This window comes from Rhodococcus sp. 15-725-2-2b, from assembly GCF_002259075.1.
Lineage (GTDB): Bacteria > Actinomycetota > Actinomycetes > Mycobacteriales > Mycobacteriaceae > Rhodococcoides.
Map to the genome: position 1 here is coordinate 346,029 of NZ_NPFL01000006.1, position 226,119 is coordinate 572,147.

232 protein-coding genes, 1 tRNA gene, 1 pseudogene and 1 riboswitch (2 of these 235 running past the window's edge) are annotated in these 226,119 nt (G+C 65.2%); of the genes and pseudogenes, 132 read left to right on the forward strand and 102 right to left on the reverse strand.

Going from position 1 to position 226,119, the window contains the following annotated elements; all coding sequences use genetic code 11:
* Together CH306_RS07350 and CH306_RS07355 are read left to right on the forward strand one after the other, a co-directional pair.
* A protein-coding gene (locus tag CH306_RS07350) for an alpha/beta fold hydrolase (protein ID WP_256981079.1) crosses the window boundary here: on the forward strand, positions 1-415 show its end. It extends 500 nt beyond the left edge of the window; the window shows 415 of its 915 coding nt (coding positions 501-915); the start codon falls outside the window, past its left edge; its stop codon occupies positions 413-415.
* Entirely contained in the window at positions 412-1,050 is a 639-nt protein-coding gene (locus CH306_RS07355) for an LON peptidase substrate-binding domain-containing protein (protein ID WP_032396804.1), read from the forward strand. Before CH306_RS07350 ends, CH306_RS07355 begins: the two co-directional genes overlap by 4 nt.
* A gap of 84 nt (positions 1,051-1,134) precedes the next feature.
* Here the strand turns inward: CH306_RS07355 and CH306_RS07360 are convergent.
* A tRNA-Met gene (locus CH306_RS07360) sits at positions 1,135-1,208 on the reverse strand.
* Positions 1,209-1,285: 77 nt separating this feature from the next.
* Between CH306_RS07360 and CH306_RS07365 the strand changes: the two genes are divergently transcribed.
* Positions 1,286-2,065: an enoyl-CoA hydratase/isomerase family protein gene (locus tag CH306_RS07365; RefSeq protein ID WP_179272822.1), complete on the forward strand. Its 780-nt coding sequence runs from the start codon at positions 1,286-1,288 to the stop codon at positions 2,063-2,065.
* On the opposite strand, the gene CH306_RS07370 is transcribed toward CH306_RS07365, so the two are convergent.
* Complete coding sequence (locus CH306_RS07370) at positions 2,048-2,665, reverse strand: DUF998 domain-containing protein (RefSeq protein ID WP_179272821.1); 618 nt, start codon at positions 2,663-2,665, stop codon at positions 2,048-2,050. The two genes, CH306_RS07365 and CH306_RS07370, sit on opposite strands and share 18 nt — an antisense overlap.
* A 104-nt stretch (positions 2,666-2,769) precedes the next feature.
* Between CH306_RS07370 and CH306_RS07375 the strand changes: the two genes are divergently transcribed.
* Both CH306_RS07375 and CH306_RS07380 read left to right on the forward strand, forming a co-directional pair.
* On the forward strand, positions 2,770-3,333 hold the full coding sequence (locus CH306_RS07375; protein WP_176459200.1) for a TetR/AcrR family transcriptional regulator: 564 nt from the start codon (positions 2,770-2,772) through the stop codon (positions 3,331-3,333).
* Positions 3,330-4,685 (forward strand): ABC1 kinase family protein, encoded by a 1,356-nt coding sequence (locus CH306_RS07380; RefSeq protein WP_032396806.1) that lies wholly within the window; start codon positions 3,330-3,332, stop codon positions 4,683-4,685. Before CH306_RS07375 ends, CH306_RS07380 begins: the two co-directional genes overlap by 4 nt.
* 20 nt (positions 4,686-4,705) lie before the next feature.
* On the opposite strand, the gene CH306_RS07385 is transcribed toward CH306_RS07380, so the two are convergent.
* Complete coding sequence (locus CH306_RS07385; RefSeq protein WP_032396807.1) at positions 4,706-5,683, reverse strand: NADPH:quinone oxidoreductase family protein; 978 nt, start codon at positions 5,681-5,683, stop codon at positions 4,706-4,708.
* A gap of 106 nt (positions 5,684-5,789) precedes the next feature.
* On the opposite strand from CH306_RS07385, the gene CH306_RS07390 reads away from it, so the two are divergent.
* Complete coding sequence (locus CH306_RS07390; protein WP_032397293.1) at positions 5,790-6,476, forward strand: dienelactone hydrolase family protein; 687 nt, start codon at positions 5,790-5,792, stop codon at positions 6,474-6,476.
* Positions 6,463-7,371, forward strand: coding sequence for an amidohydrolase family protein (locus tag CH306_RS07395; protein WP_045197515.1), 909 nt, complete (start codon positions 6,463-6,465; stop codon positions 7,369-7,371). Before CH306_RS07390 ends, CH306_RS07395 begins: the two co-directional genes overlap by 14 nt.
* A 9-nt stretch (positions 7,372-7,380) precedes the next feature.
* On the opposite strand, the gene CH306_RS07400 is transcribed toward CH306_RS07395, so the two are convergent.
* Both CH306_RS07400 and CH306_RS07405 read right to left on the reverse strand, forming a co-directional pair.
* Positions 7,381-8,226 carry a patatin-like phospholipase family protein gene (locus CH306_RS07400; protein ID WP_032396808.1) on the reverse strand — a complete coding sequence of 282 codons (846 nt, stop codon included), beginning with the start codon at positions 8,224-8,226 and terminating at the stop codon, positions 7,381-7,383.
* A 28-nt stretch (positions 8,227-8,254) separates the two neighbouring features.
* A complete protein-coding gene (locus tag CH306_RS07405; protein ID WP_094629146.1) occupies positions 8,255-9,109 on the reverse strand; it encodes an alpha/beta hydrolase in 855 nt (284 codons plus the stop codon).
* A gap of 169 nt (positions 9,110-9,278) precedes the next feature.
* Between CH306_RS07405 and CH306_RS07410 the strand changes: the two genes are divergently transcribed.
* On the forward strand, positions 9,279-10,463 hold the full coding sequence (locus CH306_RS07410) for an alkane 1-monooxygenase (protein WP_032396810.1): 1,185 nt from the start codon (positions 9,279-9,281) through the stop codon (positions 10,461-10,463).
* Positions 10,464-10,467: 4 nt separating this feature from the next.
* On the opposite strand, the gene CH306_RS07415 is transcribed toward CH306_RS07410, so the two are convergent.
* Positions 10,468-11,670: an ATP-binding protein gene (locus tag CH306_RS07415; RefSeq protein ID WP_032396811.1), complete on the reverse strand. Its 1,203-nt coding sequence runs from the start codon at positions 11,668-11,670 to the stop codon at positions 10,468-10,470.
* A 228-nt stretch (positions 11,671-11,898) separates the two neighbouring features.
* On the opposite strand from CH306_RS07415, the gene CH306_RS07420 reads away from it, so the two are divergent.
* Positions 11,899-12,375: a 2-isopropylmalate synthase gene (locus CH306_RS07420; protein WP_094646147.1), complete on the forward strand. Its 477-nt coding sequence runs from the start codon at positions 11,899-11,901 to the stop codon at positions 12,373-12,375.
* Positions 12,376-12,423: 48 nt separating this feature from the next.
* Here the strand turns inward: CH306_RS07420 and CH306_RS07425 are convergent, their stop codons facing one another.
* Positions 12,424-12,960 carry a hypothetical protein gene (locus CH306_RS07425; protein WP_230596940.1) on the reverse strand — a complete coding sequence of 179 codons (537 nt, stop codon included), beginning with the start codon at positions 12,958-12,960 and terminating at the stop codon, positions 12,424-12,426.
* 114 nt (positions 12,961-13,074) lie between these two features.
* Between CH306_RS07425 and CH306_RS07430 the strand changes: the two genes are divergently transcribed.
* Genes CH306_RS07430 through CH306_RS07440 form a run of 3 tightly spaced genes read left to right on the forward strand, consistent with a single transcriptional unit; the run spans position 13,075 to position 16,015 of the window.
* Positions 13,075-13,974: a metal-dependent hydrolase gene (locus CH306_RS07430; protein WP_032396813.1), complete on the forward strand. Its 900-nt coding sequence runs from the start codon at positions 13,075-13,077 to the stop codon at positions 13,972-13,974.
* A complete protein-coding gene (locus CH306_RS07435) occupies positions 13,971-15,077 on the forward strand; it encodes a PDR/VanB family oxidoreductase (protein ID WP_094646148.1) in 1,107 nt (368 codons plus the stop codon). The genes CH306_RS07430 and CH306_RS07435 overlap by 4 nt, the downstream gene beginning before the upstream one ends.
* Positions 15,078-15,091: 14 nt before the next feature.
* Positions 15,092-16,015, forward strand: coding sequence for an alpha/beta fold hydrolase (locus CH306_RS07440; RefSeq protein ID WP_094646149.1), 924 nt, complete (start codon positions 15,092-15,094; stop codon positions 16,013-16,015).
* Here the strand turns inward: CH306_RS07440 and CH306_RS07445 are convergent.
* Positions 15,991-16,926 (reverse strand): quinone oxidoreductase family protein, encoded by a 936-nt coding sequence (locus tag CH306_RS07445; RefSeq protein ID WP_094646424.1) that lies wholly within the window; start codon positions 16,924-16,926, stop codon positions 15,991-15,993. The two genes, CH306_RS07440 and CH306_RS07445, sit on opposite strands and share 25 nt — an antisense overlap.
* Positions 16,927-17,014: 88 nt before the next feature.
* Between CH306_RS07445 and CH306_RS07450 the strand changes: the two genes are divergently transcribed.
* Positions 17,015-17,602 carry a TetR/AcrR family transcriptional regulator gene (locus CH306_RS07450; RefSeq protein ID WP_032396816.1) on the forward strand — a complete coding sequence of 196 codons (588 nt, stop codon included), beginning with the start codon at positions 17,015-17,017 and terminating at the stop codon, positions 17,600-17,602.
* Between the two features lie 6 nt (positions 17,603-17,608).
* Here CH306_RS07450 and CH306_RS07455 read toward each other — a convergent pair whose 3' ends face one another.
* Complete coding sequence (locus CH306_RS07455) at positions 17,609-18,877, reverse strand: LLM class flavin-dependent oxidoreductase (RefSeq protein WP_094646150.1); 1,269 nt, start codon at positions 18,875-18,877, stop codon at positions 17,609-17,611.
* Position 18,878: 1 nt separating this feature from the next.
* Positions 18,879-19,640: a 3-oxoacyl-ACP reductase gene (locus CH306_RS07460; protein WP_094646151.1), complete on the reverse strand. Its 762-nt coding sequence runs from the start codon at positions 19,638-19,640 to the stop codon at positions 18,879-18,881.
* A 48-nt stretch (positions 19,641-19,688) separates the two neighbouring features.
* A riboswitch (TPP riboswitch) is annotated at positions 19,689-19,781 on the reverse strand.
* A gap of 105 nt (positions 19,782-19,886) precedes the next feature.
* Between CH306_RS07460 and CH306_RS07465 the strand changes: the two genes are divergently transcribed.
* Positions 19,887-20,201 carry a hypothetical protein gene (locus tag CH306_RS07465; protein ID WP_094646152.1) on the forward strand — a complete coding sequence of 105 codons (315 nt, stop codon included), beginning with the start codon at positions 19,887-19,889 and terminating at the stop codon, positions 20,199-20,201.
* Here CH306_RS07465 and CH306_RS07470 read toward each other — a convergent pair.
* The 3 genes from CH306_RS07470 to CH306_RS07480 are packed head-to-tail and all read right to left on the reverse strand — an operon-like array spanning position 20,191 to position 23,387.
* Entirely contained in the window at positions 20,191-21,486 is a 1,296-nt protein-coding gene (locus tag CH306_RS07470) for an alpha-amylase family glycosyl hydrolase (protein WP_094646153.1), read from the reverse strand. The two genes, CH306_RS07465 and CH306_RS07470, sit on opposite strands and share 11 nt — an antisense overlap.
* Complete coding sequence (locus CH306_RS07475) at positions 21,486-22,664, reverse strand: alpha-hydroxy-acid oxidizing protein (RefSeq protein ID WP_094646154.1); 1,179 nt, start codon at positions 22,662-22,664, stop codon at positions 21,486-21,488. The genes CH306_RS07470 and CH306_RS07475 overlap by 1 nt, the downstream gene beginning before the upstream one ends.
* 9 nt (positions 22,665-22,673) lie before the next feature.
* Entirely contained in the window at positions 22,674-23,387 is a 714-nt protein-coding gene (locus CH306_RS07480; RefSeq protein ID WP_094646155.1) for a type 1 glutamine amidotransferase, read from the reverse strand.
* Between the two features lie 48 nt (positions 23,388-23,435).
* Between CH306_RS07480 and CH306_RS07485 the strand changes: the two genes are divergently transcribed.
* The 3 genes from CH306_RS07485 to CH306_RS07495 all read left to right on the forward strand — a co-directional run bounded on the left by CH306_RS07485 (position 23,436) and on the right by CH306_RS07495 (position 26,809).
* A complete protein-coding gene (locus CH306_RS07485; RefSeq protein WP_254923866.1) occupies positions 23,436-25,388 on the forward strand; it encodes a helicase-related protein in 1,953 nt (650 codons plus the stop codon).
* Positions 25,389-25,481: 93 nt separating this feature from the next.
* Positions 25,482-25,637 carry a DUF6131 family protein gene (locus tag CH306_RS29015; protein WP_094611554.1) on the forward strand — a complete coding sequence of 52 codons (156 nt, stop codon included), beginning with the start codon at positions 25,482-25,484 and terminating at the stop codon, positions 25,635-25,637.
* Positions 25,638-26,050: 413 nt separating this feature from the next.
* Complete coding sequence (locus CH306_RS07495) at positions 26,051-26,809, forward strand: GTP pyrophosphokinase (RefSeq protein WP_052050039.1); 759 nt, start codon at positions 26,051-26,053, stop codon at positions 26,807-26,809.
* Between the two features lie 65 nt (positions 26,810-26,874).
* On the opposite strand, the gene CH306_RS07500 is transcribed toward CH306_RS07495, so the two are convergent.
* The gene (locus tag CH306_RS07500) at positions 26,875-28,458 is read right to left on the reverse strand and encodes an MFS transporter (protein WP_094646156.1); all 1,584 of its coding nucleotides are present in this window, start codon (positions 28,456-28,458) and stop codon (positions 26,875-26,877) included.
* A 117-nt stretch (positions 28,459-28,575) separates the two neighbouring features.
* On the opposite strand from CH306_RS07500, the gene CH306_RS07505 reads away from it, so the two are divergent.
* Entirely contained in the window at positions 28,576-29,142 is a 567-nt protein-coding gene (locus CH306_RS07505) for a TetR family transcriptional regulator (RefSeq protein WP_032397298.1), read from the forward strand.
* Positions 29,143-29,306: 164 nt separating this feature from the next.
* On the opposite strand, the gene CH306_RS07510 is transcribed toward CH306_RS07505, so the two are convergent.
* The 5 genes from CH306_RS07510 to CH306_RS07530 form a co-directional block, all read right to left on the reverse strand.
* Positions 29,307-30,278: an NAD-dependent epimerase/dehydratase family protein gene (locus CH306_RS07510; RefSeq protein ID WP_094646157.1), complete on the reverse strand. Its 972-nt coding sequence runs from the start codon at positions 30,276-30,278 to the stop codon at positions 29,307-29,309.
* A gap of 81 nt (positions 30,279-30,359) precedes the next feature.
* Positions 30,360-31,679 carry an MFS transporter gene (locus tag CH306_RS07515; RefSeq protein WP_094646158.1) on the reverse strand — a complete coding sequence of 440 codons (1,320 nt, stop codon included), beginning with the start codon at positions 31,677-31,679 and terminating at the stop codon, positions 30,360-30,362.
* Positions 31,676-32,224: a 3-isopropylmalate dehydratase gene (locus CH306_RS07520; RefSeq protein ID WP_094646159.1), complete on the reverse strand. Its 549-nt coding sequence runs from the start codon at positions 32,222-32,224 to the stop codon at positions 31,676-31,678. The genes CH306_RS07515 and CH306_RS07520 overlap by 4 nt, the downstream gene beginning before the upstream one ends.
* Positions 32,221-33,486, reverse strand: coding sequence for a 3-isopropylmalate dehydratase large subunit (locus CH306_RS07525; protein ID WP_373453968.1), 1,266 nt, complete (start codon positions 33,484-33,486; stop codon positions 32,221-32,223). Before CH306_RS07525 ends, CH306_RS07520 begins: the two co-directional genes overlap by 4 nt.
* Before the next feature lie 5 nt (positions 33,487-33,491).
* Entirely contained in the window at positions 33,492-34,367 is an 876-nt protein-coding gene (locus tag CH306_RS07530; RefSeq protein WP_094646160.1) for an isocitrate lyase/PEP mutase family protein, read from the reverse strand.
* A 134-nt stretch (positions 34,368-34,501) separates the two neighbouring features.
* On the opposite strand from CH306_RS07530, the gene CH306_RS07535 reads away from it, so the two are divergent.
* Complete coding sequence (locus CH306_RS07535) at positions 34,502-35,308, forward strand: IclR family transcriptional regulator (protein ID WP_094646161.1); 807 nt, start codon at positions 34,502-34,504, stop codon at positions 35,306-35,308.
* A gap of 41 nt (positions 35,309-35,349) precedes the next feature.
* On the opposite strand, the gene CH306_RS07540 is transcribed toward CH306_RS07535, so the two are convergent.
* Positions 35,350-36,183, reverse strand: coding sequence for a DUF72 domain-containing protein (locus CH306_RS07540; protein ID WP_094646426.1), 834 nt, complete (start codon positions 36,181-36,183; stop codon positions 35,350-35,352).
* Positions 36,184-36,276: 93 nt separating this feature from the next.
* Here CH306_RS07540 and CH306_RS07545 point away from each other — a divergent pair, with 93 nt between their 5' ends.
* A complete protein-coding gene (locus tag CH306_RS07545) occupies positions 36,277-37,386 on the forward strand; it encodes a S1C family serine protease (protein ID WP_094646162.1) in 1,110 nt (369 codons plus the stop codon).
* A gap of 104 nt (positions 37,387-37,490) precedes the next feature.
* Here the strand turns inward: CH306_RS07545 and CH306_RS07550 are convergent, their stop codons facing one another.
* A complete protein-coding gene (locus tag CH306_RS07550) occupies positions 37,491-37,871 on the reverse strand; it encodes a VOC family protein (RefSeq protein WP_094646163.1) in 381 nt (126 codons plus the stop codon).
* Between the two features lie 59 nt (positions 37,872-37,930).
* On the opposite strand from CH306_RS07550, the gene CH306_RS07555 reads away from it, so the two are divergent.
* The 4 genes from CH306_RS07555 (at position 37,931) to CH306_RS07570 (ending at position 41,026) form a co-directional block, all read left to right on the forward strand.
* Positions 37,931-38,908, forward strand: a complete 978-nt coding sequence (locus tag CH306_RS07555) for an LLM class F420-dependent oxidoreductase (RefSeq protein WP_179272819.1) — start codon at positions 37,931-37,933, stop codon at positions 38,906-38,908.
* A gap of 66 nt (positions 38,909-38,974) precedes the next feature.
* Positions 38,975-39,583, forward strand: coding sequence for an AIM24 family protein (locus CH306_RS07560; protein WP_032396833.1), 609 nt, complete (start codon positions 38,975-38,977; stop codon positions 39,581-39,583).
* 1 nt (position 39,584) lies between these two features.
* The gene (locus CH306_RS07565) at positions 39,585-40,262 is read left to right on the forward strand and encodes an AIM24 family protein (protein ID WP_032396834.1); all 678 of its coding nucleotides are present in this window, start codon (positions 39,585-39,587) and stop codon (positions 40,260-40,262) included.
* An 11-nt stretch (positions 40,263-40,273) separates the two neighbouring features.
* Positions 40,274-41,026 (forward strand): AIM24 family protein, encoded by a 753-nt coding sequence (locus tag CH306_RS07570; RefSeq protein ID WP_094646164.1) that lies wholly within the window; start codon positions 40,274-40,276, stop codon positions 41,024-41,026.
* Here CH306_RS07570 and CH306_RS07575 read toward each other — a convergent pair.
* Entirely contained in the window at positions 41,006-41,755 is a 750-nt protein-coding gene (locus CH306_RS07575) for an alpha/beta fold hydrolase (RefSeq protein WP_094646165.1), read from the reverse strand. The two genes, CH306_RS07570 and CH306_RS07575, sit on opposite strands and share 21 nt — an antisense overlap.
* A gap of 29 nt (positions 41,756-41,784) precedes the next feature.
* Here CH306_RS07575 and CH306_RS07580 point away from each other — a divergent pair, with 29 nt between their 5' ends.
* A complete protein-coding gene (locus tag CH306_RS07580) occupies positions 41,785-42,111 on the forward strand; it encodes a hypothetical protein (protein WP_032396836.1) in 327 nt (108 codons plus the stop codon).
* A 20-nt stretch (positions 42,112-42,131) separates the two neighbouring features.
* On the opposite strand, the gene CH306_RS07585 is transcribed toward CH306_RS07580, so the two are convergent.
* Positions 42,132-42,629, reverse strand: coding sequence for an ATPase (locus CH306_RS07585; RefSeq protein ID WP_094646166.1), 498 nt, complete (start codon positions 42,627-42,629; stop codon positions 42,132-42,134).
* Entirely contained in the window at positions 42,626-43,462 is an 837-nt protein-coding gene (locus tag CH306_RS07590; protein ID WP_094646167.1) for an alpha/beta fold hydrolase, read from the reverse strand. Before CH306_RS07590 ends, CH306_RS07585 begins: the two co-directional genes overlap by 4 nt.
* A gap of 204 nt (positions 43,463-43,666) precedes the next feature.
* Between CH306_RS07590 and CH306_RS07595 the strand changes: the two genes are divergently transcribed.
* Complete coding sequence (locus tag CH306_RS07595) at positions 43,667-44,170, forward strand: hypothetical protein (protein WP_032396839.1); 504 nt, start codon at positions 43,667-43,669, stop codon at positions 44,168-44,170.
* Positions 44,171-44,172: 2 nt separating this feature from the next.
* Here the strand turns inward: CH306_RS07595 and CH306_RS07600 are convergent, their stop codons facing one another.
* The gene (locus CH306_RS07600) at positions 44,173-45,321 is read right to left on the reverse strand and encodes a macrolide family glycosyltransferase (RefSeq protein ID WP_094646428.1); all 1,149 of its coding nucleotides are present in this window, start codon (positions 45,319-45,321) and stop codon (positions 44,173-44,175) included.
* Positions 45,322-45,355: 34 nt separating this feature from the next.
* Complete coding sequence (locus CH306_RS07605; RefSeq protein ID WP_032396840.1) at positions 45,356-45,670, reverse strand: ArsR/SmtB family transcription factor; 315 nt, start codon at positions 45,668-45,670, stop codon at positions 45,356-45,358.
* 93 nt (positions 45,671-45,763) lie between these two features.
* Here CH306_RS07605 and CH306_RS07610 point away from each other — a divergent pair, with 93 nt between their 5' ends.
* From CH306_RS07610 to CH306_RS07625, 4 genes are all read left to right on the forward strand, one after another.
* On the forward strand, positions 45,764-47,047 hold the full coding sequence (locus CH306_RS07610) for an MFS transporter (RefSeq protein ID WP_094646168.1): 1,284 nt from the start codon (positions 45,764-45,766) through the stop codon (positions 47,045-47,047).
* Positions 47,016-47,603: a GNAT family N-acetyltransferase gene (locus tag CH306_RS07615; protein WP_032397303.1), complete on the forward strand. Its 588-nt coding sequence runs from the start codon at positions 47,016-47,018 to the stop codon at positions 47,601-47,603. The genes CH306_RS07610 and CH306_RS07615 overlap by 32 nt, the downstream gene beginning before the upstream one ends.
* A 9-nt stretch (positions 47,604-47,612) precedes the next feature.
* The gene (locus tag CH306_RS07620; RefSeq protein ID WP_094646169.1) at positions 47,613-49,982 is read left to right on the forward strand and encodes a lysylphosphatidylglycerol synthase transmembrane domain-containing protein; all 2,370 of its coding nucleotides are present in this window, start codon (positions 47,613-47,615) and stop codon (positions 49,980-49,982) included.
* A gap of 148 nt (positions 49,983-50,130) precedes the next feature.
* On the forward strand, positions 50,131-51,834 hold the full coding sequence (locus CH306_RS07625) for an EAL domain-containing protein (protein ID WP_094646170.1): 1,704 nt from the start codon (positions 50,131-50,133) through the stop codon (positions 51,832-51,834).
* Between the two features lie 15 nt (positions 51,835-51,849).
* Here CH306_RS07625 and CH306_RS07630 read toward each other — a convergent pair whose 3' ends face one another.
* Positions 51,850-52,146 carry a putative quinol monooxygenase gene (locus CH306_RS07630; RefSeq protein ID WP_094646429.1) on the reverse strand — a complete coding sequence of 99 codons (297 nt, stop codon included), beginning with the start codon at positions 52,144-52,146 and terminating at the stop codon, positions 51,850-51,852.
* A 14-nt stretch (positions 52,147-52,160) separates the two neighbouring features.
* Complete coding sequence (locus tag CH306_RS07635; protein WP_256981083.1) at positions 52,161-53,666, reverse strand: PucR family transcriptional regulator; 1,506 nt, start codon at positions 53,664-53,666, stop codon at positions 52,161-52,163.
* A gap of 147 nt (positions 53,667-53,813) precedes the next feature.
* On the opposite strand from CH306_RS07635, the gene CH306_RS07640 reads away from it, so the two are divergent.
* The 6 genes from CH306_RS07640 to CH306_RS07665 all read left to right on the forward strand — a co-directional run bounded on the left by CH306_RS07640 (position 53,814) and on the right by CH306_RS07665 (position 61,470).
* Positions 53,814-54,680 (forward strand): FAD binding domain-containing protein, encoded by an 867-nt coding sequence (locus tag CH306_RS07640; RefSeq protein WP_094646171.1) that lies wholly within the window; start codon positions 53,814-53,816, stop codon positions 54,678-54,680.
* Between the two features lie 3 nt (positions 54,681-54,683).
* Positions 54,684-55,157 carry a (2Fe-2S)-binding protein gene (locus CH306_RS07645; protein ID WP_032396847.1) on the forward strand — a complete coding sequence of 158 codons (474 nt, stop codon included), beginning with the start codon at positions 54,684-54,686 and terminating at the stop codon, positions 55,155-55,157.
* Positions 55,154-56,506: an 8-oxoguanine deaminase gene (locus CH306_RS07650; RefSeq protein ID WP_176459198.1), complete on the forward strand. Its 1,353-nt coding sequence runs from the start codon at positions 55,154-55,156 to the stop codon at positions 56,504-56,506. Before CH306_RS07645 ends, CH306_RS07650 begins: the two co-directional genes overlap by 4 nt.
* A complete protein-coding gene (locus tag CH306_RS07655; RefSeq protein WP_256981084.1) occupies positions 56,503-58,827 on the forward strand; it encodes a xanthine dehydrogenase family protein molybdopterin-binding subunit in 2,325 nt (774 codons plus the stop codon). The genes CH306_RS07650 and CH306_RS07655 overlap by 4 nt, the downstream gene beginning before the upstream one ends.
* 122 nt (positions 58,828-58,949) lie before the next feature.
* Positions 58,950-60,392 (forward strand): NCS2 family permease, encoded by a 1,443-nt coding sequence (locus CH306_RS07660; protein ID WP_094646172.1) that lies wholly within the window; start codon positions 58,950-58,952, stop codon positions 60,390-60,392.
* Position 60,393: 1 nt separating this feature from the next.
* Positions 60,394-61,470, forward strand: a complete 1,077-nt coding sequence (locus CH306_RS07665) for an XdhC family protein (protein WP_218828378.1) — start codon at positions 60,394-60,396, stop codon at positions 61,468-61,470.
* A gap of 137 nt (positions 61,471-61,607) precedes the next feature.
* Here the strand turns inward: CH306_RS07665 and CH306_RS29355 are convergent, their stop codons facing one another.
* Positions 61,608-61,850 (reverse strand): alpha/beta hydrolase, encoded by a 243-nt coding sequence (locus CH306_RS29355; protein ID WP_218829667.1) that lies wholly within the window; start codon positions 61,848-61,850, stop codon positions 61,608-61,610.
* Between the two features lie 775 nt (positions 61,851-62,625).
* Between CH306_RS29355 and CH306_RS07675 the strand changes: the two genes are divergently transcribed.
* Both CH306_RS07675 and CH306_RS07680 read left to right on the forward strand, forming a co-directional pair.
* A complete protein-coding gene (locus CH306_RS07675) occupies positions 62,626-63,042 on the forward strand; it encodes a MarR family winged helix-turn-helix transcriptional regulator (RefSeq protein ID WP_094629118.1) in 417 nt (138 codons plus the stop codon).
* Between the two features lie 463 nt (positions 63,043-63,505).
* Positions 63,506-65,857: a DUF222 domain-containing protein gene (locus CH306_RS07680; RefSeq protein WP_179272818.1), complete on the forward strand. Its 2,352-nt coding sequence runs from the start codon at positions 63,506-63,508 to the stop codon at positions 65,855-65,857.
* On the opposite strand, the gene allB is transcribed toward CH306_RS07680, so the two are convergent.
* The 7 genes from allB to CH306_RS07715 are packed head-to-tail and all read right to left on the reverse strand — an operon-like array spanning position 65,854 to position 73,289.
* Positions 65,854-67,218: an allantoinase AllB gene (allB, locus tag CH306_RS07685; RefSeq protein WP_094646174.1), complete on the reverse strand. Its 1,365-nt coding sequence runs from the start codon at positions 67,216-67,218 to the stop codon at positions 65,854-65,856. The two genes, CH306_RS07680 and allB, sit on opposite strands and share 4 nt — an antisense overlap.
* The gene (gene alc / locus CH306_RS07690) at positions 67,160-68,203 is read right to left on the reverse strand and encodes an allantoicase (RefSeq protein WP_094646175.1); all 1,044 of its coding nucleotides are present in this window, start codon (positions 68,201-68,203) and stop codon (positions 67,160-67,162) included. The genes allB and alc overlap by 59 nt, the downstream gene beginning before the upstream one ends.
* A complete protein-coding gene (locus CH306_RS07695) occupies positions 68,200-69,351 on the reverse strand; it encodes a glycerate kinase (protein ID WP_094646176.1) in 1,152 nt (383 codons plus the stop codon). The genes alc and CH306_RS07695 overlap by 4 nt, the downstream gene beginning before the upstream one ends.
* 2 nt (positions 69,352-69,353) lie before the next feature.
* Entirely contained in the window at positions 69,354-71,153 is a 1,800-nt protein-coding gene (gene gcl, locus CH306_RS07700; protein WP_094646177.1) for a glyoxylate carboligase, read from the reverse strand.
* A 1-nt stretch (position 71,154) separates the two neighbouring features.
* The gene (locus CH306_RS07705) at positions 71,155-72,036 is read right to left on the reverse strand and encodes a 2-hydroxy-3-oxopropionate reductase (RefSeq protein ID WP_032396854.1); all 882 of its coding nucleotides are present in this window, start codon (positions 72,034-72,036) and stop codon (positions 71,155-71,157) included.
* 8 nt (positions 72,037-72,044) lie between these two features.
* Positions 72,045-72,881: a hydroxypyruvate isomerase family protein gene (locus CH306_RS07710; RefSeq protein ID WP_094646178.1), complete on the reverse strand. Its 837-nt coding sequence runs from the start codon at positions 72,879-72,881 to the stop codon at positions 72,045-72,047.
* A gap of 12 nt (positions 72,882-72,893) precedes the next feature.
* The gene (locus CH306_RS07715) at positions 72,894-73,289 is read right to left on the reverse strand and encodes an allophanate hydrolase-related protein (RefSeq protein WP_032396855.1); all 396 of its coding nucleotides are present in this window, start codon (positions 73,287-73,289) and stop codon (positions 72,894-72,896) included.
* Between the two features lie 277 nt (positions 73,290-73,566).
* On the opposite strand from CH306_RS07715, the gene uraD reads away from it, so the two are divergent.
* Genes uraD through CH306_RS07740 form a run of 5 tightly spaced genes read left to right on the forward strand, consistent with a single transcriptional unit; the run spans position 73,567 to position 77,509 of the window.
* Positions 73,567-74,061, forward strand: a complete 495-nt coding sequence (gene uraD, locus CH306_RS07720; RefSeq protein WP_256981086.1) for a 2-oxo-4-hydroxy-4-carboxy-5-ureidoimidazoline decarboxylase — start codon at positions 73,567-73,569, stop codon at positions 74,059-74,061.
* Positions 74,054-74,392, forward strand: a complete 339-nt coding sequence (gene uraH, locus CH306_RS07725; RefSeq protein WP_094646180.1) for a hydroxyisourate hydrolase — start codon at positions 74,054-74,056, stop codon at positions 74,390-74,392. The genes uraD and uraH overlap by 8 nt, the downstream gene beginning before the upstream one ends.
* Positions 74,393-74,397: 5 nt before the next feature.
* The gene (gene pucL / locus CH306_RS07730) at positions 74,398-75,288 is read left to right on the forward strand and encodes a factor-independent urate hydroxylase (RefSeq protein ID WP_032396857.1); all 891 of its coding nucleotides are present in this window, start codon (positions 74,398-74,400) and stop codon (positions 75,286-75,288) included.
* 12 nt (positions 75,289-75,300) lie between these two features.
* Entirely contained in the window at positions 75,301-76,701 is a 1,401-nt protein-coding gene (locus tag CH306_RS07735) for a nucleobase:cation symporter-2 family protein (RefSeq protein WP_082073850.1), read from the forward strand.
* Positions 76,702-76,732: 31 nt separating this feature from the next.
* Complete coding sequence (locus CH306_RS07740; RefSeq protein ID WP_045197588.1) at positions 76,733-77,509, forward strand: IclR family transcriptional regulator; 777 nt, start codon at positions 76,733-76,735, stop codon at positions 77,507-77,509.
* Here CH306_RS07740 and CH306_RS07745 read toward each other — a convergent pair.
* From CH306_RS07745 to CH306_RS07760, 4 genes are read right to left on the reverse strand one after another with little or no spacing between them, the layout of a single operon-like run.
* Positions 77,506-78,330, reverse strand: a complete 825-nt coding sequence (locus tag CH306_RS07745; protein WP_094629107.1) for a spermidine synthase — start codon at positions 78,328-78,330, stop codon at positions 77,506-77,508. The two genes, CH306_RS07740 and CH306_RS07745, sit on opposite strands and share 4 nt — an antisense overlap.
* Positions 78,323-78,766 carry a cupin domain-containing protein gene (locus CH306_RS07750; RefSeq protein WP_094629106.1) on the reverse strand — a complete coding sequence of 148 codons (444 nt, stop codon included), beginning with the start codon at positions 78,764-78,766 and terminating at the stop codon, positions 78,323-78,325. The genes CH306_RS07745 and CH306_RS07750 overlap by 8 nt, the downstream gene beginning before the upstream one ends.
* Positions 78,767-78,776: 10 nt before the next feature.
* Positions 78,777-79,442, reverse strand: coding sequence for an SDR family NAD(P)-dependent oxidoreductase (locus CH306_RS07755; protein ID WP_045197593.1), 666 nt, complete (start codon positions 79,440-79,442; stop codon positions 78,777-78,779).
* Entirely contained in the window at positions 79,439-80,140 is a 702-nt protein-coding gene (locus CH306_RS07760) for a TetR/AcrR family transcriptional regulator (RefSeq protein WP_094646181.1), read from the reverse strand. The genes CH306_RS07755 and CH306_RS07760 overlap by 4 nt, the downstream gene beginning before the upstream one ends.
* 187 nt (positions 80,141-80,327) lie before the next feature.
* On the opposite strand from CH306_RS07760, the gene CH306_RS07765 reads away from it, so the two are divergent.
* The 5 genes from CH306_RS07765 to atzF are packed head-to-tail and all read left to right on the forward strand — an operon-like array spanning position 80,328 to position 87,055.
* The gene (locus tag CH306_RS07765; RefSeq protein ID WP_045197596.1) at positions 80,328-81,875 is read left to right on the forward strand and encodes an amino acid permease; all 1,548 of its coding nucleotides are present in this window, start codon (positions 80,328-80,330) and stop codon (positions 81,873-81,875) included.
* A 6-nt stretch (positions 81,876-81,881) separates the two neighbouring features.
* Positions 81,882-82,670, forward strand: a complete 789-nt coding sequence (locus tag CH306_RS07770) for an urea amidolyase associated protein UAAP1 (RefSeq protein ID WP_094646182.1) — start codon at positions 81,882-81,884, stop codon at positions 82,668-82,670.
* Positions 82,652-83,296, forward strand: coding sequence for an urea amidolyase associated protein UAAP2 (locus CH306_RS07775; RefSeq protein ID WP_032396865.1), 645 nt, complete (start codon positions 82,652-82,654; stop codon positions 83,294-83,296). Before CH306_RS07770 ends, CH306_RS07775 begins: the two co-directional genes overlap by 19 nt.
* Positions 83,293-85,305 (forward strand): 5-oxoprolinase/urea amidolyase family protein, encoded by a 2,013-nt coding sequence (locus tag CH306_RS07780; RefSeq protein ID WP_094646183.1) that lies wholly within the window; start codon positions 83,293-83,295, stop codon positions 85,303-85,305. The genes CH306_RS07775 and CH306_RS07780 overlap by 4 nt, the downstream gene beginning before the upstream one ends.
* Positions 85,295-87,055 carry an allophanate hydrolase gene (atzF, locus tag CH306_RS07785; protein WP_094646184.1) on the forward strand — a complete coding sequence of 587 codons (1,761 nt, stop codon included), beginning with the start codon at positions 85,295-85,297 and terminating at the stop codon, positions 87,053-87,055. Before CH306_RS07780 ends, atzF begins: the two co-directional genes overlap by 11 nt.
* Here the strand turns inward: atzF and CH306_RS07790 are convergent.
* Together CH306_RS07790 and CH306_RS07795 are read right to left on the reverse strand one after the other, a co-directional pair.
* Complete coding sequence (locus CH306_RS07790) at positions 86,980-87,621, reverse strand: LysE family translocator (RefSeq protein ID WP_045197604.1); 642 nt, start codon at positions 87,619-87,621, stop codon at positions 86,980-86,982. The two genes, atzF and CH306_RS07790, sit on opposite strands and share 76 nt — an antisense overlap.
* A 60-nt stretch (positions 87,622-87,681) precedes the next feature.
* Positions 87,682-88,593: an SGNH/GDSL hydrolase family protein gene (locus tag CH306_RS07795; RefSeq protein WP_256981087.1), complete on the reverse strand. Its 912-nt coding sequence runs from the start codon at positions 88,591-88,593 to the stop codon at positions 87,682-87,684.
* Positions 88,594-88,846: 253 nt separating this feature from the next.
* On the opposite strand from CH306_RS07795, the gene CH306_RS29020 reads away from it, so the two are divergent.
* Positions 88,847-89,014: a hypothetical protein gene (locus tag CH306_RS29020; protein WP_176459194.1), complete on the forward strand. Its 168-nt coding sequence runs from the start codon at positions 88,847-88,849 to the stop codon at positions 89,012-89,014.
* On the opposite strand, the gene CH306_RS07800 is transcribed toward CH306_RS29020, so the two are convergent.
* Positions 89,011-89,226 carry a hypothetical protein gene (locus CH306_RS07800; protein ID WP_032397313.1) on the reverse strand — a complete coding sequence of 72 codons (216 nt, stop codon included), beginning with the start codon at positions 89,224-89,226 and terminating at the stop codon, positions 89,011-89,013. The two genes, CH306_RS29020 and CH306_RS07800, sit on opposite strands and share 4 nt — an antisense overlap.
* 264 nt (positions 89,227-89,490) lie before the next feature.
* On the opposite strand from CH306_RS07800, the gene CH306_RS07805 reads away from it, so the two are divergent.
* Positions 89,491-90,465 carry an NAD(P)/FAD-dependent oxidoreductase gene (locus CH306_RS07805; protein WP_094646186.1) on the forward strand — a complete coding sequence of 325 codons (975 nt, stop codon included), beginning with the start codon at positions 89,491-89,493 and terminating at the stop codon, positions 90,463-90,465.
* Here the strand turns inward: CH306_RS07805 and CH306_RS07810 are convergent.
* Positions 90,462-91,172, reverse strand: coding sequence for a Clp protease N-terminal domain-containing protein (locus CH306_RS07810; RefSeq protein ID WP_179272817.1), 711 nt, complete (start codon positions 91,170-91,172; stop codon positions 90,462-90,464). The two genes, CH306_RS07805 and CH306_RS07810, sit on opposite strands and share 4 nt — an antisense overlap.
* 198 nt (positions 91,173-91,370) lie before the next feature.
* Here CH306_RS07810 and CH306_RS07815 point away from each other — a divergent pair, with 198 nt between their 5' ends.
* Together CH306_RS07815 and ggt are read left to right on the forward strand one after the other, a co-directional pair.
* Positions 91,371-93,602: a putative bifunctional diguanylate cyclase/phosphodiesterase gene (locus tag CH306_RS07815; RefSeq protein WP_094646187.1), complete on the forward strand. Its 2,232-nt coding sequence runs from the start codon at positions 91,371-91,373 to the stop codon at positions 93,600-93,602.
* Positions 93,603-93,623: 21 nt separating this feature from the next.
* A complete protein-coding gene (gene ggt / locus CH306_RS07820; RefSeq protein WP_094646188.1) occupies positions 93,624-95,555 on the forward strand; it encodes a gamma-glutamyltransferase in 1,932 nt (643 codons plus the stop codon).
* A 19-nt stretch (positions 95,556-95,574) separates the two neighbouring features.
* Here the strand turns inward: ggt and CH306_RS07825 are convergent, their stop codons facing one another.
* The 8 genes from CH306_RS07825 to CH306_RS07860 are packed head-to-tail and all read right to left on the reverse strand — an operon-like array spanning position 95,575 to position 104,182.
* Positions 95,575-96,252 (reverse strand): response regulator, encoded by a 678-nt coding sequence (locus tag CH306_RS07825; protein WP_094646189.1) that lies wholly within the window; start codon positions 96,250-96,252, stop codon positions 95,575-95,577.
* A complete protein-coding gene (locus tag CH306_RS07830; RefSeq protein WP_094646190.1) occupies positions 96,249-98,702 on the reverse strand; it encodes a sensor histidine kinase in 2,454 nt (817 codons plus the stop codon). Before CH306_RS07830 ends, CH306_RS07825 begins: the two co-directional genes overlap by 4 nt.
* On the reverse strand, positions 98,686-99,342 hold the full coding sequence (locus CH306_RS07835) for a potassium-transporting ATPase subunit C (protein ID WP_094646191.1): 657 nt from the start codon (positions 99,340-99,342) through the stop codon (positions 98,686-98,688). Before CH306_RS07835 ends, CH306_RS07830 begins: the two co-directional genes overlap by 17 nt.
* A gap of 2 nt (positions 99,343-99,344) precedes the next feature.
* Positions 99,345-101,357, reverse strand: coding sequence for a potassium-transporting ATPase subunit KdpB (gene kdpB, locus CH306_RS07840; RefSeq protein WP_094646192.1), 2,013 nt, complete (start codon positions 101,355-101,357; stop codon positions 99,345-99,347).
* Positions 101,354-103,006, reverse strand: coding sequence for a potassium-transporting ATPase subunit KdpA (gene kdpA / locus CH306_RS07845; RefSeq protein ID WP_032396875.1), 1,653 nt, complete (start codon positions 103,004-103,006; stop codon positions 101,354-101,356). The genes kdpB and kdpA overlap by 4 nt, the downstream gene beginning before the upstream one ends.
* 1 nt (position 103,007) lies before the next feature.
* Positions 103,008-103,121 carry a potassium-transporting ATPase subunit F gene (locus CH306_RS07850; RefSeq protein WP_256981088.1) on the reverse strand — a complete coding sequence of 38 codons (114 nt, stop codon included), beginning with the start codon at positions 103,119-103,121 and terminating at the stop codon, positions 103,008-103,010.
* Positions 103,122-103,181: 60 nt separating this feature from the next.
* On the reverse strand, positions 103,182-103,640 hold the full coding sequence (locus CH306_RS07855; RefSeq protein WP_045197616.1) for a hypothetical protein: 459 nt from the start codon (positions 103,638-103,640) through the stop codon (positions 103,182-103,184).
* Complete coding sequence (locus CH306_RS07860; RefSeq protein ID WP_032396877.1) at positions 103,625-104,182, reverse strand: RNA polymerase sigma factor; 558 nt, start codon at positions 104,180-104,182, stop codon at positions 103,625-103,627. The genes CH306_RS07855 and CH306_RS07860 overlap by 16 nt, the downstream gene beginning before the upstream one ends.
* Positions 104,183-104,353: 171 nt before the next feature.
* On the opposite strand from CH306_RS07860, the gene CH306_RS07865 reads away from it, so the two are divergent.
* Genes CH306_RS07865 through CH306_RS07895 form a run of 7 tightly spaced genes read left to right on the forward strand, consistent with a single transcriptional unit; the run spans position 104,354 to position 107,088 of the window.
* The gene (locus CH306_RS07865) at positions 104,354-104,842 is read left to right on the forward strand and encodes an Asp23/Gls24 family envelope stress response protein (protein ID WP_032396878.1); all 489 of its coding nucleotides are present in this window, start codon (positions 104,354-104,356) and stop codon (positions 104,840-104,842) included.
* 11 nt (positions 104,843-104,853) lie between these two features.
* The gene (locus CH306_RS07870) at positions 104,854-105,129 is read left to right on the forward strand and encodes an Asp23/Gls24 family envelope stress response protein (protein ID WP_032397315.1); all 276 of its coding nucleotides are present in this window, start codon (positions 104,854-104,856) and stop codon (positions 105,127-105,129) included.
* A gap of 4 nt (positions 105,130-105,133) precedes the next feature.
* Positions 105,134-105,418, forward strand: a complete 285-nt coding sequence (locus CH306_RS07875) for a hypothetical protein (RefSeq protein WP_094646193.1) — start codon at positions 105,134-105,136, stop codon at positions 105,416-105,418.
* 15 nt (positions 105,419-105,433) lie between these two features.
* Positions 105,434-105,613, forward strand: coding sequence for a hypothetical protein (locus CH306_RS07880; protein WP_032397316.1), 180 nt, complete (start codon positions 105,434-105,436; stop codon positions 105,611-105,613).
* Positions 105,606-105,974, forward strand: a complete 369-nt coding sequence (locus CH306_RS07885) for an Asp23/Gls24 family envelope stress response protein (protein ID WP_179272816.1) — start codon at positions 105,606-105,608, stop codon at positions 105,972-105,974. The genes CH306_RS07880 and CH306_RS07885 overlap by 8 nt, the downstream gene beginning before the upstream one ends.
* Positions 105,971-106,513 carry a DUF6286 domain-containing protein gene (locus CH306_RS07890; RefSeq protein WP_094629091.1) on the forward strand — a complete coding sequence of 181 codons (543 nt, stop codon included), beginning with the start codon at positions 105,971-105,973 and terminating at the stop codon, positions 106,511-106,513. The genes CH306_RS07885 and CH306_RS07890 overlap by 4 nt, the downstream gene beginning before the upstream one ends.
* Positions 106,510-107,088 carry a hypothetical protein gene (locus CH306_RS07895; RefSeq protein WP_094629090.1) on the forward strand — a complete coding sequence of 193 codons (579 nt, stop codon included), beginning with the start codon at positions 106,510-106,512 and terminating at the stop codon, positions 107,086-107,088. Before CH306_RS07890 ends, CH306_RS07895 begins: the two co-directional genes overlap by 4 nt.
* Here the strand turns inward: CH306_RS07895 and CH306_RS07900 are convergent.
* The 3 genes from CH306_RS07900 to CH306_RS07910 are packed head-to-tail and all read right to left on the reverse strand — an operon-like array spanning position 107,081 to position 110,721.
* Positions 107,081-108,064: an endonuclease/exonuclease/phosphatase family protein gene (locus CH306_RS07900; protein ID WP_094646195.1), complete on the reverse strand. Its 984-nt coding sequence runs from the start codon at positions 108,062-108,064 to the stop codon at positions 107,081-107,083. The genes CH306_RS07895 and CH306_RS07900 overlap by 8 nt on opposite strands.
* A 14-nt stretch (positions 108,065-108,078) precedes the next feature.
* A complete protein-coding gene (locus CH306_RS07905) occupies positions 108,079-109,377 on the reverse strand; it encodes a lipase family protein (protein ID WP_094646196.1) in 1,299 nt (432 codons plus the stop codon).
* 60 nt (positions 109,378-109,437) lie between these two features.
* On the reverse strand, positions 109,438-110,721 hold the full coding sequence (locus tag CH306_RS07910) for an HNH endonuclease signature motif containing protein (RefSeq protein WP_179272815.1): 1,284 nt from the start codon (positions 110,719-110,721) through the stop codon (positions 109,438-109,440).
* Positions 110,722-110,883: 162 nt separating this feature from the next.
* On the opposite strand from CH306_RS07910, the gene CH306_RS07915 reads away from it, so the two are divergent.
* Complete coding sequence (locus CH306_RS07915) at positions 110,884-112,128, forward strand: molybdopterin-dependent oxidoreductase (RefSeq protein ID WP_094646198.1); 1,245 nt, start codon at positions 110,884-110,886, stop codon at positions 112,126-112,128.
* A 118-nt stretch (positions 112,129-112,246) separates the two neighbouring features.
* Positions 112,247-112,846, forward strand: coding sequence for an LppU family putative lipoprotein (gene lppU / locus CH306_RS07920; protein ID WP_256981089.1), 600 nt, complete (start codon positions 112,247-112,249; stop codon positions 112,844-112,846).
* Here the strand turns inward: lppU and CH306_RS07925 are convergent.
* Positions 112,843-113,604: a class I SAM-dependent methyltransferase gene (locus CH306_RS07925; RefSeq protein WP_094646200.1), complete on the reverse strand. Its 762-nt coding sequence runs from the start codon at positions 113,602-113,604 to the stop codon at positions 112,843-112,845. The two genes, lppU and CH306_RS07925, sit on opposite strands and share 4 nt — an antisense overlap.
* A 96-nt stretch (positions 113,605-113,700) precedes the next feature.
* On the opposite strand from CH306_RS07925, the gene CH306_RS07930 reads away from it, so the two are divergent.
* Positions 113,701-114,951, forward strand: coding sequence for an Nramp family divalent metal transporter (locus CH306_RS07930; protein WP_032396884.1), 1,251 nt, complete (start codon positions 113,701-113,703; stop codon positions 114,949-114,951).
* On the opposite strand, the gene CH306_RS07935 is transcribed toward CH306_RS07930, so the two are convergent.
* Complete coding sequence (locus CH306_RS07935; RefSeq protein ID WP_032396885.1) at positions 114,948-115,391, reverse strand: SRPBCC family protein; 444 nt, start codon at positions 115,389-115,391, stop codon at positions 114,948-114,950. The genes CH306_RS07930 and CH306_RS07935 overlap by 4 nt on opposite strands.
* Before the next feature lie 53 nt (positions 115,392-115,444).
* Positions 115,445-116,353, reverse strand: coding sequence for a D-2-hydroxyacid dehydrogenase (locus CH306_RS07940; RefSeq protein WP_256981090.1), 909 nt, complete (start codon positions 116,351-116,353; stop codon positions 115,445-115,447).
* Positions 116,354-116,427: 74 nt separating this feature from the next.
* Here CH306_RS07940 and CH306_RS07945 point away from each other — a divergent pair, with 74 nt between their 5' ends.
* From CH306_RS07945 to CH306_RS07960, 4 genes are all read left to right on the forward strand, one after another.
* The gene (locus tag CH306_RS07945; RefSeq protein WP_256981091.1) at positions 116,428-116,934 is read left to right on the forward strand and encodes a GNAT family N-acetyltransferase; all 507 of its coding nucleotides are present in this window, start codon (positions 116,428-116,430) and stop codon (positions 116,932-116,934) included.
* Between the two features lie 10 nt (positions 116,935-116,944).
* Positions 116,945-117,505 (forward strand): sugar O-acetyltransferase, encoded by a 561-nt coding sequence (locus CH306_RS07950; protein ID WP_094646202.1) that lies wholly within the window; start codon positions 116,945-116,947, stop codon positions 117,503-117,505.
* 160 nt (positions 117,506-117,665) lie between these two features.
* Entirely contained in the window at positions 117,666-118,469 is an 804-nt protein-coding gene (locus CH306_RS07955) for an SDR family oxidoreductase (protein WP_045197635.1), read from the forward strand.
* A gap of 58 nt (positions 118,470-118,527) precedes the next feature.
* A complete protein-coding gene (locus CH306_RS07960) occupies positions 118,528-120,093 on the forward strand; it encodes a Na+/H+ antiporter (RefSeq protein WP_094646203.1) in 1,566 nt (521 codons plus the stop codon).
* On the opposite strand, the gene CH306_RS07965 is transcribed toward CH306_RS07960, so the two are convergent.
* The gene (locus CH306_RS07965; RefSeq protein WP_094646204.1) at positions 120,090-120,872 is read right to left on the reverse strand and encodes a pirin family protein; all 783 of its coding nucleotides are present in this window, start codon (positions 120,870-120,872) and stop codon (positions 120,090-120,092) included. The genes CH306_RS07960 and CH306_RS07965 overlap by 4 nt on opposite strands.
* A gap of 31 nt (positions 120,873-120,903) precedes the next feature.
* Complete coding sequence (locus CH306_RS07970) at positions 120,904-121,410, reverse strand: VOC family protein (RefSeq protein ID WP_371828385.1); 507 nt, start codon at positions 121,408-121,410, stop codon at positions 120,904-120,906.
* A gap of 98 nt (positions 121,411-121,508) precedes the next feature.
* Here CH306_RS07970 and CH306_RS07975 point away from each other — a divergent pair, with 98 nt between their 5' ends.
* The 3 genes from CH306_RS07975 to CH306_RS07985 are packed head-to-tail and all read left to right on the forward strand — an operon-like array spanning position 121,509 to position 123,500.
* Positions 121,509-121,961 (forward strand): MarR family winged helix-turn-helix transcriptional regulator, encoded by a 453-nt coding sequence (locus CH306_RS07975; RefSeq protein WP_094646205.1) that lies wholly within the window; start codon positions 121,509-121,511, stop codon positions 121,959-121,961.
* Positions 121,958-122,677, forward strand: coding sequence for a pirin family protein (locus CH306_RS07980; RefSeq protein ID WP_094646206.1), 720 nt, complete (start codon positions 121,958-121,960; stop codon positions 122,675-122,677). The genes CH306_RS07975 and CH306_RS07980 overlap by 4 nt, the downstream gene beginning before the upstream one ends.
* A 13-nt stretch (positions 122,678-122,690) precedes the next feature.
* Positions 122,691-123,500, forward strand: coding sequence for an alpha/beta fold hydrolase (locus tag CH306_RS07985; RefSeq protein ID WP_094646433.1), 810 nt, complete (start codon positions 122,691-122,693; stop codon positions 123,498-123,500).
* 2 nt (positions 123,501-123,502) lie between these two features.
* On the opposite strand, the gene CH306_RS07990 is transcribed toward CH306_RS07985, so the two are convergent.
* Positions 123,503-123,934, reverse strand: coding sequence for a MarR family winged helix-turn-helix transcriptional regulator (locus CH306_RS07990; protein WP_094646207.1), 432 nt, complete (start codon positions 123,932-123,934; stop codon positions 123,503-123,505).
* A 62-nt stretch (positions 123,935-123,996) separates the two neighbouring features.
* Between CH306_RS07990 and CH306_RS07995 the strand changes: the two genes are divergently transcribed.
* From CH306_RS07995 to CH306_RS08005, 3 genes are read left to right on the forward strand one after another with little or no spacing between them, the layout of a single operon-like run.
* A complete protein-coding gene (locus CH306_RS07995; RefSeq protein ID WP_094646208.1) occupies positions 123,997-124,368 on the forward strand; it encodes a VOC family protein in 372 nt (123 codons plus the stop codon).
* 48 nt (positions 124,369-124,416) lie between these two features.
* Complete coding sequence (locus CH306_RS08000) at positions 124,417-125,004, forward strand: winged helix-turn-helix domain-containing protein (protein WP_256981092.1); 588 nt, start codon at positions 124,417-124,419, stop codon at positions 125,002-125,004.
* Positions 125,005-125,012: 8 nt separating this feature from the next.
* Positions 125,013-125,225, forward strand: coding sequence for a hypothetical protein (locus CH306_RS08005; RefSeq protein ID WP_032396900.1), 213 nt, complete (start codon positions 125,013-125,015; stop codon positions 125,223-125,225).
* 68 nt (positions 125,226-125,293) lie between these two features.
* Here CH306_RS08005 and CH306_RS08010 read toward each other — a convergent pair whose 3' ends face one another.
* Positions 125,294-126,235, reverse strand: a complete 942-nt coding sequence (locus CH306_RS08010) for a DUF808 domain-containing protein (RefSeq protein ID WP_045197652.1) — start codon at positions 126,233-126,235, stop codon at positions 125,294-125,296.
* Positions 126,236-126,345: 110 nt separating this feature from the next.
* Positions 126,346-127,509, reverse strand: a complete 1,164-nt coding sequence (locus tag CH306_RS08015; RefSeq protein WP_032396902.1) for an NADH:flavin oxidoreductase/NADH oxidase — start codon at positions 127,507-127,509, stop codon at positions 126,346-126,348.
* Positions 127,510-127,683: 174 nt separating this feature from the next.
* On the opposite strand from CH306_RS08015, the gene CH306_RS08020 reads away from it, so the two are divergent.
* On the forward strand, positions 127,684-128,091 hold the full coding sequence (locus tag CH306_RS08020; RefSeq protein ID WP_032396903.1) for a hypothetical protein: 408 nt from the start codon (positions 127,684-127,686) through the stop codon (positions 128,089-128,091).
* Positions 128,088-128,285, forward strand: a complete 198-nt coding sequence (locus CH306_RS08025; RefSeq protein WP_032396904.1) for a helix-turn-helix transcriptional regulator — start codon at positions 128,088-128,090, stop codon at positions 128,283-128,285. The genes CH306_RS08020 and CH306_RS08025 overlap by 4 nt, the downstream gene beginning before the upstream one ends.
* Before the next feature lie 3 nt (positions 128,286-128,288).
* Here CH306_RS08025 and CH306_RS08030 read toward each other — a convergent pair whose 3' ends face one another.
* A complete protein-coding gene (locus CH306_RS08030) occupies positions 128,289-129,509 on the reverse strand; it encodes a pyridoxal phosphate-dependent aminotransferase (RefSeq protein WP_094629071.1) in 1,221 nt (406 codons plus the stop codon).
* A complete protein-coding gene (locus tag CH306_RS08035; protein ID WP_094646210.1) occupies positions 129,506-130,447 on the reverse strand; it encodes a DMT family transporter in 942 nt (313 codons plus the stop codon). The genes CH306_RS08030 and CH306_RS08035 overlap by 4 nt, the downstream gene beginning before the upstream one ends.
* On the opposite strand from CH306_RS08035, the gene CH306_RS08040 reads away from it, so the two are divergent.
* From CH306_RS08040 to CH306_RS08055, 4 genes are all read left to right on the forward strand, one after another.
* The gene (locus CH306_RS08040) at positions 130,446-131,840 is read left to right on the forward strand and encodes an aminotransferase-like domain-containing protein (RefSeq protein WP_094646211.1); all 1,395 of its coding nucleotides are present in this window, start codon (positions 130,446-130,448) and stop codon (positions 131,838-131,840) included. The two genes, CH306_RS08035 and CH306_RS08040, sit on opposite strands and share 2 nt — an antisense overlap.
* Before the next feature lie 193 nt (positions 131,841-132,033).
* The gene (locus CH306_RS08045) at positions 132,034-132,567 is read left to right on the forward strand and encodes a hypothetical protein (RefSeq protein WP_094646212.1); all 534 of its coding nucleotides are present in this window, start codon (positions 132,034-132,036) and stop codon (positions 132,565-132,567) included.
* Between the two features lie 69 nt (positions 132,568-132,636).
* Entirely contained in the window at positions 132,637-133,230 is a 594-nt protein-coding gene (locus CH306_RS08050; RefSeq protein WP_094646213.1) for a luciferase domain-containing protein, read from the forward strand.
* A gap of 84 nt (positions 133,231-133,314) precedes the next feature.
* Entirely contained in the window at positions 133,315-133,776 is a 462-nt protein-coding gene (locus CH306_RS08055) for a DUF6194 family protein (RefSeq protein ID WP_094646214.1), read from the forward strand.
* Here CH306_RS08055 and CH306_RS08060 read toward each other — a convergent pair whose 3' ends face one another.
* Complete coding sequence (locus tag CH306_RS08060; protein ID WP_094646215.1) at positions 133,777-134,676, reverse strand: transketolase family protein; 900 nt, start codon at positions 134,674-134,676, stop codon at positions 133,777-133,779. It abuts the gene before it with no gap.
* Positions 134,676-135,356 carry a thiamine pyrophosphate-dependent enzyme gene (locus CH306_RS08065; RefSeq protein ID WP_032396913.1) on the reverse strand — a complete coding sequence of 227 codons (681 nt, stop codon included), beginning with the start codon at positions 135,354-135,356 and terminating at the stop codon, positions 134,676-134,678. Before CH306_RS08065 ends, CH306_RS08060 begins: the two co-directional genes overlap by 1 nt.
* 149 nt (positions 135,357-135,505) lie before the next feature.
* Here CH306_RS08065 and CH306_RS29830 point away from each other — a divergent pair.
* The 9 genes and pseudogenes from CH306_RS29830 to CH306_RS08100 all read left to right on the forward strand — a co-directional run.
* A pseudogene (locus CH306_RS29830) lies at positions 135,506-135,628 on the forward strand (VOC family protein); the annotation flags it as partial.
* Between the two features lie 83 nt (positions 135,629-135,711).
* Positions 135,712-135,876, forward strand: a complete 165-nt coding sequence (locus CH306_RS29465; protein ID WP_256981094.1) for a VOC family protein — start codon at positions 135,712-135,714, stop codon at positions 135,874-135,876.
* Positions 135,877-135,897: 21 nt separating this feature from the next.
* The gene (locus CH306_RS08075; RefSeq protein WP_141214689.1) at positions 135,898-136,218 is read left to right on the forward strand and encodes a hypothetical protein; all 321 of its coding nucleotides are present in this window, start codon (positions 135,898-135,900) and stop codon (positions 136,216-136,218) included.
* A gap of 1 nt (position 136,219) precedes the next feature.
* Positions 136,220-136,729: a putative immunity protein gene (locus CH306_RS08080; RefSeq protein ID WP_217901358.1), complete on the forward strand. Its 510-nt coding sequence runs from the start codon at positions 136,220-136,222 to the stop codon at positions 136,727-136,729.
* Between the two features lie 40 nt (positions 136,730-136,769).
* Positions 136,770-137,105 carry a hypothetical protein gene (locus CH306_RS28790; RefSeq protein WP_141214688.1) on the forward strand — a complete coding sequence of 112 codons (336 nt, stop codon included), beginning with the start codon at positions 136,770-136,772 and terminating at the stop codon, positions 137,103-137,105.
* Positions 137,071-137,592 carry a GNAT family N-acetyltransferase gene (locus CH306_RS08085; RefSeq protein WP_218829668.1) on the forward strand — a complete coding sequence of 174 codons (522 nt, stop codon included), beginning with the start codon at positions 137,071-137,073 and terminating at the stop codon, positions 137,590-137,592. The genes CH306_RS28790 and CH306_RS08085 overlap by 35 nt, the downstream gene beginning before the upstream one ends.
* 71 nt (positions 137,593-137,663) lie before the next feature.
* Positions 137,664-138,371, forward strand: a complete 708-nt coding sequence (locus CH306_RS08090; protein ID WP_218829669.1) for a class I SAM-dependent methyltransferase — start codon at positions 137,664-137,666, stop codon at positions 138,369-138,371.
* 90 nt (positions 138,372-138,461) lie between these two features.
* A complete protein-coding gene (locus CH306_RS08095; protein WP_032396920.1) occupies positions 138,462-138,746 on the forward strand; it encodes a DUF1490 family protein in 285 nt (94 codons plus the stop codon).
* Positions 138,747-138,765: 19 nt separating this feature from the next.
* Complete coding sequence (locus CH306_RS08100; protein ID WP_306436627.1) at positions 138,766-140,946, forward strand: heavy metal translocating P-type ATPase; 2,181 nt, start codon at positions 138,766-138,768, stop codon at positions 140,944-140,946.
* A 46-nt stretch (positions 140,947-140,992) separates the two neighbouring features.
* On the opposite strand, the gene CH306_RS08105 is transcribed toward CH306_RS08100, so the two are convergent.
* The 7 genes from CH306_RS08105 to rpsF form a co-directional block, all read right to left on the reverse strand.
* On the reverse strand, positions 140,993-141,250 hold the full coding sequence (locus tag CH306_RS08105; protein WP_032396922.1) for a DUF3297 family protein: 258 nt from the start codon (positions 141,248-141,250) through the stop codon (positions 140,993-140,995).
* Between the two features lie 76 nt (positions 141,251-141,326).
* Positions 141,327-142,721, reverse strand: coding sequence for a replicative DNA helicase (dnaB, locus tag CH306_RS08110; RefSeq protein WP_032396923.1), 1,395 nt, complete (start codon positions 142,719-142,721; stop codon positions 141,327-141,329).
* A gap of 522 nt (positions 142,722-143,243) precedes the next feature.
* Positions 143,244-145,523, reverse strand: a complete 2,280-nt coding sequence (locus CH306_RS08115; RefSeq protein WP_032396924.1) for a SulP family inorganic anion transporter — start codon at positions 145,521-145,523, stop codon at positions 143,244-143,246.
* A 233-nt stretch (positions 145,524-145,756) separates the two neighbouring features.
* On the reverse strand, positions 145,757-146,212 hold the full coding sequence (gene rplI / locus CH306_RS08120) for a 50S ribosomal protein L9 (RefSeq protein ID WP_032396925.1): 456 nt from the start codon (positions 146,210-146,212) through the stop codon (positions 145,757-145,759).
* A gap of 15 nt (positions 146,213-146,227) precedes the next feature.
* The gene (rpsR, locus tag CH306_RS08125) at positions 146,228-146,470 is read right to left on the reverse strand and encodes a 30S ribosomal protein S18 (protein ID WP_032396926.1); all 243 of its coding nucleotides are present in this window, start codon (positions 146,468-146,470) and stop codon (positions 146,228-146,230) included.
* A 42-nt stretch (positions 146,471-146,512) separates the two neighbouring features.
* Positions 146,513-147,064, reverse strand: coding sequence for a single-stranded DNA-binding protein (locus CH306_RS08130; protein WP_032378699.1), 552 nt, complete (start codon positions 147,062-147,064; stop codon positions 146,513-146,515).
* 57 nt (positions 147,065-147,121) lie between these two features.
* Positions 147,122-147,409: a 30S ribosomal protein S6 gene (gene rpsF / locus CH306_RS08135; protein WP_008711385.1), complete on the reverse strand. Its 288-nt coding sequence runs from the start codon at positions 147,407-147,409 to the stop codon at positions 147,122-147,124.
* Positions 147,410-147,570: 161 nt separating this feature from the next.
* Between rpsF and CH306_RS08140 the strand changes: the two genes are divergently transcribed.
* From CH306_RS08140 to CH306_RS08155, 4 genes are all read left to right on the forward strand, one after another.
* A complete protein-coding gene (locus CH306_RS08140) occupies positions 147,571-148,974 on the forward strand; it encodes a glycosyltransferase family 87 protein (RefSeq protein WP_094646217.1) in 1,404 nt (467 codons plus the stop codon).
* 21 nt (positions 148,975-148,995) lie between these two features.
* Entirely contained in the window at positions 148,996-149,694 is a 699-nt protein-coding gene (locus CH306_RS08145) for a response regulator transcription factor (RefSeq protein ID WP_045197689.1), read from the forward strand.
* Positions 149,694-150,089: a hypothetical protein gene (locus CH306_RS08150; protein WP_094646218.1), complete on the forward strand. Its 396-nt coding sequence runs from the start codon at positions 149,694-149,696 to the stop codon at positions 150,087-150,089. Before CH306_RS08145 ends, CH306_RS08150 begins: the two co-directional genes overlap by 1 nt.
* 127 nt (positions 150,090-150,216) lie before the next feature.
* Positions 150,217-150,582 carry a helix-turn-helix transcriptional regulator gene (locus tag CH306_RS08155; protein ID WP_032396930.1) on the forward strand — a complete coding sequence of 122 codons (366 nt, stop codon included), beginning with the start codon at positions 150,217-150,219 and terminating at the stop codon, positions 150,580-150,582.
* Between the two features lie 23 nt (positions 150,583-150,605).
* Here CH306_RS08155 and CH306_RS08160 read toward each other — a convergent pair whose 3' ends face one another.
* Both CH306_RS08160 and CH306_RS08165 read right to left on the reverse strand, forming a co-directional pair.
* The gene (locus CH306_RS08160) at positions 150,606-151,703 is read right to left on the reverse strand and encodes a DUF475 domain-containing protein (protein WP_094629055.1); all 1,098 of its coding nucleotides are present in this window, start codon (positions 151,701-151,703) and stop codon (positions 150,606-150,608) included.
* 91 nt (positions 151,704-151,794) lie between these two features.
* Positions 151,795-152,370: a TerD family protein gene (locus CH306_RS08165; RefSeq protein ID WP_032396932.1), complete on the reverse strand. Its 576-nt coding sequence runs from the start codon at positions 152,368-152,370 to the stop codon at positions 151,795-151,797.
* A gap of 220 nt (positions 152,371-152,590) precedes the next feature.
* On the opposite strand from CH306_RS08165, the gene CH306_RS08170 reads away from it, so the two are divergent.
* The 9 genes from CH306_RS08170 to CH306_RS08210 all read left to right on the forward strand — a co-directional run bounded on the left by CH306_RS08170 (position 152,591) and on the right by CH306_RS08210 (position 162,375).
* The gene (locus CH306_RS08170) at positions 152,591-153,676 is read left to right on the forward strand and encodes a hypothetical protein (protein ID WP_094646435.1); all 1,086 of its coding nucleotides are present in this window, start codon (positions 152,591-152,593) and stop codon (positions 153,674-153,676) included.
* A 23-nt stretch (positions 153,677-153,699) separates the two neighbouring features.
* Positions 153,700-154,848 (forward strand): HpcH/HpaI aldolase/citrate lyase family protein, encoded by a 1,149-nt coding sequence (locus CH306_RS08175; RefSeq protein WP_032397329.1) that lies wholly within the window; start codon positions 153,700-153,702, stop codon positions 154,846-154,848.
* Positions 154,845-157,178, forward strand: a complete 2,334-nt coding sequence (locus tag CH306_RS08180; protein ID WP_094646219.1) for a phosphoribosyltransferase — start codon at positions 154,845-154,847, stop codon at positions 157,176-157,178. The genes CH306_RS08175 and CH306_RS08180 overlap by 4 nt, the downstream gene beginning before the upstream one ends.
* The gene (locus tag CH306_RS08185; protein ID WP_179272813.1) at positions 157,175-157,978 is read left to right on the forward strand and encodes an HAD family hydrolase; all 804 of its coding nucleotides are present in this window, start codon (positions 157,175-157,177) and stop codon (positions 157,976-157,978) included. The genes CH306_RS08180 and CH306_RS08185 overlap by 4 nt, the downstream gene beginning before the upstream one ends.
* 40 nt (positions 157,979-158,018) lie before the next feature.
* Positions 158,019-159,404, forward strand: a complete 1,386-nt coding sequence (locus CH306_RS08190) for a PPE domain-containing protein (RefSeq protein ID WP_094646220.1) — start codon at positions 158,019-158,021, stop codon at positions 159,402-159,404.
* A gap of 2 nt (positions 159,405-159,406) precedes the next feature.
* The gene (locus tag CH306_RS08195; protein ID WP_094646221.1) at positions 159,407-160,153 is read left to right on the forward strand and encodes an ESX secretion-associated protein EspG; all 747 of its coding nucleotides are present in this window, start codon (positions 159,407-159,409) and stop codon (positions 160,151-160,153) included.
* 81 nt (positions 160,154-160,234) lie between these two features.
* Positions 160,235-160,834, forward strand: coding sequence for a hypothetical protein (locus CH306_RS08200; protein WP_230596950.1), 600 nt, complete (start codon positions 160,235-160,237; stop codon positions 160,832-160,834).
* Complete coding sequence (locus CH306_RS08205) at positions 160,834-161,061, forward strand: helix-turn-helix domain-containing protein (RefSeq protein WP_032396935.1); 228 nt, start codon at positions 160,834-160,836, stop codon at positions 161,059-161,061. Before CH306_RS08200 ends, CH306_RS08205 begins: the two co-directional genes overlap by 1 nt.
* Positions 161,062-161,151: 90 nt before the next feature.
* Positions 161,152-162,375, forward strand: a complete 1,224-nt coding sequence (locus CH306_RS08210; protein ID WP_256981096.1) for a TerD family protein — start codon at positions 161,152-161,154, stop codon at positions 162,373-162,375.
* On the opposite strand, the gene CH306_RS08215 is transcribed toward CH306_RS08210, so the two are convergent.
* The 3 genes from CH306_RS08215 to CH306_RS08230 form a co-directional block, all read right to left on the reverse strand.
* Positions 162,350-163,813: a glycosyltransferase family 87 protein gene (locus CH306_RS08215; RefSeq protein ID WP_094646437.1), complete on the reverse strand. Its 1,464-nt coding sequence runs from the start codon at positions 163,811-163,813 to the stop codon at positions 162,350-162,352. The genes CH306_RS08210 and CH306_RS08215 overlap by 26 nt on opposite strands.
* A gap of 113 nt (positions 163,814-163,926) precedes the next feature.
* Positions 163,927-166,035: a transglycosylase domain-containing protein gene (locus tag CH306_RS08220; protein WP_045200640.1), complete on the reverse strand. Its 2,109-nt coding sequence runs from the start codon at positions 166,033-166,035 to the stop codon at positions 163,927-163,929.
* A 702-nt stretch (positions 166,036-166,737) separates the two neighbouring features.
* A complete protein-coding gene (locus CH306_RS08230; RefSeq protein WP_179273674.1) occupies positions 166,738-167,169 on the reverse strand; it encodes a DUF5318 domain-containing protein in 432 nt (143 codons plus the stop codon).
* Positions 167,170-167,358: 189 nt separating this feature from the next.
* Here CH306_RS08230 and CH306_RS08235 point away from each other — a divergent pair, with 189 nt between their 5' ends.
* Positions 167,359-167,889: a GNAT family N-acetyltransferase gene (locus CH306_RS08235; protein ID WP_094646222.1), complete on the forward strand. Its 531-nt coding sequence runs from the start codon at positions 167,359-167,361 to the stop codon at positions 167,887-167,889.
* Between the two features lie 34 nt (positions 167,890-167,923).
* Here the strand turns inward: CH306_RS08235 and CH306_RS08240 are convergent, their stop codons facing one another.
* A complete protein-coding gene (locus tag CH306_RS08240; RefSeq protein ID WP_094646223.1) occupies positions 167,924-168,331 on the reverse strand; it encodes a hypothetical protein in 408 nt (135 codons plus the stop codon).
* Positions 168,332-168,452: 121 nt separating this feature from the next.
* Here CH306_RS08240 and CH306_RS08245 point away from each other — a divergent pair, with 121 nt between their 5' ends.
* A complete protein-coding gene (locus CH306_RS08245; RefSeq protein ID WP_032396938.1) occupies positions 168,453-169,043 on the forward strand; it encodes a PadR family transcriptional regulator in 591 nt (196 codons plus the stop codon).
* Positions 169,036-170,118 (forward strand): inositol-3-phosphate synthase, encoded by a 1,083-nt coding sequence (locus tag CH306_RS08250; RefSeq protein WP_032396939.1) that lies wholly within the window; start codon positions 169,036-169,038, stop codon positions 170,116-170,118. Before CH306_RS08245 ends, CH306_RS08250 begins: the two co-directional genes overlap by 8 nt.
* A gap of 103 nt (positions 170,119-170,221) precedes the next feature.
* On the opposite strand, the gene CH306_RS08255 is transcribed toward CH306_RS08250, so the two are convergent.
* Positions 170,222-170,572: a nuclear transport factor 2 family protein gene (locus CH306_RS08255; protein ID WP_094646224.1), complete on the reverse strand. Its 351-nt coding sequence runs from the start codon at positions 170,570-170,572 to the stop codon at positions 170,222-170,224.
* Positions 170,573-170,680: 108 nt separating this feature from the next.
* Here CH306_RS08255 and CH306_RS08260 point away from each other — a divergent pair, with 108 nt between their 5' ends.
* Together CH306_RS08260 and CH306_RS08265 are read left to right on the forward strand one after the other, a co-directional pair.
* The gene (locus tag CH306_RS08260; RefSeq protein WP_373453902.1) at positions 170,681-171,100 is read left to right on the forward strand and encodes an MmcQ/YjbR family DNA-binding protein; all 420 of its coding nucleotides are present in this window, start codon (positions 170,681-170,683) and stop codon (positions 171,098-171,100) included.
* Positions 171,091-171,975 (forward strand): LysR family transcriptional regulator, encoded by an 885-nt coding sequence (locus tag CH306_RS08265; RefSeq protein WP_094646226.1) that lies wholly within the window; start codon positions 171,091-171,093, stop codon positions 171,973-171,975. The genes CH306_RS08260 and CH306_RS08265 overlap by 10 nt, the downstream gene beginning before the upstream one ends.
* On the opposite strand, the gene CH306_RS29025 is transcribed toward CH306_RS08265, so the two are convergent.
* From CH306_RS29025 to CH306_RS08280, 4 genes are read right to left on the reverse strand one after another with little or no spacing between them, the layout of a single operon-like run.
* Entirely contained in the window at positions 171,959-172,132 is a 174-nt protein-coding gene (locus CH306_RS29025; RefSeq protein ID WP_179272810.1) for a hypothetical protein, read from the reverse strand. The genes CH306_RS08265 and CH306_RS29025 overlap by 17 nt on opposite strands.
* Complete coding sequence (locus CH306_RS08270) at positions 172,129-172,950, reverse strand: carbohydrate ABC transporter permease (protein WP_094646227.1); 822 nt, start codon at positions 172,948-172,950, stop codon at positions 172,129-172,131. The genes CH306_RS29025 and CH306_RS08270 overlap by 4 nt, the downstream gene beginning before the upstream one ends.
* Positions 172,947-173,993: a carbohydrate ABC transporter permease gene (locus tag CH306_RS08275; protein ID WP_179272809.1), complete on the reverse strand. Its 1,047-nt coding sequence runs from the start codon at positions 173,991-173,993 to the stop codon at positions 172,947-172,949. Before CH306_RS08275 ends, CH306_RS08270 begins: the two co-directional genes overlap by 4 nt.
* A gap of 14 nt (positions 173,994-174,007) precedes the next feature.
* On the reverse strand, positions 174,008-175,288 hold the full coding sequence (locus tag CH306_RS08280) for an ABC transporter substrate-binding protein (protein WP_032396943.1): 1,281 nt from the start codon (positions 175,286-175,288) through the stop codon (positions 174,008-174,010).
* 189 nt (positions 175,289-175,477) lie between these two features.
* On the opposite strand from CH306_RS08280, the gene CH306_RS08285 reads away from it, so the two are divergent.
* Entirely contained in the window at positions 175,478-176,296 is an 819-nt protein-coding gene (locus tag CH306_RS08285) for a DUF2786 domain-containing protein (RefSeq protein ID WP_094646228.1), read from the forward strand.
* A 389-nt stretch (positions 176,297-176,685) separates the two neighbouring features.
* Here the strand turns inward: CH306_RS08285 and CH306_RS08290 are convergent, their stop codons facing one another.
* From CH306_RS08290 to CH306_RS08310, 5 genes are read right to left on the reverse strand one after another with little or no spacing between them, the layout of a single operon-like run.
* On the reverse strand, positions 176,686-177,951 hold the full coding sequence (locus tag CH306_RS08290) for an MDR family MFS transporter (RefSeq protein ID WP_094646229.1): 1,266 nt from the start codon (positions 177,949-177,951) through the stop codon (positions 176,686-176,688).
* Positions 177,948-179,699 carry an ABC transporter permease subunit gene (locus CH306_RS08295; RefSeq protein WP_218829670.1) on the reverse strand — a complete coding sequence of 584 codons (1,752 nt, stop codon included), beginning with the start codon at positions 179,697-179,699 and terminating at the stop codon, positions 177,948-177,950. Before CH306_RS08295 ends, CH306_RS08290 begins: the two co-directional genes overlap by 4 nt.
* A gap of 3 nt (positions 179,700-179,702) precedes the next feature.
* Complete coding sequence (locus tag CH306_RS08300; RefSeq protein WP_256981098.1) at positions 179,703-181,181, reverse strand: ABC transporter substrate-binding protein; 1,479 nt, start codon at positions 181,179-181,181, stop codon at positions 179,703-179,705.
* Entirely contained in the window at positions 181,178-181,945 is a 768-nt protein-coding gene (locus CH306_RS08305; protein WP_094646230.1) for an ABC transporter ATP-binding protein, read from the reverse strand. The genes CH306_RS08300 and CH306_RS08305 overlap by 4 nt, the downstream gene beginning before the upstream one ends.
* Positions 181,942-182,667, reverse strand: a complete 726-nt coding sequence (locus CH306_RS08310) for an ATP-binding cassette domain-containing protein (protein ID WP_094646231.1) — start codon at positions 182,665-182,667, stop codon at positions 181,942-181,944. Before CH306_RS08310 ends, CH306_RS08305 begins: the two co-directional genes overlap by 4 nt.
* A 98-nt stretch (positions 182,668-182,765) precedes the next feature.
* Here CH306_RS08310 and CH306_RS08315 point away from each other — a divergent pair, with 98 nt between their 5' ends.
* The 5 genes from CH306_RS08315 to CH306_RS08335 all read left to right on the forward strand — a co-directional run bounded on the left by CH306_RS08315 (position 182,766) and on the right by CH306_RS08335 (position 188,855).
* Positions 182,766-183,275, forward strand: a complete 510-nt coding sequence (locus CH306_RS08315; RefSeq protein WP_045197719.1) for a TIGR04338 family metallohydrolase — start codon at positions 182,766-182,768, stop codon at positions 183,273-183,275.
* Between the two features lie 46 nt (positions 183,276-183,321).
* Positions 183,322-184,092 (forward strand): LLM class F420-dependent oxidoreductase, encoded by a 771-nt coding sequence (locus CH306_RS08320; RefSeq protein ID WP_179272808.1) that lies wholly within the window; start codon positions 183,322-183,324, stop codon positions 184,090-184,092.
* Positions 184,093-184,178: 86 nt separating this feature from the next.
* On the forward strand, positions 184,179-185,987 hold the full coding sequence (locus tag CH306_RS08325) for an ABC transporter substrate-binding protein/permease (protein ID WP_094646232.1): 1,809 nt from the start codon (positions 184,179-184,181) through the stop codon (positions 185,985-185,987).
* 1 nt (position 185,988) lies between these two features.
* A complete protein-coding gene (locus tag CH306_RS08330) occupies positions 185,989-186,717 on the forward strand; it encodes an amino acid ABC transporter ATP-binding protein (protein ID WP_045197723.1) in 729 nt (242 codons plus the stop codon).
* 80 nt (positions 186,718-186,797) lie between these two features.
* Positions 186,798-188,855: a PhoX family protein gene (locus CH306_RS08335; RefSeq protein WP_094646233.1), complete on the forward strand. Its 2,058-nt coding sequence runs from the start codon at positions 186,798-186,800 to the stop codon at positions 188,853-188,855.
* A 94-nt stretch (positions 188,856-188,949) separates the two neighbouring features.
* On the opposite strand, the gene CH306_RS08340 is transcribed toward CH306_RS08335, so the two are convergent.
* Positions 188,950-189,684: an alpha/beta hydrolase family protein gene (locus CH306_RS08340; protein WP_094646234.1), complete on the reverse strand. Its 735-nt coding sequence runs from the start codon at positions 189,682-189,684 to the stop codon at positions 188,950-188,952.
* Positions 189,685-189,745: 61 nt separating this feature from the next.
* A complete protein-coding gene (locus CH306_RS08345; RefSeq protein WP_068047591.1) occupies positions 189,746-190,342 on the reverse strand; it encodes a TetR family transcriptional regulator in 597 nt (198 codons plus the stop codon).
* Between the two features lie 87 nt (positions 190,343-190,429).
* Here CH306_RS08345 and CH306_RS08350 point away from each other — a divergent pair, with 87 nt between their 5' ends.
* Positions 190,430-191,188 (forward strand): SDR family NAD(P)-dependent oxidoreductase, encoded by a 759-nt coding sequence (locus CH306_RS08350; RefSeq protein WP_094646235.1) that lies wholly within the window; start codon positions 190,430-190,432, stop codon positions 191,186-191,188.
* 31 nt (positions 191,189-191,219) lie between these two features.
* Here the strand turns inward: CH306_RS08350 and CH306_RS08355 are convergent, their stop codons facing one another.
* Positions 191,220-191,930 carry a glycoside hydrolase family 25 protein gene (locus tag CH306_RS08355; RefSeq protein ID WP_094646236.1) on the reverse strand — a complete coding sequence of 237 codons (711 nt, stop codon included), beginning with the start codon at positions 191,928-191,930 and terminating at the stop codon, positions 191,220-191,222.
* A 195-nt stretch (positions 191,931-192,125) separates the two neighbouring features.
* Between CH306_RS08355 and CH306_RS08360 the strand changes: the two genes are divergently transcribed.
* Positions 192,126-192,812: a thioesterase domain-containing protein gene (locus tag CH306_RS08360; protein WP_094646237.1), complete on the forward strand. Its 687-nt coding sequence runs from the start codon at positions 192,126-192,128 to the stop codon at positions 192,810-192,812.
* A gap of 9 nt (positions 192,813-192,821) precedes the next feature.
* On the opposite strand, the gene ggh is transcribed toward CH306_RS08360, so the two are convergent.
* Positions 192,822-194,159: a glucosylglycerate hydrolase gene (gene ggh / locus CH306_RS08365; protein ID WP_032396956.1), complete on the reverse strand. Its 1,338-nt coding sequence runs from the start codon at positions 194,157-194,159 to the stop codon at positions 192,822-192,824.
* Between the two features lie 109 nt (positions 194,160-194,268).
* Here ggh and CH306_RS08370 point away from each other — a divergent pair, with 109 nt between their 5' ends.
* Positions 194,269-194,784: a DinB family protein gene (locus tag CH306_RS08370; protein WP_032396957.1), complete on the forward strand. Its 516-nt coding sequence runs from the start codon at positions 194,269-194,271 to the stop codon at positions 194,782-194,784.
* 13 nt (positions 194,785-194,797) lie between these two features.
* Positions 194,798-195,469, forward strand: coding sequence for an SDR family oxidoreductase (locus CH306_RS08375; RefSeq protein ID WP_094646238.1), 672 nt, complete (start codon positions 194,798-194,800; stop codon positions 195,467-195,469).
* A 72-nt stretch (positions 195,470-195,541) separates the two neighbouring features.
* On the opposite strand, the gene CH306_RS08380 is transcribed toward CH306_RS08375, so the two are convergent.
* The gene (locus CH306_RS08380) at positions 195,542-195,904 is read right to left on the reverse strand and encodes a LuxR C-terminal-related transcriptional regulator (RefSeq protein WP_082322619.1); all 363 of its coding nucleotides are present in this window, start codon (positions 195,902-195,904) and stop codon (positions 195,542-195,544) included.
* Between the two features lie 225 nt (positions 195,905-196,129).
* Here CH306_RS08380 and CH306_RS08385 point away from each other — a divergent pair, with 225 nt between their 5' ends.
* Positions 196,130-197,389 (forward strand): TetR/AcrR family transcriptional regulator, encoded by a 1,260-nt coding sequence (locus CH306_RS08385; protein ID WP_094646239.1) that lies wholly within the window; start codon positions 196,130-196,132, stop codon positions 197,387-197,389.
* 65 nt (positions 197,390-197,454) lie between these two features.
* Entirely contained in the window at positions 197,455-197,880 is a 426-nt protein-coding gene (locus CH306_RS08390; protein ID WP_045200650.1) for a pyridoxamine 5'-phosphate oxidase family protein, read from the forward strand.
* 28 nt (positions 197,881-197,908) lie between these two features.
* Here the strand turns inward: CH306_RS08390 and CH306_RS08395 are convergent, their stop codons facing one another.
* On the reverse strand, positions 197,909-199,147 hold the full coding sequence (locus tag CH306_RS08395) for a lipase family protein (protein WP_179273135.1): 1,239 nt from the start codon (positions 199,145-199,147) through the stop codon (positions 197,909-197,911).
* 122 nt (positions 199,148-199,269) lie between these two features.
* Positions 199,270-202,092 carry a leucine--tRNA ligase gene (leuS, locus tag CH306_RS08400; RefSeq protein WP_094646241.1) on the reverse strand — a complete coding sequence of 941 codons (2,823 nt, stop codon included), beginning with the start codon at positions 202,090-202,092 and terminating at the stop codon, positions 199,270-199,272.
* A 68-nt stretch (positions 202,093-202,160) separates the two neighbouring features.
* Here leuS and CH306_RS08405 point away from each other — a divergent pair, with 68 nt between their 5' ends.
* Genes CH306_RS08405 through CH306_RS08420 form a run of 4 tightly spaced genes read left to right on the forward strand, consistent with a single transcriptional unit; the run spans position 202,161 to position 205,961 of the window.
* Positions 202,161-202,565: an SdpI family protein gene (locus CH306_RS08405; RefSeq protein ID WP_032397343.1), complete on the forward strand. Its 405-nt coding sequence runs from the start codon at positions 202,161-202,163 to the stop codon at positions 202,563-202,565.
* Between the two features lie 9 nt (positions 202,566-202,574).
* Positions 202,575-203,555, forward strand: a complete 981-nt coding sequence (locus CH306_RS08410) for a DUF1648 domain-containing protein (protein ID WP_094646242.1) — start codon at positions 202,575-202,577, stop codon at positions 203,553-203,555.
* 9 nt (positions 203,556-203,564) lie between these two features.
* Entirely contained in the window at positions 203,565-204,566 is a 1,002-nt protein-coding gene (locus CH306_RS08415; protein ID WP_094646243.1) for a bile acid:sodium symporter family protein, read from the forward strand.
* 33 nt (positions 204,567-204,599) lie between these two features.
* On the forward strand, positions 204,600-205,961 hold the full coding sequence (locus CH306_RS08420) for a glutamate decarboxylase (protein ID WP_094646244.1): 1,362 nt from the start codon (positions 204,600-204,602) through the stop codon (positions 205,959-205,961).
* Positions 205,962-206,025: 64 nt separating this feature from the next.
* Here CH306_RS08420 and CH306_RS08425 read toward each other — a convergent pair whose 3' ends face one another.
* On the reverse strand, positions 206,026-206,643 hold the full coding sequence (locus CH306_RS08425; RefSeq protein ID WP_032396966.1) for a YqgE/AlgH family protein: 618 nt from the start codon (positions 206,641-206,643) through the stop codon (positions 206,026-206,028).
* 86 nt (positions 206,644-206,729) lie between these two features.
* Positions 206,730-207,419 carry a TetR/AcrR family transcriptional regulator gene (locus tag CH306_RS08430; RefSeq protein WP_045197748.1) on the reverse strand — a complete coding sequence of 230 codons (690 nt, stop codon included), beginning with the start codon at positions 207,417-207,419 and terminating at the stop codon, positions 206,730-206,732.
* Positions 207,420-207,536: 117 nt separating this feature from the next.
* Between CH306_RS08430 and CH306_RS08435 the strand changes: the two genes are divergently transcribed.
* The 3 genes from CH306_RS08435 to CH306_RS08445 are packed head-to-tail and all read left to right on the forward strand — an operon-like array spanning position 207,537 to position 211,333.
* Positions 207,537-208,466: an NAD-dependent epimerase/dehydratase family protein gene (locus tag CH306_RS08435; RefSeq protein ID WP_094646245.1), complete on the forward strand. Its 930-nt coding sequence runs from the start codon at positions 207,537-207,539 to the stop codon at positions 208,464-208,466.
* Between the two features lie 24 nt (positions 208,467-208,490).
* Positions 208,491-209,777 (forward strand): MFS transporter, encoded by a 1,287-nt coding sequence (locus CH306_RS08440; RefSeq protein WP_094646246.1) that lies wholly within the window; start codon positions 208,491-208,493, stop codon positions 209,775-209,777.
* A 59-nt stretch (positions 209,778-209,836) separates the two neighbouring features.
* Entirely contained in the window at positions 209,837-211,333 is a 1,497-nt protein-coding gene (locus tag CH306_RS08445) for a DUF4185 domain-containing protein (protein WP_094646247.1), read from the forward strand.
* A gap of 51 nt (positions 211,334-211,384) precedes the next feature.
* Here CH306_RS08445 and CH306_RS08450 read toward each other — a convergent pair whose 3' ends face one another.
* Entirely contained in the window at positions 211,385-212,851 is a 1,467-nt protein-coding gene (locus CH306_RS08450; protein WP_045197755.1) for a CCA tRNA nucleotidyltransferase, read from the reverse strand.
* A 101-nt stretch (positions 212,852-212,952) separates the two neighbouring features.
* Between CH306_RS08450 and CH306_RS08455 the strand changes: the two genes are divergently transcribed.
* The 8 genes from CH306_RS08455 to CH306_RS08490 all read left to right on the forward strand — a co-directional run bounded on the left by CH306_RS08455 (position 212,953) and on the right by CH306_RS08490 (position 224,363).
* Positions 212,953-213,513, forward strand: coding sequence for an NUDIX hydrolase (locus CH306_RS08455; protein ID WP_045200652.1), 561 nt, complete (start codon positions 212,953-212,955; stop codon positions 213,511-213,513).
* 2 nt (positions 213,514-213,515) lie between these two features.
* Complete coding sequence (locus tag CH306_RS08460) at positions 213,516-215,921, forward strand: glycoprotein (protein ID WP_094646442.1); 2,406 nt, start codon at positions 213,516-213,518, stop codon at positions 215,919-215,921.
* Positions 215,918-220,081, forward strand: a complete 4,164-nt coding sequence (locus tag CH306_RS08465) for a lipid II flippase MurJ (protein ID WP_179272806.1) — start codon at positions 215,918-215,920, stop codon at positions 220,079-220,081. Before CH306_RS08460 ends, CH306_RS08465 begins: the two co-directional genes overlap by 4 nt.
* A 99-nt stretch (positions 220,082-220,180) precedes the next feature.
* A complete protein-coding gene (gene sigM, locus CH306_RS08470) occupies positions 220,181-220,762 on the forward strand; it encodes an RNA polymerase sigma factor SigM (RefSeq protein WP_094629019.1) in 582 nt (193 codons plus the stop codon).
* A 59-nt stretch (positions 220,763-220,821) separates the two neighbouring features.
* Entirely contained in the window at positions 220,822-221,550 is a 729-nt protein-coding gene (locus CH306_RS08475) for a hypothetical protein (protein ID WP_094646248.1), read from the forward strand.
* A 126-nt stretch (positions 221,551-221,676) separates the two neighbouring features.
* Positions 221,677-222,666 (forward strand): thioredoxin-disulfide reductase, encoded by a 990-nt coding sequence (gene trxB / locus CH306_RS08480; protein WP_032397344.1) that lies wholly within the window; start codon positions 221,677-221,679, stop codon positions 222,664-222,666.
* Between the two features lie 34 nt (positions 222,667-222,700).
* Positions 222,701-223,033: a thioredoxin gene (gene trxA, locus CH306_RS08485; protein ID WP_008711582.1), complete on the forward strand. Its 333-nt coding sequence runs from the start codon at positions 222,701-222,703 to the stop codon at positions 223,031-223,033.
* A 136-nt stretch (positions 223,034-223,169) separates the two neighbouring features.
* Positions 223,170-224,363, forward strand: a complete 1,194-nt coding sequence (locus CH306_RS08490; RefSeq protein ID WP_094646249.1) for an N-acetylmuramoyl-L-alanine amidase — start codon at positions 223,170-223,172, stop codon at positions 224,361-224,363.
* 34 nt (positions 224,364-224,397) lie between these two features.
* Here CH306_RS08490 and CH306_RS08495 read toward each other — a convergent pair whose 3' ends face one another.
* Positions 224,398-225,078, reverse strand: a complete 681-nt coding sequence (locus tag CH306_RS08495) for a hypothetical protein (RefSeq protein WP_032396978.1) — start codon at positions 225,076-225,078, stop codon at positions 224,398-224,400.
* A 264-nt stretch (positions 225,079-225,342) separates the two neighbouring features.
* Positions 225,343-226,119: the 3' portion of a ParB/RepB/Spo0J family partition protein gene (locus CH306_RS08500; protein WP_045197761.1), read on the reverse strand. The gene runs 300 nt beyond the window's last position; 777 of the gene's 1,077 nt are visible here — the last part of the coding sequence; the start codon falls outside the window, past its right edge; the stop codon is at positions 225,343-225,345.

A 226,119-nucleotide genomic window follows, 5' to 3' on the forward strand; every position in this document is an offset into this window, starting at 1 on the left:
CAAATGGGGTCTGCCGGTCAAGCCGGGTCCCAGCATGGCCGAGACCTGGCGGTCGTTCCGGTCCGTGGCCGACCGCTCCACCCGCGGCGCATTTCTGGCGTCGACGCGTGCCGTGGTCGGCCCGCGTGGTCAGACCGTCAGCGCCAAGCAACATTTCGAGAAGTTCGAGTCGATTCCGTCGCTGCTCGTCTGGGGCGGCAAGGACCGGATGATTCCCGCCAAGCACGCCGACAACATTCGACGCGAGGTCCCGAACAGTCGCGTCGAGATCTTTCCCGACGCCGGCCACTTTCCCCAGCTCGACGAGCCGGACTTCTTCTTCCGACTGCTCGACGAATTCCTGGACTCCAACCGGACCGAGAAGAGCGCAGCCGAGGCGATCGCCCCGGCGGCTGTTCCGTTGCAGCACCCGTGAGCGTGACCCCGATGTTCCCGCTCGGCAGCGTGCTGCTCCCCGGCGAACGTCTGCCACTGCACATCTTCGAGCCGCGCTACCAGGCTCTGGTGCACGACTGCCTGAAGCAAGAAGATCCGAGCTTCGGTGTGGTGCTCATCGCGCGTGGGCACGAGGCCGGCGGCGGCGACGTACGGCACGACGTGGCGACGACCGCACACATCATCGGGCACGAGTCCATCGGCAACGGCCGATATCTGCTCGAGTGCGTCGGCGGTGAACGGATCAGGATCGACGCCTGGCTGCCGGACGATCCGTACCCACTGGCCGACGTCCGAGCGTGGCCGGACGAGGACACCGACGCGGTGATCGCCGACACCGAATTCGACGCCACCTGGGCGCGGGTCGAAGATCTCTACGAGCTGATCGGTCGACTCGAATCGGCGGAAAGCGTTGTCACACCCGGTGTTCCGGACTTCCTGGGCCTGCCCATCTCGGCCGCCGAGAAGATCTGGTCGCTGGCAGCACTGATTCCGATGGGTCAATCCGATCGACTGGACATCCTGTCTGCGCCGGACGCCCGAGCACGCATGACCGCTCTCGACGACGCCATCGAGAATGTGACCGCTGTCGTGCAGTTCAGACTGCAGCCCTGATCGACGAACCCGTCGGCACCACAGACGAGGGCACCACAGACGAGTCAGGCCCGACATCATCGATGTCGGGCCTGACTCGTGTAGTAGCGGGGACAGGATTTGAACCTGCGACCTCTGGGTTATGAGCCCAGCGAGCTACCGAGCTGCTCCACCCCGCGTCGGGTGTTCACCACGCTACATGCCATCTCGGCAGTCTCCCAATCGCCTGGTCAGCCGCACGCTCTACGGTTCAGGTATGCCCACCGAGCCTTCTCCTGTCCTGACCTTTCCGCACGCGGCGGTCGCCCAGATCACCTTGAGCAACCCGCCGGTGAACGCGCTGACCCGACCGGCGACGCGTCGACTGCGCGCCGTCCTCCGAGAGTTGGCCGACGATGCCGCGGTTCGGGCGGTCGTTCTCACCGGCGACCGGGTGTTCAGCGCCGGTTCGGACATCACCGAGATGCCCGAGATGCAGAACGACGGTGACGTGCTGGCCCGCAAGAGCAATCTCGAGAACGCCACCCTGGAATTGCTCGACGATCTGCCGCTGCCCACCGTCGCGGCAATCGGCGGATTTGCGTTGGGCGGCGGTCTCGAGCTGGCACTGTGCTGCGACCTCGTCGTCGCCGACGCGGGAGCTCGACTCGGACTCCCGGAGATCGACCTCGGTGTGATCCCCAGCAGCGGCGGCTCCATGCGTGCGCTGCGTCGGGTGGGTCAGGCCCGCGCCGCCGAGCTGGTGTTGCTCGGCGAGCCCGTATCGGCCGAGACTGCTCTGGAGTGGGGCCTGATCAATCGCGTCGCTCCGCGTGGACAGTCCTTGTCGATGGCCCTGGACTTGGCGCAGGCGCTGGCGCGAAAATCCCGCTCTGCTGTTCGGGCGAACAAGCAGGCCCTCGCGCTCACGTTCGGAGAGTCCCCCGGCCTACCGGCGCGACGGGCGTTGCCGGTGTTCGAGGAGGCGTTCGAGTCGGCGGACGGCAGGGAGGGTGTGCGCGCGTTCCTCGCCAAGGAGTCACCCGACTTCGGATAGGCGGCGCTTGGCCAGAACCGTTGCGCCGGTGACGATCTCCCATCCGATGATGGTGTAGACCGAAATGCGCTCGAATGTTCCGCCGCCGAGGATTCCGGTGTCGGCGAGGAACAGGGCCAGCCCCACCAGGCCTGCAACTCCTGCGGTCGCACTGCTCACGGTGTACCAACGCGGCGCGCCGACGCGGCCGCCGTATCGGCCCGCCGCCAGCAGTACCAGATTGCCGCCGACGATCGCCATGCCCGCACCCACCGCATGGGGCGTAGAGGCCCCGTCGACGGAGGCGTGAGCGAGCCCGACGACGATGCTGCCGACACCGTGCACAACGGAGGTGCCGGCCACGATCCACCGCGCGCGGCCCTCGAAGAGAACCGCCAGTCCCAGCCCCGCCAGGACGAACAACATGCCGTCGACGACGAAGCCGGTGTTCATCACCGCGTGCAGCGGCGAGATGTCCGGGATACCGAGGTCGCTGATGTTGTTGCGGGAGTAGCTGTACGGCCGATCGGTCCACCCCAGCGCGGCGACGGCCTCGGCGGCCAGATAGGTCACCCCGCCGACGAGGAACGCACCAGCGGCCAGGACGGTCGTTCTCTTCACAGCTGTACGACCCATCTCGGCTCGACCCCGATGGGTCATTTCGCAGGCTCCACTCCCGGAGCCCCGATACACCTGGCGTGTACCGATTGGTACAGTACCGGCTCATGAGCGATCGCCACAACGTGGTGCCGATACTCGCAGGGGTGTTCCGCGACCACGGATTCGACGGATCGTCCCTCGCGGTCATCAGCAAACGGACCGGCCTGGGGAAAGGCAGCCTCTACCACTACTTTCCGCGGGGAAAGCAGGAGATGGCCGAGGCCGTCCTCGACGACGTCGAACTGTGGTTCCACCACAACGTGTTCGAGCCGTTGCGACACGGCACCGATGCCGCGTCGACCACCCACGAGATGTTCGAGCAGACCGCCCGATACTTCCGGTCCAATCGACTGGTGTGCCTGTTCGGAGCGTTCACACTCGGTCTCGACCGTGCCGTGTTCTCGGGCCGCGTCGCAACGCATTTCACCCACTGGATCGACGCACTCACTCCGGTACTGAGCCGTCTGGGACACGGCGACTCGGCCGCCGAACTGGCCGAGGAGATCGTGGCCGGAATACAGGGCGCGTTGGTGCTCTCGCGCGCCTCCGACGACGCCACCCGGTTCGATCGACTGCTGGCGCGCCTGGAAGCCTCGGCGGCGCGGGTTCCTGCAGGGGTGAACGCATGACGCCCGAGCCCCTGACACCGAAGCCTGCACCCGAGCTGAGGAAGTTCGGGGTACGAGAACTGTTGCGGCTCATCGTCATCGGCTCTGTGTTGGCGTACTTCCAATTCGTCGCGATCGGCCGCTGGGTGCGCGCGCCGCGGCGCGGGTGGCCGCTGCACGCCTCGGAGGCCGTCGTCGACGCCTTCTTCGTTCTCGGTCCCACCTTCGTCAAGGTCGGGCAGTTGATGGGGTCCTCACCGGGGCTGTTTCCCAAGGTCCTCGCCGACACCTGTCTGCGCTGCCTCGACGAGGTGCCACCGTTCCCCGGGGCACAGGCGCGCGCCGTGATCGAGGCCGATCTGGGCCGCGGAATCGACGAGCTGTTCTCCTCGTTCGACGACGTGCCGCTCTCGTCCGCCTCGGTCGCTCAGGTGCATCTGTGTGTGCGCCGCGACAACGGCCGTGAAGTGGTCATGAAGGTGCAACGGCGAGGCATCTACCACCGAATGAAGATCGACCTGCGTATCGCGTACCTCATCGCCCGCGGACTCGAGAAGTTCATTCCGTTCTTCGCCACGGCCAATGCGTCGGCCATCATCGTCGACCTGCACGCTGCCACGTTCGCCGAACTCGACAGCGCCGTGGAAGCCAAGCGTCAGGACAGCTTTCGCGCGGCAATCGGCGCGTTCGGCGACAACGAGCACGTCACCGCTCCCGAGGTTTTCCTCGACTACTGCGGTGGCCGTGTCATCTGCATGGAGCGCATGCACGGTTCACCACTCGACCGCTACGAGCCGGGGGATCAGTCCGAGCTCATCGTTCGTCGCGCAGCCAAGGTCTGGATGGAAGCCCTTGTGCTGCACGGCCTGTTCCACGGCGACGTGCATGCGGGCAACGTCTGGGTTCTCGACGACGGCAGGGTGGCGTTCCTCGACTTCGGAGTCATGGGCGAGGTGGACGAGCAGTGGCGCGCGCTACTGCTCGACCTGTTCCACGCCACCGTGATCGACGGCGACTTCACCCGACTCGCCGGCACTGTCAAACGCCTGGGAATCGTTGCCCCACAGATGGGTTCGGATGCCGAAGTCGGTGCGATCCTACAGTCGGTCTTCGCTCCGATGCTCTCGGCAACCCTCGCGCACTTCAGCCTGGCGGACTTCATTCGAGCGCTGGTCGGCATGGGCAAGCAGTACAAGACGTCGAGCCCGGAGGAGTTGATCCTGGTGGCCAAGCAGCTCGGCTACTTCGAGCGGTACGCAATCGAACTCGCGCCCGACTGGGCTCTGGGAACCGATCCGTTCGTGTTCAAGAACGTCTTCCCTGCGGAGATCGCAGCCCTGGCCGAGGCAAGAGGCGTCGAGCTGCCGGAGTGAACCGGCAGCCCGACCGCGACTCAGCGCGTGAAATCGAGCACCACTTTGCCTGCGGCAGTGCGGTTCTCCAGTGACGCGATAGCGGCGGCAGCGTCGGCGGCCGGGAACACCGACGGCTCGGGTGCGCTGAGCGATCCATCGGCGAGCAGCGGTTCGATCTCGGCCCACTGCGTGGCGAGGTAGCCCGGGCGCGTCATCCACCATGCACCCCAACCGACTCCGACGACGTCGACGTTGTTGAGCAGCAATCGGTTGACCTTGACCGTGGGGATCTCGCCACCGGTGAAGCCCAGCACCAAGATTCGGCCCGACGGTGCGAGCGAGCGAATGCTGTCGGTGAACCGGTCACCGCCGACCGGGTCGACGACGACGTCGACGCCACGGCCGCCGGTCAGTTCCTTGACCGCGTCCTTCCACCCGTCGACGAGCACCACGTCGGTGGCTCCGGCGGAACGGGCGATGTCGGCCTTGGCCTGCGAGCTCACGACGGCGATGACGCGAGATGCCCCGAGTACCGGAGCCATTCGCAGTGCGGAGGTTCCGATTCCCCCTGCTGCGCCGTGCACCAGGACCGTCTCGCCCGCAGCCAGACGGCCGCGTTCACGAAGCGCGAAGTGCACCGTCAGGTCGTTGAACAACAATCCTGCCCCCGCGGACAGGGACACCGACTCGGGTAGCGCGAAGACGGTGTCGGGTGAGACCACGGCGACCTCCGCCATACCGTCGCTCAGTCCCGTCAGCGCCGCGACGCGATCCCCGGCCGAGAAGCCGGACTCCGGTGGTGCCGACCGAACGATGCCGGCGATCTCGCTGCCGGGGACGAACGGCAACTCGGGCTTGTACTGGTAGAGGCCGCGGGTGAGCAACGCGTCGGGAAAGGCGACGCCGGCGGCATGAACCTCGATGACCACCGATCCGTCGCGCGCGGCAGGCTCGTCGACGTCCACCACGGTCACCGAATCGGGTCCGTCGAGGCTGGAGATCTGTACCGCACGCATGAGTTGTCCTCTCGGTCGGGATCGTTCCCTGCACGCCACCGTACAAAACAGCGAGTCCGACCGACGCTACCGGCATGTACTACGTGCGGTGTGCTCCAATCGAGGGATGAACACCACTCCCCTCACCGTCGTTCGGCCCGATGGTGATGCCCGCGGCGGCGTCATCGTCATCCAGGAGGCCTTCGGGGTCACCGACCACATCGTCGACGTCTGCAATCGCGTCGCGGCCGCAGGGTGGGTCGCGGTCGCTCCGCACCTGTTCCACCGGCAGGACGGCGTCACCGTGCTCGACTACTCGGACATGGATTCTGCCATGGCGGCCATCGGAGAACTCGAGGCGGACGAGGTGGACGCCGACGTGGACGCAGCGGCGACCGCACTGGCCGAACTCGGCTTCGAGCCCTCGTCCATCGCGATCGTCGGCTTCTGCATGGGTGGCAGTGTGGCGTTCCAGACCGCTGTTCGACGCCCCCTCGGTGCGGCCGCGACGTTCTACGGCGGCGGAATCACGCAGGGCCGCTTCGGCTATCCCGCGATGACCTCGGTGGGCGACGCACTCCAGACGCCGTGGCACGGGTTCTTCGGGGATCTGGACGAGGGCATCCCGTTCCAGGATGTGGAGACGCTGCGCGAGATCACCGCGACGGCACCGGTGGCCACCGAGATCACTCGCTACGCCCATGGCAAGCACGGATTCCACTGCGACGACCGCCCTGCCGTGTTCGACGCCGACGCCGCCGCCGATGCCTGGGGCAAGACTCTCGCGTGGTTCGACGCCCATGTCGCACGCTGAGCCGCCACGCTCCGACGCCGAACTTCTCGACGAGACCGAACGGATCGTCGCCTTCTGGACCGAGCTGTCCCTGCCCGGCCTCTTCGACGTCCACACGCACTTCATGCCGAAGAACGTGATGGACAAGGTGTGGAGCTATTTCGACAGTGCCGGTCCACTGACCGGCAGCGTCTGGCCCATCTCCTACCGGTTCGCCGAAGAACAACGGCTGGAGGTCATTCGGGGGTTCGGAGTACGGCGGTTCACGTCGATGATCTACCCACACAAGCCGTCGATGGCGGCCTGGCTCAACTCGTGGGGTGCCGACTTCGCGGCCCGGACCCCCGACTGCCTGCAGACCGCCACCTTCTATCCCGAGGACGGGGCCACCGAGTACGTCGAGCAGGCGTTGACGAACGGTGCTCGAATCTTCAAGTCGCACATCCAGGTCGGCAACTACTCACCGAACGACCCCTTGCTCGACGGCGTCTGGGGTGCCATCTCGGACGCGCAGGTACCCGTGGTGATCCACTGCGGTTCGGGCCCGGCACCGGGCACCCATACCGGACCGGAACCCATTGCCGCACTGCTGCAGCGGTTCCCGACGCTTCCGCTGATCATCGCGCACATGGGCATGCCGGAGTACAGCGACTTCCTCGATCTGGCCGATCGCTACCGGAACGTGCGGCTGGACACCACGATGGCGTTCACCGACTTCTCCGAGGCGGGCGCACCGTTCCCCGAACACGAGCGGCCACGGCTGCTCGAACTGCAGGATCGCATTCTGTTCGGCAGCGACTTCCCCAACATCCCGTACCCGTATCTGCATGCGCTGCAGGCCGTGAGCCGACTCGATCTCGGTGACGACTGGGTGCGTTCGGTCTGTTGGGGAAACGGCGCTGCACTGTTCGGCTAGAGAGGTCCTCTAGACCCAGAACTCGGCGATGCGTTCTGCGATGGCATTGCCCTGCGCTCGTCCGGCCACGGCTGCAGCCGATCGAACTGCGATGTCGGTGGCATCGGGGCCGATGGCGGCCGACGAATCGGCGTCGGGGGCAACGACCTCCACCTTCGAGCCACCCTTGATCAGCCGCTCTCGTTCGACGTCGAAGGGGTCGTGCTCCAGATCGAGGGCACCGACCCTGAACACCAGCACCTTCTCGAAACCGACTGCCAGATCGGCATTCTCGCTCGCCCGGATACCGCCGTCGACATAGCGGTGATCGCCTATGGTCACCGGCGGCCACATTCCCGGGATAGCGCAGCTCGCGGCCACGGCGTCGATCAGCTGGACGCCCGAGCCACGATCGAGTACCCGATGCCGACCGGTCACGGCATCGACGGTGACGATCCGTAGATCGCGATTGGGCCACGTGTGCGACGGCAGCCGGCGTTCGATGATCGCCCTGCGCTCGCGCTCGGAGATCGTCGAGGCCGCCAGAGCTTCGGTGCCGATACGCCGACGCGTGTCGATCGCACTGCCGTCCGAGTTCTGGGCCGCCCGAGCCAGCATGGCGACCAGCTCGTCGATCGTCGCCTCGGCATGCGGTTCGTGGTCCTGCTTGGCCTCGTCCGCCTGACGCTCGAACAGCTCGGCCAACGTGGCCCCGCTCGAGATCTGGGCTGCGACAGAGGACCCCGCCGAGGTCCCCAGCAGCATCTCGGCGTCGCTGACGTCTGCTCCCGATTCGGCCAATCCCAGTAGGACACCCGTCTGCCACGCAATACCTGCGACTCCGCCGCCGCCCAATACGAGTGCTCGCCTGGTCATGGTCGTACCCCCTTCTTCGAAAGATCCGTCAGGAACTTACAGCGCCGGTGTGTACACGGGGACGTAGCCAAGCGATGAGGTCGTCGAGTACGCGCTCCTTCTCCGGTTCGTTGAACACTTCGTGGAACAGTCCGTCGTACTTCTTCAGGGTCAGGTCGTCGGATCCGGCCCGCTCGGCGATCAGTTCACTGCCCGAGACATCGGCCAATCGGTCTGCAGTTCCGTGCTGCAACAGCACGGGAATCCTCAGCGCAGGCAGTCGCGTCGGAAAGGTCTCACCGACGCCCAGCATGGCTGCGGCCAGGCCGGCCGAAACCGCGCCGTGGTAGCCCAGCGGATCGGCGACGTAGGCATCGACCACGTCGCGATCGCGCGAGACGAGAGCTGGGTCGAGCTTCAGCACGGGAACTGCCGGTACGAAACGTCCGAGGACCTTACCCACGGCCACCAGGGCTTTCGGCTGACCGACACTGGGGGCCACCGCGGGCCCGGACAGCATCAGGCCGTCGAGGTCGTCTTGGTGGTCGAGGGCGTACGACAGTGCGATGGCGCCACCCATGCTGTGGCCGAGCAGGAAGGTGCGCTGATTCGGATGCTCGGCGGCGGCGATGCCGAACAGTGTGTGCAGGTCGTCGGTGAAGTCGGACCACTTCTCCAGCGACACCCGTTTGCCGCCGGATCGTCCGTGGCCGCGGTGGTCGGGTGCATAGACGACGAGCCCGAGGGAGCCGAGTCGTTCGATGACGTGCCGGTACCGGCCGGCGTGCTCGGCCAGGCCGTGAGCCAGCACCACGATCCCGGTCGACGTGGTCTCCGGTGTCCAGACGTCGTAGACGATTCGGGTTCCGTGAACGCCGACGAACGACGACTCGACATGCTTCATTCGGTCACCGTACAAGGGCGGCGGGGCCTTCGACGGCTCATCGGCGAACCCACAGATTTTTGCTTGGGTAACTATCATCGTGGAACGGGCGATGTAGTTGTGACACGCCACTACCGATCAGTCCTCGCACCCCGAGGGCACCGCACCGACCAGGAGTGAAGAATCAAGAATGCGTGACGAGTCCGCCACGAGCACGTCGCCGCGGTGGCGCGACCCCAAACGCTACCTGTGGCCGCTGGGGTTGATCATTCCTCTGAGCCCGTTCCTGGCCTGGGGGCTGGTATCTCTCCTCGGCCCCGGGGCGTTCTGGACCCTCGGCCTGATGATCATGGGTGTCGCCCTACCGCTGGTGGACAGGTTCGCCGGGGTGGATCGCAGCAATCCCCCGGACGAGGCGATCGCCGCGCTGGAGAACGATCCGTACTACCGCTGGTGCGTCTACCTGTTCCTGCCGCTGCAGTACGCGGGGCTCGTCGCGGCCTGTTATCTCTGGGCGCACGGGCCGTTGGGAGTTCCCGAGCGAATCGGCCTCGCGATCACCGTCGGAATCGTCGGTGGAGTGGGCATCAACGCCGCGCACGAACTGGGTCACAAGCGGGCGCGCCTCGAACGTTGGCTCTCGAAGGTGACGTTGGCGCAGACCCTGTACGGCCACTTCTACGTCGAACACAACCACGGACACCATTTGCGTGTGGCGACCCCGGAGGACCCGGCATCGGCGAAGTTCGGCGAGTCGTTCTGGAAGTTTTTGCCGCGCACCATCGTCCACGGCCTGCGCTCGGCCTGGACGCTGGAATCCCGACGCCTCGCCCGGCAGGGCCTGTCACGGTGGTCGTACCGGAACAATCTGTTCAACGCCGGGGCGATGAGCGTCGCCCTGTTCGCCGTACTGATCGCCGTCTTCGGCACCGTGATCGTTCCGTACCTGCTGATTCAGGCCGCGATCGCCATCGTGCTGTACGAGGCAGCGAACTACCTCGAGCACTACGGATTGCTGCGACAGAAACGGCCGAGCGGCCGCTACGGAAAGCCGACCCACCGGGACAGCTGGAACAGTGACCACCTGTGGAGCAACCTGTTCCTCTACCACCTGCAACGGCACAGCGACCATCATGCGAATCCGGTGCGCCGATACCAGTCGTTGCGCACCGTCGACGAATCCCCGCAGCTACCGGCCGGCTACGCGGTGATGATCTTCTGCGCGCTGGTTCCGCCGCTGTGGCGCACGGTGATGGATCAGCGTCTGGTCGACTTCTACGACGGTGACGCAGACCTCGTCAACGTCGATCGGTCCGACGCGAGGGCAGTGCGGAAGCTCGAGCAGCTGTGTGTCGAGCGAGCCGAGGCGCACTGACAGCTCACACCGCTGCAGGTTCGTCGGTCTGCGCGCGCAGGTAGCGGCCGAAGTGCGGCACCGTGAAGGCAATGGTTCCTCGTTCGGCCGAGTAGATCAGGCCCTTCTTGATCAGTCCGTCCCGCGCAGGCGACAGTGACGCCGGCTTGCGCCCCAGCTCGGTCGCCACGGCCGAGGTCGGTACCGAGCCGTCGTCCACCGACAGTTCGGCCATCGCACGCATGTATTCGCGCTCGGCCGGCGTTGCCCGTTCGTAGCGAGAACCGAAGAATCCGACGGCCAGTTCCTCCTCCGCCGTCGGGGCGGCGACGCGCACGTCCTCGACGGTGATCGGGGTGTCGGCCGCGAGGTCCCACGTCGCCTTGCCGTACGCCTGGACGAAGTACGGGTAGCCGTCGGCGGCCGCGTACAGCGCATCCAGAGCGTCCGGAGTGAATTCGACGTCCTCCCGGTCGGCCGGGGCGATCAGGGCCAGATCGGCCGCCGCTCGTTCGAGTCGGCCGATCCGGTGATAGCTGAACAGGCGCTCCGAGTAGCTCTTGGACGCCGACAGCACCGCGGGCAAGTGCGGCAGCCCGGCCCCGACGATGATCAGCGGCGCGGTGTCCTGGCTGAGCTCGTGGCAGGCCGCACACAGAGCGGAGATATCGGCGGGTCCCAGATCCTGCATCTCGTCGATGAAGATGGCGATGCCCACGCCCACGTCGCCGGCCAGCGCGGAGGCGTCGAGCAGCAGTTCCACGAGGTCGATCTCGATGTCGCCGGAGTCGGCGCGGCCGGTCTTGGCCGGGACGTCGATGCCGGGTTGCCAGCGTTCCCGCATGCCCTTGTCCGCGGTGGCGCGCAGTGCGAAGGCCTTGAGCACGCCGAGGAACTCGTCGACGCGTTCGGGATCGCGGTGCGAGGCCGCAATCCCACGAACCGCCATGTGCAGCGCCGACGACAGCGGTCGACGCAATTCCTGGTCGGGGCGAGCCTCGATCTTGCCGGTGCCCCATCCGCGGGCGATCGCGGCGGAGCGGAGTTGATTGAGCAACACCGTCTTCCCGACGCCTCGCAGCCCGGTGAGTACGACGCTGCGTTCGGGTCGGCCGCGGGTGATGCGTTCGAGCACGACGTCGAAGGCGTCGAGCTGCTTCTTTCGGCCTGCGAGCTCGGGTGGGCGCTGGCCGGCGCCGGGAGCGTAAGGGTTACGCACGGGGTCCATGGGGCCAAAGTTACAACGAATCGTGCGATATATGCGGACATCTAGCTCGTGTCCTAGAGATCTGTATTCGCTCGATACTTGCGCGCCAGTCCAGGTCGCGGCTAAGTTCGTCGCTGTGAAGCGCATTCTCGTAGTACGCCGCCGTAGCGGGGTCTGATTCGGACCGACCCCTCGCTGCGGGTCGTCGTGCTATCTCGGTCCTCCCTTCACATCCGGAAGACCACTCCCATGAATGCACTTGCTTCTTCTTTCGCCACGGATCCTTTCCACGGCCGTTTCGGCTGCGCTCTGCCGCGCACGATGCGGGACCAGATCGCCGAGTCCACCTGGCACTCCATGACGTGGACGGCCTTCACCGACCGCTTCTCGCCCACCACCGGGCCTCTTCGGCTCGGATCGTGGACCGGGACGAAGTCCACCGGCTGCAAGATCGAGTTCGACGCCACCTTCGGCATCGGCGACACGATCATCGCCTGTGCTGCAACCACATACGGTCCGATCGAGGCGTTGACGTCGATGCTCCACGACGCCGGATTCCGGATCGAGATCCTCTCGTTCCACCAGCAGATCATCGGCGACGAGACGGCAACCTTCACCCTCGCCGAGCACGACGGTCGTCGCGAATGGTCGATGGGCATGGCTGCCGACGCCGACCTGTCGTCGATCAGGGCCATCCTCGCCGGGGCGAACATCCTGCATCGGTAGCGCTTTCTTCCCCTGTCTAGCGCTCGTGCAAGACAGGGGAAGATCTCGCTAGGGCATCTCGATCGTCTCGGCTCGGTGGACTTCGGCCAGTGCACGGCGCAGGTAGGTCTCGGCGCGACCGCGACGCACCGCGAGTAGGTCCGCGACCACCAACAATGCGTGTGCAGGCCTGGGCTTCGTACGTGATTGCTGTTCGACGTCGGCGACGCCCAAGGCTCCGGTGAGCACCTCGACGAATCCCGCGATGTCCAGGTTCGGCAGCCAGTCCGCGCCACGCACGGTCCGGCCCAGTACCTCCTGGACGTTCTCGCCGGTCAATCCATCGCTATGTACCTCTTCGAGCAACGTGCGTACCATTTCGGCATGCACGTGCCCGGCCTGCGCCGAGTCCGAGCGGCCCAGTAGTTCGACGGCGTCGTCGAACGCGATCGGATCCCGCGCCGCAACGGCGGCGAGGGCATCGTTCGTGGCATCGGCGATTCTTCGGACCTCGACGGGCCATTCGGCAGGCCAGGCGATGGGGACGCGACTCGGGGGAGTCGACGCCGGGGCAGGGGGAATCGACACGGGGGAGGAGTCGGTCATCACAGCAGTCTCTCACTCGACTCCGACACGGTTCCTTTTACCTGTAACTGGTGTTTATACTAAAGCGCGCACTGTGGCATCGGCCACACATGCGGATGTGGAGGAAGTGGCTCGATGAACGAACGGAACACCGTCGCCTCGGATCCCGGCGAAGTGATGCTGCAGGCCAGGAACGTGAAGTTCGACTGGACCGATCTGCCGATGCACTGGGTGCCGGGTGACCCGTACACCACGCACGTCCTCAACGTGCTGCACCTGTTGCTGCCTGCCGGTGAGCACTGGTTCGTCGACACGTTCAAAGAGGCCCTGCCGTACATCGACGACGAGAAGCTGCGCGACGACGTCATCGGCTTCATCGGCCAGGAGGCCGTGCACGCCGAGGCCCACACCGGCGTACTCGTTCACCTCGAGGCCAAGGGGCTCGACCCCAAGCCTTTCACCGATCAGATGGAATGGACCTTCGGCAAGGTACTCGGAGCCGATTCGGTGACGAGCCTGCGGGCGAAGAACAACCTGGTCGAGCGCTTGGCCCTGATCGCAGCAATCGAACACGTGACGGCGTTCCTCGGCGACTGGGTGCTCAACGCGGACGGTCTCGACCGCGCGGGCATCCACCCCACCATGCTCGATCTGCTGCGCTGGCACGGTGCCGAAGAAGTCGAGCACCGCTCGGTCGCCTACGACACGCTCCGATACTTCGACAAGCGCGAGGTCCGTCGCCTCCGAACCTTCGTGCTGGTCGTGCCGTTGATGGCGTACATCTGGATGCGCGGGATCATCTTCCTGATGAAGAACGACCCGGAGCTGCAGTCCGCCCCGAGATCCGTGCGCAAGCCTCGGTCCGCTCTGTGGCGGAAGTCGGTCAGACGCGGCACCCTGCCCGCGTTGACGCACGTCGGTCGCAGCATGTCGCGCTACCTCAGGAAGTCGTACCACCCCAGCCAGGAGGGCTCGACCGCGCAGGCCGTCCGATACCTCGCGTCCTCGCCGGCCGCGCAGGCTGCGGCGAGGTGAAGCTCACCTCGCGTCGCGTCCCGCGGCTGCTTCCCAAGGATGCGCCGCCCGATCTGCGCGGACGGGCACATCCCGATCGGTCGATGCAGCTTCTCGGCACGTTTCTCAACGGATACATGCGTGCAGCTGCCGGTGCGGAGTACGACGAGGCCGTCGCCGGCCACAATCCCGATTCCGCGTTGACGCTGGTCGTCACCGAACGCGAGATCGTCGCCGAGGACAACGATGTCGCGGCCATCACGCTCGCCTCGCCGACGGGGGATCAGCTGCCGATCTGGCATCCGGGCTGCCATCTCGATCTGCACCTGCCCTCCGGCCGCCGCCGCCAGTATTCGTTGTGCGGCAACCCGGCCGATCGCAGCTCCTACCGAATCGCGGTGCGTCGAATCCCCACCGGCGCAGGTGGATCCATCGAGATGCACGGGCTCGAGCCGGGCACCGAGGTCACTGTTCGCGGGCCGCGCAACGGTTTTCCCTTCGTCGGCGAAGGCAGTGCCCTGTTCATCGCCGGCGGGATCGGCATCACTCCCATCATCGCGATGGTCAGAGCTGCACGAATTCTCGGCATGGACTGGCAGTTCGTGTACTGCGGTCGATCTCGCGACACGATGCCCTTCCTCGACGAGATCGAGAGCTGGGAGTCGGACCGCGTGTTCGTCCGCACCGACGACGTGCACGGCTACCCGACCGAAGGCGAATTACTCCAGCGCACGCAGCCAGGAGGTGCCGTCTACTGCTGCGGCCCCACCCCGATGCTCGACGCCGTGCGCCGCGATTTTCGCCAGTGCCCGGCCACGGCACTGCATTTCGAGCGTTTCGGCCCGCCGCCCATTCTCGACGGCACTCCGTTCGAGGTGCAGCTGATCAGCACCGGTGCCGTGCTCGACGTCGCGGCCGACGCGTCGGTGCTGACCGCGGTCAAGGAACAGAAACCGAACATCGCATACTCGTGCCAGCAGGGCTTCTGCGGTACCTGCAAGGTTCGGGTGCTCTCGGGTGAGCCCGAACATCTCGAATCTCGGCTCACTCCCGAAGAACAACGTGATCACATGCTCATCTGCGTCTCCCGGGCACGCAGCGGGCGTCTCGTACTCGATCTATAGAACGGAAAACACTGTTGAGCAGCAACGCAGTTCGGACGACGGTCGTCAACGAGGGGATCCGCCTGGCGGTGTTCGAGAGCGGCAACCCCGACGGTGATCCCATCGTCCTCGTCCACGGGTGGCCCGATACCCACGATTTGTGGAGCCACATCGTGCCCCAGCTGGAGGACCGCTTTCGGGTGATCAGCTACGACTCCCGCGGAGCAGGCGAGAGCACGGTTCCCACCGAGCAGTCCGCCTACAAGCTGGCGCGTCTGGCCTCGGATTTCTACGCTGTCGCCGACGCCGTCAGCCCCGACGCCCCGGTACACGTGCTCGCCCACGACTGGGGTGCCGTGGAGGTATGGGAAGCCGCGGCCCAGCCGCGCGCGAAGGACCGAATCCGCTCGTACACATCCATTTCCGGCCCGAACCTCGATCACCTCGGCAAGTGGTCGCAGTCGCGATTGCGCACACCCACTCTCACCGGTATCAAGCAGGTGCTCGCCCAGGTACGCGCGTCGTGGTACACCGTCACCTTCCACATCCCCCTCCTCGCCAAGCTGCGGATCAAACGGCAGTTCGCCAAGGGATGGCCCGCGTTTCTCGAAGAGTTCTCGGGCGTCGATCCCTCCCTCGTCACCCAGAACCCCACGCTGTGGTCCGACGCCACCAACGGCACCAATCTGTACCGCGCGAACATCCTTCCCATTCTGGGCAATCCACGCGACCGACACATCGACATCCCGGTCCACCTCATCGTCAACACCGAGGACGTCGCCGTGCGGCCGTACCACTACGACGACACCGGCAAGTGGGTGAAAGACCTGACCCGCAACGACATTCCGGCCGGACACTGGTCGCCGATCTCCCATGCCGACGACATCGCAAGGTTGACGCGAGAATTCATCGACTCGCTGGACGCGCGAGCCATTCAGGGGACCAATATCAGTTTGTGACGGGTGAGTGGGGCTCGCTTCCACGCGCTCGCCACCTCGGCCAGCGGGACGTTCTCGTACTCCACGGTGATCTTGCCTGCCACGGCCCACTCGGTCAGGGTTCGGTAGGCCTGCGCCGTGGCATCGGGCCCGTAGTGCAGCGGCATGAAGCCGACGACGGTCGCCCCGAGCGATCGAAGGAGCTGCGCTGGTAGGGCGACCTCCGCACCGGCCCGGTCGCCGACCTGAACCAGACGAACGAGCCGATTTCCTGCGCGCAGTGCGGCCAGAGCGACTGTGCCCCAGGTGTAGTCGACCACGACGTCCGCGCCGGATGATGCGTGCCGAATGGCGGACGACAGTTCGTCGACGCTCTTGTCGCCGACGGCCACCGTCGCTGTGGCACCGAGTTCGCGGGTGGCGTCGAGTGCGCTCTCGTCGCGCCCTACCACGGTGATCGATCCGGCCCCGAGCAGCGTGGCGGCCTGCACTGCCAATCGTCCGACGACCCCGGTGCCACCGAGAATCACAACGCTCTCCCCGTCCTTCATCCGGCCGCCGTGGGTCAGCGGCATCAGCGCTGCCAGTCCGGCGTTGCCGAGCGTCGCGGCGGTCGAGAAATCCAGCCCATCGGGTAGTTCCACGAGCGACGCCGTCGGTACCAGCGCCTGCTGGGCCATCGAACCGTAGGGCGGGACCGGCGGGCAGAAATAGACTCGGCGACCGTCCTGCGTGGTGCCCGTGCCTTCGATACCGATCACGGTCGGCAGTGACTGCGGGCTGAGGTAGTGGGTGCCCGCGGCGATGACGATATCGACGGCGTTGAGAGTAGCCGCCGCCACATCGATCACCTCCATACCCTGCGCTGGTTCCGGGTTGGCGTGGTCGGCGTACGTGGGCACACCGAATTCGGTCAGAACTGCGGCTTTCATCCGTCCCCCTTGAAACGAATCGGCATTCACTGAATCGACATTCAGTGTGTATCGTGACGGCAGAGGTGTCAACAGGGAGGGTGTGACGATGGCGGCCACGAGCCGGGCGCAGCAGGCCGAACAGACGCGCATCGAGCTGGAGAACGCCGCCCGCGTCGTGTTCGCCCGGTCCGGTTACCTCAACACCAAGATCGTCGACATCACCCGGCAAGCCGGCCGCGCAGCGGGGTCGTTCTACAACCATTACTCCGGCAAGGACGAACTACTGCTGGCGTTGGCCGAGCAAATCGGTGTGGATGCCGACATCATCGTCGCCACTCAGGATCCGACGGCCCGCGACCGCCCCACGATGCGGCCACACGTGGAAGTCTTCTGGCAGTTGATGACTCGACACCGCGTGGTGATCGATGCCCTCCGCGATGCCGCACTCGTCAATGCGGACTTCGCCGAGCGAGTGCACCGATTCACGCAGGTCCAGTTCGAGCCGTGGGTGAACCGCCTCGCGAATTTCGAGAAGGCGGGCGTCGAGCTACCGGCCTCCCCGGCCACCACCGCGATGCTGATCGGCGGTGCGGCGGAGAACTTCGCCCGGCTGTGGCAGGGCTCGCCCGAGCAAGGACTCGACGCTCTGGTGGCGTTCGTCGATCGGGGAGTCTTCGGTCCGGCCGCTCGGTGAATCCACTCAGTGAGCCAGGTGCCCACGCAGCGTCGACGCGGTGTACTCCGATCGAAAGAGACTGCGCTGCTGCAATATAGGGACCACCTGATCGACGAAGTCGACGAGCGAGTCCGGGAAGCGAGGGCACATCAGGTTGAACCCGTCGGCACCACGGCCGATCCATGACTGCATCTCGTCGGCGATCGACTCCGGTGTACCGATCATCGTGGCGTGTCCACCACCCGCCGCGAGGGTGCCGAGCAACTCTCGGACCGTGGGGGCATCCTTCTCGATGATCCGCAGAATCGTCTCGTAGCGCCCCTGCGGTCCGGTGAACTCCGATGCCGGTGGCAGAGTCGGAACCGGAGCATCGAGTTCCCAAGCAGCGCAGTCCTGCCCGGTGAATGTCGACAGCATCGCCAACGACTGCTCGGTGGGGAGCAGCAGATCCAGTTCGGCTTTCTTGCGGCGGGCTTCGTCCATGGTCGACCCGATGTACGTCACCAGTCCCGGCATGATCCCCACCGTCGCGCTGTCGCGACCCGCACGGTCGATCCGCGTCTTCACGTCCTCGTAATAGCGTTGCGCTGCCACGAGATCGTAGGCGACGGCGTAGATCGCCTCGGCATACTTGGCCGCCAGTTCGCGGCCCGGCCCCGACGCTCCGGCCTGAAACAGGACCGGACGACCCTGCGGAGACCGCGGTACCGTCAACGGACCGTCGACCCGAAAGTGCTTGCCGTCGTGATCGATCGAGTGCACCTTGGCCGGATCGGCGTAGTTGCCGCTCCGATCGAGCGTCAACGCGTCGGCATCCCACGAATCCCACAGCGCCAGAGCCGTATCGACGAATTCCTCGGCGCGCGCGTAGCGCTCCTCACGAGCCGGAATGACGTCCATTCCGTGATTGCGCGCCTCGGCGTCGAACATGGAGGTGACCACGTTCCAACCGGCCCGGCCGCCGCTGATGTGATCGAGCGACGCCAGCGTGCGTGCAGCATGGAACGGGGTGTAGAACGTCGACGACACCGTGGTGACGAGCCCGATGCGCGTGGTGGCCCTGGCCATGGCCGACAGCGCGGTGATCGGCTCGAGGAACCAGGTGCCGGCCCCGGCGGGATCGCGAACCGAATGTCCGTCGGCGAAGAACACGGCGTCGAACATTCCCCGTTCGGCGAGCTGCGCGAGTTCCTCGTAGTACGAGATGTCGCCCAGGTCCTCCACCCGCGAATCGGGGTGCCGCCACGCCGCACTGTGGTGCCCGCAACCGTAGAGAAAAGCGTTGAGGTGCATGTCAGTCCTTGACCAGGCCGCCGTCGACGACGAGGTTCTGACCGGTGATCGACCGCGCCCACGGCGAGGCGAAGAACAGCAGTGCATCGGCGAATTCCTCGGGGGTGGTGACGCGTTGCAGCGGAGTCGACGCAGCAATGAAGTCGAACACTTCGGCCGGAGTGGCCGCGCTGGCGTCGGTGGTGCGCAGCAGTCCACCCGAGACCATGTTGACGGTGATGTTGTCCGCGCCCAGATCGGCGGCAAGAGTGCGGGTCAGCGAGAGCAGAGCCGCCTTGGACGCCGTGTAGTCGTGGTACGGCACCACCGGATTCTGGAACAAGTTGGTGCCCACGTTGACGATTCGGCCGAACCCGGTCTCGCGCATACCCGGCAGTGCAGCTTGGGTGGTGAGCAACGCCGCGCGGACGCTGCCTCGCAGTTGCGCGTCGAAACGCTCCCAGGTGATGGTGTCGGCCTTGGGGCGGGCATCTCCGTCGAAGGAGAAGTCGGCCAGCGCATTGTTGACGACGGTGGTGATCGGGATGCCGAAGTGTTCACGGGCGGTCTCGAACAGCGCGGCGACGTCCGATTCGTCGGTGACGTCACCCTGCACTGCGATCGCGTTCTCGCCGAGCCGGTCTGCCAGCGCCTCGGCAGCATCTTTGCTGTTGCGGTAATCGATCACCACACGTGCACCCTCACCGGCGAACGCCGCGGCGATCGCTGCTCCCAGTCCGCGTCCACCGCCGGTGATCAACACTGTCTGCTCGTCGAACTTCATGCGCCTCGCCTCTCGTTCGAGGTCGGGACCGTTACGAGGGGACAGGAATACCGAACGTCACGACATTCCCTTCGCTGGTCCTAACCAGATCAGGTTCGACGGGTGTGTTCTCAGCCCCTGGGGGCACCCCGTGTCGCGCTCGACTGTACCCACCGGTCTCGGCAGGACGCTGCATTGCCGTCGATACGGCTCTCTAGCTCAGTTGATAGATACCCGAATACGACGATGACAAGTTACTGTGCCGCCATGGCCGAACGCGTCTACCTGGAGTATCGCCTCGACGAGAACGTCATCTTCGTTCTCGACCACCGCACCGTCGAGGTGTTCGACGCCGCCGTGAGGATCGCATCGGGCGGGCGCTGTCGGTGGCATGTGGATCAGCTCGGCGTGGACGCGAAGCCGACCCGGGACGGCACCAAGGTCGTCCTCGGTCTGCGAACATCCGACGGCAGCATCGGCTACTCGGGCGACCGAATGAAGTTCACTGTCACCGACGAACAGCTGCCGCACCTGCTGGCGTTCTTCGATCGCGCGAAAGCGGCCAGGGCCCTCAACCGATGACCGCCCAGCCGTGCGGCGGAACGTTCACCCGCCCGTCGTTCAGGCCCGCTTCCCCGGCCAGCACCTCCCTGCCCTCGACCGCGTAGTCGATCGCGTCGTCGCCGAGATTCAGTGCCACGGTGACCGACTCCCCGTCCGCAGAAGCTCGGTAAACGAGTGCGGTGTTGGTGAGCTCGAGAGTTTCGGTGCGGGCGGAGTACAACCACGGGTTTCGGCGTCGTAACCCGATCAGCTCCTGGTGAATTCGGAACACGGGCCAGCCGTACGGGGCCAGATCGTCCGGAGATTCGGGGTACTCCGGACGCACGTCGTCGTCACCGCCCACGCGATCTTCCTTGATGCCGCGGAACGCTTGCTCGTCGCCGTAGTAGATCATGGGCATACCGCCCACGGTGAACAGAACCACCAACGCGTGCAGCAGATGTCGCTCGTCCTCGATGACGCTGGCGATGCGATTGACGTCGTGGTTTCCGACGAATGTGGCGGGTACGAAGGCGTCGAGCCAGCCGTTGTGACGCTCCAGTGCGTGCGAGAGCTCGAAGAAGTTCTTCTCGCTCAGACCGCTCCAGATCGCCTTCCACAGCTCGTACTGGGTGACCGAATCCAGCGTGGAGGCCGAGACGATTCGGTCGTAGTCACCGTGAATCACCTCGCCCAGAAAGTATGCTTCCGGGTGCTTTTCGCGAACCTTCGGCAGTACCGCCGCCCAGAAGCGCGGCGACACCGCATAGGCCGCGTCGAGTCGCCAGGCGTCGACGCCGCGTTCGAGCCAGTGCGAGAGCACGTCCACGACGTACTGCTGCACGTGTGGGCTCTCGTGGTTGAGTGCCACCAGTTCGTCGTGCCCCTCGAAGTTGCGATGCGTCGGCTCGTCGCCGGACCAATCCAGATGGAACCACCCTGCAGCCTCGGAGTCCGGTCCCTCGGCCAGGGCCTGACGGAACTTCGGAAAGCTCTGTGCCACATGGTTGAAGACGCCGTCGAACATGATCTTCAGGCCACGGGAGTGCGCTGCGGCGATCAGTGAGTCGATGTCCTCGTCGGTGCCGAGCCTGCCGTCGACGTGGTGGTAGTCGACCGTGTCGTAGCCGTGCTTCTCGGATTCGAAGATCGGACCGAGGGCGATGCCCGACGCGCCGAGCTCGAGTGCGTAGTCGAGCCACTTCTCGATTCTGTTCAGCCGGTGCAGCTCCGCTTGGGACTCACCGTCCCAGCCGTGGACCGGTGCGCCGGTGAATCCGAGTGGGTACAGATGCCACCAGATGGCGTGCTTGGTCCACTCCATCAGGACTCCATGATCGAGTCGCGGCCGAGCTCGCCCGCACCGGTGTGGCCGGACAGGCTGGTCACCAGGTCGAATTCGGCCAGCAGGCAACGCAATACGTGCGCCACGCCCTCCTGTCCACCGAGTGCGAGTCCGTAGAGGAACGGTCGGCCGAGCAGTACCGCATCGGCTCCGAGCGCGAGGGCCTTGGCCATGTCGGCTCCGGTGCGCACGCCCGAGTCGAACAACACTGTCAGTTGCTCGCCCACGGCGTCGACGATCGAGGGCAATGCGTCCAGTGAGGCTCTGGCCCCGTCGATCTGACGACCACCGTGATTGGAGACGACGATGCCGTCGACGCCGTGCGCTGCGGCTTCTCGCGCGTCGCCGACGGTGCAGATTCCCTTGAGCACGATCGGACCGTCCCAATGCTCCCGCAGGAACGCGAGGTTCTTCCACGACAGCCCGGGGTTGGGGAACATCTGCGCCCAATGCATCGCGGCGGCAACGGGGTTCTCCTCGACGGGCTGGGCCAGCCCGGCCCGAAACGCCGGATCGCTGAGGTAGTTCTCGATGCCGAGGTTGGCCAGGAAGGGAAGATACCCGCGGTCGAGATCGGCGGGCCGCCAACCCAACAGGGTCGTGTCGAGGGTCAGCACCAGGGCGGTGAAACCGGAATCCTTCGCGCGCTGCAGAAAGCTCAGCAGTACCGATTCGTCCGTCGGCCAGTACAGCTGATACCAGCGGGGGGCGTCGCCACCCGCCTCGGCGACCTGCTCGAACGAATGTGATGCCTGCGTCGAATGTATGTACGGCACACCGAGTTCCGCAGCTGCGCGGACGGTGGCGAGCTCGCCGTCGGGGTGGGCGAGGGTCTGGATCCCCACCGGTGCGATCAGCAACGGAGCGGGCATGTCGGTGCCGAGCACGGTGCACGCGTGGTTGCGGGCCGCTGAGCTCCGCAGCATTCGCGGCGTGATGGCCCACCTGTCGAACGCCGCCCGGTTCGCACGAGCCGTCGAGCCACTGCCCGCACTGGCGACGATGTAGCCGAGAGCCTCGGGCGAGAGCTTCTCGGCAGCCTGATCCTCTAACCGCGCCAGGTTGGTGGTGATCGACGGTGTCTGCTGCGCGAACATCCCGGCGGCGTAGATGCCGAGTTGGTGATCGCTGAAGTTGCTGGGCCTGGCCTCGGTCATCGTTCGACCCTACCGGGGCACCGCCGAGGCTCGGGCGAGAAACGAGTCCAGCAGAGCCGAGCACCGCAACCGAGCTGCAGGTTCGGCGTCGGCGATGGCTCGGCGAATCTCGTGCACGTCCACCTCGTGTTCGACGCCGTCACGGTCCCATGCGGCCGCCCACGCGTCGTACGTGTCGAGGTCTATTTCGGGGTGGAACTGCAGTCCGAGGTGCGGGCCGTGGACGAACGCCTGTTGTGCGGCCCCGTTGCGGGCGATCACCGTCGCCTCCGGGGGAGCGACGAAGGTGTCTCCGTGAAACTCCATCCACGGGCCGGCGGCGACGAGCTCGGGATCGGACGACTCGACGTCGACGAAACCGTACTCGGGATGCTCGGACTTGCGCACGCTTCCGCCGAGCACCCGAGCGAGCAACTGACCTCCGAAACAGACACCCAGGATCGGGACCTGCGCGTCGACGGCCTGCCGTACGTATGCGATTTCCGGCGCGAGCCAGGTCAGCGTGTCGTCGTACGCAGCGTCCGGCGAGCCCATGACCACCAGCAACTGCGCCTCGGACAGCGACGGCGGCGCGGTGTCGGGGCTGTGATCGAAGGAGTGCACGTCCAACTGGAAACCCCTGCTGCGCAATTCGGCGTCGAGGGTGCCGATGTCGCGTCGCGCGAGAGCCGGGTCCCGATCGTGGACGAGTACTACGGCGCGCGGGTCGTTCGTGTATGTCACAGGGCTCCTTTACGGTGTTCGTGCACACCGTACGACAGACTGGATCCGATGCCACCTCGTAGACGCACAGCCCGATCCACCACTGCCCGCACCGTCAAGGCCGGGCAGAGCAGCGCTGCGCGAAAGTTCGCGGCCGCGAAGAACGGTGAGCCGGCACCGAAGAAGGCCGCTGCTCCGAAAAAAGCAGCACCCCGCAAGCGGGCCGCTCCGCGCAAGACCTCGCCGCGCAAGACTGCTGCCCCCGATCTGCGGGTACCCGATCCCGGTGAGCGCGTCTGGGTGCTGGACGTGCCGTTCGAGGATCGGTCGGCGGCAGGCGCTGCCGGAGCGCGCTGGTATCCGGGCCCTCGGGTGTTCGCGTACTACGGCACCGAGTTGCCGGAGTATCTGCAGCCGTACGAGTCGATGCCGTACAGCCTGCAGCGGTGGCTCGAGGACGACGCGAACGAGAATTGGCGTGACGAAGCTGTGCGAGAGCGGGCGATGCAGCCTCGCGACACCCAACTCGAGTCCGTCGGGCGCCATCTCGCCGCCCTCGAGGCCGGTTTCCCGTACTTCGCGCAGATGGATTCGACGGGTCTGGGCAAGACGCTCGCGGTGTGCGAGGCCGTCCGACAGATGTCGGCGGCCGAGATCGGCACGGTGCTGGTGGTCGCACCCAAGGGCGCGCTGCCGGGGTGGCGTCGCACCATCGCAGACAGCGAGGCAGACATCGAGCCGTCCGAGCGCAAGCGTTGGCTGCTGATCACCTACCAATCGACGAAGAAGCTCCTGTCGGTTCCGCCGGAGACCGATCTGGGCAAACGCAAACGGACACAGAACAAACGGACCATCTCGCTCGGTGAATTGCGGTTCGACATGGACGTGGTGATCGCCGACGAGTCGCATGCGCTGATGAACATCGAATCCCAACAGTCGCAGATTCTCTGGCGGTATCAGGAGGCGGCCCGTTCGGTGGTGTGGATGTCTGCCACGCCCGGCTATCAGCCGCTGCACTTCGCGTACATGGCTCGGGCGGTGGAGCGCAGTCGCGGAGTCGAGATCCTGGGCGACGAGGAGTACCTCGGGTACGCGGTGACGATGAAGTGGGCCGAGTTCCTCATCGAATCCGGGTTCGCCGTGAAGGCGGGCAAGGCGACGACGGGGTTGACGACGTGGCGCTGGGAGCCCGAGGACGCCGCCCGCCGCGCACGTGACATCGCGGCCGTACACGGCTGGCTATCGGGAGGCACTGTGCCGTGGTCGATTTCGCGTCCCTCGCCACCGACGCCCCGCGAACCGCTCGGACAGGAACTCACTGCCGCCCAGAAGCGGCTGTACAACTCGGCATGGGTGGACTATCGCAAGGAAGTCGGGCTGCCGATCTGGAAGGCCGTCGGCGGAAAGCGCGTGCTGCAGAAGAACCCGAGTACTCGCGCGGCCACGCTGCGGTTTCGCCAGAAGTGCTCGTACTTGCGCATTCCCGCATCCGCGGACCAGGTACGGACGTGGGTCAAGGCAGGCAATCAGGTGTTCGTCTCGATGTTCTACCGCGAGTCGGTCGCCGCGCTCGCGCAGACTCTGCGGGACGAGGGTCTCGATGTCGCCGTGGTCGACGGCTCCATGAGCAGCCCCGAGCAGGAGGCATCGATCAGACGTTTCCAGACCGGGGCGGCGTCGGTCATCGTGTCGACCACCACCAGTGCAATCAATCTGCACACCAACGAGTTACTGCTGCCCGAGGGGACGGTCTCGACCCTGGCCCCGCGCGTGACGCTGATTCACGACCCGAGGTGGACACCGATCGACATTCGCCAGATCGAGGGGCGTGCAAACCGAATCGACAAGGACCACAACCACACGACCTCGACCTGTTACTACGGTTACGCCGAGGGCACGGTCGAAGAAGAGATGGTTCTCACCGGCATCGAGCGCATAGCAGACCTGGGATCGATCGTGGGGCAGGCGGATCTGATCGACCCGGAGGCCTTCCTCGCGGCGAAAGTCGACGCCGGAAAATAACGGCAATCGTGATCGATCCTCCACCTGACGCGGGTACGTTCGGTCCCATCGGCATTCGTCGGTAGCGGGCTCACAGATGCACCAGGAGTAGTCATGATCGTTCTCGGAATCATCCTCGCACTCATCGGTTATTTCGCCGGCATATCCATCCTGACCACTATCGGCATCATCCTCGTGGTCGTCGGCGCGGTTCTGACGCTGCTCGGTTCGATGGGGCGCGCAGTCGGTGGCCGCAAGACGTGGTTTTGACCCACACGTTAGAACACACGTTCGATTTCTGTTAGTCTGAGCGTGCCCCCGGAGTTGGCGATGCGGCCAGCGGAGCCACTTCGGGCGGTCCAGAGCGGACTGTACGGATTCTCGAAGGCGGTCGCACGCAATGGCAGTCGAACCCGAGCCTGCGGCCGGCTCGCTCTATCGCGTCGGGGATCGATGGGCCGAGAGAGCACCGAAGCGTTGTGGCAACGGTCATCGGCTCGTCGCAGGGTCGGTTCTCGTCGGTTCGCGGGCATGTTCGTGTGAACTCGGACATCACCGGACGCATCAGTGCCAGTCCTGTGGCGTCGTGAGATTCACCCCCGAACTGGGCCCGTCGTGCAGTGATGCAAGCTTCGATTCGCGCGCCGCGCGCGCCCGACCCGCCGTCGTGGACAATCGTGTTCATGAACGAGGTCATGAAGAACAGTGAAACCGCGGTCGACCTGGGTCGACTCAGGCACGATTTCACGCGATTCATGATGAGCTACAAGTTCGGGATCGACGAGCTGATCACCAAGATCAACATCCTCAAGCAGGAATTCACCCACATACACCGCTACAGCCCCATCGAACACGTCTCGTCGAGGTTGAAGACGCCCGAGAGCATCATCGACAAGGCGCAACGCAAGAAGTGCTCGCTCAATCTCGACGCGATCCGCGAGAACATCTTCGACGTCGCGGGTGTGCGCATCACCTGCAGCTTCATCTCCGACACCTACCGCATTGCCGACATGCTCAGTAGCCAGAGCGATGTGCGCGTCGTCGAGACCAAGGACTACATCGCGAATCCGAAACCCAACGGCTACAAGAGTTTGCACCTGATCGTCGAGATTCCGGTGTTCATGTCCGACCGCGTCCAACCGGTGCTCGTCGAGCTGCAGATCCGAACCATCGCGATGGATTTCTGGGCAAGCTTGGAACACAAGATCTTCTACAAGTACCGCGGAGAAATTCCTCCCACTCTGCTGGCCGAACTGACCGAGGCCGCCGAGAGCGCGAACAAGCTCGACGAGAAGATGGAAAGACTGCACGACGAGGTGACGGAGCTCAACGGCGATGCCGAGAACTCCATCACTCTCGGTTCGATGCCACCGTTGGCATTGCCGCCGGAGTTGTTGCACATGCTGCTCACCGCGCAGGCCGACGCGATCGACCCGGAGTAGAGACCCGCACTACGACAAACCCCGCTGCTCAACGGGTGAGCAGCGGGGCCTGTGTTCTGCAATAGCTATCCGATGTGCACCGGGGTGTCGCCGACGGGCAGGTCGTCCTTCTTCGCACGGACGAGCACCAGCACGACCGGGCACACCAGTGCGACGAGGATCGCGGCGGTCCCGAAGGCCCAGGCGTAACCCGAGACCTCGGCTGCGAAGGCGTGGTCGATGGTGGCCAGCACGAAGTTTCGGATCGGCTCCGGTAACGAGGCCAGTACTTCGTCGCTGGGGATCTCCTGGCTCGCGAGAGCCTCGGCAGGAACTCCGGCAGGCGGAGTCGGTGCGGGGTTCTCGGCCAGGTACGTGGACTTGGACGAGGTGTACACCGTGGTGAACACCGCCGCGCCGAGTGCGCCGCCGACCTGCAGTGTGGCGTTGATCAGCGCGGATGCGGCACCTGCGTCGTGATCGGGCACTCCGATGAGCGCGACGTTCTGCATCGGCACCATCAGGAGGCCGAGACCGAGGCCGAGCAGCACGACGCCCGGGAGGACGTGCGTCCAGTACGAGGTGTCGACACCGATCTGCGTGAGCAGCAGCAGGCCGATCGCGGACACGACGGGACCGACGGTCATCAGCGGCTTGGGCCCGATCTTCGGCACCAGCGCGGAGGCGATTGCAGCGGTGATCAGGATTCCACCGGTCATCGGCAGCGACGCGACGCCGGCGATCACCGGGCTCATCTCGAGCACGATCTGGAAGTAGAACGTGAGGTACAACGTGCCGCCGAGCAGTGCGGCACCGATGACGGCGGATCCGATGTACGCGGCACCGCGGTCCCGATCGAGCAGCACACTGAGCGGAAGCAACGGGTTGTCCGACTTCGACTCCACCACGACGAAGGCCGCGAGAAGAGCGAGGCCGAGGGCGATGAAGGAGATGGTCGGTACCGTCGCCCAGCCGTCTTCGGCTTCGGTGAAGCCGTAGACCAGCGATGCCAGCCCGAGTGCGACGAGGATCGCGCCCGGCAGGTCGTAGCGAGTGTCTCCGTGCGCCTTGCTTTCCTTGACCAACGGCACCGCGGCAGCGATGGCGACCACGGCGACCGGGATGTTGACGAGCAGGCACCAGCGCCAGTTCGCGTATTCGGTGAGCACTCCGCCGAGGAGCAGGCCGACGGCTGCGCCGCCACCGGCGATCGCTCCGAACACACCGAACGCCTTGGCGCGTTCCTTGGTGTCGGTGAACGTGACCGTCAGGATGGCCAGTGCTGCCGGTGCGAGCAGTGCGGCGAAGACGCCCTGGCCGGCGCGCGCGATGAACAGCTGCCAGCCCTCCTGGGCGAGTCCGCCGATTGCGGAGGCAACTGCGAAGCCTGCCATGCCGACGATGAACGAGCGCTTGCGTCCCCAGTAGTCGGCGATGCGTCCGCCGAGCAGCAGAAGTGCGCCGAACGACAACGCGTAGGCGGTGATGACCCAGGCGCGGCTGCTGTCGCTGATACCCAGGTCCAGCTGAGCCTGCGGCAGCGCGATATTGACGATGGTGCCGTCCAGCACGATCGTGAGCTGAGTGATGGCGACGATGCAGAGCACCAGCCATCGGCGCTCGTAGTTCGGGTTGAGATCCGGCGATTCTCGCTCGGAGAGCTGCGACATGTTTCTACCCCACTCGTACTCGTCGATTCTCGGGCACGAAAATGTCCCGATCGAAAAGGTAGGCGATGCCGTCCGAGGTGTCAAACGAACTAGTTGGTAGGCGGTATCGTGGCCGTCATGAAGCCTGACGCCAGCGCAACCCGCGCCCGCATCGTCGCCGCCGCTCGCGCAGAATTCTCCGAGCACGGACTGGCCGGAGCACGAGTGGATCGCATCGCCGTCTCCGCCAAGGCCAGCAAGGAACGCCTGTACGCCTACTTCGGCGACAAGCAAGCACTGTTCCGAGCCGTGATGGAGGACGGATTCACCCGATTTCTCGAATCGGTTCCGTTCACCGCCGACGATCTGGGGCGATACGCCGCCCGCGAGTATCTGCACTTCGCCGCGCACCCCGAGGAACACCGATTGCTGCTGTGGACGCAACTTCAGGGCGGCAAGGGCGCGGCAGGCGTGGAGAAGGTCCGATCGGTATTCGCCGAGCGACGAACGGCTGTAGCCGCGGTACAGAAGAAGGGGACGATCTCGGACGCGTTCACCGTCGACGACCTGTTCACCATGATCTTCGGCATCACCTCGTCGTGGATGACCGCGCCGGGTAACGACTGCGGAGCCGTCGACGACACCGAACACCAGCGTCGGGCGTCGATCATCGAGGGCGCAGTACGACGACTCTGCGCTCCGTAGCGTTGTCTATCGTTCTCTAGTTTTCAATCAAGAGAGACGAATAGTGGGGTAGCGGGGCCGGTTTTCCCGCAAACGCGCGCGCGTTTGTCAGACGCGCGCGATTTCGACACCGATCCTGTGGCAATTCCGAACGCGTCCGACGATTCCGCGCGCGTCTGCCGAGTTCACCGCCCCGCCAGAATTGCCGCCTCACGCTCGGCCGAGAGTCCGACGGGCGGCCGATCGTCCCTCATCGGCGTCCGTCCGTTCAGCGACTGCAACCACATCCACGTGTCGGCGATGGTCTCCTGAATCGGACGAGTCCGGAGCCCTGCAGCGAATGCCTTCGAGACATCGGATGCATGCAACGAATCGTGATCGACCCCCGGCGGAATCCAGATCGGGAGCTCCGTCCACGGCTGCACGCCTGCAGCGCTGAGTACGTCCGGCTCCACCCAGCACAGCCGAGCATCGGAGCGGGTGGCTTGGATGCAGGCCTGCAGAACGTCGTCGATCGTGGCATGACCTGGCCGGCTCACCACGTCGTACGCGCCCCCGAGACCCCGGGCCGCTGCATCCAGACTCCAGGCAACGAGATCGCGGGCATCGACATATTGCAGTGCCAGGTCGGCGGGACCGGGCGCGAGCACATCGCCAGCGCGCTCGATTCTGTTCAGCCACCAGGGAAGTCGGCCGATATTTTCGTAGGGTCCCAGGATCAGCCCGGCGCGGACCAGCAGCGCTCGAGCGCCGAACGCTGCAGCAGCGGCCTGCTCACCGCCGAGTTTGCATCGCGCATAGTCCTCGCCAGGCCCGTGGACCGTCGGCCAGGTCTCGTTCGCTCCTGCCTCGGGCGCGTCGTACACGGATCGGCTCGAGACGTAGATGTAGCTATCGACTCGACCGACGAGCGTCGCCGACGACCGCTCGACGGCGCTCGGCTCCCATGACCAGGTGTCGAACACCATGTCCCAGTTACCTTCTCGAATCGCATTCAGCCCACCGGTCGCGCGTCTGTCTCCACGGAGTTGGTTGACCCGGGGATCCGACGGGGTCGTGCCGCGATTGAGTACCGTGACGTCCCACTGCAGATCGAGGGCGTGTTCGACGGCGCATCGCCCCACGAAGTCGCTTCCGCCGAGGACCAATAGCTTCATGTACCCAGTGTGCCGGTCATCCGGTCCGCGCTGCCGTCGACCAGCCTGATGGGATCGCTGCTGACAGCAGAGCAGCTCCAGCTACACGGGGAGCGTGCTGTGTCCCGTCTCCTTGATGGTCAGCACCGTCGCAACACCGATGGCGCACACGCCCATCACCCAGTACGCCGGTGACATCGCGTTGCCGGTCGATTCGACCAACTGTGCGGCGACGTACGGCGCAGTTCCGCCTGCGGCGATCGTTCCGATGTTGAAGCCCAACGACACTCCGGTGTAGCGAACCGATCGCGGGAACAGTTCGGTGAACAGCGGGAACGCCGGAACCTGTACGACGCCATTGAGCACCATGTAGACGAAGTAGACGACGCCGACGATCAGAATGCTCGACGTGGCACCGAGAATCATGAAGACCGGTAGCGCGATGATCACGTAGGCCACATAGCCGAACAGCAGTACCGGTTTGCGGCCGAATCTGTCGGTCAGCATCCCGCTCAACGGAAAAGTGGCGCAGGCCAACGCAATTGCCACCGCCGACGTCCAGTACACCGAGTCCTTCGAGAACCCGAGGTCGTTGATCAGGTACACGCTGAAGTAGGTCAGTCCGATGTATCCGGATCCGTTCATCGCGATCGCGATGCCGACGACGCGGAGCACCGACCACGGTTGCTTCCTCACCACGTCACTCAACGGGCTCTTGGCTACCTCGTTCTTGGCTGCCATTTCCTCGAACTCCGGGCTGTCCTCCAGCTTCAGCCGGACACGGAGACATACGAACGCCAGGGGCAGAGCAAGCAGGAACGGGATGCGCCATCCCCAGGACGACATTTGTTCCTCGGTCGTGATCAGAGCGACGACCCCGACGACGGCGGCAGCGACGGCGAAGCCGAGTGTCGATCCCACCGGCGTGAACGAACCGAAGAATCCACGACGGTTCGGCGGTGCCGATTCGGCGATGTAGGTTGCGGCACCGCCGATCTCACCGCCCGCCGAGAATCCCTGGGCGAGCCGGACGATGACCAGCAGAACCGGGGCCAGCACGCCGACGCTCGAGTGCGTCGGCAGCAGGCCGAGAATGCCGCAGGCGACGCCCATGCACACCACGGTGATGACGAGGGCGTGCCGACGACCCTTACGGTCTCCGAGTCTTCCGAAGAAGATTCCGCCGAGCGGACGGGCGACGTAGGCCACGCCGAAGACCGCCAAGGTCGCCAGTATCGATACGCCGGGGCTGGTGGATGGGAAGAACAGCGGTGCGATGACGACGGCGAGGAAGCCGTAGACCGCGAAGTCGTAATACTCGATGAGCGTGCCGACACCTCCGGCGAGCGCAGCTCGGCGCGCGGTCGTGGTGTCCGCCTTGGGCGGTGCGACTCCTGCGCGGGAGTGTTCGGTGTTCGTCATCGCGCTGATCCTTCTGTGAGTGGTTGCTTGCTTCGTTGTTCGGAGAGAAGCAGTTCGTACGACCCTCCTGCTTCGATGACGGCGACGGTGCGGGCATTGGGTGGATGACCGGTGATCGTGGTGCCGTCCGCCTTCGACACCTCGGCCCGACGCCAGTCGAGTCCGACTACGTCACCGACGGCCACCGCGTCCGATATTCCGGGGACGGTGATCAGGGGCATACCGTTGAAGGTCTCGCCGCGCCAGAATCCGGGCGAGAACGATTCCGCCACAACGGCACTGATGCCCAGGTTGCGCAACGCCACCATCGGCGGATAGTGCGGATGTCCGTAGCCGAAGTTCCGCCCACCGACGATGATGTCTCCGGGGCGAACTCGATCGACGAAATCCGGGTCGTACGCCGCCATGCAGACCGATCTGAGGTGATCGGGGTCGTAGGACTTGATGTTCGCGACACCCACCACCAGATCGATGTCGAAGTCGTCGCCGAATATCCACGCGACTGCGCCGTCGATGACGTCGGGCGGGGGCGGGTATGCGCTCATGACCCCACCTGCGCGATCGTCCCGGCGAGGGCGCTGGCCGCGACTGTGAAGGGTGAACCCATGTAGATGTTGGCGTCGGAGCTACCCATTCGCCCTGAGATGTTCAGCACCCCGGTGGAAATGCAGTTCTCGCCGGCCGCGAGGGGCTTCTGGTATCCGAAGCAGAAGTCGCAGCTCGACACCGCGATATGCGCGCCCGCCGAACGCAGGATGTCCAGCAGCCCTTCGCTTTCGGCTTGATCGTGCACCTTCTGCGAGGTCGGCACCACGTTCAACTCGACCCCGGGTGCGACCGTCCGCCCGTCGAGCACCAGAGCCGCCGCGCGCAAGTCTTCGATGCGGCCGCTGGCACAGGACCCGATGAACGCCTTCGTGATCGGTATTCCGGCCAGATCGGCGGCGGTATGCGTGTTGGCGGCACGGGCCGAGCCGGGCTGCACCACTTGCGGAACGATGGTGGACAGGTCGATGGTGTGGCGGGCCGCGTAGGTGGCGCCCTCGTCGGGGAGCACGGGGCTGAACGCGTGCCGGGCGACGTCGTGGGCGTAGGCGAGCGACAGCTCGTCGGGTTCGAAGATCGCCGAGACCGCTCCGGTGAACATCGCCATCCCGCACAGTCCCTGGCGGTGGTCGATCTTCATCGACCGCGCTCCGGGACCACCGAACTCCACGACCTGGTGGGCGCACCCGTCCGCACCGACCAGGTCGATGATCGTGTGGACGAGATCGCGGCTGTCGACGCCGGGGCCGAACTCACCCACGAGGTCGAACCGGGTGGTGGCCGGGATGTCGACGTACAGCTGTCCTGTCACCCATGCCTCGATCAGATCGCGCCGGATGCCCCAACCGAGTGCGCCGAACGCACCGATTCCGCTGATGTGCCCGTCGAAGTGGACGAGAAAGTCTCCTGGCGTTGCGAGTCCGAGTTCGGCGGTGAGTTGATGACCGATGCCGCGGCCCTCGTGCAGTTCGATGCCGTAGAACTCGCACCAATCTCGCGTGATCTGGTGCACCTCTTGTTCTTTGGCGTTCTTCTTGGTGAGCATGTGGTCGATGAAGACGACGTATCGCGCCGGGTCGTCGAGTTCGGTGATGCCGAAGTCCTCGCGCATCTGCCGGAACATCACGTCGGTGTAGCCCGGGAAGTCGTAGGCGATCATCCGTGCGGGTCGCACGGCATGATTCTCTCCGGCGTGCACCACATCGGCATCACAGGTTCGGCCGAGGATCTTCTCGACCATCGTCAGTGCGTCGGAACTCATACCGATCACACCTTCGAGTCGGCGGGAAGGTACTTGCGTTGCGCTGCTTCGACTTCCGGAAAACCGATGAGATCGACGAACTCGTGGTGCTGCAGCGCGTCGGCGCTCACCTCCGCCGGGGCTTCTCCGCGTGCGAGTCGGCGCAGAGCCTCACGAGCAGCTCCGGTGGCAGCCATCAGTACCTGGGTCGGCAGTAGAGCGAGTCGAACGCCGATCTGCTGCAACACCTCCGGGGTGAACTCGCGCTCGGTCCACGTCGACGCGGTCAATGTCGCCATCAGTGGGACACCGACGGCGTCGTGACAGCGAGCCCACTCGTCGGCGGTCTCGAAGGTCTTCGTGACCGGCATGATCATGTCGGCACCGGCGTCGACGTATGCCGTCGCGCGTCGGATCGCGTCGTCGCCACGCGCATCGGTGCGGGCAATCATCAGGACGTGGTCCGGCAGCGAATCCCGCACTGCTCTGACCTTTCCCGACGCTTCCTCGATGCTGATGAGGTCCACGGGCTCGCCCACGCAGATGGGGCACTTCTTCGGCGAGAGCTGATCTTCCATGAAGACGCCCTGCACACCTGCGACGGCGAATCGACCTGCGGTCCGCGCCGCGTTGACGGCGTTTCCGTAGCCGGTATCGATATCCGCGACCAACGGTAGTGACGACGCCTCGCCGATGGTGCGCACCGCCTGGAGGTTCTCGGTCATCGTGTACAGCTCGGCGTCGGGGAGTCCGAGTGCGGCCGACACGGCGAAGCCGGAGGCACACAGGGCCGAGAACCCGGCCTGTTCGGCCAGCTTTGCCGTCAGTCCGTCCCATACGCCCGGGGCGTACACCAGGCCCTGTTCGGTCAGATCTCTGAGTGTCGCGGTCATGAGCACCATCCATTTCGTAATGCGGAACGTATTCCGAATTTAGAGTGGCTCGGATCACAAGTCAACACCGGTCGGTGCACTCACCGGTTCCGGTCGCTTCGTAGGATGGCGTCGACGCTTCAGCCGACCGGAAGGAACAACACGTGGACGTTCCCACCGAGTCCGATACCCACGCCGGCCGCGACATAGTCGGTGCCGTCGTCAAAGCCTGCACATTGCTCGATCACTTCGATACGACGCATCCGGTGTGGACGCTCAACGACCTGACGACTGCAAGTCGAATGAACAAGACGACCGTGCACAGACTGATGACCACGCTGATTCATGCCGGTTGGGTGGATCGAACGGCCGAAGGCTCGTATCGAATCGCCATGCCCGTGTTCGAGATCGGGTCGTCGGCACTGACCCAACTCGACATCCGCGGTGCGGCGCAACCATACCTGTCGGAGATTGCCGAAAAGTTCGGCGACACTGCATATCTCATGGTCCCAGCGGACGAGGGAGCCGTCTGCATCGATCGCCACGAAGGAAGCAATCCCCTGGTGGTTGCGGGCATTTCGATCGGTTCGGTACTGCCGTATCACGCCACTGCAGGCCCGATGGCCATGCTGGCGTTCTCCGCCCGGATACGCGACCGGTGGCTCGCCGATGACCTACCTGCGTTCACGGATCGAACACCGACCGCGCCGGAAGAGTTGCTCACCCGTCTCGAACAGATCCGGTCTCAGGGGTACGCACTGAGCAACTCGGATTACCTCACCGGTGTCGCGGCCGTCGGAGCACCGATCCTCGGACGAAACGGTGCGGTCGTTGCATCGATCAGTGTGGGCGGCCGAGCGGAGACCTTCGAGGGCGATGCCCTGCGAGAGAAGGTGGCGACGGTTCTGGCCTCCGCACAGAGCTTGTCCCGTGTGGCAGAAGCGCTACCTGCGCCAGGACGAGAACATTGAGTTATTCGTACATCTACCCGATCAGCTAGAGAGCCGAATACTCATCTACCGATTCGCTCGATCAGTCTCATGGCGTCGAAGGGTGCGTGTCCCTTGATGTCGTTGTCGAAATACACGTGGACGTCTCGGCCCGTGGCCGTCCAGTCCGAGATCTTCGCCGCCCATCGGTCGAGAGCGTCATCGGTGTAGCCGCTGGCGTACAGCTCCTGGTCGCCGTGCAGGCGGGCGTACATGAAATCGGCCGTCGGAGTGTCGACGTACGGATACTTACCTGCAGTATCGGCGACGACGAACGCAATATCGTTCTCTCGCAACAACTCCACGGCTTCATCGGTGGCGAAACTCTGATGCCGAGCTTCCACGCAGTGCCGAAGCGGCCGAGACGATGGCGGAGGCAGCAACACTCGATCCTCGGCGAGTTTGTCGTCGCGAGAATGGGCCAGAGTGACTGCAGCAGAAACTGTTCGGGGCAACACGGCGAAGAAATCCGCCACCTTCTGCGCGTCGAATTCGAGGTTCGGTGGCAACTGCCACAGGAACGGTCCGAGCTTGTCGCCCAGCGTCAACACGCCGGTGGCGAAGAAGTTCGCGAGCGCTGCCTCGACCCCGACGAGCCGTTTGATATGGGTGACGTAGCGACCGCCTTTGATCGAGAACACGAAGTCGTCCGGGGTCTCGTCGTGCCATTTGGTGAAGCTCGACGGCTTCTGCATCGCATAGAAGGTGCCGTTGATCTCGATCGACGACAGTTTCTCCGACGCGTACCCGAGCTCCTTGCGATGGGCCAAGCCCGCCGGATAGAAATCACCTCGCCACGGCGCGTACGTCCACCCGGAGATACCGATCAGAACTCGAGGTCGATGCGACGCGGGCATGAGCAGACTGTAGACGGGCAGTTCCCAGACGTTCGGCGCAATCGGCTGCAACCAGCTGGCACCACCATCACCGTCGGACCATAATCGGTTCCTATGCGGTCGGGTGGACGAGCGGTGGTGCTGACGCTGGTCGCTGCCGGCGTGTGGCTCTTCGCGACGCCGCAACTCGATCCGGGAACCACAGACTTCGTGGCCACGCCGGAGCCCATCGCGCCGGCTGCTCCCGCCGTCGAACCGCCGCCGCTGACGCTCGACGAGCTCTCGGCTCGGGTCGATCCCACCGTTGTCACACTGTCGGCATCGGCCGGCTTCACCGGGGTCGCGGGCACCGGCTTCGTCGTCGCGCCGGATGGAATCGTGGTCACCAACTTCCACGTCGTCGAGAACGCCACCGAGATCAGCGCAGTGCACATGGGCAACGGACTGATCTACGACGCCACCGTGCTGGGTTACGACAAGTCCCGTGACGTGGCGGTCGTGCAGTTGATCACCGCGGCCGACCTGCCGGTGGTCGAGCTTGCCCCGGACCCACTTCCCGAGGTGGGTGATGCGGTGACAGCCGTCGGGAATGCCTCGGGTGCAGGGGTATTGGTGCCTGCGCCGGGGGCGGTGACCGCCCTCGATCAGCAGGTGCGTACGCGCAGTTCGGTGGACGGGTCACGAAATACGTTGGAGCGGATGATTCGCGTCGATGCCGATGTGCGAGCGGGGGATTCGGGTGGGCCTCTGTTCGACGCCTGGGGCCGTGTGGTGGGCGTGAACACCGCCGGGTTGTCCGACGAGGCCCGCAACGGCACCGAATTCTCGCCCCCACAGGCACCCGAGGCGTATGCCGTCCCCATCGCCGAGGCGGTCTCGGTACTCGATCAGGTACTCGCCGGGCAATCGGGCGGCACGGTCCACGTAGGCCCCACACCGTACTTCGGTGTCTCGGTACGCGATGTGTCGGTCTTCGAGAACAGGCCGGCGATCGGAGCGGCCGTCGTCTCGGTGACCTCCGATTCCCCGGCCGAGTCCCTGGGGTTGTCCGCCGCGGACGTGATCGTGACGTTCGACGGCACGCAGATCGAATCCTCGTCGGACCTGTCGCAGGCACTCATCGGACGACGCCCGGGCGATTCCGCCGTCGTCGAATGGGTCGACGATGCGGGTGTGACCAGCTCCGGCACAGTCACTCTCGACGCCGGATTGCCGACGGCGTGAGGTCGTTCCGCAGGCTCCACTCCCGACGGCGTGAGGTCGTTCCGCAGGCTCCACTCCCGACAGCCTGGAGTCGTTCCGCAGGCTCCACTCCCGACAGCCTGAGTTCAGCCCTGCAGCACCGACAACACATTGCCCGCCGGGTCGGTGAACCATGCGATGAGCGGGCCGCCGTGTCGAAAGATTCCTTTCTCGTCGGTGCCCATGTCCGGATACTGCTCGAACACAATCCCTTTGGCGATCAGTGTGTCGACCGCACTGTCGATGTCGGCAACCGGGAAGTTCAGAATCGTGTACCGAGCGGGCACGTGCCCGGGACGTGGATAGATCAGCACGATCGCCCCGGCGGCGAGGTGCAGCTCGAGCATGCCCATCTCGTTCTCGGTGACCGTCAGTCCGAGGGTCTCGCCGTAGAACGCGCGCGCCGCCTGTAGGTCGTCGACCGAGAACCCGGAGAACGGCTGCCTGGTCAGTTCCAAGATCGTCATCGTCGAATTATCGCGCTCTCACGCGTGCCAGGGGCCGATATCCGAGTAGCGTGGATCTCGTGACTATTCGCCTCGGTTACCAGATGCCCAACTTCAGCTACGACGGTTCGGTCGCAGAGCTCTTTCCCCAGGTCATCGCGCAGGCGCGCGAGGCCGAAGCGGCCGGGTTCGACACCGCATTCGTGATGGATCACTTCTACCAACTTCCCGGAATCGGCAAGCCCGACGAGCCGATGCTCGAGGCCTACTCCGCTCTGTCCGCCCTCGCGACGGCCACCGACACCATCCAGCTCTCCGCGCTGGTCACCGGAAACACCTATCGCAATCCCGCGATCCTGGCCAAGACCGTCACCACACTGGATGTCGTCAGTGGCGGTCGCGCGATCCTCGGTATCGGTGCCGGCTGGTACGAGCTCGAGCACCAGAGCTTCGGACTCGAGTTCGGCACCTTCACCGACCGTTTCGAGCGACTCGACGAGGCCCTGCAGATCATCGAGCCGATGCTTCGCGGCCAGCGCCCCATGTTCGACGGCCTCTGGTACCAGGTGGAGGACGCGATCAACGAGCCTCGCATCCGCGACGATCTGCCGATCATGCTCGGTGGCGGCGGCGAGAAGAAGACGTTCGGACTGGCCGCACAATTCGCCGACCATCTCAACATCATCTGCGACGCAAACGAATTGCCCCGCAAGATCGCTGCCGTCCAAGCGCGCTGCGAGGAGGTCGACCGCGACCCGAAGGACCTCGAAACGAGCTTCCTCGCGTTCGTCATCGTCGACGAGGACGGCGACAAGGCCAAGGAACTGCAGCGCGAGTTCGTGCTGAAGCAGGGCCTCGACCTGACGAACCTGTCGGAGGAGGACGCGGCGAAGGCCACCGATCGCCACTTCTGCGGAACCCCCGACGACGTAGCCGAGCAGGTGCAGAAGCGCGTGCTCGATCACGGCATCGACGGCATCATCATCAACCTGATCACCAACGGACACCAGCCGGGAGCCGTCGAACTGGCAGGTAAGGCCCTGAAGCCGCTCGTCTAGATTTTTCTCCAGCGGTAGCCGCGGGGGCGCGTGCAGTGGCATAGTTCCCCCGTGGCTCAGCTGAGGATGAACGGGCACCGTGTCTTGGTCGCCGACCTGACCGGCGATTCCCTGCGCGCGATGTCGGGTTCCATGGTGGCGTACGAGGGTGACGTCACCTTCAAGAACGCAGGCATGGGCGGCGGCGGCGGATTTCGCGCCGCACTCAAACAGAAGGTGACCGGCGAGTCGCTGTCGCTGATGGACGTGTCGGGCAAGGGCACCGTCTACTTCGCCGTCGACGCTCAGGACATCACTCTCGTCGAGGTCCAGGGCGACAACCTCCACGTCGAATCCTCCCAGTTGCTCGCTCTCACAGGGCAACTGCGCACCGACGTCAAGTTCTCCGGCCTTCGCGGCGCATCGTCGGGGCAAGGTTTGTTCACCACCGTCGTCAGCGGATCGGGAACGGTGGCATTGCTGTCGAAGGGTGGGCCGATCATCGCCCTCGCCGTCGACCCCCAGTATCCCTTGGTCGTCGATCCCGACGCGTTCGTTGCCCACCGCGGCCAACTGAATCAGAGCTTCGTCACCGACGTCACGTGGCGCTCCGCCATCGGCGGCGGCAGCGGCGAGGCGTTCTCCCTCCGTTTCGACGGCCAGGGCGTCGTCTACATCCAACCCGAGGAGCGCTGACGTGCCGCTCGAACTCGTCAACAGCAAAGTCGTGAAATCCGTTCTGGCACCCAATCAGAGCGTGCTCGCGCGTCGTGGATCGATGCTCTACTACACCGGCGACGTACGGTTCGTTCCGCACTCGATGGGCGGTTCGGCCGGAGCCATGCCGGGCATGGGCGGCATGGCGGGGATGGCAGGCCGGATGATGGCAGGCGAACACGTGGCGATGATGGCCGCCGAGGGTCAGGGTGAGGTCTTCTACGGCCACGCCGGGCTGTACATCGAGGTGATCCATCTCGACGGGTCCTCGATGCTCACCGTCGAAGCCGATCGACTTCTGGTGCACGACGGCTACCTTCAGAGTTCCATCGTGGCCCTGACCTCACAGGGCGGTGTTCGCGGAGCGGTGCGCGGCGCGATGACCGGGCAGGGTTTGTTCACGACCCAACTGACCGGTCAGGGCAGCGTCGCGGTTCTCTCGCACGGCGGCGCGACTCCGCTGCAGGTCGGACCGAATCACCCTCAGGTCGTGGTGGATCCGCAGGCGTACGTCTGCCACATCGGCAACATCAACGTCGACATCTCGGCGAACGTCGGGTGGCGAGACGCCGTCGGCAAGGGCAGCGGTGAGGCGATTCAGCTGAAGATGACCGGTATGGGCACCGTGTGGGTGCAGGCGTCCGAGCAGAAGTTCTGAGGAGCAATCTCATGGGTCTCGACATCCACACCCCGTACACGCTGCCGGTCAACGACAACGTCCCCGGCAACGACTACGCGTTCTGCGTCGAACTGGCAGGCCAGCCGTGGTTCACCTCGAAGGGCGCGATGATCGCCTACTACGGCAACGTTCGCTTCGAGCCGCTCGGGCAGACCTCCATGCCCGCCATCGTCGCGGCACGGTTCTCGTCTCCGCTGTACTCGAACGACTGGGTACTGGCGCGGGGCCAGGGCAAGCTCATCCTCGGCGACCGCGGATTCAACATCAACAGCTACGACCTCGACGACGGCAACCTCACCATCCGGGCGTCGAATCTCCTTGCGTTCGAGCCGACTCTGGATCTCAAGCAGTCCATCGTCCCGGGATTTCTCACTCTGCTCGGAACCGGCAAGTTCCTGGCCTCGTCCAACGGCACCGTCATGTTCGCCGAGCCGCCGCTGCGCATCGACCCGGAAGCGCTTGTGGGATGGGCTGATTGCCCGTCACCCTCGCATCACTTCGACGCCGACTGGATGCAGAACTTCCTCGGCGCGGCGCGTGGATTTCTCGGTGCCAACAGCGGCGAGGAGCGCCAGTTCGACTTCACCGGTGCCGGCACGGTGCTGATCCAATCGAGCGAGAAGGTTCTCGACGATTCACATCTGTTGCGGTACGTCGAGTCGCAGACGGTCTCGCTCGGCCAGAACTCCCTGAGATCTCTGCACAACTCGATCGGAGCACGACTACAGCAGGGCGGCGCGTAGTACCTCGACCACACCGGCAGGGTTGTCGGCCATCATGACGTGCCCGGCATCGGCGACTCGTACGACCTCGACTCCAGCGCTGATCAGTTCGGCCTCCCGACTCGGCGGGCCTGTGCGATCTCCGTACACGAATACCCTGGGGACAGTTGCCGACTCGAGCATGGACCGAATCGTCGGCTCCGGTCCCACACACAGCCCGACCGCAGTGCGGTGAAGGGCGACCGGATCGGCAACGCGCAGGGTGGACGCCCACTCCGGATCGGCGTCGACGATCAGCTCGGCCACACCGGTGTCGACGAACTCGCTCTCCGACTGCCGGGCGATCTCCACGCTCGCGGTGCCGTCCCACGGCAGCAGATTGGGTTCGAGCACGATCAGTCGACCCACCAGATCCGGCCCCCGGTACGCGAGCACGGTGGCGATCGATCCACCCAGGCTGTGGCCGACGAGGTCGACCGAGGTCAGATTCCGCTGATCGAGCAGGCCGGCAACGGCAGCAGCATGGTCGTCGAGAGAGTAGCCGATGTCGTGCGGACGGTCGCTGAATCCGAACCCGAGCAGATCCGGCAGTACCCGTTCCCTGCCCTCGAAAGCAATGTCCGCGGCGATCGCCCCGAACGCCGGGACGCCCGCCGAGCCGAGCCCGTGCAGGAACACCATGGCCGGATCGGTGCTGCCCGGCAAGGTGAACGTTCGGACGCTCGGCGGCTGTTCGGGAAAAACGCGCATACTGGAGTATCACCTGAGGAGGTACAGCCATGGCCAACCAAGGACCCTTCGGATTCGGATCCGACGACTTCGACAAGTTCGCCCGTGAGGCAACCGAGGGCCTGCGTGAGGTGGTCGGCTCGCTGTTCGCCTCCGGCACCGGGGCACCCAAAGCTCCGCCGGAGCCCGAAACCACAGGTCAGAAAGGTGACGGAGTCTGGGCGATCTACAGCGTCGACGACGCCGGCTCACCGCAGATCGATCAGCTCTACGCCACCGAACTCGATGCCCTCCGTGCACACAAGGACAACACCGACCCGCGTCGACGCGTCCGATTCCTGCCGTACGGCGTGAGCGTCAGCGTTCTCGAGGACTGAATCGGGTGCATCGGGCCGCGCTAGGCGCGGCTGGCTGCACCCGATTCACGCAGGCTCGACTCCAGCGAAGCCAACGACGCTTCGAGGAACTCGGCTGGTACCGCCGGCAGTCCACCGACATGGGCTCGGACGGCCTCCGGGGTGTCGGTCCAGTCGTAGGTGAGAGTCACCGTCGTTCCTTCGTCCGCCGCCGCCAGGTCGTAGCGCCACCACCACCCGCCATGGTCGACGGACCCATCCTCCCTCCGCGCTCCCGGCAACCACGCGATGGTTCGATCCTGCACGTACGCGATCACCAGGTTGTGCACCACGTAGTGGCCACCCGCAATCTCGTGAAACATGTTGATCGCGAAGACTTGTCCCATTGCCGTGATGCGATCGGCATCCACCGCCGACCGCACCCAGTCGCCCGGTTCGGTGTCCTGATGTCGGTTGGGGTCGGTCAGCACGGCGAAGATCTCGGCGGGGCTCGCGGCCATCGTTCGGTTCACGACAAGACGCTCCCGGACGGCGTTCATGCGAGCACCTCGCGCAACGCCCTCGCGAATTCGGCGGGATTCTCACCCGTGAAGGCGGAGTGGTCGCCAGGAAGCACCGCCGCTTCGGTGCCGAGGAGTGCCGCGACGGCGTAGGCGGCGCGAGCAGCGATCTCCTCGTTCGATTCCGCACCGACCGCGATGACGACGCGGGTGTTCGCGGCCTTCACAGCGTCGACGTCGGGCAGGAAACTCACGACCCCGCCGCGCATGTTCGCCATGAGCGGGTCGGTACGGTGGCCGTCGTCCTCGGTGGGCAACCCGAACTCCGACGGATCGGGCGCGGGGCGCTCGAGGTACTGCGAATCCAGTTCTCCTCGGTGCATCACCAGTGCGATGAACTGGGCCATCGCCGGTCCGATGCCGGAGGCATCGTAGGTGGCGACGATCCTCGTACACACCGCGTGCAGTGCATCGTGGTCCGGAAGTGCTCCTCCCGCAGGCGGTTCGTGCGCTATCAACGTGCGCAGATCTCTCGGGTAGCGCGCGACCAGGGCAAGTGCGTTGACCGCCCCTCCGCTGGAGGCCAACATATCGACCGGCCCCACTCCCAGGTTCTGCAGAAGGACGTGGAGATCGTCGGCGTGCTGCGCCGGTGTCACCGCCGACGTGGGATCGTCCCGCGTGCTTCGACCGGTGTTGCGCGGGTCGTACGTCACCACCGTTCGATCCTGGAACTGCGCGGCGAGAGCGGCGAAGCCCCCGGCGTCCATCGGCGACCCGATCAACACCAGTGGAACCGAACCGGCAGACAGGTCTCCGCGAACGTCATAGGTGACGGTTGCCCCGGGAACATCGATTGTGAATGTGTTCATGCAAAGACAGACCACTCCTGGGCCCGAATCTCATCGGTACCGATCGCCGCCGCAAACCGCGATCCGGCTATGCGAGTCGTTCTCGAACGGAGGATTCGCAGGTTTCCCGGTTGCGTCTGCGGCTCTGCGCCCGAAAAGTGCCAAACGGTCTATTTTGAGGCAGACTCTGATCCGAACGATGCCACTCGACGACGAGGATCCTTCATGCGAACGACATTGCGCACCTTGACCATTGCTACGGCCTGCGCAACCCTGGCCCTTGCTGCCCCTACGTCGGCCCTTGCCGCCGAGCCCGGAGACATCACGTTCTCGTTCGCTGTCGACGGAACCAGCGTGACCAACACGATCACCAACACATCGGGCACGGTGATCGGTTGCGGAACATCCTTGGCTCCCGCCCCGAACGGCATACTGCCTCCGGTCGGCGAGGTGATCGGAAACGGTCAGTCGCTGTACACCAACGGGGACACTCAGCCGGGCACGACGGTTCAGACGATCGCCGATGTTCCGGCGGGCTCGTATGTCGCCCTCGCATCCTGCACGTCCACCGAAGGCGAGACCACAACCGCGTGGATCTCCGACTACCCCGGGCTCGACGAATTCTTGACTCCGCTCCCGTGGACCTCGTACAAGGTGCAACAGGAATCCACCGTGGTCACCGTCGAGACCGCCTCGTCGTTCCCCGGCAGCGGCAGCGCGTTCGACTGAGGTCAGCCGAGAAAGGCCGCTACCGCATCCGCGGCCTGGTCGACGCCTCCGTGTGATCGCACCTCCGCACTGATCTCGGCTGCGCGCGAGGTCAATTCGCGCGCGCCCGCGACAGCGCCTGCGAGGCTCGCGGCGGTCACCTTCTCGAATTCGAGGTGCACGCCGACGCCGAGTTCGGCGAGCATCGCCGCGTTGCCGAATTGATCGACCGCCTGCGGGACCGCCACGGTCGGTACGCCGAACCACAGGGCCTCGGTGCACCCACCCATCCCGGCGTGGGTGATGAACACCGTGGCCGAATCGAGCACGGCGAGCTGCGGAAGATGTTCGTGCAGTTCCACATTGGCAGGGATCTCGCCGAGCGCGGCCGGATCGACGCGTCGGCCGATGGAGATCACCACGTGCCAGTCGGTGTCGGCGAAGGTCTCGATACACAGTCGGTAGAAGTCGGGTCGCTCGTTGTAGCCCGTACCGAAGGAGATGTACAGGATCGGTCCTTCGGGCGCGGTCCAGCTGCGGTCGTTCAGGCGTACCGGATCCAGGCACGGTCCGACGAACTGCACCGAGTCGGCCACCCGATCCGCGTTGGGTTGCATCACTCGTGGAATCAGTGACAGGCAGTGCGTCGGATAGGTGATCCACTCCCAGGGATCGGCGTCGATGTCGTTGTCTCGCAACCACGATGCGTAGGTGTCGCGATACGCAACGCCCGTTGTCGACTCCCGAACAGAGGTCATCGCATCACCGAGATCCGCGACGTATCCGTCCCACGCCACGTAGGTCGGCGAGAGTTGTACGGCCGTAACGCCGTAGCGCACGCCGAGTACGGGAGCGGTCATTCCGCCGATGTCGTAGAGGAACAGATCCGGCTGATCGTCGTCGTAGAACGCGGTGAGCACGGGATACGACGCAATGGCCTCGTCGAGGAAGACCTGCATCGCCGCCGCCGGATCGTCCGGCCACGAGCCCTCTCCGTCGGGAAGTATCGAGGAGAACGGCACCACCTCGACGCCCGCGGGTTCGACCACATGCCGCAGAGAGTCACCGACGGCATAGGTGACGCGATGCCCTCGCCGGACCAGCTCGGCAATCACGGCCAGCGATGGGTAGATGTGACTGGGGGCAGTCGTGCCGATCATGGCGATGTGCATGATTGCCACCGTAGAGCCCACTCGGGGCAGCGAGCTAGTGGATTTCGTTGGCGATCAGATCCAGCAGGCCGGGGAATCGATCGTTGAGCTCCTGGCGTCGCAGCGTCACCTTGCGACTGTTGCCTCGGTCGACCTGGAACACCAGACCCGCTTCGCGCAGCACGCGAAAGTGATGCGTCAGAGTCGATTTCGTGACGCCGAGCTCGAACGACATGCAGGTGCGCTCGGCACCGTCGTCGTCGCCGACGAGTTCGGTGACCACCTTGCGGCGCAGTGGATCCGCCAGTGCAGACATCACTGCACCGAGTTGCATCTCGTCGGGTTCGGGGTGCCCGTTCTCGTCCGCCATCGACGCCACCTTTCGGTAGGTATGACTTGCGTCGTACCTTCAAACCTGTTCTAGTACGAAAGTCATCGTACCTACGTCAGCGCAGGGGGATCCATGAGAGCGGTTCTGCCGGTCGTACTCGCGGCACAGTTCGTCGTACCGATGTCCATCTCGGGCACAGCCATCGCGATCCCGGTGATCGCTGTCGATCTCGGCTCCGACCCGACGCAGCTCCAGTGGGTCGTCAACGGCTTCAACGTCGCGTTCGCGCTGTTCACCGTCGTCTGGGGTGCGGTCTCGGATCGCATCGGACACCGCACGTCGTTTCGCATCGGCGTCGTACTGACTGCCGTCGCCAGCCTGGTCAGCGCTCTGGCGTCCTCGCTGCTTCTGCTCGACGCCGCGAGGGTCCTCGCCGGCACGGGTGCCGCGGCGGTCCTGGTGGGCTCGACGTCGATTCTCTCGCTCCATTTCCAGGGGACCGAACGAGCAACCGCGTTCGCCCTGTTCGGCACCGTGAACGGACTGGGGTTGGCACTCGGGCCGACCATTTCCGGACTGCTGATCGCCGTGCTCGATTGGCGAGGAGTGTTCGCAGCTCAGGCCCTCGTTCTGCTCGTCGCGGCCGTCGGGACGCTGGCTCTTCCTGCCGTGCGAAGCACATCCACACCATCGAAACTGCCGGATTTCGGCCTGCTGCGAAACCGCCGCTTCCTCGCGCTGTGCCTGGTCCCGGTCGCCGGAGCCATCGGATTCGTCACCCTGCTCACCTACTTGCCCACCGCGCTCGGCGCCGTCGCGTCCCTGACTCCCGGACGAGCCGGACTGTTCATGCTGGCGATGACGATTCCGGTGCTGATCGCCCCGCTGGCGGTCGCCAGGTCCATCGTCGTCTTCGAGGCCGTCACCCCCGACCGTGTGATCCTGACGAGCCTCGGCTTCCTGGTTCTCGGAAATCTCGGCATGCTGGCCCTGCAACCCGGCCTGTCGCTGGCCGCCGTGGTGGTCCCGATGATCGTGTTGGGGCTCGGTTTCGGGCTCCCGATCGGTCTGGTCGACGGCGAAGCGCTCGCGGCAGTTCCGCCGCACAGCAGCGGCACCGCAGCAGGAGTACTCAATCTCTTCCGCATCGGTGGCGAGGCCGTGATGGTCGCCGGCTACGCCTGGCTGCTGGCGATCTTCGTCCGGGACCGGGTGCCCGACGAAGCCGACGCCGAGGCAGCGGCGGCCGGGCGGCAAGGGTTCGCCGACGCCTACGCCCATGCCTTCACCGAAGTGATCGCCCTCGTCGCGGTGGCCGTTGCCGTCACAGCAGCACTGATCATCGCGCTTTCCCGGACGGCCAGATCCGACGTATCGTCGGCGAATGTCCTTTCTGCAGCCGGTGACCCTCACTGACGATCTCGTGACCCTCGAGCCGCTGAGCCACGATCACCTCGAAGGTCTGTGCGACGCCGCGCGCGACGGCGAGCTGTGGAACCTCTGGTACACCAGCGTCCCGAAGCCCGAGGAGATGGCGGCCGAGATCGACCGTCGACTCGGGCTGCTCGACGCGGGCACGATGCTTCCGTTCACACTGCGTCGCAACGACACCGGGCAGATCATCGGAGCGACGACATTCTGCAACGCCGACGCCACCAACCGTCGCGTCGAAATCGGATACACCTGGAATGCCCGCTCCGCGCACGGAACCGGCACCAATCCCGCGAGCAAACTGCTGCTGTTGACGCATGCGTTCGAGGAACTGGGATGCATCGCCGTCGAATTTCGTACCCACTGGATGAACCTGCAATCGCGGACGGCGATCGCGAAACTGGGTGCCAAGCAGGACGGGATTCTGCGCAATCATCAACGCATGTCCGACGGTTCGTTGCGTGACACCGTCGTGTTCTCGATCATCGAATCCGAATGGCCAACCGTCCGCAACGAACTCCGCAGGCGTACCGCACGGTAGGTTGACCCCATGCGTGTGGATGGGCGGGACATTCCCGTAGCGGGAAGCCTGCTTCAGCCGCTGGTGCGAAGAACCAGCGACATCATTCGGGTCGTGTCGGCCTCGGCTCTGCTGGGCGTGGTGATCGCCGGTTCGCTGATCACCAGAAATCAGTGGGATGCGCTCGAGCAATCGGTGTCGAACATCGTCGGTGTGCTCAGCCCCGACCAATCCAATGCGGTCTACATCATCTACGGAGTCGCCATTCTCGCGCTTCCGTTCGGCGTCCTGATCGGACTGATCGCGGGCCGCAAATGGAAACTGCTCGCCGGGTACGCGGCCGCGGCACTGCTGGCCGCGCTGGCGCTGTCGATCACCGGAACCGGGATCTCCACTCCCACCTGGGACCTCGACGTTCCCGAGCGGCTCGACACGTTCCTCGCGCAGTTCCTCGACGATTCGCGCTGGATCGCGATGTTGGCTGCGGCGCTGACGGTCTCCGGCCCCGGTCTCCCCGCGAAGTGGCGTCGGGCATGGTGGACGCTGTTGCTCGCGTTCGTACCGATCCACCTGGTCGTCTCCACCGTGGTTCCGGCTCGCTCGATGCTCGGACTCGCGGTCGGCTGGCTCGTCGGAGCCGTCATCGTGTTGCTCGTCGGCACACCGGCGCTGGAGGTTCCGCTCGACGCGGCGGTTCGTCTGTTCCACAGCCGCGGTGTCACCGTTCGCAGCTTCACCGTCGTCCGTCCGGCCGGCCCCGGCCCGTTGGTGTTGAACGCGCACACTCCCGACGCCGATGTGGTGGTCGAGTTGTACGGGCAGAATCAGCGCAGCGGCGGTGCCCTGCGCCAGTCCTGGCGGTGGATCACGCTGCGCGGCAGCGAGACTGCGCCGTTGCACGCGTCGATGCGTCGGGCAGTCGAGCATCGCGCCCTGATGGGTCTGGCCATCAAGGGGTTGGGAGCGGCAGGCAGTCACCCGTTGGCGGTGGCAGCGCTCGACAGAGGATGGACCCTGTACGCGCACAGTCTGCCCATCGGTGATCCGGTCGAGGCCGAGCACGACGACGCCACCCTCGGCGCTCTGTGGTCGGCCCTGAACACCCTGCACGAGAATCAGATCTCCCACGGTGACCTGCACCGTGGCGAGCTGAGGATCCACGGCGGCAAGGCCCTCTTCTGCGGTTTCGGCCACGCCGAACTGGGTGCGTCGGATTCCCAGATGCAATCCGACGTCGCGCAGTTGTTGCTCACCACGGCAGACCTGTTCGGCTCTCAGCGCGCCGTCGCCACCGCCGTCGACGTACTCGGCTTCGACACCGTGATCGCGGCCTCGGGTCGATTGACCAAGTCCGCCATCCCGCCTCGTATTCGCCAATCGGTGCTCGACGCCGACAAGACGATGAAGGCGGTTCGGCTCGAGGTTCTGGAGCAGACCGGCACCGCCAAGATCGAGGCCGAACAGGTCACCCGATTCAGCCGCAACCAGATCATCTCGCTCGTGTTGTTGATCGGATTGGTCTACGTCGCGTATCCGTTCATCAGTGCGGTTCCCGCGTTCGTCACCGAACTCGGTTCGGCCAACTGGTGGTGGGCTCTGCTCGGTCTGTCGGTGTCGGCTCTGACGTACGTCGGTGCCGGAGCCGCGTTGTGGGCGTGTGCACTGGGCAAAGTCAGCTTCTGGAATCTGACGGTGATGCAGGTCGCCAACACGTTCGCGGCAACCACGACTCCCGCGGGTGTCGGCGGACTGGCCCTGAGTGTTCGGTTCCTGCAGAAGGGCGGGCTGGGAACGGTCCGCGCGACGGCTGCCGTGGCGTTGCAGCAGTCCGTCCAGGTGATCACGCACGTGAGCCTGTTGATCTTCTTCAGCGTCGTCGCAGGCACGTCGTCCGGGCTCTCGAACATGGTGCCGGGCAACACCGTGCTGTATCTCCTCGCGGGTGCGGCCTTCGGTGTCGTCGGTACGTTCATGTTCGTACCCAAGCTGCGCCGCTGGCTGAAAGTGGCCGTCCGACCGCAGATCAAAGAGGTCCTCGGTGAACTGGGCGAACTCGCCCGCGACCCCAAACGCTTCTCGATCATCATCCTCGGCTGCGCGGCGACGACGTTGGGTGCCGCGCTCGCCTTGTGGGCGAGCATCGAGGCCTTCGGCGGCGGCACCACGTTCGTCACGGTCACGGTCGTCACCATGATCGGCGGGACTCTGGCTTCCGCAGCGCCGACGCCGGGCGGTGTGGGTGCCGTGGAGGCAGCGCTCATCGGCGGTCTCGCGGCCTTCGGCGTTCCCGCCTCCGTCGCCGTCCCGTCGGTCCTGCTCTATCGCGTCCTGACCTGCTGGTTGCCGGTGTTTCTCGGGTGGCCGACCTTGCGGTGGCTCACCAAGCGAGACATGGTCTGATTGGTCCGATTCGGGGTGCGTGAACACCGCGAGTGCTAGCGTTCATGCAGGTGGGGGGCCTTATTCGACGGAGGGCGTTGCGATTTCCGATCTGGGAGAGTTCATCCCCACCGCCGAGGAGCGTTGGGTTCGTCTTTTCATCAGCGGAATGACGCTGACGTTCGGACTGGCCGGGGTGCTGATGATCCCGGCGGGGCAGTTCTCCGGTTCGGCCTCGATCGCGGTTCTCCTCGCGTCGGCCACCACGGTGCCCGTGGCCATCGCCTGGTACCTCCGTCCCTGGACATCCCCACGCCTGGCCATGGCCTACATCCTGTACGCCGATGTCGGCATCGCCTCGGTTCTGTTCGCCTTTCGGACCCACTTCGACGCGATGCCGGGTTGCGCGATGTTCGCGATCGTCGCCGCCTTCATCGTCGTCGGAAGTTCCTACCGGATGATGATGCTGCACCTCGCCGTCGCGACCGTCACTCTGCTGACGCTCGGTGTCCTGGCCGTCGTCGATGGTGCCGATCCGTGGTCGGCTGCGTCCCGCATCGTCACCATCGGTTCCCTGTACGCCGCCCCCTTCATGATCAAGGCCTACATCGGGCAGCTCCGACTCAAGGCCGCACGGGCGCTGCGCGACCCGTTGACCGGCCTGTGGAATCGCCGCGGTCTGCTGGACACCGTGGACACCCTCGGCGTCTCGCCTTCCGAGGCAGGCGACGCCGTGGGGGTGACGGTCCTCGACATCGACCGTTTCAAGCAGATCAACGACAGATTCGGGCACCCCTCGGGCGACGCCGTCCTGATCGAGGTCGCCCGACGCCTGTCCGAGGCCGTGGGCGATCGGTCGGCGGTCGCACGACTGGGCGGCGACGAGTTCGTGGTTGTCCGAGCCGGAACTCGCGAGGAGATCATCCAGTCGGACAACAGGATTCGAGCCGCCCTGGAGGAGACGTTCGACGGACCTCGGTTCACCACCAGCCTCGGATCCGCGGTCGAAGCACTCGATTCGGAGACCAGCATTCACGTCCTTGTCAGACGATTGATCGCACTGGCCGACATAGAGATGTACCGATTCAAGTCGCGAACCTCCGGGAACGCGGTGTCGTCCGATCGTCTTCCCGAAACGAACTCGCACGAGCAGACGCGGATCCGGATCGACGAACTCATCGCATCCGGCGGCCCCGATATTTTCTTTCAGCCCATCTGCGAGACCGTCACCGGATCCGTAGTCGGCTTCGAGGCGCTCTCGCGCTTTCCCTTCGGTGCCGGATCTCCGCTGTCGTGGTACCGCGACGCCACCGAGGCCGGCATCGGCCCCCGCCTCGAACGAGCCGCACTCGACAGGGCGCTCGACGCGATGCACGAGCTGCCGCCGGGATCGTTCGTCTCGCTCAACGCATCGGCCGACACCATCCGGACGACGAACCTGCTCGATCGACTACGTCCGCACCTGGCGTCGCGGACGTTCTATCTCGAGATCACCGAGCACGAGCGTGTCGACGACTACCTCGCGGTCACCCGAGCCATCGACACCCTCCCCGCTGCGGGAGTGCAGATTTCCATCGACGACGTCGGTGCCGGATTCGCCGGTCTACGTCACGTGATCGAACTGCGCCCGGACATCCTCAAAGTGGACTACGCGCTGGTCCACGGAATCGACCGTGATCCCCTGCGGCGAGCGGCCGCGGCCGCGATCATCGACTTGGCCCGGCAGATCGACGCCGCCGTCATACTGGAAGGCGTCGAGACCGAAGGGGAACTGCAGGTGGCGAACGAACTCGGGGCCGAGATGGTCCAGGGCTTCCTCACCGGCCGACCGGAACCGGCGTCCGCGCACTCCCACCGACGAGTGGCGACGTGACCGAACCTTCCGGGATCAGATCGACGAATCGACGGTGAACTTGGTCAACGACGGCGCTGCGGCGAGCAGCGGCGGCAATTCGACGATCTTGCCCGGACCCGCGCGGAACTCGCGGTACTTCGCATCGGCCTCGACCGACTCCCACGTCTCGTAGGCAATCACGTGCGCCTCGTTCTCCTCGTCGACCCACACCTCGACTCCGAGGCAGCCCTCGAATGCGCGAGTATCGGCGAGTACCGTCCGCACCAACGAACGGGCCTCGGCGACGGACTCGGGCTTGAACGTCAAATCCAACAATGCAATGAGAGCCATGGCCTTCACAGTAGTCATCTCAGCCGAAGTGCCAAGTAGAACTCGATTCTGTCCTCCAGCCGCGACAGATCACGACCGGTGAGTTCCTCGATGCGCTGGATGCGATATCGGACGGAATTGACGTGCATGTGCAGCTGTTCGGCACAACGCGTCCAGGCACCGTTGGTGTCGAGGTACACCGACAGTGTCTCGACGAGATCGCTGTTGTGTAAGTCGTCGTAGTCCACCAGGGGAGTCAGCAGCCGCGAAGTGAACATGCGTCGCACGTCACCCGGAACGTTGGCGAGAAGTATTGTCAGCGTTGCCAATTCGTCGTGTCCGACGACACTGCAGTCCGAGCCACGGCGCTCGGCGAGCCGGCGGGCGTAGCGCGCTTCCTCTATCGCACTTCGGATGTCGACGGGCTCGGTCGGTGCGCTGACACCGATCGAGGTGCCGCTACCGATCAGTCCCGGCGCCAGCGTGCGGACGGCTCGCCGAACGGAATCGGTTCGGTCGCTTCGCGCCTCCACCAACGCGATGGCCTCGTCGTCGACGATCCCGACCGTGATCTCCAACGGTGCCAGCACTTCTCGCAGCAACAGACGTAGCTCACCGAGCCGCAACGGCTCGCCGGATGTGGCCACAGCCACTGCAGCGTAGCGTGTTTCGGTGTCGAGTCCGATAACGTCCATCTGGGCGAGGACGTCGGCGGGCGTCGCGCCCCCGACGATCGCGCGCACGAACTCCTGGGCCAGAATTCCCGACCCCGAGAGACGGTCGTCGACGCGTCCGCGCTCCACGGCCACGATCGACGCCAGCTGCCCGGCCAGAGACAGCCTCGGTGCATCCCATGTCTGCCAATCGCTTTCGAATGCCACGAACCAATCCACGACCCGCGGTGCGGACTCTCCATCGACGGCGAACACCGACACACGCTGCTCTCGGCAGTACCGCGGCAGCCGCACCGACGTCATGAATTCCTGCGCCACGGCCTCGGTGTCCGGCGGGTTGTCGGATCCGGCGAGTACCCGTCCCGACGCAGTGACCACCCAGCAGTTCATGCCCAGATCGGAACTGACCATCTCCAGCAGCGGGCCCAGTCCGCCGCCCGGGCCTGCGCTCGCCACGAGGCGTCGATGCCGGTCGAGCACGAGACTCAGGTCCGATGCTCTCGCCGTCGACAGTTGTCGAACGACACTCTCGGTGACCGTGGCGAAAGCGATGTCGGCCGGAACACGAAAGAGCGGTAGCCCGTGTTCGAGGCACGCGTCCACCAGATCGTCGGGTACCACGCCGTCGTCGGATGCCGCGAGCGCTGCGATGCCGGCCTTGGACACCGCCCGCACGAACGTCATCGAGTCCTCGGGGCCCGTCCGCCACATCAGACCGGTCAGCACCAGCTCGCCGCCGCTGAGATAGCGGCTCGGATCGAGCATGTCGGTGGTCACGACCCATCTGATCGTCGGATCGAAGTGCTCGGGGGTGACGATCGGCTGCAGTTCCAGATCGGGAAGATCAGCCAGATCACGCAGCCGCACGGTGAATCGACCTCCTCTTCGTAGGATCCTCCAAAACCTACACTGTGATCGGCGTCATACTTCGTCGTTCCTGTCTCTCGCTCGTATCGCGCCCGGCGGCTGTACTGGGTGAACTTGATATGCAGACAGCGAGCGGAGAGCAAAGATATGCAATTCCTGCGACCACAGACCTGGAGCGACGCGTTGGCCGCAAAGGCCGACGACGTCGACGTGGTGCCCATCCAGGGCGGCACCGACGTCATGGTCGAGATGAACTTCGATCTGCATCGTCCGGGGGGATTGCTGGACCTGAACCCGATCACCGAGCTGACCGATTGGGAGCAGCTTCCCGACGGCACTCTGCGGGTGGGTGCCGGTGTGCCGTACGTACGCATCATCGCCGAGCTGGGAGACAAGCTTCCCGGCATTGCCCAGGCGTCCCGCACGGTCGGCTCGCCGCAGATCCGCAATCGCGGCACTGTCGGGGGCAACCTCGGTGGCGCGTCCCCCGCCGGTGATCTGCACGCACCCCTGCTTGCGGCGGGCGCAACCGTCGAGGTCGAATCGGCCGAGCGCGGCGTGCGCATGATTCCCGCGACCGAGTTCTACCTCGGCGTCAAACGTAATTCCTGCCTGCCCGACGAACTCATTCGCGCCTTCCACGTGGCACCGGCAGCAGGGCCGCAGTACTTCTCGAAGATCGGCACCCGCAATGCCATGGTCATCGCCGTCTGCTCGTTCTCGATCGCACTGTTTCCACAGGAGGGTCGCGTCGGTACCGGTCTCGGCTCCGCTGCGCCGACGCCGCGCCGGGCTTACGATGCCGAGAACTACCTCGCGGCCGAACTCGAGTGGGACGGTGCTCTCGATCCTCGGGTGTCGGAGGAGTTCGGCCGATTGGTCAGTGCGGCAGCAAGTCCCATCGACGACGTACGTGGCACTGCCGATTACCGCAAGCACGCCCTGTCCGTGATGGCCCGGCGAACACTGGGTTGGGCATGGCGGGACCTCACAGCCGCACGGAAGGTGGCCTGAAACATGCGAGTCAATTGCACCATCAACGGTAAAGACATGGAAGCCGACGACGTCTGGGAGGGCGAAAGTCTGCTGTACCTGCTCCGCGAGCGCATGGGACTACCCGGGTCCAAGAACGCGTGCGAACAGGGCGAATGCGGTTCGTGCACCGTCTATCTCGACGGCATTCCGGCCTGCGCCTGCCTGGTGGCGGCCGGTCAGGTCGAGGGCCGCGAGATCCGTACCGTCGAGGGTCTCGCCGAGGGCGACAAGCTCGACCCGATGCAAGAGGCGTTCGTCGAGTGCGGAGCCGTTCAGTGCGGATTCTGCACCCCGGGACTGGTGGTCCAGGCGCACGACCTGATCGAGCGCGTTCCCAACCCGTCGGACGTCGAAATTCGCGAATCTCTCGCTGGAAACCTCTGCCGCTGTACCGGATACGAGAAGATCCTGGATGCAGTTCGGCTCGCTGCTACACGAAAGGCCGAAGCCGAATGACCACGGTGATCTCGGGTGCGTACATCGCACCCATCGTCGGGGACGAAATCCCCTCCGGATATCTCGTTGTCGAGGGCACCACGATCAGCGCCATCGGCTCGGGCCCCGCACCGGTGATCGCCGGGGCCGAGACGATCGACGCGACGGGTTGCCTCGTCACCCCCGGCCTGGTCAACACCCACCACCACCTGTACCAGTGGGCGTCCCAGGGCCTGGCCAAGGACAACACGCTCTTCGAATGGCTTGTCGCCCTGTACAAGCCGTGGTCGAAGATGGACGCCGAGGTGGTCGGGGGAGCCGCAGCCGCCGGTCTCGGATGGCTCGCCAAGTCGGGCTGCACCACCAGCACCGATCACCACTACATCTTCCCCAAGGGCCGAGGCGATCTGTTCGCCGCCGAGATCGATGCCGCACGACGCATCGGCGTCCGATTCCAGCCGTGCCGCGGCTCGATGGACCGAGGCGTGTCCGACGGCGGGTTGCCGCCGGACGAGGTGGTCGAATCGCTCGACGACATCCTCGCCGCGACGGCCGAGGCCATCGACACCTACCACGACGCGTCCTTCGGTTCGATGCTCCGCATCGCGGTCGCACCGTGCTCGCCGTTCTCCATCAGCAAAGAACTGCTCGTGGAGTCCGCGGGCCTCGCCCGCGCGAAAGGTGTTCGCCTGCATACGCATCTGGCCGAGACCCTCGACGAGGAAGAGCACTGCCTCGCTCAGATGAACTGCACCCCGGTCGAGTACATGGAGCAGGTCGGCTGGCTGGGTGACGACGTGTGGTTCGCCCACGCGGTACACCTGCACGATTCCGATATCGCGAAGATGGCGGCCACCGGTACCGGTACCGCTCATTGCCCGAGCTCGAACGCACGACTCGGCGCGGGCATCGCTCGTATTTCCGACCTGCTCGCCGCAGGCGCGCCCGTCGGCCTCGGCGTCGACGGCTCCGCATCGGCCGAAATGGTGCCGTTGGCCGGCGAAGTCCGTCAGGCGATGTACATGCAACGAGCCAAGTACGGGCCGACCGCACTGACGGCGCGTCAGGCACTCGAGATCGGAACACTGGGCGGAGCAACGGTACTGGGACGGCAGAGCGAGATCGGTTCGCTCGAGGTCGGCAAGCTGGCCGACATCGCGATCTGGCGCACGGACGGTTTCTACTCGGCCGTGGACGACCCCGTCGTCGCGTTCGCCTACGGACAGACACCACCGCTCGCGCGGTTGATGGTGGGCGGTCGCACGATCGTCGAGAACGATGTCCTGACCAGCGCACCGCAGGACGAAATAGGCCGCGCCGGAGCCGATGCGCACCGTCGCCTGATGAAACTCGCGGAGGACGTGCTGTGAGCGCCCCGACCACCACACCCCGGCAAGCTCCCGCCGACATCCCCGCACCGGGACGCGGTCGCGTCGGAGACAGCCCACTGCGACCCGACGGCACCCTGAAGGTCAAGGGCGAGTTCGCATATTCGTCGGACCTGTTCATCGACGGCATGCTCTGGGGCGCAACGCTTCGCAGCCCTCATCCCCGGGCGAAGATCGTCTCGGTCGACATCTCCCAGGCTCTGGCGACTCCCGGCGTCGAGGCCGTGCTCACCCACGACGACGTGCCGGGACGCAAATGCTTCGGACTCGACCACACATGGGACCAGCCGGTGCTGGCCTTCGACGAGGTGCGGCACGAAGGCGAACCGATCGCACTCATCGCCGCCGATCATCCCGAAACTGCCCGGCGTGCAATGGAAAAGATCGTCGTGGTCTACGACGTGCTCGAACCCCTGACCGATGCCCGGCGCGCAGCCCTCGACCCGAACTACCCGAAGGTGCAGGAACGCGGCGGAGTGGCCCGCCATCAGCCGGTTCGCGTCGGCAACGTCGCAGCCGCGCGGGCGACCGCGGACGTGATCGTCAGCAGCGACTTCGCCGTCGGGATTCAGGACCAGGCATTCCTGGGACCCGAATCGGGACTGGCTGTTCCGGCCGAGGACGGCGGCGTCGACCTGTACGTGGCGACCCAGTGGATGCACAACGACCTCGCGCAGATCGGGCCCTGCCTCGGACTGCCCGAGGAGAAGATCCGGATGACGCTCGCCGGCGTCGGAGGAGCATTCGGTGGCCGCGAGGACCTCTCGATGCAGATCCACGCGGCGATGCTCGCCATGCACACGGGCAAGCCGGTCAAGATCGTCTACAACCGCTACGAATCGTTCTTCGGACACGTGCACCGCCACCCCGCGCAGATGCACTACGAGTACGGTGCGACTCGCGACGGCAAGCTCGTGTTCGCCGATGTCGAGATCATCCTCGACGGCGGCGCGTACACCTCCGCCACCCTCAACGTCGTGGGCAACGCCGCCTCACTGGGCGTCGGACCATACGTCATCCCCAACATCGAGATCGACGCGTACGGGGTGTACACCAACAACCCGCCGTGCGGCGCTATGCGTGGATTCGGCGCAGTACAAGCATGTTTCGCGTACGAGTCGATGATGGACAAGCTCGGCGAGGCCTGCGGCATCGGTCCGGTGGCGATCCGGCAGATCAACGCCGTCAGCCAGGGATCGATCCTGGCGACCGGCCAGGTCATCGAAGCGCCCGCCCCGCTCGCCGAGATGCTCGCCCGAGCCGAGGCGATGGAACTGCCTGCTCCCGTGGACGCGTCGGACATCCGTAATCTGCCGGGTGGGGCATCGCAGACCACCCACGGCGAAGGCGTCGTACGCGGGATCGGTTACGGCGTCGGCATCAAGAACATCTGCTTCTCCGAGAACTACGACGACTACTCCACCGCGCGCGTTCGACTGGAGGTGATCGGTGGCGAGGCAACAGCATTGGTTCACACCGCCGCCGCCGAGGTCGGGCAGGGACTGGTGACGTTGGAGGCGCAGATCGCACGCACCGAGCTCGGCGTCACCAAGGTCGTCATTCACCCCGCCGACACCAAGGTCGGCAACGCCGGATCGTCCTCTGCGTCACGGCAGTCGTACATGACCGGCGGGGCAGTCAAGACCGCCTGCGAGGCCGTGCGCGAGGCGGTGTTCGTCCTGGCCGGCCTGTACCTGGGTCGCGCGGTGGCAGACCTGAGCCTCGACGGCGGCAAGATCGTCTCGGCCACCGACGGTGTGCTGGCGACGATCGAGGATGTACTCGGCGACCGAGTCATCGAGCAGACCCGCGAATTCCACCATCGCCCCACCAGCGGAATGGATCCGGTCACCGGACAGGGCGCGAGCCATACCCAGCTCGCACTGTGTGTCCATCGCGCCGTGGTGGACGTCGACGTCGAACTCGGCCTGGTCAAGGTCGTCGAGATGGCGGCCGTACAGGACGTCGGCAAGATTCTCAACCGCCTCTCGCTCGAGGGCCAGATCCACGGCGGCACAGCGCAGGGCCTCGGTCTGGCGGTGATGGAGGAAATAGTCGTCGTGGACGGTCTGGTGAAGAACCCGTCGTTCACCGACTACCTGATTCCGACCATTCTGGACATGCCGCCCATGAAGCTGGACATCCTCGAGAACCCGGATCCCCTGGCACCGTACGGTCTTCGCGGTGCGGGTGAGCCACCCACCCTCTCGTCGACGCCCGCAGTGGTCGCAGCCATCCGCAATGCCACCGGGCTCGCGTTGACTCGCGTGCCCGTTCGACCCGAACACATCATCAACAGCTGATCCGAGTTCCATCACCATTCGACGAAACCTTATCCGGCACAACCGCACCGACGCCAAATCCCCCGGCACGTCGGCCCGGCCCCACGCTCGACGAGGTTGATCACGCCCTGGGAGGGCCGATCATGACCGACGTACGCACATCCAGCACTCGCCAAAGTGGGCGAGGTCGATCCCAGATCGACAAGTTCTTCGACATCACCGGTCGCGGTTCGACGCTCTCACGCGAAATTCGCGGTGGCGTCACCACATTCGTGGCCATGGCCTACCTGATCGTCCTCATTCCGCTGATCATCGGTGATGCCCGCGATGTCACCGGTGCCACGCTCGATCCGGCTCAGCTGTCGACCATGGTGGCATTGTCGGCCGGTCTGACGACCATCCTGATGGGGGTCGTCGGAAACGCGCCCCTCGCCATGGCGGCCGGCCTCGGGGTGACGCCCATCGTGGTGTTCCAGGCAGCCCCGTACATGACCTGGCCGCAGGCGATGGGACTGGTGGTTCTCGAGGGCGTCGTCATCGTGGTCTTCGCTCTCACCGGCGTGCGTCAACTCATCATGGATGCCATACCTCTGGTCCTCAAACAGGCGATCGGTGTCGGAATCGGCGCGTTCATCGCGCTCATCGGACTCGTCGACGCCGGGTTCGTCGGGCACCACGAGTCAGCAGCCACCGCGGTCACCCTCGGCACGTTCGGCAAGCTCGCCGGCTGGCCCGTGTTCGTCTTCTGTGTCGGCCTGATCTTGATGATCATGCTGTTCGTGCGGAAGGTGCCGGGTGCGATGCTCATCGGAATCTTCGTGGCCACCAATCTGGCGATCGTCCTGAACTCGGTGTTCGACATCGCACCGGAGGCCTGGGGACCGGTTGTTCCGAAGGTGCCCGATTCCATCGTCGCCACACCACAATTCGACCTGCTGTTCAACGTCGACCTGTTCGGCGGGTTCGCTCGGGCCGGAATCGTCACCGCGTCGGTCGTTCTGTTCACTCTCGTTCTCTCGGGCTTCTTCGACGCGATGGGTACCATCCTCGGAGTCGGTGAAGAGGCCGGACTGGTCGACAAGCAGGGCAGGATGCCCGGCCTGAGCCGCATCCTCACCGTCGACGGCATCGGTGCCATCGTCGGTGGTGCGATCAACGGATCTGCGAACACGGCCGTTGTGGAGTCCGCGGCGGGGGTCACCGAGGGTGCGCGAACGGGTCTCGCCAGCGTCGTCACCGGCGGATTGTTGACGAGCCTGATCTTCTTCACTCCGCTGGCCGGCGTGGTTCCGGTCGGTGCCGCGGCCCCGGCCCTGGTTCTGGTCGGTGCGCTGATGATGACGCACGTACGCAAGATCGACTGGGAGAACACCGAAATCGCGATCCCGGCCTTCCTGACCATCGTGCTGATGCCCTTCACGTACTCGATCACCGTCGGAGTCGCGGCGGGTGTCATCGCGTACACCCTCGTCCGCCTCGCCAAAGGCAAAGCGCGTCAGACGCATTGGCTGCTGTATCTGATGTCGGGCATCTTCCTGATCTACTTCGCCCTGCACCCGATCGAAGAAGCGTTGGGAATCTCGTAACGTGAAAGAGATCGTCGATCGTCTGACCGCCTGGGACCACGCGGGTGTTCCCTACGCGGTGGCGACAGTCATCGCGGTGTCCGGAAGTGCTCCACGACTTCCGGGTGCCGCGATGGCGGTCTGCGCCGACGGTGAGGCCGTCGGCAGCGTCTCCGGCGGCTGCGTCGAAGGAGCCGTGTACGAATTGTGCCAGCAGGTTCTCGAGACCGGCGAGTGCAAGCGAGAGTCGTTCGGCTACAGCGATATCGACGCCTTTGCGGTCGGCCTGACATGCGGGGGTGTGATCGAGGTCTTCGTCCGCCTCGGGCCGCCGCGGTCCGTACTCGCGGCCATCGCATCGGATACTGCAGTGGCCACGGTGACGGTGCTCTCCGAGTCCGGGGAGTCGCTCGCGGTGTCTTCGACGGCAACGATCGGCAGCACCGGTTTCGCCGACGTCGACGCGGTGGTCGTCGGTGAGGCGCTGGCGATGTTGGACTCCGGCGGTATCGGTATCCGGTCGGTGCGGTGCAGGCCGGACCTCGATGTGTTCGTGCAGTCGTACGCAACCGCCCCGCGGCTACTGATCTTCGGAGCCATCGACTACGCCGGAGCGCTCGCCCGCGTGGGCAAGTTCCTCGGCTACCACGTCACGGTGTGCGACGCGCGGCCCGTATTTGCGACTGCTGCACGGTTTCCCGACGCCGACGAGGTGGTGACCGAATGGCCGCACAGCTATCTGGCGCGGACGGCAGTCGATGCCCGAACGGTGATCTGCGTGCTCACCCACGACGCCAAGTTCGATGTGCCGCTGCTCGAAGTAGCGTTGCGACTGCCCGTGGCGTTCGTGGGGGCTATGGGATCGCGCCGGACTCACGACGATCGCGCGGCCCGGTTGCGTGACGTCGGATTGACCGAGCAGGAGCTCGCACGCTTGAAGTCTCCGATCGGTCTGGACCTGGGAGCCCGAACGCCCGAGGAGACTGCGCTGGCCATCGCGGCGGAATTCGTCGCCGTGCGACGCGGGGGTAGTGCGCTGCCACTGACACGTACGGCCGGTCCGATTCACCACGACGGGGCGGACGCCAAGTACGCATAGTTCGATGCGCCAGGGCTCGGAGCCACATGCGGTATCGCTGCCGCGGTTCATCGACCGTCTCGCCAAGGCCGCTCGGCCCATTCCTGATTCGGGGCATCCGTAAGCCGACTCCTCGATTATCGGGCTCCGCTCGGCGATCAGAGGTTCTGGTTGTAAAAGTTCGAGAGCCTGTCGACTGCCTGATCCACATACCTCGGCTCGTCGTACATTTCGTAGTGGCCGGCACCGTCGACGATGAGCAGGTCGACGGGGTTCGGGGCCATGTCCCACAATGCCATTCCTGCTTCGTACTGGCCGGTGTTGCCCTTCCGACCGGCGATGATCACTTGGAGGGGTTGGGTGAGCAGCGGATCGACGAGGTGAAATGCGTCGTAGCCCATCAGAAGTGAATCGCTTCGTGACAGTCGGCCGGTTGGTAGAACGTTCGTGGCTGCCGCGCGGGGTCCGGTAAAAGGCGATCGCCTGAGTGCTGTCGATGTCCGTGATACCAAGTGCAACTGCATCTTCGGGAGTGTCGGGCAGCCAGTTCACGCGCTCGACCGTACCTGCGGCCACGTGCGCTGATCGGGCCGCGGCGAGTTCGTCGAGGGCTACGGCTGGGCCGTTGAGGGCTGAGCCCGCGCGCCAGGCCGCTCCGATGTTGCTCGCGACGACGGTGCCGACGGCTTTGATGCGGTGGTCGGTGCGGGCCGTGTGGACTGCGTATCCGCCTCCAGCGCAGATCCCGAGGGTTCCGATGCGTTCGGCATCGATCATGTCGAGTTTCGTTACTTCGTCGATCACGTACGAGATGTCCTCGCCCCGACGGTAGGGATCTTCGAGATCGCGTGGTTCGCCGCTGCTCTCGCCTTGGTAGGCGGGGTCGAACGTGATGGCTGCGATTCCCCGGCGGGCGAGCGCTGCTGCATAGTTGGCACCGATCTGCTCCTTGACGCTGCTGCCCGGCGTGGACAGCACGATGAGTGGATGCGGCTGCGTCTGATCGAAATTGCTGGGTAGGTGGAGATCGGCTGCCAGGGTGAGGGTGCCTCGAGGGATGGATAGATGCTCGATCATGAAAGCGTCTCTCGTATTCTTGTTCAGCTTCGCAATGCATGCAAAGCATGATTGTTCGATATGAAACTAGTACGAAACTGTACCAGTTGAGGAGGGCGCATGCAGTCGACCGATTCGGCACAGTTGTGGAAATTGAACCACCGGCTCTTGACGCGAGTGATGAACGCGGCAGCGCCGCAGTTCGACGATCTCGGGATCGAGACCAAGGAGTTCTTCGTTCTCGACGAGGTGGACAACTGCAAACACCCCGCCGAGCTGGCCGCACAATTGATGCTGCCCAAAGCCAGTGTCACGGTCTATCTTCGTGCACTTGTCGCCAAAGGCTTGGTTACCCGAGAGATCGATGAAACCGATCTACGTCGTCATCGACTATCGACAACGACGGAAGGCCGGCTGGTCTTGGAGCGTGCGCTTGCTGCTCTGGCGAAAGAGTTCGGCGCGATGATGGACAAGTTGGATGAACAAGACAGAGCCGACTTTCGGAGGATCCTGCTGTCGATCGTTACGAACGACTAGTCGAGCCAGTCTCGTCAGGAGAACTGTCCGACGCAGTCGGGCCGGGTTGCCTCGCGAGTTCGCTCGGCTTGCGAGACCAGCGCTGCGTGCCGTTTCAGCCGCCGGAGCCGATCACTGGTCTCGGAAGTGCTTGTAACGCAGGGTTTTTTGGACTCAGCGGCGCTCATACAAGCTTTCTGGTGAGCCCCTCGGTTGCCTCGGCTGTGTACGACATCGTGATCCTTGGCGTGACGCCGATCGATTGACCCACTCTCGTGACCAATACGGTTCAGAGATCCAGGAAGACGACGCCCGGTCGTAACCTGATCGCCTCCGGCACGGATCACTTCGCCGGACCCTGCACGAAACAATGCATTCAGCGGCCTTGAACCGCGGGCTTTCGTTTCTTGTCGGAGGGTCGCGATACTCTTTGTTCAGTTCGAACATGCGTTCTGAATTGTTGCTCACCGGGGGGTGAATGGGGATGGCAGTACCGACCGTGTCGCTGGAGGCGTTGACCGCGGCCGCGCGTGCGGAGAATCGGCAGGCCGCCCGCAAGATCACCGCCTGTTACGAGGTTCATCGGAGCTGGATCACCCTCGACACCGAGCACAAGCAGTACAGCCGATACGGGCGCACCGAAATGGCGGTCGCGTTGGGATGTTCGGCGACGGTCGCCGAATCGTACGTCTCGATCGCCGTCGCTTTGCACACCCGATTGCCACTGTTGCGCGCGGCGTTCGAGACCGGTGAGGTCGACCTTGCGCGGGTTCGGACGGTATGCCGGATCCTCGACAACCTGAGCGACGACATCGTGAAGAAGGTCGAGGACGAGATCGTCGAGGCGGCCCACCGGTTGTCACCGGGCCCGCTCGAGAAGGAGATCTGGGACATCCTGCTGCGGGTCGCACCCGAGGAGGCAGCAGCGTTGCGGGAGTTCGCGAAGAAGTTCCGCACCGTCACCTACACCCCGGCCGGGGAACTGGCCCGCATTCGGGCGGAGTTGACCGCACCCGAAGCCGCCGCCGCATGGCAGCTGCTCGAGGAGATGGCCGACACCCTCTGCCCGAAAGACCCGCGTGGGAAGAAGGAACGCCTGTGCGATGCCTTCATGGCCCGCATGCACGGCGAACCCCGCCTGGAATGCTTGTGCCAAAGGGAGAACTGCCCGAAGAAGGATGCGGTGCTGCCGGATCGGCGGGTGCCGCTCACGATGATCACCGTCGACATCGCCACCCTGATCGGCCTGCTCTCGAACCCTGCGTATCTGGCCGGTCATGGTTCCATCGACCCCGACCTCGCCCGGGAACTCGCACGCAACAGTCAGTGGCAGGTCCTGCTGACCGAAGCGATCACCCTCGCCGAATCCCTCGGCCTCGCCGTCCAGAACCCGGAGACAGGGGAATGGGAACGAACACCGAAAGAGCAAGAGCAGGAGTCGGACCCAGGGTCGGCTGCGACATCGGACACGGACACCGACAAGTCAGCGCCAGCGGGCGCCGTTCCGGGCACGGCGGCGGGGGCGGTACCGGATTCGGATGCGGATGCCTCTGCGGGCACCGACACGACTGCCGAGACACCCACGGACGCGAACGCAGGTGCAGGTGCAGGTGCAGGTGCAGGTGCAGGTGCACAGAATGCATCGACGGCTGATTCGAGTGCGGAGACAGCTTCGGCGTCGGAACCAACCGGGCCCAGTTCTCCTGCACCCGAACACAGCTCGCCGGCAGGAGATAGGGTCGATCAGGTCGACAATCCGGTGCCTATCACCGAGCCCGCGACCGACCCGGCAGCAGCTACCACCCCAGGCTCAGGCCCAGCCCACAAGCACGCAGCAACAACCGCTTCGGCGGCTATAACCAAGCCGCCACCGGAGCCGTGTAAGGCGACCGGCCCAGAGCCAGTGGCGTCACCAGCACCCGCACCGACTTCGTCGACACCTGTCCAACAGAGGCCGACCGCTGATCCGGCGCCAGATACGAGCGAAAACCAATCTCCCACTGCACCATCCGATACCACCAGGAACCACGAAACCGGCAGTGACGAGGAAACTATCAGTGGATCCGATCCCACACCGATCGGTAGTCCGGCACCGAGTACTCGCCCAGGTGCGGGTACCGATACCGAGGATCGACCTCCGCGCCGCCTGCAATCGTTGACCTCAGCCGCAGCGCTGTTCTGTACCCACACCCCTGTCGGCCGGGGCACACGGCACAGCTCTGCCCTCGACCTGCCCTCTGCGACCCGGCGCAACAACCGCACGATCCACACACCGGTAAGCCGCACACCCGGCGACCTCTATCTCGGCAACGCCTCCCTTGCCGCCGCACTCGAAGCCGCCATCGCCGCCGACCCCACCCTCGGAAAGTCGGTACCCCGCGACCCACTCACCGACCGGGCCCTGATCTACCGACCCGACACTCTCACCAGCGCAGCGGTCCGATTCCGCGACAAACACTGCCGCTTCCCCGGCTGCCACCGCCCCGCCGCCCGCTGCCAACTCGACCACGTGAACCCGTTCGACCACAGCAACCCTCTCGGCGGCGGCTGGACCACCGTCAACAATCTGCAATGCCTCTGCGAATACCACCACACCGTCAAAACCGCCGGCTACTGGAAAGCCACCATGCTCCCCGGCGGAGCCATCCTGTGGACATCGACATCGAAGACCACCCGAATCACCCTTCCCGCCAACGGCACCGCCGTCCCCATCCTCGGAAACGACCTCAGACCACACATCCCCACCCAACCGAAACGATCCGGCATCATCGCCTACCCCAACCCACCCGACAACCAGGAGCAGGAGACAGACGACACGGCAGCACCGCCGTTCTAGGCGCGCGCCAACAAACGCCCGGTCGAGGATTCCGATCCCGCGATCCAGGACCGCCGCACCACACCCGACAGCCCGAGTCGGTCGTACGCCGTCACCGGATTACGGTGGTACAGCTGCGCGACGTCGACGGTGAACCGTTCGTCGGGTGCGAACACCACAAGATCTGCAGCGCAACCGATATCGATGCGTCCGCGATCGGCCATACCGACCTGATCGGCAGTATTCGTGGCCATCCACCGCACGATGTCGGTCAGTGCGAACCCACGGGCACGCGCCTCCGTCCACACCGCAGCGAGCGAGACCTGCAACGACGCGATCCCGCCCCACGCATCACCGAAGTCTCCGGTGTCGAACCTCTTCAGATCCGGCGTGCAGGGGGAGTGGTCGGTGACGATGGTATCGATCGTGCCGTCGGACAAACCCTGCCACAACAACTTTCGATTGCCGGCCTCGCGGATCGGCGGGCAACACTTGAACTGGGTGGCGCCCGCCGGCACTGCTTCCGCATCGAAACACAGGTAATGCGGGCAGGTCTCGACGGTCACCCGCACCCCGTCGCGCTTCGCCGCCGCAATCATCGGCAACGCATCGGCACTCGACAGATGCAGAATATGCACCCGGCACCCCGTCCTCCGCGACAACTCGATCACCTGCTCGATGGCCCGGTTCTCGGCGGCACGTGGACGCGATTCCAAGAATCCCGAGTACTCACGACCCGTCGCCGACGGTGCCTCGGCGATCACCTCGGCGTTCTCGGCGTGCACGATCATCAACCCGTCGAACGACGCGATCTCGATCAGAGCTTTCTCGAGCTCCGGAATCGTCAGCGGCGGAAATTCGTCCACGCCCGACGCGAGCAGAAAGCACTTGAAGCCGAACACCCCCGCCTCGTGCAGCGGCCGCAGCTGCTCGACATTTCCCGGAACGGCACCACCCCAGAAGCCGACGTTGACGACCGACTGATCCGCCGCCACCCGCCGCTTGATCTCCAAGGCCGCGACGTCCACCGTCGGCGGGATGCTGTTGAGCGGCATATCGACGATGGTCGTGATGCCTCCCGCGGCCGCGGCTCGGGTCGCGCTGGCGAACCCTTCCCATTCGGTGCGCCCCGGCTCGTTGACGTGCACATGGGTGTCCACCAAACCCGGCAGCAGCACCTCGTCCGGCCCCAGCTCGACCGCCACCTCCGCGGACGCGCGGGCATCCACGGAGTCGATGGCCACGATTCGGCCGTCACGAACGGAGATCGAGGCCGCAACCTCCCGTCCGCCGATCACCGCCCGCGACGCGCGAACAAGCAGATCAGACTGCACTGGAGACACTCTGGAGCTCCGAGGACTTCCACGCGATGTCGGCCGCATCGAGAGCTTCGGCGTCGAGCTCACCGAACAACCGCAATCGGGACAGTCCGCCGTCGGGGTACACGTCCAGTCGCAGGTGTGTGTACGCGTCGGCCTCGTTCAACAGGAAGCGATGGCGGGTGTCCGGCTGGACGGCGGTGCGGGGCAGAATCTCGGTCCATGCCGTCGGGTCCGTGATGTGTCGGCGACGAGAATCGATGGCGCTGAGTCGAATCCACCCCGGTGCGTTCCCGACGTAGTAGCTGGTATCGACCTCCACGTGGCGCGGGGCACCGGGCGATGCGAGAGCGAACACTGCGAAATCGTTGCCGCCGTTGCGTCGTCGAGAGTTCTCCCAGCCTTCGCCCATGTTGCGAGCACGCCCGGGCAGGATGATGTTGGCCGGCGAGGAGTAGAAGGCGTCGGAGCACTCGGTGAGCCGAGCGCCGTTCTCCGCGGCCAGCAGGTCGACGGTGCCTGCGAGGAACCGCGGATCCTGCACCACCTGGCCGTGCACACGGAACCGGGCGACGCCGCCGTCGGGGTAGATCGACAGACGCACATGCGTCCACCGGTGCCGATCGGCCACCTCGTACCTGTTCGCGGTGTCACCGGCCGCCGGGGACTTGTCGACGATGGCGTGCCACTCCGCATTCTGCACATCCTCGATGGACGGATAGCCCTCGATCGACGCAGCCTCGACGGACACGAACGGCGGGTAGTTGCCGGTGAAGTGAGCGGTGTCGACCACGACGCCGTGCACGATGCCCGGGGCGCCCAGTCGCACGATCGCCCAGTCGTGACCGCCCTCGTCACGGCGACGGCGAGTCTCCCACCCGTCGTACACCTTTCCCTTGTGGCCGAAGTCCGCTGGATCGAACAGCGGAGCATCGGGCTTGATCAGGTTCTCGCGCTGGGCGAACAATTCGTCGTTCGCTGCGGAGACGCTGCCGCCGAGCGCCCGAGATGCCAGATCGGTCAGAGTGGTGAAATCGGTTCCGGTCATGAAGTTCCTTCCAAAATGTGTGTGGTGGCCAAGGTTCGGCCCACCTCGTGCAACAGCCGGGCCGCGTCACGCATCGAGATCCGAGGGTCCGGCTCCAGCTCGGTCAGTGCATAGGAGGCGGTGATTCCGTAGGGACGCAATCGATCCACACCGACGGTGCTCCGTCCGGCGACGGTGATCACCGGGACACCGGCTGCACGTGCGGTGTTCGCGACACCGATCGGTGCCTTGCCGTGCAGGCTCTGCTCGTCCAGCGAGCCCTCACCGGTGACGACCAGATCGGCCGACGCCAGAGCGCTACCGAAGTCGATCAGTTCGAGCACCGTCTCGATCCCCGGCTTGGCCGCGGCACCCAGTACGGCCATGGCACCGAAGGCGGTTCCGCCGGCCGCCCCTGCGCCCGCCAGGCCGCTGAGGTCACGGCCGATTGCGTTGCGCACCAGATGCGACCACTGCCGCATGCCGTGTTCCAGATACAGCAACTCCTGCGGTCCGGCACCCTTCTGCGGGCCGTAGACCGCCGCGGCTCCGGTGACACCGAGCAACGGATTGTCGACGTCACACGCCAGCTCGAACACCGCGTTCCGAGCCGACGGCATCAATCCGCTCAGATCGAGGTGGACTGCACCGCGGAGCGGACCACCACCGCGCGCCACCTCGCCTCCGCCGGCATCGAGGATGCGCGCACCGAGCGCGACGAGCATGCCCGCGCCGCCGTCGGTGGAGGCACTGCCCCCGAGCCCGACGACGATACGCCGCGCACCCGAAACAGACCCGGAACCTGACTCGAGCGCGTGCGCGATTACAGTACCGACACCGAATGTGCTCGCTCCCAACGCATCCGGCTCACCGCCGGGCAGGAGCTCGAGCCCGACCGCCGACGCCAGCTCGACAACAGCGGTGTCACCGCGACGGGCATACGACGTCTCCACCGGCTCACCCGTCGGCCCCGCGCACGTGACGGCCACTCGATCCCACCCGGCGGTGACGGCAGCGTCGACGGTGCCGTCACCCCCATCGGCGACGGGCAGGCACACCGTCTCGAGGGACGAGTCGACCGAGAGCATCCCCGACGCCAACGCCCGCGCGACCTCGGCCGCCGACAGCGAGCCCTTGAACTTGTCCGGAGCGAGCAGAATGCGCGTCATCTCTAGTCCAGCAGAAGCAACGCGGTCGGCGCGTCGGACGAGGTGGTTGCCAGCTCCTCGAACTCGCCGACGTTGTCGATCTCGGTGCCCATCGAGATGTTGGTGACCCGCTCGAGGATGATCTCCACGACGACGGGAACCTTGTGCTCGTTGGCCAGAGTCCTGGCCCGCACCAGCGTCTCGCCGATGAGGTCGGGATCGGTGACGCGAAGCGCTTTGCAGCCCAATCCTTCTGCCACCCGAACATGGTCGACGCCGTAGCCCTTGGGGATACCGGGCTGCGTGTCCTGTGATTCCTGAGTATTGATGTTGTCGAACCCCAGCTGCACGCAGAAGTCCATGTCGAACGCGCGCTGCGCCTGCCGGATCAGCCCGAGGTACGAGTTGTTCACCACCACGTGCACGTACGGCAGGTTGAACTGTGCGCCGACAGCGAGTTCTTCGATCATGAACTGGAAATCGTAATCTCCCGACAGTGCAACGACATTCGCCTTGGGATCGGCTGCCACCGCACCCAGTGCCGCGGGAATGGTCCAGCCGAGCGGGCCGGCCTGCCCGCAGTTGATCCAGTTGCGCGGGGAGTAGACGTGCAGGAACTGACCGCCCGCGATCTGCGAGAGCCCGATGGTGCTGACGTAGCGGGTGTCTCGGTCGAAGACCTTGTTCATCTCCTCGTACACGCGCTGCGGCTTGATCGGCACGTTGTCGAAGTGGGTGCGGCGATGCATCGTGCGCTTGCGGGTCGCACAGTCCTCGACCCAGCCCGAGAGATCGCGCACCGTGCCTGCCGCCCGACGTTCTTCGGCAACGGCCACGAACTGCTCGAGGGCGGCCTTGGCGTCGGAGATGATGCCGTAGTCCGGTGCGAAGACGCGTCCGATCTGGGTCGGCTCGATGTCGACGTGGACGAACTTGCGGCCCTTGCGGTACGTGTCCAGTCCGCCGGTATGCCGATTGGCCCAGCGGTTTCCGATGCCGAGCACGAAGTCCGAGGCCAGCAGGGTCGCGTTGCCGTACCGGTGCGCGGTCTGCAGCCCGACCATGCCTGCGGCGAGACGGTGATCGTCCGGGATCGTGCCCCAGCCCATCAGGGTCGGGATGACCGGGACGTCGAGTATCTCGGCGAGCTGGACGAGCAGGTCCGAGGCATCGGCGTTGATGATGCCGCCGCCGGCCACGATCAACGGGCGCTCGGCCGCGAGCAGCATGTCGATGGCCTTCTCGGCCTGGGCGCGCGAGGCGACGGGCTTGTGCACGGGCAGCGATTGGTAGGTGTCGGGATCGAAGTCGATCTCGGCCAGCTGCACGTCGATGGGCAGGTCGATCAACACCGGTCCCGGACGGCCGGATCGCATCAGGTGAAATGCCTGAGCGAACGCACCGGGAACCTGAGCCGGTTCGAGCACGGTCATCGCCATCTTGGTCACCGGTGCGGCGATCGCCGCGATGTCGACGGCCTGGAAGTCCTCCTTGTGCAGCCGCGCAACCGGGGCCTGGCCGGTGATGGCGAGGATCGGAATGGAGTCGGCCATGGCCGAATACAGCCCGGTGATCATGTCGGTACCGGCCGGGCCGGAGGTTCCGATGCAGATGCCGATGTTGCCCGGTGCCGCTCTGGTGAACCCCTCCGCCATGTGCGAGGCACCCTCGACGTGGCGGGCCAGCACGTGGCGGATCCCACCGTGATCGCGCATCGCCGCGTAGAAGGGATTGATTGCCGCACCGGGGAGACCGAATGCGGTTGTGGCACCTTCGAGTTCGAGTATCTTCACTGCGGCATCGGCCGCGCGCATCCTGGGCATATCAGTTTCCCTTACCGGAGAGCCGAGCGACGCCGCGGTACAGCGCCGAATGATCCAGTCCACCATCACCATTGGCGCGGGCCGAGGCCATCAGCTGCGCCAGCACCGCGCCCATCGGGATCACGACCCCCGCCTCACGCGCAGCCGAGGTGACGATGCCGAGATCCTTGTGGTGCAGGTCGATGCGGAACCCGGGCTCGAACGAGCGGTCCAGCATCTTCTGTGCCTTCTGGTTCAGCACTGCCGAGCCGGCGAGGCCGCCGCCGAGAACCTCGACCGACGCTGCCAGGTCCACGCCGTACGCCTCGAGGAACGCGATGGCCTCGGCGAGCACCTGAATGTTGCCTGCCACGATCAGCTGGTTGGCCGCCTTGACGGTCTGCCCGGACCCACTCGGACCCACGTGCACGACGGTCTTGCCGACGACGTCGAGAATCGGCTTGGCCGTGGCGAAGTCGTCCGCGCTGCCACCGACCATGATCGACAGGGTCGCGTTCTCGGCACCGGCCTGGCCTCCGGAGACCGGGGCATCGAGGATCCGGAAGCCGCGCGAGATCGCGTCGGCGGCCAAGGTGGCGGTGACGTCGGGACGGATGCTGGAGAAGTCGATGATCAGCGCGTCGCGTCGAGCATTGTCGAACACACCACCCTCACCGACCAGGACGTCCTGCACATCGGGGGAGTCGGGAACCATGATCGCGATGACATCCGCGTCGTGGACGGCCTTGGCGATGGAGTCGGCCGCCGTGCCGCCCGCTTCGACCAGGGGCCCGGTGCGATCGGGAGTCAGGTTGTAGCCGACCACCTGGTGGCCCGCCTTGGCGAGATGAACGGACATGGGGCTGCCCATGATCCCGAGGCCGATGAATGCGATGGTGCTCATATCAATCCCTACTTGGTAGTGGTGCCGGTGGAAAGAGCCAGCTCCAGCCAGTCGAACGTGTCCTGGCGGGTGGCTTTGTATTCGAGTCCGACGTAGCCGTCGTAACCACGTTCGGCGAGGCCGGCGAGCTGTCCGCCGAGGTCGAGCGATCCGGTGCCCGGTTCTCCGCGGCCGGGGGAGTCGGCGATCTGCACGTGCCCGATCAGGTCGTGGTGGGCCTCGAGCGCTGCGGGCACGTCGTCTCCGTTGACGGCGAGGTGGTACAGGTCGGCAAGCAGGCGCAGATTGTGGACGTCCTGTTCACGGGCAACTCGACGGATGGTGGCGACGGCTCCGGCAGCGGACTTCAGCGGGTAGGCGGGTGCGCCGCTGACGGGTTCGACCAGTACGACCGCACCGATTTTCGCTGCGGCCTTCCCGGCTGCGGCCAGGTTCTCGATCGCGACCTCGTCCTGGTCGAGCGGGTCGACTCCGTCGATGCGGTTTCCGTAGAGGGCGTTGAACGTCTTGGTGCCGAGTTGTTCGCCGATTCCGACGGTGGCGTCGATGTTGTCGCGAAAGGCCTGCACCTGCGCTGGATCGGACAGAATCCCGCGGTCGCCTGCCGGCATGTCGCCGGCGGCGAAGTTCAGACCGGTCAGCTGTACCCCGGCATCGCGGATCGAGGACACGAACGCAGAGACATCGGCGTCCGACGGCACCGGGCCCCCGAACGGCCACCAGAATTCGACGGCGTCGAAGCCGGCATCTCGGGCGCGCTGCGGTCGATCGAGCAGAGGCACGTCGGTGAAGAGAATGGAACAGTTGACGGTGTAGTGAAGCCTGGAATCAGCGAACGTGTTCATACACAGTGCCTTTCAGTTCTGAGGTTGCGGCAGGCCGCGGTACCTGCGCCAGCTGCCGGTGTAGGTGATGTCGGTCAGCTCGTCCGGTTGTGCATCGAGCACCCCGGGGCGGAGGCCGACGCCGAGGACCGAGCGCCCGTCCTCGAGCGCGACCACGGTGAGTTCGAGCTCCGGCGGTTCGTCCGGCAGGAACGCCGTGCGGATGTCGTCGAGCGGAATGTCGTAGAGCTCGCCCTCGATGGCCGCACCGGCGGTGTGGTCGAGCAGCAGCGCCGGGAATTCGTCGCGTACCGAGAAGAAGCGGTAGTTCGGTGTGGTGCGCACTGTCCCGACGAACGGGTGGGACGAGACGTTGTGGTGCAGGCTGCCGCCCCGCATCGCACCACCGTTGCAGAAAAGCTCCGTCATGAAGTCGTTCCTCTCGGGCTCGATCGACCGGACTCAAAGTCCGTAATACGGAATAGTGATTCCGTTTCGTGTTTCGAGTGTGGCGTGCACCACGTGGATCTGTCAAGACCCGCTCACCCGGACTGCCCGACCGAAGCGCCGAATACCGCAGTGCGGCAACACCGAAAGACTCGGCGCAGACAGCCCGAGATCAACCCTTGACAGTGAATGTGATCGGTGTCACGCTCGTTTGGTGGAATCAACATTTCGTATAGCGGAATCAGAGACAGCCGGGGTCGTGGCCGATCTGAACACGGCCTGTGAGACCGAAGCGGCACGCACGCTCTCGCTCTGCCTCGACGTGCCTCGCTGGGTCGCGGGAGTTCTGAGCGCACGGCCGTTCACCGACGTGCAGGCTCTGCGCCACGCCATTCATCGCGCTGCCGCACCATTGACAACCGATGAAGTGCACCGCGCACTCGCCGTGCATCCGCGCATCGGCGAGAGACCAGACGGCGACGACGCAAGCGCTCGGCACGCGAGCAACGAGCAATCCGGCGTCGACATCTCCGACGCGACCGTCGAACAGCGGCTGAGAGCAGGAAATCTGGCCTACGAGAACCGCTTCGGGCAGGTGTTTCTGATCAGGGCCGCCGGCCGGGATGCCGACGCAGTTCTCGACGCTTTGCAGACCAGGCTCGGCAACGACCCCGAGACCGAGGCAGTCGTCGTCGAACACGAACTGCGGGAGATCGCCGAGATTCGGGCAACAGGAAGTCTCGGCGATGTCTGACCAGAGGAGCCATGTGACCGCTCACGTGCTCGATGCGGCGAGAGGCGTTCCGGCGCAGGGTGTCTCGATCGTACTGTCCGATGTCCACGGCACCCCCGTCGCCGACGCGGTCACCGACGAGCAAGGACGCGTCGCCGCGCTCGGTCCCAGCGAACTCGAACCGGGCGTCTACCGCCTCACTTTCGCAACCGGCGCGTACTTCGCCGCCCAGCACACCGAGTGCTTCCACCCCGAGGTTCTCGTCACTTTCGAGATCACCGCATCCGACCAGCACTACCACATACCACTTCTGTTGAGCCCGTTCGCTTTCACCACCTATCGAGGGAGCTAGAACCCATGACCATCGTGCTCGGAGCAAACCAGTACGGCAAAGCCGAATGCAGACTCGTCCGCATCGACCGCGAGACTCCTCGCCACCGCATCACCGACGTCAGCGTCACCTCGCAGCTGCGCGGAGATCTCGAGGCCGTCCACACCGAGGGCGACAACGCCCACGTCGTCGCGACCGACACTCAGAAGAACACCGTGTACGCGTTCGCGCGGGACGGTATCGGCGCGATCGAGAACTTCGCTCTGCGCCTCGGCGCGCACTTCACCGACAGCTTCGACTGGATCACCGGCGGCCGCTGGGAGATCGAGCAGTACTCCTGGTCGCGAATCGCCGACGGTGAAGACGGATACGACCACTCGTTCGTCAAGGCCGGCGACGAGAAGCGGAACACGATCGTGACGGTCGACGGCGACAACATCTCCATCGTCTCCGGAATCAGCGACCTCGTGGTCCTCAACTCGACGGCGTCGGAGTTCTGGGGGTACCCGAAGGACCGCTACACGACGCTGAAGGAAACCACCGACCGCATACTGGCCACCTCGGTCAGTGCCCGCTGGCGGTATCTCACCACCGAGCTCGATTTCGACAAGACCTTCGACGACGTCCGCTCGATCATGCTCGACGCCTTCGCCTCCACTCACTCTCTTGCGTTGCAGCAGAGCCTGTTCCAGATGGGCAAGCAGGTTCTCGAGGCACACCCGGAGATCGGGGAGATCAAGTTCTCGATGCCCAACATCCATCACTTCCTCGTCGACCTCGAGCCGTTCGGACTCGACAACCCCGGTGAGGTCTTCTACGTCGCGGATCGCCCCTACGGTCTGATCGAGGCCACGGTGCAGCGCGACGATGCCCCGGACGCAGGCCGCGCCTGGGATACCGTGCCCGGATTCTGCTAGGAGCGAGCCGACATGAAGCTGACAAAACGCACTGCGGCCAAGACCCATGCACCGCACGACCCCGCCCGTCCCGAGGACGAGCGGTTGTCGATCGGTAGGTCGTATCTCTACGGATTGCAGCACATCCTGACGATGTACGGCGGCGTCATAGCACCACCTCTGATCGTCGGCGGCGCAGCGGGGTTGACCGGCACCGAGATCGCGCTGTTGGTCTCGGCCGCGTTGTTCGTCAGCGGAGCGGCCACCCTGCTGCAGACCCTGGGGGTGCCGTACTTCGGCGCAAAGCTCCCTCTGGTGCAGGGTATTTCGTTCGCCTCGGTGTCGACGATGGTGGCCATCGCAAGTGGGCCGGGCGGATTGAACTCGGTGTTCGGAGCCATCATCGCCGCCGGTGCCATCGGCATCCTCATCACCCCGTTCTTCAGCAAGATCGTTCGCTTCTTCCCACCGGTGGTGACCGGCACGATCATCACCGTCATCGGTATCTCGCTACTGCCCGTTGCGGTTCGGTGGGCGATGGGCGGTGATCAGCAGGCCACCGACTGGGGCTCGATGTCCAACATCGGTCTCGCGGCCTTCAGCCTCGTGGTGGTTCTGCTCGTCAGCCGACTGGTGCAGGGCACACTGTCGCGGCTGTCGATCCTCATCGGCATCATCGTCGGCACGGTGTTCGCGGTCCTGGTCGGCAAGGCCGACTTCTCCGGTGTCGGTGACGGTGCCATCTTCAGCCTCCCCGAGCCGTTCGCGTTCGGAGCTCCGACCTTCCAGATCGCGGCGATCCTGTCGATGGTGGTCGTCATCCTCGTCATCATGACCGAGACCACCGCCGACATCCTGGCCGTCGGCGAGATCGTCGGTACCGACGTCGATGCCCGACGCGTCGGCGACGGGTTGCGTGCGGACATGGTGGCCACCACCATCGCTCCCGTCTTCGGCACCTTCCCCGCCAGTGCGTTCGCCCAGAATGTCGGTCTGGTGGCGGTCACCGGAATCAAGAGTCGCTACGTCGTCGCCGCCGGCGGCTCGGTGCTGCTGTTCCTCGGACTCTTTCCCATCCTCGGTCTGGTCGTCGCATCGGTTCCGTTGCCGGTACTCGGCGGCGCGGGCATCGTGCTGTTCGGCTCGGTGGCCGCCAGCGGCATCAGGACTCTGTCCAAGGTGGAGTTCGACGGCAATCTCAACCTCGTCATCGTGGCCGTCGCCATCGGCTTCGGCGTCATCCCCATCGCGGTACCGGGCTTCTATGCAGCCTTCCCCGACTGGGTCCACGTGGTACTCGACTCGGGCATCAGTGCCGCGAGCATCGTCGCGGTCCTGCTGAACATCGCCTTCAACGTCGTCACGATCGGCCAGAAGGCCTCACCCTCGGTGGTGACCGCGGCTCCACCGGTGGCGACGCGGCATCACCAGTAGTGTTCTACCGAGATCGGTGGAAGCTACGAGCATGCGAGGTGGGACTGTGGCGGCAGGTGGCGGGGTGCAGTCCGTGGAGCGCGCATTCGAGCTGCTCGACATCATGGCCGCCTCGGGCGGATCCATCGGGATCAGCGAACTCGCCGAGGGAACCGATCTGCCGATGCCGACCGTGCATCGACTGATCGGGACCCTCGTCTCGCTCGGCTACGTCAGGCGGCTGCCGTCCCGTCGATACGCATTGGGCACCAAGCTCATTCGTCTCGGCGACAGCGCCTCCAAACTGATCGGCGGATGGGCCAAGCCGTACCTGGCCGAGCTGGTCCGGATCACGCACGAGACGTCGAACATGGCATTCCTCGAAGACGACATGGCGGTCTACGTCGCGCAGGTGCCGTCCGAACACGCCATGAGAATGTTCAACGAGGTGGGACAGCGGGTGCTGCCGCACTCCACCGGCGTCGGCAAAGCTCTCCTCGCGCAGTTGGACGACGACGCCGTCCGCGCGATCGTCGGCCGCCTCGGTATGGCACCCCGTACCGTCAACACCATCACCACGCTGGACGCGTTACTCGAAGATCTTGCGGTGATCCGCCAACGCGGCTACGCGATCGACGATGGCGAGCAGGAAGTGGGCGTGCGCTGCTTCGCCGTACCGGTGATCGGTGCACCCACGCTGACGGCGATGTCCATCGCCGGACCCACCGCGCGAGTCACGCTCGAATCGGCCGAACAGTTCGTACCCCTGCTGATCTCGGCCGCCGAGCGACTGGCGAAAGATCTCGCGGGCAACAACCCCGCACCCTAATCTTTCAGAATTCTCGCATCGCGAGCGAAGGACTCGACCTGCTCGGTCAGCCACACATGAGCCGGAACCGCGCCGCCGAGCAGTTCGCGAGCCAACGAGGGGGAATCCCCGATCTGCACATCGCTGCCCGCGATGATGATGTTGCCGTAGCGCCTGCCCTTGAGCATCGCCGGATCGGCGACGATCGCCAGATGCGGAAAGACACTGCGAAGAGTCGACGCCTCCTGCTTCGCGAGCGAAAGATCGCGTCGATCACCGCAATTGACGACGTACATGCCGCCGGGCGCGAGGACGCGTCGAACATGGGCGGTGAACTCGGCAGTCAGCAGCGGGGCCGGAGTGACCGCCCCGGCGAACACATCTCGCACGATCAGGTCGCGACTGTTCTCGCTCAAGGTCTCGGTGACCGCCCGCGCCTCACCGACGCGGATACGGAGCAGCGGTGCTCGCGGGAGGTCGAACCATTCGCGTACCAGCTCCGAGAGCTTGCCGTCGAGTTCCACGACCACCTGACGCGCACCGGGGAATTCGGCGGTGAAGGAACGTGCCAGTGTGCACGCCCCACCCCCGAGGTGCAGCGCTCGTAGCGGGAAGGTCGAATCCCACTGCGCGCGAACCAGTCCGGAGATCCAGCGCATGTACTCGAATTCGAGAACGGTGGGGTCGTTCATGTCGATGTGCGAACTCGGGACGTCGTTGACATTGACGACCCAGCCGTCGTCGGAGAAGGCGTCGCGGACCAGTTCACAGGTGCCCGAATCGATCTCGAACACTCCGGGTTGCAGCGAGCCGGCCGGTGCCGACGCGCGCTTCCTACCCATTCGCGGGCCCGTCGAGCCGAAAGTCCTCGAAATCGAATCCCGGCGTGACGGTACAGCTGACCAGACTCGGCTCGTCGCCCACCGGACGCGCCCGCTGCCACACCGAGGGCGGCACGATCTGCTGCGGCGCGTCCGGTGCGACCAGCAGCGAAGTCACGGTTCCCGGCTCGTCCCCTGCGCCGCCGAGGTCGAGCTGCACCGGACTACCACGGTGATACAGCCACATCTCGGTCCCGCGGACGGTGTGCCACGCCGACTGCTGGCCGGGCATGAGCAGGAACAGGATCGCCGTGCCTGCCGCGCGCGGGCCGGGATAGCCGTCGGGCAGGAACTCCTGCGGGATGGTGACCTCGCTGCGCCAGGTCTCGCGGAACCAACCACCCTCGGGATGGGGTGCGAGGTCCAGGCCAAGAGCCCAGTGAGGCAACGACGTCATGGACGCAACCCTAATCCGTAGCGATCTGAACCCGGAACGTGTCGCGCCCGGTGTGCAGGCTCCACAGCTGCTCGGCGAGAGCCTCGGGGCTCTTCCTCGGGTCGCTACCGTCGATGGCACCACCGATGATCAACTGCGACACCTGGATTCCCTCTTCGGCCAGCTCCTCGTTGAGCAACTGCGCGTAGGCTGCCTGGCCGGCGAACGCGATGGACGTGCCGGTGACGGTGCGACCCGGCTTGACTGCGGAGCCGCCGTTGACGAATAGGATCGTGCCCTTGTTCTCGCCGAGAAACCGCATGCCCGGGAGCACCTGGTGGACGGCGGCGATCGGTCCGTAGATCGAGAACTCGACCGGGCCGACCATGTCGGCCGGGGTGGTCTCGAGCACCGGCCGCATGAAGTCCTTCTGCGGAAGGGGGCTGTACTGCAGCACCTCGATGGGCCCGAGCGTTTCGGTGACCTGCTCGAGCGCTGCGGCGATCGAGGCCGGGTCACGCACGTCGGCGACGAAGCCCTTCGCGGAGATACCGTCGGCGGCGAGCTGATCGGCCAGAGCGTCGACACGGGCCTGGTTTCGGGAGATGAGGCCGACCGAGAAACCCTGCGCGCCGAACTTGCGCGCCACCGCTGCTCCGAGACCTGCACCTGCTCCGACAATTGCTATGGAAGTCATGACCTGTGCAAGGCGAGTCCATCCTCGACTATTCCGACGACCGACTCGAGCAGGGCCTCTGCGCTCTCGTGCAGCGCCGTGACATCGCCGGTCCAGCCGAGCACACGCAGTGCGGCTGCGGCGATACCGGCGGCATCGGCTGTCGGGTCGCTCCGGCCGTTCTCACGATCGGCCCGCGCGTTCACCACGGTCTCCACCAGTCGAAACGGCAGGTCCTCCGTCCCCGGACGGCGCTCGGCGTCGAGTTGATCGAGCGTGTCCGACGCGATCGCCGCATACAGGCCCATGAGCGTGTAGCGATGGTCGCGGAAAGTCTCGAAGCGTTCGCTGCGCAGCTCGGGCAGCAGATAGAGCGCGCCGAGATTCCAGGTGGACGCACCGAGTTGGCCGGAGTCGAAGTAGGCGAGTGCGTACATCTGGGTCGCGGGCTCGGCCTGTGAGTCTCGGATGCGCTGCGCGACGGCCAGCGGTGCGTCGACCGTTCCGCTGAGCAGTGCGTCGAGGATGTCGTCCTTGGTCGCGAAGTGGTGGTAGAGCGAGGCCTGACGTAATCCGACGGCCTCGGCGATGACGCGAGTCGAGGTGTTGGTGAAGCCGCGAGTGGTGAACAGTTCGGCCGCGGCGTCGAGTATCTCCTCGCGAGCGGTGTCGCCGGGCCGCTTCTTCGTACTCAGCCTTGGCCTGCCTGCTCCGGTCATGACTGCATCCTGTCAGGTCGATATGACGGTGAGATTTCTGTCATCTGATCGAAATAGACGAAACGAGCTTGTTGCACGACGGACACGATCCGGGAACGACCGTGCCGAAAACTATCAACTGACAGAAAACCCGCCTCGGCGATGCAGCGGGGTCACTCATCCACCCACCTCGCCCGTAGGAGATCACATGAGCTCGACCACACTGCCCGCGTCGGGTCAGGGGTCCGAATCACCCGCCACCTCGGATCATTCGGACCTGGCCGCCCTGGGCTACGACCAGCAGCTCCATCGCAGCCTCGGCAAGTACGCGTCCTTCGCGGCCGGCTTCTCGTTCGTCTCGATTCTGACCACCATCTTCCAGCTCTTCGGACTCGGCTTCAGCTTCGGCGGCCCCGCCTTCTTCCTCACCTGGCCGCTGGTGTTCCTCGGCCAGTTCATGGTGGCTCTGAACTTCGCCGAACTCGCTGCCCGCTATCCCATCTCGGGCGCGATCTACCACTGGTCGCGGCGCATGGGTGGTGAGCTGGTCGGGTGGTTCGCGGGTTGGTTCATGATCATCGCGCAGATCGTCACCGCCTCGGCCGCCGCCATCGCCCTGCAGGTGGTACTTCCCAGCATCTGGGGCGGATTCCAGCTGATCGGCGAGGACACCGCACTCACCTCACCGAGCGGTGCCGCCAATGCCGTTGTGCTCGGCTCGATTCTGCTGGTGCTCACCACCACCATCAACTGCATCGGCGTGAACTGGATGTCGCGGATCAACAGCATCGGCGTCACCTGTGAGATCGTCGGAGTCATCGCCCTGGTCCTGGTGTTCTTCACCCACGCCGAACGCGGACCACAGGTGGTGTTCGATACCGGAAGTGCCGGAGCCGATCCCGGCTACATCGGGGCCTGGATCGTCTCGGGCCTGATGGCCGCCTATGTCATGGTCGGCTTCGGCTCGGCAGGCGAACTGGCCGAGGAGACCCGCAATCCCCGACGCGTCGCGCCCCGCACCATCCGCCTTGCACTGTCCGCCTCGGCACTGGGCGGTGGCCTGATGATCGTCGGTGCCCTGATGGCCGCACCGAGCCTGACCGACGGTCAGCTTGCGACACAGGGGCTTCCGTACGTCATCGACTCGATCCTCACCTCACCGTGGGGCAAGGTCCTGCTGATCGACGTCGCCATCGCCGTGTTCATCTGCACCCTCGCCATCCAGACCGCGGCATCGCGGCTGATGTTCTCCATGGCCCGGGACGGACGACTGCCCGCATCGGCAGCGCTGGCGAAGGTCAACTCGCGCACCGGAACCCCCATCGCACCGTCGGTTCTGATCGGCGTGGCCTGCGTTGCGATCCTGGCCGTCAACGTCGGCAACTCCGCGATCTTCACCACGCTGTCCAGCGTCTGCATCGTGTTGATCTACCTCGCCTACATGATGGTGACCGTCCCGTTGCTGATCCAGCGGCTCAAGGGATGGCCGCACGGCGGAGTGCAGAAGGACAGCGACGGCGAGAAGCTCTTCACCCTCGGCCGCCTCGGCCTGCCCGTCAACATCGCAGCGGTCCTGTACGGCGGACTGATGGTGATCAACCTGTCGTGGCCCCGCGCCGAGATCTTCGACCCCACCGGCGAATTCCCCATCCTGCGATGGGCCGCACCACTGACCGTCCTCGCCGTGATCGTCGTGGGCATCGCCTGCCTGCCCCGCGGCAAAGCCCACCCCAAGCCCGTCACGATCGGAGCCTGAATCACCATGAGCACGGCAACCGCAACCACCCACTCGGCCAAGGAACACGCACGATCCCAGGCCACCGTCGCGCCTGCACCCACTGCGCCGGAGGGCATCTCGGAACTCACCTGGGCCGAGTCGGTCCCCGGCGGCAGCTACACCACCAAGGTCCTCGCTCGCGGAACCCGGCTGCGCCTCGTCGACGTGAACGGTGACGCCTGCGCCAATCTGCTGCTGTACCGCGCCGACGCACCATGGGAACGGCTCAACACCGCCGACACCGTCAAGGTGCCGTGGCAGGCGTATCTGAGCTCGGGTCATCCCCTGCTCTCGGACCAGGGCCGTGTTCTGGCCACCGTCGTCGGCGACACCTCCGGCCGCCACGACGCACTGTGCGGCACCACCTCGACCGCTACCAACGTCGCCAAATACGGAGACAGCGGACCACATTCGTCGGCTCCGGCCGGTCGAGAACTGTTCACCCTCGCCGCGGCCAAGCACGGACTCGAACCGCGGGACGTCGCGCCGTCCCTGTCGTTCTTCCACGGCGTCACCGTCGCCGCCGACGGCGCTCTGGTCAGCACCGGATCCGCAGGAGCGGGCAAGTCGGTGGATCTGCTGATCCACCTGCCGGTGATCGTGTTGCTCGCCAACACCGCTCACCCACTCGACCCGAGGTCCGAATTCCCCACCACCGCCCTCGACGTGTTGGCCTGGCGGGCACCGGAGGAGCTGCTCACGCTCGACAACACCGAACCCGAATATCAACGCGCAGTGCAGAACACCGAGGACGCATGGAAGGCAGCACAGTGACCACCAGTGCAGTGATCGTGAAAGACGAGATCGCCCCCGCTTTCGGTCCGTGGTCCGCCGTGGTCGAAGCCGGTGACATCCTGACGATCGTCGACCTGTACGGCAATCAAGCCGTCGACACTCTGCTGTACGGCGCGCACGATCGTTCCATCCGATACTCCGCCGCCGCGACGGTCTCCGCGCAACAGAACCTGTTCCTCACCACCGGTTCCGTTCTGCGCAGCGATGACTCGACGCCGCTGATGACGATCGTGGACGACGAGGTCGGCAACCACGACACCGTCGGCGGTGCCTGCTCCAAGGAGTCGAACACCCTGCGCTACGGCCACCACACTCAGCACCAGCACGCCTGCGTCGAGAACTTCCTGATCGAGGGATCCAAGTGGGGCCTCGGCAAGCGAGATCTGGCACCCAACATCAATTTCTTCATGAACGTGCCCGTCGACGCCGACGGGACCCTCGGCATCGTCGACGGTCTCTCGGCTCCCGGGAAGAAACTCTCACTGCGTGCCGAGATCGACACCCTCGTGCTCGTCTCCAATTGCCCACAGATCAACAACCCCTGCAACGGATTCGACCCCACTGCGGTCCGGATGATCGTGACGCGAGAGTCGGCGGGGGCATGAAGGCGACCAAGATGACAGTCCACCGGCCGGGAATGCTCACCACGGTGCAGGACTGGCCGGGCCGCATCGGGTACTGGAAGGTGGGCGTACCGCCATCGGGACCGATGGACGACCTGTCGTTCCGGCTCGGCAACGTCGCCCTGGGCAACCCCGAGGGCACTCCGGGACTCGAATCCACCATGGCCGGGCCGGCATTGACGTTCGATGCCGACACCTACGTCTGCGTCACCGGTGCCGCGGTACCGGTGCGCATCGACGGCCGCGCGGCCCCGCAGTGGAAGCCGGTCCTGGTACCCGCCGGTGCCACCCTCGATGTCGGCACCACCACCGGTGCGGGTCTGCGGGTCTACGTGCTCGTCCAGGGCGGCTTCGATGTCGACGACTACCTCGGCAGTGCAGCGACGTTCACACTCGGCAAGTTCGGCGGACATCGCGGCGGCGTGCTCGGCGAGGGCGACGTCATCGCACTGGCCGGCCGCTCCGACAACCCCGCCGTTCTCGGTCCGATTCCCATGGAACACCTGCCGGTGCTGACGTCGAGCTGGGACATCGCCGTCACCGAGGGCCCACACGGCGCACCGGAGTTCTTCACCCGCGACGACATCGACACCCTCTACGCCACCCGCTACGAGGTGCACTTCAACTCCGATCGCACCGGAGTCCGACTGATCGGACCGAGGCCACAGTGGGCTCGGCCCGACGGCGGCGAGGCCGGACTGCACCCGTCGAACATCCACGACAACGCCTACAGCGTCGGGGCGTTGGACTTCACCGGCGATACCCCGATCCTGCTCGGACCCGACGGTCCGAGCCTGGGCGGCTTCGTCTGCCCCGTCACCGTCGTGGCCGCCGAACGCTGGAAGCTCGGTCAACTGAGGCCGGGCGACACCATCCGATTCGTTCCCGTGAAGGCCGCGTCCACGGCGCCGCTGGGTTCACTCGGTCTCGCTCGCCGCGCGTCTCTGCCCGCGGTGTTCTCCGCAGGCGGCGACGGCGACGACGGAGTGATCGCTCGACGCGACGCCGATACGTGCGTCACCTACCGTCGCTCGGGCGACGACAACGTGCTCGTCGAGTACGGCGACATGAAACTCGATCTGGCCCTGCGCGCCCGGGTGCATGCCCTCCATCAGCGCGTCGAGGCCCTCGCGCCCCGTGGCCTGGTGGACCTGACTCCCGGGATCCGCTCGTTGCAGGTGAAGGTGAATCCCGATGTACTGTCCATCGATTCGTTGATGGGTCTGCTGTCCGAGGTCGAGAACGAACTACCCGCGGCCTCGGAGCTCGTGGTCCCCAGCCGCCAGGTTCGGCTGCCGCTCTCGTGGGACGACCCCTCGACCCGCGAGGCCATCCAGCGCTACATGCACGGTGTGCGCGCCGACGCCCCGTGGTGCCCCTGGAACATCGAATTCATCCGGCGGATGAACGGACTCGATTCGGTGGCAGAGGTGTTCGACACCGTCTTCGCCGCCGACTACATGGTCCTCGGTCTCGGTGACGTGTACCTGGGCGCACCGGTGGCGACACCGTTGGATCCGCGGCACCGACTGGTGACGACCAAGTACAACCCGGCGCGCACGTGGACGCCGGAGAACGCCGTCGGTATCGGCGGAGCGTACCTGTGCATCTACGGCATGGAAGGTCCCGGCGGCTACCAGTTCGTCGGACGAACCACGCAGGTGTGGAACCACAGTGCCGCCTACAGCGGCGGACCGTTCGAGGAAGGCACCCCGTGGCTGCTCCGGTTCTTCGACCGAATCTCCTGGTACCCGGTCGAACCCGAGGAACTGATGGACCTGCGCGCAGATCTGGCGGCCGGCCGCGGCGGCGGAGTGCAGATCACCGACGGTGAGTTCTCCCTCGCCGAGCACGAGAACTTCCTGGACACCAACGCGGACTCCATCGCCGAGTTCCGCGCGACGCAGGCCGTCGCCTTCGGTGCCGAACGCGACGCATGGTCGGCAGCAGGCGAATTCGATACGATGAAAGGCAGGACCGATGCAGCCTGAGGTACGAGAACGAGTTCTGCAGGCATACAAGCGAATTGCCGAGGTCGATCGGCCGGAGGTGTGGATCACCCTGCGTGACGAGGACGACGTGCTGGCCGAGGCCGTCGCCCTCGACGAGGCGGTCGCGGCCGGTGCGGATCTACCGCTCGCCGGAGTACTCGTCGCAGTCAAGGACAACATCGACGTCGCCGGCCTGCCCACCACCGCAGCATGCCCCGAATTCGCCTACACACCCGGCATTTCCGCCGTCGCCGTCGAGCGACTGACGAGCCAGGGCGCACTGGTGCTCGGCAAGACCAACCTGGACCAGTTCGCCACCGGACTGGTCGGCACCCGCAGCCCCTACGGCGCGGTCCGCTGCGCCTGGGATCCGACACTGATCTCGGGAGGCTCGAGCTCCGGTTCCGCCGTCGCGGTGGCACTGGGCATCGCGGACATCGGAATCGGCACCGACACGGCCGGATCGGGTCGAGTGCCCGCAGCCTTCCACGGCCTGGTGGGCATCAAGAGCTCACTGGGTATCGTGCCGAACACCGGCGTCGTGCCCGCCTGCGCCGACTACGACTGCGTCACAGTTCTCGCGCGCGATCTGGACAGTGCCACTGCGGCGATGAAAGTCATGACCGGGCCCACCGCCACCGATCCACGCAGCCGGGCCTGGCCTTCCGACGTACGGCTCGCCGCGTCCCCGCAGTCCCGCGTCGCCGTCCCACGAGGTGAGGATCTGACATCGCTGAGTCCGGCGTACCGTCGGGCATTCGAGGCGACGGTGGCCGGCCTGGCAGAGAAAGGTATTGCCCACGCCGAGGTCGACATCTCGACGCTGCTGGACGCGGCAACACTGCTGTACGACGGAGCGATTGTGGCCCAGCGGTATTCGGCCGTCGGAGAGTTCCTCGACACCGCGCCTGCCGGTGCCGATCCCACGGTGTCCGCGATCGTTCGCTCGGCGGCAACGCCGTCCGCACACCGGTACGTCGACGATCTCGCCGCTCTCGCCGGAGCCGAGACCGCGGCCCGCGCACTCCTGAACGGGTTCGACGGCCTGCTGTTGCCCACCACCACCGAGCATCCGAGCATCGCTGCGGTGCAATCGGATCCGGTCGGCATCAACCGACGCCTCGGTACGTTCACCAACTTCTGCAATCTGCTCGACATGGCCGCGGTGGCCGTACCCGGAGCCTCGACGCACGACGGCAACCCGTTCGGCGTCATGGTCGTGGTGCCGGCATTCGAGGATCAGATCGCGATCGACCTCGCTGCACAGTTGAGCGGCGTCGCGTCACCGTCGCTGATCGACGACGGTATCGAGGTGTTGGCCGTCGGAGCGCACCTGCGCGGCTTTCCCGTGCACCACCAGCTGACCGATCGCGGTGCACGCTTCATCGGCGAGGTGACGACCACGGCGGACTACCGACTCGTGGATCTGCACACCACCCCGCCCAAGCCCGGTCTCGTGCGGCGTGCGGGCGACGGCGCTCCCATCTCGGGAGAGTTGTATCGCATGTCCGCCGCCGCCCTCGGAACGTTCCTCGCGGGATTGCCTGCGCCGATGGGTCTGGGTCCGGTCGAGTTGTCCGACGGTCGCTGGGTCACCGGATTCTGCTGCGCGCACGACGCAGCCGAGAACGGCACCGACGTCACCGAATTCGGCGGCTGGCGCGCATACAGGGCTCAAGCCGGGACCGGTCTGCCTCCGTCGGTCGCCACGCGCACGGCGAGCAGTCCGAGCACCGTGCCCATGACGTAGCGCTGCACCCTCAGCCACGTGGGCCGAACGGCCAGGAACTGAGCGATCGATCCGGCCAGCACCACGATCGCCAGATTGACCGCGACTGCCACGGCGATCTGTACGCCACCGAGCGTGAATCCCTGCAGCAGAAGGTGTCCGGCCGCGGGATCGACGAACTGCGGGATGACCGAGATGTACATGATCGCGATCTTCGGGTTCAGTAGGTTGGTCACCAACCCCATCGTGAACAGCCGACGGGTCGAATCCTGTTGCAGCTCGGTCGGTTCGAAGGCCGACACCGAACCGCGCAGCGCCTGCACAGCCAACCAGGCGAGGTAGGCGGCACCGGCGAGCTTGACCGCGGTGTACAACGCAGGCACGGCCGAGAACACCGCTGCCAAGCCGAGATTGGTGGCGGTGAGATAGACCAGGAAGCCGAGCGCGACGCCTGCCAACGACACCAGTCCCGCCCGCTTCCCTTGCGAGATGCTCCGCGAGACGAGGTAGATCATGTTGGGCCCCGGGGTCAGAACCAACGCGAGAGCCACGGCGAACACTCCGAGAACAGCAGAAATCGAGACCATGCGGACAACTCTTCACGCCGACGTACCGACCGAGAAGAGCCAGTTACGGTGTCGTGGTCTCTATCCGGCACGCACGAGGGTGGCCACCCCGTCGGCGATCGCTGCCATCCCGGCTGCCGTCGGGTGCAACGGTGCCGCAGGATTCTGCGGGACGACCCCCTCGAAGTACCGCTGATCGGGGGCCACGCACACGTCGTGGCCGACACTCAGCGCCTCGGTGTCGACGAACTCGGCACCGTGCTCTTCGGCCTGGGTCCGCAGGGCCTCGTTCATGGCGGTGATGCTGCCCTGGATGTAGTCGGCGTCCTCGGGGAGCATCGGTTGGGTGGGGAAGCAGCCGCCGTCCGGCAGGTAGGTGCCGTAGCCGACCACGAGAATCCGCGCATCGGGCGCACGCTCGGCCACCGCGTCGAGCATCGCACCCCAGCTCGGTGCGCTGTCGGCGATCGCCGCGGCCACGGTGTCGACGCCGCCTGCGGTGAGGCGGTCCCTGCAGACGTTGGTGGCCGAGGTGTCCGCGAACGTCAGGCACTGCACGGCCGTCGAGACCAGCCCGATGTCGTTGCCGCCGATCGTGACGGTCACCAGATCGGTGTCCGGGCTCAGTGCATCGAGTTGCACCGGTACCTCACCGCTGGACGTGCCCTGCGGAGTGGAGACGATGTTCTCGGTGACGGCACCCGAGCAGGTGACGTCGACGAAGGAGCCCACGGCCAATTCCTCGACGAGCACGTGCGGATAGTTGGCGTCGGACTGCTGACAACCCGGTGCGCCGACCTGGTCGGGGATCCGTGGGCCGGACGCGGCCGAATCACCCAACGCGACGTAGTTCACCGGCACCGCCGCATCGGACGACCCAGCGGATGCTTCCGACGATCCAGCGGGCGCTTGCGATACCGGTGAATTCGAGGAGCAGCCCGCCAGTACGCAGGCCGACACAGCAAGACCGACGATAATTCCCTGGCTCCTCACAGCTTCGACGCTACAGCTGCCGGTAATCTCGACCGGGTTGTCCGGGACATACAGTCCATCGCATCGAACAGAGGAATTACATGATCACCGCGTTCATCAACCAGATCCTCAGCGGCTTCGGCTCCATTTCCGCTGGTAGCAGCGGCTTCGAGCTGGCACCGGGAACGCTGCCCTTCGGGCTGTAGAGACCACCGGAACGCTCGCCCGCGCGGGGCCGACGATTGTTTCGGTGCCGCGCGGGTACCCCCGCATCATGACTACCCAGAACGACGACCAGAAGAACGCCGACACTGCCCCCGAGGCAAAACCGGATGTGACGTCCGATCCGGCCGCAGCGGCCGAGGACAACGATTGGTCGAGCGAAGGCGGAGCCGTCGAAACCGGTCCGGCAACCGACGACGAGCGAACCGCAGGCAACTAGCCGATCAGACGGCGGGGAGCGGCCCGCAACGTGCGAACGTCGCCGTCGGCAACGATGTGTTCCACCGTCTCGCCTCGGGTGCGCATCGACTCGTCGACGGCGAAGTTCACGCGAGCATCGCCGAGCCAATCTACGCCGACGACGATTCCCACCGTTCCCTTCGGGATTCCGCTGCGCCACCGCACGTGGCCCAGATTGCGGACCGTGATCACGGTCTCTCCGATCTCGAAGTGCCCCATACGCCCCCCCGGCTCGATTCTTGCCGACCAGTAGACCTCGAGCGAACCCCCTGTTCAAGCGGCGCATCCGCGCTTACATCGACCTCTCACAGCCTCGACGCCAGTCGGCACGATCACAATCCGGCGATGTACCGAGTTCGGGCGATCTTTCACGCCGAGCGGTATTTTTCGCTTTCACCATTTGCTGCTACGGCAACATTTCTTGCCAACCGACAGCCTCTGTCGGACACTGTCCACATGACTACAGACACCGATCGACACACTCCGGTCGACGCGATCATCATCGGCGGCGGAGTCGCCGGACTCAGCGCCGCCGTGGCTCTCGGCCGTTCCCGACGCTCCGTTTCCATCGTCGACGCGGGCGATCCCCGCAACGCTCCGGCAGCGCATTCCCACAACTACCTCACCCGCGACGGGGAGTCGCCTCTCGAGCTGGTTCGACTCGGCCGAGACGAGGCGCGGCACTACGGCGCGCGCATCGTCGAGGGCATCGCGACGTCCGCGAATCGCACCGACACCGGGTTCGAGGTGAGTCTCGCCGACGGTTCCGTCGTCCGCGGCCGCCGCCTCCTGGTCACCACCGGTCTCACCGATGTCCTGCCCGACATACCCGGCCTGGCCGGTCGCTGGGGGCGCGACGTGTTGCACTGCCCGTACTGCCATGGCTGGGAGGTACGCGATCGCAGGATCGGCATCATCGGCAGCGCCATGGTCGGGCACCAGGCCCAGATGTGGCGTCAACTCACCGAGCACGTCACCGTGTTCGCGCACACGGCAACGGAATTGGCGCAGGCGGATCTCGAGCGACTTGCCGCCCGTGGCATCGAGGTGGTCGACGAGGAGATCGCTCGGGTCGATGTCGACAACGACGCCATCGTCGGAGTGACCCTCGCGAGCGGCACGCAGATCCGGCTGGACGCGCTGGTCGTGGGCCCCAACTTCACCTCCCGCGCAGACATCCTGGTGTCGCTCGGGATCGGCACGACCGAGATGGTCATGAACGATCACGTCCTCGGCACGTATGTCGAGGCCGATCCCGTCGGTGCCACATCGGTGCCCGGGGTGTGGGTTGCAGGCAACGTGGCCGCGCCGATGGACACCGTGGTGGCGGCGTCCGCGGCCGGAGTCAAGGCAGGTGCCGCGATCAACGGTGACCTGATCGAGGAAGAGGTCCGCATGGCCGTCGAACGAGCGAAGGCGATCGCTTCCTAGCTACCGAGGGCCGCCGCCAGGCCCTCCTCGATCGCCGGCTTGCGAACTCCGAGCTCGGCGAGGGTGGCGTCCTCGTTCTCCAGCAGTGCCAGCAGAATGTGTTCGGTACCGATGTAGTTGTGCCCCAACCGAAGCGCCTCGCGGAAGGTCAGCTCCAGAGCCTTCTTCGATCCCGCGTCGAACGGGATGAGGGCGGGCAGCGGATCCGCCGGTTCCGGTAGCGTGGCAGCCACTGCCGTGCGGATCCGTTCGGGCGTGAGGCCCTGAGCGCCCAGCAGTTTCACGGCCACTGCCTCGGGTTCACCGAGCAGGCCGAGAATCAGGTGCCCGGTCGTGATTCGGTCGTTCGCGGCGGCCCGCGCCTCGTTCTGCGCGCCGACGACCACGTTGCGAGCCCTCGGGGTGAAGCGCGAGAAACCCTGATTGGCATCGAGATCGGCGGGACCGTCGCCCCCCTTGGCGACGAAGCGCTTCTGCACCGCCTGCTTGCTGACCCCCATGGACGCACCGATGGCAGTCCAGGACGCCCCGGAGCGACGCGCTCGGTCGACGAAATGTCCGATCAGGTGATCGGCGACCTCGCCGAGGGCATCGGCGGCGATCACCGCGCCGGAAAGCTGGTCGAGCGCATCGGTGTGCACTTTCTCGATGGCCTCGATGAGGTCGTCGAGACGGACGGGGTTGGACATCTTCAATGGTTCGGTCATTCGTCAACCCTAGGTTGACGACTCCAAATCGTCAACACTTGGTTGACGCCGCGATGAAATCGCAACATCTGTTGACGTTCTTCGCCCGCCAGGTCCGACTTCGTACCCGAACACGCTGCGCAAAGACGTATATTCACCGATGAAGGTGCCGCGAACAGCCATGCGAACGCCACGCGCGAGAAGGAAGTAGGTCCTTCGATGAACACGAAGGTCGCTGCGCCCTTCGCCATGCACACCAAACGGATCGCCGGACTGGTGGCAGTGGTCGTCGTCGCGAGCACCGTCTTCGTTCTCGGCGACGCCGGAGTGCGGGCCGGTGTCCTCGCGACCGTCGCCGTCGGTTCGGTACTGGCCATCAGCGCCGCGATCCGTCGATACCGTCCCGACGACTCGCGCTGTTGGTGGGCACTGTTCGGTGCCTCGGTGCTGTTCATGTTCGGGGTCTCGCTGCGCAGCGATCCCACCGCACTGAGTCATTCGTTCCCGCTGCTGCCGGATCTGTTCACACTGACCGGGTACGCACTCGTCGGGTACGCACTCTCGCGGTGGATCCGAGATCGTCAGTCGATCGACGACATCACTCCGCTCGTCGACGCCGGCCTGATCTTTCTCGGCACCCTGTTCCTGTCGTGGTTGCTGTTCATCTCCCCGGGCCTCGAATCTCCTCGTTCATCGGCATCGACGGTGGTCAACGGTTTGTATCCGGCGATCGACGCAGCGCTGATCACCTTGACCACCTACCTGCTGTTCTCGTCCAAGCCCCGTACCGTTGCGCTGCAGTGGGCCCTGATCGCACTCGTCGCGACACTGGTCGGCGACGTCTCGTACGCCTTCGCGGCCACCACCGACGACGCTCCGTCCTCGGGATTGCTCGACGGCATCTACCTCTTCGCGTATCTCTCCCTGGCGATGGCCGCCCTCGATCCGTCGATGCGCACCGTCTCGCAGCGGCAGACTCCTGCACCGGCGCACAGCAGCCGCCGCGTCGTGTTCGTGGTGACGCTGCTGGTCGTCTGCGCCACGGTGCCGCTGCTGGGCTCGGCAGTGTCCACCGGAGATCTGATCGTCCGGTCCCTGTTGCTCGCATCGATCCTGGTGGGCGCATTCCTACGCGGCGAGCGTGCGCTGACCCGAGTGCAGGTCGGCGAGGAGCACGCGAAATACCTGGCCGCTCACGACCTGTTGACCGGCCTACCGAACCGCACGATGCTCGACGAGGAGTTCACCCGGCTCGAGCGGACCCAGACTCCGGGACGCACGTGCGTCCTGTTCGTCGACCTCGACAACTTCAAGATGGTCAACGACTCGTACGGCCACCGCGTCGGCGACGAACTCATCGTCGCCGCAGCGGGACGCATCCGCGCCGCAGTCGGTGCCACCGACACCGTGGTCAGGTACGCCGGTGACGAGTTCGTCGTGCTGACCCGCCGCGATCGCGGTGGAGCGGAAGCGTTGGCCCGACGCATCATCGATCGGACGAACGAGCCGTTCCCCCTGAGCGCCGCGACGGCATACGTCACGGCCTCGGTGGGAATCGCAGACGCGGACCGATTGCACGACGCCATCCGCGAGGCCGACACCGCGATGTATCACGCCAAATCGCTCGGTGCGGCGCGGTACGCGTTCTTCGACGAGTCGCTGCGTGCGCGAGCGACGTCCGCGATCGAGACCGCCACCGCATTGCGCGGCGCGATCAGACGCGGCGAGCTCGAGGTGTACTACCAGCCGATCATCGAAACCACCTCGCGTACCACCGTCGTCTACGAGGCACTCGTGCGCTGGAACTGGCAGGGGCGAGTGCGCACCCCCAACGAGTTCATCCCGATCGCCGAATCGACCAATCTCATCAAGGAGATCGGCGAATGGGTGCTGCGCACCTCGATATCCGATCTGGTGACACTGCGTTCCAACGGGCAGAAAGTCACCATGTCGGTGAACGTCTCCCCGCTGCAGCTTCGAGACGATTCGTTGCCGGTCATCGTCGCCCGACTACTCGACACGTACGGCCTCCACGGAGCAGATCTGGCCCTCGAGATCACCGAGAGCGTCCTGATCGACGACATGGGCACGGCGAAGAGCGTTCTCGACCGACTCGCCGCGATGGGTGTGCTCATCGTTCTCGACGACTTCGGTATCGGCTACTCCTCGCTGAGCAGGCTGCGCGCGATGCCGATCGCGCTGCTGAAGATCGACAAGTCCTTCGTTCACGAGATCGGCAGTTCGGAATCGGACACTCAGCTGATTCGCGCCATCGTCGCCATGGCGTCGGCGCTGCCGGTGGCCACGGTGGCCGAGGGCGTCGAGACCGAGGAGCAGGCTGCGATCATCGAGGCTCTCGAATGCCGCTTCGCGCAGGGCTTTCTGTTCGGTAGACCTGCACCCGTCGCACACTGGCTTCTCGAATCCGCCGAGACCCGTCCCGGCAGGTGATCCGGATGTTAGCGTCGGGCGGTGTCTGCAATAGGAGTGCACCGCTCGACTGTCCTTGCCTGTGCCCTGCTGCTGGTGCCGCTCGCCGCGTGCAGTAGCGGCGAGAGTACCGATCCCGACTCCGCGGCCGAGAACAGCTGTGTCCTCGGTGCCAGTGGAGGTACGCCTGTGAACGCGACGCCGAGCGCGAGTTCGGGCGACATCTCCACCAATCCCGAAGTGGCGACAGGGTATCGATCGAACATGAGCCCGGTGGAGACCGCCTCGTACTCGGTCTCGACGGCCAACCCGGTCTCCACCGAGGCCGCGTGTGCGGTTCTGCGCGACGGCGGCACCGCGGCCGACGCCCTGATCGTTGCGCAGACCGTGCTCGGCCTCGTCGAGCCGCAGTCCTCGGGCATCGGCGGCGGAGCCTTCCTGATGTACTACGACGCGGCCACCGGTGAAGTACAGAGCTACGACGGCCGCGAGACCGCTCCGATGAGTGCCACCGGGGACTATCTGCGGTACATCGACGACGTCAATCGCACTCTGCCGCAACCCGATGCCCGTTCCAGCGGGCGGTCGATCGGCGTTCCTGGAGTGCTGCGCATGCTCGAGCAGGCCCACGACGATCACGGGACCAAGCAGTGGGGCGACCTGTTTCAGCCCGCAATCGGTCTCGCCGACAACGGAATCGAGATCAGCCCGCGCATGGCGTCCTCCATTGCCGACTCGGCACCGAAGCTCGCCCTCGATCCCGCGTCCAAGGAGTACTTCCTGCAGCCGGACGGCACCGGTAAGCCGGCCGGGACGGTTCTGAACAACCCGGCGATGTCGAAGACGCTCTCCGCCATCGCAACCGGTGGTGCCGACGCCTTCTACACCGGTGACATCGCGCAGGCCATCGTCGATGCGACCGCCGACACCACCGCAGGTCGCACTCCGGGACAGATCACGCTGGAAGATCTCGCCGCGTACGAGCCCAAGACCCGTACGGCCGTGTGTACCGAGTACCGCGATCACGACATCTGCGGGATGCCCGGACCGTCCTCGGGCGGTATCGCGGTGGCGTCGACGATGGGCATTCTGTCGAACTTCGATCTGGCGCAGTACGCGCCGACGGGGATGGACGCCAACGGCGGAACCCCGACGGCCGAGGGCGTGCACCTGATCGCCGAGGCCGAGCGCCTCGCCTACGCCGATCGTGACAAGTACGTCGCCGATCCTGACTTCGTTCCCCTGCCCGGTGGGTCGCCCGATGCACTGCTCGATCCCGAATACCTCAGCGAGCGAGCAGGACTGATCGACGAGGGCAGGTCCATGGGCACAGCGCAGCCCGGCGACTTCGGCCCGGTGCAGTTCGCCTCGTCCACCGATCCCGAGTACGGCACCAGCCACATCTCCGTCGTCGACAGCCAGGGCAACGCGGCCTCGATGACGACGACCGTCGAGTCGGCCTTCGGCTCGTTCCACATGGTCGACGGCTTCCTGCTGAACAATCAGCTCACCGACTTCGCGGCATCACCGGTGGCCGAGGACGGCACGCCGGTGGCCAACCGCGTCGAGCCGGGCAAGCGTCCGCGCAGCTCGATGGCTCCGACGCTGGTCTTCGACCGGGGCGACGACGGTGCGCGCGGCGATCTTGTACTCGTCGCCGGCTCTCCCGGTGGTTCGGTGATCATCCAGTTCGTCGTCAAAACATTGGTGGGACTGCTCGATTGGGGCATGGATCCGCAGCAGGCGGTGTCGATGGTCGACTTCGGTGCGGCCAACACACCGTCGACCAATTACGGCGGCGAACACCCGAACGTCTCGGGCGAGAACGATCCCGTGGTCGCGGCGCTCCGCGAGATGGGCCACCAGGTGTCGGTCGCAGACCAGTCCAGTGGACTGAGCGCGCTACAGCGAACCGACGGTGGCTGGATCGGTGGAGCCGACCCCCGCCGCGAGGGTGAGGTACTCGGCGGATAGCCGCGACCTCGGGTAGCGCTCAGCTCACGAATCGGTAGCCCATACCCGTTTCGGTGATGAGGTGCACCGGCGCGGCCGGGTCACGTTCGAGTTTCTGTCGCAGTTGGCCGAGATAGATTCGTAGATAGTGCGTTTCGCGCTCGTGGCCGGGTCCCCAGACGGTGCGCAGAATGTCCTTCTGCGACACCAGCTTGCCCTCGTTGCGTACCAGCAGTTCGAGTACACCCCACTCGGTGCGGGTCAGGTGCACGTTCGCACCATCTCGCACAACGGTTTTCGTAGCGAGATCGACGGTGAAGTCCGCGGTGACGACGACGGGGTCGGCGACGGAGTGCGGTCCGCGGCGCAGTGCTGCGCGCAATCGGGCCAGCAGCTCGTCCATGCCGAAGGGCTTGGTGACGAAGTCGTCGGCGCCGGCGTCGAGCGCTTCGACGGTATCGGCGGAATCGGTGCGCGCCGAGAGCACCAGGATCGGTACGTCGCTCCAGCCGCGCAGCCCGGCGATCACGTCGATTCCGTCGATGTCGGGCAGTCCGAGGTCGAGAATCACGATGTCCGGGTGGAAGTTCGCGGCCACCCGCAGCGCCTCACCGCCGCTCGCCGCGCTGACCACCTCGAACCCACGCACATTGAGATTGATCCGCAACGCCCGCACGATCTGCGGCTCGTCGTCGACGACGAGCACCCGCACCTTCACCTGCCCGCCGCCTTCAACTCGACCGTCATCGTCAGCCCGCCGCCGACGGTGTTCGATGCCGTGACGGTACCGCCCATCGCACGCACGAATCCCCGCACCACCGACAATCCGAGCCCGACGCCCACCGAGTTGTCCCGATCACCGAGACGTTGGAACGCGTCGAACATCGTGTCCTCGGCACCCTCGGCGATGCCGGGTCCGTGGTCGGCGACGGAGATACTGGCCCACTCACCGTGTGCGGCGGCACTGACGGTGATGTCGCCGACGGGGGCGTAGCGGGCACTGTTGTTCACCAGATTCGCGAGCACCCGTTCGAGCAGGCCCGGGTCGGCCAGTACCTCCACATCGCCCACCTCGACACGCACTCGGTCGTCCGCTCCGACCAGTGCGCCACCGAGCACGTCGTCGACGAACACCGGACGCAGGCTCGGCTGCACGACGCCTGCCTGAAGCCGCGAGGAATCGAGCAGATTGCTCACCAGAGCGGTCAACTGATCGGCCGATTCGTCGATGGTCGCGAGCAATTCGTCGGTGTCCTCGGGCGAGAACTGAACGTCGGTGCTGCGCAGAGACGAGGATGCCGCCTTCACCGCCGACAGTGGTGTCCGCAGATCGTGGCTGACGGCCGAGAGCAATGCTCGACGCAACGCGTCGGCCTCGGCGAGAGCGTTGGCTCGGCTGGCCTCCTCGGCGAGACGGCCCTGCCGAACCATGCCGGCGGCCTGGTTGGCCACTGCCGCGAGTACCCGCCGATCGTGCGCGTGTGTGCGTTCGCCGACGAGCAACAACGTGAAGTCGCCTGCGTCGACCTCGGTGTCGGCCCCGGCACGATCGACCGGAGCCTGCGCACCTGCGCTACCGACGATGGACCCGGACTGGTTGTCCCACAGAGCCACTCCGCTCTGGCGGTACGTTTCGCGGGCGCGTTCGAGGAGGGCGGTCAGGTCGGCTCCGCGCAGCACCGATCCGGCGAACAGCGTCAACAGTTCGGCTTCCTGGGTCGCCCGCCGTGCCTGACGCGTGCGTCGGGCTGCCGCGTCGACGAGCGCAGCGACGGCGACGGCGACGAGGAGCAGCACGACGGTGACAACGAAGTTGTCGGGCTCGGCGATGGTGAGGCTGTATCGGGGGGTGGTGAAGAAGTAGTTGAGCAGGAAGCCCGCGATCAGCGCCGACAGTGCCGCCGGCGCAACCCCTCCCAGCAATGCGACGCACAGCACCACCATGAAGAACAGAGCGCTCTCACCGCTCGAGTCGAAGTCGGGACCGACCGTGCTGAGCACTGCCGCGGCCAGGCAGGGCACCAGAACAGCGGCGACCCACGCCAGAATGCGGCGCCGTCCCGAGTCGACCTGCACCCCCCATCGCCGGGCCTGCTCGTCGTGAGTGACCATGTGCACGTCGATCTTTCCCGAGTTCTGCACCACTGCCGCGCCGATACCCTCGTCCAGGATTCGGGCGGCACGTGACCGTCTCGAGGTGCCGATCACCAGCTGGGTCGCGTTGACGCCGCGGGCGAAGTCGAGCAGGGTCGACGGCACGTCGTCGCCGACGACGCTGTGAACGCTGGCCCCGAGACCGGCGGCGAGCTTGCGCACCGAACCCATCTGCGGTGCCGACACACCCATCAGCCCGTCACCGCGGACGATGTGCAGCACCATCAGCTCCGCACTGGACTTCGAGGCGATCCGACTCGCTCGGCGGAGCAGCGTTTCCGATTCCGGTCCTCCGGTCACTGCCACCACCACGCGCTCGCGTGCCTCCCACGTGTCGGTGATGCGATTGTCCTTGCGGTACTTCACCAGTGCCGCGTCGACCTGATCGGCGATCCACAGTAGTGCGAGCTCTCGCAGGGCGGTGAGGTTGCCACCGCGGAAGTAGTTGCTCAGTGCGGCGTCGACCTTCTCGGCGGCGTAGACGTTGCCGTGTCGCAACCTGCTGCGTAGCGCCTCGGGGGTGATGTCGACCAACTCGACCTCGTCGGCGGCTCGAACGACGCTGTCGGGCACCGTCTCCCGTTGCGGCACTCCGGTGATCTGTTGCACCACGTCGTTGAGCGATTCGAGGTGCTGCACGTTGAGGGTGGAGATGACGTCGATGCCCGCGTCGAGCAGTACTTCGACGTCCTGCCACCGCTTGCCGTGCACACTCCCCGGCGTGTTGGTGTGCGCCAGTTCGTCGACGAGCACCACCTGCGGCTGTCGGGCCAGGACGGCGTCGAGGTCCAGTTCCTGCGCCGAGGACCCGCGATAGTCGACGGTCGCCATCGGCAGCACTTCGATGCCGTCGAGTGCGTCTATCGTCCGCGCGCGGCCGTGGGTCTCGACCACCGCGGCCACGACGTCGCAACCACGGCTCCGCAGTCGGTGCGCCTCGCCGAGCATGGCGTAGGTCTTGCCGACTCCGGGTGCAGCGCCGAGGTAGATCCGCAGCTCACCCCTGTCCGCCACAGCCTGTCTCCTCACCCGGCCGGTATGTGTCCCGTAGTGCCAGGTTCAACTCCGGAACGTTCACCGCTTCGGCACCGAGTACACCGTACTGCGGTCCGTGGGTGTACTCGGCGACCAGAGCCTCGACATCGCTCACCGACGCTCCGTTGACCTGCGCCACGCGCGCGACCTGGATGGCCGCGTACGCGGGACTGATGTCGGGATCGATACCCGACCCAGAACCGGTGACGGCGTCGGGCGGTACCGCCGACGGGTCGACGTTCTCGCGGTCGGCGATGGCGGCGCGGCGTTGCTCGACGAACGACGCCAGGACCTCGCTGGACGGTCCCTGATTGGTCGGCAGCGCAGCCGCGGGATCCCCGGGGACGAAAGGGTCGTCGTCCGACACCGACCCGGTGACGCGGGTGTGGAAGTACGGATCCGGCTCTCCCGGAGCGACCTGCGGATCGACGCCGATCAGCGAGCTTCCGACGACGCAGCCCTCGGCGTCGCGCAGCGGCGAACCCTCGGCGGAGTCGGTGCCGATGCGGCTGATGCCCCAGACCACGGCCGGGTAGCCGATGCCGAGAATGACGGTCAATGCCAGCAGCACTGCGAAGCCTGCCACGACCTGGCGGAGAAATCCCTGTACGAAGCGCATGGTCAGCCTATCCCTGGAATGTGTCGAACGAGTAGATCGATGAGCCAGATCCCGACGAAGGGGCTGATGACGCCGCCGACGCCGTACACCAACAGATTTCGGCGCAGCAGTGCTGCCGCCGAAGCCGGGGTGTACCGAACACCTCTGAGCGCCAACGGAATCAGTGCGACGATCACCAGCGCATTGAAGATCACCGCCGACAGGATCGCCGATTCCGGCGTCGCCAGATGCATGATGTTCAGTCCACCCAGCTGCGGATAGACGGTGGAGAACATCGCCGGCAGAATCGCGAAGTACTTCGCCAGATCGTTGGCGAGGGAGAACGTCGTCAGCGCGCCACGGGTGATGAGGAGCTGCTTGCCGATCTCGACGATCTCGATCAGTTTGGTCGGGTCGGAATCGAGGTCGACCATGTTGCCGGCTTCCTTGGCCGCAGAGGTGCCGGTGTTCATCGCGACACCGACGTCGGCCTGCGCCAGAGCCGGGGCGTCGTTGGTACCGTCGCCGGTCATCGCGACCAGCCTGCCGCCCTCCTGCTCCTGCCGGATGAGCGTGAGCTTGTCCTCGGGGGTCGCCTCGGCCAGGTAGTCGTCGACGCCTGCCTCGGCGGCAATGGCCTTGGCGGTGAGTGGATTGTCGCCGGTGACCATCACCGTCCGAATTCCCATGGCGCGCAGTTGAGCGAACCGCTCGGCGATGCCCGGCTTGACCACATCGGAGAGTTCGACGACGCCGAGAGCGCGTGCAGCAGAACCTGTTTCGCGGACGGCAACCACCAGCGGGGTACCACCGTTCTGGGCGATGTCGTGCACGGTGGCGTCGAGGTCCGCTGTGCCGCCGCCCTCACGGATCCAGCCGTAGACCGAATCTGCTGCACCCTTGCGGATCTCCATGCCCGGTAGATCCAGACCGCTCATCCGGGTCTGCGCGGTGAAGGCCACGAACTCGCCGCGCTCGGATTCGCTTTCTGTCGTTACGGATTCGAAGTCACGCTCGACCAGTTCGACGATGCTGCGCCCCTCGGGGGTACCGTCGGCCAACGACGACAACCGGGCGGCGCGCGCCAGCTCGACGGCATCGATGCCCGTAGCCGGGTGCAGTCCGGTCGCGCGCCGATTACCGAAGGTGATGGTTCCGGTCTTGTCCATCAGCAACGTGTCGATGTCGCCTGCCGCCTCGACGGCACGGCCGGACATCGCCAGTACGTTGCGTTGCACCAATCGGTCCATTCCCGCGATGCCGATGGCCGAGAGCAGTGCCCCGATGGTCGTCGGAATCAGGCAGACCAACAGCGCGATCAGCTGGATGGGATCCTGCTGCTGCCCTGCGTAATCGGACATCGGACCGATGGCCACCACCGCGAAGAGAAACACGATCGTCAGCGAGGCGAGCAGGATGTTCAGAGCGATCTCGTTCGGCGTCTTCTGCCGAGCCGCGCCCTCGACGAGGGCGATCATCCGATCCACGAACGTCTCACCCTGGGCTGCAGTGATTTTCACGACGATCTCGTCGGAGAGCACGATGGTGCCGCCGGTGACGGCGGATCGATCGCCGCCGGACTCGCGGACCACGGGTGCCGACTCGCCGGTGATTGCTGATTCGTCGACGGTGGCGATGCCCTCGATGACGTCACCGTCACCGGGGATGACCTCGCCTGCCGAGACGATCACCTCGTCGCCGACATTCAGTTCCGCACCGGCCACCTCGGTGACGACGAATTCGGCACCGGAGGGAGTGCGTCGTCGAGCAACGGTGTCCTGCTTCACTTTACGTAAGCTTGCTGCCTGAGCCTTGCCGCGCCCTTCGGCGACGGACTCGGCGAGGTTGGCGAAGAGCACGGTGAACCACAACCACCCGGTGACGAACCACGCGAACACCGACGGTTCGGCGATGGAGAGGACGGTGGTGACGATGGAGCCGAGGAAGACGACGAACATGACCGGGTTGCGGGCCAAGTGCCGTGGATCGAGTTTGCGGAACGCTCCGGGTACGGCCGTTCTCAGTGACAGGTTCATTGCATGGCCTCTGCTATGGGTCCGAGAGCAAGTGCGGGGAAGAAGGTGAGGGCGGCGACGAGGATCGCGGTACCGATCAGCAAGCTGCCGAACAGCGGACCGTCGGTGGGGAGGGTTCCTGCGTTCGGTGCGCTGCGTTTGGTCGTCGCCAGTGAGCCGGCCAGCGCCAGTACGAAGACGATCGGCAGGAAGCGGCCGAGCAGCATGGCGATGCCGAGGGAGATCTGGAACCAGTCGCTGGTCACCGTCAGTCCACCGAAGGCGCTGCCGTTGTTGTTGGACGCCGACGCATACGCGTAGAGCACCTCGGTGAACCCGTGGATGCCGGGATTGCCCTGATAACTCGTGGTGGATTCGAGAATCACGGTGATGGACGTGCCGACGAGCACGAGGATCGGCATCACCAGTACCGACAGCGCGGCCATCGTGATGGCGCGTCGGCCCAGTTTCTTGCCGAGGAATTCCGGGGTCCGGCCGACGAGGAGCCCACCGACGAAGACGGCGATGACCGCGAGCACGAGCAACCCGTACAGACCGGTGCCGACACCGCCGGGAGCGATCTCGCCGAACAGCATGTTCAGCAGCACGGCACCGCCGCCGAGCGCGGACATGCTGTCGTGCGCGGAATTGACTGCGCCGGTGGATGTTCCGGTGGTGGAGACGGCGAACAAGGCCGATGCCGGGATGCCGAAGCGAACTTCCTTGCCTTCCATCATCGCGCCGGCAGCCGTTGCTGCGACTCCCCGAGTACCGGACTCGGCATAGAGGGTGACCGCCAGCAGGACTCCCCACAGTGTTGCCATCACTGCAAGCAACGTCAGACCCTGCTTGCGGTTGCCGATCATGGTGCCGAAGGTGCGGGTGAGTGCAACCGGGATCAACAGCAGAGAGATGATCTGCACGATGTTGGTCAGCGGGGTCGGGTTCTCGAACGGATGCGCGGAGTTGGCCGCGAGAATGCCGCCGCCGTTGGTGCCGATTTCCTTGATCGCCTCCTGGGATGCAACGGGCGCAAGCGCATTGGTGACCGTCTGTCCGTCCAGGCCGGTCGAGGTGAAGCCGGTGGAGAAGGACATGATGGTGCCCTGCGTCAGTAGGATGACGGCCACCAGCAGCGAGAGCGGCAGCAGAATGCGCAGCGTTCCGCGGGTGAGATCGACCCAGAAGTTGCCGAGTTCACCGCCTGTGGACACACGTACAAAGCCGCGGATGACGGCGATCGCGACGGCGAGACCGACTGCGGCGGAGACGAAGTTCTGCACCGCAAGGCCCAGCGGCTGCGTCAGGTTCGACAGCGTGGTCTCGGGGACGTACGACTGCCAGTTGGTGTTGGTGACGAACGACGCCGCGGTGTTGAAGGCCATCGCCGGGCTGACCCCCGACAGGCCCCCGTTCAGCGGCAACACGCCTTGGATCCGCTGGAGTACGAACAGGAACACGACGCCGGCGAACGAAAACCCGAGCAGGCTGGTGGAGTAGCCGACCCACGTCTGTTCCGAGGACGAATTCACCCGGGCCACCCGATAGAGCAGGCGCTCGACACGCGTGTCGTGGGACGAGTCGAACACCCGGGCCATGTAGTCGCCGAGCGGCACGTACGCCACGGCCAGGACGACGATCACAGCGCAGATCTGGAAGAACCCAACCACGTCAGAACCTCTCCGGATCGAGGAGAGCGACGAACAGGTACACCGCGACGAACGCGGCCACCGTGAGACAGAGCAATTCGGTCATTGCTCGATCCTGAATCCCGCCACCGGCCACAGCCGGTTTCCTTACGCTTTCTTACGACCGCAACCAGCGGCTATGACGCAATATTTACGCCTACCGCTCCTCGATGTCGTCGACGCGTATCTCCACCACATCGCGATCGAGGGTGACGCCGAGCAGATCCGAGACGACATCGATCGCGATGGTCGCCAGCTCGTCTCCCGCAGCCTGCAGGTCGTCGCCGTACACCCCGATCACCGCGACGAACAGACCGATGCAGGCGTGGTCGTCGAGATGGAGGTCGATCTCGGTCGGCTGCGCACCGTGAACGTCCGCCAGAGCACGACGGAGCGTGGTCTTGACGATGTGGTCGCTGACCTGCAGCGAGTCCTGCGGATCGGCGCCGGAGCCGGCAGGAAAGGCGCTGTCGACGGGCCACGTACGCCTGGTCGTATTACGGACCTTCGAGATGATGGATGCGCTGATATCCACCCAATTCGGTTCCTGAGGTGCGTCCCGAAGTTCGGTGGCAGCACGCGCGAGAACCGAATCCGGCTCTACTGGGTTCGCCATGTTGCCAACCTTTCGCTCAATGTTGCTCGTGCTCTGGTCAACTGACCACGTACCGCTCCTGCGGACAACGTCATGATCGCGCCGATCTCCGGGTGAGTCAGGCCCTCGACCTCGCGGAGCAGCCAGCAGGCTCGCTGGCGGTAGGGCAGTTCGGCCAGTGCGACTCCGAGTTCGGCCATGAAGCTGTCGGCCTCGACATCCGCCTCGGGATCACTGCCCGCACCGGTGCTCTTTCGCTCGAATACCCAATCTTCTGCGGGAGGAACGCTGCGACGTCGTCGATGATCGATCACTTTGTGCGACACCAACGAGAACAACCATGTTCGCAGAGCCGAGTCGCCTCGAAAGTTGTCCAGCCCCTTCCACGCTGCGACGAACGCGTCCTGCACCACCTCCTCGGCCGCACCCTGATCGGACAGCATGTTTCGCGCGTACCGAAACATCTCCGGACCGTAGCGCCGGACGATCTCCTCGAACGCATCCGTCTCGCCGAGCGCGGCTGCGCCGACGAGTACGCGGTCCGATGCATCAACCCACTCCATCGGGCCCCCAGTTCACGTAGCGGTCATCGATCACGCATGTCTTCGATACCGGTTTACCAGCGGACGTAATCTATGACGTAGATCACTTTATTCGGACGTGCGTTTCGACCACCGAGCTACGACCAACTCCTGTCACACACTCTGCACGACATCCAACGAAGAGAGGCATTCATGAGCTCCACGACGGACACCAAGGCAACCGTATCCGCAGCAGGCGAGGGAAAGACCGACATCACCACCAAGTCGGACTCCGTGCTCGTCAGCTCGCAGGGCCGCACCACCATTGCCGACACCGTCGTCTCCAAGATCGCCGGTATCGCCACCCGTGAGGTCCAGGGCGTCCACGCCGTCGGCGGCGGAGCGAGCCGCGCGATCGGTGCCCTGCGCGAGCGCATCCCCGGTGCCCGCGTCAACCAGTCGCAGGGCGTCTCGGTGGAGGTCGGCGAGCGTCAGGCCGCAGTCGACATCGACATCGTCGCCGACTACGGCGTCTCCATCGCAGACCTCGCAGCGGGCATTCGTCGCAACGTCATCAACGCCGTCGAGCGTATGACCGGTCTCGAGGTCACCGAGGTCAACATCGTCGTTCACGACATCTACCTCGACGACGGCTCGGACGACGAGGAGACCACCGAGGCTCCCTCCACCCGAGTGCAGTGACCGATCCGCACATGACGGAGCGTGACAGGTCCGAGGACATCGCCGACGCCGTACTGGCGGTCGACGGTGTCGTCGGGCTGCACGGCGGCATGTTCGGCGAGGCAGCTACCTACCTTCCCGGACGACGCATCGCCGGCATCCGGATCGGCGACGAAGGCACCGAGGTCCACGTCACTCTCGAGTTCGGGGTAGCGGTGCGCGAAACCGCCGACGCCGTGCGCAGCACAGTGGCAGCGATGGTCGACGGGCCCGTGCACGTCACCGTCGAGGACATTGTGCGAGTCTGACCAGGTGAACGAGCATGCAGCGCACGACCGAGCCGCCGCCTACAAGGCGGCTCGGCGCGCTGTGGCGCGCGAACACCACCCGGATCTCGGTGGAGATCCGGCTCGCTACATGGCCGAACTCGCCGAGGTCGACCGACGCTTCGCCTTACTTCCCTCGACTCCGACCAATGCAGCGAGCGCGCCGACGGCATTCCGCGCCTCGCCGATTCCGTCCTCGCTACGCACTCTGCCCAAGCGGATCGCTCGGATCCGCAAACGCGTCACCAGGCGCAACTACTTCGAACTCTGAGTGGAGATCAACACCATGACCACTGCAACCATCGGTTTGTTCGTGGGACTTCTGCTGGCCATCGCCGCAGCGGCCGGCGGTTTCACCGGCTTCCTCATCGCCATCGTGCTCGGCGGCCTCGGATTCTTCGTCGGCCGCTACGTGGACGGCGAACTGGACCTGAACTCGATCATGCGTGGTCGCGGTCGTGACTGAGACAGCTGCTGTAGACCCCGGTGAGCGCGGCTCTCTGGAGATCAAGCACAAGGCCGTCGAGCGACTCGCCGTCCTCGCTGCCCGCAGCACCGACGCGGTCGCCGGACCCCAGCCCGGACTGCGGGTCCTGAGTGGGCGTGACCTGCCCAAGGCCGACGTGACGATCAGCGGCTCCCGCGTTCGCGCTCAGGTCGCGGTAGCGGTCACCTGGCCCTCGCCGCTGGCGAAGGTCGCCGCCGACGTTCGCGCCGCAGTCGCACGAGACCTGTCCGAACTGGGCATCTACACCGTCGACCGAGTCGATGTCACCGTCCAATGTGTACCCGCCGAGACCACCCGTGAAGAAGGGAGAGTGCAATGAGCGAGAAGGCAAGCAAGAAGCCGGTAGCCAATCCCACCGCAGCCGTACCCGCAATCCTGTTCGCGCTCGTCCTCATCGGTGCCGGCGTGGTCCTCGGCCGCGAGGCGCTGCTGAACCTGGGTGCCATCGACGGCCCCGAGTGGGTCGGCCCCGCCGCCACGAGCCTGGACGGACTCACCGCGCAGCCGTGGATGCTGCCGGGAGGAATCGCCGCAGTCGTGGTCGGGTTCGTTCTCGTCATCGCTGCACTGCGTCCTCGGCGACGCACCCACCGAGCCCTCTCCGAGCAGGACGTCTGGCTCCGCAAGGGCGACGTCGCAACCGTTGCCCGCACCGCCGCACTCGACAGCGTCGGCGTCGATTCCGCAACCGCCAAGGCCGGCAACAAGAAGGTCACCGTCGCGGTGGCCACCGTCGCCGGCACGGACACCGCGGAGCTGAAGTCCTCGGTCGTCACCTCCGTGGACGACGCCCTCCGCCCACTCGCGTCGGCTCCCAAGGTCCGCACCCGAGTGCGAACGACAGGACAAGCATCGTGAAACGCGCAACCGCTTCGGTCGACCGAACCAGCACCGCCGTCGTCGGCCTCGCCCTGATCGCCCTCGGCGGCGGAGCAATTGCCTGGGAGCAAGGAAGGTTTCCCGGCCGCGAACGTCTCGACGCGGCCTTCGTCGACACCGCCGTCGACGCAGGCTGGTGGCCCTGGGCTCTCGCAGCAGCCGCCATCGTCCTCGTGCTGCTCGGTCTGTGGTGGCTCCTCGCGCACCTGCCGCGACGTTCGGTCGGCACCGTCGCCTTCGCGTCGTCAGCGGATGCAGATGTCGACGGCCGACTCAGCGTCGACCTGGGAACCGCTGCCCGGAGCGCCGCGAAATCCCTGGCCGCTCACGAGGGCGTCGTATCGGCGACCGGCCGTTCGGTGTCCGATCGCGGCCAGAGAGTCGTCGAGATCACCGCGACGCTCGATCCCGCGGTGACGTCCCTCGACAAGGTGGCAGGCGCAGCGGCGCAAACGCGCAACGACATCGTGACGTCGCTCGACGGAACACCGGCGGCCGTCCGAATCCTGCTGCAGTGCGGCAAGTCTCGGAAACAGGTCGTTCGCGTCAGCTGACGCCTGCGGAGAACTCGATCTCCCCGATCAACCCATGGTGGTCCGATCCGGGGAGATCGATTCGTTCCAGAGACCGAGCACGACCGGTGTTGGTGAGAATGTGGTCGATCCCGACGACGGCGGGTGTTCCCTTGTCGGTGGGGTACGTGGGAATCAGCCCCTTCCCCAATTGCGCTGCAACGTCGGAATATCCGGCATCGAGTAGGTTGCGGAACTTCTTGTGCGAATACGTCGTGTTGAAGTCGCCGCTGACGATCACCGGCCCGGTGACCGACGCCGCCGCCAGATCGTCTCGGAGCGTGTCCAATTCGGCGGTCCAGATGTCGGCCGGGGTGACGTAGGCGGGCCCGGGATGCACCGCCAGCAGCGTGACCGGCTCGGAACCGGGGACCTCGACCTCGGTGGCCAGATTCACCGGACCGTATCCGTCGAGTTCACGGTTGCCCGAGATCGGGTAACGGCTGTAGATTCCGGCTCCGCCGCCGCCCGTCACGTACGGCTGGAGGTAGCTGTAAGGGAAGAGCTCCTCCATGCCGGCGTCGCGGAGGCCGACCACCGACGCGTCGGTCAGTTCCTGGATCGTGACGACGTCGACGGAGTGATCGCGGGCCTGAGCGACCACGACAGTCGGATCGGCCAGCCCGATCATCAGGTTCGCCTGCATCACACGCAGCCGCACGCCCTCGCTGCCCGTCGCGTACTCGGGTGCCGCGTCCGCTATGTAGAGCGGTGCGTAGGCGAATGCGCCTGCGGCAAGCACCAGCGCAGAAACTCCCGCCAGGACCCAGCGCCGACCGATCAGCGCCACCAGGGCACCGACCACGACAGCGATGAACATCAATGGAACGAACGACGCCAGCGCGATCAGGACGTTGACCCGGGTGTCGGTGTAGTAGACGCCCAGTGCGACGAGCCCGGTCACGATGCCCAGAATGGCGATCGTTCCGGTGAGAATTCGTATCCAGGTTCGTTGCATCGAACCGAGGGTAGCTACGCCCGGATGCCGATGACCAACGCTGTGATGGTCGTCCAGGTCAGCGACAACAATCCACGCACCGCCGAGAACGAGAACGCCGTGGACCACACCGTACGCGTCGACGGTTCCTCGACCGGAAGTCCGGCGAATCGATCGGCCAGCCAATCCAGCGTCAGTGGCGCACTGAGCGGGTGCAGCGACAGGTGTTCGCTCAGCCGATCCCGTAGATAGGTCACGTGCGCACCGGCCTCGAGGTACCGATCCACCTGCCCGTCCACGTCGTCGACGGCGATGATCTGATCGTGCACCGACTGGACGACCAGCAACGGAGCCGTCGGAGCCGTTCGTCCCGGCTGGATATCCAGGAACACCTGCACGATCTCGGGCAGCGCCAACAGATCGGCCAGCGGAACGTCGATGTAGTGGTCCAGGTCGTGTCGAGCCAGTTTGCTCACCGCACGCACGGTCGTCATCGACTCGACGGAATCGAGAATGCGCATTCCGTCCTCGTTGACGTGCTCGCGAATCACCCGATCGAGCTCGGGGTAGGTGCGCCGTAGGCCCGCCACCACCAGCGTCGGCAACGCTGCGTGCAGCGTCGCATTGAGCCGGGTGAACGCCGACCCCGGATCTCCGACGGGCGAGCCGAGAGCGGCACCGACCACCTCGATCTCAGGCGCGTACTCCGGCGCCATCTCCGCCGCCCAGGACGTCGCGAGTCCGCCGCCCGAGTAGCCCCACAGCGCAACCGGCGTACTCGAATGCAGGTCGAGCGGCTCGAACGACAACGCCGCGCGAACGGCGTCGAGCGTGCAGAACCCGGGTTCCTGCGGCGAACCCCAATGTCCGTCGGGACCCTCGTGATCCGGGATCGAGATGGTCCACCCACGGCGCAAGGCATGAAGTACAAGCAGGAACTCGAACTGCGGAACGGCACCTAACGCCCGGGAACCACGCCGAAGCGCGTACGACGGGAAACACGAGGACGCGACGCCGTCGATCGCACACTGATACGACAGCAGAACCGGTTCGGCGTTGCGCGGACGCAACACCGTCGTGACGCTGGCCTGGGGAAACCCGCCGAGATCAGCGGTGCGATAGAGCAGCTGCCACGCGTCGACGCGCTGGCGTATGCGACCGAACATCGCGACCTCGACCGGCCGCACCTTCAGAATCGTCCCGGGTGGAGCTGCCTCGTATCCCTCGGGCGCTGCATAGAAGGGATCGTCCTCGGGCCTGGTCGCGTCACTGCAGCTCGGTGCTCGTTCCACCGGCCAGGGCTGTTCGTCCCCCAATGATCTGTCGACGCTCATGTCCCACCGCTTCTTGTCCGAGTCTCGTCGTCACACTAACTTGCCCTCGACGACGCCGTTTCATGCAGCCCGCTGCCAATTGGTGATCAGGACATCGGTCGCGTAGCTGAGATCGAGGCCTTCGCCACCCCAGTCCGGAACGATGGCGTCGGGTGCGATACCGCCGTACTGTCGCCTGATTTCGTCGGCGTCTCCCGACATCGCGGGAGCGTGGATGATCTCGGTTCCCGAGGGATGGCGAAACGAGAAGCGTTGATCGCCGAGGGCTTCGATGAAGAAATATCCGTCGTGCAGCGCACGGTGGTGTTCGCCGCACAGCAGGACCAGGTTGTCGAGTGACGTCGCACCTCCCCGTGAGCGATAGGTGACGTGGTGAGCATGCAGAAATCGAGTGCGGCCGCACCCGGGTACCGTGCAGCATCGATCCCGAATGATCAACTGACGCAATTGGGTTCGGCTCGGAACTTTCGCCGTCGAACTCCACCGCACAGTTCTACCCAGCCGGCCGTGGCCGACGGTCCGCATGACCGCGGAACACAGCACCTGAGCGAGGGTCTCGTCGTCGAGGCCCGGCCCGTCGTCGAAATGAGCGTGGTCGGACCCTGCTTCGTCGACCCCACCGATGTGCACCAGCACCTCGGCAGCAGGAGAGACGACCGGTGAATCCATCGCAGCGCAGACCATCTCGGCCATGGCAATCATCGCCGGCACCGGGTTGAGCGGTGCCGGGGCCGCCCGGTCACCCTCGGATTCGCCGTCGGTCCTGGTGCGCTCGTACTCCGCCCTGGTCAATGCAGCGAGAAACCGCTTACCGTCCTCGGGCCGAAAGCGGGCCGTCAACACGAGCGAGCCGTCGTCCTCATCCCAGCGCCACCGCCCAGCGCACGGGTCGAGGTCGACGCCGTTTCCCTTGGTCGGACGCATCGCCTTCTTCAGACCACGGCAGAGGCGTTCGATGTGCGCAGCCGGGGCGTCGAGCGCCTTCTGCAGCAACGACGCCTCGTTCTCGGCCGTCGCAACGCGAGTCATCGCGCGCACCTTCGAGTACGAGATGGTGCCGTTCAGATACGCCGAGGTGATCAGCGGCAGCTCTCGCATGGCCTTGGCCACGCGCACCTGCTCACGAGCGGTGTGCAGATCGACCCCCGCACGCCACGACAACCAGTGCGCACAGGACCGCACTTCCCAACCCGCCCATCCGCGTCGCGCATCGAACTCGCCCACCAGAATCAGATACTGCGCCGACGCCGCCGCGATCCGACCTGCCAGAGCGCAGATTTCGGTCTCGATTTCCTTCGTCTCGATCCGCCCCGCCTCGGATCCCGCGTCGGCCATGTCGATCATGAACGCCCCCATTCATCGAATACATGTTCGATGAATGTACGACGAGACACCGACAGAAACTCTCCCACGATGCCCGCCGCGTCCCCGCGGGGACGTTGTCACGAGGCGATGCGCCGGGCACGGGAGTCGGCCGCGACACATCCGGCACCCTCTGGGCAGCGAATGCCCTACATGGCCGAAGCACGCAAGTCTCTCGCGCGCTTTCCCAGTCCGCTGCGCGGCACGTGGTTGACGTCGCTGTTCGGCGCAGTTCTGCTCGTCGCGCTGCCCATAGTCATCGTGACGGGATTGCTCTCGTACAGCGCCTACGGTCCACAGTTCGGCCAGGCCAGGCCGGGTGCCGTCGGGTGGCTGCGCTTGCCGTTCTTCGACTGGCCGTCGAATCCGGCATGGCTCTACCAGCTCACGCAGGGTCTGCACGTCGGACTCGGCCTGATCATCGTGCCGCTCGTCATCGCCAAACTGTGGTCGGTGATGCCCAAGCTCTTCGAACTACCACCGGTGCGATCGCCGGCACATGCGCTCGAACGACTGTCGCTGCTGGCACTGGTCGGGGGCCTGCTGTTCGAGATCGTGACGGGTGTTCTCAACATTCAGTACGACTACGTGTTCGGTTTCGACTTCTACGCCGCTCACTACTTCGGTGCCTGGGTGTTCATCTCCGGATTCCTCGTACACCTCGCGCTCAAGGTCCCGCTGATGTGGAGGACCCTGAGGTCGGAGTCGTTGATGGACGTACTGCGCGCCAGGAACGAAGCTCCGGACGAGCAGAAGAACGACGACCGACCGGCGACCATGGGTCGACGCGGTGCCATCGGATTGGTCGCTGCCGGAATGGGATTCGTTGCCGTGTTGACGGTAGGACAGACGGTCGGCGGAGTGCTGCGCAAGGCCGCGATCCTGCTGCCCCGGGGACGCTCGTACGGCGACGGCCCCAACGACTTTCAGATCAACCGAACGGCCGAAGCGGCCGGGATCACCGAGGCGCAGACCGGGCCCGACTGGCAACTGACGATCAGCAGCGCGGCCGAGGACGCCGTCCCGATCGTGCTGTCCCGCGGCAGGCTGCTGTCGATGCCGCAGCGCACTGCCGAACTGCCGATCGCGTGCGTCGAAGGATGGTCCACCACGCAGACGTGGACCGGTGTCCCATTGGCCGAACTCGCTGCGCTGGCGGGCGTACCCGCACCGCGATCGGCAGAGGTGAGCTCGCTGGAGCAGAACGGAGCCTTCACTCGTGCGGTGTTGCAGGGAAATCAAGCGGCGCACCCGGATTCGTTGCTGGCCTTGAAAGTCAACGGTGTCGATCTCTCGCTCGATCACGGATTTCCCGCGCGTGTGATCGTTCCTGCCCTTCCGGGTGTCCACAACACCAAGTGGGTTGCTCGCATCGTGTTCCGTTCGTGACTTCCAGTTGTGGCTGTTCAAACCTCCGTCGATGGTAAAGAATCGGTGATCGGCGGCCCGTGGGGTCGCCGACGAGGGTCACTCCCTCGCCTGGATGAGTTCCGAAGGTCATGACATCATGCTTGCTTTGTCCAGAAGCCTCCTCGTCGCAAGTGCAGCTCTCACGCTGCTGTTCGCCGCAGGCTGTTCATCGTCCGAAGCCGGCAACGCCGTCGCTGCCGACACCACAGCCGCCTCGACGTCCGCCGCCCCCAGCACCACCGACGGCGTCTCGGGCCAAGAGGGCATCGACGCCGGCGGCTCCACCGACATCGATGTCGAGATCGGTCAGTGCGTCCAACTCGGCGGGACGATGACGGCCGCCACCATCGACAACGCCGAATGCGGCAGCATGGAATCGAACTACAAGGTCATCGCCAAGGCCGAGCAGAACGAGCAGTGCCCCACCGACGTCAATCAGACCTACTACGAGACGCTCGACGGTGTGGAACAGGGCGCACTGTGCCTCGACGTCGACTGGGTGGTCGGCGGCTGCATGAGCGTGCCCACCGTGGGTATGGACGAGCCCTCACGGGTCGACTGCAGCGACCCCGACGCCACCGACGTCGAACAGGTCACCGAAATCAAGACCGGTACCGCCGATCCCAACGAATGCCCCGAGGGCGGATTCGCCTACGACGCCAGGCAATTCGTCGTCTGCACCACGACGATCTCCTAGTCGAGCTGCGCCGTCACCATCTGCGTGACGTAGCGGTAGTCCACGTAGCCGTGGCGGGCGATGGCCGCGTGCACTGCGCCCAGGACCTCGCCGCGGCGCCGGTCGTCCAGAGCGAGATGGCTCGAGTACGTGGCGGCCATGGCGCAGAACTCGTCTGCGGAGTAGCGCTGGACCCACTCGTACGTCGAGGTCGTCCACGGACCGAAGCCGGCAGCGCGCGGCACGTTGGACTCCGGTTGCGTACCGAGAGAACGCACCAACAGGTGCGCCACTTCGGGCTCGGTTGCGTCGTAGGCCGCCCTGACCGCTTCCCATGCCGGGCCATCGAGGTCGCCCGGCATGTTCCACCACAACCGAAGGGAACCGCCGGGGACCAATGCGCGGGCCGCCACTGCAGCTCCTTGCTCGTGGTTCACCCAATGCCAGGATTGGGCGGCAACGACTACATCGAACGCCGCCGCCGGGGCTGCACAATCCTCGAACCGCGACACTTGCACTTCGACGTCGAGGTTCTCGGTGCGCCGCCGAACCAGCTCTGCCATAGCCGAATCCGGTTCCACCGCAACAACGGACGCGCCGAGTTCAGCCAACGCAACAGTGACTTTGCCGGTACCTGCCCCCGCCTCGAGCACTCGCATCCCGTCGCCCGCCGCGATGTCCGCGTACAGCTCGGCCGGGTAGCCGGGACGGGCCCGGTCGTAGTTCTCGGCAACCTTGCCGAAGCTCAATGCACGCGATGACTGCTGTCCGTCGGTCACCGCATCGACGGTACCGAGGGTCGACTTGCCAGGAACCGTGAGTTTCGTAAAGAGTGAGACAGGTCACTGAGCAGACCCCGCACGCGAGGAGAGTCGATGACCGAGACCACTGCACCTCCGAAATGGAAGGTGGTCGGCCCCGGACTGGTGGTCGCCGCAACCGGCATCGGGGCTGCCGACCTCGTCGCGACTCTGGTGGCGGGCTCGCGCTACGGCTACGCCCTGCTCTGGGTCATCATCGTCGGTGTCGTCATGAAAGTCGTTCTGGTGGAAGGTGCCGGCCGCTACACGTTGGCGTCGGGCAACACGATCTTCCAGGGCTGGCGTTCGCTGGGGAAGTGGACGACGGCGTATTTCGCTCCCTACATCGTGATCTGGGGGTTCGTCTACGGAGCGGCAGCGATGTCGTCGAGCGCGTTGCCGATCGTCGCACTGTTCCCCGCTTTGGATCTCAAGGTCGTCGCCATCGCGTCCGGACTCCTCGGCTTCGCGCTGATCTGGCTGGGGAGCTACGGATTCTTCGAGAAGATCATCACCGTCTTCGTCGGCATCATGTTCGTGACCGTGATCGGTGCTGCGGTAGTGGCGGTTCCGAACGTCCCCGCGATCGTGAAGGGCATCGTCCCCACCATTCCCGACGGCTCCATCGTGTACGTCCTCGGCCTTGCCGGTGGCGTCGGTGGCACCATCACGCTCGCCGCGTACGGCTACTGGCTGCGCGAGAAAGGCTGGATCACACCGAAATTCATGCGCGTCATGCGTATCGACAATTCGATGGCCTACGTCATCTCCGGCATCTTCGTCCTCGCGATGCTCATCGTCGGTGCCGAACTGCTGTACTCGTCGCAGATCGCGATCTCCACCGGCGATCAGGGCTTGATCCAACTCTCCGACGTGCTCGCGGACCGCTACGGGACGGTGTTCGGCTACGTGTTCCTCATCGGATTCTGGTCGGCGTCGTTCTCGTCGCTGATCGGGGTGTGGAACGGCGTGAGCCTGATGTTCGCAGACTTCGTCGGCAATCTGAAGGGGCTCGAACAGGGTCACCCGGAAACACGAGTGGGAGGCAAGTACTTCCGGTGGTATGTCGCGTGGCTGACGTTCCCGCCCATGGCGTTGCTGTGGCTCGACCAACCGATCGGGCTCGTGCTCGCCTACGGCGTACTCGGCGCGGTGTTCATGCCGTTCCTGGCGGTGACACTGTTGGTACTGCTCAACAGTGATCGCGTGCCGAAGCAGTGGCGCAACGGCTGGTTCACCAACCTGACGCTGGGTGTCTGCGCATTCCTGTTCGCGTGGCTCGCCGTCGACCAGGTCTTGGATGCTCTCGACAAGTACGTGTACTAGTCGGCCGCTTCCAGGCGTGAGCGCAGTGTCGACTCCGTGTGCTTGATCGCCTGACCCACAACGGGTTCCACAACAGCGCCGAGCACCTTGCCCGCGATCCCGCCGGGCAGGCTGTAGCGGAACACAACGTCCAGACGGGTTCCGCCGTCTGCCGTATCGGAGAACGACCACGTGGACGAGTTGGACAGGCCTTCGACCGACTCGAGCGTGAGCCTCTCGTTGTGGACCCATTCGGTGACGTGCACAACGGAGGTGAGGGCCTTCGGACCGATCTGCATCGTCGCGTCGTACGTGGCACCGAGCCCTGAGGTGACCTCGCTCGTCGGCTCGAAACGGGTGATGCCGAACATCCATTGCGGGACGTTCCTGAAGTCGTCCATGTAGGCGAACGCCGCCTCGCGACTGGTCGACGCAACGGCCGAACGGTTGATTTCACGCACTCGTACACCTTAGTACACGCTACGGCGTGTTACGCATACTTTGGTCGTCCGTTTCAGCGGCGTACGTACCCCACCTGCTTGTCCACCACGTTCACCAGAGCCGAACCACGGACATATCGATGGAGGTTGTCCTCGAACAACGCCCACAGGCGCTCGGCGAAGTCGTCGGCATCGCCCGCCAAATGAGCGGTCACGATGACGTTGTCCATGTGCCACAGCGGGCTCGTGTCCGGTAGCGGCTCGACCTCGAACACGTCGAGCACGGCCCACCCGATGCCTCCGTCAGCGAGGGCGTCGCACAGGGCTCGTTCGTCGACGACCGGTCCGCGGGCGATATTGACCAGGCCTGCATCGGAACGCATGGCCGAGAGAACCTCCGCGTCGACCAGTGCTCGGGTGGCGTCGGTCAACGGTGTCGCCAGCACGATCACGTCGTACTCACCCGCATACGACGGCAATCCTCGAACATCGCGGATTCGTCCGAACTCCGAGTCACCGGACCGCTCCGACGTTGCCGACGCATCGACGCGCATACCGAGTGCGCCGAGGACCCGGCCGATCTCGCGGCCGATCGAACCGGGACCGACGACGAGAGCGGCGCGACCGTGAATACCACTGGTAACTCTGTGTTCCCAGACCCGCTCACGCTGACGAGCAAGCGCCACAGGCAGCTTCTTGACCGACGCCAGAATGCCGGCTGCGACGTACTCCGCAATCGCCCTGTCGAGGATTCCGCCGGAGTTCGTCAGAATCCATCGGCCCTCGCGCAGAACCGGATCGAGCAGTCGATCGACGCCGGCACTCGATGCGTGGATCCAGCGAAGATTCTCGGCATTCGGCCACACGGTTCGCAAATCGGCGGTCTCGAACGTTCGGAACAGCAACACCTCTGCCCACGACACCACACCGGCGAGCTCGTCCATCGTGCAGCTTCGGAAGTCGACTCCGTCGATCGCGGGCAAGAACCTTCTGTCCGAACCACTCTCGACCACAAGCACGTTCACCACAAGACTCGCCACCTCCGTACGATGGCACCGTGCTCACCGTAGAACTCGCAACTGCCGCCGACGCGGCAACGATACTCGGCCTCCGGCACGCCGCCGAGGACTGGCTGTTCGCTCGAGAAATCGACCAGTGGAAACCGCGCGAGGTACCCCTGTCCACTGTCGCGGCGCAGATCGAGGCAGGAGAGTTCTACGTCGCCCGGCGCGATCCGAGTGGCCCGATAGTCGGTGCGCTGAGACTGATCTGGGCCGATCCCACAATCTGGCCCGAAGAGGATGGGCTCGCCGGGTACGTCCACGGATTGGTGATCGACAGAAGCGAAGCGGGCACGGGCCTCGGCGCGTTGCTGCTCGAGTGGGCGGCGGAGCAGACCCACCGGGAAGGACGCTCGCTGCTGCGTCTGGACTGCGCCGAGACCAACGGCGAGTTGCGCAGCCACTACCTGAATCAAGGATTCCGGTACGTCGGACGCCGCGAGTTCGCCGACGGCAGTTCGTGGTTCAGCGTGGCCCTGTTCGAGAAGTCGACCGATCGGTAGCCTGTCGTCCATGGGCGAGAACCGGGATCGAATGCTGCACGGAGAGCTGTACCGAGACAACGATCCCGACCTGGTGGCGTCTCGGGTGGCGTGCGGGAAGCTGCTCGACCGATTCAACGCAACCGAGGCAGATCAGAACGAAGAACGACGCGAGATTCTCGGCGAGCTGCTCGGATCCATCGGAGCGGATTCGTGGATCATGCCCAGGTTCCAATGCGATTACGGCACATACATTTCCATCGGATCCAACAGTTTCCTCAACTACGACGCAATCCTGTTGGACTGCGCACCGATCACCATCGGTGACGATGTATCGATCGGGCCTCGGGCACAACTACTGACGGCGTTGCACCCCATGGAGGATCACGAGGCGCGCCGAACACGCTGGGAGAGTGCTCTTCCCATCACCATAGGGAACAACGTCTGGCTGGGCGGCGGGGTCATCGTGTGCCCGGGAGTCACGATCGGCGACAACTCGGTGATCGGTGCCGGCAGCGTCGTCACCCGGGATGTGCCGTCGCACACCTTCGCTGCCGGCAACCCCTGTAAGGCAATCCGCGCCCTACCGTGAGATGACCTCGTGCAGGATCTCGTCGGAGTCGCCGATGAGCCTGTCGACCGCCATCCGCGCATCAGCAGGGCAGCAAAATTCGTTTGCACAGATAAAAGACTAACCGGTATGGAGCGGATCGTCACGTGGTACGGATTGACCGCGTCGGTACCATCTGAGCATGAATCGCACGGCAGTGGTGACCGGAGCCTCGTCGGGTATCGGACGCGCGGTTGCGCAGGCGCTCGTCGCCCGGGGATATCGAGTGATCGGCACCTCCCGCAATCCGGCCTCGATGACCGACGCGCAGCGAGCCACCGGTGTCGAGTATCGCGCTCTCGATCTCACCGATGCCGACTCGATCCGCACCTTCGTCGCCGATCTCGGGGACGTCGACGTCCTGGTCAACAACGCCGGTGAGAGTCAGTCCGGGCCCTTCGAGGAGCTACCGACCGATGCCATCGAGCGACTCTTCCAGTTGAACGTCTTCGGCGCAGTGACGCTGTCGCAAGGTGTGATTCCCGGTATGCGCGATCGTGGTTACGGCCGCATCGTGATGGTCGGATCGATGCTGGCCAGCTTCCCGCTTGCCTATCGCTCGTCCTACGCCTCCACGAAAGCCGCCATCAAGGGCTTCTCCGATGCGGCGCGTCTGGAACTCTCGCCCTTCGGTGTGTGGATGACCACCGTCGAGCCGGGCTCGATCAACACCGGAATCAGTGAGCGCCGAACCAAGTACATCGCACCGGATTCGGTCCATCGAGACGACTTCCACACCGCCATCTCGTCGCTGGACCGCAAGGAGGGAACCGGCATCTCCGCCGAGGACGTCGCCGAGGTAGTAGTGAAGGCCATCGAGGCCGACAAGCCGAAACCGTTGTACGCCAGAGGAAGCAATGCACCGGTCGTGTTTCTCGCGCGGCGGCTGCTGCCCGCGACCTTCATGGAGAAGACGATCGCGAAGATGTTCGGACTGAAGAGGTAGTTTGAACCGCTGACCTGCGGGAATACAGCTGGGTGAACTATTTCCCTCTCGACCTACCGTGGTAGAGACACTCGGTCTCGTCCTGGCAGCCACAGGCCTGATCGTCGCCGCACAGGTGATCTCGAAGAAGACGACACTCCCCGCGGCAGCGTTGTTGACGCTCGCCGGCCTGGCCGTCTCTGCGTCGGCGTTGCCCGACATCGTTCTCGACCCCGAGCTCGTTCTGACCCTGGTGATTCCGCCACTGCTCTACAGCGCCGCTCTGAACTCCTCACTGATCGCCATCCGCCGCAACGTGTGGACCATCTTGAGTTTGTCGGTCGCCCTCGTGGTGGCGACGGCTGCCCTCGTCGGCGTCGGTCTGTGGTTGCTCGTTCCGGGGATCACACTGGCCGCTGGTATGGCGCTCGGTGCCGCCGTGGCACCACCGGACCCGGTCGCGGCGCTGGCGGTGGGTCGACGCGCAGGCATCCCACCGAAACTGGTGACCCTGATAGAGGGCGAGGGACTGCTGAACGACGCGACCGCACTGACGATGCTGACCGTGGCGATCGCCGCGATCTCGAGTCAGGACATGACAGCCGCTCATGCCGGGGGATTGTTCGTGCTCGCCGCAGCAGGCGGCATCGTCGTCGGACTGATCGTCGCACTGGCGATTCGGCTGGTACAGCGGTTCGTTCACGATTCGCTGCTGCTCAACATCGTCTCGCTGGCTACACCGTTCCTCGCGTACCTCGCGGCCGAAGAAGTGCATGCGTCCGGGGTGTTGGCCGTCGTCGTCGCAGCATTGGTGATCGGTCACCACACCCGTCACGCCATCTCCGGAGCCAGTCGCCTGCAGACCAGTGCCGTGTGGAGGCTGATCGATCTGCTTCTCGAGGGCTTCGTGTTCTTGTTGATCGGCGAGCAATTGCCCACCGTTGTCGGCGGCCTGTCGGCCTACTCGGGGACGACCATCGCCCTCGCAGTCACGGTGACGCTCGCCGGCGTCCTGTTGCTGCGGCCGCTGTGGCTCCTGACCACCGGGCTGTCCGCCCGCGAGGCGGTGGTGATGAGTTGGGCAGGCACTCGCGGAGTCATCACCGTCGCTGCCGTCTTCACGTTGCCGCTGACCATCGACTCGGGCGAGCCGTTCGAGAGCCGAGATCTGCTGCTGTTCTGTGCATTTCTCGTCGTGCTGGTGACGGTGATCGGTCAGGGATTGACTTTCGCTCCGCTGGTGCGCAGGTTGAACGTCGTGGCCGATCCCGCCGCAGAGGCACGTCTACGCAACGAAGCACGGGAGGGTTCGACGAAAGCCGCTCTGTCACAGTTGGACCGGATTGCGGACGAGGAGAACCTGGACGACGAGGGTCGCGAGATACTGCGCCGCGAGTTGGAGCACCGTATCGACCGCTACCATCGCCGTCTGGATCACCTCGACGAGTCCGAGATCGGCGATGCGGTCATCTCACCCGAGCAAATTGCCGCGATGACCACACGTCGCCGCATACTCGACGTCGAGCGGGAGGAGCTGCTGTGCTGGCGAGACGCCGGCCGGCTGCCGGACAACAGCATGCGGAGTCTCGAGCACGAACTCGATCACGAAGAGCATTCCTTCCGCCCGCATCGAGAGACCGACTAGCCGGCGATCGCCGCGTGCATCTCCCACACGATCACTTCGGCTCCGGTCGCGGTGCTCAGCTTCTGACCGCCGCCTCCGCTGACGCGCACGGCATCACCCTCGGCCAGTGGTCCGACGCCCTCGAGCATCGCTTCACCCTGGGCGACGAAGATGTGCACGAACGGGGCGTCGGGTATCTCGACGGGAGCCTGCCCGGCCTGCAAGCGCGCCACGTGCATGGCGGCGTACTTGTTCTTGATGCGAATGGCTGCGTGGTCGGCGTGGTGTGCCATTCCTGATGCCACGGGAACCAAACCACCACTGAGCAATTCGCCGTCGATCTCGAGCTGCTCGTAGCCGGGGGTGATGCCCTGTTCGTCGGGCACCACCCACATCTGCACGAAGCGAACGGGATCGCCGTGCTTGCCGGAGTACGAGCCGGCGGTCTCCCCGAGTCGCCACGAATCGTTCTTCTCCGAGTGCAGGATTCCCGTGCCTGCGCTCATTCGTTGGGCGAGACCGGGGTAGATGACGCCGGAGTGACCCATCGAGTCCTGGTGCACCAGCGAGCCCTGCAGCACCCAGGTGACGATCTCCATGTCGCGGTGCGGGTGGGTGTCGAAACCCTGGCCGGGAACGACGATGTCGTCGTTGTTCACCATCAACACGCCGTGGTGGGTGTTGCCGCGATCGAAGTGGTTGCCGAAGGAGAAGGAGTGCTTGGAATCGAGCCAGCCGATCTTGGTCTTGAATCGGTCATCGGCTCGCCGGACGTCGAGTGTGGGTGCTGCAGAGGTCATATCGTGTCCCTCGAATTCGTGGAGTGTGGGGTCAGAGGACGTGCGAGCCGTACATCTCGCCGAGTGGATCGGCGATCAGTTCCAGGCGGGCACCGTCGGGGTCGCGGAAGTACAGCGAGACCTCGCTGTGCTCGATCAGTTCGACTCCGGCGTCGATGAGCTTGGTACGCAGGTGCTCCCACCTGGTGGGTTCGACACTGATCGCCACGTGATGAAGGCCGCCGAGCACCTCGGCGTACGGTCCGACGTCGAGTCCGGGAAAGTCGAAGAATGCCAACAGGTTGCTGTTCCCGATATCGAAGAAGAAGTGCGAAGAGCCCGGGTAGTCACGGTTCTCGATGAGCTCGGTGAGCGGGAACTCGAGCAGATCCTGATAGAAGCGGACCGTTGCTTCGACGTCACTGCTGACCAACGCGGTGTGGTGGAGGCCGCGAGCCGACGACGCCGGCCGTTCGCCTGCGGGCTTGAGGTGCTGAGTACGGATACGGTCCCGCTGCTCTTCGTGTTCCTGCGCGCGTCGTGTCTCTTCGGCAGTCATGTCGTCGGTCATCGCTGCACCCTCCGGGTCAAGTAGTTGCTTCGTCAACTACCAAGAACAGTACACCCAGTAGTTGCGTTGTCAACTACTATGGACTCATGGATTCCCCACGGTGGCTCAGCCAGGACGAACAGCTGGCCTGGCGCGCATACCTCGACGCCACTCGGCTGCTGCTTCGCGATCTCGACAATCAGCTCACGCGCGACTCCGGGATCTCGTTCACCGACTTCGAGCTGCTCGTGGTCCTTTCCGAAGCACCCGATCGCCGACGCCGCATGAGCGAACTCGCCGACGCCGTCACCACCACTCGCAGCGGCGTAACCAGGGCAATCAGCCGACTCGTCGACTGCGGTTGGGTCCGGCGCGTCAAATGCGACGACGACAAGCGAGGCATGTCCGCCGAACTCACCGAAGCCGGACTGAACACCCTCGCCGCAGCCAGTCCAGGGCACGTCGAGGCGGTGCGGAAGAACATGTTCGACCTCGTGGATCCGGACGATCTTGCGGCACTGACCCGGACTTTCTCGGCCATGCGGAACCACGCGTCGTGATCAGCCACCTTCCCGGGGAGCAGCGCCATCACTGGTGGAACGAGTGGCTCGATTCCAAACAGTCCTTCCCCGCGACCGGCAACTACGACCTGGCGGCCAACGCGCACGGGTTGCTGATGGTGCACAACGAGGACACCGTCTTTCCCGGCGAGGGATTCGACTCGCACGAGCACCGGGACATGGAGATCCTCACCTGGGTGCTCGAGGGCACCCTCGAACACACGGACTCCGAGGGCAACAGCGGGCTGATCCGCCCCGGACTGATTCAACGCATGAGCGCAGGCACCGGCATCCGCCACACCGAACGCAACGCATCGAGTCTGACCAGCCGCGACAAGCTACGCGTCGTGCAGATGTGGATTCCACCGGATGCCGACGGACGGGTGCCGTCGTACGACGAGCTGGACGTGCGGGACGAGTTGGCATCCGGCGAGCTCGTCTGCGTCGCATCGGGAATGCCGGGCAGGACAGGAGTACGCATCGGCAATCGCTTTGTGTCGCTTCATGTTGCGCGGCTCGCGCCGGGACAGTCGATCACCGTTCCCGACGCACCGTTCGGTCACGTCTTCGTCGCCGACGGTTCAGTGGTGTTCGAGGACATCGGCGATCTCGACCAGGGTGACGCGGTGCGGCTGACCGGTACCGGCGGACACCGTGTGACAGCATCGACGTCGAGCGAGATCATGATCTGGGAAATGCACGCCGAGTTCGCCTGAGGGAGTGTCGTCCATGCCGACCGTCATCACCGACGATGCCGTCACCCTGAACTATCTGGACGAGGGCAGGGGCCAGGCCGTGGTGCTCATCGCCGGCTTCTGCGCGCCCGCGACCACCTGGATGCTGCAGCAGAAGACATTGGTGGCGAACGGATACCGCGTTCTGGCGCTCGATCGACGAGGGCACGGTGCCTCGGAGGCACCGACACACGGCGCGACCATGGAGCGGCACGGACGCGATGTGGCGAACTTCCTGTCGGCGGTGGGCCTCGACGAAGCCGTTCTGATCGGCGGCTCGATGGGAGCGAGCACCATCTGGTCGTACGTGTCGCAGTTCGGCACCGAACGCGTTCGCGCCATCGTGTCGGTGGATCAGACACCGAGAATGGTCAACAGCGCGGGCTGGGCCAACGGGTTCTACGGACTCACCGAGGACAATCGAACGACGTTCTTCGACAACGGAATACCCGATACCGGTCACGGGCGGCCCCAGTGGAAATCCGTACCGTCGCTGCTGAGGCTTGTGCTCGCATTACGTGCGATTCCGAAATTGGCGTCCCCCGACACCCCACCGATGAGGGCTCTGCTCGCAGATCATGCTGCGCAGGATTGGCGCGCAACCATTGCCGGTATCGACAAGCCGTACCTGATGGTCGCCGCGCGTGACAGTCAGTTCTGGCCTGCTGCACATGCTTTCGAGTCGGTAGACCTGAACCCGCTCGGTCGATCGGTCGTCTTGGAGAGCTGCGGTCACGCCGCGAACATGGACCGGCCCAGTGAGTTCAACGCGGCGATGCTGGAGTTCCTCGACTCGATCGCGTGACGTCAAGACCGGTGCCCGCCCAACGCCTCAGCACACGCAACGAGATTGCGATGCAGCACTTTTCGCTCGCCCATCGACAGTGACGCAATCATGGCCTGCTCCACGGCGGCGACCGCCGCCGACGCTTGCCGCAAGCGCTCTCGGCCCGTAGCGGTCACGTACAGGCGTTGGTCACGACCGGCGCCCTCGATCTCCACCAAACCGTCTCGCGTGAGCCCGGCCAGCAGCTGATGCGTTGCCTGCCTGCTGACGAACACCGCGCGAGCGAGTTCGGCGTTGGACAGGCCCGGTGTGTGCGCGAGGTGTTCGAGGCTCGAGTACTGCGAGACCGTGATGTCGAGTTCGCTCAGAGCATCGTCCATCGCCGAACGCAGGGCGGACGTGGCTCGCTTGAGGGCCAGACCGATGGAGGAATCGACGTCCACTTGACTCATGTCAATATCTTGACATACATTTCCCTCGTCAAGAACTTGACGACCACCCGAAAGGACCCATCATGACCGTTGCAGCTGTTTCCGGACCGAGCTTCCTCTCACTCCAAGTACGCGACCTCGCCGTCAGCGCGGATTTCTACGAATCGCGTCTGGGTCTCGTCCGCGCGCCTCAGGCACCACCCGGCGCAGTGGTATTCACCACGTCACCGATTCCGTTCGCAGTCCGAAACCCAGCTCCCGGAACAGATCTCGACAGTGGTCAGCCGGGACTCGGAGTTGCGCTGTGGCTCGTGTGCAACGACGCCGAGGCGCTGCACGAGTCACTGATCGCGGCCGACGTGCCCATCCTGACCGCACCCTTCGACGGCCCCTTCGGTAAGACCTTCGTCCTGCAAGACCCGGACGGGTATGCCGTCACCGTGCACAGCAGCTAATTCCGAAAGAACTATTGCGAAATATTTCTTTCGGGTTATGGTTGTCGCATGACCCCACCGCCGCCCGACAGGACGCCCCGGAAGCTGACGGACATGTCCGAGCTGAAGGCGCTGACGCATCCCATTCGGCTCCGCCTGCTCTATGCACTCCGCGCCAACAAGTCGATGACGGCGACCCAGCTCGGCGATCTGGTGGACGAGTCACCCGCCTCGGTGAGCTATCACCTGCGCAAACTCGCCGAGCACGGGTTCGTCAAGGAGGTCGAGAACGGATCCGACAAACGTCAGCGCTGGTGGTCGGAGGCCAACGAGGGAGGGTTCAGCTGGTCCGAGAACGACTTCTCGGACTCACCCGAATCGCTGTCGGTCGCCAAGGCATCCATGGATTCCTGGGTGGCGCACCAGTGGTCGCGTCTGCACGACTTCGGGCGAACTTCGGAGTCCTGGGGGCCGGAATGGGTGGCGGCGGCGTTCAGTTCCGACGACGTCCTGCGACTCACCGCCGACGAGACGAAGACCATGGGGACGGAAATGCGCGCCGTCATCGACAAGTGGCGTCGACACGGCGAGCAATCACCATCGGCGGAGCGCGAACACGTCATGGTGCTGATGCACGGATTCCCCACCACACCATAGGAGTTGGCATGTATCCGTTCGATCCGCACACATACCTCTTCATCGCCGATCAGGATCGCGATCGGAATCTGCTTCTGGCCGAGCGCCGCAGACTCGCTGCTGCGCAGAAGCGCCTCCGCCGAGACGAACTCCGCGTTCAGAGGGCATGGGACGAGTTGACGGCATCCCTCGCCGATGTCTCCGCGTCCGAGCGACGGGTTCTCGAACTGGCTCGACGCTGATCAGAGCAAGATTTTGTGCAGCCCCACCTTTGAGGAATGAACGACGGCGAAAGTCGCCGGTACAGCCACTACTTCGCAGCAGCTCGCTTGGCGAGCGCCTTCGAGATTCCCAGCTGCGCAACCACGATGATGCAACCGACGATGGCACCGATGATCGCCGATGCGAGTGTGTTGACGATCCACGCCAGCACTCCGCCGATGCCGGCGACTCCTCGCACCGCTTCTTCGCCGTGGTGGACGAGTTCGTAGATGGGATGGAAGCCGAGCTCGTCGATACCCACGAGCAGGATGTGCCCGCCGACCCACAGCATCGCTGCGGTGCCGACGACCGAGAGCACCGACATGACCTTGGGCATGCCCTTGACCAGGCCTCGGCCGAACTTCTCGACGAACCCTGTGGAGCCGTCGGCCAATTTCAGTCCGATGTCGTCCATCTTCACGATCAGTGCGACGACGCCGTAGACGACGATCGTGATGACCACGGCGACGACCGCCAGGATGATCAGCCGACTCCAGAAGCCTTCTGCAGCAATGGTGTCCAGCGCGATGACCATGATCTCGGCCGACAGGATGAGATCGGTACGCACCGCTCCGGAGACGACGGCGTCCTCGTCACGCGGCTCGTCCTCGGCGGCCGCGTGATCATCGCCGTGGCCGAAGAGTGCGCCCCATATCTTGTGCGCCGCCTCGTAGCTGAGGTAGCAGCCGCCGAGCATCAGTATGGGCGTGAGCAACCACGGCACGAACTGGCTGAGCAGCAAGGCGATCGGCAGAATGATCAGCAACTTGTTGCGCAGCGAGCCCACGGCAATGCGCTTGATGATGGGCAGTTCACGTTCGGCCGCGAGACCGCGAACGTACTGAGGCGTCACGGCGGCGTCGTCGATCACGACCCCGGCCGCCTTGGCCGTCGCTTTGCCGGTAGCTGCTCCGACGTCGTCGATGGACGCTGCAGCCAGGCGAGCCAGCGCTGCCACGTCGTCGAGCAGGGCTACGAGTCCGCCGGCCATCACAAACCTCCGCGTCGATACGAGAACACCACATGGCTCCTCATGATGCGAGCCCTTGGAACCCTACCGCCCGCGGATGGTCCGTGATCGCCGTCCGGCCTTTCCCTCTGCTACGCGATCTTCCTCTCCTGCTCGTCGTCGAGAACTTTCGCGGGCGGCAGTCCGATGCTCGGGTCGTGTCCACGGAAGTTCTTCAGCCACCAACTCCAGTCCTCGGGGACCAGCGAGAACGGATCCCCGTGGCCGAGCTCACGCGCGGCCCAGACCGGCCAGTGCGGATTGGCCAGTGCCGGACGTCCGAGCAGCACGACATCGATCTTGCCTTCGCGGATGACGGCGTCCGCGTTCTCCGGTACGCCCAGATTCCAGCTGCAGGTCACCGGGATATCCAGCTCACGCTTGACGCGGGCGGCGCGCTCGACCATGAAGCCCATGTCCCCGAACGGAGGGTCGACCATGTCGTCGGTGTTGAAACCGAGGCTGACATCGGCCATGTCCAGGCCATGCTCCTTCATCCATCCGATGGCGATCATGGATTCGTCGAACTGCACACCGTCCGGGTGGTGATCGTCCGAGCCCAATCGCATGGTGAGGGGGTACTTCTCGGGCCACACCTCACGCACCGCGTCGAGCGCCTCCAGGTGGAACCGCGCCCGGTTCTCCAGGCTGCCGCCGTACTGATCGGTGCGCTGGTTGGCCAACGGGGAGAAGAAGCTCGCACCGAGATAACCGTGGGCATAGTGCATTTCGAGCCATTCGTACCCGGCTTCGGCGGCCCGAACAGCTGCATCGGCGTAGCTCTGGTGGATGGCCTTGATCTCGGGCACGGTGAGTTCGTGGACGGGGAACGAGTGGTCACCGCCGTAGGGAATCGCCGATGGCGCCACACATTCCCAGCCGTCGGGATGGTCGGCCGGAAGCTGATGTCCGCCCTGCCACGGTGGGACTTCGCTGCCCTTGCGTCCGGTGTGCCCCAGCTGAATGGCCGGGACCGATCCCATCTCCTTGATCATCGACGTCACGCGTGCGTGTCCCTCGATCTGGTCGTCGTCGTAGATCCCCGCACAGCCAGGAGTCGTACGACCGTCCGGCGTGATCGCAACCTGTTCCGGGAACACCATCCCGAAACCTCCTGCCGCACGCGCACCGAGATACATCAGGTGAAAGTCGTTCATCTTGCCGTCGACGGCGCGGTACATCGTCATCGGCGACATGGCGATTCGATTTCGAAGCGTCACACTCTTGAGGGTGAACGGGCTGAAGAGATCCGGCATGACAGTGGTCCTTTCCTGAGTGATACCACCTCACCACCTGGCACGTTTCGATCGACTACACCGATGCTGCACGTCGGTGACAGTCTTCTCACCGTCCCGATCATCCGAGTGTGAGGGCCCGATGTATGGTTTCCTATACGTATAGCGAGCTATACCTACGATCGGAGCACCCACATGACACTCAGATGGCTGTCGGTCGGCGCAGTCGGCCTTGCCGCCGCCTCGGCAACGGCGTTGCTGGCCTGGCTGGTCTCACCGGTCGCACCGGGGATCGCAGCGGTGGTGTTCGGGTTCACCGCTCTTCCGTTCGGTGCCATGCTGGGCTGGGTGCTCTTCGTTGCCCCGACGACAACCGAGCCGGCGTATGCATCGGGCGAAAGCATCGAATCTCATTGGACGTCGGCCGCATCGAGTGGGATGGCCACCGACCTGGTGTGCACTCTGGGCCTGACGCTGACCGTTGTCTCGATCGCACGAGCCGAACCACCGGCCACCCTCTTGCTGATCGGTCTGCTTCTCGCCGCGTTCGCATCGTTCACCGCGCGGTACACCTACGCGCGACATCGCGCACTGTCCGAGTGAAGAACAGTGTTCGACGGCGTCGCACCGAGCAGGGTTGGTCTCAGCACGAACTGGCCGAGCGCATCGACGTCACCCGACTGACGATCATCTCGATCGAGAAGGAGCGATTCGACCCGAGCCTGCCTGTCGCCTTTCGCCTCGCCGCGGCGTTCGATTGCTCGATCGAGGAACTGTTCGAGCCGGATCAGAGCTGATAGCTACTGCCGATAGGAGCTCATGAAATTGCCCAGGCGGTCGAGTGCCGTCGCGAGATCGTCGACGTTGGGCAACGTGACGAGTCGGAAGTGATCGGGCACATCCCAATTGAAGGCACGGCCGTGACTGACCAGAATTTTCTCGGACTCGAGCAGGTCGAGCACGAACTTCTCGTCGTCGACGATCCCGAACCGTTCGGTGTCGAGTTTGGGGAACATGTACAGCGCCCCCGCTGCCTGGACGCAGCTGATTCCGTCGATCGAGTTGAGCATGCGATGCGCCAGGTCACGCTGCGCGGTCAACCTGCCCGCCGGGAGCAGCAGATCCTCGATCGACTGCCTGCCGCCGAGCGCGGTCTGTATCGCATGTTGCGCCGGCACATTCGCGCACATGCGCATGTTGGACAGCAGTGTGATGCCCTCGATGAAGCTCGCCGCGCGTCGGCGCGGGCCGGTGATCGCCAGCCATCCCGCCCTGAATCCGCACACCCGGTACGCCTTCGATAGACCCGAATAGGTAAGGCACAGAACATCTTTCCCGGTCAGGGTGGCGAGGTTGGTCATCACCGCCCCGTCGTACACGATCTTCTCGTAGATCTCGTCGGCGAGCAGAACCAGATCGTGCTCCCGTGCCAGGTCGACGAATCGCTGCAGTACCTCTCGTGAGTACACCGCTCCGGTGGGATTGTTCGGGTTGATCACCACGATCGCGCGGGTGCGGGGCGTGATCTTGGCTTCGAGGTCATCGAAGTCCGGGGCCCAATCCTGGTTTTCGTCGGACAGATAATGGACGGGCACACCACCGGCCAGGGCCACCGAGCCGGTCCACAGCGGGTAGTCGGGCGACGGGATCAGGATTTCGTCTTCCGGGTTGCACAGCGCCTGCATCGTCATGGTGATCAGTTCCGAGACCCCGTTTCCGAGGTAGATGTCGCCGACGTCGAGATCGGTCAGGCCTTTGGTCTGGTAGTACTGGACCACTGCCGTGCGGGCGGAGAACAGGCCCCGGGAATCCGAATAGCCCTGTGCGGTGGGAAGGTTGCGGATCATCGCCATCATGATCTCGTCCGGTGCCTCGAAACCGAACGGGGCAGGATTGCCGACGTTGAGTCGCAGGATGGCGTGCCCTTGCTCCTCGAGTTCCTCGGTCTTGTCCAGAATGCGTCCACGGATGTCGTAGCGCACGTTCTCGAGCTTGCGCGCCTGGTCGATCGATCTCGTCATTTCGAAAACTCCTCCTGCCGAACGGTCGGCGACATCCGGGTCCGGACCGCCACTGTTGCACACACGATGACCGCCGCTCCACCCACGAGCACCGGCCACGTCAAGCCCTCGCGCAGGATGACCGCGGCCCAGCAGATGGTCAGCACAGGTTGGATCAACTGGACCTGGCTGACGCTGGACATCGGGCCGATCGCCAGTCCCCGATACCAGGCGAAGAACCCGAGGTACATGCTCACCACCGCCAGGTAGCCGAAGGCGGCCCACTCGGTTGCCCCCGCTGTCGACGGTTGCTGCCACCACGCGAGAGCAGTCAACGCTCCGGTGACCGGCACGGACACCACCAACGCCCACGACACCGTCTGCCACGCACCGAGTTCTCGCGACAGCAGCCCGCCTTCGGCATATCCCACCGCTGCGGCGACGACCGCTCCGAGCAGCAACAGATCCGACCACTGCAATCCGGTCAGCTGTCCGCCTTGCAGCGCAGCGAAGCCGACCGCGACGGCGGCCCCCACGCCTGCGACCACCCAGAACATCGGCCGCACCGGTTGCCGTTCGCGGACAACTGCAATAGCGGCGGTGGCCGCAGGCAGCAACGCGATGACCACGGCACTGTGTCCCGCCGATGCGGTGGTGAGGGCGTACGACGTCAGTACCGGGAAGCCAACGACGACACCGCCCGCGATCACTGCGAGCCGAATCCATTGCCGTCCCTGCGGGAGCCGTTGTCCTGTAGCGGCGAGCGCTATCGCGGCCAGCGCGGCTGCGACCACAGCACGTCCGCAGCCCACGAAGAGCGGGGACAGGCCTCCGGTGACCGCGACGCGGGTCAGCGGGACCGTGAACGAGAACGCCGTAACGCCCGCCAGGCCCCAGAGCAATCCGGCGCGCGATAGCAGGCCCGTCCCAGAACGAGTAGCGCTACTATGCTGTGTCATGTCCGACGATAGCAGTTCCCGGATCGTCTCTGCACTGAGAACCTGGATTGCGACTGCCCCTCCCGAAGCCAGGCTGCCGTCCACCCGCGCCCTGGTCGCCGAGCATTCGGCCAGCCCGGTCACGGTACAGAAGGCCCTGCGCACGCTCATCGCGCAAGGCGTCATCGAGAGCCGGCCTGGCGTCGGCACATTCGTCAGGACGGTGCGCACGGCCCGCCCCAACGACTACGGGTGGCAGACGGCGGCGCTGGGAGCGCCGGACAATCGACTACAACTTCCGGCGGCTCTGCAGTCGACGTCGACCGATGTGATCGCGTTGCATTCGGGCTACCCGGCCCGGGAGTTGTTGCCGGAAAGGCTTGTTCACGCCGCCTTCACGCGTGCGTCACGGACCGACTCGGTGATCGCCCGACCCCCCACCGCGGGTCTGCCGGAACTGCGGGCGTGGTTCGCGGCCGAGTTGGGGGCGTCGACACCGTTGGGCGTCACGCCACCGTCGGCCAGTGACGTCGTCATCATTCCCGGCAGCCAGACCGGACTCAGCACAGCGTTTCGAGCACTCGTCGGTGCCGGGCGTCCACTGCTCATGGAGTCCCCGACGTACTGGGGTGCGATCCTTGCTGCCACGCAGGCCGGCGTCCGTGTGGTACCGATACCCAGCGGCGTCGACGGGCCCGACCCCGACGCGCTCGCACGAGCGTTCGCGCACACCGGCGCTCGGGCGTTCTACGCGCAACCCACCTTCGCCAGTCCCACCGGGGCCCAGTGGTCGCCCACGTTGTCCGAGCGGGTCCTCGACACTGTTCGACGCCACGGCGCATTCCTGATCGAGGACGACTCGGCCCACGATTTCGGTATCAGCTCCGAGCCGAATCCGCTGGCCGCACGGGACGACGGCGGGCATGTCGTCTACCTTCGCTCACTCACCAAGACGGTCTCGCCCTCGGTTCGCCTGGCCGGCCTGATCGCCCGTGGGCCCGCCCACGAGCGCATCCTCGCCGACACCGGCGCCGAATCGATGTACGTCAGCGGGATTCTGCAAGCCGTCGCCTTGGACGTCGTCACGCAACCCGCCTGGCGAACTCACCTGCGGAGGTTGCGCACTCAGTTGGCATTGCGCCGAGACTTGTTGGCCAACAGCCTCATCGAGTTCGCACCGCGTGGGCACCTCGACGCGGTGCCCCGAGGTGGGCTCAATCTCTGGATGCGCCTGCGCGACGACTCGGACCTGGAACGCATTGTGCAGGAATGCAAGGCAGCGGGTGTCATCGTCGGCGCGGGCGACGATTACTTTCCCGCCGAACCCACCGGCAAGTACCTACGGCTCAACTATGCAGGCCCCAACCCCGGCGAGTTCGCCGACGCGGCGCGCACGATCGGATCGATCATCTGAGACCGTTCAGTCGATCGAATGACAGCAACCTTTGGGGCACAGCATCTTCGGCCCCGCACGATCATCCGAACAAGGGATACTCGACGCGCGATCACTGTGTCACCATCGCTGAGACGGACAGCCCGTCAATACTTTCGGTGGAGGAAATGTGGCGCGCACGAGTGGAATTCGCAGGAACCTGGTTCGTCGTTCGATGGCAGTCGCCCTGGCAACCGGGGCATGTGCCCTGGCCGTCCCAGCGGCAGCGGTCCCCCAACCCGAACTCGGCCCCATAGTCGACAGTGGCAGCGCGATCGTCGACAGCGGAAGCGCAATCCTCGACGGTGGCAACATCATCGACAACGGTGCCCGCATCCTCGGCAGCGGAAGTGCCATCGCCGGAGGCATTCTCGGCATCGACACCGGTTCGGCCAACGGAGGCATCGCTACGCAGCAGTGCAATGCCTCCACGATGTCGGGTGAGGAGGGCGTGACGGAGACCCTGCACGAGCTGGGCCGAACCGGACCGACCTCGTTCGTGCTCAGCTACGACACCGTCGATGTTCCCGATCAGATCGAGGTCTTCTACCAGGGCGCACTGATCCACAACACCGGCTATGTCGGCGGCAGCACCGGAGTCGGCTCGGTGGTGGTGTCGGTTCCGCCCGGCACCGCGTCCGCTGTGCTGGTCCGCGTCACCGGACCGGTCGGCACAGTCTGGACCTACACCGTGAGCTGCCCGGCCTGACGGGCTGTTCCCGCCCGGCCCCACCAGCTATGTTGATCCCGTGCAGAAGGTCAGGAACGACTACGCCGCGTGGATCGACCTGGGCCGGGTGGCCTCCCCGCCAACGTCGGTGGCTGGCTGATCACCACTGCCCTCAAACCACTCGCCCGACGCGACACGACGACCGTCGACGGTGCCGGGAGCCCAGGACTGCACTGGCACCTCGATCACCGACCCGGACCTCGTCCGACGATCGCGCCCTACCCGATACCGCACCGGCAACTCACCCACCGTGGCAGCATTGAGCTCATCGAGCGGCTCACGGCAACGGTGGTCGCCGAAGCCCGATCCGGCGGGCCGTTTCACCTCGAGCGCAGTCGATTCGAGCGCAGAGGCGACGCGCTGTACGTCACGGACATCGGTGCCGCTGCGCCCTGGATCTCACGAACGAAGGGTGAAGTTCTGCACGTGCACGACAGTGAGGGCTCGCTGCACGTGGTGATGCAGCCGGACGATGCGCAGACCGTGATCTCCGCGGGTTGGGGTGAACTGCACCCCTTGGCCGGACGCCCGGTTCTCGGACTACCCGAGACCTACGTCTTCGTCTACGCACCCAGAGACGCCGACGACGCAGACCGAATCGAGCAGATCATCTCGCGCGCGACGGCGACTGCAACGACCTGAGCCGAGGACGATGCGGATCTGTTGCTCGACCGGCCACGTACGAAATCGGGTGAACGATCCTGCCGACCGTGTGACGATCGGGACATGACACTCGACGACATCGTGAATCTGGTCCGCAGCTTCGAAGGCACCGTGACGCAGCGGCCTCGAGAGGGAGACGGAACTCCCGAACTCGCCTGGGGCGATGCGTTCTTCTACTACTCGCCCGACGGGTCCTTCCCCACGAACACTCAGCCGTTCGCCACGATCGTGACCAAGAACTACCCGGGCGACGAGCTGTCCCGACTGGACCGACCCGACGCGTTCCGCGTCAACATCGTTGCAGGAAAACAAGAATTCCACAGGATGCTGGGAGTGCCGCCCCGCGAAGCGGCCCAGGCACCCCAGGCCGACACAGACGACGTCCTCGCTGCCCACCCTCAGTACGGCACCGCAGGCTGGCTGTCGGTGGTCAACCCGTCTTCGCAGACCGAAACGCGTGTTCGGGAACTACTCGACGCCGCGTATCACGGTGCCAAGAGCAGATACGAGCGCCGCCAAGCCTGATCAGCCGAAGAAATCGTCCATCGATCGGGAGAGCCCCTCGATATCCAGGCCGTTGGCCCGATCATGTTGGGCCACCGTGCCGTATTTGCGTCGTTCTCCTGCTTCGACCCCGACTCCCGACACACGATGACGCGCATCGGCGAGGGCTCTGTTCACCTGCAGCACTGACGTTCCCGCGAGATACGACTCGACGATCATGACGTCCGGCGCGGTCAACGTCGCCCGCAGCGTTCGGCTGTCGAACGGCCTGATCGTCGACGCATGCAGCACCGTCAGGTCGCGTCCCGAGGCTGCGGCGAGAACCCGGTCCGTCATCGGGCCGACGGAGATCACTGTTCCCGAATTGCCCTGTTGCACAATGGTGAACAATCCATCGGGCCGGCCGTATGGACGTTCGTTGCACACCCCGTCGAGCCTGATGTAGACGCGATCGTCGGTTGCCGCCGCGCTCTGCAGCATCCACTCGACCTCGTCGACATGCCCGGGAACATGGACCGTCCACCCGTCCAGGGTGTCGAGGAGTGCGACATCTCGCTGACCGAAGTGTGTCTCGCCGCCCTGCGGCCACCCGTAGGATCCACCCGAGCTCACCAGGATTGCGCCGACGCTCTGATGGCCCAGATCGAGTTTCACCTGCTCGAAGGGCCGCTCGATAAGGAACGGCGGGAAGGTGTGCACGATCGGACGCATTCCGGCCAGGGCCAGACCACCGGCGACCCCGATCATGGCCTGCTCTCGAATGCCAACGTTGATCACCCGCGATCGAATACCGGCGGTGAGGTGCGGTTCGAGATATCCAACTCCGATCTCCGCCAGCACCAACGCTGTTCGCTCGTTCTGCGCCAACAGATCGGGCAGCAGGCCGTAGAAGTACTCGCGTTGGTCCAGCGTTGCTTTCATCAGCTCTCCTTCTTTTCGACGTGAGCGACCACCACGTGCGGCCCCTGTGGATGATGGAGGCGAAACGCGCGCCTGAGAGCGGTGTGATCTCGGCCGTCGACGTCGGAAGTGGACCACCCCTCGACCGCGAACCGCGACGCGATACCGCCGGGCCATCCCAGGCCGGCGGAGTCGTTGTCGATCACCACCGCGGTCAGATTGCCCAGATTCGATCGCGCAGCGAATTGAACGGCTTCCATATTGCTCCCCTCGTCGAGCTCGGCGTCGCCGATCAGTACGAAAACTCGGGCGATACTGTTCTGAATCCGCAGCGCAACAGCAGTTCCGGCGGCCAGTGCCAAGCCATGACCGAGCGATCCCGATCCGATATCGACCCCGCGTGCCAGCGTGCGATCCGGGTGATTTCCCAGCGGTGAGTCGTAGCTGCCGAACGACGCGAGCTCGTGCGGCGTCAAGAATCCCCGTGCCGCAAGCACGGCGTAGTACGCCATCGGCCCGTGACCCTTGGACAGGTAGAACCGATCACGGTCCGGGTCGTCAGGATCGGCTGGGTCCAGGCTCAGAATGTCGGAGTACAACACCCACAACACATCGAGTGTCGAAGTGGCGCTGGTGCTGTGCTTTTCGTCGCCCGTCATCAGAGTCATGAGCCGAGGCAACTCGTCGAATGTCATCTGCATGACCCCACCCTGCAACCTCGAGCGCACTCGAGGTCGAGCCCTGCGGGGGAGGTGATGTGAGTGTCCGACATTCCCGGGCGGGACGACGATTTCCGCTTCTCGAGCCAAATTGTGGACACTGACGGCACCACCGACCGTAGTCTCCAGATATGCCGCGAAACCCCCTCGCTATAGCGGGGACGTCCATCGACTGCGCCGATCCGGCGGAACTAGCGCGCTTCTATCTCGCGCTTCTCGGCGGCGAGTTGTTGTGGGAGAACTCCGAGAGCGTTGGGATCCGCACACAATCCGGCCTGAACATCGTTGCGCAGAAAGTCACGAACTACATCCGCCCCAATGGCCGTCGACATCCATCGTGCACTTCGATCTGGACGCTGGAGCCGACCTGGCCGATTCCGTCGCCTTTGCAGTCGAATGCGGGGCCAAGGAGGCAGCAGAGCAGCCGGACCCCCGATGGCGAGTTCTGCTCGACCCCGCCGGGCACCCCTTCTGCATCACCACGGAGGTGTACGACGGTTGACGAGGGCAATAGCCTGAGATGGTGCGCAATCTCGTCATCGTTCTGCTGCTGTTCGGATTCATCGTCGGATTGGTGCCGTTGGGCTGGTACCTGATGGGCGAGATGACCACCAACGCGAATGGCGTCGTGTATTCCGGTGGCTATCAAGCCCTGAACGGTGTCACGATGGACGACGAATTCGTCGGTGACATGAACGATTCGTTCGACCGAAGAACTCGAGGCCTGTCCATGCTGTGGCTGTACGTAGTGCCTGTGTGTACCGCAGCTCTCGGTGCACTGGCCGGATTCGTTCTCGGCAAGTTCGGATTCGTACTCACGCGCAAGCGAACTCGAGAGGCATGAGGTGGCTGGGCCTGCCCAAGTGGAGCTGAGCACCGACGACATTCGACACGTGACGGCCTTTGCGGCTACCTGCGCCCGACGGGCATTACCGATCTACGAGATGGCCCACCCCGGGGATGCGCGTCCACGCTCGGCGATCGAGGGTGCCGAGGCATTCGCCGAGACCGGCCACCGGACGGCGGAGTTACGCAGGCTCGCCTGGGACGCGCACAAAGCGGCCCGCGAACTGCCGACTTCAGCGGCCACGGACGCAGCACTGTCCGCAATGCACGCGGCCGGCTCTGTGTTTCTCCATCCGCTGTACAGCCCCCATCAGATCAAACACATTCTCGGTTCTGCCGTGCACCTGGTGCTCGCCGACCCCGAATCTGCTGCAGAACAGATCGAATGGATCGACGCGCAGTCCGATGCGACTGTGCGAGCGGTTTTGCGTCGGTTTCCGCCACCGATCGCCGGGCGCACGAGGTTCGGCGTGCTCATGGCCCGACTCGATACCGAATTGCGCCGTTGAGCCGTTGCCTCGATTGGAGTGCGGTGACAGCATGGGAAAGATGAAGGCACATGAACGCCCGTGGAAGCGTTATGCAATTGCCGCGTTGCTGGCCTTCCTCGCATTCTCGACAATCAGCGACATCGTGTCCGATCCTTCTGCCTGGAACTGGTCGAAGCTGGCTGTGCTGGCTGTGGCCGCTGTGTTCATCTGGTACGGAGAGCGCCGAACCTGGACGTCTCCGGACAAGATCGGACCCGAAGCCGTACCCGCCGGGGATGTCGAAGCGGTGGTCGCAGAATCCGGCAGAACTGTCCACGCCATCAAAGCGTTACGAGAGATGCATCCCGGTCTCGGTCTGCGTGACGCCAAGAATCTCGTTCGACCGGATCACTGACCGAGGAGAAGGCGATGTCGTCAGTCAGCGGTACACGTGCCGTCCAGGACCCGCCGGACTGACCGAGGCCGCAATCCTGTTGATCGACTTCAATCGCGAGTACGACTACCCGGTGCCCGAGTCGGATTGGCTTGCAGCTCATCTCGATACTCTGGTGAAATCCGGCGATACCAGCGTGCTGACATTCGGGACTCCCGCCATCGGTGTGGCGATTCTGCGATTTCGGGCCGGCACTCTGAGCGCAGATATCGAGGCCTATCTCGCCGAGTTCTACGTCCGGCCTGGCCTACGCGGGAAGGGCTACGGAACAACCTTTCTCGACGACGTCATCGAGCACGCACGCGGCAGGGGTGCCACCTACATGGACCTCAACACTTCCGAGGACGACGAGGCGGCGCGACACGTGTACGAAAAGCGTGGCTTCGACTGCCACGAAGGCCGTGGCGAGGGACCCAAAGCTCTGTATTACGAACTCGAGCTGAACTGACGCAAGAGATGTAGCCTGGCCATATGGTTAGCCGAGATAACAGCTCTACATCGTTCGGGACCGTCGCCGACGTGTACGAATCTGCTCGCCCCGAATACCCGTCGGCCGCGGTCGAGTGGATGCTTGAACCCGTACTCGAGTCGGGCGGGCGGCCTCTTGTCGCCGACGTCGGTGCCGGGACCGGCAAGCTCACCCGCATCATCGTCGCCGCCGGGTGCGACGCCGTCGCGGTCGATCCTGATCCCGCCATGCTCGACGCCCTGCGCGTTGCAGTGCCCGGAGTTCCCGCCCACGTCGGCACTGCCGAGTCCCTGCCGCTGGATGATGAGAGCGTCGATGCCGTCCTGCTCGGACAGACGTGGCACTGGGTCGAGCCGGTGGCCGCGTCACGCGAGATCGGCCGGGTTCTCCGCCCAGGTGGCACCCTGGGACTCATCTGGAACATTCGCGACGAGTCGCACTCGTGGGTTCGGCGACTGAACTCGGTGGTCTCGCGCGGTGGAGCGCTGACCATGTTCGACGACGGTCCACCGCCGATCGCAGAACCGTTCCGCCGGCTCGACGAGGAGCGGTGGGCGTGGTCGCGCACGGTGAGCCGGTCCCAGTTGACCGATCTGGTTCGGTCGCGCAGCTTCTACATCACCGCGACCCCCGATGAGCGCAACCGCATCGATCGGGATCTCACTGCACTGTTCGACGAATTGGGTCTCGAGGGATCGAGGACGATCGAACTGCCCTATGTCACAAGGGCTTTCCGCACCACGAAGCCGAGCCGGTGAGACGCCCCAACCCCGGGAGTCGCCACATCCGAGCAAAACGAATATGATTCCCAATAAGTGGGTGCAGGTTCGACTTCGAGGAGCTACAACATGGCGTTTCCGATCATCGTCGCGAAAGCAGTATCGACGGTCGTAACAGGCGCAGTCGGCGTCGCCGCGTACAACGGTGCCAAGAAGCTGTACGACAAGGCTCCCGTCCGCAAGGTCGCGGTGTCGGCAACCGAGCTCGGTCTCCGTGCCGCACGAAAGGCCGAAATCCACGCCGAGTCAGCACGTCTGGCCGTGTCCGATGTTGTTGCGGAGGCGCGGGACCGGCTCGGCGAAGAAGTGCCGCCACCCTCGGCCACCGAAGTCGGCCACGGCCACTCGCACTGATCACGGCAGTCGGCCGAACATGACGATGCTCGTCGAACATTCCCTCGAAGCAGCTCCCGACCGCGCGGATGGCATCGAGATCCTGTCCGATGCCGCCGGCCGCATGCGGCTTCGCGTCGACTGGCTTCGATCGAGTCCGGGTCGCGCGGTCGCCGTCGAAGATCACGTCGACAAGATTCGCGGCGTTCGAGCTGTCCACGCGTACCCCCGCACCGCATCGGTCGTCATCTGGTACTCCCGCTCGCGCATCGACCGGGCCGAGCTGTTCGATGCCGTGAACGCAGGTCGCACCACCGACTGGGGACTTGTGCCCGTCCGAAGCCCACGCTCTGCGGACGTCACCAGCGGTGATGTCCTACGCATGACCATCGGCGGAGCGGCCCTGGTCCTGCTCGGCTTCCGTCGCTACGCCTTCCGACGGCCGCCCCTCCTCGGACCCACCAGCCGCGTCGTGGCGACCGGAGCCACCATCTTCACCGGCTATCCATTCCTGAAGGGAGCGCTGCGCTCGCTGACCGGAAACCGGTCCGCCGGGACCGACGCACTCGTCAGCGCCGCCACCGTGGCCAGTCTGGTGCTCCGTGAGAACGTTGTTGCCCTGACCGTGCTGTGGCTGCTCAACATCGGTGAATATCTGCAGGAGCTGACGCTCAAGCGCACTCGTCGCGCGATCTCCGATCTCCTGACCGGCACGCAGGACACCGCGTGGATTCGCCTTCCGGACGGTTCCGAGATCTCCGTCGACGTCGATCGGCTGGAGATCGGCGACGACGTCGTCGTGCACGATCACGTCGGCGTGCCCGTTGACGGGACCGTCGTAGACGGTGACGCGGTGGTCGACCAATCCGCCATCACCGGTGAGACATTGCCGGTGTCGATAGCTGCAGGCGACAGGATCCATGCCGGGTCCGTCGTTGTCCGTGGCCGCATCGTCGTCCGCGCGTCTGCGGTAGGCCGCGATACGACGATCGGCCGCATCATCTCGCGCGTCGAGGAGGCACAGGAAGACCGCGCCCCGATTCAGACGGTGGGAGAGAACTTCTCACGCCGCTTCGTACCCGCGTCGTTCATCCTGTCGGGCCTCACGCTCCTGGTCACCCGCGATGTCCGACGGGCGATGACCATGCTGCTCGTCGCGTGCCCGTGTGCGGTGGGTCTGTCGACTCCGACGGCCATCAGCGCCGCCATCGGAAACGGTGCTCGCCGGGGGATTCTCATCAAGGGCGGATCGCATCTGGAACAAGCAGGCAGGGTCGATGCCTTCGTGTTCGACAAGACCGGGACCCTCACCGTCGGACGCCCGGTCGTCACCAATGTCGTGTCATTCCAGGACGACTGGGAGCCGGAGCAGGTGCTGGCGTATGCCGCCAGTTCCGAGATCCACTCTCGGCATCCGTTGGCGGAGGCCGTGATTCGCAGCACCGAGGAACGCCATATCGTAATTCCTCCGCACGAGGAATGCGAAGTACTCGTCGGCCTCGGCATGCGTACCGTCGCAGACGGCCGGACTCTGCTGCTGGGCAGCCCGTCACTGCTGCGCAGCGAGAACGTCACCGTCTCCGACCATGCGGCCGAATGGGTTTCGCGCTTGCAGCGTGAGGCCGAAACTCCGCTACTGCTGGCGGTGGACGGCGTACTGGTCGGGTTGATCAGCCTGCGTGACGAGGTCCGATCCAATGCTTTGGACGTACTGAACGCGCTCCGCGCCGACGGTGTGGAACGGATCGTCATGCTCACCGGAGATCACCCGGAGACCGCCGCGGCCGTCGCCGCCGAACTGGGCATCGCCGAGTGGCGAGCCGAGGTGATGCCCGACGACAAACTCGACGCCGTCCGCAAGCTCCAACAAGAGGGATACGTCGTCGCGATGGTCGGAGACGGCACCAACGACGCTCCCGCGCTCGCCGTCGCGGATATCGGAATCGCAATGGGATTGGCGGGCACCGATGTTGCCGTCGAAACGGCCGATGTAGCTCTGGCCAGCGACGACCTGACACGGTTGCTCGACGTTCGCGATCTCGGTCGGCACTCGGTATCGGTGATCCGGCAGAACTACGGAATGTCGATCGCCGTGAACGCTCTGGGCCTCCTGGTCAGCGCCGGTGGAGCACTCTCTCCGGTGCTCGCCGCGATTCTGCACAACGCGTCCTCGGTCGCGGTGGTCGGCAACAGCTCCCGACTGATCCGATACCGAATCTGATCAGTAACGCCCCGACACGAGGGCGATCTGCTTGGTACCCAGTCCGCTATTTCGCGTCGCGGAAGTACGGTTCGACCGTGCCCTTGAGCTTGACGAGCATGGGATTTCCGTAGCGATCCTTCGCGGTGGGGACTTCGACTCGCACCCAACCCTCGGTGACGTTGTATTCGCGAACACTGGTCTTCTCGACGCCGTTGAAGCGAATACCGACGTCCCGGCGAAGAACCTCTTCGTTGTAGAAGGGGCTCCGCGGATCGATCGCGAGGTGATTCGGTGGAACGTCTGTGTGCTGGTCCTCTGACATGAATTACTTTCGTCGAATGCTGCGATAAGGGCTTGGTTGATTCCTGAAGAGAATACGCGACCCAGCGCTGTCGGCCCTAGCCCCGCGCCATGTCCACGAATCTGGACAGGTGAAGCTGGTGAGCCACAGTGATTGTCGCGGTCGGGCCGTTACGGTGCTTGCCGAGGATCAGGTCGGCCTCACCCCCGCGGGGGTCGTCGCGCTCGATTGCGTCAGGGCGGTGCAGCAGAATCACCATGTCGGCGTCCTGCTCCAGTGAGCCGGACTCACGGAGGTCCGAGACCATCGGCTTCTTGTCGGTTCGCTGCTCCGGGCCACGGTTGAGCTGGCAGACCGCGACCACCGGGCATTCGAGTTCCTTGGCCAACAGCTTGAGCTGACGGGAGAAGTCCGAGACCTCCTGCTGACGGGATTCGACCTTCTTGCCCGACGACATCAGCTGAAGGTAGTCCACCACAATGAGTTTCAGTCCGTTGCGCTGCTTGAGGCGACGTGCCTTGGCACGGATCTCCATCATCGTCAGGTTCGGGGAGTCGTCGACGAAGAGCGGTGCTTCGCTGATCTCGCTCATGCGCCGGGCCAGCTTGGTCCAGTCGTCGTCGGTCATCTTTCCCGAACGCATGTCGCCGAGCTTGATCTTCGCCTCGGCGGACAACAGTCGCATGACGATCTCGGTGCGACTCATTTCCAGGGAGAAAATGACACTGGGCATGCCGTGCTTGATCGAGCACGAACGCATGAAATCCATACTCAGGGTCGACTTACCCACGCCAGGCCTCGCCGCCACGATGATCATCTGACCCGGGTGCAGGCCGTTGGTGATTTCGTCGAGTTCGGCGAATCCTGTTGGTACACCGAGGGATATGCCACCACGGCTGGCGATGGAGTCGATTTCGTCCATCGTGGGCTGCAGCAGTTCCTCGAGGGGCAGAAAGTCCTCGGAGGTGCGGCGTTCGGTGACCTCGTACACCTCGGCCTGCGCACGGTCGACCACCTCGGCCACGTCCTGGCCGTCGGCTCCGGCGTAGCCGAACTGCACGATGCGGGTACCGGCCTGCACGAGCCGGCGCAGAATCGACTTCTCCGCGACGATCTCGGCGTAGTACCCGGCATTGGCTGCCGTCGGCGTCGTCTGCGTCAGGGTGATCAGGTACGGGGGGCCGCCGATGCGTTTGAGCTCACCGCGACGGTCCAGCTCGGCCGATACGGTGACCGGGTCGGCAGGCTCACCGCGGCTGTAGAGGTCGAGGATCGCGTCGTACACGTTCTGGTGGGCCGGGCGATAGAAGTCGCCGGGACGAAGCACCTCGAGCACGTCGGCAATGGCGTCCTTGCTCAGCAGCATGCCGCCGAGTACGGACTGTTCGGCCGCCATGTCCTGTGGGGGCTGGCGACCGAAATCCTCGCCGGGGCCCTCGCTGGAGGAGGGGCCGGAGTAGTCGGACTGTCCTCGATCGTCCACAACTGCCACGCGAACCGGCCGTCCTCTCCCCATTGTCGTCGGCACCGTCGAATATCACCCGGCGGTGCTGTGTAGCAAGTTCTACCCCCGGGCACCGACAGGTCCTGCTCGGCACCGGATACGCACTCTCCGGAGGCCGCCGCACGGCATCGAGAGAGACGCTGCACGGACGTTAAGCGCTATCGGCAGGAGTCACAACATGGCCTGTGGATGGAACTGTGGATGAAATGTGGATGGTGTTGAACAACGGTGTTGACCATCTGTGGACAACCTGGGTATAACTTTCCGGTTTTCGGGTTCTTCGCCAGGTCAAAGGGTGTACATAAAGTTTTCTTCCTGTGCATCGATTCGGGAGCGGCGTGTCGGCCGAATTGACAACTCGGGCGTGTTGAGTAAATGCCAGGTGAACCCAGGGGTGAATTGGGTCACACCGACTGGGATGACTCACAGAAACAGACCACTCTCCCGTTTAGACGCGAGAGGCCCGATCCCATTCTTGGAATCGGGCCCCTCGACACTCACGCCGAGACGTCAGGAGTCACTCTTCTGCGGGCAGTCCGCCGGGTCGAGGACCGTGATCTCCTGGGTACCTATCTGCAGAACTCGTGCCGACGGAATGTCGAAGAAGAGGCCGGTGATTCGTAGGCGCCCCTCGGCGTTGGCACGACCGACGACTCGATGCCGCGTGAGCGTCTGCAGCTGCACTGCGACGTTCACCATCGCCAGTTGGTCCGCCTCTCCGAAACCGAGCTCCGCCGCCTGCCGACCGACCACGTGCCCGCTGCGATACGCGTCGAGGCTTGCCATCCCGTAACCCAACCACTCGGCGACGGAGGCGTCCGCGGCGTTCTCAGGGCCGCTGAGTACCGCTTTCATGGCACCGCAGCCCGAGTGCCCACAGACCACGACCGACGAGGTCCCGAGTTGATCGACACCGAACGCCAGCGCCGCCTCCACCGAGCAGTCCTGCCCCTGAGCGGGAACGAGGTTGCCCATGTTGCGGACGGTGAACAGGTCACCCGGGCCGCTGCTGGTGATCGTGTTCGGCATGACTCGCGAATCCACACAGCACAGAAACAGAGTGTCCGGATCCTGGCTGTCGGTCAGTCCCTCGAGGTGCGGACGGATGTTGGGAGCATGCGTGCGGTGGTACTCCGCAACGCCGCTCAACACCGGCCGCAGGGCCGCGGGCGAGTCCTCCTGCGCAACATCGCTCTTGAGCTGCCAGGCACGCCACGGTGCCAACGAACTGCGTACCGTCGCCGATCCACGCTTGGGTGGCCCTTCGGCAGCCGCCGCCATGGACGCCGTACCCACTTCTTCGACTTTCACTGTGCCGCCGCCGAGTTCGTGCTGACGCATCCACTCGTTCAAGGCGTCGTGCACGGCATGGTCGAGGAAGTCGACGCCGAGGTGGACCGTGACGGCCGTGCCTGCCGGGACAGTGGACAGCACATGCGTCAACCGGGGGAGCGCGAGGAAGCTCAACGACCCCTCGGTGGTGACACGCCAGGTGCCGTCGACGGTTTCCTCGGCCCTGACCTTCGCCCACACCACCCGACGCAGCACGAGGATGATCGACAGTGCCAAACCGATCAACACACCCTCGAGCAGGTTGAGCGCCACCACTCCGACGACAGTGACCGCATAGACCGCGATGTCTCCGGTCTTGTTCGCAATCTTGATGTCCGCCAGCTTGATCAGCTGCACACCGATCATCACCAGCAACCCGGCCAGAGCTGCGAAGGGAACCAGTTCGACGATCGAGATGAACAGTACGGAGAAGATCAGAATCCACACGCCGTGCAGAATCGCCGATGCCCGAGACTTGGCACCGACCTTGACGTTGGTGGCACTGCGCACGATCACCCCGGTGATCGGCAGACCGCCGATGGCGCCTGAGGCCATGTTGCCGGCACCCTGAGCCATCAATTCACGGTCGAAGTTGGTGCGCTCACCGCTGTGCATCTTGTCGACGGCCACCGCGGAAAGCAGACTCTCGACACTGGCGATCAACGCGATGGTGATGACGCCGGTGACGAACGCACTCCACTGCCCGTCGGGCATGACCGGCAGGCTCAAGGACTCGATCAGGTTGCCGGGCAATTCGATTCGTTCGACATCGAGTGAGAAGAAGATCGAGACCGCGGTGGCGGTGACCACTGCGACCAGGGCGGCCGGCACCTTGGTGACCTTGGCCAGCACGCCGGACAACTCGCTCAACCGTGGCCAGGCGAACATCAGCACGACCACAATTCCGCCGACGACGATCGACGGCCACTGGCCGTTCGCGACGGATGTAGGGATGGCGAGGACGTTCTGGACCGCAGAACTTTCGGATTCCCCGCCGAGAAGCACGTGAATCTGTTGCAGCGCAATGGTTATACCGATTCCGGCGAGCATCGCATGCACCACGACGGGCGAGATGGCCAACGCACTGCGCGCAATCCGGCTCATTCCCAGCAGGATCTGCACAGCACCGGCCAGGACGGTGATGGCGCACGTTACGCCCCACCCGAATTGGTTGACCAACTCGGCAACCACGACGGTCAGGCCTGCCGCGGGGCCACTGACCTGCAGCGGTGATCCGCCGAGTATGCCGGCAAGAATGCCGCCGACCACAGCGGCAATGAGACCGGCCATGATCGGCGCGCCCGATGCGACGGCGATACCGATCGAAAGTGGCACTGCAACAAGGAAAACGACCAACGAGGCCGGTACGTCGTATTTCAGGATCGACCCGACGCGAGACTGCGGCTCGAGTCGGGTCTCGGGACTGGGGTCGGAATCGGGTTCCACGGTCGTGGTCACGGCAGCGTTCCTCCGGGCGTCTAGGCGTCAGGTCGGGTGAATCCAGTTGGTGATGATGTTCGATGTCGCCCCGCCTAAAGAGTACGCAAAGCTTTGCTCACGAACGTCCGAAGAGAGATGCTTCACAAATCGGAACCCATTGCGACAGTTGATCTTTGTGAGAAGACACGAAAAAGCCCCACGAACCGAGGTTCGTGGGGCTTTGTTCGACCGAAACGGGCCGAAAGCTGAAATCAGCTTCCGACGACATCCAGCTTGAACTTGGCGGTCACGTCGGGGTGCAGGTTCACGACGATGTCGTGCTTGCCCGTGCTCTTGACGTGAGCCTTCGGCAGATCGATGCTGCGCTTGTCGACGACCGGGCCACCGGCAGCCTTCAGAGCAGAAGCGACGTCCGACGCGGTGACCGAGCCGAACAGCTTGCCCGAGTCGCCCGCGGTCTTCACGGAGAGCGTGACGGCCTCGAGGCCTTCGATGGCCTGCTTGAGCTCGTTGGCGTGCTCGAGGCCGCGGACGGCACGAGCTTCCTGAGCGCGGCGGATGCCGTCGACCTGCTTCTGAGCTCCACGGGTGGCCTGGATGGCCAATCCGCGGGGCAGCAGGAAGTTACGGCCGTAGCCGTCCTTGACCTCTACGGTGTCGCCAGGCGCACCGAGGTTGTCCACATCAGCGGTGAGGATCAGTTTCATACCAATCGCCCCTTTCTATCGAGCCGTCGCGGCGTAAGGCAGCAGTGCTACCTCACGCGAGTTCTTCACGGCAACGGCCACGTCACGCTGATGCTGGACGCAGTTGCCGGTGACACGGCGAGCACGGATCTTTCCGCGATCGCTGACGTACTTACGCAGCAACGTCGTGTCCTTGTAATCGATCGACGTGTTCTTTTCCTTGCAGAAGGAACACGCTTTCTTCTTGAGCACCTTGTCGCGCAATGGCGGTTTGGGCATGGGTCTTTCTCCGTTACATCTGGTTGTTCTCGATCGAAGGATCTAGAACGGTGGCTCTTCGTCTCCGCCACGTCCGCCGAAGGAGCCCGACGCCGCCGGGGCACTGCCCCAGGGATCGTCTCCGCCGGAACCGGAGTTGGACGAGGAGTTCGAGCGGCCGCCGCTCGATCCGCCGGAGGAACCGGAGCCGGAGCCGGAGTTGAAGCCGCCTCCGCCGCCACCTCCACCGCGGTTGGCCTTGTTGACCTTTGCGGTGGCGTAGCGGAGTGAAGGTCCGATCTCGTCTACCTCGAGCTCGACGACTGTCCGCTTCTCACCCTCACGCGTCTCGTACGAGCGCTGCCGCAGCCGTCCGCTCACGATCACTCGCGAGCCTCGGGTCAAGCTCTCGGCAACGTTCTCCGCTGCCTCGCGCCAGATGTTGCAGCGCATGAAGAGCGCGTCGCCGTCTTTCCACTCGTTCGTCTGACGATCGAATGTGCGCGGGGTGGATGCAACCGTGAAGTTGGCAACCGCCGCGCCGGCGGGGGTGAATCGAAGTTCTGGATCAGCCGTCAAGTTTCCGATGACGGTGATGACGGTCTCGCCTGCCATGGTTCCTCTTTCAGTAGTAAGCGTTGTAGATGCCAGCCTAGAGGCGGGCAACGACAATTACTTGCCCTGTCGCAGGACCTTCGTGCGCAGAACGGACTCGTTGAGTCCGAGCTGACGATCGAGCTCGCTGACGGTGGCAGGCTCGGCGTTGAGGTTCACAACGGCGTAGATGCCCTCGGCATGCTTGAGGATTTCGTAGGCCAGACGACGCTTGCCCCACACATCGACCTTGTCGACGGTGCCGCCATCCTTGCGAACGACGTTGAGGAACGTGTCGAGCGACGGAGCGACAGTGCGCTCGTCCAGATTGGGGTCGAGAATGACCATCAATTCGTAATGACGCATAAGACCTCATCACCTCCTGTGGACTAGTGAAAACGGCCACGGACTGTCCGTGGCAGGAGGGTCGTTGCGTCAGCAACCCCTCGAAGATACACGACAGGGCCCTGACCTGCTAATTCGCGTCGGGCGCACGGTCCGGCCCTCACGCGTCATACTCTTGCACCATGCGATCCGGGGTCCGCGCCAATCCGATGACGGTCGTCGTGGTCGTCGCGATGGCTGCACTGGGATTGATTCTGGGATATCTGAACAAGGCCCGATGCGCGGTCGCGCCGTTCGACGCCTCCGGACGCAGCACGGTGTTCGACGCCATCAAGGATTCCTCGGTCTGCTACTCCGACATCCAATTCCTGTGGCTCGGCCGAGACATCGACAATCACATCTTTCCCTACATTCACGGAGCCATCACCAGCGACGGGATCCTCACCGGCGGGACGGTGGAGTATCCCGTCCTCAGTGGGTTGCTGATGTGGCTCGGAGCAATCCCGGCCCACACCGATGCACAGTTCCTGCTGACCTCGGCGTTGATTCTGGCACCGTTCGGTCTGCTCACCGCCTGGATGCTCGGGCGGATGGCCGGCTGGTCCGCGTTGCTGTGGTCGATCGGCCCACCTGTGGTGATGTACGCCTTCCACAACTGGGAACTTCCGGTCGTGGCCGCTGCCGTCGGCGCGATCTTCGTCATGACCCTGCCGATGCCGCTGCGGCGCAGAGCGATTCTCGCGTCGGTGCTGTTGGCCGTCGGCTTCTGCCTCAAGCTCTACCCGGGAGCTTTCGTATTGCCCCTGATCGCGTATGTGGTCACCGGCGGCATCGACGGGCGCGAGTCCGCCGACACCATCCGGGGTCGCTGGGACGTCCGTGGCGGTCTGATGGTCGCCGGTGCCGCGATCGGCACGGTGGTTGCAGTCAACCTGCCGTTCGCAGTCCTCGGTTACGAGGGGTGGCGTGCATCCTTCACCTTCCAGTCGCTGCGGCAGGCAGACCTGACGACCAACTCCATCTGGTACTGGGGACTGCGCCACTTCTACATCAGCGACCAGATGACTCCCGATGCCTACGCGGAGGCCGACGCGTCCTTCCAGGATGTGGTCGATGTCGCGTCGCCGCTGCTGGTGTTCGCCGCGTTCGCACTTGCGCTGTGGCTCGGCTGGCGTCGGGCAAAGGTTGTCGGAACGTACCCGTGGGTCGCGGTGAGCGGGTCGATGCTGTGCGGATTCATGCTGCTGCACAAGGTGCACTCGCCGCAGTACACGCTGTGGCTGCTGCCGTTCCTGGTATTGCTTCGGGTCCCGTGGGCGCTCGTCGCCGCGTATCTCATCGTCGATCTGTCGATGGGAATCGGCGTGTTCAAGTACTTCGCCGCGTTGGCCTCCGGGGTGGACGCCGAGGACGAGGAGTTCTTCGTTCTGGTAGGGGTGTGGGGACGGGCGCTGCTGCTGGTGGTGCTGTTCGTGCTGTTCATCCGTACGCGCATGCGGATTCCAGTGCGCGGCGAAACAGACCAGGAGTCGGTATCATCGCGCCGACCAGCAGCGACATCGCTGACGGGATCACCGGGGCAGTAGGGCGCAGAGCGGGGCGGGGACATGACACAGGTGTCGCGATCACAGGAGAGCACAGAAAATCGGACTACCGAAGTACGACGCGTCGGCCTCGTCGAGGACCACGAATCGGTAGCGCTCGGACTCAAGGCCATGCTCGCCGACGAACCCGACCTGGAACTGGTATCCACCGCCGCCACCGTCGCAGAGTTGCTCGCCCAGCAGCCGACACTCGATCTGGTGGTACTCGATCTTCGGCTCGGTGACGGGTCCTCACCCCGCTCCAACGTGGAGCAACTGCACGCCGCCGGTGCGCGCGTCCTCGTCTACACCGGTGCCGAGAACGCCTTTCTGGTTCGCTCGGCAGCTCGTGCGGGCGTACTGGGCGTAGTTCGCAAGTCGGCACCGGCCGCAGCGATCGTCTCCGCGATCCGGCGCGCCGCGAGCGGGGGACAGGTCGTCACGACGGACTGGGCTGCCGCAATCGACGGCGATCCCCAGCTTCCGGACGTGGGACTCAGTCCACGCCAACGTGAAGTACTCGCCCTCTACGCGTCGGGCGAGAAGGCCGGACGCGTCGCCCGCCTGGCCGGACTGTCCGAGCAGACCGTCAACGACTACCTGGTACGGATCCGCAACAAATACGCCGAGGCGGGACGTCCGGCACCGACGAAGACCGATCTGTACAAGCGTGCGGTCGAGGACGGCTGGCTCCCGATGCCCGAGCTACCTCCACAGGATTGATGCAGGCCCCACTCGAGAAAATCGCGAGCGGGTCCGGTCTCGATACCGCCGAGCGGCAGGCCTGCGGACTTCACGCGGCAACTCTGCCGGATCGACTGCGGGCACCGGGACTGACGACGGACGAGGTCGCCGCGCAAGCGCGGGCTGCCAGGGCACGGAGTGTGCAGGTGATTCCGCTCGACGACGGCGGGCTCACTATGGCTCATCCCACAATTTCGGACCGAGTGAGCACCGCGGTTTCCGACGCGCTCAGCGGTGCGACAGACGGGGTGGTGACCGCTCGGATCCTGCCGCCTGGACGCGCGAAGATCGTATCCATACTGGTCAGCGACTCGAGCGCCGACGTGCGGATCGAACTCGATGCAGTCGGAGAGAAGTCTGTCGTAGCCCCGTGACACTCTGACAGGACGGTTGACGGTTCAATGCCCCAAATAACAAGGGCAGAAAACCTGCGAATTACCTGTGAGAATCGACCGCATTGGTTTAGTCGGTCTCAACTCACTTCGGCGTCCGGGAGATTAGATGTCTGCACTGCTCGAACCCTTGCCCTCCGCGAACGACTCCGGAGTCCCGACGACGCGCCGTTCACGCGGTCCGATCAGCCTCGTTCCACCCCCGATGCAGATACATCCCGTTCCCGCCGCCACGAGCCCCTTCCCGCCGCGACCGGATCTGACCGGCCGCGAGATCGAGGTGCTGCTCTGCTGGATTCGACACGACTCGAAGACCGAAGTGGCGAAGGCACTGTTTCTCTCGCTCGGCACCGTCAACACCCACCTCACCCGGATTCGGGCCAAGTACACCTCCGTCGGACGGCCGGCACCGACCAAGGCGGCCCTCGTCGCGCGCGCCCTGCAGGACGGGCTCGTCGATATCTCGGAGCTGTGAACCAGGGTCGGTGATGCCGTCGGTCAGACGCTGACGGCAGTGTCCACGCCCTCGTTCTCGAGGCGTTTGTTGCGTCGAATACTGCTCAGCAGGGCGGCCCCGATGAACAGGATTCCCACGAAGCCGGTGATCAGCTCGTTGATGTGTACACCGATCGAAACCAGCAGGATGATGGACAACGCACCGATCGCCCAGTGCGCACCGTGCTCGAGGTACACGTAATCGGACAACGTTCCCTTGCGAACCAGGAAGACCGTGATCGAGCGGACGAACATCGCACCGATGAAGCCCAGGCCGAGCGCGATGATGATCGGGTCTGCGGTGATGGCGAACGCACCGATGACACCGTCGAACGAGAACGATGCGTCGAGCACCTCGAGGTAGAGGAACAGGAAGAACCCGGCCTTACCCGTCGCCTTCGCCAGTTCGCTCGGCCCGCCGGAGGACTCTTCGCCCTCTTCTTCGACGTGGAAGAGTTCACCGAGTCCGTTCACTGCAATGTAGGTGATCATGCCCAGCACGCCGGAGACCATGACGGTGGAGATCTTGTCGTCCTCGGCGAGGAATTCGGCGCTCAGGACCAGCAGCAGGCCTGCGACGACCACGGAGAGCTGATCGAGGCGACCGATGCGGGCGAGCGGCTTTTCGAGCCAGCTCAACCAGGTGATCTCGCGATCCTCGAAGATGAATCCGAGGAAGAGCATCAGCAGGAACATGCCACCGAATGCAGCGATCTGCGGATGCGCGTCGGTGAGGAGCGTCTCGTAGCTGGGTGAACCGTCCGGGAACGTTGCGGCACCGTCGGCGGGCGGGTTGAGGGCCAGGTCGATCGCGGCGACCGGACCGAGGCCCGACGCAGCCCAGACGATGACCAGCGGGAACAGCAGCCGCATGCCGAACACGGCGATGATGATGCCGATGGTGAGGAAGATCTTCTGCCAGAACTCGCTCATGCGTCGCAACACGGTGGCGTTGATGACGGCATTGTCGAAGGACAGCGACACCTCGAGTACACCGAGGATGAGGACGAGGATCATCGCCTCGATCCCGCCGTACAGAAAAGCCACGATGACGGACACGATGGTGACCGCGATCGACCATCCGAAGATCTTGACAACCACAGTCGTGGCCCTTCTCGAGACAAAGACGGAAAAACCCCCGCCCATCATGAATGACGAGGCGGGGGTACTCCCAATCTTGAGGAGGCCTTTACTACACGTTTACTCCGAAATCGCGAGCGATTCCTGCGAGTCCCGAGGCGTAGCCCTGACCGACCGCGCGGAACTTCCACTCCGCGCCGTTGCGGTACAGCTCACCGAAGACCATGGCGGTCTCGGTGGAGGCGTCCTCGCTGAGGTCGTAGCGTGCGAGCTCGGAGTTGTCGGCCTGGTTGATGACGCGGATGAACGCGTTGCGCACCTGACCGAACGACTGCGAGCGTGCGTCCGCATCGTAGATGGACACGGGGAAGACGATGGTCTCGATCTCCGGCGGTACTGCGGCGAGATCGACCTTGATCTGCTCGTCGTCTCCGTCGCCCTCACCCGTGGTGTTGTCCCCGGTGTGCTCGATGGAGCCGTCGGGAGACTTCAGGTTGTTGAAGAACACGAAGTGCCCGTCGCTCAAGGCCTTCTTCGTCGAGTTCAGAGCGATGGCGCTGGCGTCGAGATCGAAGTCGGTGCCGGTCGTCGTGCGGATGTCCCATCCGAGACCGACCACGACCGCGGTCAGGTTCGGAGCTGCCTTGGTGAGCGAGACATTGCCACCCTTGCTGAGGCTGACGCCCATTGAGAGGTCCTTTCGCAATTGGTTTCCCGTTACGGGGTCAACCGTAGTGGGAATGTCCGGTTCTTGGACGTACTCAGCCAACGACTGCGACATCGCCAGGGTTCCCGTCAGTACTATCGAGCAGGTGACAAGTCGCTGGCCTGGGGTGTTCCGCCGGGGTGCCGAATCGGACGCCGCCGCGCGTCGATCCCAGGACAACGCTGTCGCCGCGTTCCTCGACATGGACAAGCGTCAGTCCATCGCGTCGGCCGGCGTCGAGGCCTCCACCGCACTGCGCCCTCAGGATCGACTCGCAGGCCGATGGTCCGACACCGAGAAGCAATGTTTCGACGCCGGAGCCGCCTACCTCGCCGCCGTCGAGCAGTTCGACGGAATCACCACCCCTGCCGCCAGATCGGCGTTCGACCGAGCGACCGCGCTTCTGCACGATGCCAGCACTGCCGTCGATCGGTTCTACGACGCCCATCGAGGCACGCTCGAGCAGGCATCTGCTCAGTTCGCCGCGACCCCGCGCCTGGTCCAGGACGCGTTGGCCGAGGCAGACGCAGCCCGCTCCACCGTCGACGAGCAGTTCGCCGCCTACCCCTCACTTCGCCAGGCGTGGCGCGAACTCGATTCTGCGACAACACAATTACAGGCCGATCAGCGCGACCCTCTGCGCGCCCGAGAGCACGCCGCCCAAGTCCGCGACCGTGCGGCCGCGCTCCGTGCTGCCGTGGACTCGGCCCCGGGACGCCTTCAGGAGGCCCGGACCGCGCTGGCCTCCGTGCGCACCCGAATCGAGGCGGTGCGAACCAGATCCGAAGGTATTGCGCCTGCCTTCTCGAGCTTGCTTCGTGAATTCAACGCCAAGAGCTCGGCAGATCTGTCCCGAAACGAACGATCCAGTGCGCGCCACATCGAGCAGGCCGACGAGGACCTGCGCGCGGCGCGTTCGGCGCTCGATACGGGCAATCCCGAGCAGTCACTGGATCTGGTCACCCAGGCGCGCCAACACCTGAGCGATGCCGAACAACTGGTCGACGCGGTCACCGACCGAGTTCGACTGCTGCGCGCGGTCAGGGCCGATCCGAAAGAGACCGAGAACAAGGTGCGGTTCAAACTTCGTGACGCTCAACAACTCGCGATCAATCGTGGTCTGGTTGCCGAATGGGGCTCGGTGTTGGATGCTCAGCTCGCCCGGATCGACAGGGCGAGCACAGCGCTGACGGGTACCCACCCGGACTACTGGTCATATCTGCAGGATCTGGATACCATTTCGGACTTCATCGCAGGCGTGATCGACCGCATGCGAACCTCGCACTGACTACATTCACACGAAGGACAGTGGTGCAACACTTTCGCCATCTCGACGCAGACACTCGCCGACGAGTGTTCTTCATGCAACCGGAAGACATCGAGACGAGCGACGGAAACGACCTCGTGGCAACGGCTCTCGGCGCAACGCTGTACATCCCGGCCACGCGTCCGGACCTGACGGCAACGGTGAACAAACGCACCGACGAGGGTGTGCGGTCCATCGTCATCGATCTCGAAGACGCTGTCGCAGATCATGATCTGGAAGAAGCGTTGGCCAACACCGTGCGAACTCTGAACGAACTCTCGGGTTCGGGATCGCTGGTGTTCGTTCGGGCTCGTACCGCCGCCCACATCCGCAGCATCTGCGACGGCCTCGACCACGGTGCCGCAGGGCTGGCCGGATTCGTCGTACCGAAGTTCACGGCAGCACGCGGAGCCGAGTTCCTCGACGAGATCGTCGCTGCGTCGAAGACACACGGCACCCGCCTGTTCGCCATGCCGGTCCTCGAATCACCGGAGGTGGTGCACCGGGAGACCCGCGACGCGGAACTGGTTGCCATTCGCGAACTGCTCGGTGAGTACCGCGACGTCGTACTGGCGGTGCGAATCGGTGCCACCGACATGTGCGGCACGTTCGGCATCCGCCGCGACCGCGACCTGACGATCTACGACGTCCGCGTCGTCGCCGACGTCATCAGCGCGATCGTCAATCACCTGGGCCGCTACGACGGTTCGGGATTCGTCATCACCGGACCGGTGTGGGAGTACTTCGCAGACCACGAACGCATGTTCCGTCCCCTGCTGCGTCAGACGCCGTTCGTCGATCAACAGGCCGTACGCTTCCGCCAGCAACTGGTCAGCAGCGACCTCGACGCCCTGCTGCGCGAGGTGGCACTCGACCGCGCGAACGGCATTCAGGGCAAGACCGTCATCCACCCCTCGCACGTACCTGCCGTGCACGCACTGTCCGCGGTGACGCACGAGGAATACCACGATGCACTCGACATTCTCTCCTCCGACCAGGGCGGCGTCCAGGCGTCCGGCTACCGCAACAAGATGAACGAGCTCGGCCCGCACCGCAACTGGGCGAAGCAGACGGTGGTGCGCGCCAGGGCGTTCGGCGTCACCAACGAGGGAATCACGTTCGTGGATCTACTGACCGCACTGGCACAGCGATGAACACGAACCCGGCCGACGGGATCGCGCTCACCGACACCGGTTCGTCGTCGTCCTGGTCGGCCACGCAGTTGGTGCGGCCAGGTCTGCGTCGCAATCCCCGCCGCGCCCATCTGTTGGTCTCGACGGTGCTCGGCAAACACATCCCTGTGGATCCGGACGTCGTGATCGCCGCAGGCACCGAACTGGCCGCCCTGGTGCAGACCGCGGTGGACGGTTCCGATGTCGATGTTCTCGGATTCGCCGAGACCGCAACGGGATTGGGCCACACGGTCGCAACGGCTCTGGGCGCGCACTGCTACCTGCACTCGACGCGCCGCGGTGTTCCCGGCATGACGGTGCACGGCGAGTTCGAGGAGGGTCACTCGCACGCCACCGACCACCTGCTGATGCCCACTTCGGCCGACCTTCTCGCCGGCGACCTGCCGTTGATACTCGTCGACGACGAGATCTCGACCGGAGCGACCGCATTGGATGCGTTGCGACAGATTCACTCCACGGCCGGGCGCGCGCACTACGTCATCGCATCCCTGGTGGACATGCGCACCGCCGAGCATCTCGCTGCAGCTGCCGCGGTGGCAACAGAACTCGGCGTTCGGATCGACAACGTGAGCCTGGCACAGGGATCCGTCGAGCTGGAGCCGGGACTGACGCAGACAGTGCTGGACCTCCCGGATCCGGTATTCAATCCCACTGCTGCACAGCCTGGTTCGGTTCATCGAGTCGACGCCCACTGGCCGGCCACCCTGCCCGACGGCGGACGTCACGGATTCCTCCGATCCGATTCGGCAGGTTTCGACTCCGCGATCGACGCCCTCGCAGCCACCGTGGATGCGTCGCTCTCCGAATCGACACCGGTGGTCGTCATCGGCCACGAGGAGCTCATGTATCTGCCGCTTCGGCTGGCGGCGGCCCTGCAGAAACTGGGGCACCGTGCGCTGTTCCAGACCACGACCCGGTCACCGGCGTACGTGCTGGACGTGCCCGACTACCCCCTGCGCCGTGGTTTCGAATTCGCTGCACCCGAGGACGAATCGGGACTGCGCTACCTCTACAACGCGTCCGCCCCGCACGAGACCAGACTGGTGCTCGTGGCCGACGCCCCCGCCGATACCGACGCTCTTGCCGCCGCGGCGGAGACACTGGCAGCCTCGGGCACCGACGTACTCCTGGTTGTCGTGACGGGAGCCGACCCGGTGGCGCTCGAGGTTTCCCGGCGCGCACGCCCGCTCCGCGGACCCGAATTCGGCTCCTACGCAGCGGACGAAGTCACGTGGCTGCTCAAAGACCTCTCGTCGGTCTCCCTCGAAGCAGGAATCGAGGAGCGGGAGCAGCGTATTCAAGCCGGCGAGGCTCATTACGCCGAATCGCTTCCGGTCGAGTATCAGCCGGATCTGGCCTACCGCGAATTGTTCGAGAAAGTGCTACAGGAAAGCGCGTCACGGCTGGCGGTCGCGGTCGGAACCGTCACCGAGGTCGTGCTGGCCGAGCGCGGACACGACATCGCACTCGCGTCATTGGCTCGGGCGGGTACACCCGTCGGAATTCTGATGCGCCGCTGGGCATTCGCGGCCCACGGCATCGAGCTTCCCCACTACGCCGTCTCGATCGTGCGTGATCGAGGCATCGACGCCGTGGCCTTGCGCTACCTCGCCGAACACCACGACTCGCGCTCGGTGGTGTTCGTCGACGGCTGGACCGGCAAGGGTGCGATCGCCCGCGAACTCACCGCCGCCCTCCGCGACTTTCCCGGTGCCGAGTTCGACGACGACCTCGCCGTGCTCGCCGATCCTGGCAACTGCGCGCGCACGTACGGCACCCGCGACGACTTCCTCATCGCGTCCGCCTGTCTCAATTCGACGGTCTCGGGCCTGGTTTCACGAACCGTGCTCAACGACAGTCTGATTCGTCCCGGGGACTTCCACGGCGCGAAGTACTACGCCGATCTCGCCCCCGACGACGTCTCGCGTCACCTGCTCGACACCGTCGCTGCGCGGTTCGACGATGTCCGCGGTGAGGTCGATGCCTCGGTGGCTGCGGTGTTGGGCTCCGACCGAACCCCCACCTGGACCGGGTGGGCATCGGTGGAGAAGGTGCGTGAAGAGTACGGAATCTCGCACGTCAACTTCGTCAAACCGGGCGTCGGCGAGACCACCCGGGTGTTGCTGCGTCGTGTCCCGTGGCGGGTACTGGTGCGGGACGCCGATGCGCCCGAGCACGAACACATTCGGATGCTCGCCGCAGCCAGGGGCGTGCCGGTGGACGTGGTGCCCGACCTCGCCTATTCGTGCATGGGGCTGATCAAGAACGTCTCGAACGGGGACCCGTCGTGAGCGCTGTCGTCGCGGTGGATCTCGACCGTACGATGATCTTCTCCGAGGGAGCACTCGGGGTTCCCCTGGACGATTCGTTCGAGTGCGTCGAGATGTACGAGGGAAAACCACTGTCCTACATGAGCTCTCGCGCGGTGTCCTTGCTTCGGGAATTGAGCGAGACCACGGTCGTGGTGCCGACCACAACGCGAACCATCGAGCAGTTTCGGCGGATCGCGTTGCCCGGCGCACCGTGGCGATATGCCATCACCAGCAACGGGGGCAACATCCTCGTCGACGGTGTGCCGGATATGCAGTGGCGCAGCAGGTTCGAGTTGGATCTGGTGGGCATCGGCGCAGAGTTGAGATCACGGGTCTCCGAGGACTGGGTCCTCAAGTACCGCGAGGCGGACGGGCTGTTCTGCTACCTGGTGGTGAACACGTCCGCCGTGCCCGAGGGCTTCGTCGCGCAGTGGTCGCAGTGGTGCGCCGCTCGGGACTGGAACGTCTCGCAGCAGGGTCGAAAGATCTACACGATGCCCAACGCGGTGTGCAAGAGCTCTGCGGTGGCCGAGGTACGGTCCCGGCTGATCCAGGACGGCACGCTGGAGGCCGACGCTCGACTCTTCGCCGCCGGTGACGGCGCACTCGATGCCGAGATGCTCATGGCCGCCGACTCGGCCGTTCGACCACGGCACGGCGAACTCGAGCTGCTCGGATTCACCCGGCCGGGCTTGACCGTCACCGACTCCTCCGGCGTCCAGGCCAGCGAGGAGATTCTCGAGTGGCTGCGGAACCGAAGTGCCGTGCGCCGCGTCTAACTGTTCGTCGGGGAGACAGGCAGTGGGGCAAGGGGTGGGCATGACGGATCCGTACGAGGAACTCGCAGCGACGATCGACAACATCGTCACCAGTGCGTTCGTGACGCCGGTCGGCCCCGAATTTCTCGGCTCCGTTCTGCAAGCGGCATTCGAGAAGGCGAACGTGGCCCTCGACTACCGCGGCGAGTTCGAGCCGACCGAGGTGGTCATCACCGAGGCGTTCGAGGTGATGCCGCACGAGGAGATCGTGGCCATGGTCGGATCGCTGGGAACCGACACCATCGGGAACTCGTCCAAGAACTGGAACGACTTGTCCGCTGCCGCTACCACCGGATCCGACGCCTTCCGGTCCGGCATCGAGGCGGCCATGACGTCGGGCTGGTCGGGACCGACAGCCGACGCCGTCCGTGGCGGCGTGGCCGACTACGTGTCGTCTGCGACCGCGCTGTCCACCTCGATGAGCCTGATCAGCAACAAGTTACTCGAGGCGCACTCCGGATTCACGCAGACGCAATCGAGGATGCCGCCGGTGGTTGCGGCACCCGTGAGCAGCATGATCGATTCCCTTCTGCCCATTCCCTTCGCCGCGAAGGACGCAGCGTCCGCCCGCGAGGAGCAGCAGGAAGAAGCTCGTCGAATCATGCGCTCGGTCTACGTACCAGGGGTGTTGCAGTCCGATTCCGAGGTGCCGGTGCTACCGGCAGCGCACAACCCGGTCGCAGACAGTGCCCCCTCCAGCGGAGGCTGGGGACTCGGGAACTCCGCGGGGGACGGCAGCCTCGGCTCGAGTTCCGGAAACCGGAGCGCGAACGGAACAGATTCGGCGGCCCCGACGGCTGCAACGCAGGCACCACCCGGCGGCGCCGAAGGTGCCGATAGGGGTCGGACCGGTACGCCATCGGAGCAGGCGGGGGCCGGCGGTTCGGGTTCCTTGCCTCCTGCCGACAACTCCGGTGACACTCGGGCCGCATCGGCCACCGGGCCCGGCGCTTCCGGTGGTGCGGGTTCCGGGCTGGGCGCAGGTCCCGGCGGCGGCTACGGCGGAACAGGACCGGGCAGTGGCGGCTTCGCAGGATCCAATGGTTCGGGCTACGGCGGCGCGGGATACGCGGGTGGATCCGGAAACGGTTCCGGTGCCGGATCAGGTTATGGCAGCTCGGTTCTCGGCCCTCCGATCGGCGGGGGGACGGGCGGCGGCGGGGCAGGCAGCAATGGGGCGGGCGGCGGACTCGGCAGCGCAGCAGCGGCCGGCCGCGCGGGAGCGCACGGTATGCCGGGAATGGGTGCCGTGGGCGCACCGGGCACACGGGGAGCGGGCGACAACGACGGCGAACACGCGACTCCCGGTTACCTGGTGGACGTGAGCAACGGCAGCGAACTGATCGGCGATCTGCCCCTCGTCGCACCTCCGGTACTCGGCGGCTGACGATGACGACCTGGACCATGCCCGGCATCGATTTCATGATGCTGTGCAGTCGATTCGGACGCGACCGACTGCCGTACCCCCTGGCGGTCACCATCGACGTCGATACCGTGGACGAACTGCGACAACTGCGACTCGAGGCGTCGGCAAGGATCGACGCGATGATGGACGAGGAGCTCGGCGCAGCTGTTCGGAGCGTCGTCGACCCGATGGTTCGTATCGAATGTCGCGGCGAGACAACCGATTCCCCCAACGCAATCGTGCGCAGCCACGCAGCGATTCGCCACGACACGGCCGCGGTGCTGACTCAGCAGCCGGGGCCCGACGCCTCCTGCGGTGGTGCCGTCACCATCGAACTGACCGGTCCGGCTCGTGCCCCCGCCCTGGTCCTCGGGCCCGTGCCGAGTATCACGGCAGGCCACCGGCCGGCCAAGCGGCTCGAACGTGCCACTGCCGCAGCGACATCGGGTGGCACGCATCTGTCCACCGCAACGCGAGGCGCGACGGCGGACGAGCAGTTCCGATCGTTCTTCGACCGCCCACGGTCGGCAGTGGGCGAGATCATCGTCGCGCGCGGAAAGACCTACGACAACCGCCGCGACACCGACGCCGTCTCGTTCTTCTGGATGGACTTCGATCGGGACGGCCGGTACATCGTGCACTCCGGAGAGTCGATCGAGATAGCGCCTGCCGATACCGCCGGCTTGGCGTCGGAGATCGAAGGGCACGTGGCGGTCGCGCTGAGGCAATGACTGCGCGCCCTTGACACCGTATCGATTTTCGATAGGTTATCGATATTCGTTGTTATCGACTATCGATATGGAGGCGGCGGGATGGCATACGGACTGGGCTCGGCACGAGCCAACAAATGGGCTATGGCGTTCTACGCGGCTGCGGCTGTGGTGTGGTCGGGAAGGAGGCTGTGGCAGTACCACTCGTCTGAGGACGTCCTCGCGCGGTTGGAACTGCAATCGGGCACACCACCAGCCGAGTTGTTCGGCGGTCGGTTGGAACCGGGCAACTCGATCGAGCTCAGCGTGCCCAAAGCGGACCTGACCCGACTGATGGGCATCATCGACTTCATGCGCTACGGGTCCATCGTCGTAGGGATGGTCATCATTCTGGTCGGGCTGCTGTTCGTCTACCGATTCTGCGACCGCGTCATCATGGGCAACCCGTTCACCAACGCCGCTCGCACCGACGTGGTGATGATCGGCGTCTGCATCGCCGTCTATCCCGCCATCACCGGCTTCATGAATCTGCTGGGCACGAACAGTGTCGTCGGCGCACTGGAGCTATCGGACGTCGCAACGTCGTCGATATCGACCGTCGGCCTCTACGTTGCAGTCGTAGTAGCGGTGTTTCTGCAGTTCGTCTACGCCACCATCACCCAGGGCACCAAGCTCGCTCGCGATGCCGAGGGCCTGGTCTGATGGTGGAGGAGTTCGTCGACCACCTGGTCGTCTGCCATCTGGGCGAAATTCTCGACGCCCGCGGGATGACGCTCGCCGAGCTCTCGCGTCTGGCCGGAGTCAGCGTGGTCAATCTGTCGGTGCTCAAGAACGACCGCGCCAAGGCAATCCGATTCTCGACCCTCACCGCCGTGTGCCGCGCCCTCGACTGCACACCCGGCGACCTGTTCACCCTGCGGCAGATCTGACGGCCGCCGAATCCCAGTGACGCCAGTCGGACAAATCGAACAAGTACATTGGATGACGGTAACCAGCACTACGAGAGAGAGTCCATCACATTGTCTGCTCCGGCCGGTCAACCGTTGTCCAAGGGTCAGAACGGCCCACTCACCGTCGGTGACGTCGTCGTCTCCATCTCGCTGGCCGTACCCGCGGACCTGTCCGCGCTACTGGTCACCGACGCCGGAAAAGTGCGCACCGACGCCGATTTCGTGTTCTTCAACCAGCCCACCGGCCCCGGTGTACGCCTCGAGCCCGGTCAAGGTGGACCGGCCCGGCTCGCCGTGTCGCTCGCCGCAGTTCCCGCCGACATCGAGCAGATCCGCGCTGTCATCACCCTCGACGACGCGTCGAGCAACTTCGGTCGATCCGCCGCTCCCGTCGCCCGAGTGAGCGACGCGACCGGAAATGTGTTGTACGAGTACACGATCGACGGCTTGAGCTCGGAGTCGATCGTGATCGCACTGGAGATCTACCGACGTCAGGGAAGTTGGAAAGTGCGAGCCGTCGGGCAGGGTTACGCAGGTGGCTTCGCCGCACTGGTGACCGACCACGGTGTGTCCGTGGACGACGCCCCCGCACCCGCACCGACGCCGCCTCCCGCACCCGCCACTCCACCGCCACCCGCTGCGCCGCCCGCACCACCCGCCGCCCCGGTCCGTACCGAGGCTCCGGAAGTCAGCCTCACCAAATCCAAGCCCGTCAGCCTCACCAAAGGTCAGAAAGTCACCCTGCGCAAGGACGGCGGCGTGGCTCTGACGGTCATCCGCATGGGCCTCGGCTGGGATCCGGTGACCACTCCGAAGAAGGGCGGACTGTTCGGTGGCGGAGGCCGCGCCGCGAACATCGACCTGGACGCGTCGGCGATCATGCTCGCCGACCGCAACGTCAACGATGTCGTCTACTACGGCCAGCTCAAGGCCAAGGACGGCTCGATCGTGCACCAGGGCGACAACCTCACCGGCGAAGGCGAGGGCGACGACGAGGTGATCGTGGTCGACCTGACGCGGGTACCCAAGCACGTGACCGGCATCGTCTTCACCGTCACCTCGTACCGCGGTCAGACGTTCGAGCAGGTCGCGAACGCATTCTGCCGTCTGGTCGACAACACCACCAACACCGAACTCGCCCGCTTCACCCTGCAGGGCGGCATGCCGTTCACCGGTCTGGTGATGGCCAAGGTGTATCGCCAGGGCAGTGAGTGGAAACTCCAGGCGATCGGCGACGGCATCCAGGCCAAGCACGCCGGTGAAGCCGTCAAACAGCTCGGCCGCTATATGTGACCTTTCGGGCCCCGGTCCGATCCGAGATGGTCCGATCTGCAGCGCCGTCGAGCACGCCACCGAGCGGGTCGACGGCGCTGCCGTTTCTGATGAGATCCTCGGACGGTCGGTAGATCTGCCGAACGATCAACGCGCACAATCCGATCACGGCGACATCGCGCACCACGACGGTCGCGGTGAACCACTGTTCGGGAAGGCCCTTGTTCTCCACACCCAGGTAGTAGTACATCCGCGGGAACCAGACGAACGCGTCGATCGTCATCCACGCCAACAGAATTCGCCGATGCGGCAGCGCCAGCACGGCCAACGGAACCAGCCACAGCGAATACTGCGGGCTCCATACCTTGTTGGTGAGCAGGAACCCGGCCACCACCAGGAACACCAGCTGCGCGAGACGCGGCCGCGTCGGTGCCGTCGTACCGATGTATGCGATCAGCGCACACACGATGGCGAACAACACGAGTGTCACGGCGTTGAGGACCAACGGTTTGTCGCCCGGGTAGAGGGGGCCGTCGAAACCGGTCCAGCCGGTGAACGAGGTGACGACGTTGTACAGCGAATCCGGGTCGGCACCGCGCTCGGAATTGAGCCGGAAGAATTCGTACCATCCCGACGGATACAGCAGCGCGAGAGGGAGATTGACCGCCAGCCAGGCACCGAGCGCCGCACAGGCGGTGATGCCCCACTCGCGCATCTTTCCGGTGCGCCAGCACAGCACCAGCAGGGGTCCGAGGAACAGCAGGGGATAGAGCTTGGTGGCACCGCCGAGACCGATCAGAACTCCGGCCAGAACCGGCCGCTTCTTGGCCCACGCCAGCAACCCGGTGACAGCGAAAGCCGTTGCGAGAGCGTCGAAATTGGTGAACCCGTGCACGATCACCAGCGGCGAGGCCGCCACGAGCGCGGCATCCCAGATGCGGCGCCCGGCGGCTATCGCGGTGGCCCACACGGTGACCAGCCAGGCGACCGCCAATCCCAGGGCAACCACGTTGAAGTAGACCACGACCGGTAGCGCCTGCGGCAGGAAACTCAGTGAGTTCCAGGCTTTTCCGACGACCATCGAGCCGTACTGGTACAATCCCGCGAGCACCGGGTACTCCATGTACCTGATCTGACTGGACCCGTCCGCCTTGGTTTCTTCCCAGGACTTCTTGTACGGGAAAGCACCTTGATCGAGTCGCTCCGCCCCGTAGAGCGGCACGGTGTCGGAATAGCACATCGCCACGTACTGACGACTGCCACTCCAGTCGAGTCCGAGCTCGCCGCCCGGTCCCACCGGTGCCTGCTGGATACAGGCTGCCTTGGCGAACCAACCGAAGCACAGGAAGACCACCGCCAGCAGCAGAATCACCCGTAATGCGGTGAACCAGCGCTGCCGACCGATCAGCGCGTGCTTGCCGACCGGCCCGCCGATGACCGAGGACAGTTCCTCGGTCATCGGATCGGTACGACTGGGCAGATCGCGGTCTGCTGCGCTCGCGGGGTCGAGCCGACCGGGGCTGGCCACTGCTCGACCCTTGCGCTGGGGTTCGGTCGTCACCGCTGGAGTCGTTACTGCCCGGGTGCCGCTGGTTCGGGCGCGGCGGGTTCGGGTGCCGCCGGTTCGGGTTCCGCGGGCTGCGCCGGTGCCAGTCCTGGCAGCGGGATGGTGACGCCGGGCAGAATCTCGACCTGCCGCGGAGTGATGACCACCGGCGGCGAGATCTCCGTCGGAATCGGCAGGGTCACCTGCGGCGGAGCTGTCGACGGTGCCACCGTCGCCGTCGGGGCCGGTGCCGAGTACTGCGGCACCCCGGCCTGACCTGCGATGGCCTCCGGCGTCGGGAAGGTCTCGTTCGAGGTGCCCTCCAACGTGCCGTCCATCGTGTCTTTCCAGATGTCCGACGGTATGCCCGATCCGTAGATCGGTCCGCCGTAACTGTTCTCGAGCGGCAGACCCTGCTCGGTGCCGACCCACACGGCCGTGGACAGTGACGGCGTGTAACCGACCATCCAGGCGTCCTTGTTCTGCCCGGTGTCTCCGAGCTGAGCGGTACCGGTCTTGGCCGCCGACTGGCGACCGCCGGCGAGGTTGTGACCGTTGGAGTAGCCGGCGATCGGACGCATCGCCGAGGTCACGTTGTCCGCGACCGCGGCCGAGACGACCTGCTGGCCCGCTTCGGGAGCGCGGTCGAGAAGCACTGTGCCGTCGGCCGTGACGACCTTCTGCACGAAGTGCGGGGTGTGATAGACGCCCGACGCAGCCAAGGTCGCGTAGGCCGAAGCCATGTCGATGACGCGAGACTGGTACTGGCCGAGCACGACTCCGTAGTTGGGGCCTGCGTTGTCGGGCTCGGTGAGGGTGGGTCCGACGCCGTCGATCTCCTGCGGGATGCCGAGCTTGTGCGCCATGTCCGCGATGGCCTGCGGACCGTTGTCCATGCCGAGCATCATGCGATAGAAGCTCGTGTTGAGCGAGCGCTTGAGCGCTTCGGCGATGGTGCACGTTCCACAGGAGGCACCCTCGACGTTGCTGATCTCGATGCCGTTGACGTCGAGCGGCGAGCTGTCGTACATCTTCGAGAGCGGAATGCCCTGATCCAGCGCAGCGGCCAGACCGAACACCTTGAACGAGGACCCGGTCTGCAAGCCGGACTGCGCGAAGTCGAATCCTCGTCCGTCCGCGCCGCCGTAGTACGAGCGGACCGCACCGGTACGGGGATCGATGGACACCGAAGCCGTGCGCAGCTCGGACGGTTCGTTCTCGAGATTGCTGTTCACGGCATCGACCGCAGCCGCCTGGGCTTTCGGATCGATGGTCGTCGTGATCTGCAGTCCCTCGGTGTTGAGGTCCTGCTCACTGACCCCGGCAGCGGACAGCTCGCGCAGCACCTGGGCCTTGATCAGACCGTTCGGACCGGCGTCGTCGGCGTCACCGGAGTCCACCTGTGACGTAGGGACCACCACCGGGAACATCATCGCGGCCCGCTGGGTCGCGTCGAGCTGACCCTGCGAGACCATGCCGTCGAGCACGTAGTCCCAACGAGCTTGCGCGCCGGTGGGGTTGGTTTCGGGATCGAGATTGGAAGGCTGCTGAATGACCGCCGCGAGGACGGCACCCTCCTCGACCGAGAGCTGATCGACGGACTTACCGAAGTACGCCGTCGACGCGGCAGCGATACCGTACGCACCACGGCCGAAGTAGATGGTGTTGAGATACGCAGCGAGAATGTCGTCCTTCGACCACTGACGCGCCATCTTCGAGGAGATGACGAGCTCACGCATCTTGCGGGTCAGCGTCCGATCGTTTCCGACCAACGCGTTCTTCACGTACTGCTGGGTGATGGTCGAACCGCCGCCTGCGCTGTCGCGTCCGAGCACGTTGTCACGGAGCGCTCGACCGAAGCCGGTCACCGAGAATCCGGGATTGGAGTAGAAATCGCGATCCTCGGCCGAGAGCACGGCATTGCGCACGTGCTCCGGAATCTGGTCGATCGTCACGTCGGTGCGGTTGCCCTCGGGCGGCACCACCTTGCCGAGCACACTCGCGCCGTCCGCGGCGAAGATCGTGGCGACCTGGTTGGTCCTGATGTCGCCGGGACGCGGCACGTCCTCGACGGTGTACGCCACCATGAAGGCCAGGATCGGCACGATCAGACCCAGGGCGATCAACGCGTACATCGTGCGTCGAACGACCCGCCACTTGGACTTCTTCTTCGTTTTCGCGGCGGGACCTCTTTCGGGCGGCTCGGGCGGTTCGCTACCCGAGGAGAGAACTGATGGATCGTTCGGTTCGTAGGGCGGTGGCACGGAGCCGGACCGAGTGACGGCCGTCGGGGCAGCTGACCGAACAGGAGGCGCGATGGGCGGCTCTCCGTAGCGACGTTCTCCGTAAGGACGCTCACCTGCGGGACGTCCACTGACCGGATCGACCGGCGGCCTGCCCTGAAAGGGTCGGCTCTGCGGCGGCATCGGTCGCTGGCCCGGAGGGGGTCCGGGTCGCTGCCCGGGAGGAGGTCCAGGACGTTGGCCGGGAGGAGGCATCGGGGGACGACCCTGCGGCGGCATCGGACGCTGCCCGGGAGGAGGCCCTGGTCGCTGCCCGGGAGGAGGTCCAGGACGCTGACCGGCAGGGGGCATCGGGGGACGACCCTGCGGCGGCATCGGACGCGGGCCGGGAGGAGGCACCGGGCGACGACCGGGAGGATCGGAATGTCGACTGCCGCGCGGCGGCCCGGGCACGTCGGGACGCCGTCCGGAGTCGCTACGGCCCGGTTCGTTGCTACCCGGGTTGTTGTCGTAGGGGGAACTCACGTACGAATCTCCAGTAATTTCGGCGGCCGCGTCGAACTCTCGGTGGATGGGATCAGCGGAGCGATTGTGTCACTCACTCGCTGTTCGACGGTTCGGTTGTCGGGAACCCGATCGCGGACGACGGGGTTGTTTGGGCGCGGGAACCGCCCCGAGGACATAGGACTGGACGAGGTGGTTCCAACTGCACGACCTACACACCTCGACCACATGGACCGAGAACTCCTCCTGGGTCGCCGCGAGGCGGACGAGTTCGTCCGCAGTTCTCGCCGACCCGGACAGCGCCCCGAGCTTCTCGCCGAACACCCAGGACACCAGCGTGAGCTGCTCCTTGCGGCAGATGGGGCACACCACGTCGCTGCCGCGCCCGTGGAACTTGGCAGCGCGCAGCAGGTACGGATCTGCATCACAGACCGCTGCGACACCCGTCTTACCGGAGTAGACCTCGGCCAGCAGCGACCGACGCTGAAGGGCGTAGTCCACCACCTGTCGCTGAAGTCGCACGAGGACCAGAGTACGTGCGGCCCCTCCGATGCGGACCTGCGAACCCCGCCTCGGCAACGAGCAGGCCCCATTTCGGCCTCGAGACACAGTGCTCCACCTGTTGCGACGCGATGATCCGTCGTTCGTGATCATGCACACTGTGCCGATCCTCGCCGTGGGCATGACCGTCCGGTCCCTACACTCGCCCACATGTTCGCCACATCGGGAATACACGTGCGGCCCCGACGGGACGGCGACCTGAGCACCCTCCTACCCATCCTGCAACGTACGCACGAAACACAGCGCTATCCCATGCGCGCAGCGGCGGTGCGCGCCGACTGGCTTGCCGCACCCAACGAACTCGCAGCCTGGGTCGCCGAGCACGAGGGCACCGTCGTCGGACACATAGCGCTGCATCCGACGGCGTCACCGGGACAGGATCCCGGTGCGGACGATGCGAGCGCGCAGTGGCAGCGAGCAACCGGGGTCGCTGCCGATCGACTCGCCGTCGTGTCGCGGTTGATGACCGACGGCTCCGTGCCGGGCAGCGGAACGGCGTTGCTCGCACACGCAGTGAATGCGGCACGGAGCGAGGGACGGGCACCGGTGCTGCTCGTCGATCCGAGTAGCGCCGCTCTCGGCTTCTACCGCCGGCGAGGCTGGCACCGAATCGGGACGGCTGCGCAGCAGTGGGGCGAGTACCGAGTCGACGCGGTGCTCATGGTGGCTCCGGTTCGCTGAACCGATAAGCCACTCCACGTTCACCCGCGCTCGGTCACGCCAACAGAGCAAACAGGGCACACACCACTGCACCGCAGAGACGTACGCGGTCTGCTGATCGCAGTCGACTCATCAAGTGTCCGTTGCGTCCCGCACGCCCCAGTTCGCCATGGACTGGAGCAGCCTTGAATGCAGTCGCGAGCGCGGAGATCACTGCGCCGGCAACGCTGATCAGGGCAGCAAGGTGGGTCGAACCGGACACCAACACCCACAGACACGCAGCAGCGAGTAGTCCGTAGACCAGCCCGACTACGAGGGTGATGCGCCGCGAGTGAGCGTCATGGGCACGCTGCCAGTCGTCGTCCGGCACCTCCGCCAACGCCGGGTAGACGACGGCGGTCACCACCAACTGAAAGCCCAGGTGGAGGGCGGCAGCGGCGGCGAGCGCGTCGACCGGGGTCATAAGTCGCAGGATACGTTCACGGCCGAGTTGTCAGAATATGTATCGGCGCGATACATTCTTCGATAGTGCGGTCAATCGCATCGCCATGATGTGATCGTTGGATTCGAGAAGGGAGAGTTGCATGCTCGAGCTCGCAATTCTCGGACTGCTTCTCGAATCACCCATGCACGGTTACGAGCTCCGCAAGCGGCTGACCGGCCTGCTCGGAGCTTTTCGAGCGTTTTCGTACGGATCGCTGTACCCGGCTCTCCGTCGACTTCAAACCGACGGACTCATCGCCGAGGACGCCGGTCCCGACTTGCTCGTGAAGAGACGAGCGAAACGGGTGTATCAGCTCACCCCGCTCGGCAGGGAACGATTTGCCGAACTGGTGGCCGACACCGGACCGCAGAACTACACCGACGACGGTTTCGGCGTACATCTTGCCTTCTTCAGTCGGACTCCCGCGGAAGCTCGAGTCCGCATTCTCGAAGGCAGACGTCGCCAGGTCGAGGAGCGCCGAGAAGGGCTCCGCGACGCTGTGGCCAAGGCGAACGGGACACTCGACCGCTACACCAGGCAGCTACACCAGCTCGGACTCGAATCGAGCGAACGCGAGGTGCGCTGGCTCAACGAAGTCATCGCAGCCGAGCAGGCCGACCCCAACCCAGCACCGTCCCACACAGCACCAAACAGGACAGTCAAGACAGAAGGAGAACCCGACCATGGGTGAGAACAACAACGCAATCCGCGTGGCCATTGTGGGTGTGGGCAACTGCGCCTCATCCCTGGTCCAGGGTGTCGAGTACTACAAGGACGCGGACGAGAACGCCACCGTCCCCGGCCTCATGCACGTCATGTTCGGCAAGTACCACGTCCGCGACGTCGAGTTCGTCGCCGCGTTCGACGTGGACGCCAAGAAGGTCGGCTTCGACCTCTCCGAAGCCATCTTCTCCAGCGAGAACAACACCATCAAGATCGCCGACGTACCCCCGAAGGACGTCCACGTCCTGCGCGGACCGACCCTCGACGGCCTCGGCAAGTACTACCGCGAGACCATCACCGAGGCCGACGGCGACGCCGTCGACGTAGCGCAGGCCCTGCGCGACGCCAAGGTGGACGTGCTCGTGTCCTACCTCCCCGTCGGATCCGAAGAAGCCGACAAGTTCTACGCACAGGCCGCCATCGACGCAGGCGTCGCCTTCGTCAACGCACTGCCCGTCTTCATCGCAAGCGATCCCGTCTGGGCCAAGAAGTTCGAGGACGCAGGCGTCCCCATCGTCGGCGACGACATCAAGAGCCAGGTCGGTGCCACCATCACCCACCGCGTCATGGCGAAGCTCTTCGAGGACCGCGGCGTGCAGCTCGACCGCACCATGCAGCTCAACGTCGGCGGCAACATGGACTTCCTCAACATGCTCGAGCGCACCCGCCTCGAGTCGAAGAAGATCTCCAAGACCCAGGCCGTCACGTCGAACCTGCAGAAGGAATTCAACGCCAAGGACGTCCACATCGGACCGTCCGACCACGTCGGCTGGCTCGACGACCGCAAGTGGGCCTACGTCCGCCTCGAAGGCCGCGCCTTCGGTGACGTACCCCTGAGCCTCGAGTACAAGCTCGAAGTATGGGACTCGCCCAACTCCGCAGGCGTCATCATCGACGCAGTCCGCGCCGCGAAAATCGCCAAGGACCGCGGCATCGGTGGACCCGTCATCCCCGCTTCGGCCTACCTGATGAAGAGCCCGCCGAAGCAGCTGGCCGACGACGTCGCTCGCGAACAACTCGAAGCGTTCATCATCGACGCGTAGGGCCCGCAGCTAGACGCGAACTTCCGCCCGCCGGTCCACTCGATGTGACATTGACCCCCGAAAAGGCCACTGAATGTCACATTGAGTACCGGCGGGCGTTCGTCTATCCGGCCGCGGTGATTTCTCGTGGATCGAAGGTCACCTTGATATCCATGATTTTTCCGTTCTCGATTCGCTGCCAGTTGGCGGTGCTCGCCGGGGATGCGATGGACGTATGCAGGTCGAACCACGTCAGGACGTTCGGGCCGTCCACGAAGACGTGGGCGATGTCGATATCGGTGACGATTTCCGACATTCCCTTCAATCCGGCCACACATTCCGCACCGTTGTCTGCTGTGCCGAGTGGTCCCCGGAACGTCGCGTCCTCGTGCAGGATCGACGCCAGCGTGTCGAAATCCTTCGCCTTCCATGCCTCGAAGTAGGTTGCTGCAACTTCTTTCGGTGTCCGCGTCATGACATCGAGTCTCGAACGCACCGGACCAGAAGTCCAACAGTTGATAGCGATGATCGTCAGAAGTTCTACTCATAGCCGCAGCTGGAGTTCGCGCGCTATCGTGTGCTCGTGGCCATCGATCCCACTTCGAAGCATCCGGTCCTCGAACGTGTTCGCACGATGGCGTTCGCCTATCCCGAGGTGTCCGAGAAGATCTCCCATGGCCGGCCGACCTTCCGCACCGCCTCGGTGTTCGTCTACTTCGGCGGCGGTGTCAAAGGCGGCGACCAATACGACCTCTCGATCCTGGTCAAATGCGAGAGTGCCGAGGAGCAGCGCGCCTGCGAACTCGAACCCCGCTACTTCCACCCCGCGTACCTCGGCCCGGCCGGCTGGGTGGGCTTCGACCTGAGCGACGCCGACGACGACGTCTGGGCCGAGGCCGCCGAATTGATCGACTGCAGCTACCGCGTCACGGCCCCGAAGCGGAACATCGCCAGACTCGACGCCGGTGAGGGCCCGAATCTGGGAGTGCAGCAGTGGAATTGAGACAGCTGGAGTACTTCGTCGCAGTGGCCGAGGAAGCGAACTTCACTCGCGCCGCAGCCAGAGTGCACATCAGCCAATCAGGCGTCAGCGCACAGATCCGCGCGCTCGAACGCGAACTCGGTGCCGAATTGATCGACAGATCCGGTGGCACAGCAACATTGACCACCGCAGGTCAGGCCGCGCTGACACAAGCCCGCGCGACGCTGGCCGCCGCCGGCTCCGTCAGACAATCCGTCGACGACATCGCCGGACTCCTGCGGGGCTCGCTTCGCGTCGGGATGGTCACCGCCTGCACCGTCCCACAACTGTTCGACGCGTTGGCCCGCTTCCATTCGGCGCACCCCGGCGTCGAACTTGCTCTGCAGGAGGGTAATTCGGATCGTCTGGTGGCCGATGTGCGCGCAGGAGAACTCGACATCGCACTCGTAGGTGTCGCAGCTCGGGTCCCGGACGGATTGGAATCGATGGTGGTGATAGACGAACGCATCGTCGCAGCCGTTCCACCGCAGCATCCTCTGGCAGCACAGGGCGAGGCGACGTTGGCGCAGGTGTGCGAGCACCCGATCATCGCCCTTCCTCCCGGCACCGGAATCCGTGCGGTCTTCGACCGGGACTGTGCCGGAGTAGGACTCGCGCCGACGATCGCGTTGCAGGCCACCGCCCCCGACGCCGTGGCCGACCTCGCTGCCCGCGGCCTGGGGGTGGCGATCCTCAGCGCATCGATGACGACGTCCTACGACGACACACTCGTTGCCGTGGAGCTCACGGACTCGCACACCGCCGCACTCCTGGCCCTGGTCTGGCGGCCCAGGACGAATGCGGCACTGACCGAATTGGTTTCGGTGGCAACGCGCAGCTTCAACGAATCTTTTTGACGCAGAACCACAGTGCGATCAACAGACCCAGCAGGGCCACCGACGGCAGCACGCCGGGATTGCCCCCGATGATCCCGGCTACCGCAACGATCAGCGCCACGAGTGCGAAGAATCCCAGAATGCCCGCCAGCAACTGAAGATGGTCCTGAGCGGTCACGATTTGACGCCGCCCGCCGTCAGTCCGGAGATGATGCGACGCTGGAACAGCAGCACCATGATCACCAGTGGAATCGCCACGATGGTGCCCGCGGCCATGATCGCGGCATACGGCACCACCAACGGATCGTTGCCGGTGAACCGCGCGATGGCCACGGTGACCGGTTCGGTCCTGTCACTCGAGAGCTGACTGGCCAGCAGGTACTCGTTCACGGCTGCGATGAACGCGAGGATCGCGGTGGTGAACAGGGCAGGTGCGGCAAGTGGGAGCATCACCAGGCGGAATGCTTGGAAACGCCCGGCACCGTCGATCCGCGCGGCTTCTTCGAGCTCCCAGGGCAATTCGGCGAAGAACGCGGCCAAGGTGTAGATCGTCAACGGCAGCACGAACGAGATGTTGGGGATGACCATCGCCTGGTAGCTGCCGATCCACCCGATATTGGTGAAGAATTGGAACAGCGGGGTCACCAATGCGACGACGGGAAACATCGACGCACCCAGGATGATGCCAGTCACCACGTACTTGAAGCGGAAGTCGATGCGGGACAGCGCGTATGCCGTGAAGACGCCGATGACCAACGCGATCAGCGTGGTCGCGCCGCCCACGATCAGACTGTTCCCTACCGCACGCAGGAAATTGTTGCCGTTCGCCGTCGACAACGCGTTCTCGAAATTCTCCCACGTGACGTGCGTCGGCCACGGCGTCGTGTCGAAGGTGTAACGCGGGTCGCGGAATGCGGTGACGACCATCCAATAGAACGGTGCCAGTCCCCAGACGAGGATGACGACGACACCGATATAGATGCGGGCCTGTTTCATCGCCCGGCCCCCTTGCGCTGATTCTCCTGGGTGGCAACGGCATTCGCACCGAGGAACTTCACCAGGATGAAAGCCACGATGAAGATCATGACGAACGAGATGGTCGACAGCGACGCAGCGCTGTTGAACCCCTGCCGGATCTGCTCCACCACCAGGATGGAGATGGTTCGCGTGGCGGGGTTGCCCTCGGTGAGGATGGCCGGCAAATCGTACATGCGCAGTGCGTCCATCGTGCGGAACAGAATTGCCACCATGAGCGCCGGCTTGACCAGCGGCAGTGTGATCTTGGTGAACCGCTGCCACGCCGACGCCCCGTCGACGCGAGCAGCCTCGTAGACGTCGGCGGGAATCATCTGCAGCCCGGCCAGAATCAACAGCGCCATGAACGGCGTCGTCTTCCACACGTCGGCGATGATCACTGCAGAACGAGCGGGCCAGGCGTCGCCGGTCCACAGAATGTTCGTTCCCAGAATGCGATTGGCGATGCCGTCGTACGCGAAGATGAAGTACCAGAGCTTGGCGGTGACAGCCGTCGGGATGGCCCAGGGGATCAGGATCGCGGCGCGGAGCAGAGCGCGTCCGGCGAAGGTCTTGCCCATGATCACGGCCATCGCGAAGCCGATGACGACCTCGATGGACACCGTCACGACGGTGAAGAACGCCGTGTTACCGACCGCGCCCCAGAACTGAGACCCGAGCGTCCCCGGGGGGCAGGGCACCGACGTGCCCGAGGCCGAGGTGCACTGCTGCAGAATCCAATGCGTGTAGTTGACGAAGCCGGCAGATCCACCGGTGACGAACATACCGGTGGCGGGATCGAGACCTGGGTCCTTGGAGAAGGACATCACCAGGGCTCGGATTACCGGGTAGACAATGACGATCGCGAGGATCACCATCGTCGGTGCGATCAGCAGCCAGGCCCGACCAGGCGTCAGGCCGAAGCGCTTGTTCTTGGACCGCACATGCCGACCGCGGCCGGGGGACGAGCCCCCGGCCGCGGTGGTTGCGCCGGCCCCACTGGTCACACCAGCAGGTACAGCCATTGGTTCTCCCGAAATCAGTTGGCGCCGGCGGTTTCGATACCGGCCTGCATGTCGGTGATCGCCTGGTCCACGCTCTTCTCGCCCTTGATGGCGGCAGACACGTTGTCCTGCACAGCCTTCGAGACGGCCGGGTAGAACGGGGTGACAGGGCGCGGGACGGCATTCTCGATGGATGCCTTCAATGCGGGAAGGTACGGCATCGCGGCGATCAGTGCGGGATCGTCGTACAGCGACGAGAGCACGGGCGGCAGAGCGCCCTCGGCGATGATGCGCTGCGCCTTCTCGCCCTGCATGAAGCGCAGGAAGTCGGCAGCCGTGGCCTTGTTCTCGGAGTACGCGCTGATCGCGGCGTTGTATCCGCCGAGCGTCGACGTGCCGACGCCGGTGACCCCGGGAAGCGGTGCGACCGCGTACTTGCCGGCCACAGCGGAACCCTCCTCTGCGGCGGTGCCGTAAACGTACGGCCAGTTGCGCAGGAACAGTGTCTTTCCGTCCTGGAACGCCTGCTGGCTCTCGGACTCCTTGAATGTGGTGTCCTGGGCCGGGATGACGCCGGTCTCGAACGCGGTGACCAGGGTCTGCAGTCCGGCCTTGGCCTCCGGGCTGTCGACGGTGGGGGTCTTGCCGTCTTCGCCGACAATCGATCCGCCGTGCGCGTTGATGATCTCCGACGCGTTGGCCGTCAGACCCTCGTAGGGGGCGAATTGCCCTGCGTAGCAGTCGATGTTGTTGTCGCGCGCGACCTGGCAATCCTCGGTGAGCTCGGCCCAGGTGGTGGGTGCCTCGGGGAGCAGATCACTGCGGTAGTAGAGCAGTCCGCCGTTGGTGTTCTTCGGTGCGGCGTACTGCTTGCCGTTGTAGGTCGCGCTCGCGACGGTCGCGGGCAGAACGCCTGCGTTGTCGAGTGCGAATTCACCCTCGAGCGGCACGAGCCAGCCCTTGGCTGCGAACTCGGCGGTCCAGACGACATCGAGTGCCATCACGTCGTAGTCGCTCTGCTGGGCCTGGAGCTGTTGAACGAAGTCGTCGTGGGCCTGATCGGCGTCGGCGGACTGCTCCTTGAAGGTGACCTGCTCATCGGGGTTGGCGGCGTTCCACTCCGAGATGATCTGCTGGACGACACCGGTCTCGGTGGTGTCCTGTCCCTCTACATAGGTGATAGGTCCACGGCCGTCGGCATTTTCGGACGCAGCGCCCGAATCGCCGCTCGATCCGCTGTCGCTCGAACATCCGGTGAGCGTCAGCAGCGTAGCTGCTGTCGCAACCACTGCCACCTTCGTGATCAAAGACGCCATTGTTCTCTCCACTTACTTCTACGCGGTGGTATGTGCCCGGAGTTGGGCACGCAGAATCTCGCTGTGATGCTCCCCCTGACACATATGTCGATGGGTACTGTGGCACACATCGCACCGCGCAGTGGTCATTTTTGCCTTCCTGAATCGGTCAACCCGGGGGTGTCGGAGAGGGCCGGTAGCCTCTCGCTCATGAGTTCGGACAAGATGCTGACGCGGATCGGTGGGCTGCTTCGCCAAGCCGAGTCCACCGACAACCCACACGAGGCCGAGGCCTTCATGGAGGCCGCTCAGCGTTTGGCGACGTCGGCATCGGTCGATCTGGCGGTGGCGCGCTCGCACAGTGCGTCCAGGGAGCGACAGGCGACGCCGAGCCAGAAGGTCATCCCCATCGGAGAACCGGGCAAGCGTGGACTCAAGACCTACGTGCATCTGTTCGTGGCCATCGCGCACGCCAACGATGTTCAATGCGATGTGTCTCGATCGTCGACGCAGGTGTTCGCCTACGGTTTCGACTCCGACATCGAGACCACCGAGGCGCTGTATTCCTCACTGTTGATCCAGATGGTGCGAGCATCGGACGCGTACATCAAATCCGGCGCGTACCGGTCGGAGACGGCCATCCGCACCGTCACCGAGATCAAGAATCGCCGACGCTACACCCGACGCGAGGAAGTGCCGGTCGCTGCGGTGACGGCTCGGCTGAACTTCCAGACCGCATTCGCGTCGCGCATCGGTCAACGGCTCGGCGACGTGAAGAAGGAGACCGAGGCCAAAGCCATCGAACAAGAACAACAGGGCGCTGGGACAGCACTGGTGTTGCGCAACAAGGAGATCGAGCTCCGGGACTACTACCGGCAAACCTCGACTGCTCGGGGACACTGGCGAGGCCAGAGCGCGAACGCCGGGTACTCCGAGGGCGCACGAAAGGCCGGCGACCGCGCGGGGCGAAACGCAAAGATCGGCGGTCATGCCGAAATAGACGCAGCAAGCAGGCAGCTGGGACGCTGACCACTGCGTTCGCGGTGAAGAAGCGAGCAGTACCTCGCCCGGTGGTCCGGTGGTGTCGGTAACGGTCGCATCGATCTCGGCTATCGACGTACCGAACAATCGGAGCACCGCGGCTGTATCGACCGGTTCGGAAACCGCTACGACCGAACCATGTTCGGTGAGTACAGCAGCACAGTCGAGTTCTGCGCGTCCCCAGCTTCCGCCCCGCTGCCACCGAGCTTCAGGTCTCGCGGGTCGCCGGTCGTTCGCGCAAACGCGCGCGCATTCGCCAGGTGCGCACGGATTCGCGTCGAATTGAGGGCGAATCTGCTCGCGGATGACAAACGCGCGCGCGTTTGCGGGAAACCGGGGGCGCGGCGCGCGGCGGGAACTCGGGCGGAGCGGCGGGGTCAGTCGAGGCGGGAGAGCACCACGCGCAGGCCGATGACACTGGCGATGGGGAACAGGGCCGCGACCAGCCACGGGATGGCTGCGCCCCAACCGGTGGCGGGGGATGCGTCGATCACCACGCCGAGTGCGGTCGATCCGATGAGCACTCCGATGCCCCCGAGCGAGGCCATGAAACCGTAGTACGAACCGAGTCGACGTTCGGCGGCCATGCGCGGCACCAGATCTCGCGCTTGGGGCATGGCGATCATCTGCCCCAGCGCGAGCAGCAGCACGAAGAGCGCAGCCGGGATCAGCCCGAGAAGACCTTCCAACTCCAGTGGACTGAACACCGCCACGAGCGCGAACGATGCTGCCATGACGGCGAATCCGATCGGCAGCGTGATTCGCGGTGATACCCCCGCGACGCGTCGAGTGATGGGCAGTTGCGCCGTCACCACGAGAACTGCCGAGATCGCGAAGAACCAGCCCAGCACGGTCTGCGAGCCCCAGGCGCGTTCGACCTCGAGTGGCAACAGCAGGTACAGCTGGTTGTAGGCCACCAACTGCGCGCTCATCGCCACCGCGAACAGCACGAAGGTCCGGTTGCGCACCACGTCGGTCCAACCCGAGAGCCATGGGTCGTCGCGATGTTCGCCGCGCTCACGCGGCAGCCACCGCACGTGAGCGGCGATGACCAGAACGAAGATGGCCGCAGCCACGAGGCACGCGATCCTGAAATCGACGAGCAACAGTACCGATCCGACGAGCGGGCCGGTGAAGGAGCCGATCTGGCTGCACACCGACATCAGCGCGAAGCTCTCGACGCGCGTGGCTCCGCCGTCGCGTTCGCTCTTGCCCGCTTCGATCGCCACTGCGGATTCGACTGCAGGGGAGAACAATGCGGCTGCGAATCCCACCAGCACCGTCGCGATCAACACGGCAGATAGCGAATCGGCGAAGGCGAGACCGACGAATCCCAGCACCCGCAACACACACCCGACGAGAACGACCGGCTTGATACCCCACCGATCGGCGAGGGTGCCACCGACGAAGAACAGTCCCTGCTGCGAGAACGTTCTGATTCCGAGAACCACTCCGACGACCGCGGCACCGAGCCCGAGGTCGCTCGTCAGATGCACCGACAGATACGGCAACACCATGAAAAAGCCGATGTTGAAGGTCATCTGAGTGAGGACGAGCAAGCGGACGGTGGGGGTGGCCCGCCGCAGATCGACCAGAAACGACCACCGCCACCGCGTCGGCGATCCGTCGGTCCTCGTGCTCACGTACTGCGCCCTCCTGCGTCGACTTTCTCGATGACGCTACCGGTCTTGCGCACGCGTCCCGAGGTGGCACCGGCGAGCGAGACTGCGAGAACGGCAAGTGCGATCAACGACGCGAGCGGAGCGGCGGTGACCCACGGTGCCCGCTCGACGGCGGCGACCCCGTCGGACAGTATCAATCCCCAATCCGCAGTGGGGGGTTGCGGACCGAGGCCGAGGAATCCGAGGACCGCGAGAGCAAGAGCGACACCGGGAAGCCGAATCATGGCGTGCCGCAGAACTACCGGAACGACGCTGGGCACGATGGATCCGAACAGGATTCGCGCAGTGCCTGCCCCGAGTGTCGGCAGAATGGAGATGTACGGCCGAGCACGAGTCTCCTCGACCAGAGCGGCAGTGTGCGCGGCGAGCGGAGCCCACGTGACGATGAGAACGGCAACGGCCGCCCCGCCTGCACTCGGACCCCAGATCGCCGCGATGAGAATGCCGGTGACGACGGGCGGTGCCGCATTGGTGACCTCGACCAGACCACGCGAGGCCCGCGGAATCAGTCCCAGCAGCACGCCGACCACCAGGGCCGCGAACGTCACCGCCAGCGAGAGTCCGATGGAGCGCAGTGCGCCGTCGGCGACGCGGGCCAACAGATCTCGACCCGAGGCGTCAGTTCCGAACGGGTGGGCCGGCGATGGAGCCGCGAACTTCTCCCGCGTCGTCGCCTGGCCGTCGCGGGGGAGCCCGGCAAGCACCATGACCAGCAGGACCGACGCCGCAGCGATCGGCACCAGCCACCGTCGCGGCGACGGGTGGAAGACGCCGGACGGGATGGGCATCGCCTTCTCGTGCAGTGCGCTACCGAGCAGCAACCGTCGGGCCAGTTCGGCGGAAATCCCCAGAACGGCACTGACGGCCAGCAGTAACAGGATGTCGATCTGCAGGGCGGGCAGATCCTGCGACTGCGCATCGCCGAGGGTGGTGCGACCCAATCCCGGTATGGCGAATACTTTTTCGACGGCCACAGCCCCGCCGGTCATCGCGACCATGATCAGACCGATCTGCGATGCGAGGCCGGGAAGGGCCCGTCGCAGAACCGCACCGGCGATCTGTGGCCGCGAGAAGCCTGCCACCGTCCACGTGATGACCCACCCCTCGGTGAAGGTGACGGCGATCGCGTCGGCGAGCAGTCGCCCGATCAGCCCGCCCGCAGGCAAACCGAGTGCGAGCGCAGGCAGCACCGCGTACTCGGGACCGTTCCAGCCGTAGGCCGGAAACGACAACCACACCGCACCGAGAACGACGAGTACCGACGCGAGCAGAAACTCCGGCATCGACGTGAGCGCGGCAGCGACGCCGCCCCCGGTCCGTCTCGGCGTACCGCGGAGCCCGGCCCGAACGCTGGGAACGACCACGAGGGCGGCGGCTGCGATCGCAACGACCATAGCGAAACCCATCAGTGTCAGCGACACCAGCAGCGCATCGAGGGCCCCGGGTAGCACCGGTTCACCTGTGTTCCAGGATGTTCCGGGATTGCCCGACGCGATGCCGGTGAGCCAGTCCCAGAACATTCGCAGCGGCCCGGCATCGAGGCCAATGTCGCGGCGAATGGCTGCCAGGGCCTCGGGGGTTGCTTCCTGCTCGGCCGAGCGGGCCCGCAGAAGGCTCAGTGCCGGATCGCGATCGGACAGCCACGGCAGCATTCCGACGAGGAGGACGACACCGGCGACGGCAACCAGCCTCGAGGCGGTTGTTCTCACTGCTTACTCGAAGGCGGTCTGGTTGGTGATGAGCGTGCGTTCCCTCGGATCGCGGGCGACGCCGGTGATGCCTTCGGATTCGCCCTGGATGACGCGTTCGTGCAGCATCGGCACGGCCGCACCCTTCTCCAGGATCAGCTTCTCGGCGTCCAGGATCGCGGCGCGGCGGTCGTCTCCGGGTTCGGTGGCCGAGGCGTCTGCCAACGCCGCGTCGACCTGCGGGTCGCAGAACTGGGAGATGCTGAACGATCCCTCACAAGCGAAGTCGGAGAACATGTATGCCACGGGATCACCGGAATCGAGCACGGTCGCGCGGGAGAGGATGAAGGCATCGAATGCGCCACTGAGCGCGTCGGTTTCGATGAACTGGTATTCGCGCACCACCTGCTCGACGACGAAGCCCTTCGCCTCGAGTTCCTGCTGCAGCAGCACGGCGACCTCGGGAAGTTCGGCACGGTCGGTGAAGGTGGCGAGGGTGATCGTCTTGCCCGTGGCATCACCAGGCGGTGTCTCGGTGCGCGCGGGACGGTCCGTCGCCCACGGCAGCGCCGGGCCGAGCAATCCGTTCGCGGCGTCCGCGCGGCCCTCGTAGACCTGCTCGACCAGACGATCCTTGTCCACCGACTCCCGTGCGGCGGCGCGCATGGCCGGATCGGCGAACACGCCGGACGACGTGTTCAGGTACAGGGTGTTGGTACGCGGCATCGGAACCTCGTGCACCAGCGACGGGTCGATGTTGGCGGCCTGCGACACCGGAATCGCCTCCACCACATCGGCGGTGCCGTTGCGGAGCGCCGCTGCGCGGGCCGTACCGTCGGGCACGAAGTCGACGTCGATGCCGGCGAGCGTCGCGGTCTCACCCCAGTAGTTCTGGTTGCGATCCAGCGTGGCACTGGATGTGCCGTTCACAGCGGTCAACACGAACGGTCCGGTGCCGGTTCCGACGGGGTCGCTGCCGCCTGCGGAGTACGCCGCGGGTGCCAGGATGGCGAGCTGAGGACTCGAGAGTCGTTGCGGCACCAGTGGATCGACGTCCTCGGTGGTCACCTCCACCGAATCGTCGTCGGTGGCGGTCACCGTCAGCTCGACGCCGTCGAGGATGCGCGGCTTCGGCGCGGCGGTGGTGGCAGCGGTCAGTGCGGTGACGACGGCGGCGGAGTCGAGCGGCGCACCGTTGTGGAACCTCACGTCGGGTCGGAGGTCGAAACTCCAGGTGCGCTCGTCGACGCGGTTCCAGGCGGTGGCCAAAGCCGGCTGCGCGTCACCGAGGTCGTCGAGGGTGACCAGGGTTTCGGCGGTGGACCAGCGCGAGAGTTTGAAGGCGTCGTCGCTGAACTGCGAGAGCCCCGAGCGTGGCGGCTGCAGCATCGCAACGCGGGCCCTGTCCGTGATGTCGTCGGAAGGGGCCGAAGAAAAGCAGCCGGTCAGCGTGAGGGTTCCTACCGCTGCCAGGGTGCCGAGGCGGAAGACGTTGGTGGTCAATGGATCTCCTGTGGTGGTGCGAGCCGGGGTACGGCGTCGATCAGGTCTCGGGTGTACGGGTGCTGTGGGTCGGTGAGAATGTCTCGTACACTGCCGGTTTCGACGATCCGGCCGTCGTGCATCACCGATACCTCGCGGCAGAGTCGTGCGACCGCAGACAGGTCGTGGCTCACGATCAGCAGGGCGCTCGGTAGGCCGGCCAACACCGAGAGGACCTGCTCACGCAGGTCGGGGTCCAGTCCGCTGACCGGCTCGTCCGCCAGCAGGTACCGCGGTTCGCATGCCACCGCACGCGCAATGGCGACGCGTTGATTCTGGCCACCGGACAGTTCCGTCGGGCGGCGCTGCAGATAGCGCTGGTCCAGCCCGACGGCGGCGAGTGCGGCACCTGCCTTGGCTCGGTGATCGCCGTCGATGCCGAGCAGTCGCAGCGGTGTGGCCACCAGATCCAGGACACTGCGGCGTGGGTCGAGACTGGTGGCGGGGTCCTGGGGTACGTACTGCACCAATCGGCGAAACCACCGCAGCGATCTCGCGGAACCCGGACGGACGTTGCGCCCCTCCAGTTCCACGGTGCCCGCATCGGGGGAGTCCAGTGCCAGCAGCATGCGCAGCACAGTGGTTTTCCCCGAACCGGATTCGCCGACAACGGCGACGCGACCGGCAGGCGGTAGCGAAAGCGAGACAGAGTCCAGCGCGGTACGAGACGATCCGTGCCGAACGTAGGTGCGCGTGATGTTCGTCGCCGCCAATCCCGCAGTCATCGCGCTACCAGCTGACGAAACGGATCGGCGGCGCGAGCTCGATCGAGCATGCGCACCACGACATCGGACCTGGGACTGTCGAGAATCTCTGCCGTGGAGCCTGATTCGACGATGCGTCCCGAGTCGAGAACCATCAGGTGATCGCACAGCTGTGCGGCGACGGCGATGTCGTGCGTGATCAGCAGCAGCGAGGCCACCTCACGAAGAGCGTCGAGTACCCGCGCCTGGCTGACCACATCGAGGGCCGTCGTCGGTTCGTCCGCGATCACCAGCGGGCTCTCGCGCGCCAATGCGACTGCGATACAGACGCGTTGACGCTGACCACCGGACAGCTCGAGCGGGTGCGCGGCCAGGATGCGTTCGGTGTCGCGCAGACCCACACGCTCGAGCAGCTCGGAGGCGTCGGGCGTGCGGAGTTGCCTGCCGACGGTGACCATCGGGTTCAGTGCGGTGGCCGAATCCTGGAACACCATCGCCGGACGGGCAGTGCGCGGTCGCCGGGGCGTCGAAACCCCGGTGACGTCGTGGCCGTCGACGAGAATGCTGCCGCTGCAGGTGATGCCCGGCGGCAGCGCTCCGACCAACGCCGAAGCGATCATCGACTTTCCCGATCCCGACGCACCCAGAAGGCCGAGGCGTCGACCGGCGGGGATCTCGAAGGACACGTGCCGGACGATGCGCGAGTGTCCGGCGTCGATGCAGAGGTCATCGACGGCGAGCACGGTTTCTCCTGGGCCTGAAGGTGTTTATGAATGCGACAATCGTTGTCGATAGAGGACTGTAGGCGAATCGGGAAGGCGACACAAATTAGGCTGATCCGATGAGCAGGGCGAGGGACGCGCAGCGGGCGGCCGTCTACGACGCCGAGCAACTGGTCCGCACCATGTTCGATCGCGCCGAGGAGCGAGGTCTTCGCATGGTGGAGGTGATGGGTTCACAGATCACGCTGCCGATCGAGCGCAAATTCGCCTCCATCGAGTCGGTGCAGGCGTACGTCGATGCGGTGCTCGGGCTGGATTGGGTCGCCGCCACCTGGCCCGAGGCCGGTCGTGTGATCACCGTCCGGGCCCGTTCGGGTTCGGCTGCGGCGCATTACGAATCGGACACCGCCACCATTGCCGTGCCCCTGCATCGGGGTAACAGGGCCTGGGCGCTGCGGGAGCTGGTGGTGTTGCACGAGCTCGCGCACCATTTCGCCGAGGAGAACGAGCAGCAGCACGGCGGCGCATTCGTCGACCGCTACATCACCCTCGTCGGCGAGATCGTCGGCTCCGAGGCCGGGTTCGTACTGCGCGCGATGATGGCCGAGAGCGGCGTCCGCATCGGCTGATCGCATTCGGGTGCATCATGGGAGACGCAGCCCACACGACGAGGAGATGTACATGGCCGTCAAGATCGGTGTTCAGCTTCAGCCCCAGCACGCTCCCGACTATCAGTTGATCCGCGACGCGGTGTTGCGATCGGAGGATGCGGGTGTCGACATCGTCTTCAACTGGGATCACTTCTATCCGCTGTACGGCGACCTCGACGGCGCGCATTTCGAGTGCTGGACGATGCTCGGTGCCTGGGCCGAGCAGACGTCGAACGTCGAGATCGGTGCGCTCGTCACCGGCGGCGGCTACCGCAATCCGGACCTGTTGGCCGACATGGCGCGCACCGTCGACCACATCAGCGGCGGCCGGCTGATTCTCGGCATCGGCGCTGGGTGGAACGAGAAGGACTACGACAACTTCGGCTACGAATTCGGCACGGCCGGTTCGCGTCTGGCCTTGCTGAAGGAGAGCCTGGCCAGAATCCGACACCGACTCGATGTCGGAAACCCGGCTCCCACCCGCGACATCCCGATTCTCATCGGCGGTGGCGGTGAGAAGAAGACCCTGAAGATGGTCGCCGAGTACGCGCACATCTGGCACAGCTTCGCCGACCTCGAGGCGTTGAAGCGCAAATCCGAGATCCTCGCCGAGCACGGCACCACCGTCGGGCGCGACGTCTCGGGCATCACTCGATCGGTCTCGTGGCCGGGCGCGGACACCGCCCAGGACTTCGTCGACGCCGGAGCCACCCTGTTCACCGTGGGTACCGGAGGCCCCGAATACGACCTCACGGAACTGGGCGAAGCCATCGCGTGGCGGGACGCGCACCGGTAGTCACACGTCACGGCAGTTCGTTGAGCGAAACCCTTGCGCGTCGGCCGTTTGGGTGAGTGGGCCCTGGTCCGCTTAGGGTTTTGTCCATGGTTGCCGTACGCGCTTCACGCGCGCTCGTGGTTCTCGTTCTCGGACTGTTGATGGCCCTCACGCTCGCCGCGTGTGGAACCTCGAACTCCGATGATCAGGCGGCCGCAGGTCCCACCGACCTGTGCGCCCCTCCCGGAGTCGACAGTGCGTCGTCCACGCCGACGAACTTCGACGCTGCCGCAGCGGCCGCGACAGAGGACAGATACACGACGGACAACGTCACCCCGCTGGACCGCGTCGACACGAACGCCCTGGGATTGGCGACGCCGGGAGTGTTGACCGTCGGCACTCTCTCCGACGCCCCGCCGAGCATCTGCCTCGACTCGGCCGGCCAGTACACCGGCTACGACAACGAACTGCTGAAGGCCGTCGCGGACAAGCTCGGGCTGCAGATCAACTTCTCGGGCACCGAGTTCTCGGGCCTGCTCGCCCAGGTTGCGGGCCGCCGCTTCGACGTCGGGTCGTCCTCGATCACGACGACGGACGAGCGACGCAACACCGTCGGATTCACCAACGGATACGACTTCGGCTACTTCTCCCTCGTCGCTCAAACCGGCGGTCCGATCAGCCGCTTCGAGGACCTGAACGCGAGCACCAGGATCGGCGTGGTGCAGGGCACCGTGCAGGACGACTACGTGGTGAACACGCTCGGCCTCGATCCGGTGAAGTTCCCGGACTACAACACCGCCTACGCGAACCTGCGGACCGGTCAGATCGACGCCTGGGTGGCTCCGTCGCAGCAGGCCGAGGGCTTGGTCAAGCCCGAGGACGGCACCGCGATCACACAGAACACGTTCTCGCTGAACAACTTCGTCGGCTGGGCCGTCGCCCGTGACAATCAACCACTGGTCGATGCGCTGAACTCCGGGCTCGACGCGGTGATCGCCGACGGCACCTGGGCCACGCTCTACTCCGACTGGGTTCCTCGCGAGCTGCCCGACGGCTTCAAGCCCGGCAGCAAGGCAGCCCCGGAGCCGGAGCTACCCGACTTCGCCGCCATCGCCGCGCAGAACGACGCGAACGCTCCCGAAGCGGTTGCGGTCCAGCCGAAGTCGACGCTGGCGCAGTTGGGCGACACGTTCTTCGACTGGTCGCTGTACAAGTCCGCCATCCCCGACCTGTTCAAGGTGGGCCTGCCCAACACGCTGATTCTGGCATTGGCGTCGGGCATCATCGGTACGGTCCTGGGCATGTTGCTGGCTCTGGCCGGCCTCTCCCGCACGCGCTGGTTGCGCTGGCCCGCCCGCGTCTACACCGACATCTTCCGCGGACTGCCCGCCGTGGTCATCATTCTGATCATCGGACTGGGAATCGGACCGGTGGTGCAAGGTGTGACCGGCGGCAATCCGTACTGGCTCGGCGCCGCCGCCCTCTCGCTGCTCGCCGCCGCGTACATCGGCGAGATCTTCCGATCCGGCATCCAGAGCGTCGAAGCCGGTCAGATGGAAGCAGCCCGGGCACTCGGATTCAGCCGTCGTCGTTCGATGAACCTGGTGGTCGTCCCGCAGGGTGTCCGACGCGTCCTGCCGGCGCTGATGAACCAGTTCATCTCGCTGATCAAGGACTCGTCGCTGATCTACTTCCTCGGACTGCTCGCCACCCAACGTGAGCTGTTCGCGGTCGGTCGAGATCTCAACGCACAGACCGGAAATCTGTCTCCGCTCGTCGCGGCCGGATTGTTCTACCTGGTGCTGACCGTGCCGCTCACCCATCTCGTGAACTACATCGACAAGCGACTGCGCACCGGCAAGGCCGAGCAGACGCTGGACCCGGTCGAGCAGGCCGTCGTCGTGGAAAGAGGCTGACATGACTTCTGTTTCGCTCGTAGGCAAGGACATCCACCTGTCCTTCGGCACCAACAAGGTGCTGCGCGGGGTGAGCATCGACGTCCCGGCCGGCACGACCACCACGGTCATCGGCCCGTCGGGCTCGGGCAAGTCGACGCTGCTGCGTGCTCTCAATCGACTGCACGAACCCGAACAGGGCGACATTCTGCTCGACGGCAAGTCGGTGCTGAAGGACAACCCCGACCAGTTGCGGCAACGTATCGGCATGGTGTTCCAGCAGTTCAACCTGTTCCCGCACAAGAGCGTTGCCGACAACATCGCGCTCGGCCCGCAGAAGCTGCTCGGCCTGTCCAAGGAGGCCGCTCGCGCGGCCGCGATGGATCAGCTCGAGTTGGTCGGCCTGGCCAACAAGGCGGATTCGCGTCCGGGCAATCTCTCCGGCGGACAGCAGCAGCGCGTCGCCATCGCGCGAGCACTGGCCATGAAGCCGGAGGTGATGTTCTTCGACGAGGCCACCTCCGCTCTCGACCCCGAGTTGGTCAAGGGTGTGCTGGCGCTGATGGCCGATCTCGCGAAGGGCGGCATGACGATGGTGGTGGTGACCCACGAGATGGGCTTCGCGCGATCGGTGTCCAACAGGGTGCTGTTCATGGATCACGGCAGCGCCGTCGAAACCGGAACGCCGGAGCAGTTGTTCGACGATCCGCACACCGACCGACTGAAAGCGTTTCTGTCGCAGGTGCTGTAGCACGTTAGGGCAACCTCGTTGTCCGCGACTTCACCTGAACGTTCCTTTACTTTCGCTTTTGGGTGACAGCGTGCCCACTCATGAAGCCACTACCCTTGTTCGCGGTTCACGACGGAAGCTCCAAGCGATCGGCATTGACGTGCAAGTACAAGTGCGGCGATGCGTGTTTCCACGAGGTTCCCAACACCTCGAAGGGTGAATACTTCGGCGACATCGTCAAGACCGCGATGTCGCGGCGCGGAGTGATCAAGGGCGGTGCGATGGCGGTGCTCGCGGTCGGTGCCGGTAGCGCTCTCGCCGCGTGCTCGACCGACGAGCCCACCGCCACCGGAAGCGCAACCTCCAGCGCGTCGGGTGCCGACACCCCGCCGGTCGACGGCGTGGATTTCGTTGCGGTGGAACCGAACACCGAGGACGCCGTCGTGATACCCGAGGGCCACGAGCAGGCCGTCGTGATCCGCTGGGGCGATCCGGTCGTCGAGGGCGCTCCCGCGTTCGACTTCGACAACCAGACCGCCGCCGCGCAGGCGATGCAGTTCGGCTTCAACAACGACTTCGCCGGCCTGCTTCCGGTGGAGGGCACACCGAACGCGTTCCTGCTGGCGGTCAATCACGAGTACACCACCGAGCCGGCGATGTTCAAGGGCTACGACGCGGAGAAGCCGACGCGCGAGCAGTTCGACATTGCACTCGCCGCACACGGCCTGACGGTGGTTCAGGTTCAGGGCGAGGCTGATTCGGGCAAGCTGACGCCGAGGATGGGCCGATACAACCGTCGCATCACCGGGACGACGGAGTTCGTCGTCACCGGCCCGGCCGCGGGCAGCGACTTCCTCAAGACCAGTGCCGACCCGACGGGTACCCGCGTGCTCGGCACGTTCAACAACTGCTCGGGTGGTCTGACGCCGTGGGGCACAGTGCTCTCCGGTGAGGAGAACTTCAACCAGTACTTCGGCAACGCGGAGTCGGTCACCGAGACCGTCGCCGCCGATCGCCTCGCCCGCTACGGCATCGAGGGCGCCGCCAGCGATCGCAAGTGGGAAACCTTCGACAAGCGCTTCGATCTCGCTCAGGAGCCCAACGAGGCCAACCGATTCGGGTACATCGTCGAGGTAAACCCGTGGGATCCGCAGTCGGCCCCGATCAAGCACACTGCGCTGGGACGCTTCAAGCACGAGGCCGCCACCATCCACGTCACCGACGACGGCACCGTCGTCGCCTACAGCGGTGACGACGAGCGCTTCGACTACATGTACAAGTTCGTCTCGAGCCGCACGATGATGCCCGGCACCGGCGCGGCCGCGATGCGCAACAACCTGACGCTGCTGGACGCGGGCACGCTGTACGTCGCGACCCTCACAGGCGACACTCCCGACGAGATCGACGGCTCCGGCACCCTGCCCGCCAACGGCGAGTTCCGCGGCACCGGAACGTGGATCCCTCTGCTCGAGACCGGCGAGGACGGCCGCGGCACGTCACTCGTCGACGGCATGTCGGCCGAGGAGGTCGCGGTGTTCACCCGCCAGGCGGGCGACAAGGTGGGCGCAACCAAGATGGACCGTCCGGAGGACTTCGAGCCCAACCCGGTGACCGGCAAGGTCTACGTCGCGCTGACCAACAACACCAACCGAGGCACCGAGGGCAAGGCCGCGGCCGACGAGGCCAACCCCCGCAACGCCAACAAGAACGGCCAGGTGCTCGAGCTCGACGACGACCACGCGGGCACGTCGTTCACCTGGAACCTGCTGCTGGTGTGCGGTGACCCGAACGAGGCCGACACGTACTTCGGCGGCTTCGACAAGAGTCAGGTCAGCCCCATCTCGTGCCCCGACAACCTCGCCTTCGACTCGAAGGGCAACCTGTGGGTCTCCACCGACGGCAACGCTCTCGACTCCAACGACGGCCTGTTCGCCGTGGTGCTCGACGGCCCACGTCGTGGTGAGACTCGTCAGTTCCTGACGGTTCCCGCGGGCGGCGAGACCTGTGGTCCCATCGTCTCCGACGAACGGGTCGTGGTGTGCGTGCAGCACCCGGGCGAAAGCGACGACGCCACCGCCGACGCACCGATCTCGCATTGGCCCGACGGCGACGACACCCAGCCGCGGCCCTCCGTCGTCGCAGTGTGGAAGTCGGCGTAGCCGTAGCTGTTTCGCATCGATCGGAACGCGCCCGTGGTCGAAGACAGTCGACTGCGGGCGCTTCGGTTGTGTCAGGCGTCCTCGGGGGCGGCGCTCAGTCGGCAGCCGTATCTGTCATCAGCCGTGCGACGACCCAGGCCATCGCACGGCTGACGGCATCACGCGATTCGCCGGTGTGATCGAGCATGTCGAATCCGTGTTGTCCGTCGGGTACGTCGATGATGTCTAGGTTCGTAGCGTGGGCAGCCTCGACGAAAGCGTTCACCCCCGAGACGAATTCGGGGCGATCGCGGCCCACACGTGTGAGCAGAATCGGCAGTGCTCCCGAATCCGATACGGCGAGAGTGGAATCGAATCGCGGCTCGACCCCCCATTCAGGGAGGGTCTGCAGCACCGGGTATGTCAATGCGAGACAGGTCAACCACGCCGGAGGGTGTTTCAACCAGTCGGCAGCGAGCAGCCCGCTCCCGGAAAAGAACCACAGCGCAACTCGATTGGGATCCACTCCGGGGAGTTGTCGAACCTGGTCGACTCCGATGGCGATCTCATCGGCAGCCGCAGCACACTCGGCCAGCGAGGACATGTGATGTTCGAGTACGACACCGACGACACCTGCTGCCGCAGCGATGGATCCGTATCCCACGAAAACCGGTTGATCTCGGGGTCGCCATTCGACGCCCGGCGGACGCGGACCACCGTGGACGAAGACAACAGCGGGCCGAGGAGCGTCTTCGCCGGGTGCCGTGTCGGGTGCCCGATATACGTCGAACGATTCTCGACGTTCGCGTAGTACGTCGGGCGTTGCGAGTACGAACGGCTGCGGTTCCATTCACTTACCTCCATCGATGGTGCGCTGGAATCGGTCGAGTGCCCAGGCGTCACGCTTCACCTCACGACCCGGGTTGTGCGGCGATTCGCCTCGCTGCCTCCACGACAAAGCGTCGACGTGCCGCCCGTGCCTGCTGGTCGTTGGGTCCAGCACCGGTGATCATTTCGGCGAGCTGCGGGACGGTCTGCCACCAGGCGGCCAGCGCGATCAGCGTGAACACCAAGTGCGCAGGATCGATCTCCGAATCGATGAGGCCGTGTCGCTGGGCGTCGGCGAAACGCGCCACCTTCTCTCGGTAGTGCGTCGTGCGCACCTCCGCGTGAGCCGGCGGGCCAGGCTGGAGACCCTCCCACTGCAGCAGGCGGCCCAGTTCGGGATGAGATGCGTGATAGTCGAACGTCGCTCCGGCGAATTCGCCGATGTCGTCCAAGTCGACCCCTGTGAGTTCGACGCCGGTCGCAAGGCGCTCCAACTCGGTTGCCAGGACGAGGTCCCAGAGAGCCTTCTTGTCGCCGAAGTAGCTGTAGAGCCTCTCCTTGTTGACGCCTGATCGAGTTGCGATGGATGCGACGGTCGTGCCCTCGAACCCGTGAGCTGCGAATTCCACCAGCGCGGCATCGCGGAGTCGACGCCGTGTCCCGTCCGTGTCCCAGGCCATCCGCCGAGATTACCAACTTCTGAGTTGGAATTTCCCCGCGCTCGAGAGGTAGCATTCCAACTACATCGTTGGAGTTGGAGAGTAAACATGAACGTCGTCGACAGTCTTCCCGCAGAAATCCGATCGCCCGCGCCGAACTCGGTGGCTCTGGTGACGGGAGGGAACAGTGGCATCGGTCTCGAGACGGCGCGGCAGCTACTGGCTCTCGGCGTGAACGTATGGATCGGAGCGCGGGATCTCGACAAGGGGCAACGCGCAGCCGCAGAACTGGGCTCGGGCGCGCGCGTCGTGCAGCTCGATGTCACGGACCCGTCTTCGGTCGCCGCAGCCGTGCAGCAGGTCGGCGAACTGGACATACTCGTGAACAACGCCGGGGTGAACCCAGGCAACGACGACGTCGTCGGCACCACGCTCGAGCAGTTGCGTACTGCGTACGAGACCAACATCTTCGGTCTCATCTCCGTCACTCAGGGATTTCTCCCTGCGTTGCACAGGTCCGCGCACCCACGCATCGTCAACGTGTCCAGCGGAGCCGGATCCCTGACCTGGAACAGCAGCCCGAACCCACAGTTCGACTGGGAACGAGTGAAGGGCGGCGGCGTGGCCTACCGAAGCTCGAAGACAGCCGTCAACGCCGTCACGCTGCTGACCGCTCAGACCCTCGGCGAGAAGGTCAAGGTCAACGCCCTGGCACCCGGGCTGCGCCACACCAACCTCGTCGCGGGCATGTCGGCGGGCGGAGACCCGGCCGAGGCGGCTACGGGAGTGGTCCGTCTCGCCCTCCTCGCCGACGACGGCCCCACGGGAGCCCTGTGGTCGTGGGACGGTACGCGCGTGCCCTGGTGACGGAGTGCGCAGCCGTGCAGTTTCAGGAACGTCACCACCGAGCGAGTGCCCGCAGCGATTCCGGTGTGCCCGCGTAGTGATTGATGTCGGTACGTCCGTCGATTCCGGGAATGGTGCCGCGGTCGGTGAACTGCCAGAACAGCCAGTTCGTCCAGCCGCCGGGCAGCGGCCCCAGCTCGTCGTTGTAGTCGGCGATCCACAGCGGATAGTCGGCGAACTCGTGGGTGTCGGCCATCGCCGTCCGCCAGAAGTTCGGATACGTGTAGATGATCGGCTGACGGCCGGTCAGCGTCTGGACGGTATCGAGGTACCGGTGCGTCCAGTCGATGACCTCGGCAGGCGACCTCCCCTTCGCGTCCTCGAGGTCGAGCACCGGCGGCAGATCACCCGGGCCGTTGATGCCCAGCACCAGTGCCGAGTAGTACGCGCCCTGCAACTCGGGTGAGAGCGTCACATCGGCGTAGTGGTACGCCCCGCGCGCCACGTTCGCCGTGCGCATGACGATGGAATCCTCGACGAAGTACGGGTTGACGTAGTCCAGACCCTCGGTGGCCTTGACCATCGCGAATCCGTGGCCCGCCGCCTCGACGGCATGCCAATCGATCGCGGTGCCGTCGATGTGTTGCCACGACGAGACGTCCGGGCCCTGCGGAACGGCCGACGCGATCCCGGGAGCAGCACAGGCGATGACACCGGCCGAGAACAATCCGAACAGAGCACGCGACGTGCGAGAGAAGACCACTCGGGTGAGAGTAGGGGGCCCGGACCTGGGCACTCAATGGTGAACAGTCACTAATGCGATCGGTCCACAGACATGGTTGAGTCCTCGGTAATGAGACGTGGGTAACACTCACGCCGCCGACAGCGACATACCCAGAGTCGGCACGAACAAACCAATGCAAACACGAACTACATCTCTTGGCTCGGAGGCGCACCCATGACTGTCGTGAACGATCTATCGCATCTGGCTCTCACGGATCTCGACCCGTCCGACTATGCGGTGCCGACCATCGCGCCGATCCGAACCACCGGACACCTCGACCCCGTGTTCTGCATCCACCCGCTGGTGGGTCTGGTCGATTGCTACGCAGGCCTGGCACCTCACGTCGACGACGACCGCCCCATCTACGGCGTCCAGGTACCCGCGTCCGGTGAGCGCGCCGAATCCCTCGCAGCACTGGCGGCGCAGTACGCCGACGACATCGTTCGCATCCAGACCGACGGCACCGTCCACCTCCTCGGCATGTCGTTCGGTGGAGTTCTCGCCCACGCCATCGCCGTCGAACTGCAGAACCGGGGCGTCACCGTCGGCGCACTGACGCTGCTGGACAGCGACCCTGTCCGGGCCCGCGCCGAGGGCGCAGATCTGCTCGGAGCCATGGGTGACGAGATCGATCGCAGCCACGTCGAGGAACTGCTCGCCGTCGCGTCGCACAACGACGAACTCGTCCAGCGCCACCTGCCCGGCATCTACTTCGGCAACGTCCTGGCCGTCTCGTCCCTCGGTACCGACTCCGGTTCCGCGTGGCACCCCTTCGTCTGCGGCACCGTCGCCAAGTACCTCGTGCCCGACGCCACCACGTTCGACGTCGTCGGCCCTCTCGTCGACAGCTACCTCGGCTGATCCTTCTCGCTACCCCAGCCAGTCCAGCACGGCCGCCGCCGTCCAGGATTGCTGCATGCTGCCGAGCGGCTTGCCGGTGAACGGCTCGTAGTACTCGGCGAAGCTGCCGTCGCTGGCCTGACGCAACCCTTCGTCTCGCAACGACAGTGACCGCTCCGACCAACCACGACGCGCGAACGCCCACGAGAACAGCCACGTCATCACCGGCCACACCGGCCCGCGCCAGTACTCACGGGCACGGAAATCCTTCGACACCGGGGACGTGGACGGCGGAACGGCATAGCGCAGATCCGGATGTCCGCAGAACCGCGTGCCCTCGAAGATGCGGATCAAGTTTCGTTCCTGTTCGCGGGGCAGTCCGCCGCACAGCAACGGGGCGAACATCGCGATCGTCTCGGTGCCGATCCACTGGCCCGTCCGCAGATCGAAGTCACGGGCCCCACCGGAGCGCGCATCCGTCGTCGCGATGACGCCTTTGCGGAACTTCTCCGCCCACGACCGCAACTCCCGAACATCGGAGTGGGGACGTGAATGGTCCTCGCCGATGGTCGCGAGCACATCGCATGCCACTGCGAAGATGGCGCTGACGAACACGTCCTCGACGGCGAAGCTCATCTTCGTCTTCAATGCATCGTCGTCGTACCCGACCTGCTTCATCTCCTCCACCAGCCAGATGTAGCGGTCGTACTCGAGATTGCTCGGCCGCTGGGAGGCGTCGGAGATCACCGCCTTGTCCTCTCGGAAGTACGGATCCATCTCTCCGGGAACCACATTCGCATAGGCCGAATCCCAACGAGGTGAATTGTCCATCCCCGACTCCCAGCCGTGGAAGACCGCGATCCGTCCGTTGTCGTCGACATCGCGGGCCTGAGCGAGCCAGCGATGCCACCGCACCAGATCACCCCAGCGGCGGTCGAGGAATTCCTCGGCGACGGCACGCGTCGTACGTCCGTGGCGCTTGGAATGATCGAGGATGCGCTGCACCGCGATCGCGTGCACCGGCGGTTGGGTGATCCCCGAGGTCTGCGGGCTCATCGGTGCGTGCGACGCGAGCGTGCCGGTCGCCCACCGCGCAGGACCGGGGAAGTAGCCGTCGACACCGTTGGCGAAGACGATGTGCGGGATCATCCCGTTCTTCCACTGCGCGGAGAGCAAGGTGTCCATCTCCACCACGGCCCGCTCCACGCTCAGCGGAGCCAGCCCGACCGAGACGAACGCCGCATCCCAGCTCCACATGTGCGGATACAGTCGCGGGGCCGCGCTGGTCATGGTGCCCAGGTCGTTGCCCCTGAGCAGATATGCCGCGCGCGCCGCCAACTGCGTGGAAGTGAAACCTCGATCGCCCATGCAGACAGTTTGCGTCCGCGCGCGTGATTCCGCTCGTTTGAAATCGAGGACCGAATATGTCCTCGATTGTTTCTAGTGTGGGTTTCACCAGCCCATCCAGGAGGAAACGATGACCACCGAGAACACCGACATCACCAGAATGCTCGACGAACAGCGCGCGAACTTTCTCATCACCGTGCGCGGCATCAGCGACGAGCAGGCGCGTACCCGCACGACCGCCAGCGAACTCACCCTCGGCGGACTGCTGCATCACGTGATCAGCAACGAACGGCACTGGATGAAGGTGATCGCCGAACTCGACGACACGGCCGAGTTCGACATGGAGTCCGCCGGCGGCGAATACGTCATGGCGGACGACGAGACTGTCGCAGGGCTCATCACCGAGTGGGAAGAGGTGGCGCGCTCCACCACCGATGCCTTGGCGACGTTGGATCTGAATCTGTCCGTCCCGGTCCCGACGGCACCCTGGGCACCCGAACGCATCTGGCAGAGCGCACGATTCACGGTGCTGCACATCCTGCGCGAAATCTCGCAGCATGCAGGGCACGCGGACATCATTCGCGAGGAACTCGACGGAGCGAACACCACCCGGACCTGGGCATCCGAGGCGGGGATGAGCTTCTAGATAGTCTGGCTTCATGACTCGTACTGCGCTGGTGACCGGGGCAAGCCGTGGCCTCGGGGCCCACATCGCCCGATTGCTCGCCCCGGATCACCACGTCCTGCTCGGCGGACGATCGGCCGAGTCTCTCGAGGCCGTCTCGTCGGAACTGTCGGGAGCCACCCCGTGGCCGGTGGAACTGACCGATCCCGACGCGGTGGCCGCAGCCGCGTCGGGCATCGATTCTCTCGACGTGTTGGTGCACAACGCCGGAGTCGCAGCACTGGGGACCGTCGAGGAGTCGACGGCGGAGGACTGGCGGCGACAGTACGAGGTGAACGTCATCGCCGTCGTCGAGCTGACTCGGCTGCTCCTACCGGCGCTGCGGAAGGCCAACGGCCATGTGGTGCTGATCAATTCGGGTGCCGGCATTCGCGCGAACCCGGGGTGGGGCGGCTACGCGGCGAGCAAGTTCGCGTTGCGCGCATTCGGTGATGCACTGCGACAGGAGGAGCCGACGCTTCGTGTGACCTCGGTTCATCCCGGACGTATCGACACCGAGATGCAGCGCGAGATCGTCGCACACGAGGGTGGGGAGTACGACGGCTCGAAATTCCTGCAGCCCAGCACCGTTGCCCTCGCGGTGCGCAACGCCATCGATACCCCCGCCGATGCTCACCCCACGGAGCTGGTGCTGCGCACCAGGTGAGCAGAAGTGCCCTCGGCCGTTGCGCAGGCTCCACTCCGGCCTCGTAGGAGGGGATGGAATCTCCGATCGCGTTCAGAGGTCGTCGAGCGTCACGATGCCGTCCTGCAGTGCCCGGGCGACCAGTGCAGCCTTCGTCGGAGCCGCTCTACCCACGCGGGAGTACTTGTCGCGGATTCGCGTCAGGTGCGTGTTGACGGTTCCCAGTGCGATGTGAAGACGGGCCCCGACGTCGACTTTGGAGTCGCAGTCCAGCCAAGCCTTCAGGACGGTGACCTCACGCTCGGTCAATCCGGGAGATGCGTACACCGGCACCGCCTGCGGCGGTGTCCTCTGCACTCGCACCGGAGGGTGCGTGGAACGTGTCAGGGGCTGCCTGGTGCCGAGTGGTGCCAGAGCTCGCGGCTGTGTGGGGGGTCGATGACCGATCACCACCATGTGTGCCTCCTTGCGATATCGGCCGTCACACGAACTCTCGGCCCGTGTGCATCTGATCACGGCGCGTGAATCCCCTGCAACACAAACCAATTCGACTCAGGTCTCCATCAGAGTGTTCCAACTAACCCCACGTGTAGTTGGTTGTAAACCAAGCGGGCGACACACTCGGATTGCTATGGTTCGAGGTCCAATCCGGAGCTGTGCAGTCTGTAGAGGCGGTAGTCGTTGAACACCAGGCCGACCCCGCGCGAGCAGTTCCTTCGGACCGGCTACCGGCTTCTGGACGAACTCGACACCACCGATCTGGCGCGATCGCTCTCCATCGCGGCCGTCGTGGACGGTGCCGGTCTGTCCCATCAGACCTTCCGCAACGCCTACCCAGGCAACTCACGCAGCGGTGGCTCCGGCGGCAAAGAGGCGTTCGTCGCGGATCTGCTGGACAACCTCACCGTGAATTACAGCGGAACCGTCCCACCCACCGACCCGCCGACGGGATGGCGCGACGCGGCTGCGCCGGTGTCGGCCCTGTTCGACGACCTGACGTCGGGATTGATGCGGCGCCGACTCATCGCCGTCCTGTTCGCAGCCGACCACGACGGAGCCCGCAAGGCAGTCACCCCGGAATTCGAACGGCTCGATGCAGACCTCCGCACAGTGGTGGGTCAGGCGATCCAGGCCCAGGGTGGGTCCGTGCGTCGGCCGTTGTCCTTGACGTCCCTGTCCACTGCCCTGGGCGCACTCCTCGACGGCTACGCGCTCCGTGAGATGCTCACGCCCGGTTCGGTTGCCACGGGCGAGGTATCCGACGCAGTCACCTCGATCCTGCGGTGGGCCATCGACCCGGTGCACTCCGATCGGAATGCACCCGAACCCGACCCCGTCGATGCGCTCGAGGGGGCCGCTTCCCTTCGCCCGGATCTGGAGGCCGACGTCATCGCGGCTACGGAAAAGCTCTTCCTCGACAACGGCTACTTCCTGGTCACGCTCGCCGACATCGCCGCAGCGGCGAAGATCCGGGTCGAGGATCTTCGCCGCCTGTTTCCCAGCAAGGTCGACATCATCGTCGCCGCACTGAAACCCGAGTTCGATCGCGTCCTACGGTTGCGCCGCGCCGACGAACGCCTCGGAATCGAGCCCGCAGTCGCACTGCAACGGACCCTGATCTCGCTGGGGAACTTCGTGATCGACAACCGGGCGATGAGCTCGGGGATGCTCCTCGCCCTGAGCTTCGAGCAGTTCCAGCATCCGAGCACGATCACGACCGTGATCGAGAACCTCTACCTCCCCGCTGCCGTCGTCCCCATCCTCGAACGCGGACGCGAAACCGGTGTGTTCAGCGACGAGGCACCCGCACCCGAGGTGGCGATCATGCTGACCAACAACGTTCTCTTCCGATGCCTGACGCGTCCCACCGAAACGGCGTCGGACGTCGTCGCCGGTGTGCTGCGAGTACTGATGCCGGGTGTCTCGACCAGGACGCCCTGACATCACCCGACCCGAGGGTGCGTCCAGGTCTGGAACTCGGTCTGCGAAAGTCCTACGGTTGTGTCATGGCACTGTCGAAGGCAGAACGCGAAGAATTTCTGGCCGAGTCTCACGTCGCCGCGCTGTCCGTCTCCGCGGGCCCGGATCGTGGTCCGCTCACCGTCCCCATCTGGTACGACTACACACCTGGTGGCCAGGCCTGGGTTCTCACCGGAAAGACGTCCAGGAAAGCCGAATCGATCAGGGCTGCACAGCGTTTCACGCTCATGATCGAGCAGACGAATCCGACCATCAAATACGTGTCAGTCGAGGGACCGGTTGCGCGGGAAGAGCCGAGTACGCCGGAGCTACTACGCGCCATGGCTGCGCGCTACCTACCGCCGGAGAAGGTCGACGGCTATCTCGAAATGGCCGACAGCGAGCACGAAGAGAACGTGGTGTTCTACCTGCAGCCGGAGCACTGGCTGTCGGCCGATCTGGGCGCGATCTGAGGTAGCGCGCCGGTAGCGCCTTCCCGAATCAGGTGGTCGGTGTCAGGGCGTTGCCGGGCGGGACGGTCGCACAGTTGCTGCGCGTCGGCCCACCGGCGAATCGCTCGGTCAGGAACTGCAGGCTCTGCGCCTCGAACACCGGGAACGCATCACTGTGCGTCAGGCCGTCGTACTGTGCGTACTGCACATCGACGCCCCGCCCGCAGTATGCGTACGCCAGCCCCTGCACGTCGCCGGTGATCATGATCGTGTCGCCGATCGGATCGGCGTGCCCGACAGCGAGGAACATCGGCGTTCGCGGAGTGCCCTGACTGCCCATGATGTTGTCGTCGATCGCCGCCACGACCTCGGGTACGTCCAGCAGTGAGGTGTACGGGGCCTTGACCATCGACGCGTCGGTGAGCGTCGGATAGTCGTCGGCGAACTGCGCGATGCACTCCTGATCGACCTGATCGATGACATCGAGGCCGTAGTCGGAGATGAAACTGTTCAGGTCGAGGCCGTATGCACGTTCGTAGGCGACGACCAGTGCCGGGATGACACCCGCCCACTGCTTGTTTCCGCTGACGTACGGCAGGTTGTGAGCCAGGTCGACGGGCAGCCCGCCGGCCGCCGCACCGACGAGGTTCAGCTCGGGGGCGTACTCGGGAGCGATTTCGGCACCCCACTGCGTCGGCACGGATCCACCGGAGTACCCGACCATGCCGACGGGCGTGCTCGACGGAAGCCCCAGAAAGGACTGGGCCGCACGAACGCCGTCCAGCGCTGCGTAGCCCGACTGCCGCCCGATCGTCCACTCGAGCTCCTCACCCTCGTAATCCGGTACGACGACGGTGTAGCCGGCTGCGAGGTAGCCGGCAATGACCGCCTGTTCCGCGCCGGCAATGGGACTCGTCGACCCGCCGCTGAGCGTGTACGAGGGATTGCACTGAGAGCCGAGCGCGTCGTAGGCCATGTGGTACGAGACGATCCGCGTCGGCCCGGGAACCAAGGGCCGCAGCACAGTTGCGACCGTGACGACGCCGTCACCTTGCTGGTCGGTGGTTCGGTACAGAACCTGGCTACCCGTGATCGGCGTCGGCTGGCTGGGGGTACGGAACGTCATGGGCCTCGACCGAAGCACCGTTCCCGGGGAGACGTCCAGGCCGCCGTCCCACTCGTAGAACGGATCGTCGGCGGGAATCGGTGAGCCCGGCCCCGGATCTGCTTGTGCCACAGGGACACTGACGAATGATGCGGAACCGAGGAGTAGAACGACCGAGGCCATCAGCCTCATTGCAAAGCTTCTACCAGCCAGTGACATGGAACAATTAAACCCCCGCGAACTCGAAGTCATGGACGGAAATCGCCAGATTTTCATCCATGACTTCGAGTTCGGCGGAGGCTGGGTTACTTCAGGACGATGTTCACCATTCGACCCGGGATCACGATGATCTTGGTCGGGGCCTTGCCGTCGAGCAGGGCCACGATCTTCTCGTCGGCCAGCGCAGTCTTCTCGACGTCGTCCTTCGTCGCATCTGCGGGGACGGTGATGCGGCTGCGGACCTTGCCGTTGACCTGGATGGGGTAGTCGACGGTGTCGGCGACGAGCCACTTCTTCTCCACGCGCGGGAAAGGCCCGTGCGCCAACGACTTCTCGTGACCGAGCTTGCTCCACAGTTCCTCGGACAGGTGCGGTGCCAGCGGGGCGAGCATCAGGATCAGCGGCTCGACGACCCCGCGCGGCGCACCGTCAGGGTACGCCTTGGTGATGTGGTTGGTCAGCTCGATCAGCTTGGCGCCGGCCGTATTGTCGCGCAGCGCAGCGTAATCCGCGTGTACACCGTCGATCACGCGGTTGAGTACCCGCAACGTGTCTTCGGTGGGCTTGGCGTCGGTGACGCGGACCTCGCCGGTCACCTCGTCGAGCACCAGTCGCCACACTCGCTGGAGGAAGCGCTGCGCGCCGACGACATCCTTGGTCGCCCACGGCCGCGAGGTGTCCAGCGGTCCCATCGACATCTCGTAGAAGCGCAGGGTGTCGGCACCGTACTCGGCGAAGATCTCGTCGGGGGAGACCGAGTTCTTCAGCGACTTACCCATCTTTCCGTATTCACGGTTGACGGGCTGGTCCTGGTGGAAGTAGCCACCGTCGCGCTCGATCACCTCGGCCGCGGGCACGTAGACGCCGCGAGCGTCGGTGAAAGCGTAGGCCTGGATGTAGCCCTGGTTGTAGAGGCGACGGTACGGCTCGCTCGAGCTGACGTGGCCCAGATCGAACAGCACCTTGTGCCAGAAGCGCGAGTACAGCAGGTGCAGCACCGCATGCTCGACGCCACCGACGTAGAGATCGACTCCGCCGGGATCGTGGGGTCCGTGGATCTCCGGACGCGGTCCGACCCAGTACTTCTCGTTCTCCGGGTCCGCGAAGGCCTCGGAGTTGGTGGGGTCGATGTAGCGCAGCTGGTACCAGGAGCTACCGGCCCACTGCGGCATCACGTTGGTGTCGCGGGTGTAGGTCTGCAGCCCGTCGCCCAGATCGAGTTCGACGTTGACCCACTCGGAGGCCTTGGCCAGCGGCGGAGACGGCTCGGAGCCCGCGTCGTCGGGATCGAACGAGACGGGTGCGTAGTTCTCGACCTCCGGAAGTTCCACCGGCAGAGCAGAATCCGGCAGCCCGTGCGGGTTCCCCTCGGCGTCCCAGACGATCGGGAAGGGCTCGCCCCAGTAACGCTGACGAGCGAACAGCCAGTCGCGCAGCTTGTACTGAATGGTGCCGCGGCCGGTGCCGTCGGCTTCCAGTCGCGCGATGACGGCGGCCTTGGCCTCGTCCACCGGCAGGCCGTCGAGGAAGTCGGAGTTCACCAACTCACCGTCGCCGACGTATGCCGCCTCGGTGACGTCTCCGCCCGAGATGACCTCGCGCACAGGCAGACCGAACGCGGTCGCGAACTCCCAGTCGCGTGCGTCGTGTCCGGGGACGGCCATGATCGCGCCGGTGCCGTAGCCGGTCAGCACGTAGTCGGCGATGAACACCGGCACCTGCTCACCGTTGACCGGGTTCTTCACGTAGGCACCGATGAAGACGCCGGTCTTCTCCTTGTTCTCCTGCCGCTCCAGATCCGACTTGGCGGCGATCGAACCGCGATATGCCGCAACGGCTTCCGCGGGGGTTGCGGCTCCGCCGGTCCACTTCTCGGAGACGTCCGCCGGCCACTGTTCGGCCACCATGCCGTCGACCAGCTCGTGCTCGGGGGCGAGCACCACGTAGGTGGCACCGAACAGCGTGTCCGGACGAGTGGTGAACACCTCGATGTTCGAGAAGGAGACCTGCGCACCGCGGGAGCGCCCGATCCAGTTGCGCTGCATGGTCTTGACCTTCTCGGGCCAATCCAGGTACTCGAGATCGTCGACCAAGCGGTCCGAGTACGCGGTGATCCGCATCATCCACTGCCGCAGGTTCTTTCGGAACACCGGGAAGTTTCCACGATCGCTGCGTCCGTCAGCGGTGACCTCCTCGTTGGCGAGCACCGTACCCAGACCGGGGCACCAGTTGACCATCGAGTTGGACTCGTACACCAGACGGAAACCGTCGATCACCTCGCGGCGTTCACCGACGGTCAGCGACTCCCAGGAGCGGCCGTCGTCGAGGGTCCGCTCGCCCGAGGCGAAGGCCGCCTCCAGCTCGGAGATCGGACGCGCCTTGTTCTGATCGACGTCGAACCAGGCATTGAAGATCTGCAGGAAGATCCACTGCGTCCAGTGGTAGAAGTCGACGTCCGTCGTCGCCAGGGACCGCCGGCGATCGTGCCCGAGACCCAGCCGACGCAGTTGGCGTCGCATGTTGGTGATGTTGTCCTCGGTGGTGCTGCGCGGGTGCGTGCCCGTCTGCACGGCGTACTGCTCGGCCGGCAGACCGAATGCGTCGTAACCCAGCGCGTGCAGCACGTTGCGGCCCTGCATGCGGTGATAGCGCGCGAAGACGTCGGTGGCGATGTAGCCGAGGGGGTGACCGACATGCAGCCCACTGCCCGAGGGGTACGGGAACATGTCCTGGACGAAGAGTTTGTCCTTCGGGACGTCTCCGGCGAGGCTTCCGACCGGATTGGGCGCGTCGAAAGTGCCCTGCGTCTCCCACAGGTCCTGCCACTGCTCCTCGATGTGCCCGGCGAGTTCGGCCGTGTAGCGGTACTCGGGGGCGGACTCGGTGGGTGCTTCAACGGAATCGGTCACACCTACCAGCCTAAAGTGTGACGCGGCCCGCCTGGTACCAGGACCTTGCTGCGCCGTATCCTGGCCAGGTGGTCATCGTCTCGGTTGTGTTGTTCGTGCTCGCCCTCGTCGTCGGCGCTGTCGCTGTCGCGTCACTGCTGGGCCGGCTGCCACGCAACCGTTTCGCGGGTGTCCGCACCGCCGAGGCCATGCGTGACGACGAGACGTTCACCCTCGCCAACCGCGTCGCAGGCCCCACCACCGCCGCATCGGCTCTGGTACTGGCCATCGGCGCCGTGGCCGCTCTCGCACTGAGCGGTATCGCCGCTGTCGTCGGCGTCGTCGTTGCCCTCGTGGCCGCGCTGTTCATCGCCGCAGCCGGCGGGACCATCGGGGCCCGCGCAGCAGCGGCCGTTCCGCCACCCGCCGAGGCGGACGGATGCGGAAGCTCGTGCATCTCGTGCAGCCTCAAGGACGCCTGCCAGCCGAGCTGAGCCGAGCAGATGAAATCGAGGGCTGCCCGCACGTTCGATCCCGCCGGGGTCGTCTTCGGTGTTCTCGGACCTCTGGTCGTCGCTGCTCTCGGTCTCGTCCTCGCGTACTTGTGGCAGGACCGTCTGCCGGAGCAGGTCGCCACGCACTTCAGCGGCACCGAACCCGACGACTTCGCCGACCCGCTCTCCAACGCCTGGACCCTCGCCATCGTGATCGTGCTGGTGGGCGGCGGGTGCAGTGCCGTCGCATCACTCGCTCGGGTGCTGCTGATCATGCGTCGCACGATGCTGATCATCGGGCTGACCGTCGTCGGGACCATCGGTGTTCTGCAGATCGCGACCCTCGTCCGTGAACTCGACATGGCCACCGCGCAGAGCGTCACCATCCCCGGTTGGGCCATGGCGGTGGGAACCGTCGCCGGCTTCGCGGCCGGACTGTTCGGCGCATCGCGGCTGCGCGACCACCGCGAGCGCGTTCTCGCCACCTCGCCGCCGCACTCCGATCTGCCGCGGTGCAATCCCGAATTGCCCCTGGTCGTCCATGTCGGCGCCAGTCGAGTCGCCGGCACGACCGTCGCGGCGGTATCTCTGGCAGGCGCTGCTCTGACGTGCTACCTGTCCAGCTCGCTGTGGCCGATCTTCCTGTTCGCCCCGCTGACCATTCTCATCCTGTCTCTGCTGCGCTTCACCGTGCACGTCGACAGCGACGGCCTGTACGTATCGAGTCTGGGAATGGCCGCGTTCGACTACGACATCGACGAGATCACCGGCTCGTCCGTTCGGACAGTGGACCCGTCGAAGGAGTTCGGCGGTTGGGGTCTACGGGCCAAGGGACGCGGCAACTACGCCGTCGCCACCGAAGCCGGGCCCGCGGCCTTCGTCACGTTCGCGAACGGGGACCGGCTCACCATCGGGTCTGCCGACGCGGCGATCATCGCGGGAACCCTCAACACCCTCACCGATCGGACCCGCAGCACCACGATGGATTAAGTTAGCCGAGTGAAGTTGTTGCGGGATACCGTGCTGGATCCCTTCCTGCTGGGCATCTTCGCGGTCGCCGCGCTGGCAAGCCTCTTCCCTGCCACCGGCACGGCGGAGGACGTCCTCGGCTGGATCACGCGCATCGCCATCGCACTGCTGTTCCTCATCTACGGAGCGCGGCTCTCGCCGCGCGACGCCTGGGACGGCGTCAAACACTGGCGGCTGCACTCGGTGATCCTGGCGTGCACGTACCTGCTGTTCCCCGCGCTCGGGCTTGCGCTGCGGATTCTCGCTCCCGGCGTGATCAGTGACGACCTCTACACCGGAATCCTGTTTCTGTGCCTGGTCCCCTCGACCGTCCAGTCCTCGATCGCCTTCACCTCCATCGCCCGCGGCAACGTCGCCGGAGCTGTCGTGAGTGCATCGTTCTCCAACATCATCGGCGTGTTCGTCACCCCACTGCTGGTGATCGCCCTGATGACCACCACGGGTTCCGTGACCATCGACCCCGGCTCGGTACTCGATATCGCTCTTCAACTGCTGCTTCCGTTCGCCGTCGGTCAGCTGATCCGGCCCTGGGTGACCGGATGGCTCACCCGACACAGCGCGCCGACGAAACTCGTCGACCGCGGTTCGATCCTGCTGGTGGTCTTCGCCGCCTTCAGCGAATCGATGAACCAGAACGTGTGGTCGTCGGTAGCGGTGTGGCGCATCGGCGTCGTCGTCGCCGTGTGCGCCGCGTTGCTCGCCCTGGTGCTCACGATCACCTGGTACGGAGGCAAGTTGTTGGGCTTCACGTTCGAGGATCGATTGGTGCTGCTGTTCTGCGGATCCAAGAAGAGTCTGGCCAGCGGGCTACCGATCGCGGCGGTGCTGTTCGTCGGCCAACCCGTCGGACTGATCGTGCTGCCGCTGTTGATCTTCCACCAGATCCAGCTGATGGTGTGCACCGTGATCGCGCAGCATTTCGCGCGACGGCCGGAATCGGAACTGGGCCCCGTGGCCCGCGTCGCGGACTAGATTGAAAACCAGTCGAGAACTCGGGAGAAGACGATGACCAGGAAACTGCACACCGACGGCGTCGTCTCTGCCGCCTACACCGGCCGCCTCGCCACCAATCCCGTACCCGCACTGCGACTTCCCGAGGACCAACTCGATCCGGAAGCCGCATACCGCTACATCCACGACGAACTGATGCTCGACGGCAGCTCGCGCCTGAATCTGGCGACGTTCGTCACCACGTGGATGGATCCGCAGGCCGAGAAGCTCATGGCGGAGACGTTCGACAAGAACATGATCGACAAGGACGAATACCCGTCCACCGCGGCCATCGAAGAGCGCTGCGTCAACATCGTCGCCGATCTGTTCCACGCGCCCGGACTCGACCGAAAGGACCCGTCGTCGGCCACCGGCGTGTCGACCATCGGGTCCAGTGAGGCCGTGATGCTGGCCGGGTTGGCACTCAAGTGGCGCTGGCGAGCCAAGGGCACCGGAACGGCCGCGCCGAATCTGGTGTTGGGCAGCAACGTTCAGGTGGTGTGGGAGAAGTTCTGCCGCTACTTCGACGTCGAGCCCAAGTATCTGTCCGTCGAACGTGGACGCTACGTCATCACCCCCGAGCAGGTTCGGGATGCAGTGGACGAGAACACCATCGGCGTCGTCGCGATTCTCGGCACCACGTTCACCGGAGAACTCGAACCGGTGCAGGAGATCTGCGCGGAACTGGACAGGATCGCGTCGAGCGGAGGCCCGGACGTCCCGGTCCATGTCGATGCGGCCAGCGGCGGCTTCGTCGTTCCGTTTCTCGACCCGGATCTCGAATGGGACTTCCGGCTGCCGCGGGTCAAGTCGATCAATGCCAGCGGCCACAAGTACGGATTGACCTATCCGGGAATCGGATTCGCAGTCTGGCGCACCAAGGAAGATCTTCCCGAGGACCTCGTGTTCCGGGTCAACTATCTCGGCGGAGACATGCCCACCTTCACCCTGAATTTCTCCAGGCCGGGTAATCAGGTGATCGGGCAGTACTACAACTTCCTGCGACTCGGCAGATCCGGATACACCGACATCATGAAAGCACTGCGCGACACGGCCGTTCGTGTGAGCAGGCATCTCGACGAACATCCCGACGTCGAGGTCGTCACCGACGGATCTGCGATCCCGGTGCTGTCGTTCATGCTGAAGGATCACTGCGACTTCACGGTCTTCGACGTCTCCCACGAACTACGCGCCCGTGGATGGCAGGTGCCGGCATACACGATGCCCGACGACGCCACCGACGTCGCAGTTCTCAGAGTCGTTGTCCGAGAGGGTTTCAGCGCGGATCTGGGCAGAATGCTGTGCAGCGCCATCGACGAAGTGATCGACGGACTGAAATCAGGCGGGCACTCGAACGCGAGGGCCTTCTCCCACTGAGTGCCTGCGGCAGTGGTGCGCTTGAGTGCCCTGGGTGGCACCTGACCGCACCACTGCGTAGCACTCAGTTCCGGTCGACGTCGATCGGATGGGATGCCAGCAGCGCCAACGGCATCGGCTGCCGACGCAACACATGGGCCCACAGGTCGATGCGTGGTGGACCGATCACATCGGATGGCAAGGCAGACAACACCATCCAGTCTTCCCGGTCCAGTTCACCTTCGAGCTGGCCGAACGTCCACCCCGAGTACCCGGCGAAGATGCGGACACCTTCGACCAGTGGGGCGATATCGGCAGGATCGGAATCGAGATCGACCATCACCACTCGGCCGTCGACGCGTCGTAGACCGGCAACACCGTCGAGCGACACGCCGGTCCGCAGCGTCGCCAGGCACAGCGCCGAATCGCGCTTGACCGGGCCACCGACGTACAGCGCCTGCGGCTTGGCGGCCAGCTCGGACCAGTTGGGCAACACGTTCTGCACCGCGGTGTCGCTGGGACGGTTGATCACGACACCGAGGCTGCCCGCATCGTTGTGTTCGATGATGTAGATGACGGTGCGCCGAAACGTGGGCTCCACCAGTTCGATGGACGACACCAACAGGCTGCCTGGGCGGACATCGCGCAAGGCCGATGTCGTCTGGTCCTCGGGTTCCTCCGCATGCGATGCCACGCTAGCCATTGTGGCACCGCGCACCCGCCGATGTGGCGCAAGCACCGCGGCCAGTTTCCATGGGTCGTTCCGCGGGCTCCACTCCCGCCTCGGCCCTACCGGAGCCCGGCGATCTCGGTGAGAAGTCCCAACTGATACTCGAACAAGTCGTCCCTGTTGGCGAACGTCGTGGCACCGTACTGATCGAACACGTCGAAGCTGATGGCCCCGAACAGCGACGCCCACACCATGACTCCCAGTGCGATCAGCCCGTCGGGCAGATCCGTCTCCATCTGCGCACGGATGTCCTCGAAGCTTCCGTGCAGTGACGCCAGCTCCGGCGGATCGGCCTCGACGTCCGGTCGACGTGTCTGCCACGCCGAGTGGAGGACGGCCACCAACGTGGTGATCACGCGCGTGCCCGGCCCAGTGGTCTGCTCCGCGGGCGCGTGATAGCCGGGCACCGGGCTGCCGAACAGCAACGCGTAGCGCGCCGGCTCCCGCAGTCCCCACTGTCGAACCGTCCGGCCGAGCGCGAGGAACTTCTCCCTGGGACTGTCCACCGCGTCCACCGCCGCGTCGACAGCGTCCCCGAGCTCGGTGTATCCGTCGACGACGAGCAGGGTCAGCAGCTCGTCGCGGCTGGCGACGTACCGGTAGACGGCGGAGGACACGACGCCGAGGTCCCGGGCGACTGCCCGCAGCGACAGGGCCGCGGCACCGTCGGCGGCCAGGTGCTCGCGTCCGATCCGCGTGATGTCGGCCAAGGTCTGCGCACGGGCTCGGGTGCGGGGGGTGCTCGCCATGGCTCTCACAGTAACTGCCGCTCTTTTTAGAGAGCACTGCTCTTGATTTATTGCCGCCACGGGTGCACACTCGATACATCAGAGAGCACCGCTCTCGTTTATCGAATTGGAGCAGTCATGACCGAACTACACGTCGTCACCGGAGCCGGGCCCGTCGGCTGGACCGTCGCCGAACAACTTGCTGCACAGGGCCACTCGGTGCGCGTCCTCACCCGGTCGGGTAGCGGACCGGATCATCCGATAATCGAACGCCGCGCCGTCGACATCGAAGCCGACGATCTTCGACCCCATCTGAGCGGTGCCACCGCGATCTACCACTGCACCCACGTCGCCTACGAGGACAAGGTGTGGCGGGACAAGCTCGAAGCGATGGAAAAGCGGGTGCTCGACGCGGCCGCGGGCACCGTCGTCGCGTTCCCCGAAAGTCTCTACGCCTACGGCCGGGTCGACGGACCGATCCGCGAGGACTCGCCCCGAGACGCGACGTTCCGGAAATTGGGAGTACGTACCGAACTCCTCGCTGCGCGTGATGCGCACGCGACCCCCACCGTCAGCGTCGCCGCCTCGGATTTCTACGGACCGCGCGTGCTGACCTCCCACATGGGGGAGCGGGTGATTGCGCCCATCCTGGCCGGCAAGCCGATCCGCGTCGTCGCCTCCGCCGATCTACCCCACTCGTTCACCTACGTCCCGGATCTGGCAGCCGCGATGATCACCGCCGCGGCGTCGCCATCGCTGTGGAACACCGTCCTGCATGCCCCGACAGGTCCCGCGGTATCGCAGCGATCCATGATCGAGATGTTCTCCGCTGCAGCTGGACTCACCGCACCCAAGGTCGGCGTCATTCCGGCCTGGGTGATGCGCGCATTGAGGCTGGTGCCCGGCCCGATGAAGGAACTCGGCGACACGCTGTATCAGTTCCGCTACCCCTATGTCCTCGACTCGAGCCGCAGCGAGAGCATCCTGGGGCAGCAGCCCACGTCACTCGTCGACGGTACGGCCGCCACGATGGCGTGGTGGGCCTCGACTCCCGCTGTCTCCGCATGACGCGCGGGGGCTAGAGTCCCGTCGGTGAGCGACGCGTCCTTCCGTACCCGACTGCGCCGGTCCCCGGGAGTCGGCAAGCTGACCACAGTTCGGTTCGCCGGTCAGTTCGGCGACGGGTTGTTCCAGGCCGCGCTCAGCGGTGCCATTCTGTTCAACCCGGAGCGTGCGACGAACCCGGCCGAGATCGCGGCCGGATTCGCGGTGTTGCTCGTCCCGTATTCAGTGGTCGGACCGTTCGCCGGGGCATTGCTAGACCGCTGGGATCGCCGCTCGGTCCTGCTGTGGGCCAACTTGATTCGCATCGTTCTGATCATGGCCACGGCAGGACTGCTGTGCAGTGGGGTCGATTCCACACCACTGCTTCTGCTGGCGTTGGCCACCGTGGGGCTCAGCCGGTTCGTGCTCGCCGGAGCGTCGGCGTCGCTTCCTCACGTGGTTCGGCAGTCGTGGCTGGTGCCGATGAACTCGGTCCTTGCAACCGTCGGCTCCGGTTTCGCCGCCGCGGGTGCCGGCCTGGCTGTCGCGGTGATCGGCATCGTCGGTGCCGGCGATGTCGGCTCGGGGATCGCCGTGGGTCTGGCGGCCACCGGCTCGGTCGCAGGCGCTCTCGCGGCGGCACGGTTTCGGCCCCGATCACTGGGACCGGGAACCCCGAGCCGAACCGACAGTACTGTGAAAGACGTTGCGACAGGATTGAAATCGGGCGCACAGGCCGTCTGGCGCTCGGCCGGCGTCACGACCGCGATGATCGGCATCGGCGCACACCGCATCGTGTTCGGCATCAACACCCTGATCATGGTGTTGATTCTTCGCGAGACGACAGCGAGCAGCTTGCCCGGCGGACTCGCCGGCTTCGGCATAGCCGTGGGTGCCACCGCCACCGGCATGTTCCTCGCTGCTGTCATAACCCCCTTCGTCGTTCCCCGGTTGGGGCGCACCCGCACGATTGCCTCCGCTCTCGTGCTCGCCATCGCGGCGCAGCTCGGAGCCGTCTCCGCCCTGACACAGACCAGCTTGCTGATAGGAGCCTTCCTCCTGGGCATCGCCGGGCAGACCGTCAAGCTCAGCGGGGACGCCGCCATGCAGATCGAGATCGACGACGCCCACCGCGGACGCGTCTTCGCGTTGCAGGACACCGTGTTCAACGTGGCATTCGTCTCTGCCCTCGCCGCTGCGGCCTTCGCCGTCGGCCCTGACACGACCGATCTGAGCCAGGACCCCAGTGCACACGCGCTGGTGTTCGTCGGGGCGGCAATCTATACCCTCGGCCTGGCCGCAGCGGTGATCGACACCAGGCGCGCACGCCTCTGACGTGGTGTATCTTCTCGTACCGGACCGATGAGTATCGTCGGAGATCACGGGGGCAACACATGCAGGGCCGTACGACATCGCTCGGCTGCATACTGGCAGTCGCTGCAGGTACGGCCGTCCTTGCTGCGCCGCCGGCGTTCGCGGCCCCGCCTCCGCCGGTGAACTCCTGTGGAGAAACCGGTTTCGACCCCAGGGACTACCCACCCGAGCCCATCGGACCCGGCAATCCACCGCAGTTGCCGCCGTTGCCGGACCGCGTGGTGATCCCCGTGCCGTACCCGTCGATCGAACTCGTGCCGGTGCCCGACCCGGCCCCGAACAACACCCGCGTACAGGCCGATGTGCTGACCGACCCGTGTGCGGACCCGTGCCCCGATCTCACCGACGACACCGATTCACCGGCATCGGGCTCCGCAGACCATCTGCCGTTCCCCCGCATCGAGATCGACCCGCAACCCGAAACCATTCCCATCCCGATCCCCGGTCCCGGCGGTACCCCGGGAACCCCGCCGCCCGCTCCTGCCGTCACCCCAGCAGAGCCCGGACCGACGACGATGCCACCCGCGGCACCTGCCGTCGGACACGTCGAGGTCGTCTCGCAGGTGACCGGACCGGGATCGGAGAACCGCACCGACAAGCGCTGGCAGGTCGACGGCACCGATCTCGGCATCATGTGGGAGAGCAAGCCCGGCGAGATCGCAGTGGCATTCGGCGATTCGTTCGGCAAAGGGTGGGAATTCGGCGTCGTCGGCGGCGACGACTGGCGATCCAACGCACTGGGACACAGCACCGACACCGACCTGTCCGACGGCATGACCCTGGACTCGATGGTGCAGGACTCGCGTTGCCACGCAGCCGAACTTCTGCCCTCGCGCAAGATCGAGAATTGGGAGACCACGGTCATCCCCACCTCCGGGTTCGCGATCGACGATCGACAGTACATGTCCTACATGTCCATTCGACGCTGGAGCACGATCCCCGGCATGTGGTGGACCAACTACGGCGGTATCGCCTACTCGGACGACAACGGGTCCACCTGGGTCAAGGACGAGCATGCCAAGTGGGACAACGTCTTCGGCTTCTCGAAGTTCCAGGTGTCGACGATGGTCCCGGCGGGGGAGTACGTGTACATGTTCGGCACCGTCAACGGTCGCGTCGGACAGGTGGGGCTCGCGCGCGTCCCGAAGGCGGACGTGCTGAACAAGACGGCCTACCAGTACTGGGTGAACGGCACCTGGGCTCCCGTCGGCTCGAACGAGGCCACCCCCATCGCCGACGGTATGGCCGGGGAACTGTCGGTCCATCACGACGAGGCCCGGGACCTCTGGCGGATGACGTATCTCGATCCACTGCGCGGCGATATCGTTCTGCGCGAGGCGAATTCGCCGCAGGGGCAGTGGACCGCGCCGGCGACCCTGATCGACACCGCCGAGTACCCGAAGACCTACGGCGGCTTCGTTCACCCGTGGTCGACGGCGGACGAGCTGTACTTCACCGTCTCGGAGTGGGACAGCTACAACGTCTATCTGGTCAAGGCCGAGCTGCGCTCGTCGTGAGCGGAAATTCGTAGTGGGCTAAGAACTTTCGCGCACGTGCGCGGGACGCGCCTAGTGGGTGGGCCACCACTCGAGCAACGCGGCCTCGGCCTCCTCGCGAGAGAGCGGTCCCCGATCCAGGCGCAGTTCTTTCAGGTACTTCCAGGCCTTGCCCACATCGGGTCCGGCCGGGATGTTCAGCAGCTCCATGATCGCGTTGCCGTCGAGGTCGGGCCGCACCCGAGCCAGGTCCTCCTGTTCGGCGATGCGGGCGATGCGTTCTTCCAGGTCGTCGTAGGTGGCCTGGAGTGCCGCAGCTCGTCGCTTGTTTCTCGTCGTCGAATCGGCGCGAACCAGCTTGTGCAGCTTGGGAAGTAGCTCGCCGGCATCGGTGGCGTAGCGGCGGACGGCAGAGTCGGTCCACTGACCCTTGCCGTAGCCGTGGAACCGCAGATGCAGGAACACCAGATGCGAGACGTCCTCGATCATCTTCTTCGAGTACTTCAAGGCGCGCATACGCTTTCGCACCAGCTTGGCACCCACGACCTCGTGGTGGTGGAAGCTGACTCCGCCGCCCGGCTCGTTGCGTTTGGTGTCGGGCTTGCCGATGTCGTGCAGCAGTGCAGCCCAACGCAATACGAGATCCGGATCGCCGTCCTCCAGATCGATCGCCTGCTTCAGCACGGTCAACGAGTGCGAGTACACGTCCTTGTGCTGGTGGTGCTCGTCGATCTCGAGCTTCATGTTGGGCACCTCGGGAAGGATGCGCTGCGCCAGACCCGTCTCGCACATCACGTCGATGCCGTCGATCGGGTGCGCGCCGAGGATCAGCTTGTCCAGCTCCACCTGGATTCGCTCGGCGGTGATGCGATCGATCTGATCCGCCATGTCCTCGATGGCTCGGTGCACCCGAGGCATCAGCGAGAAGCCCAGCTGGGAGACGAACCGCGCAGCCCGCAGCATCCGCAACGGATCGTCGCCGAACGAGACCTCCGGTGCCGACGGGGTATCGAGAACGCCCTCGAGCAGCGCATCCATCCCGCCGAGCGGATCGACGAATTCCTGGGCGCCGTCGGCTCCGAGACGCACCGCCATGGCGTTGACGGTGAAATCGCGGCGCACGAGATCCTCTTCGAGGCTGTTGCCGTACTGCACCTCGGGATTACGGGAGACCTGATCGTAGGAGTCGGTGCGATAGGTGGTGATCTCGATCGTCTGGCCGTCCTTGGCCGCACTGATCGTCCCGAACGCGATGCCGGTGTCCCACTGATGGTCCGCCCAGCCCGACAGCAACGCCTGAACGTTCTCGGGCCTGGCGTCGGTGGTGAAATCCAGATCGGTTCCGAGTCGGCCGAGAACTGCGTCGCGCACCGTGCCACCCACGAGGTACAGCTCGTGCCCGGCTGCGGCGAACAAGGTACCGAGCGGAGTCAACACCGGAGCGAGTTCGCGCAGCGTCACAGCAGCTCCCGCCAGCAACCTCTCCCGGCGGGCATCGGTGTGCTCGGCGGAAACGGAGGACAGGGACTGATCGGCCACGGTGGAAGAGCCTACTTGCGCCGAGCCCAACGATTGTCCCGGCCTTCACCGCGCGGTGCGGCACGGTAGAAGAGTGCGCACAGGCAACTAGTATGGATTGGGTGTCTGCTGCCGAACGTGCGAACAGGAGCCGCCGCAACCCGCGGCGGCGTCAGGCACGCGCCGACACCGAAGCACCCAAGCTGAGGACCGTCCGCGAAACCTCGGCAGGGGGCCTGGTGGTCGACGGCCTCGACGGGCCGCCCGCCAAACGCTGCGCCGCCCTGATCGGCCGCACCGACCGTCGCGGACGCCTCCTCTGGTCCCTGCCCAAGGGACACATCGAGCAGGGCGAAACGGCCGAACAGACCGCCATGCGCGAGGTCGCCGAGGAAACCGGCATCCGCGGTACCGTCCTGGCCTCGCTGGGCAGCATCGACTACTGGTTCGTCACCGAGGGCCGACGCGTCCACAAGACCGTCCACCACTACCTGCTCCGATTCCTGGGCGGCGAACTCTCGGACGAGGACCTCGAAGTGACCGAGGTCGCGTGGGTTCCGCTGACCGAACTACCGTCCAGGCTCGCCTACGCCGACGAACGCAAACTCGCCGCCATCGCCACCCGCCTGATCGACGACATGAGCAGCGGCAACTCGGGCGCATCCATCCCCGGCGGGAAGTGATCGTGCGGGCCCGGAAGGTCGCTGCCGCCGCATTGACCACGTTCGTTCTCGCGGTGGCACCGTCGGTCGGCACCGCGGCACTGATTTCGGCACAACTTCCCGACGCCGGAGCTCAACCCGACTCCTCCGTCGGCGATACGAGCGGTACCACCAGCGCCGTTCCGGACACCCCGATGACGCAGGACGGCAACCCCTTCCTGACGCTGAGTATCGAAACCGTCGCCCCCTCCACCGTCACCACCAGCAGCGATCCGTTCGTCACGGTGCGCGCCACCGTGAAGAACACCGGGGACCGCCGCGTCGACGACGTCAGTGTCCGGATGCAGGCCGCGGACGCCGTCGACACCACGGCCGGACTGCGGACCTCGCTGACCCTCGACCAGGACCGATTCGAGCGCGTCGGCGATTTCGTCACCGTGGCCGAGTCGCTGGAGAAGGACGAGAGCCGCCAGTTCGACATGTCGATGCAGCTGCGCAGCACCACCGAACCCTCCTTGGGAATCGAGGCCCCTGGCGTCTATCCGCTTCTGCTCAACGTCAACGGCACTCCCGAATACGGCGGAACCGCACGACTCGACGACGCCCGCTTTCTGCTCCCGGTCGTCGGACTGCCCCGCAACCCCGGTGAGATGGACCCCACCGCTCCCGACGCGATGCCACTGCCTCCCAACACCCGCAACCCCGTCGCCATGACGGTTCTGTGGCCGCTGGCCGACATTCCGCGACTCGCTGCCGGGATACCCGGTTCGGTCGACGAGCGCGTTCGGCTGATCGACGACGAACTCGCCGGCGAGCTGGCCACCGGTGGCCGACTCGACACCCTCCTCAAGGCGGTCGAGTTCGCGACACAACCCGGCCTCGATCCCGACGGCCGACTGGCGTCGAGCCTGTGTATCGGCCTCGACCCCGACCTGCTCGTCACCGTCTCGAACATGACCCGCGGTTACCTCGTCGTCGACAACCCGGCCGATCCTGCCGGCACGACCCGCGAGGGCACCGGAAGCGCAGCCGCAGCTCAGTGGCTGTCCCGACTGGAAACGATCGCATCGAGCACCTGCGTGACGGCAATGCCGTTCGCCCAGACCGATCTGGGGGCGGTGGCCGACATCGGCGATCCCACGCTGCTCAGCAGTGCCGTCAGCGCCCCGGCCGACATCGTCGACGGCATCCTCGGCATCACCTCGACACGCGGCTTCACCTGGAGCACCACCGGTGGGGTCGACGCGAACACCGCCGACGCCCTGCGTGCGGCGGGCACCGGAACCGTCCTGGTCGCCGACAACAGCATCAGCCCGCCGACTTCGGCACCGACCTCCCTGCTGGCGACGACCGACAGTGCATCGACCGGAACCGAGCAGACCCAACCGCTGGCCGCCACCCACTACGACGCCGCCACCGCAGCGGCATTGGCCGGGGTCGGAGCCTCGCCGTCCACGCCTGCCCTCACTCCCTCCGAGCAACGCTTCGACCTCGCCACGGACTCGCGCACCGCACGCCTGCAGGACGCGCTCGGAGCCGTCAACTTCCACGCCCTCGTCGGTGCCGATCGGCCCGGACGCACCGTCACCGTCGCGCCCCCGCAGTACTGGACCGCGGGCGGAGACGAACCGTCGGCGATTCTGTCGACGGTGTCCTCGCTGCTGCGGTCCGGACTGGCGACGCCGCGGCCTCTGGCCGAGTTGCTCACCGAGCCCACGACCGGAACTCCGGTGACCGGCATCGACGCGGCCACCGAACTCGATGCCGGCACCATCGACCTGGTGCGATCGCAGAGCGCCCGAGTCGACACCCTGATGCAATCGCTCGTCGAGGATCCGCAGTCGGCGCTGACTCCACGCCTGTACACCGCTCCGCTGCGCGAGGACATGCTCCGCGCGCTGTCGACGGCAGGTCGCGCGAGCGCCGCCAGCGAACGAACCGGCACCATGGCGCGCGACCGACTCGCGGCAATCCGCATCGGACTGGACACCATCTACGGATCGGTGACCGTGCTGGCCCCCGGCGGCGTCTACACCCTCGCCTCGGAACAGAGCCCGCTGCTGCTCGTCGCCCGCAACGACCTCCCCGTCCCGGTCAACGTGCTGCTCCAGGTCGACGCACCACCGGAGATGACGATCAGTGACGTCGGCGTCACCCAACTTCCGGCCCGGGGATCACGGACCATCACCGTCCCGGCCGAGGTCGACGACACGCGCAACCTGTCCGTCGACTTCTCCGTCACCACACTCGACGGCTCCCGGCTCGGCGAAGTGTCTACGGTGTCCGTGCGATCGAACGCATACGGCCAGGCACTGGCGATAATTACCGCCTGCGCCGGAGCTCTCCTACTGTTACTTGCAGGTCGACGCCTCTGGCATCGATTCAGAGGTCAACCAGACCCGGCCGACGAAGGGTACGAGAGACCATGACTGGCAACGTCCCGTACGACGGCGACCTGCCGCGGTCACGCCTGCCCGCGTCGCAGGTGTTCCGACGAACGACGCCACCGCAGTCCGCGCCCTGGGAACGGCAGGCGCGGCCGGAGCTGCGCTCGTACCCGGCACCGCCGCCGCTCGACGGGCAGCCCGCCGCCGACGACACCGTCACCCAACTCATCCCGCGCTTCCGCGAGGAGGATTACCCGCAGGCACCCTCCGGAACGGTCCCGCCGACAGAGCTTCCGCCGAAGGGGTCCGACTCGGCACCGCAACCCGAGCCGAAACCGCAGAAGTCACTGCTGGCTGCGTCGGGTTCGATCGCGGTGGCGACCCTGGTCAGCCGCATCACCGGATTCGCCAAGCAGGTCGCCATGACGGCCACCCTCGGCCCAGCGCTGGCCAGTGCGTTCACCGTCTCGACGATCCTGCCGAACATGATCTCCGAGCTGGTCCTCGGTGCGGTGCTCGGAGCGATCGTCGTTCCGGTGTTGGTCCGCGCCGAGCAGGAGGACGCCGACGGCGGGCGAGCATTCGTTCGACGGCTGTTCACCATCGCGGTGGCGCTGCTCGGAACCGTGGCGCTGGCCGCAACGATCGCGGCCCCGCTGCTGGCGCGGCTGATGCTCGACGGCGATCCGAAGGTCAACGAAGACCTGACCATCGCGTTCACCTACCTGGTGTTGCCCGCGCTGATGTTCTACGGATTGTCCGGCCTGCTCACGGCGGTGCTCAACACCCGGCAGAACTTCAAGCCCGGGGCCTGGGCACCGGTGTACAACAACCTGATCGTGCTCGGCGTCTTCGCGCTGTACTTCTTCATGCCGGGCGAGATCAGCGTGAACCCGGTCGAGATGGGCAACCCCAAACTCCTCGTTCTCGGCCTCGGAGTCACTGCCGGTGTCATCACCCAGGTCGTCGCGCTGATCCCGGCACTGCGCCGTGAACGCATCGACCTGCGCCCGCTCTGGGGATTCGACGAGCGCCTGAAGAAGTTCGGCGCGATGGCCGCCGCGATCGTGCTCTACGTCGTCATCAGCCAGATCGGGCTGATCGTGGCCACCAGGATCGCGTCGGGCACCGACGACGCGAGCAACGTGATCTACTCGCAGGCCTGGATCGTCCTGCAGCTGCCTTACGGCATCCTCGGCGTGACGGTTCTGACGGCCATCATGCCCAGACTCAGCCGCAACGCCGCCAACGGTGACACCCCGTCCGTCGTCGACGACCTCTCGGTCGCCACCCGCCTGACGATGGTCGCGCTGGTGCCCATCGTGGTGTTCCTGACCTTCGCGGGCCCGTGGGTGGGCGAGGCGCTGTACGGCTTCGGCCGGTTCGCCGATGTCGCACCCCGACTCGGCGAGGCCGTGAGCTGGTCGGCGTTCTCCCTCATCCCGTACGCCCTCGTCCTGATCCATCTCCGCGTGTTCTACGCCCGCGAGAAGGCCTGGACGCCGACGTGGATCATCCTCGGCATCACCGCCGTCAAGATCGGACTGTCTCTGCTCGCCCCGATCGTCGCGTCCGACCCGGATCAGGTGGTGCTGCTCCTCGGCGCAGCGACCGGCCTCGGGTACACGGTCGGCGCGATCATCGGCGGATACCTGCTACACAAGAGCCTGGGCCGCCTGCGGATGGCCAACGTCGGCAAGACGGTCTGGCTGGTCCTCATCGCCTCACTGGCCGGCGGTGCGGCCATGCTCGCGATCGACCGGATCCTGGGTCTCGACGCCATGACGAACGGCTGGATCGGCAACTTCGTCCGCGTCGCGATCGACGCCGTCATCATGCTCGGCATCACCTTCTCGATACTCTGGTTCGGCAAGATTCCCGAAGTCCTGGCAGTCACCGTGGCCCTGAGCCGCGTCGTTCGGAAATTCCGCGGCACAACCGCTCGGACGGACACCGATCCGGCCGCCGCAGAAACCGGCGTGATTCCGGTTATTCGAACCGAGCCCACATGGGACACTGCGCGGGATCGGCTCCCGTACCCTGGTCATCGGCACCCGGGGGCAGAAGCCAACGCAGGTCGACCTTTTGCAGGACAACACGGGGCATATTCGCCTGAAGGAGTGACAGTGACCGACGACGAAGTTGCTGGGGGGCCGGCACAATCTCCAGCAAGCGAAGCCGACCGAACGAGCGGCGGCGGCGTCGAGGTCGACACCCAGGACCGCACCGAACCCGTGAAGGCCGACGCTGCCTCGCCATCGAAGAGTGCGAAGCCCGCCGAGACACCGAAGCCGGCCGAGCCGAAGGCTGCACCCGAAGCGAAGAAGTCGGCCGCAGCTCCCGAGCCGGACGCAGAGAAGGCAGCCGACAAGCCTGCCCCGAAGCCGGCCGACAAGACGGTCTCCATCTCCAAGGCCGCTCTCGCGGCCCGTCCGACCGACAAGACCATCTCCATCTCGAAGGCCGATCTCCCGGTCGAAGCCGACAGCGACAAGAAGGCCACACGGGAGTCGAAGCCTGCGGCCGACGCTGATTCCACGACGGATGCGGATTCCGAGAAGACCGAAGCGGCACCGGCCACACCCGACGCCTCCGACTCGAACAGCACCGACGAGGGTGCCACTGCAGCAGCCCCGGCGAGCGCTCCCGAGCGCACGCTCCGCGGCCCGACGCTCATTCCCGGTGCCTCCGTTGCCGGTGGCCGCTACCGACTGCTGGCACCCCACGGCGGAGCACGTGGACTCAAGTTCTGGCAGGCACACGACGTCAAGCTCGATCGCGAGGTCGCCTTGACGTTCGTCGACGCCGATCAGCAATCGACCGCCTCGACCGACGACCGCACGCAGGGACCGCAAGCGATTCTCTCGCGCACGCTGCGTCTGGGTCGGATCAATTCGCCCGGCCTCGCCCGCGTGCTCGACGTGGTACGCGGCAGCTCCGGCGGCATCGTCGTTGCGGAGTGGACTCCCGGCCGCTCACTGCGTGAGATGGCCGACACCGTGCCCTCACCGACCGGCGCTGCGCGTGCGATCAAGGTCCTCGCCGCAGCGGCCGAGGCAGCGCACCGCAGCGGAGGCGCCCTGTCGATCGACCACCCCGATCGGGTGCGTATCAGCTCGAGCGGCAACGCCGTCCTCGCATTCCCCGCGACACTGGCCGACGCCGACCCGAGTTCGGACGTCCGCGGACTCGGCGCGATGCTCTACGCCCTGATCACCGCCAAATGGCCGCTGTCCGACACCACCGGCGATGCCGTCGTGTCCGGTGATGCAGCTCCGGCACGCAGCGTCGGTGGCATGCGTCCGGCCGACCGTGACGACAAGGGTGCCCCGCTCGAGCCGAGGCAGGTTCGTCCGGACGTTCCGTTCGAGATCTCCGCCGTCGCCGTGCGGGCATTGGAACAGAACAGCGGCATCAGGACCGCTGCCACCGTGCAGCACGTTCTCGATCAAGCAGCAGTGGTCAACGACAAGACGGATCTGATGCCGGCGCTGCGACTGGGCCAACGAGCGCCAGGTGCCAGTGGGCACTCGCTCGCCGATCCCGAGGAGATCGCTGCCGAGAAGGCCAAGTCGATGCGCACCAACATCGCCATCGCGGTACTCGGTGCCCTGACGGTGGTGGTTCTCGCATTCGCCGGCTTCTGGCTGTTCACCTCGATTGCCGGCAACGACACCGACACTCCGCTCGACACCCAGGACTTCGGTCTCACCACTCCTGCCACGGCACCACCGGCGGGCGATGCGGCCGCTGCGCCGCCGGCCGAGACCGGTGGACCCGTGGCGATGGAGGACGTCAGCGTGTTCTCACCTCAGGGTTCCGCCGACAACCCCAGCACCGCGTCCAACGCGATCGACAACGACCCCACCACAGCGTGGACGACCGACTCGTACTTCCAGCAGTTCCCGGCCCTCAAGAACGGCGTCGGGCTGCTCGTGTCCATTCCGTCCTCGACGCTGCAGAACGCGTGGATCGAGTCGACATCTCCCGGAACTGTCGTCGAGATCCGGTCGGCCCCGAACGGCTCGCCCAGTCTCAGCGACACCACGCTCCTCGGTGAAGCCACACTGCAGAACGGCCGCACCGACATCGCCCTGAGCGACGCGGAGCCGACCGGGAACGTGCTCGTCTGGATCACCCGACTCGGCGAGCAGGGCGGCCGCATCGCCACCTCGATCTCCGGGATCGGTTTCGACTCCTAAATCGGGCTTTCGGTAGCCGATACCGACTTGTTTCGTACTTCGCGGTCTCGATGGCTTAGGCTCCCCCCAATGCGTTAACACGGGGGGAGCCGTTTTCGTATGACCGAACGTTTCGATTCGGCGCCAGGGGAGCGCACGGATGCGGAGCTTCTTGCTGCCCATGCGGCCGGGGAGCCGAATGCCTTCGCCACGCTGATCTACCGACATCACGAACATCTGTGGCTGACGGCTCGACGCACCAGCTACACGCCCGAGGACGCCTCCGATGCTCTGCAGGAGGCACTGCTCTCCGCTCACCGCACGGCCGGGTCGTTTCGCGCCGACGCCGCGGTGCGAAGTTGGTTACACAAGATCGTCGTCAATGCCTGCCTGGACCGCATCCGAAGAAACAGGGCTCGGCCGTCGGTTCCGTTGAGCGAGAACGAAAGTCACGAGCCCGTTTCGCCCAGGGACCGGATCTCCGAGACGGAGACGAGCATTCTCGTTCGACAGGCTCTGATGACGTTGCCGCCCGACCAACGCGCAGCCGTCGTCATCGTGGACATGGAGGGCTATTCGGTGGCCGACGCTGCCGTGTTGCTCGGTGTTCCCACCGGTACCGTCAAGAGTCGATGCGCCCGCGGCCGGCTCAAACTCTCGACACAGCTCGCGTATCTGAAAGATGCAGGGAACCGAATCTGACCCTCTCGCGTCTATACCGTGTGAGAGGGAAAGCAGATTCGGCGGAGGGAGGCAGGAACGTGTCGTCGAGCACCGACGCTCCACAAGCCCCGTTCTCGCCGGAACTGCTCGCCGATCTGCATGCGGATGCACTTCCCGAGGACGTCAGCAGACGACTGTGGCCACTGGTTCGTCTCGACGAGGATTCGATGCGGATCCTCGCCGGTCTCGACGCCGTCTCGGCTCGACTCCACGAGATGGGCGAGGACCCCACCGGAACGTTGTCGATCCCGCCCGAGGTCGCCCGGCAGATCGACCGCACTGTCCAGACGGTCGAGCGATCGGCATCCGCGCCGGAGGTCGTCGTTCCGCTCCGTCCCCGAGGACGACGTGTCGTCCTCGGAACTGCCGCTGCCGCAGCACTTCTGGTGGCCGGGTCGGTTGCCGTCGTGGCACTGTTGTACACCCCGAACGAACCCGAATCGATCGCCGCCGACCCGTCGCAGCCTCCGGATTCGTCTCTGGTGCTCGATTCCGCCGACCTCGATTCCGGTTTCGCCTTCAGCATCATCGGCAAGCGCGATCCCGGAGCGCTCGCCGATCCGGCCGATCTTGCTGCCTGCCTTCGGTCCAACGATGTGGATCCGGCCACCACCGTTCTCGGCTCGAGTCGAGTGCGCGTCGACGGCCGAGACGGAACCCTGCTCGTCCTCGCCGGAGCACAGCCCTCACAGTTCATCGCCCTCGCGGTGGGCAACGACTGCGGCACCGCCAACCCCGACGTGCTCACGCGTCGCGATATCGGCTGACGGATCTCTCACCGGGGAACAACTGCCTCTAGGGTGGTGTTGACCAGATGTACGTCGAGAGCCGTGTGCGCTGAGCACTCGCTTGTCGACGACACGTACACGCCGCACAAGATCGGAAGGTCTGCATTGAGTACCCCCAAGGTTCACGATCTCATCATCGTCGGCTCGGGACCGGCCGGTTACACCGCCGGCGTCTACGCCGCACGCGCGGAACTGGAACCGATCCTGTTCGAGGGAACGCAGTTCGGTGGTGCGCTGATGACCACGACCGAGGTCGAGAATTTCCCCGGGTTCCGCGAGGGCATCATGGGCCCCGATCTGATGGAACAGATGCGCGAGCAAGCGCAGCGATTCGGTGCCGACATCCGAACCGAGGATGTCGAGGAGCTCGACCTGACCGGCCCGATCAAGACCGTCTCTGCCGGCGGCGAGACCTACCGGGCTCGCGCGATCATCCTCGCGATGGGCGCAGCAGCTCGCTACCTGTCCATCCCCGGCGAGGAGAAGCTGCTCGGACGCGGTGTCAGCGCCTGCGCCACCTGTGACGGCTTCTTCTTCCGCGATCAGGACATCGCCGTCATCGGTGGTGGCGACTCGGCCATGGAGGAAGCGACCTTCCTCACCCGCTTCGCACGCAGTGTCACCATCGTGCACCGCCGCAGCGAGTTCCGGGCGTCGCGCATCATGCTCGAGCGCGCCAAGAACAACGACAAGATCCGCTTCCTGACCGACACCAAGGTGCTCGAGGTCCTCGGCGACACGAGCGTGACCGGACTGTCGCTCGAACACGCCGATACCGGCGAGAAGACCACCCTGGACGTGACCGGAATGTTCGTGGCGATCGGTCACGATCCCCGCAACGAATTGGTCAAGGGCCAGGTCGAGCTCGACGACGCCGGCTACGTCAAGGTCGCGTCGCCCACTTCGGCCACGTCCGTCGAAGGCGTGTTCGCTGCCGGAGACCTCGTCGATCACGTGTACCAGCAGGCCATCACCGCTGCGGGTACGGGCTGCACCGCGTCGATCGACGCCGAGCGTTGGTTGGCCGAGCAGGGCGATATCACCACCAACACACTCGAACACGCCGACCAACCGGTCGACGCCGTCAACGCCTGACAGGCACCGAGCTTCCAATATCGAGGAGATAGATATGTCCGACGACAAGAGCACTGTCACCATCACCGACGCATCGTTCGTCGACGATGTTCTGACCAGTGAGAAGCCCGTCCTGGTCGACTTCTGGGCCACCTGGTGCGGCCCGTGCAAGATGGTCGCCCCGGTTCTCGAGGAGATCGCGGCCGAGCACAAGGACAAGCTCACCATCGCCAAGCTCGACATCGATGCCAACCCGCAGGCCGCCCGCGACTTCAAGGTCATGTCGATTCCGACGCTGATCCTCTTCCAGGGCGGCAAGCCGGTCAAGCAAATTGTCGGCGCAAAGGGCAAGGCCGCGCTGCTCAAGGACCTCGAAGGCGTTATCTGACTCACCCGCACACCGTGTGGATTGCAGCGGAAGCCAGTCTTTCTGCGACAATCATCTGATGTGCCGATGCTTCGGCATCGGCACATCGGCCGCGAGGTGCGAGTGCCGTCGGAACGATCGAGAGGCTTTGTCGAGGATGCAGGAACTCAGTCACGGCGATTCCGGACCCGCCGTCGCCGAGGTCCGCGGCACCCTGTCGGCACTCGGCTTTCTCCACGAAGCAGTCGTTCCCCCAGGTCCGATGGCCGACGGCCACTGGACCGCTCCCGGATCCGTGTTCGACGGTGCCCTCGGAGGTGCCGTGCGCGCCTTCCAACAACACCGCGGCCTGCTGGTCGACGGCGTGGTGGGCCCGGCCACGTATCGCGCGTTGAAAGAGGCGTCGTATCGCCTCGGCGCTCGAACCCTCATCTATCAGCTGTCCGCTCCGCTGTACGGCGACGACGTCGCCTCGTTGCAAACGAGACTTCAGGATCTCGGCTTCTACAGCGAACGCGTCGACGGCTTCTTCGGTCCGCACACACACGAGGGTCTGTCCTCGTTCCAGCGCGAGATCGGGCTGTCCCCCGACGGCATCTGTGGGCCTGCGACTCTGCGCTCTCTGGACCTTCTCGGAACTCGTGTCACCGGTGGATCCCCTCACGCCATGAGCGAGGAAGAACTCGTTCGTAAGTCCGGCCCGCAGTTGACCGGCAAGCGCATCGTCATCGACCCCGATCTCGGCGGAGCAGACACCGGACACATCGTCGACGGAGCGTTCGGCCGAGTCTCCGAATCGGAGATTCTGTGGGATCTGGCCAGTCGGCTCGAGGGCCGCATGGCCGCGACCGGCATGGAGACGTTCCTCTCCCGTGCGCGCGGAACCAATCCTTCGGTTGCCGACCGCGCCGAGACCGCAAATGCCTGGGGTGCCGATCTGATGATCTCGTTGCGCTGCGCATCGAGCACCAGCCCCATGGCCAACGGTGTCGCAAGCTTCCACTTCGGTAACTCGCACGGATCCACCTCGATGATCGGCCAGGTACTGACCAGCTACGTGCAGCGTGAAATCGTCGCTCGCACACCGCTTCTGGACTGCCGTAGCCACGGCCGCACGTGGGATCTGTTGCGTCTGACCAACATGCCGACCATCCAGATCGACCTCGGCTACCTCACCAACGAATCCGATGTCGAAGTGCTCAGCGACCCGAAGTTTCGCGACATCATCGCCGAAGCAATTCTGATCGCCGTCAAACGCCTGTATCTACTCGGGCAGGACGATCAGCCGACCGGAACGTTCACCTTCGCGGAGTTGCTCGCCGAAGAACTCGCAGCCTCCGATCGCCCCTGACCGACCGCGCACGAACGTGTCGATCGGTCAGTACTCAGCGCGCCCCGACGGTCGACTTCTGCTCGATGTCGACGACGGAGATACTCGCCGCGATCAGTAGCTGCTCTAGTGCGGATTCGACGTCCTGCTTCCACCCGTGATCACGATCGAGCTCGAGCCGTAGTCTCGGGAATCTGTGGTGGGGAGCGATGACCTCGAACCCGACCTTCTCGAGGAAATCCGCTTCGATCATGCACGTCGATGCCGAACACGTCAGTTGTGCGGTGGCGTTGGGAACCACCGGCGCAGCATCGTCGGCGTTGCGTCGAATGCCGAACGCTTCCAGAGCGCGAACGCCACGATTGACCAGATCACCCACGACCGCCTGGATCAGCGTCGCCGAATGCAGATCCGCATCGTCGGGCGAATCGATGCGGAGTTGCGTCAGTAGGACCGCATCGTGGCTCACGGGCGAAGTCGGGAACGTCGCCGCGCGTGGAACTGCTCGGGGTGGGCAGTAGAGCGCGCAGCCGATCGTCCTGCCATCGATGGACAGCAACTGCCCACACGATCCCCACTCGAGCATGATGGTCGACAGCCATACTTCGTTCTCGAATTCGAGATCGACCGACGAACTCTCCGACGCGGGATCGAGTACCCAGAAGCTGCACCGCCGCGAATGCGTCGGCAAGTGCTCGAACGAACCGAGCGTCACTCCGGTCACCATCGCCGACACCGCTTACCTCAGCCTTCGTGCACTCGTTCAACGCGAGAATTCTCCGTCGGAGTCGATCCGCTCCTCGACAAGGATGTCACATGAGTTGTTCCGCAGGCGTCACCCCCGCCATTCCATCGTCGAACCCGTCGAGCGGAGCGAATCATTCAAATGCGTTGTATGACAATATCTTTCGACCCTTTTGCGAACATTCGTGACCGCCTCCGACCGAGCTACGTCACAGTGACGTTTCGACCGCGTATGACTGGTCCTGAAAATTCGCGACTACTTTTTCTTCTGTGCTTCCATCATCTCGACGATCCTCTGAAGGTCATCGACCGAGCCGAATTCGACCACGATCTTGCCTTTCCGCTTGCCGAGGCTGACCGTCACTCGCGTATCGAACGAATCCGAGAGGCGATCGGCGACGTCCTGGAGGCCCGGCATCTGAATCGGCTTGCGACGGGGTGCCGGATCCGGGCTCTTTCCGTCCTCCCGATTGGCGAGGGTGACGGCCTCTTCGGTCGCGCGAACGGAGAGACCTTCGGCGACGATTCGCGCCGCCAGCGACTCCTGCGCATCCGACCCAGCGTCGAGCGACAGCAAGGCGCGGGCGTGTCCGGCCGACAGAACTCCGGCCGCCACTCGTCGCTGCACGGGAATCGGCAGCTTCAACAGACGAATCATGTTGGTGACGACCGGCCGTGATCGACCGATTTTCGCAGCCAGTTCCTCGTGCGTGACGTCGAATTCCTCGAGCAACTGTTGGTACGCGGCCGCTTCTTCGAGCGGATTGAGCTGTACCCGGTGGATGTTCTCGAGCAATGCATCCCGCAACATCGCATCGTCGGCGGTCTCCCGAACGATCGCGGGGATCGACTCGAGGCCGGCTTCCTGGCTTGCACGCCACCGACGCTCGCCCATGACGAGCTGATATTTTGCGTCACCGGCACCAGCGGAACCCGATACGAGGCGGACCACGATGGGCTGCATGAGTCCGAATTCACGGATCGAGTGAACCAGTTCGGCCAACGATTCGTCGTCGAAGACGTGCCTCGGTTG

What these genes read in the sequence shown, in the direction of transcription:
- CH306_RS07365 (WP_179272822.1), top strand. Translation starts at nt 1,286, where the DNA reads ATGCCCACCGAGCCTTCTCCTGTCCTGACCTTTCCGCACGCGGCGGTC.
- CH306_RS07375 (WP_176459200.1), top strand. Translation starts at nt 2,770, where the DNA reads ATGAGCGATCGCCACAACGTGGTGCCGATACTCGCAGGGGTGTTCCGC.
- CH306_RS07380 (WP_032396806.1), top strand. Translation starts at nt 3,330, where the DNA reads ATGACGCCCGAGCCCCTGACACCGAAGCCTGCACCCGAGCTGAGGAAG.
- CH306_RS07385 (WP_032396807.1), bottom strand. Translation starts at nt 5,683, where the DNA reads ATGCGTGCGGTACAGATCTCCAGCCTCGACGGACCCGATTCGGTGACC.
- CH306_RS07390 (WP_032397293.1), top strand. Translation starts at nt 5,790, where the DNA reads ATGAACACCACTCCCCTCACCGTCGTTCGGCCCGATGGTGATGCCCGC.
- CH306_RS07395 (WP_045197515.1), top strand. Translation starts at nt 6,463, where the DNA reads ATGTCGCACGCTGAGCCGCCACGCTCCGACGCCGAACTTCTCGACGAG.
- CH306_RS07400 (WP_032396808.1), bottom strand. Translation starts at nt 8,226, where the DNA reads ATGACCAGGCGAGCACTCGTATTGGGCGGCGGCGGAGTCGCAGGTATT.
- CH306_RS07405 (WP_094629146.1), bottom strand. Translation starts at nt 9,109, where the DNA reads ATGAAGCATGTCGAGTCGTCGTTCGTCGGCGTTCACGGAACCCGAATC.
- CH306_RS07410 (WP_032396810.1), top strand. Translation starts at nt 9,279, where the DNA reads ATGCGTGACGAGTCCGCCACGAGCACGTCGCCGCGGTGGCGCGACCCC.
- CH306_RS07415 (WP_032396811.1), bottom strand. Translation starts at nt 11,670, where the DNA reads ATGGACCCCGTGCGTAACCCTTACGCTCCCGGCGCCGGCCAGCGCCCA.
- CH306_RS07420 (WP_094646147.1), top strand. Translation starts at nt 11,899, where the DNA reads ATGAATGCACTTGCTTCTTCTTTCGCCACGGATCCTTTCCACGGCCGT.
- CH306_RS07425 (WP_230596940.1), bottom strand. Translation starts at nt 12,960, where the DNA reads ATGACCGACTCCTCCCCCGTGTCGATTCCCCCTGCCCCGGCGTCGACT.
- CH306_RS07430 (WP_032396813.1), top strand. Translation starts at nt 13,075, where the DNA reads ATGAACGAACGGAACACCGTCGCCTCGGATCCCGGCGAAGTGATGCTG.
- CH306_RS07445 (WP_094646424.1), bottom strand. Translation starts at nt 16,926, where the DNA reads ATGAAAGCCGCAGTTCTGACCGAATTCGGTGTGCCCACGTACGCCGAC.
- CH306_RS07450 (WP_032396816.1), top strand. Translation starts at nt 17,015, where the DNA reads ATGGCGGCCACGAGCCGGGCGCAGCAGGCCGAACAGACGCGCATCGAG.
- CH306_RS07455 (WP_094646150.1), bottom strand. Translation starts at nt 18,877, where the DNA reads ATGCACCTCAACGCTTTTCTCTACGGTTGCGGGCACCACAGTGCGGCG.
- CH306_RS07460 (WP_094646151.1), bottom strand. Translation starts at nt 19,640, where the DNA reads ATGAAGTTCGACGAGCAGACAGTGTTGATCACCGGCGGTGGACGCGGA.
- CH306_RS07465 (WP_094646152.1), top strand. Translation starts at nt 19,887, where the DNA reads ATGGCCGAACGCGTCTACCTGGAGTATCGCCTCGACGAGAACGTCATC.
- CH306_RS07470 (WP_094646153.1), bottom strand. Translation starts at nt 21,486, where the DNA reads ATGGAGTGGACCAAGCACGCCATCTGGTGGCATCTGTACCCACTCGGA.
- CH306_RS07475 (WP_094646154.1), bottom strand. Translation starts at nt 22,664, where the DNA reads ATGACCGAGGCCAGGCCCAGCAACTTCAGCGATCACCAACTCGGCATC.
- CH306_RS07485 (WP_254923866.1), top strand. Translation starts at nt 23,436, where the DNA reads ATGCCACCTCGTAGACGCACAGCCCGATCCACCACTGCCCGCACCGTC.
- CH306_RS29015 (WP_094611554.1), top strand. Translation starts at nt 25,482, where the DNA reads ATGATCGTTCTCGGAATCATCCTCGCACTCATCGGTTATTTCGCCGGC.
- CH306_RS07495 (WP_052050039.1), top strand. Translation starts at nt 26,051, where the DNA reads ATGAACGAGGTCATGAAGAACAGTGAAACCGCGGTCGACCTGGGTCGA.
- CH306_RS07500 (WP_094646156.1), bottom strand. Translation starts at nt 28,458, where the DNA reads ATGTCGCAGCTCTCCGAGCGAGAATCGCCGGATCTCAACCCGAACTAC.
- CH306_RS07505 (WP_032397298.1), top strand. Translation starts at nt 28,576, where the DNA reads ATGAAGCCTGACGCCAGCGCAACCCGCGCCCGCATCGTCGCCGCCGCT.
- CH306_RS07510 (WP_094646157.1), bottom strand. Translation starts at nt 30,278, where the DNA reads ATGAAGCTATTGGTCCTCGGCGGAAGCGACTTCGTGGGGCGATGCGCC.
- CH306_RS07515 (WP_094646158.1), bottom strand. Translation starts at nt 31,679, where the DNA reads ATGACGAACACCGAACACTCCCGCGCAGGAGTCGCACCGCCCAAGGCG.
- CH306_RS07520 (WP_094646159.1), bottom strand. Translation starts at nt 32,224, where the DNA reads ATGAGCGCATACCCGCCCCCGCCCGACGTCATCGACGGCGCAGTCGCG.
- CH306_RS07525 (WP_373453968.1), bottom strand. Translation starts at nt 33,486, where the DNA reads ATGAGTTCCGACGCACTGACGATGGTCGAGAAGATCCTCGGCCGAACC.
- CH306_RS07530 (WP_094646160.1), bottom strand. Translation starts at nt 34,367, where the DNA reads ATGGTGCTCATGACCGCGACACTCAGAGATCTGACCGAACAGGGCCTG.
- CH306_RS07540 (WP_094646426.1), bottom strand. Translation starts at nt 36,183, where the DNA reads ATGCCCGCGTCGCATCGACCTCGAGTTCTGATCGGTATCTCCGGGTGG.
- CH306_RS07545 (WP_094646162.1), top strand. Translation starts at nt 36,277, where the DNA reads ATGCGGTCGGGTGGACGAGCGGTGGTGCTGACGCTGGTCGCTGCCGGC.
- CH306_RS07550 (WP_094646163.1), bottom strand. Translation starts at nt 37,871, where the DNA reads ATGACGATCTTGGAACTGACCAGGCAGCCGTTCTCCGGGTTCTCGGTC.
- CH306_RS07560 (WP_032396833.1), top strand. Translation starts at nt 38,975, where the DNA reads ATGAACGGGCACCGTGTCTTGGTCGCCGACCTGACCGGCGATTCCCTG.
- CH306_RS07570 (WP_094646164.1), top strand. Translation starts at nt 40,274, where the DNA reads ATGGGTCTCGACATCCACACCCCGTACACGCTGCCGGTCAACGACAAC.
- CH306_RS07575 (WP_094646165.1), bottom strand. Translation starts at nt 41,755, where the DNA reads ATGCGCGTTTTTCCCGAACAGCCGCCGAGCGTCCGAACGTTCACCTTG.
- CH306_RS07580 (WP_032396836.1), top strand. Translation starts at nt 41,785, where the DNA reads ATGGCCAACCAAGGACCCTTCGGATTCGGATCCGACGACTTCGACAAG.
- CH306_RS07585 (WP_094646166.1), bottom strand. Translation starts at nt 42,629, where the DNA reads ATGAACGCCGTCCGGGAGCGTCTTGTCGTGAACCGAACGATGGCCGCG.
- CH306_RS07590 (WP_094646167.1), bottom strand. Translation starts at nt 43,462, where the DNA reads ATGAACACATTCACAATCGATGTTCCCGGGGCAACCGTCACCTATGAC.
- CH306_RS07595 (WP_032396839.1), top strand. Translation starts at nt 43,667, where the DNA reads ATGCGAACGACATTGCGCACCTTGACCATTGCTACGGCCTGCGCAACC.
- CH306_RS07600 (WP_094646428.1), bottom strand. Translation starts at nt 45,321, where the DNA reads ATGCACATCGCCATGATCGGCACGACTGCCCCCAGTCACATCTACCCA.
- CH306_RS07605 (WP_032396840.1), bottom strand. Translation starts at nt 45,670, where the DNA reads ATGGCGGACGAGAACGGGCACCCCGAACCCGACGAGATGCAACTCGGT.
- CH306_RS07610 (WP_094646168.1), top strand. Translation starts at nt 45,764, where the DNA reads ATGAGAGCGGTTCTGCCGGTCGTACTCGCGGCACAGTTCGTCGTACCG.
- CH306_RS07615 (WP_032397303.1), top strand. Translation starts at nt 47,016, where the DNA reads ATGTCCTTTCTGCAGCCGGTGACCCTCACTGACGATCTCGTGACCCTC.
- CH306_RS07620 (WP_094646169.1), top strand. Translation starts at nt 47,613, where the DNA reads ATGCGTGTGGATGGGCGGGACATTCCCGTAGCGGGAAGCCTGCTTCAG.
- CH306_RS07625 (WP_094646170.1), top strand. Translation starts at nt 50,131, where the DNA reads ATGACGCTGACGTTCGGACTGGCCGGGGTGCTGATGATCCCGGCGGGG.
- CH306_RS07630 (WP_094646429.1), bottom strand. Translation starts at nt 52,146, where the DNA reads ATGGCTCTCATTGCATTGTTGGATTTGACGTTCAAGCCCGAGTCCGTC.
- CH306_RS07640 (WP_094646171.1), top strand. Translation starts at nt 53,814, where the DNA reads ATGCAATTCCTGCGACCACAGACCTGGAGCGACGCGTTGGCCGCAAAG.
- CH306_RS07645 (WP_032396847.1), top strand. Translation starts at nt 54,684, where the DNA reads ATGCGAGTCAATTGCACCATCAACGGTAAAGACATGGAAGCCGACGAC.
- CH306_RS07650 (WP_176459198.1), top strand. Translation starts at nt 55,154, where the DNA reads ATGACCACGGTGATCTCGGGTGCGTACATCGCACCCATCGTCGGGGAC.
- CH306_RS07660 (WP_094646172.1), top strand. Translation starts at nt 58,950, where the DNA reads ATGACCGACGTACGCACATCCAGCACTCGCCAAAGTGGGCGAGGTCGA.
- CH306_RS29355 (WP_218829667.1), bottom strand. Translation starts at nt 61,850, where the DNA reads ATGGGCTACGACGCATTTCACCTCGTCGATCCGCTGCTCACCCAACCC.
- CH306_RS07675 (WP_094629118.1), top strand. Translation starts at nt 62,626, where the DNA reads ATGCAGTCGACCGATTCGGCACAGTTGTGGAAATTGAACCACCGGCTC.
- CH306_RS07680 (WP_179272818.1), top strand. Translation starts at nt 63,506, where the DNA reads ATGGCAGTACCGACCGTGTCGCTGGAGGCGTTGACCGCGGCCGCGCGT.
- allB (WP_094646174.1), bottom strand. Translation starts at nt 67,218, where the DNA reads ATGCGGCCGACATCGCGTGGAAGTCCTCGGAGCTCCAGAGTGTCTCCA.
- alc (WP_094646175.1), bottom strand. Translation starts at nt 68,203, where the DNA reads ATGACCGGAACCGATTTCACCACTCTGACCGATCTGGCATCTCGGGCG.
- CH306_RS07695 (WP_094646176.1), bottom strand. Translation starts at nt 69,351, where the DNA reads ATGACGCGCATTCTGCTCGCTCCGGACAAGTTCAAGGGCTCGCTGTCG.
- gcl (WP_094646177.1), bottom strand. Translation starts at nt 71,153, where the DNA reads ATGCCCAGGATGCGCGCGGCCGATGCCGCAGTGAAGATACTCGAACTC.
- CH306_RS07705 (WP_032396854.1), bottom strand. Translation starts at nt 72,036, where the DNA reads ATGAGCACCATCGCATTCATCGGCCTCGGGATCATGGGCAGCCCCATG.
- CH306_RS07710 (WP_094646178.1), bottom strand. Translation starts at nt 72,881, where the DNA reads ATGAACACGTTCGCTGATTCCAGGCTTCACTACACCGTCAACTGTTCC.
- CH306_RS07715 (WP_032396855.1), bottom strand. Translation starts at nt 73,289, where the DNA reads ATGACGGAGCTTTTCTGCAACGGTGGTGCGATGCGGGGCGGCAGCCTG.
- uraH (WP_094646180.1), top strand. Translation starts at nt 74,054, where the DNA reads ATGTCTGACCAGAGGAGCCATGTGACCGCTCACGTGCTCGATGCGGCG.
- pucL (WP_032396857.1), top strand. Translation starts at nt 74,398, where the DNA reads ATGACCATCGTGCTCGGAGCAAACCAGTACGGCAAAGCCGAATGCAGA.
- CH306_RS07735 (WP_082073850.1), top strand. Translation starts at nt 75,301, where the DNA reads ATGAAGCTGACAAAACGCACTGCGGCCAAGACCCATGCACCGCACGAC.
- CH306_RS07740 (WP_045197588.1), top strand. Translation starts at nt 76,733, where the DNA reads ATGCGAGGTGGGACTGTGGCGGCAGGTGGCGGGGTGCAGTCCGTGGAG.
- CH306_RS07745 (WP_094629107.1), bottom strand. Translation starts at nt 78,330, where the DNA reads ATGGGTAGGAAGCGCGCGTCGGCACCGGCCGGCTCGCTGCAACCCGGA.
- CH306_RS07750 (WP_094629106.1), bottom strand. Translation starts at nt 78,766, where the DNA reads ATGACGTCGTTGCCTCACTGGGCTCTTGGCCTGGACCTCGCACCCCAT.
- CH306_RS07755 (WP_045197593.1), bottom strand. Translation starts at nt 79,442, where the DNA reads ATGACTTCCATAGCAATTGTCGGAGCAGGTGCAGGTCTCGGAGCAGCG.
- CH306_RS07760 (WP_094646181.1), bottom strand. Translation starts at nt 80,140, where the DNA reads ATGACCGGAGCAGGCAGGCCAAGGCTGAGTACGAAGAAGCGGCCCGGC.
- CH306_RS07765 (WP_045197596.1), top strand. Translation starts at nt 80,328, where the DNA reads ATGAGCTCGACCACACTGCCCGCGTCGGGTCAGGGGTCCGAATCACCC.
- CH306_RS07770 (WP_094646182.1), top strand. Translation starts at nt 81,882, where the DNA reads ATGAGCACGGCAACCGCAACCACCCACTCGGCCAAGGAACACGCACGA.
- CH306_RS07775 (WP_032396865.1), top strand. Translation starts at nt 82,652, where the DNA reads ATGGAAGGCAGCACAGTGACCACCAGTGCAGTGATCGTGAAAGACGAG.
- CH306_RS07780 (WP_094646183.1), top strand. Translation starts at nt 83,293, where the DNA reads ATGAAGGCGACCAAGATGACAGTCCACCGGCCGGGAATGCTCACCACG.
- atzF (WP_094646184.1), top strand. Translation starts at nt 85,295, where the DNA reads ATGCAGCCTGAGGTACGAGAACGAGTTCTGCAGGCATACAAGCGAATT.
- CH306_RS07790 (WP_045197604.1), bottom strand. Translation starts at nt 87,621, where the DNA reads ATGGTCTCGATTTCTGCTGTTCTCGGAGTGTTCGCCGTGGCTCTCGCG.
- CH306_RS29020 (WP_176459194.1), top strand. Translation starts at nt 88,847, where the DNA reads ATGACTACCCAGAACGACGACCAGAAGAACGCCGACACTGCCCCCGAG.
- CH306_RS07805 (WP_094646186.1), top strand. Translation starts at nt 89,491, where the DNA reads ATGACTACAGACACCGATCGACACACTCCGGTCGACGCGATCATCATC.
- CH306_RS07810 (WP_179272817.1), bottom strand. Translation starts at nt 91,172, where the DNA reads ATGACCGAACCATTGAAGATGTCCAACCCCGTCCGTCTCGACGACCTC.
- CH306_RS07815 (WP_094646187.1), top strand. Translation starts at nt 91,371, where the DNA reads ATGAACACGAAGGTCGCTGCGCCCTTCGCCATGCACACCAAACGGATC.
- CH306_RS07835 (WP_094646191.1), bottom strand. Translation starts at nt 99,342, where the DNA reads ATGCGCTTCGTACAGGGATTTCTCCGCCAGGTCGTGGCAGGCTTCGCA.
- kdpB (WP_094646192.1), bottom strand. Translation starts at nt 101,357, where the DNA reads ATGAACCTGTCACTGAGAACGGCCGTACCCGGAGCGTTCCGCAAACTC.
- CH306_RS07855 (WP_045197616.1), bottom strand. Translation starts at nt 103,640, where the DNA reads ATGGCGAACCCAGTAGAGCCGGATTCGGTTCTCGCGCGTGCTGCCACC.
- CH306_RS07860 (WP_032396877.1), bottom strand. Translation starts at nt 104,182, where the DNA reads ATGGAGTGGGTTGATGCATCGGACCGCGTACTCGTCGGCGCAGCCGCG.
- CH306_RS07865 (WP_032396878.1), top strand. Translation starts at nt 104,354, where the DNA reads ATGAGCTCCACGACGGACACCAAGGCAACCGTATCCGCAGCAGGCGAG.
- CH306_RS07870 (WP_032397315.1), top strand. Translation starts at nt 104,854, where the DNA reads ATGACGGAGCGTGACAGGTCCGAGGACATCGCCGACGCCGTACTGGCG.
- CH306_RS07880 (WP_032397316.1), top strand. Translation starts at nt 105,434, where the DNA reads ATGACCACTGCAACCATCGGTTTGTTCGTGGGACTTCTGCTGGCCATC.
- CH306_RS07890 (WP_094629091.1), top strand. Translation starts at nt 105,971, where the DNA reads ATGAGCGAGAAGGCAAGCAAGAAGCCGGTAGCCAATCCCACCGCAGCC.
- CH306_RS07900 (WP_094646195.1), bottom strand. Translation starts at nt 108,064, where the DNA reads ATGCAACGAACCTGGATACGAATTCTCACCGGAACGATCGCCATTCTG.
- CH306_RS07905 (WP_094646196.1), bottom strand. Translation starts at nt 109,377, where the DNA reads ATGAGCGTCGACAGATCATTGGGGGACGAACAGCCCTGGCCGGTGGAA.
- CH306_RS07910 (WP_179272815.1), bottom strand. Translation starts at nt 110,721, where the DNA reads ATGATCGACATGGCCGACGCGGGATCCGAGGCGGGGCGGATCGAGACG.
- CH306_RS07915 (WP_094646198.1), top strand. Translation starts at nt 110,884, where the DNA reads ATGCCCTACATGGCCGAAGCACGCAAGTCTCTCGCGCGCTTTCCCAGT.
- lppU (WP_256981089.1), top strand. Translation starts at nt 112,247, where the DNA reads ATGCTTGCTTTGTCCAGAAGCCTCCTCGTCGCAAGTGCAGCTCTCACG.
- CH306_RS07930 (WP_032396884.1), top strand. Translation starts at nt 113,701, where the DNA reads ATGACCGAGACCACTGCACCTCCGAAATGGAAGGTGGTCGGCCCCGGA.
- CH306_RS07950 (WP_094646202.1), top strand. Translation starts at nt 116,945, where the DNA reads ATGGGCGAGAACCGGGATCGAATGCTGCACGGAGAGCTGTACCGAGAC.
- CH306_RS07955 (WP_045197635.1), top strand. Translation starts at nt 117,666, where the DNA reads ATGAATCGCACGGCAGTGGTGACCGGAGCCTCGTCGGGTATCGGACGC.
- CH306_RS07965 (WP_094646204.1), bottom strand. Translation starts at nt 120,872, where the DNA reads ATGACCTCTGCAGCACCCACACTCGACGTCCGGCGAGCCGATGACCGA.
- CH306_RS07970 (WP_371828385.1), bottom strand. Translation starts at nt 121,410, where the DNA reads ATGACTGCCGAAGAGACACGACGCGCGCAGGAACACGAAGAGCAGCGG.
- CH306_RS07975 (WP_094646205.1), top strand. Translation starts at nt 121,509, where the DNA reads ATGGATTCCCCACGGTGGCTCAGCCAGGACGAACAGCTGGCCTGGCGC.
- CH306_RS07985 (WP_094646433.1), top strand. Translation starts at nt 122,691, where the DNA reads ATGCCGACCGTCATCACCGACGATGCCGTCACCCTGAACTATCTGGAC.
- CH306_RS07990 (WP_094646207.1), bottom strand. Translation starts at nt 123,934, where the DNA reads ATGAGTCAAGTGGACGTCGATTCCTCCATCGGTCTGGCCCTCAAGCGA.
- CH306_RS07995 (WP_094646208.1), top strand. Translation starts at nt 123,997, where the DNA reads ATGACCGTTGCAGCTGTTTCCGGACCGAGCTTCCTCTCACTCCAAGTA.
- CH306_RS08000 (WP_256981092.1), top strand. Translation starts at nt 124,417, where the DNA reads ATGACCCCACCGCCGCCCGACAGGACGCCCCGGAAGCTGACGGACATG.
- CH306_RS08005 (WP_032396900.1), top strand. Translation starts at nt 125,013, where the DNA reads ATGTATCCGTTCGATCCGCACACATACCTCTTCATCGCCGATCAGGAT.
- CH306_RS08010 (WP_045197652.1), bottom strand. Translation starts at nt 126,235, where the DNA reads ATGGCCGGCGGACTCGTAGCCCTGCTCGACGACGTGGCAGCGCTGGCT.
- CH306_RS08015 (WP_032396902.1), bottom strand. Translation starts at nt 127,509, where the DNA reads ATGCCGGATCTCTTCAGCCCGTTCACCCTCAAGAGTGTGACGCTTCGA.
- CH306_RS08020 (WP_032396903.1), top strand. Translation starts at nt 127,684, where the DNA reads ATGACACTCAGATGGCTGTCGGTCGGCGCAGTCGGCCTTGCCGCCGCC.
- CH306_RS08030 (WP_094629071.1), bottom strand. Translation starts at nt 129,509, where the DNA reads ATGACGAGATCGATCGACCAGGCGCGCAAGCTCGAGAACGTGCGCTAC.
- CH306_RS08040 (WP_094646211.1), top strand. Translation starts at nt 130,446, where the DNA reads ATGTCCGACGATAGCAGTTCCCGGATCGTCTCTGCACTGAGAACCTGG.
- CH306_RS08035 (WP_094646210.1), bottom strand. Translation starts at nt 130,447, where the DNA reads ATGACACAGCATAGTAGCGCTACTCGTTCTGGGACGGGCCTGCTATCG.
- CH306_RS08045 (WP_094646212.1), top strand. Translation starts at nt 132,034, where the DNA reads ATGGCAGTCGCCCTGGCAACCGGGGCATGTGCCCTGGCCGTCCCAGCG.
- CH306_RS08055 (WP_094646214.1), top strand. Translation starts at nt 133,315, where the DNA reads ATGACACTCGACGACATCGTGAATCTGGTCCGCAGCTTCGAAGGCACC.
- CH306_RS08060 (WP_094646215.1), bottom strand. Translation starts at nt 134,676, where the DNA reads ATGAAAGCAACGCTGGACCAACGCGAGTACTTCTACGGCCTGCTGCCC.
- CH306_RS08065 (WP_032396913.1), bottom strand. Translation starts at nt 135,356, where the DNA reads ATGCAGATGACATTCGACGAGTTGCCTCGGCTCATGACTCTGATGACG.
- CH306_RS28790 (WP_141214688.1), top strand. Translation starts at nt 136,770, where the DNA reads ATGAAGGCACATGAACGCCCGTGGAAGCGTTATGCAATTGCCGCGTTG.
- CH306_RS08095 (WP_032396920.1), top strand. Translation starts at nt 138,462, where the DNA reads ATGGCGTTTCCGATCATCGTCGCGAAAGCAGTATCGACGGTCGTAACA.
- CH306_RS08100 (WP_306436627.1), top strand. Translation starts at nt 138,766, where the DNA reads ATGACGATGCTCGTCGAACATTCCCTCGAAGCAGCTCCCGACCGCGCG.
- CH306_RS08105 (WP_032396922.1), bottom strand. Translation starts at nt 141,250, where the DNA reads ATGTCAGAGGACCAGCACACAGACGTTCCACCGAATCACCTCGCGATC.
- rplI (WP_032396925.1), bottom strand. Translation starts at nt 146,212, where the DNA reads ATGAAACTGATCCTCACCGCTGATGTGGACAACCTCGGTGCGCCTGGC.
- rpsR (WP_032396926.1), bottom strand. Translation starts at nt 146,470, where the DNA reads ATGCCCAAACCGCCATTGCGCGACAAGGTGCTCAAGAAGAAAGCGTGT.
- CH306_RS08130 (WP_032378699.1), bottom strand. Translation starts at nt 147,064, where the DNA reads ATGGCAGGCGAGACCGTCATCACCGTCATCGGAAACTTGACGGCTGAT.
- rpsF (WP_008711385.1), bottom strand. Translation starts at nt 147,409, where the DNA reads ATGCGTCATTACGAATTGATGGTCATTCTCGACCCCAATCTGGACGAG.
- CH306_RS08140 (WP_094646217.1), top strand. Translation starts at nt 147,571, where the DNA reads ATGCGATCCGGGGTCCGCGCCAATCCGATGACGGTCGTCGTGGTCGTC.
- CH306_RS08145 (WP_045197689.1), top strand. Translation starts at nt 148,996, where the DNA reads ATGACACAGGTGTCGCGATCACAGGAGAGCACAGAAAATCGGACTACC.
- CH306_RS08150 (WP_094646218.1), top strand. Translation starts at nt 149,694, where the DNA reads ATGCAGGCCCCACTCGAGAAAATCGCGAGCGGGTCCGGTCTCGATACC.
- CH306_RS08155 (WP_032396930.1), top strand. Translation starts at nt 150,217, where the DNA reads ATGTCTGCACTGCTCGAACCCTTGCCCTCCGCGAACGACTCCGGAGTC.
- CH306_RS08165 (WP_032396932.1), bottom strand. Translation starts at nt 152,370, where the DNA reads ATGGGCGTCAGCCTCAGCAAGGGTGGCAATGTCTCGCTCACCAAGGCA.
- CH306_RS08170 (WP_094646435.1), top strand. Translation starts at nt 152,591, where the DNA reads ATGGACAAGCGTCAGTCCATCGCGTCGGCCGGCGTCGAGGCCTCCACC.
- CH306_RS08180 (WP_094646219.1), top strand. Translation starts at nt 154,845, where the DNA reads ATGAACACGAACCCGGCCGACGGGATCGCGCTCACCGACACCGGTTCG.
- CH306_RS08190 (WP_094646220.1), top strand. Translation starts at nt 158,019, where the DNA reads ATGACGGATCCGTACGAGGAACTCGCAGCGACGATCGACAACATCGTC.
- CH306_RS08195 (WP_094646221.1), top strand. Translation starts at nt 159,407, where the DNA reads ATGACGACCTGGACCATGCCCGGCATCGATTTCATGATGCTGTGCAGT.
- CH306_RS08200 (WP_230596950.1), top strand. Translation starts at nt 160,235, where the DNA reads ATGGCATACGGACTGGGCTCGGCACGAGCCAACAAATGGGCTATGGCG.
- CH306_RS08205 (WP_032396935.1), top strand. Translation starts at nt 160,834, where the DNA reads ATGGTGGAGGAGTTCGTCGACCACCTGGTCGTCTGCCATCTGGGCGAA.
- CH306_RS08215 (WP_094646437.1), bottom strand. Translation starts at nt 163,813, where the DNA reads ATGACCGAGGAACTGTCCTCGGTCATCGGCGGGCCGGTCGGCAAGCAC.
- CH306_RS08220 (WP_045200640.1), bottom strand. Translation starts at nt 166,035, where the DNA reads ATGTACGCGTTGATCGCCCTGGGTCTGATCGTGCCGATCCTGGCCTTC.
- CH306_RS08235 (WP_094646222.1), top strand. Translation starts at nt 167,359, where the DNA reads ATGTTCGCCACATCGGGAATACACGTGCGGCCCCGACGGGACGGCGAC.
- CH306_RS08240 (WP_094646223.1), bottom strand. Translation starts at nt 168,331, where the DNA reads ATGACCCCGGTCGACGCGCTCGCCGCCGCTGCCGCCCTCCACCTGGGC.
- CH306_RS08245 (WP_032396938.1), top strand. Translation starts at nt 168,453, where the DNA reads ATGCTCGAGCTCGCAATTCTCGGACTGCTTCTCGAATCACCCATGCAC.
- CH306_RS08250 (WP_032396939.1), top strand. Translation starts at nt 169,036, where the DNA reads ATGGGTGAGAACAACAACGCAATCCGCGTGGCCATTGTGGGTGTGGGC.
- CH306_RS08255 (WP_094646224.1), bottom strand. Translation starts at nt 170,572, where the DNA reads ATGACGCGGACACCGAAAGAAGTTGCAGCAACCTACTTCGAGGCATGG.
- CH306_RS08270 (WP_094646227.1), bottom strand. Translation starts at nt 172,950, where the DNA reads ATGAAACAGGCCCGCATCTATATCGGTGTCGTCGTCATCCTCGTCTGG.
- CH306_RS08275 (WP_179272809.1), bottom strand. Translation starts at nt 173,993, where the DNA reads ATGGCTGTACCTGCTGGTGTGACCAGTGGGGCCGGCGCAACCACCGCG.
- CH306_RS08280 (WP_032396943.1), bottom strand. Translation starts at nt 175,288, where the DNA reads ATGGCGTCTTTGATCACGAAGGTGGCAGTGGTTGCGACAGCAGCTACG.
- CH306_RS08285 (WP_094646228.1), top strand. Translation starts at nt 175,478, where the DNA reads ATGAGTTCGGACAAGATGCTGACGCGGATCGGTGGGCTGCTTCGCCAA.
- CH306_RS08305 (WP_094646230.1), bottom strand. Translation starts at nt 181,945, where the DNA reads ATGACTGCGGGATTGGCGGCGACGAACATCACGCGCACCTACGTTCGG.
- CH306_RS08315 (WP_045197719.1), top strand. Translation starts at nt 182,766, where the DNA reads ATGAGCAGGGCGAGGGACGCGCAGCGGGCGGCCGTCTACGACGCCGAG.
- CH306_RS08320 (WP_179272808.1), top strand. Translation starts at nt 183,322, where the DNA reads ATGTACATGGCCGTCAAGATCGGTGTTCAGCTTCAGCCCCAGCACGCT.
- CH306_RS08325 (WP_094646232.1), top strand. Translation starts at nt 184,179, where the DNA reads ATGGTTGCCGTACGCGCTTCACGCGCGCTCGTGGTTCTCGTTCTCGGA.
- CH306_RS08330 (WP_045197723.1), top strand. Translation starts at nt 185,989, where the DNA reads ATGACTTCTGTTTCGCTCGTAGGCAAGGACATCCACCTGTCCTTCGGC.
- CH306_RS08335 (WP_094646233.1), top strand. Translation starts at nt 186,798, where the DNA reads ATGAAGCCACTACCCTTGTTCGCGGTTCACGACGGAAGCTCCAAGCGA.
- CH306_RS08340 (WP_094646234.1), bottom strand. Translation starts at nt 189,684, where the DNA reads ATGGAACCGCAGCCGTTCGTACTCGCAACGCCCGACGTACTACGCGAA.
- CH306_RS08345 (WP_068047591.1), bottom strand. Translation starts at nt 190,342, where the DNA reads ATGGCCTGGGACACGGACGGGACACGGCGTCGACTCCGCGATGCCGCG.
- CH306_RS08350 (WP_094646235.1), top strand. Translation starts at nt 190,430, where the DNA reads ATGAACGTCGTCGACAGTCTTCCCGCAGAAATCCGATCGCCCGCGCCG.
- CH306_RS08360 (WP_094646237.1), top strand. Translation starts at nt 192,126, where the DNA reads ATGACTGTCGTGAACGATCTATCGCATCTGGCTCTCACGGATCTCGAC.
- ggh (WP_032396956.1), bottom strand. Translation starts at nt 194,159, where the DNA reads ATGGGCGATCGAGGTTTCACTTCCACGCAGTTGGCGGCGCGCGCGGCA.
- CH306_RS08370 (WP_032396957.1), top strand. Translation starts at nt 194,269, where the DNA reads ATGACCACCGAGAACACCGACATCACCAGAATGCTCGACGAACAGCGC.
- CH306_RS08375 (WP_094646238.1), top strand. Translation starts at nt 194,798, where the DNA reads ATGACTCGTACTGCGCTGGTGACCGGGGCAAGCCGTGGCCTCGGGGCC.
- CH306_RS08380 (WP_082322619.1), bottom strand. Translation starts at nt 195,904, where the DNA reads ATGGTGGTGATCGGTCATCGACCCCCCACACAGCCGCGAGCTCTGGCA.
- CH306_RS08390 (WP_045200650.1), top strand. Translation starts at nt 197,455, where the DNA reads ATGGCACTGTCGAAGGCAGAACGCGAAGAATTTCTGGCCGAGTCTCAC.
- CH306_RS08395 (WP_179273135.1), bottom strand. Translation starts at nt 199,147, where the DNA reads ATGGCCTCGGTCGTTCTACTCCTCGGTTCCGCATCATTCGTCAGTGTC.
- CH306_RS08410 (WP_094646242.1), top strand. Translation starts at nt 202,575, where the DNA reads ATGAAATCGAGGGCTGCCCGCACGTTCGATCCCGCCGGGGTCGTCTTC.
- CH306_RS08420 (WP_094646244.1), top strand. Translation starts at nt 204,600, where the DNA reads ATGACCAGGAAACTGCACACCGACGGCGTCGTCTCTGCCGCCTACACC.
- CH306_RS08425 (WP_032396966.1), bottom strand. Translation starts at nt 206,643, where the DNA reads ATGGCTAGCGTGGCATCGCATGCGGAGGAACCCGAGGACCAGACGACA.
- CH306_RS08430 (WP_045197748.1), bottom strand. Translation starts at nt 207,419, where the DNA reads ATGGCGAGCACCCCCCGCACCCGAGCCCGTGCGCAGACCTTGGCCGAC.
- CH306_RS08435 (WP_094646245.1), top strand. Translation starts at nt 207,537, where the DNA reads ATGACCGAACTACACGTCGTCACCGGAGCCGGGCCCGTCGGCTGGACC.
- CH306_RS08445 (WP_094646247.1), top strand. Translation starts at nt 209,837, where the DNA reads ATGCAGGGCCGTACGACATCGCTCGGCTGCATACTGGCAGTCGCTGCA.
- CH306_RS08465 (WP_179272806.1), top strand. Translation starts at nt 215,918, where the DNA reads ATGACTGGCAACGTCCCGTACGACGGCGACCTGCCGCGGTCACGCCTG.
- sigM (WP_094629019.1), top strand. Translation starts at nt 220,181, where the DNA reads ATGACCGAACGTTTCGATTCGGCGCCAGGGGAGCGCACGGATGCGGAG.
- trxA (WP_008711582.1), top strand. Translation starts at nt 222,701, where the DNA reads ATGTCCGACGACAAGAGCACTGTCACCATCACCGACGCATCGTTCGTC.
- CH306_RS08490 (WP_094646249.1), top strand. Translation starts at nt 223,170, where the DNA reads ATGCAGGAACTCAGTCACGGCGATTCCGGACCCGCCGTCGCCGAGGTC.